Genomic DNA, 230,686 nt, shown 5'->3' with positions numbered 1-230,686 from the left:
CGGCCTTGAGCGATGCAGCGTTGATCGACGCCATGATGGCCCACCCGATCCTGATCAATCGCCCCATCGTGGTCACGCCGCAGGCCACGCGCCTGTGCCGCCCGTCGGAGGCGGTACTGGAGCTGCTGGACAATCCGGTCGCGCAATACACCAAGGAAGACGGCGACGTCGTCCACGCCCCCAGGACCTGAATCATGAACGCACACACTCCCGACACGTCTCACCTGCCCACAGGCGACACCATGACCGACGAGATGAAAGCGGCACTGGCCGACCTGCCCAATATCGATGCCGAGCACTGGCGACCGCTGGAGATCGATCGTCTGGTCGGGCCGGATGCCCCGCGTCACGCGCCGCGCATTCTGGTGCTGTACGGATCGCTGCGTGAGCGCTCCTTCTCGCGCTTCGCCGCCGAGGAAGCGGCGCGCCTGCTGCGTGCCTTCGGTGCCGAGGTGCGCCTTTACTCGCCGGCCGGCCTGCCATTGCCGGATGACTGCGAGGCCGATCATCCCAAGGTGCAGGAGCTGCGCGAGCTGGCCCAGTGGTCCGAGGGCATGCTGTGGGCGAGCCCGGAGCGCCACGGCGCGATGACCTCGATCATGAAGGCGCAGATCGACTGGATTCCCCTGTCACTGGGCGGCGTGCGCCCCACCCAGGGCAAGACGCTGGCCATCCTGCAGGTCAGTGGTGGTAGCCAGAGCTTCAACAGCGTCAACCAGCTGCGCATTCTGGGCCGCTGGATGCGCATGCTGACCATCCCCAACCAGTCATCCGTGCCCAAGGCCTTCAATGAATTCGACGAGCATGGCCGCATGCGCCTGTCGCCGCTATATCTGCGCATCGTCGATGTCTGTGAAGAGCTGATGAAGTTCACCTGGATGAACCGCGACCGCAGCGCCTATCTGACCGAGCGCTACTCGGAGCGTGTCGAGAGCGCCGAAGAGGTCTCCCGTCGCGTCAATCAGAGCACGATCTGACGCAATCCGCGGTCGCACACGCGGCTTCTCACTTACTCTTCACCCTCGACAAGGAGACGTCATGCTTGCCTTGGCAATCTTCGCCATCACGCTGGCACTGGTGATCTGGCAGCCACGCGGGCTGGGCATCGGCACCAGCGCCCTCGGCGGCGCCGTGGTCGCGTTGGCCTGCGGCGTGGTCAATCTGCCGGATGTGCTGGTGGTCTGGGATATCGTCTGGGACGCCACCTTCACCTTCGTGGCGCTGATCATCATCTCGCTGATCCTCGATGAGGCGGGCTTCTTCAGCTGGGCCGCACTGCATGTCGCGCGCTGGGGCGGCGGCAACGGACGCAAGCTGTTTCCGCTCATCGTGCTGCTGGGCGCGGTGATCGCGGCCTTCTTCGCCAATGATGGCGCGGCCCTGCTGCTGACGCCGATCGTGATCGCGATTCTGGTGCGCCTGGAGTTCTCGGCGGCGGCCTCGCTGGCCTTCATCATCGCCACCGGCTTCGTGGCCGACTCCACCAGCCTGCCGCTGGTGATCTCGAATCTGGTCAACATCGTCAGCGCCAACTACTTCGACATCTCCTTCACGCATTACGCCTCCGTGATGGTGCCGGTCGATCTGATCGCGCTGGCCGCCACGTTGATCGTGCTGTGGCTGATGTTCCGCAAGGAGCTGCCCTCGCACTACGCGCTGAAGAAGCTCGAGGCACCGTCGAGCGCCATCAAGGACCGCCAGGTATTCCGCGCAGCCTTCCCGCTGCTGGGGGTGCTGCTGGTGTCCTACTTCGTGACCGCGCCGCTGGGCATTCCGCTCGCCGTCGTCACCGGCAGCGCCGCGCTGATTCTGCTGGCCATCGCCGGGCGCTGGCTGGGCAGCGGTGATGCCGTGATCGAACTCGGCCCGGTGCTGCGCGGTGCGCCGTGGCAGATCGTGCTGTTCTCGGTGGGCATGTATCTGGTGGTCTACGGGCTGGGCAATGCCGGCCTGACCGATCACGCCAGCGACATCCTCGCCTGGCTTGCCAGTCAAGGCGAGCTGGTCGCCACCCTTGGCACCGGCGTGCTGGCCGCCGTCACCGCCTCGGTGATGAACAACATGCCTGCCACGCTGATAGGCGCGCTGGCCATCGACCACCTCACCGCACAGCAGGTCAATGACGCGACGCGTGAGCTGATGGTCTACGCCAACGTGATCGGCAATGATCTGGGGCCCAAGTTCACCCCGATCGGCAGTCTCGCCACACTGCTGTGGCTGCATGTGCTCGATCATAAAGGCCATCACATCAGCTGGGGGCAGTACATGAAGGTCGGCCTGGTGCTGACGCCGCCGGTGCTGATCGCCACCCTGCTCGGCCTGTGGGCCTGGCTGGGCGTGCTCAACGGCTGAGAGGCCCGCCATCTCCTGGCCAAGGGCCATGGCTCAGGTCATATCTCAGGCCATGACACATGCCGTCATGACATGAGCGCTTGCACAAGAAAGCCCCGCCGAATCCCGGCGGGGCTTTTGCGTTGCGTGCGTCATTGCCCGAGATAGAGATGTCCGCCGTCAGGGCTGGCGGCGGCTGACGATGACCCCGCTGTCGGCCGCTTCTCCCTCGGCGGCGATCTCCGCGCGCATCCAGTCGCAGAATTGCTGCACATGTCTGGCGGGCTGCGGGTGATGGAACAGCCAATAGGCACGCTGGGGATTGGCGGCCATCTCGAACAGGCATTCCAGGGTGCCGTCCTCAAGCTCCTTGCGGATCAGGCGTGGCGGACACAGCGCGACCCCCTGCCCCGCGACCACCGCAGCACTCAGCAGACTGAAATCCTGATAGAGATCTCCCTTGTCGAGCTGGGAGGGATACAGCCCGCAATTGTTGAACCAGTCATGCCAGGGCTGGCGCGACTGATCGTGGATCAGCTCCAGCTTCAACAGGTCTGCCGGCTGGGTCGGGCGGCGGTGATGCTCCAGATACAGCGGGCTCGCCACCGGCTGGGTGGCCCCCGAGAACAAGCGGAACGCCTGTGACGCCTTGTCCGGGAGTTCGTCCTGCCAGGTGATCATCACATCGACCTCCGGCAGCAGCCCCCGCGCACTGATGCCGGCATATTGCAGACTGACCGCGATATCGGGGCATTGCTCGCGAAAGCTGTTGAGCCGCGGGATCAGCCAGCGCACCGCCACCGAGGGAAGACAGCTGACGCGCAGCTGACGCCGCTGATGCACGCCTTGTGGGTCGACCTCGAATTCGGCCACCGACTGCTCGATTCTGGCAAAGCCGGCCTGCAGGCCATCGGCCAGTCGGCGCCCGGCGTGTGACAGCACCACGCCGCGTCCGGCCCGCTCCAGCAGACTGACCTCCAGCGTGGCCTCCAGGCGGCGTATCTGGTGACTCACCGCCGACTGGGTGATGTTGAGCTCATCCGCAGCCGCGGTGATGCTCCCCAGGCGTGACACGACCTCGAAGGCATTGAGCGATGACAGACTGGGTCGCATGGGATGTCCTTGATGACTGGTCTGGCCGGGTGCCAGAAACCGGGTGCCAGAAACTGGGTGCCGAGTTCCTGTGCCAATCGCTGTGCTGAGTGCTTGCGAGAGCGCCCTGATAGAAGAAAGGCGTCAACCAGCATATGACGGCAACCCATGATATTGAGTCATAGGTTAAACGAAAAATGGTCAGTTTTCTGCAATCTACCTCATGGCTAAGGTGAAGGTGTCAGTGATATTGCCAGCTCCCCGCTGCTTGTTCCGCGCAAGCCTGCTGCAACACGACACCACTGGTGAACAATAACAAGACGCCTCGGCGTCACCATGAGGTCTCCTAGGATGAACTTACCTGTCCTGCTGTCGTTCGGGCTCTATCTGCTGCTGATGCTGGGCATCGGCATCTACTTCTATCGCATCACCCACAATCTGTCGGATTACATACTCGGGGGACGCGGCTTGCCGCCAAGCGTCGCGGCCTTGAGTGCCGGCGCTTCCGATCTCAGCGGCTGGGCCCTGATGGGCCTGCCCGGCGCCATCTTCAGTGGTGGCCTCTCGCAAGCCTGGATCGCGGTCTGGACCCTGGTCGGCGTCTACCTGAACTGGACCCTGGTCGCCGAGCGACTGCGCGTGTTCACCGAAGCGGCCGGCAATGCGCTGACAGTGCCGGACTATCTGGAAGCGCGTTTCGAAGACCGCTCACGCGTACTGCGTACCCTGTCTTCCGTGGTCATGCTGGTGTTCTTCACCTTCTATGTCTCGGCGGGTCTGGTCGGTGGTGCCGTGCTGTTCGAAGGTCTCTTCGACATCGATTACCGTGTCGCACTGTGGTTGGGCGCGCTGGTCATCGTCGGCTATACCTTCCTCGGTGGCTTCCTCGCCGCCTCATGGACCGACCTCATCCAGGGCCTGATGATGGCCGCCTCGCTGTGTGCCGTGGCTGCCATGACGGCAGTGGCGCTGTTCGGCGATGGCGCAGCTGCCCCGGCAGCGGCGCAGGATGTCGCCCCCATCGGTGGCCTGATGGAAGGCGTGACCTTCCTGGGCATGCTGTCGCTGGCCGGCTGGGCGATCGGCTACTGTGGCCAGCCACACGTCGTGGTGCGCTTCATGGCCGTTCGCAAGCGCGAAGATATCAAGGTGTCGCGGCGTATCGCCCTGCTGTGGTCCGCCATCACCATGGCGGCTGCGGTATCAGTGGGCGTGCTGGGTTACTACTGGTTCGGCGGTGAGCTGGGTGGCGGTCTCACGGACAGCGAACGTGTCTTCATCTCCCTGAGCCAGATCATGCTCAACCCCTGGGTGGCAGGCTTCATTCTGGCCGGCGTCCTGGCCGCGATCATGAGCACCGTCGATTCCCAGCTGCTGGTCTGCTCCAGCGCCATCGCCGAAGACATCTACCGTGGCCTGATTCGCCCCAAGGCGACGCAGAAAGAGCTGGTCTGGCTGAGCCGTGCCAGCGTGATCGGCATCGCACTGCTCGCCACCGTGATGGGCAGCGAGCGTGACAGCAGCATCCTCGGCCTGGTGTCCTACGCCTGGGGTGGCTTCGGCGCCGCCTTCGGTCCCGTCATCCTGCTGTCACTGTTCTGGCGTGGCATGACCCGCAATGGCGCCATCGCCGGCCTGCTGGTCGGTGCCCTTACCGTCGCGATCTGGAAGCCGCTGAGCGGCGGCCCGCTGGAGATATTCGACATGTTCGAGGTCGTACCCGGTTTCCTGTTCGCCCTGATCGCCGTCGTCCTCGTCAGCCGCATGAACGCAGAACCTGCCGCCAGCGCCTGCTTCGACCGTCTGATGAAGCACTGGCGCCGCGAACAGGCATGACCCCGCGCAGGGGGACCAAGAATTTCTCCCTGTGCCCTGCAGATACCGCCACTGCCGGCCATGACACTTGCCGGCAGTGCACGAAAGCCCCGGCCGGGCAGCGAATTCCAGGCAGTCCGGCCTGGTCATCAGATCCAATTTCGATTTACGAGGAGTTCTGTCATGAGGGATGTACCTGCCGCCTATCAAGCCAGCAAGGGTTCGATTCTGGACGTCGATCGCGACTTCTACGACAGCCTCACCGAAGGCAAGGCCGAGCGCACCCTGGTCGCGACCCATACCGTGCCGCTGCGCGATGGCCTGGCGTGGGAAGTGCCGGCGGGCCACGTGCTGCGCATCAAGATCACCGAGGGTTCACAGGTCGGCGATTTCAATATGTGGAACCTGCACAACCCGCGTGAGCGCATGTGGGCGTCTCGCACCCGCCAGCTGCAGCGCGCGCATGTCAGCACCTATGATCGCCTGTGGTCCACACTGCCCTACCTGCGCCCGATGGCGACCATCATCGATGACACCCTCGCCGACTATGGCGTCGATGCAGAAGGCGGTCGCGTGCATGACTTGCTGGGCACGCGCTGCGACCCCTACGTCAATCGCCTGCTGACCGGCGAGGACTTCGATCACCACTGTCACTCCAACCTGGTGCGCGCAGTGGAGCCCTGGGGCCTGACCGAATTCGATATCCACGATGTGCTCAACATCTTCCAGTGCACCGGCCTCAACAATGACGACAAGTACTTCATGAAGGCCTGCCCGGCACGCAAGGGCGATTACCTGGAGTTCTTCGCCGAGACGGACCTGCTGTGCGCGATGTCCTGCTGCCCGGGTGGCGATCTGTCAGTGGACCTGTGGGGCCCTGATGCGCGCGACCCGCTCGAGACCTGCAACCCGCTCGGTGTCGAGATCTATCGACTGGAAGCCGATGTTCTCGCAGGCTGGGAGTCGCCCAAGGTCGCGGCTTACGCCGGCAACCACGGCCGCCAGCACCCCACCACCGATTGGACCGCCATCAAGCGTGAACGCTGCTGCTGATGCGGCTTTTTGACACGCTGATCGCCTTTAGCGGGTACTGATGCAACAAAGCCCCCTGCCGAGACTCTCGACAGGGGGCTTTGCCTTTTGTGCGGACATCGCCGCCTCACCCTTGGCTTGTCTGCTCAAACAAACGGCGATGTTCGGCGTGCAGCGATGTCCAGAGCGGCGCCATGCGGGCAATCAAGCGAGGATCAAACTGCTTGCCGGATTCCTCGCTGAACAATCCGACCAGACGCTTCAGCGACCAGCCCGGCTTGTAGGCGCGCGGCGAGGCCAGGGCATCGAAGACATCCATCATCGCGGCCACCTGACAATGCAGTGGCAAGGCACCCCCGGCGGACCCGGCAGGATAGCCTTGGCCATTCCAGCCCTCGTGGTGGGTGATCGCCACAAGGCTGGCGAGCGCTCTCAGGGGGCCGCGCAGCGTAAACAACAGGCGCCCGCCGTGACTGGCATGATCGCGCATCGTGACACGCTCCTCATCACTGAGCGCACGCGGGGCATTCAGAAGCTCCGTCGAGATGCCGACCTTGCCGATATCATGCAGCAGGGCCGCGCTATGCAGGTCATGCAGTGGCACCTTGCGCTGACCGGACGGCAACAGCCTTGCGTAGAGAAATACCGTCAGCCCCGCCACCCGCCAGGAATGCGCCAGGGTATCGCCATGATGACGATGAAGGAGGCGCGCCAGGGCCAGAACTCCGGGTTCGAGCGTCTTCGCCCCGGGGGGCGGCTTGAAGAGGTAATCCGGCAAGGGGGCATCACCGGCATGCGCGAATCGCATCGCGCGCGGGGCATCTTCCATGGAGCCTCCCTGTTCAATCTGCCTATCAAGGGTCGTGAGTCATCAGGGGGCTCATGATCGATGCGCCAGATAGGGTCGCATCAGCCCGGAATGACGAACGCCTATTTCTCGTTCGTATTTTTAGATTTGTGTTTCACATCCGTCTCGCAAGCTCGGACCTTCATATCCGTTTTTGAAGACCAGCTCTTCCAAGACCCTGCACTTGCTAAAAAGGACTTGATAGAAAGCTCTTGATAGAAAGCACGTGATAAAAGGTACCTGGTGAATATTAGGCGATAATAATGACGTATCTCAATGTTCCTTCATCAAATCTTTACCTTATTCGTATTGCAACAATGATGCATTCCGCGCTCAGAGACGCGCGCATATCATCTCGCGAACCATTCCAGCAGATGCTCGATCAAGCGCACCGTGCGTAGCGGGCGATGGCGCTCACGATGATAGATCAATGACAACGGCACATCCGCCGGCTGCCAGTCACTCAGCAACTCCTGCAGCTCCCCTCGCGCGATGGCTGATTCACAGTAGAGCCTAGGCACGCGAATGATGCCATTGCCGGCGATGGCGCCACTGACCAGTACATGCCCGTTGCGGCATTCAAGCTGGCCACCGACGTCCACCTGCAATTCGCGAGTCTCTGCCCCGCGCGCGGTGAAGGACCAGCGCGAGACCGAGCCGACCAGGCAGCGGTGATCCACCAGCTCGCCGGGCGTGTCTGGCGCGCCATGGCGAGCGAGATAGTCGGGGCTGGCCACCACCACGTAGGGCAATGTCATCAGCGGACGCGCGATAAAGTCGGCATCCTCGAGGGCGCCCATGCGCAGGGCGATATCGAAATCATCACGAATCAGGTTCACGCGATGACTGCTGAAATCCAGCTCCACCTGCACTTGCGGCCATGTCTGCATGAAGGCGTGCACGGCGGGTGCCAGCAGCCGCTCGCCGATCGGCCCGCCGACGCTGTTGATGCGCAGCCTCCCGCGCATGGCATTGCGCTCCTCACGTACCAGCGTGACGATCTGGGTGATGTCGCCCAACGCACTACGACACTGGGCATGCAGCAGATGACCGCTCTCGGTGAGTCGCAACGAGCGTGTCGAGCGCTGCATCAGCGACACGCCCAGTGCCTGTTCAAGCGCAGTCACCTGTTTGGAGACCTGCGACCGCGACACGCCCAACTGCTCGGCGGCGCGGGTGAAGCTGCCATGATCCGCCGTCATGACGAAGGCACGAATATCGGCCAGAGGAAGCGACTCGAGCATGGGGCTCTCCAGAGGTGTGATGTCGAGAGGGAACACAGAGGCAGGCACGCCAAGACACTCAATCGAAGATACTCGACCGCAGACACGCAATCGAAGACAGTCAGTGACAGAGCATCATGCCAGCAGTCTACCAGCCGCATCGACGTCTTCAGCGGCAGCGCAGGCTTCCATCACAAGGCCTTCCCGACAACAGATGGCGCACAGGGATCCTTGCCGATAGATAACGTATACAAAAAGGGGCGCTGATGAGCGCCCCTTTTTATTTCCAGATCACCAGTCTATTTCTAAATCACCAACTTATGACCAGATCACCAGCTTATGACCAGATCACCAGCTTATGACCAGATCACCAGTCTATGATCAGGTCACCAGATCACCCGACTTCCGAAACTGGCTTATATCGTCCGTCTTGCCTGTCTGGATGCCGTGACTGTCTATATGCCGTGGCTATCCTGGCATCTAGCCGCCCCTGGCGAGTCAGCCTGCCAGAGGGAGCCACATTACCAGCCGACGCTGGCTGACAAGGTGATTTCCATCGGGTCACCCACCAGCACGCGGGTATCGCCGCCACTGCCGTAGTAGTAGCCAGTATCGAACAGGTTCTTTGCATTCAACTTGAATTCGGTGTCCGGGCCGAAGAAGTCATGACGCCAGCCGACGAAGGCATCTGCCACGGTGTAGGCATCCATCGAGAAGCTGTTGTCGTCATCGCCTTCACGCTCGCCGACATAGCGCACGCCACCGCCGACACGCCACTCGCCGTAGGACGGATCGATCGCCAGATCATGTGCCAGATAGAGGCTGGCCGCGTTGAGCGCCGCATTCGGCAGACGGTTGCCCTCGGTGCCTTCGGTATCCTCCAGCACTTCGGTATCGGTGTAGGCATAGCTGAACAGCAAGGAAGTGCGATCCGTCAGGGCCCCTTCGAGGCTGAATTCCAGGCCTTGCGAGCCGGCTTCACCGATGGTGCGAGTCACACCATTGTCAGTGACTGCGACGTTTTCCTTGCGGATCTGGTAGAGCGCCACGGAGGTCGCCAGACGCGGATTCCACTGACGCTTGTAGCCGATCTCGTAGCCCTTGCCAAGCTCGGGGTCGAGGCTCTCGCCGCTGTCACTGTCGCTGCCGTTCGGCACGAAGGATTCGCTGTAGCTGATGTAGGCGGAGCTCGCATCGTCGATGCGATAGAGCAGATTCGCGGAGGGCAGGAACAGGTCGTCGCTGTAGTCGGGGTCAGACACGAAGTCCTCGCCCTGCCCGCTCTGCTGATCGAACCAGGTGTAGCGCCCGCCAAGGCCCAGAATCCACTTGTCGGTCAGATACCAGCGGTCACTGACATAGACCCCGATGGCCTGGGTCTCGTCGAGACGATTGCTGCGCGAGGTGTTGATGTCGTCGGAGGACACCTGGGCCAGCTGGCCGTGGTTCACGTCAGTGACGGTGGAGACCGTGACGGAATCGCCGAAATAGCGCTCATCCAGATAGTCGCGAGTGGTCTCGTAGTCCGCCCCGATGACCAGCTGGTGACGCTGGCCCGCGATCTCGACATCGCCCATGGCGTCCAGCGCCGTGTAGTGCTCGCTGCGATCATAGCCCTGGTTCTCTTCGGCGCGCACGGTCACATCGCCGCTGTCGCTGACGTCGGTGACATTGGCGCGTGCATCGCTGTACTGGCGACGCGTCCAGCCGTAGGTCAGCTTCATGTCCCAGTTGTCGGTGACTTCCTGCTTCCACCAGGCATTGACGGACTCGTCATGGCCATAGACGCGGTTCCAGGACTCATCGAAACGCGTGCCACGCGTGACGTTGGCGGCGCTGCCGTTATAGAAGACGGTGCCACGATCGATATCCAGCTCGTAGTCCTGGTACTCGTAGCTGATCTGGGCACTGCTGTGCTCGCCTTCCCAACGCAGTGACGGGGCGATGGTGGTGCGACGATCATTGCCGTACTCACGCCAGGAGTCCTCATCCTCATGGGAGAGGATGAAGCGATAGGCCAGGCCGGTATCCTCGATGGGGCCGGTGGTGTCCAGGGTGGTATTGCCACCACCGAAGGAGCTGACTTCGCCACTGATCTCAGTGTGCGTCTCGTACTGCGGACGCTTGGTGACCATGTTGATCACGCCGCCGGGGTTCTGCTGGCCCTGGAAGAGCGATGACGGTCCCTTGAGCACCTCGACGCGGTCCACGGTCGCCGTGGTGTAGGTACGGCGTGGCTGCCGGATGCCATCGATCAGCATCGAACCATCGCTGTTGCTGCCGAAGCCCCGCTTGACGAAGCCGTCTTCGGTGCCCCCGAGGGTGTTGCCCAACTGAATACCCGCGACCGGCTGCAGCGCCTCTTCCAGATCATCCAGATTGAAATCATGCATGACCTGCTGGGTCACGACATTGATGGTGCGCGCCTGCTCGAGGAAGTCCACCGATTGCTTGTTGGCCAGGCTCGAGGCCTCGGCGCGGTAGCTGCCCGGCACCACTTCGCCTTCACGCTCTCCGGTCACCACGATCACCGAATTCGCGACTGGCGACTCGCTTGAGGTGGTGCCCTCTGCCGCCAGCGAAGTGCCCGGCAATGCCATCAGGCTGAAGATCAGGCAGGAGAAATGTCCCTTGTTCGTGCTTGCAGCGCTATCCCGAGAATGATTTGGCACCTGAAAACCCTTTGTACGCGATGCGACAGCGTCCTGCTGAACCACACCTTTCATCTGCTCGATGAGCAGAAAGTGGCCATGACTGACGCCCCCCGCGCCAGTAAATGAGTCGCGAATGCTAATCTTTATCAAATGCTACCGCAACGAAAAGTGCGTGATTTTTCCGCGGAATGACCTGAGCTTTGCCTTATTTAACGCTCAGCAAACTTCTATTTGCGTAATTGTACTGACATCGAACCGACACACGCGCAATGCGCGACGTCAGAACGTGGGAGCAACGACACAAGGCTTGGGAAACGCTGCATTGACACAGGGAGAATGGGCGCTCTACCCTGCACAGGTAGAACGAACACTCTCCCTCGTTGATTCGACCATGGCACCGACATGATCCAGCACGATATCGCCGCCCGCCTGGAGACGCTCTTCAGCCAGCGCGGCTTCGCAGAACCGAGTGTTGCCGAGCTCAAGGCAGCGTCAGACGTGAGTCTGCGCACCCTCTATCGCCACTTCCCCTCCAAGGAGAGCATGGTGATCGGTGCGCTTCAGCATCGCCACGAGCGCTATATGGCCTTCCTCGAAGAGGGAGTGCCCGAGGATGGCGCTGCGGCGCTCAGTCACCTCTACCAGCGGTTGGGTCACTGGATGGCGTTCGAGGCACCCAACGGCTGCATGTCGGTCAATGCCCTGGCGGCCTTTCCCGATAACCTTCAGGTGCGCGAGGCCGTCGATCGCCACAAGCACGAGATTCTCGAGTGGCTCGGCCAACGCAGCCGCCGCGAGGACCTCGCCACCGAGCTGTTCCTGATCCATGAAGGCGCCTCCTCCGCCTGGCTGGTGCTGGGCGAGAAGGCCATCGAGGCCGCACTTTCCACCACACTGACCCTGTTGGGAGCACCCCACCGATGAGCTCACTTGCCACAAGCAAAGACAGCATGCACGGCGTCTACCTGACCGGCCATGGCGGCCCGGAAATGCTGGAAGTGCGTGACGACATTCCTCGCCCGACACCCGGCCCGCGTGACGTGCTGGTGCGGGTCGGCGCGGCTGGCGTCAACAATACCGACCTCAACACGCGGCTGGCCTGGTACTCCAAGGGCGATGGCGAGGCCGAGGATGCCAGCTGGTCCGGGCAGCCGATCCATTTCCCGCGCATCCAGGGGGCCGATATCTGCGGCGAGATCGTCGCGGTCGGCTCAGACGTCAGCCAGGCGCGCCTCGGCGAGCGTGTGCTGATCGAGCCCTGCCTGAGGGAGCACGACGGCCAGACGCTGGAGTCCGCCTGGTATATCGGCGCCGAATGCGATGGCGGCTTTGCCGAATACACCCGGGTAGCGGCGCGCCATGCCCTGCGCGTCGAGAGCTCACTCAGCGATGTGGAACTCGCCTCCTTCCCCTGCTCCTACTCCACCGCCGAGAACATGCTGACTCGCGCACAGCTTGCCAAGGGCGAGCGCGTGTTGATCACCGGCGCCTCCGGTGGGGTCGGCTCCGCGGCCGTCCAGCTCGCCAAGGCCCGTGGTGCCCATGTGATCGCCGTGACCAGCGCGGCCAAGGCCGATGCCCTGCGCGATCTCGGAGCCGATGACATCGTGCTGCGCGATCAGCCACTCGACGCGGCGCTCAACGGCCAGAGTGTCGAGGTGGTCATCGATCTGGTGGGCGGCCCGCAATGGCCGCAACTGCTGGATATCCTGGGCTACAAGGGGCGCTACGCCGTCGCGGGCGCCATCGGTGGCGAGATGGTGGAACTCGACCTGCGCACGCTGTACCTGAAGGACTTGAGCTTCTTCGGCTGCACGGTGCTGGAACCGGAGGTCTTCCCCAATCTCGTGCGCCATATCGAGCAAGGCAACATCAAGCCGCTGGTCGCTGACACCTTCGCGCTAGCCGAGATAGCCACCGCCCAGGAGGTCTTCCAGCAGAAAGGTCACGTGGGCAAGGTCGTGCTCAAGGTCCGTCAGGACTGAAAGCGCCCTGCCCGCGCGACTGGCCAGAATGCAAAAGGGCTACCCGATGGGTAGCCCTTGTTGTGACTGAACGCTCATTGCTCGGCAGCTATTACTCGACGGGCATTGCTTGACGGTCATTGCTTGACGGTCACTGCCAGACGACCTCTGTCTGACGAACGTATCGCGATAATCAGTCGCTACGCTTGTCTTCGGTGTTGGTCTCGAAGTCGCTCGCCGAGTGGCGCTCGATCAACTGCTCCTGCGGCTCTCCCCAGAAACGATTGACCATGCGACCCCGCTTGACCGCCGGGCGTTCGGCAATCGACTTGGCCCAGCGCTGCACGTGCGTGTAGTCCTGCACGGAAAGGAACTCGGCGGCATCATAGAGCTTGCCTTCGACAAGTGCGCCATACCAGGCATAGATGGCGATATCCGCGATGCTGTATTCGTCACCGGCGATGTAGGCATTGTCGGCCAGCTGACGATCCAGCACGTCCAGTTGACGCTTGGTCTCCATCGCGAAGCGGTTGATCGGGTACTCGAGCTTCTCCGGGGCGTAGGCATAGAAGTGGCCAAAACCACCGCCCAGGTAAGGCGCAGAGCCCATCTGCCAGAACAGCCAGTTCATGACTTCGACACGCTTGGCGGGGTCCTTGGGGATCAAGGCGCCAAACTTCTCGGCCAGATGCAGCAGGATGGAGCCGGATTCGAACACGCGAATCGGCGTCTCGCCGCTTCTGTCCATCAGCGCGGGGATCTTGGAATTGGGATTGATCGCGACGAAATCACTGCCGAACTGATCGCCCTCGCCGATACGGATCGGCCAGGCATCGTATTCGGCGCCGCTATGCCCGAGCGCCAGCAGCTCCTCGAACATGATGGTGGCCTTCACGCCGTTGGGTGTCGCCATGGAGTAGAGCTGGAAGGGATGCTCGCCGACCGGCAGCTCCTTGTCATGCGTCGGGCCCGCGATCGGCCGATTGGTACTGGCGAACTTGCCGCCACTCTCGCTTTCCCATGTCCAGACCTTGGGTGGCTGATAACTGTCGCTCATACCCTTGACTCCTTGGCATCCTGTTGAAGCTTCAAGACTGACGCTTCAAGACTTCGGTGACGTCAGACACGTCGGCGTGGTGCCGCTCTGACTCGGTAGACAAGTTATGAAGGTCAAGCGCTCGTGACACAAGGGGATGAAATGACAAGATTTTGTTGCTAGTATGCCACCAGTTTTTGGGGAGTAGCCCGCTCTCGTCACCCAACGAGAGTCTCGGATGTCAACATGGTCGGCAGGCATTGCCGTGGCACCGAGGACCCACCTATCCGATCATGCCCGTGATCAGTCAGGACGAGGTTCGGCGAGACCAATGACAGTCAGACGCTTCCGGCCGGTGGTGTCTTTCTGTTATTGACTCGCAACCGGCCTGGAACATCCTGACTCATGCCTCTGCTACCGACATTTCTGCTCGCCTTCTCCATGTCCTGCGACGCCTTTGCTGCAGCCCTGTGCAAGGGAGCCGCCATACGTCGTCCCTCTCTGAAAGACGCCCTGCGCATCGGCCTCATCTTCGGGGTCATCGAAGCCATCACGCCCGTGATCGGCTGGCTGATCGGTCGCTCACTGGCCGTCCATGTCGAACAGTGGGACCACTGGATCGCCTTCGCCCTGCTGCTGCTGCTCGGTCTGCACATGATTCATGAGGGGCTTTCCAAGGACGAGGAAGACGAGGACTGCACCACGCCGCAGTCGTTGCCCCGACTGATGTTGACCGGGCTGTCCACCAGTATCGATGCCATGGCCGTGGGTGCCGGGCTTGCCTTTGCGGGCGTGAACATCGTCACCACTGCGCTGGCGATCGGTACCGCCACCTTCGTGATGGCCACCACCGGCGTGATGCTGGGCGGCGTGCTGGGCAAGATGGTCGGCAAGCGCGCGGAAATCATCGGTGGCCTGGTGCTGATCGGCATCGGCACGACCATCCTGCTGGATCACACCGGCTACCTGGGTTGATCCTCTGCTGAAAAGCGCCCCGAACGGCCCCGTGGCGGCCCCTGGCGACGGACGCACCCTCGTGTTGCGCCAAGGGGCCCTTGAAAACCCTGACAATGGCGTCATTCAAGGGGGACACATGGCGTATCCTGTCGCTGGTCATTCAAGGCGCTTGATATCCAGACACGTGATATCCGCCGCCTGATCAGCTGTGACATGAAAGTCAACGCCGTGATCTTCCAAAGGGAGCCAGATTGCATGTATACACGCAAGCTTCATCCAGGCAGTGAATTCCCGGCCATCCAGGTCAAACGCAGCGACGGTGAGGCACTGACCCTCGGCAAGCCCCAGGGCGAGCATGACTGGCAGCTGGTCGTGGTCTATCGCGGCAAGCATTGCCCGATCTGCACCAAGTTTCTCAACAAGCTGGAGAGCTATCGCGAGCGCTTCAGCGCCCAGGGCGTCGATCTGGTCGCCGTGTCTGCCGATGATGAGCAGCAGCTCACGCAGCATCGCGAGTCGCTGGAGGTCAACTTCCCGCTCGCGTATGGGCTGACCCTCGAACAGATGCAATCGCTGGGACTATTCATCTCGACGCCGCGCAGCGCAAAGGAAACCGATCACGACTTCCCGGAGCCTGCCTTCTTCATCGTCAATGGCGAAGGCAAGATCCAGATTCAGGAGATCGCCAACGCGCCCTTCGTGCGCCCTGATCTGGATACCCTCATGGGTGGCATCGAGTTCATCCGCAAGCCGGATAACGACTACCCGATTCGCGGCACCCGCGATTACGACTGAATCCTTCAGGGTTCACGCCGTCACACAGACGCCCCGCAGCCTCGTGCTGCGGGGCGTCTGTGTATCTGGGCCTGTTGCTTGCCACCTGGCCTTCACCTCGCCCGCTTTGCGCTTTTGGTCTCTTTTCATGACGCCGCTGATAGGCGCTGAAAACAGGCCACGAAAAAACCACGAAAAAAATCTGATCCCGTGACATCCAGACGAGAAAGGCCAGCGTTATGAACAGTGCAAGGGAGACAACGACACACCTGCAACCGCTAGCTGAACCTTATCTGTCTACGGAGTCGTCAAGATGAAAACAATCGCCTGTATCTCTGGTATTTTCGCTGCCCTCGCATTGAGCCCGCTGGCTCAAGCCATGGAGGTTCCCGAGAGCGTCACGGTGCCAAAAGGCAATGAAGTCGCCATGGAAACCGTCGGTGTCGGCAAGATCAAATGGGCCTGCGAAGCCAAGGACGATGGCACCATGGGCTGGGTCTTCAAGGGTCCGGATGCCGCTCTGAATGATGCCGATGGCAAGCAGGTCGGCAAATACTATGGTCCGCCCGCCACCTGGGAATCCATGGATGGCTCCAAGATCACCGGCACACAGCTGGCGGTTGAGCCCAACGGCAAGGGCAATATTCCGCTGCAGCTGGTCGAGGCCAATCCGGCCGAAGGTGAAGGGCATATGCAGGGCGTCACCTATGTTCAGCGCCTCAATACCCAGGGCGGTGCCGCACCTGACATGGCCTGTGATGAAGCCCACAAGGACAAGGTCGAAATCGTGATGTACCAGGCCGATTATCTGTTCTACAAGGCCATGTAATCTCAAGCCTTGAATAGAATGGATTCACCACTCGATGTCGTGTGACAAAGCGCATTGACACAGGGAAGGTGCGATCATGAAAAGCCCCGACATGCACAGGCATGTCGGGGCTTTGTCGTCATCAATCCCGGCGGGGAAATGATGATTCATAATGGAGCTCAATCAGCAACGCGCTGGCGATAACAGAAGTGCTAACAGAGAAGATCAGGGAGGCCATCACGAAGACAGTCAGCCCCCCATTTCGGTGCAAAAGCCGTGAGTTTGTTTCCCCGGCCTGTGAACCGATCTCTAATCCAGCGAGCTGCCGTCAGACCAGTGCCAGCATCGTATAAGGCGCTTCACAGGAGTGGCGCTCATCGCGTTCATCCACGCTACCCAGCTCATGATTGCGATCATTGTCATAGACCACGAACAGCCGTTCGCGATCCAGTACCGCAAGCCCTTCCGCCTTGTGCTCGAACTCCAGCACGCGACCATCCTCATGCGTCACCAACGTAGGGGGCTTGCCTGCATGGAAGTCCGAAAGCGACAGCACCCACAGATAGCCCCCGATCACCTCTTCACTGCCCTGCTCGGTCTCGAAGCTGGTCACCAGATAGAGACGTGCGTGATAGGGATCATATTCCAGGCTCGAAAGACCACACTCGTGATTCACGCCCTCATATTCGGCGGGGTCAAAGGCATAGACGTCGTGAAGGTCCTCGATGAACTCGATATTGTCGCTGTCAGTCATGGCATAGCGCGCCCCGATGACGCGACGCACGTACGCGAAGTCATCATGCGAGTTGCCTTGTTCGCGCACCCCGAACAGGATCAGCCCATCACCCTTGTCACTCGGCACGACCGCCAGACCTTCGATCTTGTAGTACGGCTGGCCAATGGCCGCTTCCAGCTTCTGACGGAATTCCAGTGAGCCCTCGACCCCGTCACGCGGGTCCGGGTCGACCACCTGCACCTTGTCCGGCTCGCCCAGCGGCCAGATCAACAGGTGGTTGTAGGCATTCAGGGCATGGCTCTCGCTGTCGATGCGATCAAACCCGGTGGTCGCCAACATGTGACGGCCATCGGTGGTCAACGCGAAGTCTTCATATTTGACCGCCTGACGGATAAGCGGCGTGGTCAGATACTCAAGCTGACTGTCATCGGGCCCTTGCGAATCCAGAGGCAAGGAGAAGACCGCCGAGCGTCCCTCGCCCGGAATCGGCTTGTCACTCGCCATCAACAGACGCTCGCCGTCATAGGCCACGGCGGAAATCTCGGCGTTCACCAGCTTTCCCTCCTCATCCTTCAAGCCGGCCGGAAAACAATGGATCGTGCCCTGTTGCGTGATACGTACCTTCGCCATGCATGGCTCCTTGAAATGAAACGTCATGACAGTGGGACAGGCCATGCGGGATTGAGTTCGTGCTAACCACTTGAAGACCTTGAACCACAATCACCATCAGTGCAGTACATTGCGAATGAAGCGCAGCATCCCGGTGCCCGTGTTGTGGTAGCGGTAGGCCTGATCACTGGGATAGACATGGAAATCCCCGGCGTGAATGACGATTTCCTCGTGTTCCAGCGTGAGGGTCAGCTCGCCTTGCGTGACCACCAGCATCTCGTGCCAACCGGCATCATCGGGCGCGGAGTCATAGTGCTCGCCGGGGGCAAGAGTCCAGTCCCATAACTCGACTTCCTGGGTCGCCGGTTTGCTGGCCAGCAGCACCGCGCGGCTTTCGGGCGCCTGCCCGACCCATGCCACCTCATTGATGCGTGCCGAGTCTTCGCTTTCCGGGGGCTGGACCAGCGCGTAGAAGAGCACCCCAAGCGCCTCGGCGAGCTTGTCGAGCGTGCCGAGGCTGACATTGACGTCGCCCTTCTCGATGTTCACCAGCATGCGGCGACTGATTTCGGCCTGATCCGCGAGTGCCTGCTGGCTCAGCTCGGCGGCCAGACGCAGACGGCGAACATTGGCCGCGACATGGACCAGAACATCGGGTCGATCTTTACTGTTGTGCAATATAGTGCGCATCCGTACAATCCCGCTGACGATGAGGGAAGCCGGCATCTTACTGGCCTCAAGCTCCCTTTCCTTGCTACCTCAATGTCCCTGAATCATGCCGCATGTGTTCTTGACTGACCATGCCCGTCATCCACTGGATCGCTCAAGGAGACTTCAATGTCCGTTGCCGTCGCCGCCTCCTCTTCTCGTCTGTGGCCCGTCGCCATGCTGCTGGTCGCCATGTGCTCGATCCAGAGCGGTGCTTCGCTGGCCACTTCCCTGTTCCCGATGATCGGCGCGGCGGGCGCGACAGCGATTCGTCTGATCATCGCCTCGATTCTGCTGCTGGCCATTCTGCGCCCGTGGCGCAAGCCGGTGACGCGCAAGGCCTGGAAGTCCATCACCATCTACGGCGTGGCGCTGGGCGTGATGAACCTGCTGTTCTACCAGGCCCTCAAGACGGTACCGCTGGGCATCGCCGTGGCACTGGAATTCACCGGCCCGCTGGCCGTGGCGCTGCTGAGCTCGCGCCGCTGGATCGACCTTGGCTGGGTGGCGCTGGCGATCACCGGGCTGGTACTGCTGCTGTTGCTGGGTGAGGACACCGCCGCGCCGATCGACCCCGTCGGTGCCGCCTTCGCCCTCGGCGCTGGCCTCTGCTGGGCGCTGTATATCCTGTTCGGCCAGAAGGCCGGCGCAGGCAATGGCACCCAGAGCGCGGCGCTGGGCATCACGATCGCGGCGGTGGTCGTCGCGCCCGTCGGGCTGATGGAGGCCGGCAGCGCCATGTTTTCGGTCGATATCCTGCCGTTGGCACTGGCCGTCGCGGTGCTCTCGACCGCGCTGCCCTACACCCTCGAGATGGTGGCCTTGCCGCGCCTGCCGACCCACACCTTCGGCACCCTGATGAGCCTGGAACCCGCCATCGGGGCGCTCTCCGGCCTGTTGTTCCTCGGTCAGACGCTGGGCATCTTCCAGTGGCTCGCCATCGGTCTGGTCATCACCGCCTCGGTGGGCACGACGCTGACCGGTCGCAGCAAGGAAGTCTTCGATGGACCGGTGCCGGATTGAGGATGGCGCTGCCGTCTGCAGCTGAGCCGTTCAGATGTTCCGTTCAGCTGAACCGTGCAGACGTACCTCTCAGCTGAACCGTTCCGGTGCACCTTTCAGGAAGAACGGGACGGTGAATCAAGACGCAGCGTGGGATATCGTGTCTTCCTCTATCACGCTTTTCGAGACAGGAGACCGCCAGATGACATCACCACGTTCCGCGTCTTCCTCACCCTCCGCTGCGCGCTCCACCGCCCAAATGGTGGTGTGGTTCGGGCTGAGCTTCCTCACTGCCGCCATCGGCGCGCTGGCCTCGGTTGACGCCAAGACTTTCTATGCAAGCCTCACCCAACCGGCCTGGGCCCCGCCGGCGGGTGCCTTCGGGCCGGTGTGGACGGCGCTGTTCGTGATGATGGCGCTCGCCGCCTGGCGTGTCGCGCGCGATGGCTTGCATGCCAGCAATGGCTTCCGTTGGCGCCATCATCTGGCGCTTGGGCTGTTCGTGGTGCAGCTGGTCGTCAACGGCCTGTGGAGCTGGCTGTTCTTCGCCTGGCATCTCGGTCAGGCGGCATTCATCGACGTGCTGGTGCTGTGGGCGCTGATCGCCGTCACCCTGGTCGCCTTCTGGCGTATCAGTCGCCTGGCCGGGCTGTTGATGCTGCCCTATCTGGCGTGGGTGACGCTGGCCAGTGCGCTGACCTGGTCCGTCTGGCAAGCCAATCCGGCCCTGCTGGGCGGGTAAACCGGCAACGATCGACCTGACGGCAGATGAGCGGCCAGCACTCGGGCCCCGACGCCAGAACATCCCTCGCGGACACCAAACGACAACGCCCGGCCGAGACTCCTGCAGAGTCTCGGCCGGGCGTTGTCGTATCAAGTGTCGTCTTGCTGGTGCGACTATTCACGTTCCACTGATGCCGCTGTGCGGAACTGGTGAGCGATCAGATCGCCTGACGCGCCTTCAAGCGACCTTCCTCTACTACCAGCACGCGATCCGCGACCTTGCGCAGCAACGCCGCATCATGACTGACCAGAACCAGCGCCGTGCCCTGCTCGCGCACCATCTTCACCATGCAGGCGATCACCTCCTGCTGGACCAGCGGGTCGAGGCGTGAGGTCGGCTCATCGGCGAACACGAAGCGCGGCTTGATCAGCATCAGACGCAACAGCGCGAAACGCTGCAGCTCGCCACCCGAGACCTGTCCCGGCAGACGCGAGAGCAATTCCGGCGCCAGGCTCAGTTGCTCCATCAGCTGCGGCAGCTGGCTGTCGTCGAGACGATGGCGTGCGCTGAGATCCTTCAACAGGCGCCCCAGTGTCCGGCGTGGCGGGAAGGTCGCCACGGGGTCCTGATAGAGCTTCTGATACTCCAGGCGTTCGGCATGCTGGACAACGCGTCCTGAATGCGGTGGCAACAGGCCGAGCAGCGCATCGCCCAGCGATGACTTGCCACAGCCTGAAGCGCCCTGGACGCCGATGATCTCACCGCCCTTCACGCTGAGTTCCACGTCACGCAGCAATGTGGTGTCCCCGCGCGCGATGGTCAGATTCTCGGCGCGGATGATGGTCTCGCCTGCCGCCTTGCCATCACGGCTTGCACTGTCGGCTACCGGCTTGAAGGCGGCCGCCGGCCAGGCCTGCGGCGCGGCATTCACCAGGCGTCGGGTATAGGCATGTGTCGGCGCGGCCAGCACGTCACGCGTCGCGCCCTGCTCGATCACCTGGCCCCTGCGTACCACCATCAGGCGGCCGCCGATCTGGTGCGCCAGCGCCATGTCATGGGTGATGACCATCAAGCCGGCACGCGGTGTCTCGGCCAGTGACTTGAGCAGCAGCTCGCCGATCTCGCTGACGCGGGCAGCGTCCAGCCCCTTGGTCGGCTCGTCAGCGATCAACAGCGGTGCGCCGCCGGCGCGGGCAGCGGCAAAGGCCACACGTTGCGCCATGCCACCGGACAACTTGCCCGGCAACTGCTCGCTGGCCGCGGCGACCCCCAGCTGCTCCAGATCACTGCGCGCGGCCGCGTGGGAGGCCTGTGCCGAACGCCCCGCGACCAGTCGATATGCCTCTCCGACCTGACGAATCACCTTCATCAACGGGTCCAGCGCCAGCCAGGGCTCCTGGGGCAATACCGCCAGGCGGCGACCCCAGAGCGGGCGACGATTCTCTGGCGTGTGCAGAGGATATTGCTCGCCGCCGAGCCACAGGCTGCCGGAGGCCACAAGCTCCCGGGGCAGCGTGCCCAGCAGTGCCTGAGCCAGCAGACTCTTGCCGGACCCCGTCTCACCGATCACCACCAGCGGCTCGCCCGCCTTGAGCGCAAGCGAGACAGGCTCCAGCAGCGCCGTCTGCGCGCCCCGGACCCGCACGCTCACATCCTCGGCACTTAGCACCACATCATCCGCCGTTGCCCCATGCCGCGTGTGAGAGGCAGGCGTAGTCATTGTCGCGACATTCATGGGCGCGCTCCTTCGAGGGTGTCCGCGGCGGTTGACGTTCTGGCCTTGCTACCGGACATCAGCAACAGCCCAAGCAACAGCAGGAAGGTGACCAGCACCGGCGTCAGCAGCGCGAACGGTGCTTCACGCCAGTACGGCAACAGCTCGACCATCATGGTGCCCAGCTCTGGCGTGGGCTCCGGAATGCCGACGTGCACGAAGCCCAGCGCGGCAATCGCCATCAGGGCGTTGGCCATGCCGAAGGCCATCGCCGTCATCATCACGGGCGCCATTTCCGGCCACAGGTGATGACGAAAACGGTACCAGGCCCCGAAGCCCAACAGACGGCTGGCCTCCACACCGGGACTCGCCAGCACGCTGCGACCGGTGGCGCGTGCCAGGCGGAAGAATTCCACCCACAGCACCAGCGACAGACCCAACCACAATGCCAGCGGCGTCGACGGCAGAATGACGCTGACCATCAGCACCAGCAGCAGCCCCGGCAATGCCAGCAGGCTGTCTGCCACCAGGCTCAACAGGCGCTCGGCCCAGCCACCGCGCCCCGCCGCCAGCAGGCCCAGCGAGATGCCCGAAAATGCGGCCAGAATCACCGCCCCCGCGGCAATGGAAAGCGACAGCCCAAGCGCCGCCACCAGGCGGTGATACAGGGAGCGCCCAAGGTGGTCATAGCCCAGCGGGGCGCTGGTGATCACCTCGCCGGCGTCAGAGAAACCAACGGCATCTGCGCCCTGCAGCGCACGATAGAGATGCTGCTCCAACGGGTCTCCCGGTATCACCAGATTGCCCAGCAAGGCCAGCAGCACCAGACTGGCGACCATCGCGGCCCCGATCACGCGGCGCAACGGCCAGTCAAGACGGGGACGACGCACGGCTTCCACGCGCTGCGGCGCAAGCCCTTCCACCACCTGATTCATTTCACACCCCGTGGGTCCAGTTGGCGACCCAGCAGATCGACCAGCAGATTGATCAAGACAAAGCCGACGCCCAGCACCAGGGCGGTGCCCTGCACCATCGGCACATCGCGCGAGAAGATGGCGTGCACCAGCGCATGGCCGATGCCCGGCCAGCCGAAGATGCTCTCGATCACCACCACCCCTTCCACCAGGGTCACGAACTGCAGCCCCAGGTAGGTCACCAGCGGCAAGGCCACATGGCGCAGGCCGTGACGCCAGAAGGTCTGGGCGTTGCTGAGGCCCTTCCAGCGTGCGAAATCATGGAAGGCCGTCTGGGTGACGGCGGCCATGGCATCACGTGCCAGGCGTGCCGATACCGCTGCCAGCCCGAGCGCCAGCGTCATCGCCGGCAGAATGAAGTGCTGCGGCTCACCGTGGCCGGCGGCCGGTAGCAGGCCCATCTCCACCGAGATCAGCAGGATCAGCACCAGCGCCAGCAGGAACTGCGGCGTGGCACGCAGCAGACTGCAGACGGCCAGCAGGCTACGGTCCAGCCAGCCACCGGCACGCAGACCAGCCAGCAGCCCCAGCGGCGGGCCGATCAGCAGCGAGATGCCCAGCGCCGCGCCGGCGAGCGACAGGGAGTTGCCCAGCTGATGACGAATCTCAACCCACACCGATTCACCGGAAATCAGCGAGGTGCCAAGCTCCAGGCGCAGGATATCGCCCAGCCAGTAAAGGAAGTGCAAGCCGCCCTGTGCCTCGAGGCCCAGTTCGGCGCGTACCGAGGCCGCAGCGGCCGCATCCAGCGCATCATAGCCATAGCGGCCGGCCGCGATACGCCAGGCGGCATCGCCGGGCAGACTCTGCATCATCAGATAGCTGGCGCCGCCAACCATCAGCACCACCATCAATAGCTGCAACAGACGTGAAGGGAGATTCATTGTGCCCACCGCAATTCTGAAAGGCCGAAACTACGCTCCCAGGGGTCTACCTGAGCGCTTTGCAGTCGATTGGAGATCGCCAGGTTCTGGTAGTACCAGGCGATGGGGATCACGGGCAGCGCCCGCTGGATCACGCCGCTGGCCTGGGCGCGCGGGTCCTGCCCTGCCGGCGTGGGCCCATAGCCCTCGCGCGCCATGCGCTCAAGCTCGGCGGTGAAGTCCGCATCGAACCAGCCCATCGCGCCCCAGTCGCCACCGGGGGACTCGGGGGTTCCCGCGTAATCGCTCAGCACGTTGCCGATGGGGTCCGGCACCATGGCCAGATTGCGTGCGAACAGCGCCATGTCGAGGCTGCCGTCATGATGGCCGGCCGGAATCGCCGAGAAGTTGGTGATATCCAGACGCGTCTGGATACCGATGGCGTGGAACTGGCGCTCCAGCACCGTGGCGACCAGCGGCAGCTCCGGGCGGTCCGAGAAGGTGATCAGGCTGATCGCGAGACGCTGGCCATCCTTGTGGCGGATGCCCTCCTCGCCGACGGTCCAACCTGCGGCGTCCAGCAATGCACGCGCCTCGGCGACATCCTGATGCAGCTCGGGCAGTGCGGGGTCATGCCAGCCTTCCACCATCGGCGGGAACAGCTGGCTGGCGCCACGCGGATAGCGCAGCACGACCTGCGCGATGGCGGTACGATCGATCGCCAGACTCAATGCACGCCGTACAGCGGGGTCCTGAAAGGCCGGATGATTGGCGTTGACCTTCAACAGCATCGTGCGCGGCGTCGCGGCCGCCGCCAGAGTCACACGCGGCGACTGGGAGAGACGCTGGCGACTGGCGGGGTCCAGCCCGTAGGTGAAGTCGGCATCTCCGCTCTCGGCGATCAATGCCCTGCCCTCGGCGCGGCTCACCGCCTGATAGCGCGCCTGGCGCACCTCGGGCTGCGGGCCCCAGTAGTCCTCGAAGGCGGTGACTTCCAGGCTCAAGGGCGGCGTCATGCGCAGCATGCGATAGGGGCCTGTGCCGATGACCTGCTGGGCGGTGCCCGTCTCATCGAAGGCTGCCGGCGCGAGTATCTGCTGGCGATAATCGGCCAGATAGGCGGGCAATGCCGCGAAGGGCTCGCTGAGGGCAATCACCAGCGTCTGGGCATCTTCGGCGACGATCCGCTCGACCGGCACCGACTTCAGAAGGCCCGGCTTGGCACGTGCGATCTCGAGCACCTGACGCGCCACCTCGGCATCCAGCTGGCTGCCATCATGGAACTGCACGCCGGAGCGGAGCGTGAAGCGCCACTCCAGGCCGTCATCCGAGACCTCCCAATCGGTCGCCAATCCCGGCTGCAGCTCTCCCGTGGCATCCACCTCGACCAGTGTCTCGACGATCTGCATGCGCTGGAAAAGAATGCCGCTGAGCAGCGGGTCCGCCCCCTTGATGTCGAAGGGTGCGACAATCTCCAGACGTCGTGTGTCAGCCGCAGACGCTTGCGCCGCTGAGGCATCTTGCGCATGGCTGGGCTGCACCATGGCCAGGCTCAGCGCGACGCTGGCGACGGCCAGCTGCCTGCGATCGTGAAGGAAGGTTCGGTATTGCCACCGAAGCCTTGAGAGAAATTTGACCATCGATATCGCGCGTCCCGAGCAAGAGCATGGATGCCGACGCGCAACCGGCGCCGACGAACAAAAACGCAATGTTATAGTGTAACCATTACGTTTTGGCAACTCTCGACTCATCTTCTACGACTGGGCAAGGCTGGACAGGCACTTGAGAGGCACTTGCGAGGTGCTTCAGAGATGCTGAACAAGTACTGGACAGGCATTCACTTGTCAGCGGCAACCCAACATCCGATGATAGATGGCAAACTACATTAGTATGCGCTAACCGACTGGTCCGCTATTCTGGACGAATGGTCATCAGTCCGCGCATCTGTGCCCCTACCCTCAACAATAAGCGACAGGATCATGGATGATCTCAGCATTACCCCTATCAGCGATTCGGCTTGCAGCAGCTATCTGAGCGCCGCGGCTCGGCGACTGTGCTGCGGCAACATGCTAGCGACCTACAAACGGCATGGCATGAGCTGGGACGAGGAGTTGTTCAGCGAGCGCTGGCGGGACAACGAGAACTACGCGATACGTATCAATGGCGAATGGGTCGGCTTCATCAGCCTCAAGGCCCTGCCGGACATCCTGTATCTGCGCGACCTGCAACTGGTGCCACATTGGCAAGGCCGTGGTGTCGGCTCCGCCTGCCTGAACTGGTTGATCCAGCTGGCAACGCAGCAGGAGTACGGCCAGTCGCTGATGAAAGACCGCGCCTCCGAGCTCTCCCCGGGCGCTCAGCCCTGCCCGCGCGCGCTGCGCCTGAGAGTCTTCTCCGACAGCCCGGCATTGGCGCTCTACCAGCGCCACGGCTTCACCCTGGTCAATGAGCAGTGCACCCCGACGCGCAGTGGCAGCATCATGGCACTGGAAAGACCCCTCGCCTTCCAGACAGCGCCGACGCTCGCCCCGCGGGGTGATCACGCCCCCCTGCCCCTGTCGGGCAATGCCTCTCTCGACACGATCATCGACGACCTTACCGAGGAAGACGCCTTGACGATCACCGCCAAGCGCAAGCGACAGTCCCCTCCGGCCGCGCGGAATATCGCGCATCATTAGGCGATTTCCCGTGCGCGATTTCCGCCAGATACGACAATGCCCGGTCATAGGACCGGGCATTGTCGTTCAGGGCTCATTCACCATCATGGGGTGAGATTTTACTGCGCTGATGGCTGATGGGCTCCTCCTCAGCGGGCGAGGAAGTCCAGGATATAGCGCACGGTATCCTGCGGCTTTTCATCCGTCACCCAGTGACCGGCATCCTTCACCCAGATCAGCTCGGCACCCGGAATGGCATCTGCCAGCATCGGGGCGTAATCCGGCTTCTGGAAGTTGTCCTTGTCGCCCCACAGCACCAGAGTCTTGATCTCGATATTCTTGAGCTCACCGGCGATGGCCTGGGTGTATTCCTTGTTGAGACGACGCATGTTGCGGAAGAAAGCCGCCTTGCCTTGCTCGCTGTTCCACTGGGACACATAGCGCTCGACCATCTCTTCGGTCGCGACGGCCGGATCATGCACACCACTGGGCATGAAGCCGCGCATGGTGCTGATGAATTCCTCGACGCTGGTCGCTTCCTCGACGCCCGGCTCCAACAGCTGCTTGAACTCCGGGATCGGCCAGGAATCGAAGCATACGCTGTCGATCAGTACCTGACGGCGAACACGCTCGGGATGATTGACGGCCATCAGCTGACCGATACCCCCACCGATATCATGCGAGACGACATCCGCACTCGCCACACCCAGTGAATCCATCAACTTGATGAAGATGCGTGTCTGGGCATTGATGGAAACGTCAGCATCCACCGGCATGTCCGACTCGCCATAGTTGAGCATGTCCGGGGCGATGACTCGATAATGCCTGGCCAATTCCGGCATCACATCACGCCACATCAGCTTGTTGGTCGGAATGCCGTGAATCAACAACAGCGGCTGACCTTCACCCATTTCCTTGTAGGCGATGCGGTGACCTTCGATCATCGCATAACGGGTTTCCAGGGCTTCCATTGTCACGTTGTCGTGGCTCATTGCTGACCTCTTCGCTTGATGAATACTCAATCACGGCCTGGCGAAACAGTGCTATATCGCGGTGTTACCGTGAACGTGGGACCACCTTACGGATTCCTGAGCGATCACTCAAGCACGATTTTGATTGATTGCTCAAAATACGCTTTAATGGCCCCATCAAATTCAAGGGAAACGCCCATGGCCCGTGTCATCAACCGCAGTCTGCTCGATCTTCGCCGTCTGACCATCAACCTGGTGACCTACCCCGAAGGCCACAGCGTGATGCGCCACAACGACCCGATGGGCAGCGGCAGCTACTACAAGCTCAATATCGTGCTCAAGAAGCCCCGCCAGGGCGGTGTCTTCGAGACCGATGGCAGCCTCTTTCGCCTCGCGGACCGCGTGGTGCTGTTTCGCCCCGACCTTCACGAACACAGCGTCAGCCGCATCGAGCGCGGTAAACGCGTACTGCTGAGCATCGCCTTGCACGCGCCCTGGCGCTGACCCGCAACGAAACTGCGCTCAAGAACCTGACCCAAAAGCGGATAATGAGACAGATAGCGGGTAGCGCCAAGTGACAAAAAAACGCCAGTCAGCAATCGCTGACTGGCGTTCTTTCCCACCTGAATCCAGGCCAGGAACGACGGGCTCGACAATGTGTTGCCTCGGCTATTCCATCCGGTCCAGCCCGACGCGATAACGGGCAAAGCCCATCTCGTCCTGATCCACCAATGTCATCGGGTAGACCGCCTGGGCATCAATGAACTGCTGCGCATCCGAGCCGGGGGCGGTGGTGAAGCGAATGTCCAGCGCGGTATCGGTGTCGATCGCGGCCAGCCGCCAGTTGTGATCCGCTGCCGGGTCCACCGCGCCCAGCTGCTGCGTCTGGCGCGAGATGTACTGGGCCAGAATGCTGCGATTTTCATCCGGTGACGCGAAGGCGACATGTGACTCACCGGTGCCGGGGAAGTCCTCGCCGTAGGCGCGATAATTGTTGGTCGCGAGCAGGAAGACATCGTCGTCCTTGACCGGCTCGCCCTGGTAGGTGAGGCCCTGGATACGGTGGGCATCGGCCTCGATCAGCGTGCAATTGCCGTCGTAACGCGCCGGCTGCGTGACATCCACCCGATAGTCGACGCCGTCGATCACGTCGAAGTTGTAGCTGCGGAAACCTTCCCAGTTGATCAAGGCCTGGGGCGTGGCGAGATCCGGATCAATGCGATGGAACTGGCCGGCGCTGCACTCGAGCCATTCCCGCACTTCCCTGCCGGTGACCTTGAGCGCCACCAGCGTATTCGGATAGAGATAGAGATCGGCGGCATTGCGGAAGCTCAGCTCGCCCGCCTCCATCTCGGTGAACTGGGTCGGATCATTGTGACGGCCACCGACCTTGAACGGCGCAGCCGCCGAGAGAATCGGCAAGCCTTCCAGGTCCGGGTCGCCTTCGACGAAGCGTTTGACGTAATCGGCCTGGGCGCGATTGACGATCTGGATCGTCGGGTCGTCCTGCACCAGCGCCAGATAGCTCTTCATCGCCGCACTGGCGCGGCCGATGCTGCGATTGACGTACTCGCGCGTGGCGTCGTGCTCATGATCGACCAGCGCCGCCAGTTCGGCATCTTCCGCCACCTGTGCCTCGCCACCCACCTGAATCGGTCGGGCTTCTGTCTGACCGCTCACTACCCGCCACTGGCCCGAGGCATTGCTCAGTTCGAGATCCATCACGCCTACATGGCTGCCCCAGTGCCCCGGCATCATCGCCGGCACGCCATTCAGGGTGCCCCTGGCGATATCGGCCCCCGGTACCTCGGCGAATTCCTCGCTGGGGAAGACGGCATGGGCATGCCCGAAGGCAATGCCGTCGATGCCCTCGACCTGCGAGAGGTAATACACCGAATTCTCGGCCATCACCCGGTAGGGGTCGGTCGAGATGCCGGAGTGCGGAATGGCGATCACCACATCCGCGCCCGCCCGGCGCATCTCGGGCACCCAGCGCCTGGCGCTCTCGGTGATGTCCTCGGCCGTCAGGCGGCCCTGGAGGTGCTTGCGGTCCCAGGTCATCACCTGCGGCGGTGCGAAGCCGATATAGCCGATCTTCAATGTCTGAGCGTTGCCCTCACTGTCGGTGAAGGCATGGGCGGTGATCTGGTAGGGCGTGAAGTACGGCTCGCCTGTCGTGGCGTCCAGCAGGTTGGCGTTCACATAGGGGAACTGCGCGCCGGACAGCGTCCGTTCGAGATACTCGAGCCCGTAATTGAATTCATGATTGCCGATATTGCCGACATCGTAATCAAGCTGATTCATGACCTTGTAGGCCGGGAAGACATCGCCCTCCTCGAGACCTTCTGCCGCCATGTAATCGCCCATCGGGCTGCCCTGGATGAGGTCGCCATTATCCAGCAGCACGCTGTTGGCCACCTCGGCACGCGCCTGCTTGATCAGACTCGCCGCGCGTACCAGGCCGATGCGCACGCTGGGCCGGTCCTTGTAATAGTCGTAATCCATCACGTTGGCGTGGATGTCGGTGGTCTCGATCACGCGCAGTGACAGCGTCGCGGCATTGGCTGGCTGAGCGATCATGAAGATACCTCCGAGACTGGCCAGGCCAAGGATGGCTGCCCGCAGACGCTGCTTGCGTTGACGCCCGGGGTGCTGCGCAACAGCTGGCGTGTCAGACGCCCGTTGATCTTCGCTAGCCGATGAAGCATTCGCCATCTCTCACTTCCTTGTCATGGGGGGATGTGCCAGTGCCCCTTGGGGGCAGCGCTCCATTATTCAGATGCCGACGCCTCAGGCAACTGGCGGTCCCTGCCCGCCAGCCAGCCGACACCTGCCATCAGCACACTGAGGACGGCGCAGACCATCAGTGCCAGCTGCCAATTGCCCTGCATGTCGTAGAGCGCGCCGATCAGCGGCGGTCCCATGGCCGCGAGCAGATAGCCCAGCGTCTGCGCCATGCTCGACAGTGAAGCCGACTGCATGGCATCGCGCGCCCGCAGCCCCATGAATGACAAGGCGAGAATGAAGCTGGCCCCGGAGCCCGCGCCCAGCAACAGCACCCACACCAGTGCCCACTCCGGCATCAGCCATAGCCCGATGAACCCCGCCAGCGACATGCAGGGCGTCGCGAAGGCGATCAGGCGTTGATCCTTCAGGCGCGGCATCAGGGGCACCAGAATCAATCCCGGCAAGGCCGAAGCCAGCTGGAGTAGACCATGCAACGAGCCCGCCTTCTCGGCCGAGAAGCCATTGTCCGCCAGCATGCTCGGCAGCCAGCTGTTGACGGTATAGAACAGCAGCGAATTGATGCCCATGAACAGCGTCACCTGCCAGGCCAGTGGCGAATGCCACACCGCTGCCTGACGCACCGGCCGCGCGGCCCCCTTCTCGACTTCCTTCTCGGCTTCCTTCGCCGCCGCCGGCAGGGAGCGACGTGACAACTGCGGCCACCACACCCCCATCGTCACCAATGGCAAAACGACCACTATGAGCATCGCGTACTGCCAGCCAGCGCTGCTGCCCTGGGCCAACGGCACCATCAGCGCCGAGGCGATGGCGGCCATGATGCCCATGGTCAGCACATAGCAGGAGGTCAGCAGCGCGACATGCTGCGCAAAGCTGCGTTTGACCAGACTGGGCAGCAGCACATTGCCCACGGCGATACCCGCCCCGATCAGGCCGATACCCAGGTAGAGGGCCAGCATGCTGCCCTGCACCCGCAGCGCGATGCCTGCGGCAATCACCACCAAGGCGAGGAAGAGACTGCGTTCAAGCCCGAGACCTCTGGCGAGGCGCGGCACCCAGGGTGAGACGACGACGAAGGCCAGCAGCGGCAGGATCATCAACAGGCCAGCCGCCGTGGCATTGAAGCCCAGCGCTGCCTGCAGGCGCTCCAGCAGTGGCGCGATACTGGTGAAGGGCGCACGCAGGTTCATGGCAATCAACAGGATACCGGCGATCAACACGGCCGGATGGCTCAGTCGCCGGACAGGAGACGAGTGGCAGAGTTCAGTCATGAGGCGCTCGCAGCGATCGTGAAACGGGGTAATGGCGGGAGGACACCCAAGAGATGAGTCCGCGCACAGAGTGAGGCTAGCTTAATCCCCTCGCCCACTGCAGAATTGAGCCATCATGACATCAGATCACTGAAATCAGACAATCTGCGAGCCGCCATGTCAGTGACCATACCCGTCCTACCGTCATCGCCCGAGGTCAGCACCCGTGGCCCCGATCAGGTGCCCTTCTCCAGCAGCGTCTGCGAGCACGACCCGGACATCTACGAGATTCCGGCCAGCGCCCTGCATGTCGAGACCGGCCAGCAGGTGATGGAGGTGCCGATCCACCAGCATCGCAAGGGACAGCTGGTGATCGCCCTGCATGGCGTGGTGACCAGTCGCGTGCCGGAAGGTCTGTGGATGGTGCCGCCGCACAGCGGGGTCTGGATTCCCGGCAACCTGCCCCACAGCAATCATCTGACCCGTGGCGGCCGCGTCTGCCACCTGTTCATCGAGCCCGGTGCGCTCGAGATGCCAAGCCACAGCTGCACGCTGTCGATCTCGCCCCTGCTGCGTGAGCTGGTGTTGCGCCTGGCGGAGCTACCCCAGCCATATCCTGAACAGGGGCCGACAGCGCGGCTGGTCGGCGTGCTGCTGGAAGAGCTGGCCTGCATGCCAAGCGAATGTCTGCATCTACCCTTGCCCGAAGACCCGCGGCTGACCCGCATCAGCGATGCCCTGATCAAGACCCCGGACGACCGACGCACCCTGGCCGAGTGGGCGAGCGAACTGGCGATGAGCGAACGCACCCTCGCCCGACTTATCCAGCGTGACACCGGCTTGAGCTTCAGCCGCTGGCGTCAGCAACTGCACCTGGTGGTGGCGATTCGCCTGCTGGCCGAGGGCATGAGCGTGCAGCGCGTCTCGGAAGACGTCGGCTATCAGTCCGTCAACGCATTCATCAGCATGTTCAAGAAGCTGCTCGGTACCACGCCCGCCCGCTACCTGCAGGAACGCGAGCAACGCCGCTCGGGCAGTGGCATGGGCGGCGCGTGACGGCGACGCTTACTGAGTGGCCGCCTGCGCCACGCTGACGGCCAACGCTTCGACGGAATCCACTATCGGCAGCCGGTCATCGAGCAGATGGCTGATAATGGAGAGCTCCGTGCAGGCCAGTACCAGCACATCGGCTTCCTGCGCCACCAGGTCAGCAGCTGCCTGACGGAAGGCTCCCCCGACGGCGTCATCACTCACCTGGCCTTTCTTGACGCTGCGAATCACCTCCAGCATCGCGTCCTCATCCTGGGGATAGGCCAGCGACAGACCACGCGACTCGATGAAGCCTTCGTAAAGGCCAATCTTGCGCAGCGCCGGGGAACACAGCATGCCGACACGTGCGCCCGGCCACTGCGCCGCCACCCGGTCCAGGGTGCGCTCGACGATATGCCACACCGGAATCGAGACGGCGTCCTGCGCATCCTGCCAGTAGTAGTGGGCGGTGTTGCAGGGCATGACCAGAAAATCACACCCGGACTGCTCCAGTCGCTGGGCCATTTCCGCGATGGCAGGCCCCGGAGAGACATCGCCCCCTTCCAGCAGCGCCTTGATGCGCGACGGCACCTTGGGATTGTTGTCGACCACCATATGTACATGGTCGATGTCGTCCTCGGCCGGCGTAGCCTGGATCACCTGCTGCATGAAGGCCACCGTGGCATCCGGCCCCATGCCGCCCAACACGCCCACGACGATATGTTCTGCGCCCGAGGCGTCATGCGAGCTTCTCATTGGTCGTTCTCCGACAACACTCTCACTGAAGATCAAGGCTCGAGAGGATGGCGACGTGGCCGGCATCCTCTCGAGAAACTGTTTCATGAGGCACTGTTCACGAAGGGCTGTGTTCACCCTCCGCTGCGCCGCTAGAAGCCCATCATGTCCGGCAGCCACATCGTCAGCTGCGGCACGAAGGCCAGCAGCAAGGCGATCAGCACCATGGTGCCGACCAGCGGCAGTGCACGCACCGAGATCTTCTCGATGGACACGTTGGCGATGCTGGAGCTGATGAACATGTTCTCGCCCAGCGGCGGGGTCGAGAAGCCGATCCCGAGACTCACCACCAGCACGATCCCGAAGTGCACCGGGTCGACGCCCAGCTCCACCATCACCGGCAGCAACACCGGCGTGACGATCATGATGGTGGCCAGAATCTCGATGAACATGCCGACGATCAGCAGGAAAGCTATCACCAGCACCCACACCAGCCACAGGCTGTCGGTGATGTTGAGGATGCCCTGGGCGATCATGGCCGGAATGTGATGCTCCACCAGGATGCGACCGAAGGCGGTGGCGGTGAACATGATGATCAGCACGCGACCGGTCAGCCAGGTCGTGTTCTGGAAGGCTTCATTCAAGCCCAGCAGCGAGGACTCCTTGTGAATGAAGACACCGACGAACAGCGCATAGAAGATCGAGACGACGGCGGCTTCGGTCGGCGTGAAGAGACCGCTGTAGATGCCGCCGAGGATGACCACCGGTGCCATCAATGACCAGAAGCCTTCCTTGAGCACCTTGAAGACACGCGCCTTGTCGTACGGCTCGCCCTGGGCCTGATAGCCGTTGCGCTTGGCGGTGATGTAGTTGGCGATCATCAGGGCCGCCCCCAGCATGATGCCCGGGATGACACCCGCCATGAACAACGCCGAGATCGATTCGTTGGCGGTCACCCCGTAGATGACCAACGGCATGCTGGGCGGAATCACGACGCCCAGTCCGCCAGCAGTGGCGGTGATCGCCGCCGGATAGCTGCGGCCGTAGCCACGTTCGATCATCGCCGGAATCACCAGCATGCCCACGGCCGCCGTGGTCGCCGGACCCGAGCCGGAGATGGCGCCGAAGAACATGCAGGCCATCACCGCTGCCGCCCCCAGGCCACCTGCGGCCGGCCCCGCCAGCTCTTCGGCGATACGAATCAGACGCCGCGCGATGCCGGCGTCGCCCATCAGGGCGCCCGCCAGAATGAAGGACGGCAGTGCCATCAGCGGGAAGGAGTTGATCGCCGAGAACGCCAGCTCCACCAGTGAGGTGATGTCATCACCACTGACGACATAGACCGCCATGGACGCCACCCCAAGGGCAACGACGATGGGTGAGCCCAGAAACAGCAGTGCACCGAACAGAGAGAACAGAATAGTCGCGGCCATGGCATCAGCCTCCCATCTTGGCGGTGCGGGTGTCATCGGCGGCATCCGGGGCCGCTTCCGTGATGCGCTTCACTTCCTCGTCGTCCACGTTGCCAGGCTCGATGCCTCTGACCAGCTTGAGGAACTGCACCTGCAATACGCGAAAGGCCATCAAGGTGAAGGCCACGGGGAAGATGTAATAGACGTAGGCGAGCGACCAGCCGAGCGCCGGTGACTCATAGGGAAACTCGGTGAGAAGCCCGATCAGATCCAGGCTCTTGTAGGCGATGATCAGGCTGAAGAGCGCCCAGATGAGGTCGACGAACAGCAGGATGGCGTTGGCCACCTTGCGCGGCAGCAGATTGATATGGGTCTGCAGCCGATTGTGGGCACTCAGGTGAGCCGCGTGCGCAGCCCCCAGGAAGACGAACCAGACGAAGGCGTAGCGTGCCAGCTCTTCCATCCATGCCATGCCGATACCGAACACGACACGCAATACCACTTGGGAAAACAGCAGGAGTACGAAGACCGCGAGCAGAAAGCGGCAGGCGTAATCCTCGATATTGTTCAATCTGGCCAACATGCGAGCCTCCTTCACGATGAACTGTGAGAGGGATACCAGCACTGTCTGGTATCCCTGCTCGATAGCATTGAACGCAGCGGGGGTCGCTCAGGCGTCATTCACGCTGACGCCGCGAGCGATCCCGCCCACTCGGGCTCAGTGGCCCAATGCTTTCTGCAATTCGTCGAAGGATTCCTTGCCGCCGATCTCTTCATAGAACTGCGGCCAGACTTCTTCCTTGGCAATGCTGATCCACTTGTCCTCGTCGGTCAGCTGGGCGGACTGCACCCCTTCCGCTTCCATGGCAGCACGCGCCTGAGAGGCCTCGGTCAGCTGGAATTGAAGCGCATAGAGCTGGGCTTCCAGGCCGGCGCGATCGATGATCTCGCGCTCCTCGTCAGAGAGCTTGTTGTAGGTACGCACTCCCATGACGATCGGCTGCAGGGAGTACTGGTAGTGGACCTCGGTCAGATACTTCTGCACTTCCTGGAACTTCATCGTGTAGTTGACGATGTCCGGGTTGTCCTGGCCATCGATCACGCCCTGCTGCAGACCGGTGAAGACTTCCGGCCACGACATGCTGATCGGGCTGGCGCCCCAGGCCTGATAGGTGGCGAGCATGATCTTGTTCTGCGGCACACGGATCTTCATGCCTTCAAGGTCTTCCAGCGACGTCACCGGACGCTTGGAGTTGGTCAGATAACGGAAGTTGGAATACAGCCAGCTGACGATGTGGACGCCGGCCTGTTTCTCGGCGATCTGGTTCCATTCATCCGCCAGCGGGCCGGTGGTGGCCTTGACGGCATCCGCATGGCTACGCAGTGCATAGGGCATGGTGAGCGCGCCGAGGCGCGGCGCGTAGGGCGTCAGGTTGCCGACGCCGATCAGCGCGAAGTCCAGCTTGCCGATGCGCGTGTCCTGGATCATGCCGGTCTCGGAGCCCAGCTGACCGCCCGGGAACAACTCCACCTGCATCTCGCCATCGGAAAGGTCCTCGACCAGTTCCTCGAAGCGCTGTGCAAGCGCGCCCTGATCCGAATCCATCGGATCGCCCATGCCGACCTTGAAGGTCTTTGCCTGGGCGGTCGCTGACATCGCCAACATCACTGCGGTTGCCAAGAGAGCTTTATTGAACATTGTTATTACTCCACTGGTTGCGGGTCCGCATGGCCTGTCACCAGGACATGCGGATTGAAGATCATGTGGCTTTCAAAGCGTTATCGTTATGGGTTCATCCCCGTCACGTGCTGCCGCCGGGCGTAGTCACGCGACGGTCGAGACAGGTCGTGCACTGTGCAGAGCGTCCTGGATCAAGTCCGCGATGACCTCACAGTCCTGCACGTCAAAGGTCAGCGGGAGACGCAGATCACACAGCGTCGCCAGCACCCGGTCGGCATTGGGCACTGCACGATGGCTGCCCAGATAGGCCCAGCTGTCGTAGCGGCTGGTGTAATCCTCCGGCAGCGGCTTGCCGTACCATTTCACCGGCAGCCCACGCGCTTCACAGCCTGCAATGAAGGCGGCGATCTGCTCGTGGGAGCACTGCACCAGCGTGAACTGGATGGAGCTTCCGACGTAGCCTTCCAGCGGGCCACGCAGGATGGGCGTGACGCCCTCCATGGCCGCGAGCCGGTCCTGCATGCGGGCATAGAGGGCATTCCAGCGCTCACGACGCTCTGCCAGCTCCCCCAGTTGCGGGCGCAGGATGGCGGCACGCAGATTGTCCATGCGACCACTCATGTTGGGGGTCTGCAGGCGCGTCTCGGCGAAGCTCTCCGCGGCCGGCGCCGCCAGGTGGCGGTCGTACAGCATGTAGGAGCCCGACAGGATGATGGCGCGTCGCATCACCTCATCATCGGCGGTCGCCAGCAGGCCACCTTCACCGGAATTGACGTGCTTGTAGGTCTGGGTGCTGTAGCAGCCGACCTTGCCGAAGGTGCCGCTGGGCTTGCCGTCGTAGCTCGCGCCCATGGTATGCGCGCAATCCTCGATCACCGTGATGCCGCGGCTGTCGCAGACCTGCATGATCGCGTGCATGTCGCCGATATGGCCGCGCATGTGCGAGAGCATGAAGAAGCGGGCCCCGCTCTGATCGGCCGCGCGTGCCAGATCCTCCGGATCGACGGTGGTGTCCTCGAGGATATCCACCAGCACCGGCTCGCCACCGGCGGCGACGATGCTGCCGGGCACCGGGGACAGGGTGAAGGCATTGCACAGCACCTTGTCACCGGCCTCGAGTCCACAGGCGCGCAGCGCCAGCTGCAGGGCGTAGCCGCCGGAGGCACAGGCCAGCGCATGGGGAATGCCCAGACTCGCCGCGAATTCCTGTTCCAGCAGCGCCGTTTCGCCCTGCTCGCCTTCCGCCAGGTTGTAGCGATGCAGGCGACCACTGCGCATCACGGCGACGGCAGCCTCGATGGCGGTGTCGGAGATGGCTTCCTGCTGGGTGAATGACTTGGCAAAACGACGCATGTGGCCTCCTCAATAACGCTTCTGGGCATAGACGGGGAAATCCCAATCCTGCTCGGGGAAGTATTTGGTGAGGCGCCAGTCACAGGCACGCGCATGGCCTTCCATCCCTTCGGTGCGCGAGATGCGCGAACCGATGGCACTGAACTTGAGGTTGGCTTCGGCACTGAGCTGTTGCGTGGTCAGTACCTTCATGAACTTGTGGACATTCAGACCGCCGGAGTAGCGACCGGCGCGCTTGGTCGGCAGGATGTGATTGGTGCCGGAACACTTGTCACCGTGGGTGACGGTGCTGCCTTCGCCCAAGAACAGAGAACCGTAGTTGCTGAGATTCTGCTTCCACCACTCCAGGTCCTCACACAGCACCTGCAGGTGTTCGCAGGCGTACTGATCACTGACCTGGACCACTTCTTCGCGGGTGTCGCACAGGATGACTTCGCCGTAGTCGCGCCAGGCGGCGTGGATGACCTCGGCGTTGGGCATGTCGTTGCCGACCAGCGGCACCAGCTCGATGACGCGGCGCGCGACCTCTTCACTGGTGGTGAACAGCCAGACCGGCGAGTTCGGGCCGTGCTCCGCCTGGGAGACGAGATCCACCGCGATGGTCATCGGGTCTGCGGTGTGATCGGCGATCACCGCTGATTCGGTGGGGCCGGCGAAGACGTCGATGCCGACCTGCCCGAACAGCAGGCGCTTGGCTTCGGCCACGAAGGCGTTGCCCGGGCCGACGAGAATGTCGGCTTCGCGCCCGCCGAACAGGCCGAAGGCCATGCTGGCGACCGCGTGAACGCCGCCCATCTCCAGGATGCGGTCGGCGCCGGCCACGTGCATGGCGTAGGCCACCGCCGGATTGATGCTGTCACCGCGCGGCGGCGAACAGGCCGTGATGTGCTTGACGCCGGCGGCCTTGGCCGTGGCGACACTCATCAGCGCCGAGGCGGCATGCGCGTAGCGTCCGCCCGGCACGTAGCAACCCGCGGCATCGATGGGCAGCACGCGCTGCCCCAGCACGACACCCGGCTCGGTCTCGATCTCGAAGGACGTCAGGCTGTCGCGCTGCGCTTCGGCGAAACGACGGATCTGGCGATGGGCGAAATCGATATCGTCCTTGACGCTCTGCGGCACGCTTTCGATCAGCGTGGCCAGCTTTTCCTCGCTGAGGACGAAATCGCCGCTCCAGTTGTCGAACTTCTCGGCATACATGCGCACGGCGTCTTCACCACGCGCGCGAATGTCCTGCAGCATGTCCTGGACGATGGCCGTGGTGCGCTGATCTTCCTCTGCCACGCCGTCGGCTGCTTCAGCCAGCTTGAGGTGTCTGATTGTCATTGTGATTCCCCGAAAACTGCTGTGATCATCACGCTCCCTTGCCAGCTGGGCCGGGGAGCGTGTCGTTACGGGATGCGTCAGTCACGCCGCTGTCGTCAGGCGGGACGCATCACTGGCCGCAAACGCTATCAGGCCTGGTAATCCGCGAAGTTGAAGGCATCCGGGTAGCCGAACAGGGCCACGGCACCGCCGGTGTGCAGGAAGACCACGTTCTCGCCTTCCTTGAAGTGCCCCTTGCGCACCAGGTCGATCAGACCGGCCATGCCCTTGCCGGAGTAGACCGGGTCCAGCAGGATGCCTTCCTGCTGAGCCAGCAGCGTGACGGCCTCGACCATGCTTTCTGTCGGAATGCCGTAGCCTTCACCGACGTAATCGCAGTTGGCGACGACATCTTCACGCTTGACCACGTCAGACAGGCCCAGCTTGGCTTCGGTCTTTTGTGCCAGCGCGAAGACATTGCCTTCCTGCTTGTCCTTCGGTGCCCGCACGCCGATGCCGAGTACCGGAATGCCGGAGTTGCAAGCGGTCAGGCCCGTCACCAGACCCGCCTGGGTACCGGCGCTGCCGGTAGCGTGCACGAGGTGATCGATCTTGAGGCCCATGTCGTTGGCCTGGGACAGCAGCTCGAGGGCGGCATTCACGTAACCCAGCGCGCCGATCTCGTTGGAGCCACCACCCGGGATGATGTAAGGCTTCTTGCCCTTGCCGATCAGCTTGTCGGCCAGCGCTTCCATCTCGGCGGCCATGTCGGCACCGCCTTCACGCTTGGCGACCGTCGCGCCATGCAGCTGGTCGAGGAAGACGTTGCCGTTGTAGTTGTAGCTGCGGTCGTCGCTGCCGGTACGGTCTTCCAGCAGGATGTGGCACTCAAGGCCCAGCTTGCAGGCAGCGGCAGCGGTCTGACGCGCGTGGTTGGACTGGGTAGCGCCCTGGGTGATGATGGTGTCGGCGCCCTGCTCCAGCGCGTCCGCCATCAAGAATTCCAGCTTGCGGGTCTTGTTGCCACCGGTGGAAAGCCCGGTGCAGTCATCACGTTTGATCCAGAGACGCGGCCCACCCAACAGCTTGCTCAGGTTGTCCATCGGCTCCAGCGGAGTCGAGAGGTGACCAAGGCGAACACGGGGAAAACGGGACAGATGCATACGAGCCTCCAGGCGAGTCATTGTTGTCATAGGGGGTTACTCTCATAACGACGTTCGTCGAATGTGTGACATCACTCCGGCACGCCGCCGAGCGGTCTTCTCAACAGTAAGCCGCGATTCTCGCCAGTCCCAATGCCATGTTTCTCAAAGTTTGTTACTTTTCTGCATGGCCAGTTCTTTGCTCTGGTCCGACTCAGGCATCCAGAAGATCGTCATGCCCGCGACGCCGACCGGCAGTCATATCCAGTGCCTGTCGCCCCTGACCCTTCGGCGCTGCCCCACCATTGACGAACCATGGATGGTTCATGCTCCGGGGGTGTGCGTGCGGTCTTCACCCCAACAAGCACTCGGTGCATGATGGCCGACCTCCAACAATAACCGACATCTCCTCAGGCGACGCATGAAGATCGAATGGATCGAAGACTTTCTCGCATTGATCGAGGCCGGAACCTTCTCGCTGGCAGCCGAGCGACGCAACGTGACGCAACCCGCCTTCTCGCGCCGGATACGGCAATTGGAAGAGTGGCTGGGCGTCGAGCTGGTCTATCGTCAGTCGCAGCGCATGATCCTCACCGAGCACGCGCTGGAATATGAGCAGGAAATGCGGGAATGGCTGGCGCGGCTCTACACGTTGCGCAGCCGCCTGCGCAGCGAGGCCCGCCAGGGGCCGAAGGCGATCATCACCACCCAGCACACCCTCACGGTCAGCTACCTGCCGCGGTTGCTGCGCTATTTCCGGCACAACTCCCCCGAAGCCGGACTGCAGGTGAAATCACTGGATCGCAGCGAATGCCTGCAACTGTTCGAGCATGACCAGGCAGACCTGCTGCTGTGCTCCGAACTGCAGGGGGCGCCGATCTTCGATGACAACGGCGACACCCAGCGCATCTCACTGGGGCTGGAACGGCTGCTGCCGGTGTGTGCCCCGGACGCCCAGGGGCGCCCCCTGCACCTGCCGCGCAGTGACCAGCGCCTGCCCTTGATCGCCTATGATCCGGAGAGTTTCCTGGGCCAGATTCTGGCCTCGCCCTACCTGATGGACCTGCAGCGCGCCCAGGACATCGACATCATCTGCGAGACGTCCTTCACGCTGGGCATTCGTGAACTGGTGATGGCCGGATTGGGAGTCGGTTGGCTGCCCCACGGCCTGATCGAGGATGATCTGGAGAGCGGCAGACTGGTCTCGCTATTGGATGATCTGGGCGGCCCGACCCTCGAAGTGGCCTGCTATTGTCGTCGTGGCAAGCACAGCGCGGCGACCGAGTCGCTGTGGCAACTGCTCAACGAGAGCCCACCTTCGGTGTAGGCCCACCTGGCGCTCACCTGTCTGCCGGGCACTGACTTGACCAGCACTGACTGGACCAGAACTCGCTAGGCTGGCACTGACAGGACCAGTACGCAGCTGCCAACCGTTTCTTGAGGAACCAGCATGAATCGCATCAACCCCGACAAGCTGTTGCAGAGCAAATGGACCGCCGTGTCGCCCCGGGACCGTGAGCGCCATTTCATCGTCACGCGCCTGATCCGCGATGAGCAGGACGAACATGTGGTCGAGGTCGTGTTGCAGGCGGTGCTGACACGCAGGGATTACACCCTCGCCTGGCGCGAGCTCAAGGCAGATGATGTCTGGCAGATGGGCTGGAAATGACGGGCTGGAAATGATGACCTGACATGAACATCGCTGAACGCAGAAACGCCGCCCGAGGGCGGCGTTTCTGCGTCTACGGAACAGAGGATGAGACGGATTGAAGCCTGATCTTGCCTGGCCTTGGCTGGCCTTGAGACTGACTGCAAGGCGCTGAGAAAAAATCTCAGGCCACGACCTCGGTTTCCAGCTGGTCACACAGCAGCGCCATGCGCTGCACCGCTTCCAGCAGGCTGTCGTCCGGCACGGTCAGGGCGACACGTACCAGCGGCGTACCGCAATCACCGAAGACGCTGCCGGGCATTACCGCCACCTGCTGCTGTTCCAGCAGCCGCCAGGCGAATTGCTCACCGTTCAGGCCGGTGCGTGAGACATCGACCATCAGGAACATGCCGCCCTGGGGCAGGCTGGAGGACAGCTGCGGGATGGCCGCCAGCGCCTCATGCACCAGACGCGCGCGACGCCCGAGAGAGTCGCGCAGACGCTCGGTGGTATCGAAATCTCCGCGCAGCGCGGCCTCGGTCATGTCGGCGATGAAGGGCTGGTTGCCGAACAGCATGGTTTCCGAGACAGGCAACAGCCGACGACAGAATTCCGCCGAGCCGATGGCCCAGCCACTGCGAAAGCCGGTAGCGGCGTGACTCTTGGAGATGGAAGACACCACCACGGTGCGCTCACGCAGTGCCTCGATTTCCAGCGGCGAGACGAATTCGCCCGTGAAGATCAGCGCTTCATAGACCTCATCACAGACGATCCACAGATCATGCTCGCGACATAGCGCGCCGATGTGCTCGAGGGTCGCTCGATCCATCACCGCCCCGGTCGGGTTGTGCGGCGTATTGAGCAGCAACACACGACTCTGCGGCGTGATGGCCGCGGCCAGATCTTCCGGCTGCAGCACGAAGCCATGCTCCATGCGCAGCGGTACCGGCTGCAGGTCACCGCCGGCGCCGCGGATCACGCCTTCATAGGTGGCGTAGTAGGGGTCGCCGGTCAGCACGCCGGCCCCCTCCTCCACCAGTGCCAGCATCACCGCGAACAGCGCCGTCTGCGTGCCGGGGAAACACAGCACGTTGTCTGCGCTGATCTCGGGCATGCGCGCGGCGTAGCGCTCGGCCAGTGCCGCGACCAGCCCCGGTTCGCCACGGCCATCGGAGTAGCGGGTACGACCGGCGCGCAGCGCCTCGACACAGTGCTCGACCAGGGCCGGATGCGTGGCGATATCCGGCTCGCCGATGGTCAGCTCGATGATCGGCTCGCCGGCCTGGATACGCTGGCGGGCAGCGCTGTGAACGGCCCATTTGTCACCGCCCAGATCACTCAGTCGTTCGGTAATGGTGGCGTAGCGCATGCTCAACTCCTGTGAGGTGGGGGTGATGTCGTGATAGCGACGTGCTCAAGCAAGGCGCCCTGTGGCAGCCGCAGAATGCCCTCTGCTGCCCGCATGGCGATCGCGGGCAGCCGCTCGACCGGATAGAGGCCGTGTTCCAGCCCGCCTTCCAGCCACAGCCCATCGATCAAGCCATTGAGGGCGATCGCCTGCTCCTGACAATCGCTCTCGGTGGCCGGGAGTGCGTGGGCGCTCAGCACCGGCTGAACCAGCTGTGCGAGCAGATCGAGAAACTCGCGATAGGTTTCCTGGTGCACCGCCGAATAGCTGGCATCGTGGCGCACCCGGCCAATGAAGGTCGCCCACAGGGAGATCTTGTGGGCAGCCAGGTTGGGCTGCGTGAGGCTCGCCGCGATGAAGCGCGCCAGACGACACGCCGGGGATTCATCACTGGCCGGGCTGGCATCGGCGATATCGGAGGTCAACTGGCCCATCATGTAGGCGTAGGCGGCCCGCACCATGTCGTCCTTGGTGCCGAAATGGTGGCGAATCAGTCCGGGCGAGACCCCGGCCGCCTCCGCCACGCGGCGCACGCTGGCACCGGCCAGACCGTGCTGCGCGACACAGCTCAAGGTGGCTTCCAGCAGGTCGCGACGACGCTGATCCTGGGAAAGCCGCTGGAATGCCTTGCGACTCATCGTGATGTCTCCCGTCCGGTCGCTGCCCCGCGCATCAGGCACGCGATGGCCTCTCGAACGACGATGCTTTCAACAGCGCGCCTGCTATTAACAACGATAATCACAGCCAAGGCTATCCAGCAGTCGCAGATGAGACTCCCACTCCAGCGCCAGATCTCCCTCCTCGTGGATGGCCATGTCGTACTGACCGACCACATGCTCACAGATCTCGGGCGAGAGGCGGCGCACCGGCTGGCCCATGGACAGGGTCGCGACCTGGATTTCGCAGCTGCGCTCGAGATAGAACATGTTGTTGAACATCTCGGCGGCAGAGGCACCGGTGGTCAGCAGGCCATGATTGCGCAGGATCAGCGCCGGATTGTCGCCAAGGCTCGCCACGATGCGCTCGCGCTCATCCAGATCCAGCGCGATACCCTCGTAATCGTGGTAGGAGACGCGACCATGGAACTGCAGGGCGATCTGATTCAGGGGCAAGAGCCCTTCTTCCAGGCTCGACACCGCCACACCGGCGCGGGTATGGGTATGCATGATCCAGCTGGCTGAGTGACTGGCCGCATGAATCGCCGAGTGAATGGTGAAACCGGCCGGATTGACCCGCGCGGCACTGTCATCGACCTTCTGACCGTTGACGTCGATCTTGACCAGCGAGGACGCCGTGATTTCCTCCCAGCGCCAGCCGTAGGGATTGATCAGAAAATGCCCTTCCTCATCCGGCACCCGCGCAGTGATGTGGGTGTAGATCAGATCGGTCATGCGATAGTGCGCTGCCAACCGGTAGCAGGCCGCCAGGTCCAGGCGTGCTTGCCACTCCGCGTCACTCATGGTCGATGCCGGCATGTGCTGTCTCCTGTGGTCACAATGTCGCTGTCTGGGGTCGGGAAAGGTTCGGCTGAGCCTTGATAAGCATTGAAGCGTCCACCTTCGGGGCTCAAGCGCCGCGGGTCTCAATCGCTGCGGGTTTCAAGCGCTGCGGCCCTCAATAGCCGCGCTGACGATCCACGCCCAGCATGAGCGGCAGGCCATCGCGCAACTCACGCGCCGTGGCCACCACCTGTTCGGCCACCACCTCGGGGAGCGAGTCACTGGCCACGTGCGGCGTGATGCGCAGGCGCGGGTCCTGCCACCAGCGGTGAGTGGGCGCCAGCGGCTCCTCGCGGAAGACATCCAGCGTCGCGCCTGCCAGTTGTCCGGAATCGAGCGCGGCTTCAAGGTCCGCTTCCACCAGGTGCTCGCCGCGGCCGATCTGCACCAGCCAGGCGCCACGGCGCAGCCGGGCGAACAAGGCAGCGTTCAGCACGTTCTCGGTCACCGGAGTCAGCGGCAGGATATTGATCAGGTAATCGGCACCGTCAGCCGCCGCCATGACGGCAGCTTCACCGGTCAGGTAACGCACACCCGGCACCGGCGCAGCCGGTTCGCTGCGACAGGCGACCGTCACCGAGAATCCCAGGCTCGCCAGCGAAGTGACCACGGCGCGCCCCATGCTGCCGTGGCCCAGCACTGCCACCTGTGCCTTCTCTGGCGCACGCATTGCCAACGGCTGCCATTCGCCACGCGTGGCATTGTCGGCCATGACGGCAAACTGGCGCTCGCGATGCAGTACCTCGTGAGCGGCGAAACCGGCCATCAGATACGCCTGATGCGGGTCGCGCACCCGTGCGACCTGAACCTCGGCCGAGAGCCCAGAATGCCCCAGCAGGGCGTCCACTCCTGCCGCGATCGACATGGCAAGCCGAAGATTCGGGTACGGCGTGAAGGCGTCCTCCCCCGGCTGCCAGCAGATGGCGAACCGCACCGCGCTCGGGTCCTCGATCTCATGCGGATGACGCAGCACGACATCGTCGCCCAGCTGGCGCAGCGCTTCACCGTAGACGCTGTCCAGGTCCAGGGATTCACTCAGATAGACACCCAGAATCGGGGCTTGGCTAGACATCATGACTCCTGAAAAAACTGTGGCGATGGCCCATGGGTTATGCGGCTCGTGGCGGGCCGCTGTTACTCGATCGTATAACAACAAGTCCTCAGTCTACTGTGCAATGTCCTCAGCGTCACCCCCTGAAGAAATTTCCACTCGTGAATTCACCCCGCTCCGGCAGTCATACGAGCAATAGACGCAAGAACGCCCGTGAAGTACCGCGCAGCTTCACTGAAGCAGACGGCCTGTCACGGGCGTTTCAAGATGGTTACCAAGCTGCGGTCAAGGTCAGTCCTGCTGATTCTCCAGCAGCGACTTCAGGCCATGCGGCTGGCAACGCAGGTACTGGGGCGCGGCCTTGACGGTATCCCCCAGCGCAGCGGCCGCGTGCCACGGCCAGCGCGGATCGTAGAGAATGCCACGCGCCAGCGCGATGGCATCGGCACGCTCGTTCGCCAGCAGGTCTTCGGCCTGCTGCGGCTCGGTGATCAGGCCAACGGCAATCACCGGCATCTTCACCTGCGCCTTCAGGGCCTCGGCGTGTGGCACCTGATAATTGGGCGCTACCGGAATCTGCTGCTGCGCGCTGAGCCCGCCACTGGAGACATGCAGATAGTGGCAGCCACGACGGTCCAGCGCCTTGGCAAGTTCAATGCTCTGCTCGAGGTCCCAGCCGCCCTCGACCCAGTCCGTCGCGCTGATCCGGATGCCCAGCATCACATGCTGCGGGATAGCGGCCCGCACGGCGTCAAAGACCTCAAGCGTCAGACGCATGCGGTTCTCGAGCGAGCCACCGTAGTCATCGTCGCGCTGATTGCTCAACGGCGACAGGAATTCGTGCAGCAGATAACCATGCGCCGCATGCAGCTCGATGCCATCCAGGCCAATCTCGACGGCGCGCTGTGCCGCCGCCACGAAGTCCGCGATGGTGCGGCGGATCTGCTCACCACTCATCGCCTCGGGGAGCGGCCCGTCTTCGCTGAAGGGAATCGCGCTGGGGGCAAGCACCTGCCAGCCATTGTCGTTGCCTGGCGCGATGGCAGCACCGCCCTCCCAGGGTTTCTGGCAGGAAGCCTTGCGTCCCGCATGACCGATCTGCACCGCCAGCGGCATCGGCGAATAGCGGCGGATACGCTCGACGACCCCCTGCATGGCTTGCTGGCATGCCTCATCGTAGAGTCCGACATCGCCATGGGTGATGCGCCCTTCCGGGGCGACGGCGCTGGCCTCGAAGATCAGAAGCCCAGCCCCAGACTGGGCGAGATTGCCAAGATGCTGATCATGCCAGGCCTGCATCTGGCCCTCCTCGGCGGAGTACTGACACATGGGCGCGATGATGATGCGATTGTCCAGCGTGAGCGGGCCGAGGGTGAGCGGTGAAAACAGTGTGGACATGGAGTTCCTCTGGAGGCTGACAGGGCGGGTTCGGTAAGGCGCAGGCGCGAACATGACGAGAAGGTCCGTGCTGCCAAAGCCAATGCAGTGCAAGCACAATGCGGGCACCGGACAGGCGCCACAAGCGCAAGTTGGCCGTGATGACGGCAACGCTGAGTTGCCCATGCTTCACGCACGCCCTACCAGCGCCTCACCATCAGCGCCCCACCATCAGCGCCCCACCATCAGCGCCCCACCATCAGCGACTCGCCTTGCCCTCCAGCACTTCCTTGACCAGCAGACTCCCGACATCGGCAATCGCGGCATTGCGCGCTGCCAGATCCGCCTCGCTTTCGGTCAGATAGACCGCCACGATCAACGGGGCACGCAACGGCGGCCACAGGATGGCAACGTCATTGTTGGTGCCATATCCCCCACCGCCGGTCTTGTCCGCGATCTGCCAGTCATCGGGCAAGGCCGCCCGCAGCTTGTCATCGCCGGTGGTGTTGGCCAGCATCCAGCCCTGCAGAGCAAGGCGCGATGGCTCGCTCAGCGCATCCCCCACCAGCAGTCGCTGCAGGGTGGCCGCCATCGCGTGCGGCGTGGTGGTATCGCGCGGGTCACCGGGGGTGGCCTCATTGAGCGCCGTTTCACGTCTGTCCAGCCGTGTGCTGTCATCATTCAGGCGCCGCAGATAGGCCGTCAGTGCGGCAGGGCCGCCCAGGGCGTCGAGAATCAGGTTGCCCGCGGTATTGTCGCTGGTCGTGATGGTGGCATGGCACAACGCCTCAAGCGTCAGGCCTCCATCCCGGGTGTGGTGCTCGGTGATGGGGGAATAGGTCACGAGATCCGCCGGGCGAATCTCCACCTTGCGTGACAACGATTCCTGACCTTCGTCCACTCGGGAGAGCAGATGACCACAGGCCAGCACCTTGAAGGTACTGCTCATGGGGAAGCGCTCATCCCCCCGCCAGCTGAAACGGGTGCCATCGGCGGTATCCAGAACGGTGACACCGATTCGCGCGCCGACCTCTGATTCGATGGCCTGAATGGCCGACGCCGAGAGCGGCTTGTCAGCGGCCAGCGCATCGTCTGCGGCCTGTGCGCCCAGCGGTAGACAGGCAAGCGCGGCGGCCGCCAGCCACTGCTGCCAGCGCCTTGAGGGCCTGACGGCAGGCTGTGCTGCGAGGCTGGCAGAGTGCAAGCGAAACGAGGGGTGATCAGCACCGCACCGGCGCTGAGGAGTTGAAGGCATCAATGACATGTCCTGATCATGGGGAGCGGCCGTGGCGCAAGACACGACCCAATATGCAGCATGCTACATGTACCATAGTCGCGTAAGCGCGGACATGTCGGCCATCTCACCGCGGGCCGCGGTCTGGCAGAGACTTGATCTGGGTCAACGCCAGCGCACGCTGCCCTCACTCATCGAGAACCTTGAGCGTCTTGTTGCGCTTGGCGCCGGGCTTGGCATGCCATGACAGGCGAATATCGAGGCGATGATGATCATCCTCTCGCCGCGCCGTGACCTTGAGGGTCATCAGGCCGCGCGGTGCCAGCCGTATCTCGCCGTCCTCATCGCGAAATGACAGCAGTCCCTTGCCCAGCCCCTTGATGATGGCCTTGAGAATGTCCTGAACGCCATCGATGGACTGCAATGATTCATGTCGGAACAGCGACTTGTCCTGCTTGTCGTCTTTCACCTGCCTCTCCTGTGCATGTTTCAGGGCGCGTAGACCTTGACCTCGGGATGGTCATTGCTGATGCCGACGATGCGTCCACAGGCTTCTATCAGCGTCGCCCCCATGCCCACGCCATCCAGCCCTTCCTTGCGGCGTGAATTGCGATCCAGGGTGACGTCGCCCTCGATATGCAAAAGCCCGTGGCGCCAGCCCAGTTGCTGGCCCGCCTGATGATTGACGTGGCCATGCATCACGGCACGAATGCCGACCTTGTGCAGGCGCTTGACGCCCGCGGCGCTCAGCACCATGTCGCTCTTGCGATATTTGGTGCGCAGTACATTGGCCAGCTCACCGTAATAGAAGGTGAACGGGTCTTCGCGCAGGATGCGCCGGAATTCCTGATTGACCTGCGAGACCTTCTGGCGGCCGAGTCGTCTGGCGAAGGCATCATCCACGCCTGCGTGAACATGCAGGAAGGCGCCACTGCGATAGGCAAGGCGCATCTCGTCGAAGAACCAGGCAAAGCGCCCGCCGGGCTTGAGAAACAGCTCGTGGGCCTTGAGCGCGGCGGCATAGGTCTGGCGCAACGAGAGGCCGTGTTTCTCACAGGCATGCTCGAAGCCATCGGCCTTGGCGCTCAGGCGAGTGATCTCCTTCTCCAGCGCCTCCCCCTTGAGCACATGGCCTGCCGATTTGCGAAACTGCTCCGCCCAGTCCGGCCCCGGGTACAGGCGCCGACGGCATTCACTTCGCGAGGGAATGCTCTTCATCGCCCGCGGTCTGTCCGCGAGATAGTGATCGAAGACTTCCTTGAGCAGCGCCAGTCCCTTGGCGCCCATGCGCACGAACAGATGATCGGTACGCGCCGAATCATCATGACTCAGCCGCATCAGCGCCAGCATCAGCCGCATGTCGTGATTGCCCGCCAGCAACTTGAGACGTGCCCCGCTGCGCATCAAGGTGCGCAGGGCTTCCAGCAGTTCCAGATTGCTGGGGCCCTTGTCGAGGCAGTCACCGCCGATGACGAAGACACTGCGCTTGCCCCGCGCCGTCAACACCAGGTTGTCCCGCGAGGTCAGGCGCACACCGCCACTGGCCACCAGAGATGCGATGAAGGCTTCCGCGTCGGCATGCGCATCGGAGATGAAGATGACATCGCGGCGTGGCCAGTCCTTGCTGCCCAGCTTGCGAGCAGCGCGGGATACCTTGTCACCGGCGCGCAGGTGCTGATGTGTCTCGGGCCACTGAGCCGCGTGACTGGGCAGCGCCTTCAGATAACGCGTCGGGCCTCGGTAACGCGGTACGGCGTCGCTCATGGGGGGACTGAGGGTCATTGGGCTATCTCCTTGTGGCATCTGCTTGCCTCGTTGAACTACCGGCTTGTGGCAAGCAAGCGCCTTGCCGCTCCTTGGGGCCCATCCGGGGATGAGGAATGTGGGTGAGCTCACGAGCACAGGGCGACAAGCTTATGACCGTTTGATCACAGAAAGATGACAGGCCCGTATCACCCTGGTGCGCAGGCCTGCTTCTCTGCTCTCCAGCACCCCCGCCCTTGTCCGGCTCTTCAGCTCTCCAGCACCCCGCCCGCTCCCGGCACTTCAGTACCCCGCCGGCTAGCCGCCAACTCAGTCCTGCGCGGGCTCGTGACGCTGGCGCACCTTCCACTCGCCAGCCACATGCCGCCATGACCCTGAAGAGGTTTCCTCGATGACCACCGGCCGTGCATGGTGCATGCTCAGCCCGGCAATCTGGTCGAAGTCCAGCACGCCCAGCAGATGCGCCGCATGCCGAAGCGCCGCGCCATGGCCGACGATCAGCGTCAGCGTGGCGCCCGATGTGGGGGTTGATGTGGGAGCCGAGACAGAAGGTGATGGGGAAGCCGGCAGCGAAGCAATGAAGTCGGCCACCCGCTGACCGGCCTGCATCAGGGATTCAGCCCCCGGCAGCGGCAGGCGAAAGTGGCTGTTGGATTTCCAGTCGGCCGGCAGGAAATCCACGCGCGGGTCATGACGCACCGCTTCGGCGATCTGTGCCGTGGTCAGATTGGCGGCACTGCCCAGACTGCGCTCCCACAGGGCATCATGTGCCATGAGCGAGAACTCACGCTCTGTCCTGTCTCCCATGACCTCGTTCATCACCTGCGCCGTCTGCCAGGCACGCAACAGGCTGGAGGCATGTACCGTGCTGGCCGGTTGCCAGCCATGTGCCTGACACAGCGCCAGCACTTCCTCGGCTCCCTCACGCGCCTGACGCTCACCGCGACGGGTCAAGGGAAACGGCTGCAGCGCGCTCGGGGTATCAATCTGCTGGTGATAGTCGGCATGACGAATCAATGCCACACGTCGGATTGTCGGTTCATCAGTCATCGGCCGTCGCTCTTCCCGTCTTCACTCGGTATTGATTCATGCTGGCGGTCCTCGCCATGCGTCGCCTCGTACGGTGCTAGTGGCGCTAATGGCGCCAGTCTCCCGCACTCACGTCGCCTGGCGCGACTGCTCAAGCCGTGCCAGCAGCGCCATGGCGGCGTGCCCCATCTCGTGGTTCTTCAACAGGCTCGGCACGACCTCCGCCGCCACCCAGCGCCGACTGCGATGCGGTTCCTCCCGCTCGCTCTCTTCCTGCTCATGCACGACTCTCACGGCGTGCAGACTGGCCGCGACAGGAGCGCCCCACTTCTCGTAACTGAATTCCAGCGCTGCGTGGTCCAGCGCCTCCGCCTCGATGCCCGCTTCCTCGCGGGCTTCCTTGAGCGCGGACTCAAGCGGACTCATGCCCGGCTCGACGATCCCCTTGGGCAGGCTCCAGTGACGGTTGGAGGAAGAGCCGATCAACAGCACCTCCCACTGGGCATCGTCGCCTTCCCCCTGCAGACGACAGGGCAGGACGGCCGATTGGCGGTAGTAATAGGCGGGGCGTTCGCGGCGCTCCTCACCGGCCGGGAATGGCCAGGGGAAGCCATCCGGCAAGGCACGCACGCGCTGGATCAGCTCCAGGCTCATCTGGCCGGAGCGCAGGTCTTCCCAGCGCCCCTCGAAGGTCAGCTTGACCACCGCCGCCGTCGGCAGCAACTTGGTCTCCTTGGGCGGGCGCGGACGCTTGCCGGTCAGCCAGACCAGCGCATCTTCCAATGCCGGGTTATGGCCGATGATCATCAGTCGCTGCACGCTGTCCGGGCAGGCGCGCACCGTCTTGAGCAGCGGCGCCTCGTCCTCGCAGTAAAGCGCAGGCTTGAGCTCGATCATGTCGACGCCGAGGCCCATCGACTTCACGCACTTTTCCGCCGTGGCGCGCGCGCGAAGGGCCGGCGAGCTCAGGATGGCATCCGGTACCAGCGCCTCCTGGGCAAGCCAGGCCCCCATGCGCTGGGCGCCGCGCTTGCCGCGCTCCTTGAGGGGTCGATGGAAGTCGTCAGCTGCCACTGACCAGTCCGACTTCCCGTGGCGCATCAACAGCAGTTCACGACGCATGTTCAAGCCTCCAGCAAGGGGGTCAGGTGGTTCTCGACCAGCGCGGCGAAGTCCACGCGCCCGGTCACCTCAAGCACGCGGGTTCCCGCCAGGCGCTCCAGATACGGCGCGGGATCAAGGCTTGCGCCATTGGGCACGAAACGGCCATCCCGCTGCTGGTGGAAGGGCCCCGGTGTCTTCATCACCGCGCGCATCAGCGCTTCGCTGCGGCTGACCTCGACCTCGCGCACCTCGAGCGGTGCCTCGCTGCCGCGCGTCCAGTTGAGTATCACCATGGCCGCAAGCTCGCCGCTGGCGCGGATACGCCCGGGCCCGTAGACGTCCTCGATGATCAGATCGTGCTTCTCTTCCAGGTCCCACAGCGCTTCTTGCGGCATCGCTTCATAGCCTGCGATACGTGCGGGGTCCAGCAGCGGGCGCAGACGCGGATTGTTGAGCATGGTGCCGGGATTGATGCGTGGCAACTTGGCCACGCCGCGGGCACGCAGCGTTCCCTCCCGCCCGGGGCGGTCCAGGAACAGCCGGTCATTGCTGATGAAGTCGAACTCAGGATTGTCGAGTGCCTTCACCATGGTGGTGGACTTCCCGCCGCCCGAGAAGGCGGCGATGGCCACCGCGCGATCGCCCTTCGACAGCGCCGAGGCGTGACAGATCAAGCCGTCATTCTGCTGCAGATGCGACATGTGCAGATTGAGCAGGAAGTTGATCACCTGGCTCTCGTTGTCTTCACAGGGCCCGAACGCCAGGTTGTGGTCGTTGCTGCGCAGAAAGGCCATGCCCGTGCGCACCTTGTGGATCAGGCGCCCGTCGGCCAGGTCGATGATGGCGTCCTTGCGGCGTGTCTTGCCAGGTTCCGGCATCCAGTCGACGAAGGCCTCGGGCACGATGCCGAGCCTCGCTGCCGCTGGCGTGTCCTTGAGTACCGGTGCCTTGAGCACATGTACGATCTTGACTTCTATCGGCACATTGTCGAGCGCCACGAGGCGCGCGCAATGGCGAAAATATGTCGCCAGACGTTGCAGCAGCCGTGGCATGTCCGTCATCACGCACAGGCAAAAGTCATCCACCTCGAACAGCAGCGCCTCACTCAGGCACTGGCGCGACGGCGTCAGCGCCGTGAAGCAGGCGGCGGCCGTCCACTCTGCAAAGGGCAGCGAGGCAAGGTTGGCCGGGCTGTCACAGGTCGTCGCGCTCATGCCAGACACTCCATCACGTGATCAAGATAGGCGGTGGCCGCATCGACACCGGCGCCTTCCAGCGCCCCGCGAAAGCCGCCGAAGGCCGAGACTTCGAAGATGATCGGGCCATCGTCGGTCAGCGCGACATCGACGGTGGTGAAGTCGAGCTTGAACGGCGCCTGGGCACGCTGCGCCAGCGCGATCAGCTCCTCGGAGGGCTCGAAGGGTGCGTACTTGCCACCGGCGTGGATGGTGGTATTCCAGGCATCGCCCCCACTGACACGGGCGTAGCTGCACAGATAACGGCCACCGACGAAGACCATGCCGTAATCCTGCCCCGGCAGGTCGAGGCGCTGCTGCAGATACATCATCGGGTGCTCGGCGGCGAACTCACGCACGGCAGCTTCCAGCGCGGCATCATCGCCGGTGTCCTCGATGATGCACATGCCCCGTGCCTTGGTGGAGAAAAGCGGCTTGAAGACGGCGGCCTTGAAGCGCTTGACGGCCTCGCAGGCCGCCGCCACGTCTTCGGTGACCAGCGTGGCCGGCATCGGGATATCGGCATTGGCCAGCGTGACGGTGCAGCTCAGGCGGTCGATCAGGCGAATCATGCTCTCCGCGCTGCTGAAGACACGCACGCCCCTGGCTTTGGCGACGCGCAACAGCTCCAGGCGGTCCAGGCTGCCCGGGGAATATTCCGCGCTGATCTTCTTGACGATCAGGGCGTCCAGCTCGGTCAGGTCATGGCGCACCCCGGCAGAGTCACGGAATTCGAGGCAGTTGCGGGTCAGGTCCAGCGAGACGGCCGCCATGTCGATCACGAGACGAAAGCCCGTCCGTGCTTCGATGGCATCCGCCAGCACTTCGGTCGACCACTTGCCGGGAATACCCACGACGCCAATCTTGAAATCAGTCAACGAACAACTCCTCCAGGGGAATACGGTAATCGGCCGGCCGTTCAGGGTCGGCGCCAAGCACATGCTCGAGTATAAAACGTGCGCGGTTGAACATGCGCCCTGCCAGCCCGGCATCGAGGATGAAACGTGTCGAGGTGGCAAAGGAGCGCGCCAGGCCAAGTGCCAGACGCCATTCAAAGGTGGTATCGCCCTGCTCATGGGCAAAGCGACGCATCTGCTGACCGAAACTCAGGGCCAGCGCCAGAATACGAGCCCGCAGCGCCGCATCCGTCAATTGCAGGCGGTAATGGGACACCATGTGCACGGACACGTCCTGCACATAGTCCTGATAGGCCGAGCGGTGAAGATCGATGAAGCGGATGCTCTGTTTCGCCGGATCGAAGAGGATGTTGTCGACATTGAAGTCGCCATGGATATAAACGGCGAAGGGAGCCTCGAGCGAACGTTCCAGACCTGCGGCTTGCTCGATCAACGCTTCCAGCGAGGACATCTCGCGCCCACACAGCGAGGCACCGCAGTGGCGAAACTCCGGATGGATCTGATAGACATCACTCAGCCGCTTGAGCAGCTGGCGCATGTGCCCTGCAGTGACCGGCTTGTCGCGGCGGGTGGTGGTCCACACCGAGTGTAGCGTCTCGACCAGCGCCTGCTGGGCGGTACGATTGAGGCGTGACGATTCGTTGATCAACAGATGCTCGAGGGTCATGCCCGGCAGGTGTTCGATCAAGAGTGCCGCGCTGTCGCCCTGCTGATGGTGCGAGAGGATGCGGGGGGCGATGCCGGGATAGATATCGTGCCAGCGCTCGACGCCCTGACGCTCCTCCTCGACCTTGCGCCCCAGGCCATCCTTGAAGATGGCCAGATACTCCGGCGAGGTCAGCGGCAGATCACCGGTTGGCTTGCAGCCCCTGGATTTGCGGTCCTTGGATTTGCTGTCCTTGGATTTGCTCGCCTTGGTCTTGCTGCCCCCTGACTCGCCAGCCTTGCTGCCCTGTTGCTTGTCGTTGGCCGGCTTGCCCTTGTCATTGCCCTTGTCACTGACCTTCTCAACAGCCCTCTCACTGGGCTTCTCGCTGGCAATCCCCGAGATCCGGCTGCCGGAACGTGTCTCGGCCAGGGTGTCGACGCGCATCTCGCCCGCCGTCTGACTGCCATCACCGAGTTCATTGACCAGGTGGGTCAGCGAGGCATAGCGCTCGAAGTTGAGTGACTGACCGAGGGTTGCCGAGATGACCGCCTCACCCAGCTGCCCCAGCACCTCGCCCATCTGGCTGATTTCCCGGGCCACGAACAGCAGGTGTGTCAGGTCTTCGGCGGGAGCGCTCTTCTTCTTGAGCTGGCCGGTGAGTGCCCGAATGCGGCCTTCACTGTCCCGCTTCAGCTTCTCGCGACTGCGCGCGAGCTTCAGGGCCAGGGACAGGGAGCCGTTCTCCAGCGACATCTCGCTGCGCAGAATGCCGCGACGCACACGGCGCAGCGACTTGACCAGCACGACATCATCGACCAGCTGGACATCATCGACGCGAATCAGCTGCTCCAGACAACTGCGCGCCAGCTCACTGAGCCGTGCCAGACCACTGGCGACCTCGACCAGGCTCTGCTGGAAGCGGGCCCGCGCGTGCGAGCGCTTGTGGTTTCGGGCTTCAGGGCATGCCTGTTCGATACGCTGGCAGAGGTTCTCGGCGTACCCCTGGCGCTCCAGCAGCTTGCGCGCCATGGCCGCCGTCGGCGCGGACACGAACGCCTGCAGCCAGCCATATTGGCTATCCACTTCCGAACACAGAAATCGAAGGTTGTCGCGCGTGCTTTCAGGCCAGGCCTGATCCATGCCATCTCTCCATCCACTCGGAAATCATCCCAATGCCATAGTATTCCACGCAAAGATGACAATCCGCGACACGCGCTGGAGGAATCGACTGTCTTGTGGGTGGTCGGCCGGGCTGGAGCGCGGTTTTTTCATTGAATTCCACCACCCGAACGCTTCCCCCTAGACGTATCGCCTATAGCTGGACAAGACCGGATTCGGTGACAGTAGCGCAAGCGACCCTGCCAGCCCCCGCGCGACCCACCACGGATGGAGACCCGCATGACCATCACCTGCATCAATGACCTGCAACGCCTGGCGAAACGCCGCGTGCCGAAGATGTTCTACGACTATGCCGATTCCGGCTCGTGGACGGAGTCCACCTATCGGGCCAACGAGGCCGACTTCGCCGCGATCGGGCTGCGCCAACGGGTGATGGTCGACATGGACAATCGCACTCTGCGCACGAAGATGCTGGGCGAGGAGGTGGCCATGCCGGTGGCGATCGCGCCGACTGGCCTGACCGGCATGCAGCATGCCGATGGCGAGATGCTGGCCGCGCGCGCGGCGAGTGACTTCGGTATCCCCTTCACGCTCTCGACCATGAGCATCTGTTCCATCGAGGACGTCGCGTCGGTCAGCTCACGGCCCTTCTGGTTCCAGCTTTACGTGATGCGCGACAAGGATTACATCGGACGACTGATCGATCGCGCCAAGGCCGCGGAGTGTTCCGCGCTGGTACTCACCGCTGACCTGCAGATCATCGGCCAGCGCCACAAGGACCTGATCAACGGCCTAAGCGTGCCCCCTCGCCCTACCGTGGCGACCGTGCTCGATCTGGCCACCAAGTGGCGCTGGTGTGCCGGCATGCTCAAGACCAGGCGCCATACCTTCGGCAATATCGCCGGCCACGTGAAGGATGCCGAGAATCTGAGTTCCCTCTCGAAATGGACCGCCAGCCAGTTCGATCCGAGCCTGAGCTGGGATGACATCAAGTGGATCAAGGACCGCTGGGGCGGCAAGTTGATCATCAAGGGCATCATGGAACCGGAAGATGCCGAGCTGGCCGTGCAGGCAGGCGCCGACGCGGTGATCGTCTCCAACCACGGCGGACGACAGCTGGATGGTGCCGCCTCCTCCATCTCCGCCCTGCCGGACATTCTCGCGGCAGTCGGCGACAGGACAGAGGTCCATATGGACGGGGGTATCCGCTCCGGACAGGATGTGCTCAAGGCGGTGGCGATGGGCGCCAAGGGCGTTTATCTGGGGCGCGCCTTCCTCTATGGGCTCGGCGCTATGGGCGAAGAAGGCGTGACCAAGTCCCTGGAGATCATCCACAAGGAACTCGACACCACGCTGGCCCTGTGCGGACTGCGTGATATCCACGACGTGGACACGCGGATTCTCAGGCCCGGCACCTATCCACTGGCCAGCTCGCAGAGCGGAGCAGGGCGAGAATCACGCCGCAGGGAACCTCATGACGCGCTGGGCACGACCTCCTGAACACGACATCCTGAACACGACGGCGCAGCAATAACGCCCTGAAAAGCACAAGGCCGAGATGCACCAGTGGAATCCACCACGGCGCATGTCGGCCTATCATCACTGGCTGGCGACTCTCTCAGGGCTCATTCAAGAGTCTCTCTAGAATCACTCAAGATCCGCTCAAGACTCAGTGCACCTTGAGACGCGGCCCCATGCTACGGCGCAGCACATCACTGACCACCTCGGCGGAGCCCTTCAGCGGCCCCAGCAGCAGGAACTGGTGCTGGCGCTGCAGCCCTTGATAGGCGGCGCGCGCGAAACGCCCTCTCACCTGCAGATCATCATTGCCCTTGCTGCCCTGGGCATTGCCCAGCTTGTCACTCAACTTGCCGCTGAGCTCACCGACGCTGCCGGCGCTGGAAAGTGACAGCAAGGTACCGCGGTCCTTGAACTCGAAGGCCTGAGCCGGCTCACCCTGCTGGCGACGCAGCAGTTCATCGGCGAGAAACTCGGCCTGCTCGCTGGCCACCTGAGCGGTGGGCGGCAGCGGCGCCTCGTCGAGGTTGGCACAATCGCCCAGCGCGAAGATGCTGTCGTGGCCAAGGCATTGCAGCCCGGGCGTGACCTTGAATTGACGCTTCTTGTTGCTTTCCAGTGCGTCGATTTCCTCGACGATCGCGGGCCCGACGCGCCCTGCCGCCCAGACCACCAGATCCGCGTCACGCGTCACCGACTCGTCGCCTTCACTGATCTCGACACTGCCGGGAGACACCTTGGCGACCTGACGCGACAGTTCGATCTTGATGCCCTGCTCCTCGAGTCGCTGATGGATCGACACGCGCAGTTCCTGTGAAACACCGGGCATGAAGGTCTCGGTGGCCTCGAGAATCGTGATCTCGACCTTCGCGCCCTTGGGTGCAGGGGCGTCATGCATGCCACGCGCCTCATGCAGATAGGCGGCCAGTTCGACACCGGTGGCGCCGGAGCCGACGATCACCACCTGATACGGCCGCCCCGGGGAATCCTTGGCACTATCTTGCGTGCCTCCCTCAGTGCCAACCTGAGCGCCGCCCTGGCTGGCTGACACACCAGCATTGCCTGTCGGTGCTGTTTCCATCGCCACATGGTTGGCCAGCAGGCCACGCGAGAACTGCTGGGCGATGCGCTCGGCATCGTCGGGGGAATCCAGCAGGCAGGCATGCTCCAGCACACCCTCGACCCCCATGTCCGGCGTCACACCGCCCAGGGCCAGCACCAGCTGACGATAGCCCCTGACGCGCGCCGGCACCTCGGCGCTCGCATGATCTTCCCTGCCCGGGATCGCGGCCAGGGTGATCTGGCGCTGTTCAGGGTCCACGCTTTCGAGTGTGCCGCACTCATAACGGAACCCCCACTGCTCGGCCAGACCGGCATACCCCAGCTCATCGACCTGTCGCCGCCCGAGGCCCGCCGCGATCTCATGCAGTCGTGGCTTCCATACGTGACTGGTGTCGCGGTCTATCAGCAAGACGTCCTTGTGGCCTGCCTTGGCAAGGCGAACCGCCAGCTCCAGTCCGCCGGCACCGCCACCGACGATGACGATATCGGCGTCGCGCGTTCGCTGAGGATCATGCGTTTCCATAGAGGCCTCCTTTAGCGGGGTCGAATATAGAAACCTTATGTCAGACCAGGCGCTTTTCAAGACTGACACACATGACTTCGCCAATGCGCTGCCTTTGGTGCGACGCATCATTGGCGTGATCGCCCGCGCAACGCTTGAGGCCACCATGGGGTTTGACAGCGCTCGAGTCCGCGACTAAAGCTTATTTATACGAATAAATATAACTGACTCGCTGCCGCTCAGGACATCGCATGCCGACAACGCCCTCCCCCCTGGACACTTCACGTGCCAACGCCTCCGGCGCCCACCTGCCCAAGCGGCAGAAGCTGGCCGAGCTGATCAGTGATGACCTGAGGCGCAGCATCGTGCGCGATGGATTGAGCGAGGGTGACCGGCTGCCCAACGAGAAGGCGCTGATGGCCCAGTACGGCTGCGCCAAGGGCACGCTGCGCGAAGCCCTCAAGATTCTCGAGGTCGAGGGCTTGATCACCCTGAAGACGGGGCCCAATGGCGGCGCCGTGCTCAATGCGCCAAGCATGGAACCGGCCAGCCGCATGCTGAGGAGCTTCCTGCATTTCAAGACGCTCAATGGCGCCCAGGTCTATCAGCTACGCCGACTGCTGGAAGTCGAGATGGCGGTCTCGGTGGTGGGCCTGCTCAGCGAAGAGGACCTGGTGGCGCTCGAGAACAATGTCCATGACTGCAGCTGCCACCAGCCACAGGACGAGGACCAGCGGCGCCAGCGCTTCCTGGAAATCGAATTCCATCAGGTGCTGGCCCGCGCCTGCCCCAACCCGCTGCTCAGCTTCATGTGCCAGTTCCTCAACGACATGCTGTATGAGCTGGTCGTCATCAAGAAGGCCTACCTGCCGGAACGCAAGCAGTTTGATCAGGCCAATCAGCATTACCACTCGGGCCTGATCACGGCGTTTCGCCACCAGGACCATGAGCAGGTCAGACAGCTCATGACAGAACACATGCAGGATGCCGAGCACCACATGACGGCACTCGAGGTGGAAATGGCCGACCAGTTGCTCGTGACCCCCGCGCAGCTGATGGCCGACAGCAGAACCTGACCCGCAGCCGAAGCCTGGACCGAAACAAGAGCGGGACCGAGACCGAAAGCACAACAACAATATCCACGAGAGGATGAAGCCGATGACCACTGCCCAGATGGACACCTCGTCCGCGAATACCCTGAGCGAGCTGCGCACCGACAGCGATCGCCTGTGGCAATCACTGATGACCCTGGCCGAGCTGGGCGCCACGCCCAAGGGCGGCGTCAACCGCCAGGCGCTGACCGAGCTGGACCGCCAGGCACGCGACCTCTTCATTCAATGGTGCAAGGCCGAGGGCTGCACGATCCGTATCGATGCCATCGGCAACATCTTCGCGCGTCGCGCCGGCACCGACCCGGACGCGCCGGCGGTGATGACCGGCAGCCACATCGACACCCAGCCGACCGGCGGCAAGTTCGATGGCTGCTTCGGGGTGATGGCCGGGCTTGAGGTCCTGCGCAGCCTCAACCAGCACGACATCAAGACCCGCTGCCCGGTGGAAGTGGTGGTCTGGACCAATGAAGAAGGCTGTCGCTTCGCGCCCTGCATGATGGGGTCCGGCGTGCATACCGGCCAGTTGTCACTGCATGAGATGCTCGCCCAGCAGGACAGCGACGGAGTGACCGCCGGTGAGGCACTGGACGCCATCGGCTATCGCGGCAGCGATGAGATCCCCCGCGAGAACGTGCGCGCCTTCTTCGAGAGCCACATCGAGCAGGGCCCGATTCTGGAAGATGAAGCGACCACCATCGGCGTGGTGATGGGCGCGCTGGGTCAGCGCTGGTTCGATCTGACCCTGACCGGTCAGGAGGCGCACGCGGGCCCCACGCCCATGTCACTGCGCCAGGACGCCATGCTTGGCGCGGCCGAGATCACCGTCGCCGTCAATCGCATCGCCATCGATCACGCGCCGCATGGCCGCGGTACCGTGGGCGTGATGCAGGTCCACCCGGGCTCGCGCAACGTCATCCCCGGGCAGGTCAACATGACCATCGACCTGCGCTCGCTGGAACCCGACTCCCTCACCGCGATGGTCGCGGAGCTGAAAGAAGTCGTCGAAGCCGTCAGTCAGCGTCATCGTCTGACCTATGAGCTCACCCCCACCGCCGACTTCGTGCCGGAACACTTCGCCGACAACTGCGTGAACGCGGTGCGCAATGCCGCCAGCCAGCTCGGCTACTCGCATCTCGACATCGTCAGCGGCGCTGGCCACGACGCCATCTTCATGGGCCGTATCGCACCCGCCGGCATGATCTTCGTGCCCTGCGAAGGCGGCATCAGCCACAACGAGATCGAGAACGCCGCGCCCAAGGACCTGCACGCCGGCTGCAACGTGCTCTTCCATGCGATGCTCGATCAGGCCGAGATCGTCAGCTGAGCATCAGGCACGGCCCGCTGAACGCTGATCGCATAAGCTGCTGAAACGAAAGCCCCGCTCGAGTCGCCATCGAGCGGGGCTTTCGTGTCTTGCAGGCCAGCGGCTGTCAGGCATGCTCCGACACCTTCACGCCAGTGAGCGTTTCCAGAGACTCTCGATGCTGTCCATTTCCGCCGGGCCGAACAGCGCCTCGGGTTCGCCGCGGTACCAGGCCCAGAGCTGATCACCGAAATCGAAGTGCCACCATTCGCTGGGCAGATTGGTGAAGCCGGCCTCGGTCATGACGTGATAGAGCAGACGCCGGTTGTCGCGCGCCTCAGCCTGGGGCGTATCGCTGGCAGGCGGATGACGCTCGAAATGATCGGCGTGGGACTCGGGGGTCGCCTCGTCAAACAGCGTCCCCATCTCGAGCAGCAAGCCATCGGCGTCACACAGGGTGACATCGACGGCGCCGCCGGTGAGATGTGGACTCGGCGCGTCCGGGTCACGGCTGGGCAGCGAGACGAATTCGCGCGTACGCGCCAGCAGCTGGGCCTCATCAAGCTCGGGGTCATGCGTCTTGAGCGACTGATACAGCGTCTCGAACAGATACTGCTGCACCCGCCAGGGACGCCAGCCATCCATCACCACCAACGACAGCCCTTGCGGCAAGGCGCGCGCGGCCTGCAACAAGCGCTGATACACCGCACGCCGCACCAGACATTCATTGACCGCCCCGGGGATACCGAGGCGCGCGTAGGCGGGATAGACCTTCAGGCATGACGGCCCGAGGCTGGTCGGCACCAGAGTACTGCCACATCCCTTCACGGGGATTCGGGTGACCTGCGTCCAGTCCGGCTCGTCATGACTCGGGATGGGGGGAATTGGGCGATTCAATGTTGACGTCATGAGTTGTTATCCAGACAGGGTCGGCAACCACAGGGTAAGAGGCGGGAAGATGATCAGCATCAGCAGCACCGCGACCGCCACCAGCACGAACGGCCAGATGGTGCGAAACAGCGAGGTGATCTCGAGCTTGCTGACCGCGGCGGCCACGAACACGCAGGCGCCCATCGGCGGCGTGATCAGCGCGATGGTGATATTGAGCGTGATGATGACCCCCAGGTGCACGGGGTCGATGCCGGCGGCCATGGCCACGGGCACGAAGATCGGCGTCAACAGCATCAAGGCCGAGACTTCCTCCATGAACATGCCGGTGACGAAGGTGATGGCGCTGAGCAGCAGCAGGATCAGGATCGGGCTGTCGATATAGGGTGTCAGCAATGCCACGAACTGATTGGGCACCTGGGCATAGGACAGCAGCCAGCTGACGATGGACGACACCGCCATGATCACGAAGATGGCGCTGGTCAGGCGCGCCGTGTCCTTGATGGCACCCCACACCTCGACAAGCTTGAGCGGCCCCTGGCACAAGCCGCAGAGCAGCACATAGGCCACGATCAAGGCGCCGGATTCGGTCGGGGTCACGATGCCCAGCACGATGCCGGAGACGATGATTACCGGTGCCACCAGCGCAGGCAGTGCCCCGATGATCGCCGCGATCACTTCGCGACGCGCCGGTGCCTGGCCACGTGCCTGCAGACCATGACGCCGGGCATACCAGGCATTCATCGCCATGAATGCCACCGCCAGCACCAGACCGGGTACGACACCGGCCAGGAACAGGCTGCCCACAGAGGTGTTGGTGAGCGAGGCGTAGAGGATCATGAAGATGCTGGGCGGAATGATCGGCCCGATCAACGAGCTGCCCGCCGTCAGACCTGCGGCAAAGGAAGTCGAATAGCCCTCCTTGCGCATGGCCGGCACCAGTAGCGAGCCCAGCGCGGAGGTATCGGCGACCGCCGAGCCATTGACGCCAGCGAAGAACACGCTGGAGACGACGTTGACATGGCCCATGCCACCGCGCAGATGTCCGACCATCAGGCGTGCCAGGCGCATGAGGCGTTCGGTCAGGCCACTGATGTTCATCAGGTTGCCGGCGAGAATGAACAGCGGAATCGCCATCAGCGAGAAGGCATTGATGCCGCCGAAGAACTGCTGCGGCCCGAGGCGCTCCAGCATCGAAATATCGACGAACAGAAAGCCGGTCACGGCGGTGACGAGCAGGGAGAGAAACAGCGGCAGGCCCAGCAGCACGTGCACGACGAAGATGGCCAACATTGCCCAGATCATGTGCGTGGCCCTCCTGTCCTGTCATCGTGTGTCGCAGGCTCGTCGACCTCCTCGTCCGGCGAGATCTCATGCGTCGGGGATGTCAGCGGCCGTGGGCCATGCAGCAGGACCTGCACCGTGATCAGCGCGAAACCGATCGGCATCGACAGCATCGGCACGCTGCGGCTGACGCCCAGTCCCATGGTGCGGAACATGCTCGCCGACATGGCGTAGTGCCAGGTCATCCAGGTCGCGCCCGCCATCAGCACGAGCGTCAGCCACCACTGATAATGGATCAGCGCCTTGGCCATGCGCGGAGGCAGACGCCGTTCCAGCAGCGCCACGCGCATGTGCGCCCCTTCTACCCAGACGACGCCGATCGCCAGCATGACACTGGCGATGATGAGATAGCGGGTCAGCTCATCGACCCAGATGGGCGCGCCGCCCAGTACATAGCGCATCACTACGCCGTAAAGCATGATCAGCACCGTGGAAGCCAGCAATACTGCCGCTATCGCCAGTGTCACGCGGCCACAGGCAAGCAGCAGGCCTTCCCGCAGGGAAGGCTGTCGTGAAGGAGTCATGGAAGTCATTTACCGCAATCCACCAGCAAGGAGGGAAATTCAGAGCCTCGATGCCCGGACTGTCATTGCCCGGGCACCGGGTACCGCAGCGGGATGCTCGCTGATGCTTGAGCGTCACTCGCCTTTCACCGAGTCAGCGTGTCAGGTCATCTCGAAAGGCCATCGCAACAGACCATCGCAACAAGCCATCTCGAAAGACCATCGCAACAGACCATCACGAGGACAGGCCGGCATCCTTCATGGCGGTATCGATCAGCTCTGGCGCGATGTCCTGGCTCTTGAGCCACTCGAGGTAGGCCGGCTGGCCCTTGCTGCGAAATGCCTCGAGATCAGCTTCGCTCGGGCGGATCACTTGCATGCCCTGCTCTTCCAGCGAGGCGATACGTGACTCGACCTGGCTCTGGTTGTCCTGACGGGCCTGCGCATTGGCTTCCTGGACCGCCTCGAGAAGTGCCGTGCGCTCCTCGTCCGACAGGCTCTCGAGCAGCTGACCATTGGCCACCAGGAACTGATCGGAATACTGGATGTTGGCCAGTGTCAGGTACTTCTGCACTTCCTGCAGACTGCCCAGCAGGATGTACATCGGCGGGTTCATCTGACCATCCGCCACCCCCGTGCGCAGCGCCATGTAGACCTCCGTCCACGGAATCGGCGTGCCCGAGGCACCGAAGGCCTCGTAGAGCGCTACCTGGCTTGGGTCCATCGCGCGAAAGCGCAGGCCTTCGAAATCATCAGGGCTGGTGATCGGGCGCTTGTCGTTGGTGAAGGCCAGAAAGCCCCCTTCCTCCACGACGGCCAGAATCTCGGCGCCATTGGTGCGCTCGCTGAACAGCTGCTGCACCTGCTGCCAATACTGACCCTCATCGAAGAAACGGCGCGCCTCATCAAAGCCGTCGAACATGAACGGCGTCGCGCTGACATAGACTTCCGGCACGATGGGGGCCATGCCCGCGAAGGAGGCGATATTCAGGTTCGGGGCGCTGATCACCTGCTCCATGCGCTCCTGCTCCTCGCCCAGCATGCTGTTGGGATAGAGCTTGAGTTCCAGCTCGCCGTCGGTCTTCTCTTCCACCAGGGTCTTCAGATTGCTGGCGAAGACATGCACCGCATTCTTGTCGGCATCCGGCGCACCGTTGTAGCTGAGGTTGATGGTCTGGGCCTGCACGCTGGCCGCCAGCAGGCTGAGCGCCAGAGTGGAACCGGTGAGCGTCTTGCGCAGCAGAGATGTCTTGGACAAGGACATGTGGATTCCCTTTTGTTGTTGTAAATATTCGTTGTATGCGGCGGGAGTGACGCCGCCTTTGTCAGTGTGGCCCTGCGGCCAGTCAAGGTGAGGGACTTTCGCCTTCACACATCGAAAGTAGCGTTGCCGCTGTAGACTAATCAATCGCCTGAGTGTTGTTTTTTCGTCCACACCTGAAAAAGCGCCTGAATAGTGCCCTTCCTGACGACGACTGCCCCGCCAGCATGGGCTGTACGGGGCAGTCGGGATGTTCTGTGACATGCTGCACTGAGCGAGAGAATGGCCTGTGCAATGGGACAGCCGTGTGAGGAGATAGAGCTGAACAAGCGCCCGTCAGCACCGATACCCTGACCTGTGCGTCGAGCGACGCTGCTTGAATGTCACGTGGCACACATCACGTGACGAACGTCACTTGTCGAACGTCACTTGCTCAGCAGGCGTGGTGCATCCGCGGTAAAGAATCGCAGGCCCTGCTGAAGATGGGTGACGCAGGCCTCGACGGCGACGGTCATCTCGCGCCCACGCCGCGTACACATCTGCGCACGGGTCGTCGCCAGCGCGGGGTGCTGCATCGGCAACAGGCAGATATCGCCACGCCGCAGCTCCTCCACCACGCTCAACTCCGGCATGAAGGTCACTCCGATCCCCGAACGCACGAAATTCTTGAGCACCGACACGGAATTGGTGCGCAACTGCGCGCGCAGCGAGACGCGCTCCTGCTGCGCCGCCTGATTGACCATCTGACGCATACCGGTGCATTCATCGATCAACGCCAGCGGCCATTGTGCCACCTGCGAAAGCGTCAACGGCTCTGCAATCTCGAGTAGCGGATGCTCCGCCGGCACGATCAGATCCAGCGGCTGACAGGTCTCTACATGACAGCAAAGAATCGGATCGACAGGCGGGGCGTAGAGCAGCGCGATATCCACCTCGAAGTCGCGCAACAGCTCAGTCGCCTCATTCACCCCCGCCATGCGCACCACGACCTCGATGCCGGGATGACGTGCCATGAAGCTCTGCAACGGCAGCGAGATCAGATCGGCAATGAAGCCTTCGCCCACCGCGATTCTCACCTCACCGCTGCGCAGGCCCTGCAAGGCGCTCAGCTGCGAGAGCGCTGCCGCCTCCGCCGCCTGCTGGCGATGAAAGTGATCCAACAGCAACACCCCGGCCTGGGTAGCGCGCATGCCCGTCTCGCTGCGCTCGCACAGCGCGACACCCACCTCTTCTTCCAGCTGCTTGATCTGGCGGCTCACCGCTGAAGGGTCGAGATTCAGATGCCGCGCCGCGCGCCGCAGTGAGCCCCGGCGGATGATTTCATTCAGCGCCGTCAGCGCCTTGGGATTGAGCATGGAGACAATACCCGCCAGCAGCAGTGGAGGAAGAGGCAAGACTCGAATCACTCAGGATATCCTTGCAGATCAAGCGACTCCAGAGGCCCATATCGGGAAGCGGTCGACAACGAAAAAGGAGCCGCATGAGCGGCTCCTTCTGGTTCGACGTGATCAGCAGTTACCTTTCTTGGCCTGCCCCGGCGGGCAGAAGCCACCGCCTCCACGCTTGTGATCATGGTGTCCATCACCGATCTCGATGATAGGCTCGGCATCGATCCGCGCCGGTGTATAACTGCACCCTGCCATGAAAAGGGCACTCAGCATCACCAGACTGACAACTCGCACGCTAGACTTCATCATCATTCCTTTTCATGAAAATACACATGTCTCGATGCCTCACATCGTACCGTAATACGCGCCATCGAGAACGCAATTTATCAACGAGTGGTAATGTGAGCCTCAAGCTTGCGGCATCAATCACGACAGGATCTGGCCATGTTCGATTTCAAGGAAGTGGAAGCCTTCGTGTGGATCACGCGCCTGGGGTCGTTCCGGCTGGCCGCCCAGCACCTGCATCTGACCCAGCCCTCGATTTCCGAACGCATCAACAAGCTGGAAACCACGCTGGAGACCCGCCTGCTGGAGCGCACTCGCCGACCGGTACAGCCGACGCTCAAGGGGCGCGAATTCTATCGCCACGCCGAGGCGCTTCTGGAAGCGCGCCAGAAAGCGCTATCCATGATGGAGTTGAATACGCCCTTCCAGGGAGTGCTGCGACTGGGCGTCGTCGAGACCGTCGCGCATAGCTGGCTGCCCGGCTTTCTGGCCGAACTGGCGCGCCGCTACCCGGACCTCACGCTGGAACTCGAGGTCGACAGCTCCCCGGGACTTGCCGCCATGCTCACCGCCGGCGATATCGACCTCGCCTTTCTGATGGGGCCGGTGACGGCAGAGAGTGTGCTCAATCGTTTTCTCTGCAACTACACGATGGGCTTCGTGATCAGCCCCGCGCTGGGCTTCACCGAAGACAACTTCTCGTTGCGGCGCCTGAATTCTCTGCCGCTGATCTCGTTTGCCCGCAACAGCCGGCCCCACCATGAACTTGGCTCCCTGCTCCATCAGATGGGACTGGATGACGTGAAGCTTCATTGCTCAAGCTCCTTGTGGACCATCGTGCGCATGACCCTGGATGGCCTGGGCGTCGGCGCCATCCCGCCACGCATCGTCGCCGAGGAAATCCGCCAGGGCACCCTGCTCAGCCTGCCCTGCGACCTGCCCGAACTGACCTTCACCGCCTCCTGGCCGACCCATATGGAAAGCGCCCTCGCCGAAGGCGTGTGTGAACTCGCCATCGAGATCGCCCGCCAGGATCAGGAGGCGCATTCACGAATCGCCTGATCTTCCAGGGCTTTCATACCCTGCATAGCCTCCCTTTCGACCAGAATGTCTCTACTGACTTGCTCCACATGAAAGGAATTTCCGATCGCGCTGGTCGATAAAAATCGATTGGATTTATCCCGGTGCGCTTCTTATGGTGAAGACAGACAACAACAACTTCACAAGAAGCTCCCACGATGCCCCAGACACTTCTCAGTGCCGCGTCGTCCCCCCGCGAGGCGCGCGAGCAGATCCGCAGCGGTCATTGGGCCAGCCACACCAGCGGTATCGCTGCCGGCTACGCCCAGACCAACCTGATCATCCTGCCAGCCGAGGCTGCCGGTGAATTTCTGCAATTCTGCCAGGCCAATCCCAAGGCCTGCCCATTGCTGGATGTCACGGCCGTCGGTTCTCCCGCCCCGACAGGGCTGGGTGAGAACATCGACCTGCGCCACGACCTGCCGGCCTATCACATCTACCGTCACGGCAAGCTTGAGGAAACGCGCGAGGATATCGCCGCCCTGTGGCAGGACGATTTCGTGGCGTTTTCCATCGGCTGCTCGTTCTCGTTCGAAGAGGCGCTGCTCAACGAGGGTGTCGAGGTTCGCCATGCGCGCCTGAAGCGCAACGTGCCGATGTATCGCACCAATATCCCGCTGATCAGTGCCGGGCGCTTCCACGGCAACCTGGTGGTATCCCTGCGCCCGATGTCGGCGGCGCACGCCATTCGCGCGATCCAGATCACCACCGACATGCCTCGTGTGCACGGTGCGCCCGTCCATCTGGGCGACCCCGCCTTGATCGGTATTTCCGATATCGAAAGCCCCGACTTCGGCGATGCGCCTACGCTTGAGACAGGTGACATGCCGGTGTTCTGGGCCTGTGGCGTCACGCCACAACTGGCGCTGGAGAATGCCCGACTGCCATTGGCGATCGCGCATAGCCCGGGACACATGCTGATTACCGACATTCCCAATCATCGTCTCAAGTACGGATGACCTGCTGCCAAGCGTGCTGCCGAGCGTACTGCCGGGCATGAGAGAAATCCGCACTCATCACGCTCGGCGCAGTGCAGGGACGCACCGCGAATCGAAACACAGCACAGCAACACACAGGACAGCAGCGGGAAAGACACACCCCGCAAAGATGTAGCCAACAAGCTTTTCCGATAACACCAGATGCACAACAACAATGGTGATTCCCATGAAGACACGTTTTGCCCTCTCCGCCCTTGGTATCGCACTCGCCGCCGCCGGTAGCGCCAATGCTGCCGACACCCTCAACGTGGTAGGCAGCTGGAGCAGCCTGGAGCTCAACCGTCAGTTCGAGAAGCCGTTCTGGAGCGAGACCCTCCCGGCCGCCAGCAATGGCGATCTCAGCACCCAGGTGACCACCTTCGATCAGATGGGTATCCCCGGCTCCGACGTCTATCGCTATCTGGGCGATGGTGTCTTCGATGTCGGCATGACCGTGGCCGACTACACCGTGTCCGATGCGCCGGAACTCGAAGGCCTGGATCTGCCGATGATGGCCCCCACTGCCGAGGAAGCGCAGCAGGTCGCCGAGGCCTTCCGCCCCCTGGCGGAGTCCACCATGAACAAGCGCTTCAACAGCCACGTGCTGGCGATCGTGCCGTATCCGGCTCAGGTGCTGTTCTGCAACACCCCGATCGAAGGGCTCGATGACCTGCAGGACAAGAAGGTGCGTGCCAGCGGCCGCTCCACCGGTGAGTTCATCGAGGCGCTGGGCGCACAGAGCCTCAACATCGCCTTCAACGAGGTGCCCGGTTCCCTGGAGCGTGGCGTCATCGACTGCGCCGTCACCGGCTCGCTCTCCGGCTACAGCGCCGGCTGGCATGAAGTGTCCAGCCACCTGATGCCGCTGCCGCTGGGTGGCTGGGATTACGTGATCACCGCCATCAATCAGGACAAGTGGCAGGGCCTGGGCGCCGAGACCCAGACCCTGATCCAGCAGCAGGTGGATAGCGAGTTCACCGCGCCGGTGTGGGAAAACGCGCGTGGCGAGACCGCGCGTGGCGTGGCCTGCCTGACCGGTGAAGGCGATTGCCCGCTGGGCAAGAGCGCCGACATGACGCTGGTCGACTTCAGCGATGACGATGCCAAGCGCGCACGTGCGGCGCTCGAAGACACCGTCCTGCCTGCCTGGGCGGCGCGTGTCGATGCCGAGACGCGCAAGACCTGGAGCGAGAGCGTCGGCAAGGTCGTCGGCCTGACCGCTAGCGCGGAGTGATCCAGCGGCACCTGCTCACCGAAGCCTGTTCGCGAGCAGGTGCCGATAGCCCCGCCCTGTCCCGACGTGGCAGACATGTTCCCCAGAGACGTAGCGCTGAACGACTCGCGCCTGTGTATTCAAGCGCAAGCTTTCAAAAGCAGACTTTCAATAATCACGCTTTCAGACAGCGTGGATTGAAAAAGCGTGCTCCGAGAAAGCGGCCTTCGTTCAGCGCCCCAGCAGGACCCGACTCATGAACTCCTTCCTTCACGCACTCGATGTCCTCGTGTCACTGACACGCGCGATATCACGCCACGCCGCACGCCTGATGGGCCTGTTGCTGCTGGCTGTCGTGGTCTTCATCGGCGCCGAAATCCTGATGCGCCAACTGTTCAATCATCCGCTGCCCGGCGTGCACGAATATGCCGGGTATGTGCTGGCGATGCTCTCGGCGTGGGGCCTTTCCCACACCCTGATGGAGCGCGCCCATATCCGTATCGATGTCGTGCACGGCAAGCTGCCGGCCTTCTCGCGCCACACCCTGGATATCCTCGCGATGCTGGCGCTGAACCTGGTGGCCTGGGTCATTCTGATCAATGCCTGGCCGGTACTCGGCAAGTCGTTGAGCAACGGCTCCACCGCCAATACCCCGCTGGCGACACCGCTGTGGATTCCGCAGCTGCTGTGGCTATCCGGTTATGCCTGGTTCGCGATCACCACCAGCGTGCTGGGACTGCGCGTTCTCGTTGCCGCCTGTCTGCGTGATACCACCACGCTCGAGACACTGGCCGGCCCCGATCACGGAGAAAGCGAAGGGGCTCTGGCCCAGGCTGCCTCCACGACCAAGGAGACTCGCTGATGTTGGGCTTTCTTTCGGTGGGTATCCTCACCCTGCTGCTGGCCGGCATTCCCGTTGCGGTCACCCTCTTCCTGCTCGCCTTCGGGATCGACCAGTTCTACTCCTTCTTCCCGCTGACCAAGGCGCTGGGCCAGAACCTGTGGTCTGCCGCGGACTCCTTCCTGCTGATCGCGATTCCGCTGTTCGTGCTGATGGGCGAGATCATCGTGCGCGCCGGCATCGCCGAGAAGGCCTACCGCGCCATGGACCACTGGCTGTCGTGGCTGCCGGGCGGCCTGCTGCACGCCAACATTACCACCTCGGCACTGTTCTCGGCGACCTCCGGCTCCTCGGTGGCGACGGCGGCGACGGTCTCGACCGTGGCATTGCCCCAGGGCAAGAAGCTCGGCTATGACGCCAAGCTGTTCTGCGGCAGCATCGCCGCGGGCGGCACCCTGGGCATCCTGATTCCGCCCTCGATCAACCTGATCGTCTATGGCTTCCTGACCGAGACGTCCATCCCGAAGTTGTTCATGGCCGGCCTCGTGCCGGGCCTCGGCCTGGCGGCGCTGTTCATGCTGGCCTCGCTGCTGTTGTGTGTCTGGAAGCCGTCACTGGGCGGCCCGCGCCAGAGCGCCAGCTGGAGCACACGCATCAAGAGCCTGTCATTCCTGCTGCCGTTGCTGGTGCTGTTCATCGTCATCGTCGGCTCCATCTATCTGGGCTGGGCGACGCCGACCGAAGCCGCGGCCATCGGCGTGCTGGCCTCGCTGGGCCTCGCCGCCATCAACCGCTCGCTGAATCTGTCGATGATCAGCCGCGCGCTGGACGGCACCGTCAAGACCACCTCGATGATCCTGTTCATCATCATGGCGGCCTCCTTCCTCAACTTCGCACTGGCCTCCTCCGGCATGGTCCAGCAGGTCACCGGCCTGCTCGAAGCCTATGACCTGGGACCCTTCGCGCTGCTGATGGCGGTGATCGCGCTGTTCATCGTGCTCGGTTTCTTCATCGAGACCCTGTCGCTGATGGTCATCACCATTCCCATCGTCACCCCGCTGATCGCGGCGGCCGGTTACGACAAGGTGTGGTTCGGCATCGTGATGATCCTGTTCGTCGAGCTGGCGCTGATCACCCCGCCAGTCGGCCTGAACCTCTACATCGTGCAGGCCTCGCGGCGTGGCGAAGCCTTCGCCGACGTCATCATCGGCACCCTGCCGTATCTGGGCGCGATGCTGGTGATGGCCGCGCTGCTGGTGGCCTTCCCGCAGATCGCGTTGTGGCTGCCTTCGGCACTGTAAAGCCGCTTTTGCGTGGCACCTGCTGGCAAGCCGGCAGGTGTCATTGGCGCAACACCGTTCATTCAAGACTTCTTGCACAGAACAACGACAACCCCCGATAACGGAGCGATTCCCATGCTGATCTTTACCCATGACAACGGCGAATTCACCCTTGATGTCCAGCGCGTCGCGATTGCCGGCTGGGCCGGACGCGACCAGGCGGGCGTGCAGCACCATATCGACGAGCTCAAGCTGCTGGGCGTGGCGCCGCCCTCCCAGACCCCGCTGTTCTACCGCGTGACCCGCGAGACCCTGACCCAGGCCTCTCAGGTCGCGATGCTCGGCGGCGAAGGCTCCGGTGAGGTCGAGACCTGTCTGGTCAGTGACGCCGAAGGCACCCTGTGGGTGACGATCGCCTCGGATCATACCGACCGCAAACTCGAAGCCGTCGGCGTCGCCGAGTCCAAGCAGCTGTGCGCCAAGCCGATTGCCCGCCATGCCTGGAAGCTCAGTGAGGTCATCGACCACTGGGACAGCCTCGAGATCGAAAGCGAGATCGAAGACGCCGGCAAGACCGTGCGCTATCAGCAGGGCACTCTCGCTGAGCTGCTGCCGGTCGCCACCCTGATGGAGCGCCTGCCGGCCGGCATCGCCAAGGACGGCAGCCTGGCCCCCAACAGCGTGCTGCTGTGCGGTACCGTACCGGCAATCGGTGGCATCCGCCCCAGCCCGAGCTTTACCATGCGCCTGATCGACCCGCAGACCGGTCGTCGCATCGAGCACCGTTATGAGGTGGAAGAACTTGAGGTGGTGGCATGAGTGATGAGAACAAGCGCCTTGAGCAGGCGCGTGCATTCTGGGCGCGCCCGCCCCGCCAGCGCGCGTTGACGCAGTTGCTGGCCGCCTATCAGACAGGCAGTTTCGGCCCCGAGCAGACCGCCACGGTGCTTGCCGAGCGCCATCAGGCCCTGGGCGAGAGCGCCAGCCACAGCATCATCAGCCGCGATGATGCAGGCATGAGCGTGCAGGCCGCCGCTCAGCAGCAACTCAAGGCGGCTGCGACGTCGTTGCCGCTGGGGGGGGTTCCGGTCTCGATCAAGGACCTCTTCGACGAGACCGGCATGACGACGCTGGCGGGCTCGCGGGCACTGGCAGCAAGCCAACCAGCCGATCAGGACGCTGCGGCACTGAGCCGCCTGAAAGCCGCTGGTATCCTGCATGCCGGCCGCACCAGCATGAGCGAGTTCGCGTTCTCTGGCCTGGGCCTGAACCCGCATGTCGGCACGCCGCCCAACCCCTTTGACGGCGAGCGCATTACCGGCGGCTCGACCTCCGGCGGTGCCGCCTCCGTCGCCTTCGGGCTGGCCGCCGCGACCCTGGGCAGCGATACCGGCGGCTCGCTGCGGATTCCGGCGGCCTTCTGTGGCCTGACGGGCTTCAAGCCGTCACAGGCCAGCGTGCCGGGAGATGGCGCCTTCCCGCTGTCACCGAGCCTGGACTGCATCGGCCCCATCGCGCCCAGCGTCGCCTGCTGTCGCCGCCTGTGGGAAGTCCTGAGCGGTGAGGTCGCTGACCCGACGCCGCTCACTCGACCGCTGACGCTGCTGGTGCCGGAGAGCGAGCTGGTCAGTGAAGTGGACGCCGATGTGGCCGCCGACTTCGCCGCCCTGCTGGAACGGCTCGAGAGTCTGGGGGTTCGCCTCCAGCGTGCGCCGGTCGAGGCCATCGAGGCCGCTTACGCCATCAATCAGCGCGGCGGCCTGGTCATTCCGGAAGCGGCCGCCGTGCATCACGAACTGCTGGCCACCCACGAAGCCCAGTATGATCCGCTGATCGCCGAACGCCTGAACGGCGGGCGCGACATCACCTCCAGCGAATATCTGGCGCGCCTGTGGCCGCGTACCGCCATCCAGCAACGCTTCGCCCAGCAGGTGCAGGATGTCGATGCGGTGCTGATGCCGACCGTTGCCATGCGTGCCCCGCGTCGTGACCTGCTGGAGCAGGATGGCGCGCTCTTCGCCCAGCTCAACAAGCGCGCGCTGCGCAACACCAGCGTCTTCAACTACCTGGATGCCAGCTCGATCTCGATTCCGGCGCCAGCAGCGGTGAACGAAGAGCCGCTGGGCCTGATGCTGTCACGCCCTCAGGGCCAGGATGTGGCGCTGCTGCGCGTCGCCCAGGCGCTGGAGACACTGCTCGCGCAATAGTGGTGTGCCGGCTGAGTGCAGCAATGGCTGCCACAGCAACGGCTGACCGCAGCAATGGCTTAGCTCAGCAGCGGCCGAGCGCAAAAACGCAAAAGGGGCCTCCAGATGGAGGCCCCTTTTTCATGACGCGGACAGTCTGACTGTCCTCAATGATTGAGAATGATCGCGGTAATGGCACCGCCCGCCACGGCCGCCAGCACATAGCGACCATCGATGTTCAACCAGCGATGCCCCTGCGACGGCGCAGACAGCTTGTGAGCACGCCAGTCGCTCACCCAGTAACGCTTGTTGGAGTAGTAGCTGCGCGGCACATGGTCGCCGCGACGCCAGTTGTGTGACTTCTGACCTTGATGCCTGGCCTGCGCCTGATGCTTTTGCTGATTATGACGCTGAGACTGGTCGTGACGCGTCTGCTGCTTTTTCTTCTGATGGCCATTGCCGTGGCTGTTGTGCTGGTTGCCTTGGCTGTTGTGTTGACCGCCACGATTATCGCGGTCGTTGGGCGATGCCTGCGCCAGCGACGCGGTCATCAGGGTGAAGATCATCATCATTACGGTCAGGGTGCGATTGCGCATGTCTGGCCTCCTCGTCGTACTCGGCATCAAGGAATGCCGAGGCTGTGAATCAGGGGTCATGAAACGGAGTCATGAGACAGAGTTAAGAAACAGTGTTAACAAACGGTATGAGAGAACACTATCGTCTCGTGTTCGCCACGGCAAGCCAGCGCGCCAACCTCCACTTTTGCGCACAATTCGCAATGACTTGTCGCCAGTTGACGCATCCTTGTTGCGCAATGACGACATCGAGAAGCAGATATTCGTAATGGCTGATATGGCACGCCATGGTGCGTGGCAAGCATTGGTGCCTGCGCATTCCATGGTCGCAAGGGGGTGGGCGCCCCATCAGAGCGTCGCCAGATGAGGACAGCTTGCATCAGAGATAGGTAATGTCATCGCTGCCCGGGGCATCACTGCTCGAGCACGATCTCATCGATGACATGGCTTTCGGTATTCATCAGCACGAAGGCATTCTTGAGCTGCAGCCAGCGCTGGTTGGCGCCCGGTTCCGAGAGCTTGTGCTGCTGCCAGTTCTCGACCCGAAGGCCGTCATCCCGGGCGACAGTGTCCGGTACCTTGCCGCCCCGCTTCCAGACATGAGCCGGCGAAGCCTCTGCCACCGCTTTCTTCTCAGCCAGCTTTTCCTGGTGCTGAATCTTCTTCAATTCCCGCATCTGTTGCGCCTGAACGCGCTGCGCCTTTACCTGACCTTCCAGATCATGATGCTTCTGGCGCAGACGCTCCTCGTCCTTGTCATCATTGCCATCACCCGCCGAGTCAGCCTGCACGAGGCCAGCACCCAGCAACGACAACATCAGGGTCAGTACCGCAAATGACCGCTTCGCCATGTTGGCCTCCTCGGCTGATTGCGTATGCGTGCGATGTGCTGAGTCCAGCTCAGGCCATCTTGCTGACGGCTGGACACCCTGCGTTCCAGATCGCCATTCCCTACCATCAGCTTATCGCGTCAGCGGCGCAATTTGCGGTTGGATAACGCACGATCTACACGCTTTACTCAAGTCTGGCAGCCACTTGGCGCCAGATATGACCTCCTAGAGCCAGATATGACCTCCAAGAGCCAGATCAGGCCACGGCGCGGCAGGGTGCGGTGGCAAAATCGAGATGCAGATGATTGCCGTCCGGATCTCGCATGTGCAGTTGCACGAGCCCGCCACCCGCGAGCGCGATCCGCTGATAGTGCGTACGGGACGCCGCCAGGCGCGCCTCGAATGCCTCGATATCCGTGGCGGCAAGCGAGAAATGCTCAAGCCGGAGACTGGCATCACTACTGATCGCTGGCAGGCAACCGATGTCGATGAGATGGATGACCGCCACCTCCCCGGCGTAAAGCCAGGCACCGGCGAAGGGGAAATCGGGTCGCGGCCCGCTGTGCAGCCCCAGCACATCGCCATACCACTGGAGCATGGCACTCAGTTGTCCGGTTCGCAGGTTCACATGATCAAGGCGCTGTATGCCCATGACAGGGTTCCATCATTGTATCAGCCACCCGGCACTCGCCAGCAGACAAGGCGGCTTGCGAGTGCTGGATGGCAATGAGAGTGTCTTTCACGAAAAGGAGTGCGACCGGTTGCCCGGCCGCACTCCTTTCACATCACCGCCTCGACAGTGGCTTCGATCAGAAGCCTTCGAGGACGATCTTGCCCTTGGCCTTGCCGCTTTCCAGCAAGGCATGCGCGCGCTTGAGGTTCTCGGCGTTGATGGTGCCGAAGGTTTCCGTCGCGGTGGAGGTGATTCTGCCAGTGTCTAGCAGACCCGCCACCTTGGTGAGAATCTCGCCCTGACGCGTGATATCGGCGGTGGTGAACAGTGAGCGAGTGAACATCAGCTCCCAATGGATGGAAACGGCCTTGGGCTTGAACGGCACCACATCGAGGGTCTCCGGGTCATCGATCATGCCGAAACGGCCCTGCGGCGCGATCAATTCGGCAACCTGCGGCGCGTAGTGCTCGGAGAAGTTGGTCGAGAACACGAAGGCCGGTGCCCCGATGCCCAGCGCCTCGATCTGGGCCGGCAGCGGCTGGCTGTGGTCGATGACGTGATGCGCACCCAGTGACTTCACCCACTCGCGGGTCTGGGGACGTGACGCCGTGGCGATGATGGTCAGGTCGGTCAGCTCACGCAGCAACTGGATGGTGATGGAGCCCACGCCACCGGCCCCGCCGATGATCAGGATGGCACGTGCAGCGCCCGGCACCGGCTCGGTGACACGCAGACGATCGAACAGCATCTCGAAGCCGGTCAGCGTGGTCAGCGGCAGCGCAGCCGCCTCATGGGCCGCCACGGATTTGGGCGCATGGCCGACGATGCGCTCATCCACCAGGTGGAATTCGCTGTTGGTGCCGGCGCGGGTGAGATCACCGGCATACCAGACCTTGTCGCCCGGGGCGAAGGCCGTGACCTGGTCACCGATGGCGACGACTTCGCCCACGGCGTCCCACCCGATGACGGCAGCTTCGCCGTCGGCCGGCTCGCGGCTCTCACGAATCTTGTAATCCACCGGATTCACCGACACCGCGGCAACCTTGACCAGCAGGTCGTGACCGGTGGCGACCGGTGTCTCGAGTTCGATATCGACCAGGGCGTCGTCACGATCAACGGAACCGGCAGCGTAGTAACCAATGGCTTTCATCAGAGTCTCTCCTAAAGATCATGTCAGTCACGGCAGCGCTGAAAGGCCTTGCCGTGATGCGATGACTGCATGTTAACTCTCTGGCCTTGGCGTAAAAACATCCCTCACCCGCAAGGTTAATCCGGATAAAGCGGATAATGTATGGCGAGTTTGCGTGTTGCGTGCAAGGAGACACCGACGGGTGATCAGCTTGCGATGCGAGATGCGCCGGCCAGACACAAAAACGACAACGCAGGACGGTCGTGAGACACGTCCTGCGCAGATCACAGGCTAGCGAGGCAGCCATGGCGCCAAGGCAATGAGTTGCCCAAGCCCCAAGGGAGCAAGGGTCAGTTGGCGGGTGTCAGCTTGAGCAGGTAGTAATGCTTGTCACTGCCATCCACGCCCTGATTGAGTGCCGGATGGGCGTTCAGCTGGTTGGTGGTGAGGTAGAGACTGCCATCCGGCGCGAAGGCGAAGCCATCCGGCCAGCGCAGACGCTCGTCATCTTGGGCGATCACCGACATGCCCTCCGGCGATGAGAAGGTCAGTGCGTTGTGCTCCGCGTCACCGGCGATGATGCCGCCGCGCTTGGCATCGAAGATGAAGCCATCATTGGGGCGCTTGGGAGCGTAAGGCGTGATGGCGCGAGCCAGTTCCGCCTGCGTGGCAGTGTCATCGGCCAGCTCAGCCGCCGGCAGACGATAGATCTCACTGCCGTTCACGCCACCGAAATAGACGACGTCATCCGTCGGATCGAAGGCGATGGCATTCAAGCCCAGGTACCAGGGCTTCGGCTCACCATTCTTGTCGCCCTTGGCCGCCATCAGATGGCCATTGATGACCATGTCGTGTTCCACCGGCATCAGCCTTTCATCGCTCTGCAGCACGCGACGCGTCTTGCCGCTGGCGATATCCACCACCACGAAGGCCGGTTTCATGCTGGAGGCTGGCGCGGTAAAGGTCATGTCAGCGATATAGATCTTGCCGCGCTGCTCATCGATGACGAAATCCTGCAGGAAGGAGATCGGCAGCACGCTGTCACCGGCAAGCGAAATCACCTTCTTGAGCGAATCGCTGCGGGTATCCCAGCCCACCAGCTTGGGCGCACTGTCCTGGCTGCCCATGTCGAGCATCCACACCACGCCCTGACTGTCGGAGTGCACGCCGATGATCGAGGCGATGCCGACCTCGCCCTTTTCCGGGCCATCGGCCCAGTCCAGGTTCGGGAACGGCACACGCTTGCCGTCCTGGGTGATCTCGACCACGCGCAGCGCCGGTGCATCGAGTGGCTGCTGGGACATGATCAAGCGGCCATCCGGCGTGAAGGTGATGTTGCCGGGGCGGGTGTCCGAATATTCCGCGACGGTGGTCAGCGTGCCGTCACGCAGGGAGGCGGCTTGCGCATTCTGGGGGTTCACGGCCGTGCTGTCAGCGGCCGCCTGAGTGGCGCTGGCGACAGTGGCAACGCCCAGCGAGGCGATGAGAATGGCAGTCTTGAGGCGAGAAAATGGCATGGGGGCTCCTTGCCCGCCGGTTGGCGCTGCGCGCTGCACCAGCAGGGTCGATGATGATGAGATGAAGAGACTGGGCGGTGACGTGGCCATCGCCCAGGGTTTGTCGAGATTCAGGCGAGAAGATTCAGGCGCGGCGACGCAGGTCGTCTTCCAGTTCGCTCAAGCGAGGATTGCCGATGTAGAGCTGAGAGAGGTCCTTGAGGGCCGCGGCGCCGATGCGCAGGCGAGCCTCCTTGTGCACCACCAGCGTGGCGTCATCCTGGGTGCCCAGAAGCCCCTTGGGCTCCTTGAGGGCGCGAATCCGGTAGCGGTGATGCAGGAACTGTGGATGCCACAGCGGCACCACGACCCAACGCCCCTGCGCCACCGCTGCTTCGTAACGATCGAAACAGTCCGCTTCGCTGCCGGTGCGGAAGACATACCCGGCGGCGTCCAGACCATATTGCTTGATCATCTCGGCCGAGAAGCGACTGATGCCGGCCCCCGGATTGATGCCCTGGATGATCAGCTCCATCTTGCTGAGCGCCGGTTCCAGCAGCAGGTCCGTGACACTTGCCACCGCGCTTTGTGGCACGTAATCCGGCACTCCCCAGATGCAATACGGCTCATAGATGACAGCGATCTTGTCGACGTCCTCCAGCATGGGGGCCAGGTAGGCCTCATGACTCGACGGCAACCAGGCGGAGGCCAGAATGTCGACCTCCCCTCGCCCCAGCATCGCGAAGGCCTCTTCGTGGGGAGCAGAGGCGAAGGTCACCTCATGGCCGTGGCTCTCCAGAACACGCGCCACTTCCCGAGCACTGGCCTCATGGAAGGACAACGCGATATGGCCGATACGGATGGGGTCTGTCATGACTGCCTCAATTAGGTTCTTGAAGGGGAAAGAAGGCGAGCAGGCCTGCATGGCCGCCCAGGAAAGCCAGGGCCCAGGCCCGCCCTCAGTCGAAGGCGGTCATTTCATGCAGGGTGAATTCGCTGACCGCGCCTTCCGTCGCTGCCATATACTCTTCCAGGTGCGGGGCCTGCATGTGCTGCTGCCAGAGTTCCCGCGAGGCCCAATTCTCATGAAAGGTGAAATGCGCCGGGTTATCGTTGTTCTGGTGCAGGGTGTAGCCAAGGCAGCCTTCCTCGGCACGAGTGATCGGCACCAGTGCCAGAAGCGCTGCCTTGACCTGCTCGATCTGGTCCGGCTTGGCATGGATATTGGCGATGATGGTCAGCTGGGTCATGAAGGATACTCCGTGGCGTGATCGGGAAGCTTGAGTTGCGCAAGCGATGTGGTCATCCTAGCCACAAGCCTCATCCGTATAAACATCCAACTTACGCAAAGATAATTCGGAAAAACCGTACAATGCTGCTGGATAATATCGCCCTGTTCCTGACCATCATCGAGAAAGGCAGCCTGACCGCCGCAGGACGCGAGACGGGGCTGTCGCCCACCACCGTGTCCGAGCGCCTCGCCGCGCTGGAAGCCCATTACGGGGTCGTGCTGCTCAATCGCACCACGCGCGCCATCAGCCTGACCGAAGAAGGCCGGACACTGATGGAGGAAGCCCGCAGCCTGCTCGACAGCGTGTCGGAACTGGAGACCCGCATCCGCCTGGGCGCGCAGACCCTCACCGGCCGCATCCGCGTCAGTGCGCCCAGCGACCTGGGCCGCAATGCCCTGTCACGCGCCATCACCGAATTCCAGCATCTGCACCCCACCATCGAGATAGAACTGCTGCTGTCGGACAGCTACGTGGATATCGTCGGCCAGGGAATCGATCTTGCCCTGCGCTTCGGCACCATCATGGACAGCACGCTGCGCGTGCGGCATCTGGGCCAGAAACGCCGCCTGATATGCGCCTCCCCCGCCTATCTGGCGCAGCATCCTGCGCCGCTGACGCCGGTAGACCTCAAGCACCACAACTGCCTGGTGATGCGCTTCGGCAAGAGCCTCGACAACGAGTGGCGCTTCGGCAGTCACAAGGTGCCGCAGATCGTCACCGTCAGTGGCAACCGGATCGCCAATGACGGCGAACTGGTACGCCAGTGGTGCCTGGAAGGGTTGGGCATCGCCCTGAAATCGGAAGTCGACGTGAAGGAGGATCTGCGTGCGGGACGCCTGATCGAGCTGCTGCCGGAACATGCCGCGCCGCCCTCGCCGCTGCAGCTGCTGTTTCCGCCGGCGCGCGCCCAACCGCGTCGCGTGCAGGCGTTTGCCCAGCACCTGGTCGAGACCTTCAGCGAACCGGCCTGATCAGGACACAGCCGCCTCGTCATTTGCCGGCCCGTCGTCTGTCGATCTGGCGAGACATTTGCCGCAACCAGAACGCCAACACCTCTGTACGCATTGCGCGCGACAGAGGTGTTGGCGTCTTGCTTTGCGCGTGTTGCGGACATGCCTCAAGGTCTGGGCCTGGATCTGGATCCGGGGATGGGCCAGGTTACAACACGGCCTGGCGCACCCTGGCCGAGACCCACTCGGAGGCGATCACGGTAAACAGGATCACCACGAAGATCATGCTGACCTGGTTCCACGCCAGCACGTTGAGCGAGGACTGCAGATTGAGCCCCAGCCCACCGGCCCCGACCAGCCCCAGAATCGTCGACTCGCGGATATTGATGTCCCAGCGGAACACGCTGATGCCCCAGAAGGCCGGCAGAATCTGCGGTACCACGGCGTAGTTCATCACCTGCAGCCCCGAGGCACCGGTGGCACGCACGGCATCGACCTGACGCTCATCGATCTCCTCGATGGCTTCGTAGAGCAGCTTGGCGACGAAGCCGATGGAGCGCAGACCGATGGCGATCACCCCCGCCAGCAGCCCCGGGCCGATGATGGCGACCAGCAGCAGCGCCCAGATCAACGAGTTGATCGAACGCGAGGCCACGATGATCAAAAGCGCCAGCGGACGGATGAAGCGCACGCTCGGCGTGGTGTTGCTGGCGGCGAGGAAGGCGACCGGCACGGCCATGATCACGCCGAGCACGGTACCCAGCGTCGCCATGTTGAGGGTGTCCCACAGCGGCTGCCACAGGCGCCCCAGGTAGCTCCACTCAGGCGGGAACATGCGTCCACCGATATCGGCCGCCTGGGCGGGCGCATCCTCCACGAAGGCCCAGATGGTGTCTTCATTCATCACCTGCCAGCAGTAGACGCTGAACGCCACCAGCCAGAACAGGCCAACCCACTTCACCAGGCGCTGACGCGACGAAGAACGCTGCCAGACAGGGGCGTGAGACGAGGAACTGTCTGTCATGACTGTCATTGCACCCACCGACGGATATAGGAAGAGGAATATTCCACCACCAGCACGATGGCGATGATCATGATCAGGATGGCGCCGGCGGAATCGTATTCGTAGCGATCGATCGCCGTATTGAGTGTCGCGCCGATCCCACCCGCGCCGACGATGCCGATCACCGAGGACTCACGGAAATTGATGTCGAGACGGTAGAGCGACAAGCCGATCAGGCGCGGCATGACCTGAGGCTGCACGGCATAGTTGACCACCTGCCACCATCCGGCGCCGGTGGCACGAATCGCCTCGATCTGGACCGCCTCACAGGCTTCGATCTCCTCGGCCAGCAGCTTGGCGACGAAGCCGATGCTGGCGAACGTCAGCGTCAGAAAGCCCGCGAAGGGGCCGAAGCCGAACATGGCCACCAGCAGGATGGCGATGATGATTTCCTGGAAGGAGCGCGACAGCGTGATGATGGAGCGGCACAGGAAATAGATCGGCGCCGGAGCCAGGTTGCGTGCTGCGCCGATCCCGATGGGAATCGAGATCAGAATGCCCGCCAGCGTCGAGGTCCAGGTCATGGTCAGGCTCTCGATCAGCCCTTGCTGGATATCACGCCAGCGCGACGTGAAATCCGGGACCAGGAAGCCCTGCAGGAAGCGCCAGCCGCGGATCATGCCTTCCTGGACCCGTGCCCAGTCGACTTCGATGGTCGAGGTTGCCACCACCAGATAGGCGATGGCACACAGCATGAACAGCCAGGCATGCCAGCGACGCTTGAACATCACCGGCGGACGCTGCCAGCGGGTCGGCATGGTGGAGGAAGAGGGAGCTGGCGTTGTCATGTCGCCGCCACCATCTGCTCGCGCGGTGCCTGCGGGCGCACCGCCGGTTCATCTGCCGCCTCCTCGGCGCCCTCTTCCGGATTGAGCTGCGTCCAGTCCTCGGCACCATAGATGGTGGTCAGCACCTCGTCGGTCAGTGCGTCCGGCGGGCCATCGAAGACCACTTCCCCGGCACGCAGCCCGATCAGGCGGTCCGTGAAGTTGCGGGCCAGCATCACATCGTGGATGTTGATGATCGCCGGCAGGCCACGCTCGCGGCACATGCCCTGGATCAGACGCATGATCTGGCGCGAGGTCTTGGGGTCCAGTGAGGCGGTCGGCTCATCGACCAGCAACAGCTCCGGATTCTGCTCCAGTGCCCGTGCGATGCCGACTCGCTGACGCTGCCCGCCCGACAGCTCATCGGCACGCTTGTCGTGACGCCCCGCAAGCCCCACCCGCTCCAGCAATGCAAACGCCTGCTGCACGTCTGCCGCCGGATAACGACGCAACAGCGAGCGCCAGTACGAGACATAGCCCAGTCGGCCTGACAGCACGTTCTCCATCACCGTCAGACGCTCGACCAGTGCATATTCCTGGAAGATCATCCCGATACGCCGACGGACGCGGCGCAGGTCGCTCCCCTTGAGGCCCGTCAGGGACTCGCCGGCCAGACTGATCTCGCCGGAGGTCGGCTTGACCAGCCGGTTGATGCAGCGGATCAAGGTCGACTTGCCCGCCCCTGACGGGCCGATCAACCCGACCACCTGCCCTGCCGGTACCTCAAGGCTGACGGCATTGAGCGCCAGATCGCCTGTCTTGTAGGTCTTGGTGACTTTCTCTAGTTTCAGCACGTTTGACTCCCGCCCCTGCCGATCAACGGCAGTGGTATTGAACGTTGTTCGCCGCGTCGATCTTGCGGATGACTTCCCACTCCTTCTTGAAGGAAATCGGGATGAACTGGGTTTCCCCCACCGGCGTGAATTCTTCTGCCAGTGACGAGCCTTCCCACGGGAAGGTTCTGAAGGCGTCCTTGATCTTCTCCTGCAGCTCCGGCGTCAGGTTGTGCGCCATGCCGTAGCTGGTGGTCGGGAAGGTCTGGGAGGTATACAGCGTCTTGAGCTGCTCGGGCTTGATCACACCGCGCTGCTCCATGCGACGGGCGACCTTGTTGGCGATCGCGGCGGCCGGGTAGTCCTTGTTCGCGACACCGAGTACCGAGTTGTCATGCTTGCCGGAAAACACGGGGGTGAAGTCGGTACCGGCGACCATGCCGTAGTCGGACTTCAGAATCGCCGACGGTGCCTTGTAGCCGGAATTGGAGGTTTCGGAGGTGAAGGCCATCTCGCGACCCTTGATGTCCTCGACCTTGTCGATCCCGGAGCCCGGATAGGTGATGATTTCCATCTCGTAACCGAAGGCGCCATCGTCCGCGGCCATCATGGTGAAGGGACGGAAACCGGCACAGGCCACCGCCAGCGGGGTGGAACCGGTATTGAAGCCGGCGATCTGCAGACGGCCGGCACGCATGGCCTCGATCTGGGCGGCGTTGGACTGCACCGGGAAGAACTGCACCTTCTTGCCGGTCTTCTCGGCCAGGTACTCCAGAAAATCAGACCAGGCGTCTGCGTAGACTGCCGGGTCTTCCACCGGGGTATAGGCAAATACCAGGGTGGCGGGGTCTTTCAGTTCGGCGGGGTCCGTAGGGATATCCGCCACCATATCGCCATCGGCATCGCTGTAGCGTTCGCCCAGACTGAACTGCGCTTGCGCCAGCGTCGGCACCAACAGCAATGACCCCAACCACCATCCAAGACGCTTCATTCCCTTCTCCCGTGTGTTCTTTGATCTGCCCCCCGCCTCGCACGAGGGACAGATATCATCAGCTGGCGACGCCACCCAACAATATTCACTGATCCATATAAGCAAATATTTCAGACTGGCGGCACTGGCGTTCAGGGGCCTGGCCCTTCACGACCTTTCCCTTCACGACCTTGGCCCTTCACGACCTAGACCCTTCACGATCTAGGCCCTTCACGACCTCCCGGCCGGCCACATATGGCATCAATTCGGGAGGTCGCGTTACGCCCGTCATGTCACTGCCTGATCCCTCTTGCGGGGTTCAACGGCAGTTGTATTGAACGTTGTTGGCGTCATCGATCTTGCGGATGACTTCCCACTCCTTCTGGAAGGAGATCGGCACGAATTGCGCTTCACCGGACTCGGAGAACTCCGCTGCCAGTGAGGAGCCTTCCCAGGGGAAGCTCATGAAGGCGTCCTTGATCCTGGCCTGCAGCTCCGGCGTCAGGTTGTAGGCGACGCCATAGCTGGTGGTCGGGAAGGTCTGCGAGGTATAGAGCGTCTTGATCTGGTCCGCCTCGATCACGCCGCGATCTTCCATGCGCCCCATCACCGAATTGGCGACGGCAGCAGCGACGTAATCGTGATTGGCGACGCCGAGGATGGAATTGTCATGCTTGCCGGAGAACACCGGCGTGAAATCGGTGCCGGCGACCATGTCGTAATCGGCCTTGAGGATGGCAGACGGTGCCTTGAAGCCGGAGTTGGAGGTCTCGGAGGTGAAGGCCATTTCCTTGCCCTTGATGTCCTCGACCTTGTCGATGCCGGACCCCGGGTAGGTGATGATTTCCATCTCGTAGCCGTAGCTGCCATCCGCCGCCGCCATCATGGTGAACGGGCGATAGCCGGCACAGGCCACGGCCAGCGGGTTGGAACCGGTATTGAAGCCGGCAATATGCAGACGACCCGCACGCATGGCTTCGATCTGGGCGGCGTTGGACTGCACCGGGAAGAACTGCACCTTCTTGCCAGTCTTCTCGGCCAGGTAATCCAGGAAGTCAGACCAGGCATCGGCATAGACCGCCGGGTCTTCCACCGGCGTATAGGCAAATACCAGCGTGCTCGGGTCCTTGAGCTGTGAGGCATCCGTCGGAATATCCGCCACCAGATCCCCATCGGCGTCGTTGTAACGGCTATCCAGACTGAACGCCGCCTGTGCCATCGAAGGAACCAGCATCATCGCGCCTACCACCAAGCCAAGCGTCTTCATATTCCCTGCCCCTTGAGTTTTTTTCGTTCGAACCGAGATCCAGCTGCGGATGTAAAGTAGGCGCTTCGTATGAAGATTGGATGACGCTTGCATTGCGAACGTGATGCGCTCGCATGACAGTCCAAAGACAGCGCCCTGGAGCGAGCGTGAAGAGGCGACTTTCATGGTTATCTGAAAATATGAATCTCCATATATATTTTCCGATAACGGTCCGCGCCGAGGCCGCCAGGCCCCATGATGCCCCGCTATCGTGGCCTGCTCCCCCGCTGATTGACGTTCATTTGAAGATGGCGAGCTGAGCACTTCGCCACGCGATGAAGCTGTCTTGCCTGACAGACCCCCAGCACGGCGTGAAGGTCGCGCTTTCGAGAACGCGGAGATCCACTCGCTCTTTACGCCCTGTCGTCGTGAGCAAGTAGCCAAGGCGCTGGCCCCGAGAGCTTGGACCCGAGGGCTTTACGCAAAGGGCTTGGCCACAGCGTCTGGAGACAGGATCTGAACAAAAGAGGCCGAAACGCAAAAGCCCCCGGCAACCAAAGGCTGCGGGGGGCTTTCATCATCCGGGGCACTCAGCTGCCATCAGGCAGCGATGTCATGCCTCAGTGGCGCTCGTTCTTGAGCACGTCGGCGTAGTTCTTCTTCTGGTAACGAGACTGGGTATCGCTCGCCTTGTTGCTGGCACTGGACTTGGCTGACTTGGCCGCCTGGCTGGCGTGTGATGTCTTGGCCGACGCCTTGCTGCTTGCCGTGGCCTTGTGGGACTGGGCGGCAGACTTGGCAGACGACTTGGCGCTGTTCTTGGACTGGCTGTACTGGGACTTGGCGCTGTTCTTGGACTGGGAGTACTGAGTCTTGGCGCTGTCCTTGTGAGCCTCAAGCGTCGGATTGCCGGCCAGTGCCACGGAGGAACCGGCCATGCTGGCCACCATCAGTGCTGCGATCGTCAACTTGCGCATCGTGTCTACCTCGTCATCTTGCATGAATACCGGGTCCTGGAGGGCGTCCCTCGAGGTTTGTCATGAGCAGACACTAACGTGTTGATATTCAAGCTCGCAATTGTCGATCCCTGACATGACGATTTCTTTCACCTTATCCGAAAGTTGTAGCCATCCCGAGACGAGCGTGTCTCATCTGACACCTGTCCCACCCTCATCCGCCGCATGATTTCACCCTGCGCCGCACTCTCCCAAAGCGGTAAAAATTCATCAGTGAATGATTGTCTTCATTTCATGGGCTCTAACGCCGGCTGGTGCGTCGATCAGGCTTGACCCAGCGCCAGAAAAACATTGTTATTTACTTGAGAAGAAAATTAAGTCACTGACAGGAAATAACCGAGCCACAGCCACGTCAGTGAATGAAATTCTTCACATCACAACAACAATGCCTCTCTGCCGACATCGGAGCCCAGAATGCCTCACGCGACCTGCACCTCAGACGATCACTTCATTCTCACCATTAGCTGCCCGGCGACGTCCGGCATCGTGGCAGCCATCACCACCTTCCTGACCACCCATGAGTGCTACATCAGTGAGCTGGCGCAATACGATGATGAGGACAAGGGGCAGTTCTTCTTCCGCGCCCGCTTCCGCTTCAATGAAGGCGTCGAAGGCGATATCGCCCAGATGCGTCAGGCCTTCGAGGACGTGGCGGCTCCCTTCGAGATGCAATGGCAGATCCACGGTGGCCAGGACAAGATGCCGGTGCTGATCATGGTCTCCAAGTTCGATCACTGCCTGGACGACCTGCTCTATCACTACCGCAAGGGTGAGCTGGACATGCGGATCACCGCGGTGGTCTCCAATCACCTCGACCTGCGCCCGATGGTCGAGCGCGAAGGCATCCGCTTCGTCTACCTGCCGATCACCAAGGACACCAAGGCGCGCCAGGAAGCGGCTCTGATGGACATCGTCGACGAGACCGGCACTCAGCTGGTGGTGCTGGCGCGCTACATGCAGATTCTCTCCGATGAGCTGTGCCAGAAGCTGGCCGGGCGTGCCATCAACATCCACCACTCCTTCCTGCCGGGCTTCAAGGGCGCCAAGCCCTATCACCAGGCCCACGCCCGCGGGGTCAAGCTGATCGGGGCCACCGCTCACTATGTCACCGCGGATCTCGACGAAGGGCCGATCATCGATCAGGCCGTACAGCGGGTCGAACACAACTTCGCCCCGGAAGATCTGGTCGCAGCGGGCCGCAATACCGAGACCCAGGCGCTGACCAATGCCGTGCGCTATCACATCGAACACCGCGTCTTCCTCGCCAATGATCGCACCGTGATCTTCAAGTAAGTCTTCAAGTAAGTCTTCAAGTAAGGCGTCAAATAAGTCTTCAAGCAAGGCGTCGCACAAGCCTTCAAGACAGACCACGCGTGAATCATCGGCCGTCACCCAAGGGAGGAAGCGCAGTCATGAATACCCAAGCGACACCCACCGCGAGCGCGGACGAGACACTCGCACAGCCCACCGCCGCCGTGATCGATGGCAAGGCCGCCTCGGCGCGACTGCTCAAGAAAGTCACGGCAGAGGTCGCAAGCCTCGCGCAACAGGGCGTGATACCGGGGCTTGCCGTCGTGCTGGTCGGCGAAGACCCGGCAAGCCAGGTGTATGTGCGCAACAAGCTCAAGCGCACCGTCGAGTGTGGCATGCAGTCCTTCGAGCACGTGCTGCCCAGCGAGACCCGCGAAGCCGAGCTGCTGGCCCTCGTCGCCAGACTCAATGCAGACCCCGAGGTGCATGGCATCCTCGTCCAGCTACCGCTGCCGGCGCATATCCAGGAAGACGCGGTGCTGGAGGCCATCGACCCCGCCAAGGACGTCGACGGCTTCCATCGCATGAACGTCGGGGCGCTGGTGCAGGGCGCCGATGCCCTGGCGCCCTGCACGCCCACCGGCTGCATGCGCCTGTTGCGTGACACCTTTGCCGAGCGCGGCGGTGGCCTTTCCGGGCTGCACGCGGTGATCATCGGCCGCTCCAACATCGTCGGCAAGCCGATGGCCAGTCTGCTGCTGGCCGCCAACTGCAGCGTCACCCAGCTGCACTCGCGCAGCCAGAATCCCGCCGAACTCTGTCGCCAGGCCGATATCGTGGTGGCCGCGGTCGGGCGCCCGAACATGATCAGCGCCGACTGGATCAAGCCCGGCGCCGTGGTCATCGATGTGGGCATCAATCGCATCGCGCAGTCCGCCGAGCAAAGCCCCACCGGCAAGGCACGCACCCGCCTGGTCGGGGACGTGGACTTCGCTGCGGTCAGCAAGGTCGCCGGCGCCATCACGCCTGTCCCGGGGGGCGTCGGCCCGATGACCATCGCCTGCCTGCTCGCCAACACCCTGACTGCCGCGCGTCGCCAGTCGGCCTGAACCACTAGAGGTACGTTTGCGCGTACCGGGAGTCACCGATGCCCTTTTCCCTGCTCAAGTACGGCCTGTCCTCCGAGTATCCGGCCGAAGTCGACCTCCCCCCGCCCACGGAGCTGAAGTCCCGCTACGACGTGGTCATCATCGGCGGCGGCGGGCACGGCCTGGCCACCGCCTACTATCTGGCCAAGTATCACGGCATCACCAATATCGCCGTGCTGGAGAAGGCCTACCTGGGCAGTGGCAACACCGCGCGCAACACCGCGGTGATTCGCTCCAACTATCTGACGCCGGAAGGCGTGCGCTTCTACAGCGAATCGGTGCGCATGTTCCAGGGACTGTCCAACGAGTTCGACTACAACATCATGTACTCGGAACGCGGCCAGCTGACCCTCGCGCACACCGATTCCACCGTGCGCGCCTTCCGCCAGCGCGCCGAGGTCAACACCCACTTCGGCGGGCGCACCGAGATGCTGGATCGCCAGCAGATCCGCGAGCTGGTACCGACCCTGAATCTGGACCCCGGCCACCTGCCGGTCATGGCGGGCCTGTGGCACATCGATGGCGCCACCGCGCGGCATGATGCGGTCGCCTGGGGTTACGCCAAGGAAGCCGCCAAGCGCGGCGTCGAGATCCACCAGCTCACCGAGGTGCAGGACCTGGTAGTCGAAGGCGGCAAGATCCGCGCCGTGAAGACCAATCGCGGCACCGTGCAGTGCGGCTGCGTGGTGCAGGCGGTGGCCGGGCATAGCTCGGTACTCGCCAGAAAGGCCGGTTTCACCATGCCCATCATCAGCTACCCGTTGCAGGCGATGGTCACCCAGCCGTTCAAACCGTTCCTCGATCCACTCGTCAGCTCCTCGGCCCTGCACTGCTACGTGCAGCAAACCAGCCGTGGCGAGGTGGTGTTCGGCGGTGGCTCCGACCCCTACCCGCTCTACAACACCCGCTCGACGCTGGACCTCAAGGAAAGCCTGATCGCCGCAGCGCTGGAGATGTTCCCCTTCCTGTCCCAGGCCCGCCTGATGCGCCAATGGGCGGGCACGACCGACATGACGCCGGACTACAGCCCGATCATGGGCGAGAGTCCCGTCGAGAATTACTACCTGGATGCCGGCTGGGGCACCTGGGGCTTCAAGGCGACGCCGATCTGCGGCAAGACCATGGCCGAGCTGGTCGCCTCCGGCGGCAAGACTCCGGACCTGATTGCCCCTTTCGCGCTGGAACGCTTCGCACGCTTCCGTCAGGTCAACGAGATGGGCGCGACTGCCGCCAGCCACTGATGCCTCGCGACGGCTCGCAGCGGCTCGACCTACAAGGCTCGACCGACAAGGCTCGATGACTGCCCGGGTATGCGCACCCCACGCTGGATGTACAAGAACAACGGTCAAGGATTTCCGCGATGAAGATCATGCCCTGCCCACTCAATGGGCCCCGAAATATCAGCGAATTCGTGTATGGCGGCGAGCTTGCCGACATGCCAGACCCCGATACCTGCAGTGATCGCGAGTGGGCCGACTACGTCTTCTTCAGCGACAACACCGCCGGTGTCGTCACCGAATGGTGGATGCACGCGGCCTCCAGCTACTGGTTCCTCGCCGAGCGTCACACCGTGACCGACGAGATCCTGCGCACCTTCGACCCCTCCGAGCGCTTCACCCAGCGCGTGGAGTTCCCACTGCACACCACGGATAGCTCGGGAGAACGCGCATGAACGCCAGAGTCCCCATGACCCGAGGCGCACGTCTGCCGGCCCCGATGGGCCGACTGATCGACCGTGACACGCCCGTGACCTTCAGCTTCGACGGCAAGAGCTACCAGGGCGTTGCCGGCGACACCATCGCCAGTGCCCTGGCCGCCAATGGCCGCTGGCTGCTGTCGCGCTCCTTCAAGTATCACCGCCCGCGTGGCGCCCTGACCTTCGCCGGCCAGGATGCCAACACCCTGGTGCAATTGCCGGATGAGCCCAACGTGCTGGGCGATGAGCGCCAGATCAGCCAGGGGCTTGAAGTCACCGCCCAGAACGTCTCTGGCAGCCTGGACAACGACCGCGACATGCGGCTGGGCAAGTTCTCGAAATTCATGCCGGTGGGCTTCTATTACCGCGCCTTCTACAAGCCCAAGGGCGTCTGGAAGTACTGGGAGCCGCTGATTCGCCGCAAGGCCGGGCTCGGCACGCTGAATCTGGACGTGCGCGGCGACTATCACGACAAGGCCTATCTGTTCCACGACGTGGTGGTGGTAGGCGCCGGCCCGGCCGGCATGACGGCCGCGCTTGAGGCGGCCGAGGGTGGCGCGAGCGTGCTGCTAGTCGAACAGGGCCGTCTGCTCGGCGGCGCCTTGACCTACGCACGCTTCGATGCCGAAGGACATGAGGCCAGCCAGACGCTTGAGCGTCTCGGCGCGGCCGTCACGGCGCATCCGCGCATCGACGTGATGACCGAGGCGACCTGCAATGCCTGGTTCACGGACAACTACCTGCCGGTGATCCGCGGCAAGCGCCTCTACAAGGTGCGGGCCAAGGAGTGCATTCTCGCCAGCGGTGCCTTCGACCAGCCGGTGGTATTTCGCAACAACGACCTGCCGGGCATCATGCTCGCCAGTGCCGCCCAGCGCCTGATGCAGCACTATGGCGTGTTGCCGGGCAAGCAAGGGGTGGTGATCACCGGCAGCGATGATGGCTATCTGGCGGCGCTGGACCTGATGGAGCACGGCGTCAACATCGTCGCCCTGCTCGACATGCGCGCCCAGCCGGATGATGAAAGTCTGGCCGATGCCGTCCGTCACTGTGGCATCGCCTTGAAGCTCGAGCACGCCATCTATGAAGCGCAGGCGGAGAAGTCGCTGCATCACGTCACGGGCGTCGAGGTACGCAGGATCGTCGCGCGCGGCGAACTGGCTGACGAAGGGGATGTGATCCCCTGTGATCTGGTCTGCATGACGGCGGGCTACATGCCGGTCTATCAGCTGGCTTGCCAGGCGGGTGCCAAGCTCTCCTATCTGGATGACGATGCACGCTTCAGCCTCAGCGGCCTGCCGGCACACCTGCACATGGCGGGCTCCGCCAATGGCCTCTATCACCTCAAGGACGTGATGGCCGATGGCCAGCGTGCCGCCAGGTCTGCACTGGCCGGGCTGGCCGCCGCAGGCAAGATCGTGGATGTCACGCCTGAGGCGAGTGAGCCGGCGGCCATCACGCCGTCACGCCCCTTCCGTCAGCATGGCTGGCCGCTGTTCGCGCACCCCAAGGGCAAGGAATTCGTCGATCTGGATGAAGACCTGCAGATTCGCGACATCCTCAATGCCACCCGCCACGGCTATCGCGACATCCAGCTGGTCAAGCGCTTCTCGACGCTGGGCATGGGCCCGTCCCAGGGCCGTCATTCGGCACTGCCGGCCGCGCGTCTGGTCGCCGAAGCCACCCAGCGCACCGTCAGCGAGACCGGCGTGACCACCGCGCGCCCGCCCTTCGTGGCCGAACCGCTGCCGTTGCTGGCCGGTCGGAGTTTCGACCCCTACCGCCAGACACCGATGCATCAGCGCCACCTGGATCTGGGCGCCACCATGATGCCGGCCGGCCACTGGGCGCGCCCGGCCTTCTATGGCCGCCCGGAGGAGCGCAATGACGCCATGCAGAACGAGGCACTGGCCGTGCGCAATGGCGTGGGCCTGATCGATGTCTCGACCTTGGGGGGCATCGAGCTGCGCGGGCCGGACGCCGCCGAACTGCTCAACCGTCTCTATACCTTCGCCTTCCTCAAGCAGCCGGTGGGGCGCACGCGTTACGCCACCATGGCCAACGAGCAAGGCGTGATCATCGATGACGGCGTGTCGTGTCGCCTCGGCGAGGAACATTTCTATGTCACCGCCACCACCAGCGGCGTGGACCGGGTCTACCAGCAGATGCTGAAGTGGAATGCCCAGTGGCGGCTGGATGTCGATATCACCAACGTCACCACGGCCTGGTGCGCCGTCAATCTGGCCGGCCCCCGAGCCCGCGAGGTGCTGAGCAAGGTGTGCCGCGATATCGACCTGAGCCCCCAGGCCTTCCCCTATCTGGAACTGCGCACCGGCTACATCGAGACAGAACTGCTGGGCACCACCGGCAGCATACCGGCACGCCTGCTGCGGGTCGGCTTCGTCGGTGAGCTGGGCTACGAGATCCATGTGCCGAGCCGTTTCGGCGAAGCGCTGTGGGACCTGCTGATGCTGGCAGGCGAGCAGGCCGATATCCGCCCCTTCGGTGTCGAGGCCCAGCGTCTGCTGCGTCTGGAGAAAGGCCATATCATCATCGGTCAGGACACCGATGGCATGAGCCATCCCGGTGAGATCGGCCTTGAGTGGGCGGTCAGCCACAAGAAGCCCTTCTGTGTCGGACGGCGGGCGATCGAGATCCTTGCCGCCCAGCCCAAGACCCGCAAGCTGGTCGGCTTCATGCTGCCCAAGGACAGCCCGCAACCGCTGGAAGGTCAGCTGGTGCTAAGCGGAGGTGAGCAGAGCGCAGACGCCGCCAAGCCCGGCGGCGACATCACCGGCAACGTGACCTCGTGCGAGTACAGCGCGACGCTGGGTGCCATCATCGGCCTGGCCTACGCCGGACTCGACAGCAGCACGCCCGGCAGCAAGATCACCATCCGCACGCAGGGCGACGTACTGGTCCAGGCCGACGTCGTCGCATTGCCCTTCTTCGATCCCGAGTCTGCCCGCCAGGAGCTGTGAGATGACGACAACCATGACGTACACGCTGGGCGGCGCCCTCCCGCTTGCACGCTGTCCACTGCCCGAGAGCCTGGTCAGCCCGATGACGACCGCGACGGCAGATGTCTCGACGGCGGCCCTCGGCCACTGTGCGCTCGCCGACATGAGCGCTCTGGGACGCGCAGGCGTGCGCGGCCGCGATGCTGCCGATTGGCTGGCCGCGCTGGGCTTCACGGTGCCGGGCACGCCCAATGCGGCAACGCTTCAGTCAGATGGCAGCTGGCTGGTCAGGCTGTCAGTGGGGGAGTTTCTGCACCTGGCGCCGGCCATCAGCCCACAGGCGGGCGTGGCCGAGCTGCCGCTCATCGCACAGGCGGATGAAGCGCTGGCCCAGGGCATGCGCGTGCACTCCCTGCCACGGCGTGATTCCCACGCCTGGTTCAGCCTGAGTGGCAGCACCCTGCCCGCCCTGATGGCCAAGCTGTGCGGGGTGGATCTGCGCGGCGAAGCCTTCCCGCCGGGAAGCGTCGCCCAGACCTCGGTGGCACGCACCAATGCCATCATCATCAATGCGGGTAGCCTTGCGTGTCCCTGCTTCCACCTGCTGTTCGACATCGCCTCCAGCCACTATCTATGGGGCGTCATGCTCGATGCCATGCGCGAATACTCCGGCGAGAAAGTGACAGCCGCTGCCCTGCTGGCCCATCATCACGGCTAGCGATTGCGGCGCGACATCGGTATCCGCCCGCGGATGCCTCTCGCTTTATCACCCGCTCCCCGTCGCTGCCTGACCCACAGGCCGCGACGGGGACGCTGCGTTTCGCCAACCGCCTGTCGTACGTTGCCAAAGGATCCAGGTATGTCCGATTCCCAAGTGTCGCTTTCCAGCGGGCAAGATGTCGCGAGCGCCCCGACAGCACTTTCCTCGCTCGCGGCATCACGCGAGAACGATTACACCGTGCCGGCGCTGTTTCGCGGGCTGAGAATCCTCGAGATGTTCAGTAGCAGTCGCAAGGTGCTGACCACCAACGACTTCGCCGAGGAGCTGGGCACCAGCAACTCGGCCATCTACCGCATCGTCATCACTCTCACCGACATGGGCTATCTCAAGAAGATCGCCCGCAATACCTATGAACTGGGGCCACAGGTCATCTCGTTGGGCTTCAGCTATCTGGCCAGTCGTGACCTGGTCGAGGTGGTGGCACCCCACCTGGACACCCTGCGCGACCAGACCACCATGTCGTGCCACTTGAGCGTTCGCGAGGGCACGGACGCCATCTATCTCTACCGCGCCTTCGCCGCACAGCGCATGTCGGTCAACATCCCCATCGGTTCCCGTCTGCCGTGCCATGTCAGCGCCATGGGGCGCATTCTGCTCACGGTACTGGGCGAGGATGAACTGCAGCAGCTCTACCGCCAGATTCGCCTGGATGACTACCCACCGCCGGCGCCCCAGAATCTGCCTGCCCTGAAGGATGCCATCGAGGAAGCTCGCCGCCAGGGATGGGTGGAGAGTCGCTCCGACTACGCCACCGCCATCGCCACGGGACTGTATGACCACACCGGTCATCTGGTCGGCGCCATCAATATCTCGGGCCCTGATGCGATGATGGCCGATGAGCGCCGCCGCCTGCTGTTGCGCGGTGCGCTGATGGACTGCGCCCGCCATATCAATCATGAGCTGGGTGGCCTGCACCGCCGCTGACGCCGTGTCCGTCTGATCGCGGCTTGTTCATCCAGGGGCCTTCATCATCTCTCTTGTTTCCGCCTGCTTTTCCTATCCTTTCCCCACCTTTCCCCCGCCATTCACCCTCCGTTCGCCCTCCGTTCGCCCTCCGTTCGCCCTCCGTTCGCCCTGGAACACGAGAAGGCCCGCCAATTGGCGGGCCTTCTCGTATCAGATGCTGGCGGGGCGCATCACGCTCTGGGTCATCAAATTCTGCGCCTCTGAATCATCAGACCCTGAGACTCCAGCACCTGGGGTGCGGGTTCAACGCGTCGCCCCCTTGAGTACCGCAGCCGAGGCCGCTGTGCTCGCCTTGCCGGCGTGCCCGGATACATTGCCTTCCCCCTGTGACGGCGAGGACATGTTGACGAATTCCGGGTAGGCACCCATGCCGCATTCGTGCATGTCCATGCCTTCCAGTTCTTCTTCCTCGCTGACACGCAGGCCACCACAGACCTTCTTGATCACCAGCAGCGCCACGAAGCTTGCGCCGAACATCCAGGCGAAGATGATCAGCGTGCCCAGGATCTGGGTGCCGAAATCCGCCTCCGGATTGGAGAACAGCACCGCCATGATGCCCCACAGGCCTGCGGAACCATGCACGGAAATCGCGCCGACCGGGTCATCGATCTTGAGGCGATCAAGCCCCACCACCGACAGCACCACGATGATGCCGCCCACCGCGCCGACCAGCACCGCAAGGCCGGCAGACGGCAGCAGCGGTTCCGCGGTGATCGAGACCAGACCGGCCAAGGCACCGTTCATCACCATGGTCATGTCGGTCTTGCCGAACATGGCGCGTGACAGCAGCGCCGCGGCCACCATGCCCGCAGAGGCCGCGGCATTGGTGTTGACGAAGATACGCGCCACGCTGTTGGCATCATCGAGACTGGCGATCTTGAGCATCGAACCGCCATTGAAGCCGAACCAGCCCATCCACAGGATGAACATGCCCAGCATGGCGATCGGCAAATTGGCGCCCGGGATGGCACGTACCTTGCCGTCCGCGCCATAGCGCCCCTTGCGCGGACCAACCAGCAATACCGCCGCCAATGCCGCCGCCGCGCCCGCCATGTGCACGACCACCGAGCCCGCGAAGTCCTGATAGCCCATCGCATCCAGGAAACCGCCGCCCCACTTCCAGTAGCCTTCCACCGGATAGATGACCGCGACCATCACCACCGCGAAGATCAGGAACGGCCACAGGCGCATGCGCTCTGCCACGGCCCCCGAGACGATGGACATGGTCGCGGCGGCAAACACCGCCTGGAAGATGAAGTCCGCCATGCTGGAGTAATAGGCGGCGCCTTCGCCAGCACTGATGTCGCTGAGGCTATTGTCAGCACCGAGCATGAACGACAGCCCCGGAATCACGCTGCTGATGGCGTTGTCACCGGGATACATCACGTTGTAGCCCACCACCAGGAACACCAGACAGGCGATGCCGTAGAGCAGCGCATTCTTGGTCAGGATCTCGACGGTATTCTTGGAGCGTACCAGCCCGGATTCCAGCATCGCGAAGCCGCAGGCCATGAACATGACCAGCGCGGTACACATCAGGAAGTAGAACGTATCCAGCGCGTAGCTGAGTTGCAGCACATCGATATTCACCAGCGTTTCCCCTTTGTTGTTATCCGCAAGCGCTATGGTCAGTGGCTTGCGATCCATTCCCTGTCACGCCCTCGGCGCCGAGAGTTGTTTGCCGAGAGCTCTTTATCAGGAGCTCTCTTATCAGGAGCTGTTTGCCAGAAGCTATTTGCCAGAAGCAGCTTGCCGAGAGCGGGGTCTAGACCGCTGCCTGCGCCGTCGCTTCGGTGTTGGTCGCGACACTCGCCTCGCGGACTTCCAGCCACTCGAGCACGCTGGGCAGATAACGCGTCAGTCCCTTGTAGTCGATCAGCTCCGGCGGCAGGGTCTTCAGCACCTTCAACAGGCGCGTCTGCCAGACCGGGTTGGTACACAGGTCTTCCAGGCTGATCAGATAGGTGCGGATACCGAAGAACAGCGCATGACTGCGCGGCATGCGCACCAGCGTCTGCAGCTCGACCCGCAGATGCACATCACGGCCGGCGTTTTCCGGCGTGATGGTGGTGCGATCACTGCCCCACTCGGCGTAGGTCTCCGGGGAGCTGTCCATGCGCGGATGGATGGTCATGGTCCAGTTCAGGCGCCGCACCGGCCCGCCGACCTGGATGGCACACAGGTATTTGAGTGCGCGATCGAACACGCCCATCTCATGCGCCAGCGGCACCGGGCCATGCCACTGCTTGAAGCTCATGCCGGCATCGAAGGCCAGTGACCAGTCCGCCGGACAGGTGATCATGCCGGCATCCATGAACAGGTCACCGTCGCGCTGGTCGAGCAGCGCGATATCGCCCTGCATCTGACGGCCGATATAGTCCAGCGGTGGCAATGGCAGGCTGGCGTCATCACCCATGCAAAAGGCCTGCTCCAGCCCCAGCAGATGGTTGCGCCAAACGCAGTCATCGCCGTCGCGCTCGAAACTGAAGGCCTCGGGATAGTCCCTGGCGTAATGCGTCATCACGAATTCCAGGAAGTCCCAGGCGGCCGGCTGCATGTGCGGCATCACCAGGCAGCGCCTGGGGTCCTTGGCCAGCACCCGCTCACGCTCGGCGATCTCGCTCAGATAGTGCTCATCGATATCCAGCATGTGCTCGGTGATGGAACCCGGCTTGCCGGGCAAGGTATGCGGCTCGATATTGACCGAGTAACGGTACTCATCTTCCGGGAACGGGAAGGGAAAACGCTGGATGGCGTGATCGGAATTCTTGAAGGTGAACAGACCATGGAACGCCTGGTCATCTCGCGGGGAAAATTGCATGTTCCTGCTCCTTGGGGGTCCATCTCGCGAAAGACGTATTCAGAGATCCAGCACCAGCCGCTGGCTGCGTGCCCGGGAAACGCAGGGCATCACGCAGCGCTGACTGGCCCGCTCCTGTTCATCGAGGAAGGCGTCACGGTGCTCCGCCTCCCCCTCCAGCATGTCGACCCGACACTGCCCGCAGACGCCGCCACGACACAGGCTCGTCACCTCGACACCGCTGCGCTCCAGCGCTTCCAGCATCGACTCCTGGGCGCCGACCGCCACTTCGACGCCGCTGGTGCGCGCCACGGCCGTGAAGGGAGTCCCCGGTTCCGGGGCGGCAAAGACCTCGTGGTGGATGCGCGCGAGACTCCAGTGCAGCTCGCGTGCCGCTTCCTTCACGGCATCGATCATGGCCTGCGGGCCGCAGAGATAGACGTGCGTGCCGGCGGGCTGACGCGCCAGCAAGGCCTTCAGATTCGGGCGTTCGAGGCGATGCTGGGTGATGTTGCCACTCGCCAGATAGGGCGCGGCCTCCGGGAAGCGGGCGACGTCGAGGTCCTGGCTGCGCAGGTGCAGCTCCCAGCTGGCGCCACGCCGCTCAAGCTCCGGCAGGTAGGAGAGAAACGGCGTGATGCCGATGCCGCCTGCCAGCATCAGGTGATGGCGCGCCTGCCAGTGCGGCAGAAACAGGTTGGCCGGCGGGCTGAGTTCCAGCTCGTCGCCGACCTGCACGCGGGAATGGATGGCTTCGGAGCCACCACGCGAGACCGGCTGACGACGCACCGCGATGCAGTAATGCGAGGGATCATCCGGCGGGCTGATCAATGAGTAGGCGTTGCGACACACCCGCCCCTCTCCCGGAATGCCCAGCACCACATGACTGCCCGGCGAGAACGGCGTGAAGGGGGAAGCCTCATCGGCAGGCACCAGAGTGAGACGGCGCACGCTGCTGCTGAGCTGATCGACCGCGGTGACCCGCGCCTTCATGAAGCGAGACATGGTGCCACCTCCTCCTGTGGGGGAATCTCTCCCGGGGCTTCCGCATCGATTCGCACGCCCATGTAGGCGCCGAGACGCTTGGAAAAATGATCACGCACTTCCAGCATCAAACCGCAGCCATCACAGGCTGCCGGCGAGTGGATGACATGCTCACTGACCTGCTGACAGTGCACGCAGAACACATGCCGCCCCAGGGCAGCGACCGGCAACATCACCATGTCATCCAGCAGCAGCCCCTGCTGCTGAGCCAGATTGGCGACCTGCCACACGAAATGCTCACTGCCGATGATGACCAGACACCCCGCGACACCGATCTCGCTGATGGCGCCGACCAGTGCGTCGCAGGCCTTCGGGCGGTCATCGACGTCATACCAGCGATGCAGGCGGGCGTTGTCGGCGGGCCCCGTGGGCAACGCCTCTGTTGCCGGGGCGGATTGCACGGCGCCTCCCACCTCGTGGCAGCCGAGCTGATCGAGCAGCGTACTGATCAGCTGACAATGCATCTGCAGCTGCTGACGGGCGTTGCCCGCCGCCTCACCAGTGCCTGGCAGGCTCTCGGGAGACTGGCACGCCACCAGATAGCGTTGGGCATCGGGCAGCGCCTCGATGCGTGGATAGTGTTGCCGACTTCGAATCCCGGCAGTGACAGAGGATGATTGCGGGCTTTTCATGACACGACCCTGCTCTGAGAAATTGTCCTTGTTGTAATGCCGCCGTCTTGACGATGACGTGCATCCGACTACCACTCCATTTCTTGAGCATATTTCGTGCCATTGACGGCAAAATCATTGCCCCACATGCTCGGCAAAATCGTCTGAAATCCCCACTTCACATATGAACAATCAATGAAGGTATTCACGCACCAAAACAGAACACAAAGCTCATGAATATCGGCTTGCATTCACCATTATTGCCCTGACCCAATCTCACCTCATAAGCCAATTGCTACGCTTGACATATTTCTCATTGAATATCTTCAAGACCCTGAAAGAATGGAAAAACTCTGCCTTGAGAAAATCACGACCCCTCCATCGACACGACACCATGTGTATCTCAATCATCAGCATTATGACGCGCTTTCGCTTGCATGATATCGGCCGGATTCCATGGTTGGACTCAGCACAAAAGAAAGCGCCTCACCGAAGGGGTGAGGCGCTCTAATGACTCGATGGAATCAGGTCAAATCTTTCTACATCAACCGGAGCAGAGTTCTTGTCACTGCGACAGCTTGCCAGGACAACATTGCGGCGAGCTTGCTGACAAAAGTCTCTGCACCTTTGCCATGACAATCATGCGCAATGGCACACTCACAAGAGAGATCGTGCCATCAGTAACCGCCCTGTCCCGGCACCCAGTTGGTGCCCGCCAACGGAACACGTGCCATGGCGGCCGCTTCCACATTCAGGGCGACCAGGTCTTCCGGTTCCAGATGATGCAGGTGTGACTTGCCACAGGCACGTGCCAGGGTCTGGGCTTCCAGCGTCAGCACGCGCAGGTAGTTGGCCAGACGCTTGCCGGCTGCGACCGGGTCCAGTCGCTGGCTCAGCTCCGGGTCCTGGGTGGAGATACCGGCCGGACACTTGCCATCCTGGAAGTCGTCATAGAAACCGGCGGCGGACCCCAGCTTATGATACTCATCGGCATAGCGCGGATGGTTGTCACCCAGCGCAATCAAGGCGGCGGTACCGATGGCCACGGCGTCGGCACCCAGCGCGATCGCCTTGGCCACATCGGCGCCGTTGCGAATCCCGCCGGAGACGATCAGCTGGACCTCACGGTGCAGGCCCATCTCCTGCAGTGCCTGAGTGGCCTGGGGGATGGCGGCCATGGTCGGGATGCCGACGTGTTCGATGAAGACATCCTGGGTGGCGGCGGTGCCGCCCTGCATTCCATCCAGCACGATGACATCCGCGCCCGCCTTCACCGCCAGCTTGACGTCGTAGTAGGTGCGGGTCGCGCCGATCTTGACGTAGATCGGCACCTGCCAGTCGGTGATCTCACGCAGTTCGGCAATCTTGATCGCCAGGTCATCCGGGCCGGTCCAGTCCGGGTGGCGACAGGCGCTGCGCTGGTCGATGCCCTGCGGCAGCGTACGCATGCCCGCGACCCGCTCGGAAATCTTCTGGCCCAGCAGCATACCGCCACCGCCGGGCTTGGCGCCCTGGCCGAGCACGACTTCAATGGCGTCGGCCTTGCGCAGGTCGTCCGGGTTCATGCCATAACGTGACGGCAGATACTGATAGACGAGGCGCGAGGACTGGCCGCGCTCTTCCGGGGTCATGCCGCCATCGCCGGTGGTGGTGGAGGTGCCGATTTCCGAGGCACCACGCCCCAGCGCTTCCTTGGCCTGAGCGGACAGGGCACCGAAGCTCATGCCGGCGATGGTCACCGGCGTGCTGATCACGACCGGCTTCCTGGCATGGCGCGTGCCGAGCACGACTTCGGTCTCGCACTTCTCGCGATAGCCTTCCAGTGGATAGCGCGACATGCTGGCGCCGAGGAACAGCAGGTCATCGAAATGCGGCACCTTGCGCTTGGCGCCCCAGCCACGGATATCGTAGATTCCCGTCTCCGCCGCCCGTTGGATCTCATGGATGACATCGCGGCCGAAGGTCGCAGATTCCCGCAGTGCCGGGTTGTAGGGCTGTGTTTGAGTCTCGTCGGTCATGTTGAGCATCCTGATCAGTAGGCTGAGGCGTTGTCGACCTTGAAGTGATAGAGCTGACGCGCAGATCCATAACGCGTGAAGCTGGCCGGGTCTTCATCGATTCCGGCACTCGCCAGCAACTCCGCCAGTTCTTCCAGGTGCTCGGCACGCATGTCCTTGGCGATGCAGTCCGCGCCCAGCGATGCGACCGTGCCCTTCACGTAGATTCGCGCTTCATAGAGCGAATCGCCGAGACCTTCACCGGCGTCGCCGCAGACCACCATGCGGCCCGCCTGGCCCATGAAGGCACTCATGGCCCCGATGTTGCCCTTGACGACGATATCCACGCCCTTCATCGAGATGCCGCAGCGCGCCGAGGCGTTGCCTTCGATGATCAGCAGGCCGCCGTGGGCGGTCGCGCCCGCGGACTGGGAAGCATCGCCCTTGACCCGCACGCAGCCGGACATCATGTTTTCCGCCACCCCGACCCCGGTGTTGCCGTGGATGGTGACGCTGGCCTTCTGGTTCATGCCCGCGCAGTAGTAGCCCGCATGGCCATCGATATCGACACTGATGTCGTCATTGATGCCGCAGGCGATGTTGTGGGCGCCGTCGGAATTGACCACTCGCCACTCACGCGCGTCCTTCAGGGTGTCGGCATCGTGCAGGGCCTGGTTCAATTCGCGCAGCCCTTCAACGGCCAGATCGTGTGTCTTCATCATTACGCGGCCTCCGAACGGGCGGTGTCTTTTTCCCACAGATACAGGCGGCCGGGTTCCGGCTCCCACACGCGGGCATCCTTGATGCCCGGCAGACTGGCCAGGGCACGGTATTCCGAGGCCATGGCCACGTAGTCATCGGTCTCGGCGATCACGGCTGGCTTGCAGGCGATCGGGTCACGTACCACGGCGAAGCCATCACGCGTGCCGATGGTGAAGGTGAAGAAGCCATCAAGGTCCTTCAGGGCGCCGGTGATCGCGGCTTCCAGGCTGTCGCCCTGCTCCAGACGCCAGGTCAGGTAGCCGGCGGCGACTTCGGAATCGTTGTCGGTCTCGAAGCTGATGCCCTCACGCTTGAGCTTGGTGCGCAGCCAGTTGTGGTTGGACAGCGAGCCGTTGTGGACCAGGCACAGATCACGCCCGGTGGAGAACGGGTGGCTGCCCTGCAGGGTCACGGCGCTTTCGGTCGCCATGCGGGTATGGCCGATGATGTGGCTGCCCTGCATGCCCTTGAGGCCATAGAGGCTGGCGATATGAGCCGGCAGGCCCACCGCCTTGAGGATCTCGATGCTCTGCCCCACGCTCAGCACGCGAATCTGCGGGGCGCTGTCGGCAAGCCAGCTGCGCACGGCACTTTCTTCTCCGGCGATCTTGAATACCGCGACACTGGCATTGCTGAACCAGTCCGCCACCGTGCCGACCTGCTCGCCCAGGCCCTTGGCGATCGCCTCCCAATCCTCATCGGCACCATCGCTTTGCAGCGTCAGCTTGATGCCAGCGTCAAATTCGTCGCCATAGATGGCGAAGCCGGCGCTGTCCGGGCCGCGATCGGTCATCGCGATCAACATCGGCTCGAACAGCTCCCCCAGGCGCGATTCCAGCGCCGGGTTCTTGAGATAAAGCCCTACGATTCCACACATGGTGATGTCCTCTCACGGGCAGGAGGCGTCTCCTGCCTGATGTCTTGAACGTGGTGGTGACAGTGGCGACCCTCGTCTGGCATGACCCGCGAGACCCGCGAGCGCCGCCGGATGAGATCAGAAGAATTCGGCGTAGCGCTGGACTTCCCAGGCACTGACCTGTGCGTTGTAATCCAGCCATTCCTCGCGCTTGAGGCGCATGAACTCGGCGCAGATTCCCTCGCCCAGGCTCTCGCGCAGAATGCTGTCCGCCTCGAGCGCATCGATGGCCAGCGCCAGATTCTGCGGCAGCTTCTCGATGCCCTTTTCGGCGCATTCGCTCGGGGTCAGCGAGTAGAGATTGATGTTGTGGGGCGTGCCCGGGTCCAGCTTGCGTGCCACGCCATCCAGCCCCGCCGCGATGATGGCGGCGTGCACGAGATAGGGGTTGCAGCCGGCGTCCGGCAGGCGGAACTCGAGGCGACCATAGGGCACACGCACCATGGCCGAGCGGTTGTTGTCCCCGTAGGCGATGAAGACCGGCGCCCAGGTCGCGCCGCTGGTGCTGCCACCCCCGACCAGACGCTTGTAGGAATTGACGGTCGGCGCGGCAAAGGCACACAGCGCCGGGGCATGTGCCAGCAGTCCGCCGAGGAAGTGGTACGCCAGCGGCGACAGGCCCATGCCCTGGGCGTCGGAATCATCGCCGAACAGGTTGCGTCCGGTGTCATCACATACGGACAGGTGGAAGTGCATGCCATTGCCCGGGCGGTCCGCCAGCGGCTTGGGCATGAAGGAGCACACCATGCCCAGGTCATTGGCGATCTCGCCGGCGGCCATGCGCACGAAGGTGAAGCGGTCTGCCGAAGTCAGCGCATCGCTGTAGGTGTAGTTGATCTCGAACTGGCCGTTGGCGTCCTCGTGATCGATCTGATAGACGTCGAAGTCCACCGCCTGCAGCGATTCGACCAGACGCTCGAGGAATTCACGCGAACGCGACAGGCCCTTGTAGTCGTAGCAGGGCTTGGCGAGGGTATCGCTCTCGTCCACCGGCAACAGCTCACCCGCTTCCCCCCGGCGGAACAGCGAGAATTCCGGCTCCAGCCCGGTATTGAGCGTCCAGCCCTTCTCCTTCAGGCGCTCCAGCTGCTTGAGCAGCACCACGCGGCTGTCGTTGGCGAACGGTTGCCCATTGACGTAGCCATCACAGGCCATGCGCGCATAGCCCGGCTGCCACGGCACCAGCGACAACGAGCTCAGATCACCCCGCGCCATGAAGTCCGGCCCCTCCGGCGACATGCCGAGACCACTGACGGCGAAGCCGGCAAAGCCGGCGCCCTTCTCGACCACATCCATCAGGCAATTGGCCGGCACGGACTTGGTCTTGGCAGCGCCATGAATATCCACGAACTGCGCCAGCAGATAGCGAATGTCGTGATCCTTGATGAACTGTTGCGCGTTTTCGGGTGACATCTGGGTTTCCTCTGAGAGCGGACCGGGTTCCATCTCCCTCGACACTGTCTGCCACCCCGGGAAACCTGACCCCTTGTGGTGACTCGCCACGTCAAGATAGCGGATGAAACGAGTTTTTGTGATTCCTGCTGGTCAACTTTATTTCCCCTAAAGAAAAGCATGCAGCATGCCATTTCACCAGTTGCCGCCCAGAACTTTTCACCAACCTCCTGTTTTGCATGGAAATTTATTTTCCAAGCTCGTTTTACCCAACAGGAAACGCCAAGTGATCCTGAGTGAGTTCCTGCTCGTTTCTCGAAATAGGCATCATTTCGGTGCCCAAAGCCCTCTCTTCGCACCAGCATGACGCGAAGCGCTAATATTCACGCCCTGATTCGTGCTGACAATCGGCGCCTGACTCGCTCAAGGGCTGCCGTGGCCATGGCCTTTGACGGAATTGGCAAGCCCCTTGCTTAACCATGAGGAATGTTTCTTTCCTTTGAAGAATCGCTCCTCGTGCGATCAGGCAAGGCAAGCAGCAGGTACAAGCCCTTGTGAAGCGCCTGAAGAGGCGCCTGAAAAGGCGAAAGAAAAACAACACCTCCTGCGGCGGATGCGCGTCTTGCGCGCCATCTTCGCCAGCATCAGCAGGACTACGGCACCCCCATTTACGCTAGGCAGCACGACTCACAGGAGAAAGGGACGCATGGCGAATTCATGGCGCATCTCGGCACTGGCCGAACAACACCGCAAGCTGGGCGCGGAGCTTGAAGACTGGAATGGCATGGGCACCGCCTGGAATTACGCCGTCTCGGACACGGCCGATGACCACGAGACCATTCGCACCCGCGCCGGTCTGATGGATGTCTCGGGGCTCAAGAAGATCCACTGCAATGGCCCGCATGCTCAGGCCGTGCTGGATTACGTCACCACGCGGGACATGTCCAAGCTGTATCCGGGCAAGTCGGTGTACGCCAGCGTCTTGAATGAGGCCGGCAAGTTCGTCGACGACTGCATCGTCTATTGCCTGGCGCCGAACTCCTACCTCGTGGTGCACGGCACGGGCACCGCGAATGAAATGCTGGCCAAGAGTGCCCTGGGACGCGCCGTCAGCCTGACCTTCGATGACGACATGCATGACATGTCACTGCAGGGGCCGGTCGCGGTGGATTTCCTGGAGCGTCACGTGCCGGGTATCCGTGAGCTGCGTTACTTCCACCATCTGCAGACCCAGCTGTTCGGCTGCCACGTGATGATCTCGCGCACCGGCTACACCGGCGAGCGTGGCTACGAGATCTTCTGCAAGGCCAAGGACGCCCCCTCTCTGTGGGAACAGATTCTCGCGGAGGGTGCCGACATGGGCATCAAGCCGTGCAGCTTCGGCACCCTTGACTGGCTGCGGGTCGAGAGCCACCTGCTGTTCTACCCGGCGGACAATTCCGAAACCTACCCGTACCCCGACCAGCCGGTGGGCGACACCTTGTGGGAATTGGGACTGGACTTCACCGTCTCGCCGGGCAAGACCGAATTCCGTGGCGCCAGCGAACACTTCGCGCTGCAGGGCAAGGAGCGCGTCAAGGTCTATGGCGTGCTGCTGGATTCGAAAGACGTCGCCCAGATCGGTGACAAGGTCTACGCCGACGGCAAGTGTGTCGGTGTCATCACCCAGGGCATGTACTCGCGCCTGAGCGATCGTTCCATGGCGCTGGCACGTCTCGAACCCGGCTATGCCGAGCATGGCACCCCGCTGACCCTCAAGACCGGCACTGACGGCGAGACCAGCCTCTCGGCCATCAGCCATTCCCTGCCCTTCGATGACCCGGAAAAGGCCAAGCGTCTGGCTCGCGGCTGATCGCGCGCCACAGCCACGAGGCAACAGCTCAAGCCCCGCGGCGACAGCGCGAATCGCGTGATGCTGGATAGCGTGAAACCTGAGAGGCCTCCTCGGCATGGCGTCGAGGAGGCCTCTTGCATCACATGCCATGGAGTCAGACCGAGGACTGGCCACAAACGTGGATGAGGGTTGGCGGTAAACTTGATAATGTCACCCGATATTCGCACGCGGGTGACGCGCAACGACTCCCACAAGGACGCGTATTCTCACCCCGCCTGATCATTGTCCTTATCGCATTCACCTCCGCCACAGGAGTTATCCATGCCGCGAGAATCCTCCCATTCCTCCAATACACCTCAACCGACAGCGCCTGACACGAAAGTGTCTGACACGAAAGCTCCTGACACGAAAGCGCCTTCGCTGGCCGCGGAACCTGCCGCGCAGTCCGAGGTGAAGGAGACCATCACCGCGGCAGCCGACGAGACACGCCTGGGACTCGAGCAGCACATTGCGCGCGCGCTCAAGCAGCAGCGAGTTTCGCAGGGCTACAAGATTTCCGACGTCTCGCGTATCGCCGGTGTCAGCCAGGGCATGATCAGCAAGGTGGAGAACGCCCAGGTGTCCACCAGCCTCGATACCCTCAACAAGCTGTGCAATGCCTTGAGCCTGCCGATCTCGAAGCTGTTCAGCGATTACGATGTCAATGGGCGTGGTGCCCAGCACATCAAGGCCGGACAAGGCATGCAGGTGGTGCGCACCGGCACGGAAGTCGGCCATGCCTATCAACTGTTGAGCTACAAGCAGGGTCCCAAGAAGCGCTACGAACCCTTCCTGATCACCATGGATGACGCCAGCGAAGTCTTCCCCAACTTCTGTCATGCCGGGCATGAATTCATCTACCTGCTTTCCGGCAACCTCACCTACCGTCATGGTGACAAGTTCTATGACATGGGGCCCGGTGACAGCCTGGCCTTCGATGCCGGTGTGCCGCATGGTCCCGAGAAATTGAACGAGGTGCCGATTCAGCTGCTGTCGATCATTCACTACGACGATGAATGAGCTTCTTTGACGAATGAGACCCTCGAACATCCATCATCATCGTCATGGGGACTGGACAACATCAATGAAGATTCGCCTTGCCACACCCAAGGATGCTCAGGGAATTTCACGCGTTGCGTCCGCACTGGGCTATCTGCCCCACGACGATGATGCGTTGATCCTGCAGCGACTGGAGCACCTGTTGGCGTCACGCCATGACCGCATCTGGGTGGCGGAACAGGCAGGTGAAGTGATTGGCTGGCTGCATGCCCAGCATGTCTTTCGTGTCGCTTCAGCCGATTTCATCGAGATACTGGGCCTGTCCGTCGCACAGGAGGCGCAACGACAAGGCGCAGGGCGGGCATTGGCCAGGCAGGCCATCGCCTGGGCATCCGACGAGGCGCTGACCCTGCGGGTTCGCACCCATGAGGCGCGCGACATCGCCAGGAAATTCTATGCCGCCTGCGGCTTTACTCTGGCCAAGACACAGTGCGTCTTTCAGATGACCCCGTGATTCTGCCCGCCTTCCTGACTGAGCTCGCCCCGATTTCATGCCCTGCCATGCCCTGCAGGCCGAAGAAAAAATCGCCTGCCATGACAGCGTTGCGAGACGCGACCTGTATAGCCCTTCATTCCTCTGGCAGTCGTATCGTCTGAATGGCGGCAGAGTTGTCGTCGTTTCCTCCAGCTACGGCACCTGTTTTCTGCCCGAAGAGGCATGAGGATGACGCCTCTTGCATGACTCCCCTCCCCACGAGAATCTTGCCATCGCGCCGGCATGAGACTTTCGTCCGCCGGTGAAATATGTTTTTGACAGTGCCTTTTTCTCGGCTAGATTGAGTCGATGTAACGGGTTACATTCGAAGACAAGACATGGTTGCCCCGGCCATGTCCGCTACCTGCCCCACTGCGTCATCCCCAACAATCAGAGGGTCGCTTCAGTCCCTGCTACGCCACGTACGCCCTGCTCCATGCATGACCTTCATAGAACAATCAACAATAAACGGAGACTCGACAATGGCTTGGTACTACTCCTATATCATTGGCTATTTCGTGATCATGTTCGCGATCGGCTACTACTACTTCCGCAAGGTGAAGACCTCTGACAGCTATCTGATTGCCGGCTGGAACATGGGCTACTGGAAGATCACCGGCACCACCATCAGCACCTGGTGTGGTGCGGCAGCCTTCATCGGCTGGATGGGGATGGGCTTTTCCAAGGGGCTCTCCGGCTACTTCATGTTCGCCCTACCCGGTATCATCGCGAGCCTGATGCTGGTCATCTTCTTCAGTCGCCCGCTGCGTCGCAAGAAGCTCTATACCCTGGCGGATCTGTTCGGGCGCCGTTTCGGCCGCAAGGCCAGTCTGTTTCCCTCCTTCTTCTCGGCCTTCGTCTACTCGGTGCCTGCCACCGCGATCCAGATCATCGGCATGAGCACCATTCTCACCGTGGTGCTGGGGCTGGAGTTCAATACCGCCATCTTCGTGTCCTTTGCGCTGATTCTCGGCTTCACCATTCTGGGGGGCCTTGAAGCGGCCATCGTCACCGATGCCCTGCAGAGCATCCTGCTGATCGCCGGCATCATGGTGCTGGGCTTCACTGCCCTGAGTTATGCCGGAGGGCTGGAACATGCCCTGCTCAATACGCCGATCGAGTTTCTCGCCCCGCTGCCCGAGGGCAAGACGATGGAAGTGGTGACCTTCGCGCTGACGGTGGCGCCGTTCTACCTCGTCTGGCAGTGCACCTGGCAACGCATCTTCGCCTCCGAGAGCGAAGACGTGGCCATCAAGGCCGGCGTATCAGGCTTCTCCATCGTGATGTTGATTTCCTTCTTTCCTTACTGCATCGGCGTGCTGGCACGCCAATTCGTGCCGTTGGATACCTCGGCCGATCTCGTCTTCTCCTACGTCACCATGCAGTTGCTGCACCCGGCCATCGGCGGGCTGGTCATCGTCGGCCTGCTGGCCGCCCTGATGACCTCGGCGGATTCCTACATCCTGCAGGGCAGCTCCAATCTGGCGCATGACCTCTATGGCAACTTCATCAATCGTCACGCCAACGAGAAGCAGAAGATGGCCTCGGCGCGCCTGAGTGTCGTCATCATCAGCGTGCTGGGACTGGGTGTCACCTTCCTGATGACCGACATCATCTCGGCCTATCAATGGGCGCTGCGCATCTCGGCCACCACGCTGATCTTCCCGTTCTTCGCGGTGATGTTCTGGAAGCATGCGACGTCCCGGGGCTGCATCAGCAGCATGGCAAGCGCCCTGAGTGTCACCGCCCTCTGGCCACTGCTGTCGACTGGCATCGACCCCGCCTACCCGGGCTTCCTGACCTCGCTGGTCGTGCTGGTGGTCGTCAGCAAGCTGACCCGCCATAGCCCCAGCGAGGATGTCGCGGCCTATTACTGGGATGGTGCCGAGTCACACGCCGCAAGCGCTCTCCCGGACGCCGCCAAGCCGAGTATCGCGCTGGCCTCGAAGGCTGTCTGAGCGACACCGGATCACCAGGACCGTAAAGACAGGAAGTGGCTCGGGGCTTGTCGTTGCCACGAGCCATTTCACCGCCCCTGGTGCCTGGCTTGCCGCTTGCTTGTGATCTCTTCACCCGCTGACTGATCAGCAGAGTTCTCTCCGGCACGCCGTCATGACAAGGATGACTCACATGACCCGAGCAGTACCGACTTCCCCCAGCGCCGCCAGGCCAGCCGCCCATCGTGTCCATAATCCCTACGCCCCGCTGAGCGAGACAGAGCCTCAGCCCGGCACGCGCTGGCTCAAGGGCAATATCCATGTGCATACCCGCGAAGCGCTCGATGAGAGCATTTCGATGGACCGGATTCATGGCGAGGATCATGACGAAGTGATCCGGCGCTCACAGGCCGCTCCCTTCCACTTCGATTTCGTGTGCACATCGGTTCACCCCTACCTCAACAATATCGAGCTGTTCTCACGTGGTGAGCAGCGTGATGACTTCGTGGTGATTCCGGGGCGCGAGATCCAGAACGACACCATCGACGATGGCGGCTATCTCGACGGCTATTTCGCCGGCGAGCATTCGAAATATCTGCATGTGCTGAGCATGGGCAAGGTCGGCGGCCTGTCGATCTGCGCCCATCCCAACTTCTTCGAGACCACCCGCCCACGCGAAGGCGGCGAATGGACACAGATCAAGAAGACGCTCCTCAACCCGTGTGCGCGCCTCGCGGAGATGAACATCATGGGCATGGAGGTCTACAACGGCCTTTCCATCCTGGAGGAACACATGGGGGCCAGGCCCTATGCGCCACACATGGCAGAGCCCTGCTGGGATGATCTTCTGTGTGAGGGAGTGCGCTGTGCAGGCTTTGCCGGCAACGACGAGTTCTATCGCGAGCAATATGTCTACGAGAACTACGCGCCACTGGGCTTCATCATGGTGGCCGCGGCGCTCAACGAGGCCGATATCCTGCGCAACGTGAAGCGCAACCGCTTCTATGCCAGCACCGGGGTGATGCTGGCCGATACGCCACTGGCAATGTCTGAACAGCAGGGACGCTACACCTTGCGCGTCAGCGCACAGGGCAAGGTGAAGTGGAAGGCGATGGTGCAGCGAGGCATGGCCCCCACAGGCGCCGGCGAGCCAAACGCGCCGCAGTTGATCGAGATCACGGCCCCTACCGCTGCTGCAGAGTGGGAGCTGGAACTGGACGGCGACTGGAAGTACGTGCGCTTTCAGGCCGAGTCGCTGGACAACTCCCTGCATCGCGCCTGGTTGCAGCCGATCTACGGCCCGGGCTGGGTCGACTACAAGGCGCTGTGAGTCAGGCGCTATCAGTCAGGCCGTGTGAATCAGACCCCGCGAACAGGTGCTCAGCCCTGACTGGGCGCCGGGCCTGCACTACCGCGAATCGCCAGCGACGCGTCCAGCAGGCGTGACGTCAAGGGCGCGTCGTCCTCGAGATGGCGGATCAACGCCTGGGCGATCACTTCGCCCATCTCTTCCACCGGCAGGTCTACCGTCGTCAGCGGTGGATTGAGGAACTCCGCCATTTCCAGGTCATCGAATCCCACCACCGAGACCTGTTGCGGCACACGGATTCCCCGCCGCTGCAGCGCCAGCATGGCACCACTGGCCAGCACGTCATTGAGGCACATCACGGCGGTGATGCCATCCCGCAGGCCGCCTTGCCCTTCGCCATCGAGCGCCCCCCCAGGCTCACAAGACAGCTCGCCTATCGCGGCGCTCGCCCCGGCGGTGGTGACATCGACGAACTGATCATGCTCGCGATCGGCGCTGGCACTCTCCAGCGCCTGCAGCGCGGCAACGGCGCCGTCGTAGCGCAGGCGCGCACGGTCGTTGTGCGCCAGCGGCTCGGAGAGGATGACGATACGCTGATGGCCCAAGGACATCAGATACTCCGCCAGTGCCTTGGCCAGGCCGTAGTTGTCATAGCCCACCGTGATCAACGGCGAATCCGGCAGGTAGATGCTGTTGAAGACCACCGGCACCGAGAAGCGTGACAGGTAGTCCAGTGTCTCGGCGGCATGACTGCCTCCGGGCAGAATCACGGCGTCCACCCCCATGTTGACCAGCTCACGTACCTTGTCGAATTCCGTCACCCGCCCCTTCTGGGTGGTCGTCACCAGCAGGCTGTAGTGCGCCCGCGCCAGCGCGCCTTCCAATGCATCGATGAACTTGGCGTAGATCGGGTTCTCGAAGGTCGGGATCACGATTCCCAGGGTGCGCGACTGATGCTGAGACAGCACACGCGCGGCATTGTTGGGCAGAAAATCGAGCGCGTCGGCTGCCGCCAGCACCTTGTCGGCCGTCTTCTTCACCACCTTTTCGGGATTGTTGAGCACCCGCGAGACCGTCGCGACCGACACCCCCGCCAGCTGGGCGACTTCCCTGACCCCGGCACGCCTGGGCTTGTTCATGGCTTGCTCTCCCTCGCCGCCTGCGCTCTTCGGGCCGGTTTCGCCTGGCGCAGGGCATCCAGCTCCGTCAGATAACGCTCCAGTACCAGATTGGGTGGGCGGCTCTTGCGCGTGATGGCGCTGTAATAGGTGACATAGGAGTTGGCCACCGGGCTGAGCGCCTGCATCTGGCCATCGCGCACCCAGCGCTCGGCATAGTGGGTGGGCAGATAGCCGAGATAGCGCCCGGAAAGCACCAGGAAAGCGATGCCCTCGCGGTCAGTCGCGGAAGCAGCGGCTTTGAGCGGTTCATGCAGCGCCTTGATCGCAGGCGTCTGCGCGTAGGCCGGCAGCACCGCATCATGCTGGCGAATCTCTTCCTCGCCCACCGGACGCCCCCGCGCGAGGGTATCGCCCGCCCGAGGTTCACGGAACAGCACATGGCCCCGCGCGCAGTAAAGGCAGGAGGTTTCCTCGTAGAGCGAGCGATACTCGAGCCCCGGCAGCGTCTTGAGCGTCGGGATCACCCCGGTATGCAGGCGGCCATCCAGCACGGCGCGCTCAATCTCGTTGGGGGGAATCATGCGGATGTTGATCATCACCTCCGGGCCGTGCCCTTTCAGCGCACTCAGCGCATCCGTGATGTGCATCTCGGGCATGGTGACCAGATTGTCGGTGATGCCGATGTTCAGCTCGCCCTTGAGCCAGGCATGCAGACCATTGATGCGTGTGCGAAAGCCCTCTGCCGCGGCCAGCATCTGCATCGCGGCCTCGTGGACTTCCCGCCCCTCATTGGTGAGAGCAAACCCGCTGCGCCCGCGCTGACAGAGCTTGAGGCCCAGCCGCGTCTCCAGGTCACTCATCGCCATGCTGATGGCGGAGCGACTGATGTTGAGCTCGATCTCGGCCGCCGAGAAGCCACCGCACTCCACCACCTTGCGAAAGATACGCAGCAGACGCAGGTCGGTATCGCCGAGCTGCCCCCGCATGACCTCGCCTCGCATAGGCCCGCGCCTCCTGTTGTTGAACGGTTCCGCGCCACACGGCGCCTGACTGCGCCGAGATGGCGTAGCGAACGCCAGCGGAAAGTTAAGTAAATGCTTTCCTGAAGATAAAGACAATGGCATTTATCTTACCAAAAGGACTTCCTAATCTCGTTGGACAGGAGCCGAGAACCAACAACAACACACTCTGTGGGAGACATCATGACCGCCTTCGATACATCCCCTTCCGCCCAGGCAGGCTTGAGCCAGGAGCAGCTCGATGCCTACTGGATGCCCTACACGGCCAACCGCCAGTTCAAGCAGGACCCGCGCATCATCACCAAGGCGCAGGGAGCCTACTTCACGGACTCCCGGGGCCGTCAGATCTTCGATGGCCTGTCGGGTCTCTGGACCTGCGGTGCCGGCCATTGCCGCCCGGAAATCGCCGAGGCGGTCAGCGCACAGCTGCGCGAGCTGGATTACGCGCCCGCCTTCCAGTACGGCCATCCCAAGGCCTTCGAGCTGGCGCACCGCATCAAGACGCTGATGCCCGAGGGGCTGGATCACGTCTTCTTCACCGGCTCCGGCTCCGAGAGTGCCGACACCTCACTGAAGATCGCGCGTGCCTACTGGCGCAAGAAAGGCAAGCCGACCAAGACCAAGCTGATCGGACGCAGCAAGGGCTACCACGGCGTCAACTTCGGGGGCTTCAGCGTCGGCGGCATCGGGGCCAACCGCTCGCTCTACGGTCAGGGGGTCGATGCCGATCACCTGCCGCATACCCTGCTCAAGGAAAATGTCTTCACGCCCGGCATGCCCAGAACCGGTGCCGAGCGCGCCGATGAGCTGCTGGAGCTGATCGCGCTGCATGATGCCTCCAACATCGCCGCTGTCATCGTCGAGCCGATGGCAGGCTCCGCCGGCGTGCTGCCGCCGCCAGTAGGCTATCTCAAGCGCCTGCGCGAGATATGCGACCAGCACGACATCCTGTTGATCTTCGATGAGGTCATCACCGGCTTCGGACGCATGGGCGCCATGAGCGGCGCCGAGGAATTCGGGGTCACGCCGGACATCCTCAACGTCGCCAAACAGATCACCAATGGCGCGGTGCCGATGGGCGCCGTGGTCGTCAAGGGCGACATCTACCAGACCTTCATGGACAACGGCGGCCCCGACTACATGATGGAGATTCCCCACGGCTACACCTACTCCGGTCACCCGGTGGCGTGTGCCGCGGCGCTGGCAGCCCTCGACGTGCTCGAGAACGACCAGCTCATCTCCCGCGTCCGCGAGCTGAGTCCGGTATTCGAGAAGAAGCTGCACGAGCTCAAGGGCACGCGCTACATCAGCGACATCCGCAACTACGGTCTGGCCGGTGCGCTGCAGGTCGAGGCCTATCCCGGCGAGCCGGCGCGGCGCCCGTATGAGATTGCCATGCACTGCTGGAAGGCCGGTTTCTATGTCCGTTACGGCGGCGACACCATCCAGCTGGGCCTGCCGTTCATCACCGAACACGACGAGCTGGACCGTCTGATCAATGCCCTCGGCGATGCCTTCGCCGCCCAGGACTGACGCTCGACGCTCAAGGCTGACGATCGACGTTCAAGACTGACCATCAACATTCAGAACTGACGATCAACACTACTTCATTCATCGCCATTCATTTCACAAGCCATCTCAGGGAGCCCACCCAATGAAGACGCTCGGACACCTCATCAACGGCAACATCGATCACAGCGAAGGCCGTACCCAGGACATCTTCAATCCCTCCACCGGCGAAGTCGGCGGTCAGGTGCGCCTGGCCAGCAAGGCGACGGTCGAGGAAGCCATCGCGGCCGCCGAGGCCGCCTTCCCGGAATGGCGCAACACGCCGCCGATCAAGCGCGCCCGAGTGATGTTCCGCTTCAAGCAGCTGCTGGAAGAACACGCCGACGAGATCGCCCGCCTGATCGGTCAGGAGCACGGCAAGATCTGTCACGATGCGCTGGGCGAATTGCAGCGCGGCATCGAGAATGTCGAATATGCCTGCAGCGCCCCGGAACTGCTCAAGGGCGAGCACAGCCGCAATACCGGCCCGGGCATCGATTCCTGGAGCGAATTCCAGCCGCTGGGCGTGGTTGCCGGCATCACGCCGTTCAACTTCCCGGCCATGGTACCGCTGTGGATGTACCCGATGGCGATCGCCTGCGGCAATACCTTCGTCCTCAAGCCCTCCGAGCGCGACCCGACGTCCACGCTGTTCATCGCTGAGCTGCTGATGGAGGCCGGTCTGCCGGCCGGCGTCATGAATGTCGTCAATGGCGACAAGGAAGCCGTCGATACGCTGCTGGACGACCCGCGCATCCAGGCGGTCAGCTTCGTCGGCTCCACCCCGATCGCTGAATACATCTACAGCCGCGCCGCGGCCAACGGCAAGCGCTGTCAGGCCCTCGGTGGCGCCAAGAACCACGCCATCGTGATGCCGGACGCCGACATGGAATACGTGGCCAACTCACTGAATGGCGCCGCCTTCGGCTCCTCCGGTGAGCGTTGCATGGCACTGTCCGTCGCGGTGGCCGTGGGCGATGACGCCGCCGACAAGCTGATCGCGCAGATGAAGCAGCAGATGGAAGGCCTCAAGGTCGGCATCTACAGCGACAAGGGCAATGATTTCGGCCCGCTGATCACCGCGGCCCATCGTGACAAGGTGGTTGGCTACATCGACAGCGCCGAGCAGCAAGGCGCGACGGTGGTGGTCGATGGCCGCAATCCGCAGGTCGAAGGCGGCGAGAACGGCTTCTTCGTCGGCGGCACCCTGATCGATGGCGTCACCCCGGAGATGACCTGCTACCAGGAAGAGATCTTCGGCCCGGTGCTGCTGGTCGTGCGCGCCGATTCGATGGAAGCCGCCATGCAGCTGATCAATGATCACGAATACGGCAACGGCACCTGCATCTACACCCGTGATGGCGAAGCCGCCCGCTACTTCAGTGATCACATCCAGGTCGGCATGGTCGGCATCAACGTGCCGCTGCCGGTACCGGTCGCCTATCACAGCTTCGGCGGCTGGAAGCGCTCGCTGTTCGGCGATCTGTCCGCCTACGGCCCGGATGCGGTGCGCTTCTACACTCGCCGCAAGACCATCACCCAGCGCTGGCCTTCCGCCGGTCTGCGTGAAGGCGCCCAGTTCGCCTTCCCGTCCTGATCCATCGCCTTCGCTTTCTGACCCATCACGAACGCGGATCATCGCCTGATGACAACTGCGCCGGACAGCCCTGCTGTCCGGCGCTTTCATGTGCTCATCATGCAGGGTCATGCCGGCAGTCAGCCCCTGCCCCTTGCAGTGGCCAGAAACGGCTCCACATAGTCAGGACATCTCATCACGAGAATCCCGACAACACCGGCGGTCAGCACCGTCACAAGGAGCCAAGATGATCTGGGTAATCGCCACCGTTACCGCCAAGGAAGGCCACGTCCAAGATGTCTTCAATGAACTCTGCGCCGTCGCGCCCACCGTGCGCGAGGAAGATGGCTGCCACGCCTACCACCCGTGTCTGGACTCCGAACGCGCCGCCGACAAGGACAACGACCCACGCCCCGACACCATCACCGTGGTGGAAGCCTGGGAATCCCACGATGCGCTGCAGGCCCACCGTGAGACCGAACACATGCAGCGCTTCCGCGACAACGCCGGTGACTGGATCGCCGATGGCGATATCCGCATTCTGAGCCCGGCGGGCTGATAGACAGAACAGCATTGGGAAAGCCCCAAAAAGCCCGGCCTCCAGGAGGCCGGGCTTTTTTATCGGGTTTGCTGCCATGACGGCATATCATTTACCGCTACAGCCCCGGTTTCACTCCTGCGGCTGATCCTCGGACAACTGCATGATCATTCGTGTCGTCAGGTAAAGGCGTGGCACGACGCTATCGACCAGCACGAACTCCTGATCGCTGTGATAGCCGCCGCCGACGAGACCCAGGGATTCGAGCACTGCCGGTTTATCGGAATCTGCATGATAGGCGTAGGCTGCATCGGTGCCGCCACCGATCTCGACCGCTTGCAGTGTCTGCCCCAACTCTTGATAGATCTTCTGGGCCTGCTCGGCCAGCTGCTGACTCTGCGGATTGTCAGGCAGCGGCGGACGCCCCTTCTCGAGATGGAACTCCACTTCGGTATCATCGATCAACTGGTTCTTCGTGATAGCCTGCGCTTCTTCCAGGACACGCTGATACTCGCTGCTATCGAAGTAGCGCATATCACCTTCCGCCCTGGCATGCTCCGGAATCACGTTACGCTTGACGCCGCCCTCGACGATCGTCCAGTTGAGCGTCGTCTCCTTGTCCGCATCATCAAGCTCATTCAACTGCAGCAGCTGATGAGACAACTCCATGATGGCGTTGCGCCCTTCCTCTGGTGCGCCACCGGCATGGGAGGCACGGCCCTTCACCTCGAGAAACGCATAGTTGATGCCCTTGGTGACGACGGTGACGGCATCGACTCCCGGGTCAGCGAAGGTAGGCTCGAATACCAGCACGGCATCCTGATCTGCCGATAGCTCATGAATCAGGTCATGCGAGCCCGGCGAGCCCTTCTCCTCATCAGGATTGAAGACAACCGTCACCTGGCCATAGTCATCAAACCCGAGCGACTTCAGCGCCTCGAGACTGTGCAGAATAACGGCTGCGCCACCCTTGGCATCGCCCACGCCCGGGCCATAGGCACGCCCATCCTCGATACGGAAGGCACGCTCCGTGGCGGCGCCTTCATCGAAGACGGTGTCGTAGTGAATCATCAACATGATCTTGCGACTGCCATCTCCCTGCAGGCGACCGACAATCGTATTGCCGCCATAGGTCTTGGCAGGGTGCGTTTCCACCTGTGCGCCAAGCGCTTCGAGATGCTGGGTCAGCATTGCCTCAACGTCATTCAAGCCTTCACGGTAGCCCGTTCCCGAATCCACGTTGACCAGTGTTTCCAGCGTCTCCAGCAGAGGCGCTCGCTGTTGCTCGACGGCATCCTGCACATCCTGATAGTCCGCCGCTTGCGCACCGGCACTGCACATACCGCATGCCAAACCCACCGCCAACATCGGAAGCCGCATTTTCCACCTCTAATATTGTTATATAAGAAATAACGAAGGTAAGGCGGATATCAGGCAAACGCAAACGCGAGGCCTACCGGGAAATTTTTTCCGCTAGCAGCTTTACCTGCCGCCCACCATTGAACACAGGTGCACCTCATCTGATCTGCGTCTCGTGAATGTGCAGCACTCGCAGGGATTATCGGTTGCCTGAGGGCTTCTCAGCGCCGATACTGTATATGAATACAGTATCGAAAGGAGACCCCACCCATGACCGTATCTGCCGCTCAGCCGTCCCACGCCTCGCTGGCTCGCCCTCATCCAGCGCCGGAGCCCTGTGCACTGCCACACCCCCACATCACGGGGCGCGCTGGCATTTCCGGCTTCCCCTCGCCGGCCGAGGATTACGCGGGGCGCACGCTGGACCTCAACGAGCGGCTGATCAAGCGCCCGGCAGCGACCTTCTTCATGACGGTGGCGGGTGACAGCATGGAAGGCTTCGGCATCTATGAGGGCGACACCCTGGTGGTAGACCGCTCCATCGATGCCCGTCCCGGGCATATCGTGGTGGCACTGGTCGAGGGTGAGGTGGTGGTCAAGCGTTATGAGCTGATCGGTCAGCGCCCCTATCTGAGCTCCGGCAATGCCCTGTATCCGCCGGTCGCGATCTTCGACCTCGAATGCCAGGTCTGGGGGGTGGTGCGTTCCGTCATCCACGAATACGCGGTATGAAGACGCCGATGATCGGACTGGTCGACTGCAACAACTTCTACGCCAGCTGCGAGCGGGTGTTCGACCCGCGCCTGGAGGGCCGCCCTGTCGGCGTGATGTCCAACAATGACGGCTGCGTGATCGCGCGCTCCAACGAGCTCAAGGCGCTGGGCGTGGAGATGGGCACCCCCGCCTTCCAGCTACAGCCACTCGTCCGTGAGGGGCGCATCCACCTGCTCTCCTCCAACTATGAGTTGTATGGTGACATGTCGGCGCGCGTGCGTGAGGTGCTGGAGGAATATTCCGCCGGGGTCGAGCCCTACTCCATCGATGAGATGTTCGTGCGTTTCGATGGTTTTGATCGCAACTCGATGCTGACATTGAGCCGCACCCTGCACCGCAATGTCCGCAAGTTCACCGGCATTCCCGTGTGTGTCGGGGTCGCACCAACTCGAACGCTGGCCAAGTTGGCCAATCGCGCTGCCAAGAAGCGTCCGGAATTCGGCGGTGTCTGCGTGCTGGAGCCCAATGAAGTCGGCACCCAGCGCCTGCTGGCCGATACGCCACTGGGCGATGTCTGGGGCGTGGGCCGACGATTGGTCGAACGCCTGGCACTGCAAGGCCTGCACACTGCCTGGGACCTGCGCTGCGCCGACCCGCGCGCCATCGGCCAGCGGTATTCCGTGGTACTGGAACGCACCGCGCGCGAACTGCAAGGCACGCCCTGCTTCGAGATGAATGATGCCGATGACGCCCGCCAGCGCATCATGACCTCGCGCTCCTTCGGGCGCATGACCGGTGACTTGAATGAACTCAGGGACGCCATCCGCCAACATGCCCAGCGCGGCGCAGAGAAACTGCGCCATCAAGGCAGCCTGACACGCGCCGTGCTGGTCTTCCTCAAGAGCAATCGCCACCGGCCCGACCTGCCGCAATACTCACCCAGCACCATTATCGAGCTGCCCGCCCCCACCAATGACAGCCGCGAGATACTCGCCGCCGCGCAACAGGCGCTGGAGCGTATCTACCTGCGCGGCTATCGCTTCATGAAGGCTGGCGTGATGCTGCTCGATCTCATCGATCAGCCACGCGAGCAACTCTCGCTGCTCGACGACGAAACGGATATCGCCAGGCGTGAACGCAGTCAGCAGCTGATGGCGACACTGGACGCCATGAATCAGAAGATGGGCCGCGGCACCGTGCGCCTCGGCGTCGCACGCCCCGACGCCGCCTGGCAACTGCGCTGCGCCCACCGCAGCGCCCGCTACACCACCAACTGGCAGGAATTGAAGCGGTTGCGTTAGTGGGCTTGGCCGAAAGCTCTGAGCGCAATTTCGACCGCCACAACCATCAGCAATACAATCCCTTTCCTCGGCGCTCATACCGCAGAAGGCATGAAGGGAGTGAATGCGTAGATATCGCGCGTAATCTGATCGGATTGTTGCACCCACAGCAAAGGTGTTTTACGCCAGCGCCGCTTTATCAATGACTTGCGAACGCTCATGCTGTGCGCCATTGCTGAAAAGCCAACAGTTGTGGAGTACCCGGCATGAAGATTCTACTGATCAACGGCGGCAAGGCCTTTGCCCATTCCAATGGCGAGCTGAACGCGACGCTGCATCAACTGGCGCGCGGTGAGCTGGCCGAGCTGGGCCATGAAGTGCGTGAAACCGTCATCGAGGAAGGCTTCGAGACCAAGGTGGAAATCGAGAAGCAGCTGTGGGCGGACCTGATCATCTATCAGACCCCAGGTTGGTGGATGGGTCTGCCGTGGACCGTGAAGAAGTATCTCGATGACATCCTGACTGAGGGCCACGGCTCGCTGTATGCCAGCGATGGTCGTCATCGCACCAGCCCGACCCAGGGCTACGGCACTGGCGGCTTGATGCAGGGCCGCCAGTACATGCTGTCACTGACCTGGAATGCACCACTTGAAGCCTTTGATGAAGAAGGCAACTTCTTCGAGGGCAAGGGCATCGATGGCGTCTACTTCCCGGTGCACAAGGCGATGGAATTCCTCGGCATGACGGCCCTGCCGACCTACCTGGCCACTGATGTGATCAAGAACCCTGACCTGGCAGCCTACACCCAGGCCTATCGCACGCACCTTCGTGAGCACGTCGGCCACGCCTGAAGGCTCGGGGCGTCATACAGTCTGAGCTGATGACGCCTCTCTCAAGCTCTCGAATACACGAAAGGCTGCCCATGGGCAGCCTTTCGTCGTTGAGTAGCCGTCATTTAGCCATCAAGTAGCGATAATCCGGCGCTCGAGAACACCTATCAAGGCCCGACCTGGGTCAGTGCCCCGCTCTGGCGTGAGACGAGCGAGACGTGATCCAGAAACAGGCGGAACATCTGGGCCTGGCTCGAAACGGCCAGACGCTGATAGATATGCTTGCGATGTACCTTGACGGTGCCATCGCTGATAGCGAGTTCACGCGCGGCAGATTTGGTGGAGTGTCCGGCCAGCAACAACTTGACGATGTCCTGCTCACGCTGCGTCAGAAGACCATCACCAAAGCTATCGAAGGCGGCCTCTACCGGCTCATGATGCTCCAGGCAATCCACGAAACTGACGCCCTGCCACTTCCAATACTCGCGCGCGAGGGGCTCGATGATCGGTTGCAGGTTCTTGAGCGCCAGCAGTGATTTTCGAGTCAGCGGCAGAGAGGTCTCATGCAATCCCAGCGAAAATACCATCACGATGTCGCCGGGCAGTTGTATGAAGATGCCAATTTCATCCTTGAGCCCCAACGCGCCGTAATAATGCTTGTAGTACTCACTGTCTTCGAAGCAATCAGGCGCCAGCTCACTCAGGCGGTAGACGCCGGGACGACAGCTTTGCTGGGTCGAGGTATAGAAGGGATCCAATATATAGGCATCGCCAATATAACGCTCTACCCCCTGCTGCCGACGCTCAGGAGGATAATTGTCGTAGATCAGGATGGGTGCGCACCCTTGCTTGTAGGTGCTGACCAGTATCGTGTCAAAAGGCAGAATGTCGTGGAAGACGTCCTGCAGCAAGCGAGGGAATTCCGCCGAAGATGCCGATGTCATCAGCTTCGCCAGCACGCAATGCCAGCTCGATATTTCTGGAGCGCACAACAACTCTTTGTGAATCATGAGCCGACCCTGGTGACGTATCGAGACATCCTAGCATAGCCAACGAAGGTATAACGCTGGCGCATCCGGAGCCATCACGCCCCGAACGCCAATGAAAGCGCCAGGCATGAGCCTGGCGCTTTCATTGCAAGACGCTTGTTCGTGTCAGAACGTCCAGCACGGTTCATTCCCGCCACCACCATTCAGGTAATGGCCAACCAGATGGACTTCGTCTCGGTATATTCACCGAGTGTCTGCAGTGACTTGTCGCGGCCATTGCCGGACTGCTTCACACCACCAAAGGGCATCGTCATGTCCGGCCCTGCCCAGTTGTTGATATAGACCTGTCCAGACTGCAATCGGCGCGCGACACGAATCACCCGGTTGACGTCCTGACTCCAGAGCCCTGCTGCCAGCCCATAGTCAGAGTCATTGGCGATCGCAATCGCGTCTTCCTCATCATCAAACCCCATGACGGAGAGAACCGGGCCAAAGATCTCCTCGTTGGCAATGGCCATGTCTGCCGTCACGCCAGTGAAGATGGTCGGCGCTATGAAACAGCCCTCAACCTGGCGATTGTCGTCCGTGATGATCGCCTCACGTCTTGCCCCTTGCTGCTCACCGAGCGCGATGTAGCTGGCAATCTTGTCGTACTGTTCCTGATCGACGATGGCGCCCATGAAGCTTTGCGGGTCCAGCGGGTCCCCCGGCTGCATGCTCCTGGCAGCTTCACACAGCGCACGAACGAATGGCTCGCGAATACGGTTGTGCACCAACAGGCGGGAACCTGCGATGCAAACCTCTCCCTGATTATGGAAGATGGCGGCAGCGGCCTGACGTGCGACGCCCGGGATATCAGCACAGTCTTCGAACACGATATTCGGGCTCTTGCCACCACACTCGAGGAAAGTCCGCTTCAGGTTCGACTGACCCGCATATTGCGTCAGAAGCTTGCCCACCTGAGTCGAGCCAGTAAAGGCAATGGCATCGACCTGCATCGAAAGCGCCAGGGCCCTACCGACATCTGCCCCGAAGCCTGGCAATACCTGAAAGACTCCCTTGGGTATCTCCGTCAGCGCGATCAGTTGCGCCAGGCGCAGCGCCGAGAGCGATGACTTCTCGGAGGGTTTGAGAATGACACTGTTGCCAGTCGCGAGGGCTGGAGCAATCTTCCAGATCGTCATCATCAGCGGGAAGTTCCAGGGCACGATGGAGACGACCACGCCCAGGGGTTCACGCACGATCAGTCCCAACGCCTCTTCGCCGGTCGGCGCGACCTGACCATAGAGCTTGTCCAGGGACTCAGCGGTATAGCGTAGACATTCAATGGCAGAGGCCACATCGCCCAGCGCACTGGTGATCGGCTTGCCCATGTCGAGTGTATCGAGCAGTGCGAGCTCCTGCTGATGCTCGGCGATGAGTTCTGCCAGATGCAGCAAGGTGCGCTTGCGGGCTGCCGGTGCCAGCCGCGACCAATCGCCCTTGTCGAAGACAGCTCTGGCACACGCCACGGCGCGTTCTACCTCGGGCGCCTCGCAGCAGGCCACCTGTGCCAGAGTGTCGCCCGTCGCAGGATTGATAGAGGGAAAGGTCTTGCCACTGGCGGCGTGGGTGAACTCGCCATCGAGATAGGCGCGAGTTTCAAAGGACAGCTGGCTGGCACGTTGCTGCCATTGGGCATGAGTGAGTGGCATGGTATGGCTCCGAGGGAGGACTGCGGCGGAAAAGACGTGAGAACGAGATGGCAACGGTGGAGAAATCAGCGACCCGCACGCGCCAGCACGGATTCCAGCAGCACCTGGCAGCCGAGGGCACAGTCTTCAGGTGAAGCATATTCCGCCTCGTTGTGGCTGATGCCATCGAGACACGGCACGAAGATCATTGCCGTCGGCGCCACGCGCGAAACATAGACGGCGTCATGGCCAGCACCGCTCATCATCTCTCGTGAGGGCGCATCCTGCTTGGCGACGGCCTGCCTGACGACCTCGATGCATGCCTCATCGAAGTCGACGACTTCTGACTTCCAGATGCGCTCCTGCGTCACACTGACACCATATTCCTCTGACACCTTCTCAAGCATCGCCATGAACGTGGCTTCCAGTGTCTCAAGCTCGGCTTCTTTCACATGGCGCAGGTCCACCGTCATGCTGACCTCACCCGGAATGACGTTGCGCGAGGCGGAGGGAATATTCAGGGTGCCCACCGTGACACGTGCACTCCCCGTCGGGTCTGATTGCACATGCTGGTGGATCTGATCCATCAAGCGCGCAGCCGCCATCATCGCATCACGGCGATAACGCATCGGCGTCGGCCCTGCATGCGCCGCGACACCAGAAATCGTGACATCAAACCAGCGAATTCCCTGAACGCCGGTGACAACCCCCAGTGACTTGCCTTCCTGTTCCAGCACCGGCCCCTGTTCAATGTGAAGCTCAAAATAACTGTCCAACCTGGGGCCCGCCTTGAAACCTGGCGTGCGCAGTCCGGTGCTCGCCAGCGCTTCGCCATAGGTAATGCCTTCGCTGTCTTCACGCGCCAGGGTATAAGTTGGCTCAAAGACGCCTGCATAGGTGCCGGACGCCACCATCGCCGGGGAGAAGCGACTGCCTTCTTCATTGCCCCATACGATCAATTCCAGCGGCCGGCGCGTGACAATGCCCTGCGCATCCAGCACTCGAAAGACCTCAAGTCCTGCCAGCACACCGAGAATGCCATCAAAACGTCCGCCCTTGGGCTGAGTGTCCAGGTGGCTGCCGGTCGAGACCGGGGCCAGCGACGGCTCGCTGCCCTCACGACGAATGAACAGGTTTCCGACCTCATCGACACGCATCTCGCAACCAAGTGCCTCGCACCACTGCATCAGCAGGCGGCGCCCCTGGGTATCCTCCTCGCTGAACGCAAGACGACAGGAGCCGCCCTTGGCCGTGGCCCCGACCTTCGCCATATCCATCAGGCTATCCCAGAGACGTTGCTGGTCGATCCTGAGCGGCTGAACCTCTTGTGCAACTGCCTGCATGCTTGCGTCCTCTTGTTCTTGTGTCCGTATGTCGATGGGCGTGTACCGACCTGTCACTCAGCACCCCGCCGTCACATCGAGTAGACCGTCACCTTAGAAACTCACGCCCCCGGAGCGGAATACCCCCATTGGGATATACCGGGCGGCTATCCGATCTGGATACGCTGGTTCCAGTGAACGATTGCAGCGAGAGCGACAGTGAAGAGCGCTTGGCACGCTGCATGACACCAGACCCCAGACAATCGCTGGCTCTCCGCCATCACCAACAACAAGAGACAACACTGATGACCACCAACACTCTGGATCACACCTCATCTATCGATGCACCATCCGAACATTCTGCCCATGGCCTGAACGGCGATGCTCAGGTTGTCTGGGAGAAGGACAGAGATCACTTCATCCACCCCTTCACTGACTTCTCGACCTTCCACGAGCAGGGTTGCGACATCATCAGTGATAGCGACGGTATCTACGTGTCAGATATCGAAGGCAACCGTTTCATCGATGGTATTGCGGGGCTGTGGTGCGTGAACGTGGGGCATGGTCGCAAGGAAATCGGTGACGCGATGGCGGAACAGGCCACACGCATGGCCTACTTCTCTACCTTCAACAATCTGACCAATATCCCGGCAGCGGAATTATCGGCCAAGCTTGCCAGTCTGGCACCGGCACACCTCAACCACGTCTTCTATACCTGTGGAGGCTCCACCGCGAATGATGTCGCCATTCGTCTGGTGCATTACTACTACAACCGTATCGGAAAGCCGCAGAAGAAGAAGATCATCTCCCGCAAGAATGCCTATCACGGTACCACCTACATGGCGGCTACCCTGACAGGCATCGAAAGCAACAACTGGATGTTCGATACCCTGGACTCCCATGTCAGCTATCTCAGCGAAGCCAACTGTTATCGTCGTCCGAAGGGCATGAGTGAAGCTGACTATTGCGACCAACTGGTGAATGAATTCGAGAACAGAATCGAAACACTGGGCGCTGACAATATCGCCGCTTTCATCATGGAGCCCATCATGGGCGCAGGCGGTGTTCTCGTCGCTCCCGAGGGTTACCACACTCGCATGCAGGCCCTCTGCCGCCAGCACGACATCCTGTTGATCGTCGATGAAGTCGTGACAGCCTTCGGACGTCTCGGCCACTTCTTCAGCAGCGAAAAGGTCTTCGGTCTCAGCCCGGACATCATTACCTGCGCCAAGGGACTTTCCTCTGGCTATGTGCCGCTTGGCGCAACGCTGATTTCAGACTCCCTTTATGAGGTGCTGGGTACCCCCCAGGGTAAAGGTGGTGTATTGAGCACAGGGTTTACCTATTCAGGCCATCCGGTCAGCTGTGCCGCCGCGCTCAAGAACATCGAGATCATGGAAAGAGAAGCGCTGTGCGAAAACATCCAGCGAGTCGGCCCCTATCTTGAGGCGCAGTTGAAAACCCTGAAGCATCACGCTACCGTTGGCGACGTTCGCGGCAGTAACTTCATGATGTGCTTGGAAAATGTGGCAGACAAGACAACCGGTGAGCTCTTGCCACTGGAAGCACGTGTCGGGGATAGGGTCGCTGCAGAAGCTCAGAAGCGAGGCTTGATCATTCGCCCTGTCGGTCACCTCAACATCATCTCTCCGCCGTTGATCTGGGATGAAGCCGTGATCGATCAGGTCGTGGCCATCCTCGATGCCTCATTCTCGGCAGTCACCGAATCACTCACGCAAGACGGTTATCTGTAACAGTCCAGAAAATGGATTGATGTGACGCGGCCTCGCCCAGGTTATCGCGTGTTGCCAACATTGCCGCTGGCCCTTGAACTTCGCTGCGCCAGCGGCATCGGCCGTCACATATGTATAAAAAATTATAATGACAAAAGGTATGTTATGGACAATTTTGGATACATGAGCCTGATCCCCACAGGCATCGTGCTCATCATGGCGCTCATTACACGCAGGACAATCGAATCACTCATGACAGGGGCAATCGTCGGCTTGTTGATGATTGACCCTTACAATGCCATTTCAGATGGCGCAGATACCATGCTGACGGTACTGGCCAATGATACCGTCACCTGGATCATTCTCGTATGTGGTCTATTTGGCAGCTTTATCGCCTTGTTGGTAAAGACAGGCGGTGTACTCAGCTTCGGGGCAGCGCTTGGCAGCCGAATCCGGACCAGGAATCAAAGCTTGCTGGCAACCTGGGTGCTGGGCCTGGTGATCTTCGTCGATGACTATCTGAATGCGCTGACCATCAGCGCCTCGATGAAGAAGATTACCGATAGATTCAACATCTCACGCGAAAAACTCGCCTACATCGTCGACTCCACCGCTGCACCAGTCTGTGTATTGGTACCCTTCTCAACCTGGGCAGTCTTCTTTTCGGGCCTGCTGGAAGAAAATGGCATCCCGGGAAATGGCATATCCATGTATATCGAAGCCATTCCTTACATGTTCTACGCCTGGGTAGCGGCAGCTATCGTACCGATGGTCGCCATGGGCTGGATTCCCAATATCGGCCCGATGAAAGCCGCCGAACTGCGTGCCGCCTCTGGACAGACCATCCCCGATGACAGCACTGACACGACACTGGAAGTCGAAGATACCGGCAAGACACCGCCACATCTGCTCAACTTCCTGGTGCCGATGTTCGCGCTGGTCTTCTTCACCTGGTATTTCGACACTGACATTCTACGCGGCGTGATAGTGGCACTGCTGGTACTGTTCGTGATGATCTTTGCGCAGCGTCTGCTCAGCTTCAATGACACCTTCGACACGGCATTGGAAGGCTTCAAATCGATGCTGCTGCCTCTGGGAACACTGGTTGCCGGCTTCTTCCTGAAAGAGGTCAATGACACCCTGGGGCTGACCACATTCGTCATCACCCATGTGCAACCCATCATGACGCCGGGGCTGCTGCCGATGGTCATCTTCCTGACCATGGCCTTGCTGGCCTTTGCAACCGCCTCTTTCTGGGGCCTCTTTGCGGTGGCAATGCCGATCGTCTTGCCGCTCGCCATGAGCATGGATGCCAACATGCCACTGGTCGTGGGCGCACTGATCTCGGCCAGCGCCTTCGGCAGTCACGCCTGCTTCTATGGTGACTCCACAGTGCTCTCGGCACAGGGCAGTGGCTGCTCTCCCATGTCGCATGCCTTGACCCAACTGCCTTACGTCTTGATCGCGGCATCGATATCCGCGCTTATCTTCCTTGCCGCCGGCTACCTGTGAGACGAACATCATGACCCGCTCCTCCCCCTCTCATTCTCTTGATGTCTTCACTCCAGGCTCACCGGCTGCCAAGGGCTTCTTCATGCCTGCCGAATATGCCAAACATGATGCCTGCTGGATGCTATGGCCACAGCGGCCGGACACCTGGCGTTACGGTGCCAAGCCTGCCCAACAGGCTTTCGTGGATGTCGCCACGGCCATCGCCGGCAGCGAGACCGTCATCGTCGGCGTCAATGATGAGCAGTACGAAAACGCACGCAATGAACTGCCCGCGCATGTGCGTGTCGTCGAGATATCCAGCAACGACGCCTGGATGCGCGATGTCGGCCCGACCTTCCTGACTCACCCGGATGGCCGTATTGCCATGATCGACTGGGAGTTCAATGCCTGGGGCGGCCTCAATGGAGGGCTCTATTTCCCTTGGGACAAGGACCGCAGAATCCGCACCAAGATCTCGCAGATTCTGGATGTTCCGCGCTTTGATGCCTCGATCATGCTGGAAGGCGGTGCCATTCATGTCGACGGCGAAGGGACGCTGATCACGACCGAAGAGTGCCTGCTCAATGCCAATCGCAACCCTGATCTGAGTCGCGAGCAGATAGAGCAGATCCTCAAGGACCATCTCGGTGTCACCACCATCATCTGGCTTCCCAATGGCTGCCATCTGGATGAGACCGATGGCCACGTGGATAACCTGTGTTGCTTCGTCGGGCCTGCAGAAGTCGCCCTCAACTGGAGCGATGATCCCCAGGACCCACAGCATGCGATCTCCAAGGCGGCGCTTGAGGTTCTCGAGAACTCCGTGGATGCCAGAGGGCGTGCCTTCAAGGTGCATCTGCTACCACAGCCCGGCCCTCTGTATATCCAGGAAGATGAAGCCAATGGTCTGGACCGCCTGGGTAGCTCACACCCGAGACGTCCCGGCGACCGCATGGCAGGGTCCTACGTGAACTTCTACATCGCCAACGAGGCCATCGTCATGCCATTGCTTGACCCGGCGCTGGATGATGTCGCGCGCGAGAAACTGCAAGCCATCTTCCCGACTCGGCAGATTCTTGGCGTCAATGCTCGTGAAATTCTGCTGGGGGGTGGCAACATCCACTGCATTACCCAACAGCAACCCAAGCGCCTGACTGAACGACACTGACGCCTGTTGGCGTAAAAAGAAGCCCGCCACCGGTGACATGACCGATGGCGGGCTTCTTGCGTTCTAACGAATAGCGGCGACCAGCGCTCACTATTGAGAGGATACGGGTCTCAGAAGCTCCAGCTGGCATGCGTCCAGAAGATACGCCTCGGCTCATTGACCTGTGCATCGCCCTGCCCACTACCCTGGAACGGATCGTCGTAGAAGCGATTGACGTGGTAGGCGTAGGCCTTGTCGAACGACCGGTGCGAGCATGGCAGATCCACTGGCGAAGACGGTAAACGTGCCTGCCAGTAGAGAGGTGTGCTCGTTTACACCTTGGCCTCCTGCAGTTCATCCCCTCGCTTGTGCGTGGCGCGAATCCACAGCCAATCCAGCAGCCCCATCACGATCAGCGAGAGGCCGACCAGCGGGAAGATGACACCGATGATCATCATCAAGCCCCAGACACCGGCGATACGCTTGCGCTCCTTGGGCAGCGGCGGGATACCGATACCGCCCACCGGACGACGCTTCCACCACATCACGCCCGCACCGACGCTCATCATCACCATCGCGATACAGGCCAGTACCAGCACCAGCTGATTGATCAGCCCGTACTGCTGCCCCAGGTGGACATTGATGCCCCACTCCAGCGCTCGACCCAGCGGGCCGTAATCGGCGTAATGCATGTCCAGCAGCACATCGCCGGAATAGCGATCCACATGCACCACCTGCTGGCGCTCCAGCGCATCCGGATAGATGGAGCCGGTGTAGACGCCCTGCGGCGAGCCCGGCAGATTGATGGCATAGCCCGGCGCCAGTCCTTCGCGAGCGAAGATGCGCTCAGCCTGATCGAGGCCGATATCGGCATGGGCAATCGCGGCGGCGCTCAGCGGCACGCCCGCAGCGCCGGAGGCCTGCTCGGCACCAGACCTGGTGCCGCCACCATGCCCAGCATGCTCTCCCTCATCCACGACGTGGCTTGTCGCTGCAGCCGGCAAGAAAGATAACGGGATAACGGCCTGTTCGAGTGACCAGGTCGTCCGCTCCTGGTCCACCAGCCGCGTATCGGACATCGGCGTATTCACGCGCACGCCATCGGGATACCCGAAGTTATGCCCGTTGGCCAACTCGTTGACCTTGGCACCCCACACCATTGACCACGGCATGCCGGTCACGGCGAGAAACAGGATGAAACCAGCGGCGAAGATGCCACACACGGCATGCAGGTCGCGCCACCACAGACGGCGCGCAGGCGTGGTACGCAGCGTGACGACGCCACCCTTCTGGCCCCGCGGCCACCACAGATACAGGCCGCTGAGTACCAGCAGAATGCTCCAGCCGGCGGCGATCTCGATCGCGGCATTGCCGATGGGGCCGGTGATCGCGAGGCTGTGCAGATTGCGCACCGTCCACATGATGCTGTCACGGTAGGCCATCTGCCCCTGTACTTCACCGCTGTAGGGATTGACGTAGACCGCCTGCTTGCCACTGCCATCGGCTGCCACGATATCGACTTCCGTGGTCAAGTCACTGGCCGCAGGCGGCACGACACGCACGGCCTTGCCGGGCAGACTTTCCACGGCGACACGCACCTGCTCGCTCAGCGGGACACTCGCCTGTGCCTGGCCATTCGCCTGTTGCACCACCGGCGTGTTGACCTTCATCAGGTCGGCATGCACGAAGTGGTCGATCTCTTCACGGAACAGATAAAGACCGCCGGTGACGGCCAGCAAGGTCAGGAAAGGCAGCACCAGCAGGCCGGCATAGAAATGCCAGCGCCACACGGCGCGGTAGATATCGCTGAAACCGCGAGCGGCGCGACCCGCGGAGTCGGTATTGGTTGTTGAACTCATCTCGATTACCCATCGACAGGTGCCACGACGCGCGACGGAGACTTTGTCCGCCGGTCAACGTGAGGTCACCGAACACTATGGAGAGCCACCGCGAGGTGGCCCAGCAATTCATGGCGCGAGGGAATCGTGAGGTGGCGCGCGCCCGGGCGGACGCAGATAGACATTGATGTCGCGGAACGCGACAAGGCAGGGACGCGGGGCCGCGTCGCGAGACAACCGCCCCAACGCCAGCAACAGGGCAACGGCGACCAATGCCAGCGTAAAGGCCGCCATGCTGGCCAACGGACAATCCGAGGCAGCGGAACTATGGGTGATCTGCGCCTGCGAACCGCTTTCGCGAGCGACACGCGTTATCCAGTCGCTATCGGCACTCACCCAACGCCCGGTACCGACACTCTCGAAGACGGCATGGTCGTTGACCATCACCACACGCGGGGCCGCCAGCGGCATGACCAGCATGGCAGCCAACGCGATCAGCATCACGAAGACGACATGCCCATTGGCCGCAGTCAGGCGCGACAGGACGCGATGATAGGAGACGGATTCACGCCTGGCGTGGCGAGTCGAGGGACAAGTCACTGTCATGCGCCCCCCGTGACCGGCACGTTCGCGTTTGTGCTCGTGTTGACGGTCGCAACACTGTCAGAGGACGGCGCTGCGGCCACGGACTGGAGCAGGAACGTCAGGCGATCAGCAAGCTGCGCAGGCGTCTGACTGAGCGGCAGGGTGTCACGCAGCCGGCCCTGCTCATCGATCACGAAGATCGCCACGCTGTGGTCGATCATGTAATCGGCCTCGCCCGCCGACGCCTGCGCTTGCGCGTGTTCAGGGGGATGACTCTGCTCGGGTTCTCGGCGCTGAAACTGGATACCGAGGCGCTGGGTAAATTCCTCCAGACGCGTGTCGTCCTGTGACGGGAGGCGAAGGCCGGTCACCGGCAGGCTGAAAGCAGACAGATAACGTGACAGCACGGGCAGGGTGTCTCGCGCCGGATCCAGCGTCAGAAACATCGGATGCAGATGCGCGCGTGAAGTCTCGTCAAGGCGTTGCCAGGCCATCTGCAGCCGGGCAAGCGACAACGGACAGATATCCGGACAATGCGTAAAGCCGGGAATCAGCACGCTCAGGTGACCCGCTTCCCCCCGAGACAGGGTGTCCGCGTGCAGCAGTCCCCGCGTGGAAGGCAGCTCGAGGGTCGTCGGCCACGCATCACGCGGTTGATGCGAGGCAGAAAGCCCCGTGATCAACGCGATAATGACGAGGGCAAAAGCACTGAGTCCCATCAGGATCAGCTTGCGCGGCGACATGAACACTCCAGCGTGGCGTGCAGAGAAGGTAAAGGCAGCAGGGTCGATGACAGGGATGCTAACCATTCACACCCGTGAAACCACTAATGCGACAAGTTGCCACAGCGATTGCCCCGGGCCTTCGCAAGCGCGACAAGGCCCCAGATAGCGTAAAGCCATCACCACCATCATCAGATTCAAAGTGCGTCTCACCCGGACGAACACGACACTGTCTCCATGCTCACGCAATTGAGCCAGTCCCCCAACCCCTTCTTCCCCTCACGCCATGAGGCTTCGCCATGATTCAGCGCCTTTCCCTGCACCCAGCCATCCTTGAAGTGCGCGACCTCGATGCCGCTTGCCGTTTCTTCACCGAAACACTCGCCCTGCCCATCCTGTTGCGCAACGCCACCAGCGCGACCCTGGAGCTGAACCATCGCCGAGACAAGCAGACCAGCGTATTGCTGTTGCAGCGCAGTGCCGAGCAACCCGACAGCCGCCAGCTGACGCTTGAGATCGAGCGAACGGACTTTGCCCGCTTCCGCGACCAATGGCAGGCCCAGGGAGCGCATCTGATCGAGAGTCACGGCAGCAGCGCCCCCGGCTGTGCCTGGCAGGTGCTCGATTGCGTGCTCCCCGATGGGCATCGCCTACGCGTGGTCAGCATCAACCCCGAGCGCTGCGCCCCGACGATCAGCCGTGGCATGGGCATGGCACCCTGAGATTCCAGCACACCAGATGGCTCGAGAGTCTCCGCTGGGCCGGCGCATGACACAAGCGCCGGCCCCGCTATCAAGTGCGCCATCATGGCGAGAAATGACGTTCCGGTGAGGCGTACAAGAAGATGGATTGGATGCCCATCACGGCTGAGGCGTCAGTAGTTGACTAGCAAGTCATCGATGACCGGGTTCATCTTGGTTTCGACTCCGGCAAACTTTGAGAACGTCAGGCCACCCCCTGCGACAAGATGATATTGCGCATAGGCGATTTCATCGCCATACGGATCATTGAGCCAGAGTTCTGCGTGTGACAGATAAGTCGTGACGTCCCAGGAGCGCAAAGCGGTATACGTCAATATCACTTCACAATGGCCGGGGACCGGAGCGTCATAGACTCGCGTATTCAAGCCATTGCGACTGAAGCCCCGTTTGATCACACTCAGGAAGCCCGGCACGATCACGGCTTCATTGCGCTCGATGCACACGGTATCCAGATAGGACATGCGTTCCAGAGGCTGAACCTGCACCGAGGTACAGCCGGCCATCACGAAGGTGATGGAAGCCGCCAATAACGCCTTCGTCATCCCTGTCATTCTTGACTCCCTGTCATTGAACAAGAGGCTTTATCGCGAGATATGCCATGGAAGGCATGCTTGTCCGCAGGGTATTAGTGAAAACAAATAAATGCGAGGAATCTGCCCGTGATCAGTCGTAATCCCCCCATGCAAGCGCGAGTCTCCTTCAGCGACGCCGACAAATGATGACAGGCGTGGCAAACATGAGTCCCCTTTATCACGCCGAGCCAATAATGACCCACTGACAGCGTGCGCGGATGTCCGCATTACCGCACTCGTGCCCGACGCAGCATCAGGTGTTGCTCAGCGACAGAATCGCCAGCCCCGCGTGCCGAGGTGGAAGTGATCACGATGGGCGGCGTTGTAATCCGGCCCCAGTACGGTACCGAAACTCTCACAGGCGGCGTCCTGCACGGCACGCAGGAAGCGGCCCGGGGCATCTTCATCCTCGGGTGCCGTCCAGTCGCGCGGCAGGCGAATCTGACGACCGTCCGCCAGCGTGAAGCCTGTGACATCCAGCGCATCCGCAGTGGCATGTTCACTGCGACGTGCGTTCTCTCGTCCGTAGATGTTGCGGCAGGCGTAGCTGCCCACATGGGACACTTGCGTCACCTCGCTCCCCATGACTTCCTGCGCCGCAGACTTGAGCCCATGGCGCTCGAAGCGCAACCAGCTCACCGCCAGCGGGCAGCTGGCAATGAAGGACTGGTTGAAGCGAACACCCTGCTCGCCACTCGCGCCTGACGCCGAATGCATGCGTACGCTGTTGATGAGGTCACAGCCGTTGTTGCTGGGGCGGTCCGGCAGGAAGGAAACCCGTTGCGGGGCTTCCCGCTCGAGAAATGCGCGACAGGCGGCCGGGTTCTCGTTCAAGCGTGAGAGCTTCCAGCCGGTCACCATGCCGGGCGGGTCCTCCAATTGCAGTGGCGCCCATGGGAGATAGTGAGCGGGTATCCAGCGGTCCAGCACGATGATGTCGCGCTGGATCGCAACGCCCAGGCCGATGACCACCAGGCATATCAGCGTGAGCCCCATACCTTTGCGGCGCTGTTTGTGCTGCAAACCGTTCATGTTCGCCTCCTGTACACGTTGCAGGCCCTCACCTGCCCCGGGCGTCGCCTGCCCTGAGCTTCACCTGCCCCAGGATGACTGACCACCGTGAATGGCATGACGTATCGACCGCCTCATATATGCCATATCAGAAACAGTGAAATGAAGGGGCGAGGCGCTGTCAGAGACGCGGCTGTCCACTATGCTGGACGCCATTCAGCAGACCAGCCACATGCCCTTGAGGGGCCACGCCCCGGCTGCTCTCTGCACGCCAATCCGCTATCAGGAGCGCACATGACGACAGCCCCTACCTCACGCCTGGGCACGATCCCGCTCTCGGTGCTGGACCTTGCCCCCATCCGCGATACCGGCAGTGTTGCTGAAACCTTCCACAATAGCGTCAGTCTCGCCCAGCATGTCGAAGCGCTGGGCTTTCATCGCCTGTGGCTGGCCGAGCATCACAACATCGATGGCATCGCCAGTGCCGCCACCTCGGTGCTGATCGGCCATGTGGCCGGCAAGACCTCCCGCCTGCGGGTCGGCTCGGGCGGCATCATGCTGCCCAACCATCCCCCGCTGGTGGTGGCGGAACAGTTCGGCACCCTGGCCACGCTCTACCCCGACAGGATCGATCTCGGGCTTGGCCGCGCGCCAGGTTCCGATGGCATCACCATGCAGGCGATGCGCCGCGACCCTTCCGCCGGCGTGAATGACTTCCCCCAGCGGCTGGCCGAACTCGAGCAGTATCTGGGCGAAGCCTCACCCGGTCAGCGCGTCAAGGCCATGCCGGGGCAAGGCACTCATGTCCCCCTGTGGCTATTGGGTTCCAGCGACTACAGCGCACGCCTGGCAGCGAAAAAAGGTCTGCCCTTCGCCTTCGCCGGCCAGTTCGCCCCCGGCTACATGCTGGAGGCCATCAAGCTCTATCGCGAGAACTTCACGCCCTCCGAGGTGCTGGATGCGCCCTACGTGATGCTCGGCCTGCCCCTGATCGCCGCCGACAGTGATGAACGCGCCCGTTTCCTGGCCAGCACTCAGCAACAGAAATTCCTCAACCTGATCCGCGGCAAGAGCACGCGTGCCCTGCCCCCACGCGAGACACTGGACTGGTCAGCACGCGAGGAAGCCATGGTCGGCCAGAATCTGGCCGCTGCCATCATCGGCGGGCCAGAGCGCATTCGCAGCGAACTCGAGCATCTGCTGGAGGTAACCCAGGCCGACGAATTGATGTTCAACTCGGATTTCTATGAGCATGCCGACCGCCTGAAGAGCTACGAGATACTCGCCGAGGTCGCCGGCCGCCGGACGCCGGCCGCCAGTCAATGACGTGAGCCCCTTCACGCTGACTGGCTTGCCAAGACAAGACGCCGCTCACATCTCCTGTGAGCGGCGTCTTGTCGTTCTGAGCCTGCCGTGAAGGCACGTATTGACGTCATGAGCTGAAGGCGATGAGCTTAAAACGATAAACTCAAGGCGATGAGTTCATGACGATAAGTTCATGCCACGACTCGGCTCAATGATGGTCGCGCGGGTTCACGCGACGATTCTTGACGTCGGGCGCACGGCGGATGCGATCTTCCTCCGCCAGGCTGTCAGCCTCGAAGATATCCGCACCGACCGGTGTCTCACCATGACGGCGATACAGCTGACTGAGCATCTGGCGACGATCAGCCCGCAGCTCCTTCACCAGCACCACGATCATGCCGTAGATGATGAAGGTGAAGGGCAAGGCCGAGAGTACCGAGGCTGACTGCAAGCCCTTGAGACCGCCTGTCGAGATCAGCGTCAGGCAGATGGCCGCGATCAGCACGCCCCAGGCGATACGCTTGTAGAGCGGCGGATTGATCGAGCCACCGTCGGTCATCTGCGCCACGATGTAGGACGCCGAATCGGCGGAGGTCACCAGGAAGATGAAGATCAGCATGATCGCGACCACCGACAGCACGCTGCTGAAGGGCATCAGGTCGAACATCTCGAACAAGGCAGACGTGATGTTTGCATCCGTCGCGGCCGCCAGACCGACATCACTGGTCAACTCCATGTTGATCGCCGCGCCACCGAAGACACCGATCCACAGGCACGCCAGCAGCGGCGGCACGATCAGCACGCCCACCACATACTCCTTGATGGTGCGGCCACGCGAGACACGCGCGACGAAGGTGCCGACGAACGGCGACCAGGCGATGACCCAAGCCCAGTAGAAGACGGTCCAGGAGCTGTTCCAGTCATTGCCGTCATAGGGCGACATGCGCAGGCTCATGCCGATGAAGTTCTGCAGATAATCGCCGATGCCCAGGGTGATCGTCTTGAGAATGTCCAGCGTCGGGCCAGTGAACAGCACATACAGCATCAGCGCGATGCAGATGCTCATGTTGAGGTTGGACAGGCGCTTGATGCCCTTGTCGAGCCCGGACCAGGTCGAGGCCATGTAGGCACAGAACATCACGCCCATGATGATGAACTGCCATTGCCAGCCTTCTTCCACGCCGAAGACGAAGTGCAGCCCTCCATTCATCTGCAACACGCCCAGGCCCAGCGATGTCGCGACCCCCATCACGGTCGCCACCACCGCAAAGACATCCAGTACCGGGCCGTAGCGGCGCACCTTGGGATGCTTGGCCGTCACGGATGACAGCACCGAGGACACCAGCCCCGCCTGTCCCTTGCGGAACTGGAAATAGGCAATGATCAGGCCGACCACCGAGAAGGCAGCCCACTGATGGACGCCCCAGTTGAAGAAGGCATATTGAATGGCATAGCGCGCAGACTCGGGCGTCTCGCCCGGCATATCGGCGAACGGCGGCTTCAGATAGTGCTGCATGGGTTCCGCCATGCCATAGAACACCAGCCCGACGCCAAACCCTGCTGCCAACAGCATGCTGACCCAGGAAAAGAAGGTATAGGAAGGCCGGCTATCCTGCGGCCCGAGCCGGATCTTGCCGTACTTGCTCAACGCGAGACTGATGAGAAAGATCACGAAACCAAACACGGATATCAGATAGAACCAGCCAAACATGCTGGTCACGGCGCCGAGCGCCTGATCTGCCAATTCACCGAAACGGGTGGGGAATCCTGCCCCCAATGCGACCAGCCCCAGAATGATGATGACCGACGCGCTGAATACGCGCTTTCCTCCAGATGTCATAAATCGCTACTCCCTGTGAGCTGTGACAGCGGTGAGGTGGATCGCGCACCAGCGAGAAACGAGTAGCGTATCGCCAACGAATATTCGCAGTGCCTTCTAGACATGAACCTGATTCCCCAGAACTTCAAGGGCAGACGACGTCAGCAGCACAGGAAAATTTGTCACCGTCTGTACAGGTAGGCGTTTGCCCCAACCAGGCCACAGCCTCCGCGTGGGAGGAGAAAGCCGCTTTTGAAAGGCCAGTGCAGGCTTTGAAAGGACAGCGCAGACCTTGGAAGGACAGTGACGAAGGAGCAAAGAGACCGGAAGTCCCGGGCAAGCTGGCCAGTCACGATGGCGAGATCGCCAGATAACCTCTACATTAGTTGTACGATAGTTATAAAATGCGATTCACCGCCGACATGACATCCCACTGAGGGTATTCCCGATGCCTGCACATACCACTGCAACACACCCGCCACGCACCGCTGTGACCCCCACCCACGCGTCGCCTGCTACCCCACTACCCCCAAGCCAGCTCGCCGATCAGCCGCTCGCCCACCAGGACGAGACCAGCATGACACTCGAGTCGCTGGCACGCGCACTGCAGCACGGCATGGTGCCGGTGGTCGAGGTCATGTCACTGGATGGCATCTACAAGGTGAGAATCCATCATTGCCACGGCATCTCGGACCTGACGCGCAATGATCACAGCGCACTCTGGTTCAAGGGCACCGGTGAGATACGCGACTTGATGGGCGCACGCGGCATCAGCCACGGTGTGCTGACCTGGGCGGACCAGTGGGGAGATGAAATGATCGGGGTCGAATCGCGCAGCCTCAATCAGGAAGAACTGCTCGCCTGGGGCACGCGTATCTGTTTCAAGTGATACCCGAGAGATAGTCCCCCACGGGGATGTCAGCCCAGACACATAAAAGCCGCCCCTGCCGAGGGCGGCTTTTATGTGTTGCTGTGCCATATCCAAGGTCATCCATCCGACCAGCTCTCAGCAAAATACAGCTGGCTCAAGCTCTGTCGAGAACGCGAAGAGTTTGAAAGAGCCTCACTGGCTGACGGCTTCTTCATTGGCCACGAAACCGGCATCAGCGCACAGGCGGCTGAATTCATCCCAGTGCTTCATGACCTGCCAGGCGCCTGTGGTCCGCAGCACCTCGGCGTGACCCGGCGGGATGTGGCTGGCGCCCAGATGGCCGACGACCTTGAGGCCCGCGGCCACGGCTGCCTGCATTCCCGTGCGGCTGTCTTCCACCACCAGACATTCCTCGGCGGAGCGTCCCAGCGTCTTGAGGGCGAGCAGATAGAGGTCCGGCGCCGGCTTGGGATTCATGACCTCATCGGAGGTGAATATCGGCAGCTGCTCATCGCCATTGGCCGCGGCAATCTCATCAAGAATGCCACGCAGCCCCGAACTCTCGAGATTGATCTTCATGCGCTGCTCAGAGCTGTTGGACACGATCGCCAACGGCAGACGCTGATCGCGAATCCACTCCAGCGTCTCGCGCACCCCGGGCATGGCCTTGAGTGAGTCTGCCAGGCGGGCATCGACGAGATGGCGTACCTGGTCGAGCGCATCCACGGGCAACGTGTGCTGGCTGCGGGCTTCCAAGTCCAGCAGGATATCGCGCGTCATCATGCCCAGACAGCGGTCCAGCTCATGCTCGATCTGCTCTGCACTCCCCAGGTCTGGCAGCCAGGCGGGAAGTTTTTCCTTGAGCACGCCATCAGCGATGATCTCGCTATCCACCAATACACCGTCACAATCAAAGATAAGTTGCTTCATGCGAGCTCCAATTCGAGAAAAGATGGCCGAAACACGTGATGAACAAGACGCCTTGTCGCGCAAGGCATTGAGCGGCCACAAGAAGTGATATCCCTCATTGATGAGGGCAGAAACCTGAAAAGCAATCCCGACATTCTGCAGCAGACCTGGGCGAGGATTTTCCGAGGCAAGTCTGTCGGTAGGTGACTTGACGCGCTCAAGGGTAATGCACTGCAATGGCAACGTCATGACAGGAATTCTTGCCTTATCAAGACACCCATGCAGGAGGAAGTATGCGTCATCGCCATTCCCGCACATGCTCACATCCCTCACACTCGTCCGGCTTCGGCACGGGCCTTCTGGCCGGCGCCGCCGCGGCGACCGCCTTCTTTCTGGGCCGGCGCCTCAACAGTGCTCGCAAGGTCAGTAGCGGCCATCCGCTGAAGCATCAGGTGCTCGATGCGGCCTCGCAGGTCATGCAGCGCAAGTATCCGATGGAAGCGATGAGTACCTACCTCAACGGCTTCCACCATTACGCCGATGACATGGGGCGTCAGGTGGAGGCCAGCCACTTCTGCATCCACCTGGAACATGATCTGCACCAATGCGTGATCTTCGATTCCAATCGCAGTGATGCCCGCTTGATCGGGATCGAATACATCATCAGCGCCGAGCGCTACGAGCAGCTGCCCGAGGAAGAGAAGCCGCTCTGGCACAGTCATCACTATGAAGTGAAGTCCGGCATCCTGGTGGCCCCGGGGATTCCGGAACTGGCGGAGCGCAGCTACTTCGAGGACCTCGTCACCACCTACGGCAAGACCTTCCACACCTGGCAGATCGACCGCGACGACTTCCCCTACGGTATCCCGCAGCTGATGATGGCCTTCACCCGTGACGGTCAGATCGACGAGGAGCTGATGAAGCGCCGTGATGAGCGCCTGGGCATCAGCACCGAGGAGCGCCGCCGGAAGCGCGCCGAGATTCCGCTGCCCGATGTCAGCCCCAAGGCCAACGGTGGCTCGACCCCGCCCGACAGCGAGTCCCACCAGCCGCCGCATGAGAGCCTGAACGACAGCCGCTGAGGCCAGCGGCGCTTCAGCGACACAAGCCACGACACGCACCAACGACATGCATCTACGACATGCATCTACGACAAGGCGCCTGGCAATCAATTGCCAGGCGCCTTGTCGTTTCAGCTATCGCGTCAGGAAGCCGCAATGAGCATCCCGCAGGGCTCAGCTCTGATTGTCGTGTCGCGGCTTGTCTTCACGTGATGTCGAGGCCATCTTCTCGAGCTCCTCTTCACTCATGGAGTCATACATCGAGCGGGCGGCCCCATCCAGTTCGCTGGCCTTCTGCTCGCCGCGACGTGCTGACAGTGCTGCCCCGGCTGCCATCTGCTGTGCCTTGGACTTGGCTGGCATGATTGTCCTCCCTCTGGGCGAATATCGTGAACCATGGTCGGCTGCCATGAGCTCGACCATGCCGCTTGCTGTCACTCTCCATAGGCCATGCGGCCCTCCTTCGCCCTTTTCAAGCCTCGCCATGCCTTGAGTTTCCCCTCTCTGACCCAAGGCCATGCAGAAGAGACAGATGACTGTCCTCAACAAGAATATCGCCATCCAGCAGCAGGAGAGCCGCCATGCGTGACGTCGAATTTCCTCAACATCTTTCGCCTCATACTGCCAAGGATGACCTGACGGCGCTGGACGCCGAGCAACTGGCACGCGGGTATCAACGCGGTGAGTTCAATCCGTTACAGGTGACCCGAGCGGTGCTCGATCGTATCGAGCGACTCAACCCGCTCGTCAACGCCTATGTGCATGTCGCGCATGACACGGCGCTGAAGGAGGCGCGTGAATCCACGCAACGCTGGCAGGCCGGCAAGCCATTGAGTCCGCTCGATGGCATTCCGACCTCACTGAAAGGCCTGACCGATGTTGCCGGCATGCCGGCGAGAGCTGGCTCCCTGATCACGACGGCCGCGCCATGCCAGCAGGATGCACCGCCGGTCAGGCGCTTGCGTGAGGCAGGCGCGATTCTACTGGGCAAGACCAACACCCCCGAGTTCGGCTGGAAGGCCGTCACCGACAACCTCGTGCATGGCACCACCAGCAATGCCTGGAATACCGAACTGACACCCGGTGGCTCTTCCGGTGGCGCGGCTACCGCCGCCGCCCTCAATCTGGGCGTGCTGCATCAGGGCGGTGACTCCGGTGGGTCGATTCGTATCCCTGCCGCCTTCAGTGGCATCTTCGGCTTCAAGCCCACCTTCGGCTGGACACCGCAGTGGCCACCCTCCAAGGCTGCCTTTCTGTCCAGCATCGGGCCCATGACCCGCAGCCCCCGTGACGCCGCCGCCATGCTCAATGTCATCGGCCGTCACGATGCCCGGGACCCCTACGCCAACCGCGGCCAACCCGAGGATTGGGGCGCGGATATCGGCATGTCGCTGGCAGGACTGCGCATCGCCTACTCGCCATGTTTCGGGTGTGTCGAGGTCGACCCCGAGATCGCAAGCCTGGTGGAGCGCGCCGCACAGCGTCTGACGAACCTTGGCGCGGACATCGTGACAGTCGATCCCCCGGTCGCGACAAGCCTCGAGACGTTTCGCAAGATCTGGTTCACCGCCTCGCTGGGGCTCTGGGATGACTGCGATGCCCAGCAGCGTGAACAGCTCGACCCCGGGCTGGTCGAGAATGCCATGTGTGCACGAGACTGGTCGTCGCTGGATCTCTTCAAGGCACTCGAGGAGCGCTACCGGATCACCCAGGCGCTGGAGCAATTCAATCAGGATTTCCACCTGTTGCTGACACCCAGCGTCGCCGTCACTCCCTTCGCCCTGAATCATCAGGTACCCCCGGATAGCCAGATGCATGACTGGGAGGAATGGGCACCGTTCTCGTACCCCTTCAATCTGAGCGGCCAACCTGCGGCGTCAGTGCCCTGTGGCTTCACGTCTCAGGGGCTGCCCGTCGGCTTTCAGCTGGCAGGCGGCAAGCACGATGATGTGCGACTGCTGCGGGCTGCCGCTGCCTATATGGATGCCTACCCTACCGCGCATCCCGCGGAGCCCTACCGCCCGAGGTGAGATCGCGGCCGCACTGGCTGATCGACCGGCCTTCACATACGACAACGCCCGCCACTGCCCCTTCATCAGGGCGGTGGCGGGCGTTGGCCGTGATGCCTGTCATCCAGGCAACAGGCTATTTCCAGGAACTATTTCCGAGAACTATTTCAACGAGCTATCAAAGTGGCTATTTCACAGGGCTATTTCAATACACCATGCAAAAGGCGATTCACATGAACGCGGCCCCGTGAGCCGCCCCGGTTACTTGAGCGAATCCTGATTGCCGATGCGCGCCATCATCTCTGTGAACATCTGGATGTCGAGCATCAGGTTATCGACCCGCTTGAACTCCTCGGAGGTATGCCCGGTATAGGTCTCGCCAGGCATGGACGGGCCGAAGTTGATCGCATTGGGCAACAGCTTGGCGGTCGTGCTGCCCGCGGAGGAGCGCGGCTCGGCCTCCATGCCGGTGGTATCCCCGAAGATATTGAGCAGCGTCTGCAGCCAGGCACCGCTGGTGTCACGCAGCATCCAGTCGCGAATCTCGACGTTCAGCGTCATGTCCATGCCCTGCTCGCTGGCATAGGCGCTCAGCTTGTCCTGAATCGTCTGGCTCAATTCCTCAGGTGATTTCTCGCCGGCGGGCGCACGCACATTGACCGCGACCCGCAGCGCATCGTCCTCCCTGGCGAAGAAGGTCGGCGTCACCTTGAGCGGCCCCATGAAATCATGGGAATACGCGATGCCCAGCTGCTTGCCGTGATAGTCCAGCCCGTAGTTGTCGTTCAGGTAATGGATGGCATCTTCATAGGCATTGTCATGGAAATCGATGCCGGAAGTGGCGAGCAGGCCCGCCAGCCGTGTGACAGGATTGACGCCGTTGGCCGGCGCCGAGGAGTGGGCCGACTTGCCGGTCACCGTCACGCTGACCTCTTCGCCTTCCACCTCACTGGCGACGCTGAAGTCCTGGCCATGCTCCTTGACGTAGCGGCTGCCGAGCGTTTCAAGCTTGTGACTGAGCGCCTTGGCGCCCGCTGCGTCAGCCGCCTGTAACGTGGCGGTGGAGCGCTCCGGAATCTGGTTGGTCGCCAGGCCACCCTTGAAGTCGGTGATCGTCGGCAGAGCGTCGACTGCCTGATCAGATGACGCCTCGCCCGCCTTGGGCGTCAAGGGGAAACGCGCATCGATGGTACCGAAACCATTCTCGGCCGTGATCGCCGGATAACCGCTATCGAGCACGATGTTGTATTCCGGCAGGTCATTTCTGGCCTTGTAGTACTCGAAGCCATCACCGCCGGTCTCTTCCGTGGTCTCGATCATCAGGCGAATGGTGCGCTTGAGCGGCACCTCATTCTCCTTGAGCGACTTCATGGCATACAGCGCCGCGGCAATCGAGGCCTTGTCATCTTCGGTGCCGCGCCCGAAGAGCTTGCCGTCGATCTCGGTCATCGCGAACGGGTCGAGATGGGTACCGTCGTCGAGTGTCCAGCCCTCCTCGCCTGCCGGTACCACATCGCCGTGGGTCAGAATGCCGAACACGTCATCGCCAGTTCCCTCGAGCTCAACCTCGAAGACGCGATTGTCGACGTTACGGAACGTCAGGCCGAACGCCTCGGCACGCGCCTTGATCAGCTCACCGAAGCGCGCGATTTCCGGGTTCTCGAATTGCGGCTTCTCCCCCACCTTGGCGGTCGGGATCGCGACCATTTCCTTGAGCAGCGCCTGGACGTCATCGCCGTACTGCAGACGGTTGTAGACCCCCAGCAGACGATAGATGTTGACGAAGGCGTCACCTTCCAGCGTCTCACCGGCCTGATACTGCTCGATGGCGGCCCTGACCGCCGTGTCCTGTGAATTGCGTTCGGCAACCTGGGTCAGAAAGCCATTGAAGTCCGGCGCCAGCTCCTGCCGGCCCTGTTCGATCAAGCTGACCAGCTGCGCACGCTTGAGCGTATGTTCACCCTGCGGTGCGCGCTTGCCAGTGTCATCGGCCGCCATCGGCTCGTCTGCGCTGACAGGCAGCGCGCTGCCGAGCCCGAGTGCCAGACCCAGCGCGAGGGCCGTCTGACGAGAGGTGGCGTGAGTGGCTGTGCGGGTACTCATGGGCATGTACATCCTTGTGTTAGGCAAGACGCCACGTCGTCAATGGCCGCAGAGACAAGCGATGAGGAGAAGACCCTCACCGACGCCCGGCGGCAGCTGACCACGCGACATCAAGACGGTTTCATCGGCCTTGCCGTGAAACATGAATGTCTTATACACAACCATCTTATGTACTAGGCCACGCCACGCCAACCCTGGCGAGAGGTGCCTGCCACTCTGCGCTCCATTGTGGCCTTGGCCCCCTCACCCCAGACGAGCGACTCAGTTCCAGCGCTTGAGCAAAATCTCGATGAACAGCTCCGCAATCGGCGAAAGGGATTCACCGCGCCGCCGCAGCAGGCCAATGGTCCGGTCAATGCGCGGTTCGGGCAGTTCACGCTGACACAGCACCTCGTGTTCCGGCCCCGGCATGGCCATCGACGGCAGGATGGCGACGCCCAGCCCGCTCTCTACCAGACCCAGTGACGTCGAAAGGTGCTGTACCTCGTAGAAGCCATCCAGATGCAGGCCGGCGGACAGCAGGGTGTTGTCGAGCAGAATGCGGTTGCCGCTGTCACGCGAGACCGTGATCAGGCGCACATCGTCCAGGTCGCTCCATTCCACGCGCTGTTTCTGTGCAAGAGGATGGTCTCGACGCAGGGCCAGCACGAAGGGATCACGATAGATGGAGGTGAAATCCACCGCCGGATGGTGGGCACTGACCATATTGATACCAAAGTCTGCCTCCCCCGAAACCACCCTTTCGACCCCTTCATTGGCACTGACATCCAGGATGCGAATCCGGATACCGGGATAGGCGGTATTGAATTCGCGCACCACGCTGGGCAGGAAGTAAAAGGCTGCCGTGGGCAGGCAGGCGATGGTCAGCACCCCCTTGCGGTGGGTGGCAAGCTCGCGGACGCCGACCAGAGACGACTCGTAATCTTCGAGCAACTTGCGGGCTTTGGGCAGGAAATCACGCCCAACGGGCGTCAAACGACTTCTTCGCGTGGTGCGCTCGAGCACCTTGGCGCCCAGAATTTCCTCCAGTTTCTGGATGCGGCGCGACAACGCCGGCTGCGAAATATGCAGCCGTTCTGCCGCCTCATTGAAGGAATGATTCTCGGCGACCTCGACGAACGCCGACAGATCCAGAAACTCCAATCTATGCATGCAACTACCTTATTGTTTCAGTTTTCGGATTAATGCGCACAATGATGACAGTATAGGTTTTATTTGCATTTGATGCATAGATCATCGGCTGTGATGCTTCACGAAGGCGCAAACAGACAGGAGCGCGTTCCAACATGATGCATTCACTTCCTTGCATGATCCTACGTGGCGGTACCTCTCGGGGTCCCTTCCTGCGTCTGGATCACCTCCCCGCCGATGACGAAGGCCGACGCGAAGTTCTGCGTCAGGTCATGGGCTCCGGCCACGTACTGCAGATCGATGGTCTGGGCGGCGGCAATTCGTTGACCAGCAAGGTCGCCCTCGTCGGGCCGCCCAGTCATCCTGAAGCTGATGTCGATTACCTGTTCGCTCAGGTCGACGTAGAAGGCGACAAGGTCGACTTCTCGCCCAACTGCGGCAACATGCTGGCCGCCGTCGGCCCCTACGCCATCGAGACCGGCATGATTGCGCCACAGGGTGACCTGACGCGTCTGCGGATTCACAACCTCAATACCCGCACGCTGATCGACAGCCAGGTGCCGACGCCCGCTGGCGCGGTGGCCTACCAGGGCGACACGCGCATCAGTGGCGTGCCCGGTGCCGGCAGCGCCATCAAGCTGGGCTTCCTCGGCGCGGTGGGCGCCAAGACCGGCAAGATGCTGCCCAGCGGCCAGGTCATCGACGTGATTGATGGCGTCGAGGTGACCTGCCTCGACTCCGCCACGCCGGTGGTGCTGATCGAAGCGGCAAGTCTGGGCTGGGCGGGCAACGAAGCGCCGGCCGAGATGGACGCCAACCGCGAGGCGATGGCACGTCTCGAGCAGATTCGCCTCAAGGCGGGGGAATTGATGGGCATGGGCGACGTCAGCGGCTCGGTGCTGCCCAAGCCGGTGATTCTCTCCGCCCCGCGCACCCAGGACGGCACTCTATGCGCCCGTTACTTCGTGCCGCATCGCTGCCATGGCGCCCTGGCCGTCACGGGTGCCATCACGCTGGCCGTTGCGACCAGCATCCCGGGCACCCTGGCCAATCGTGTGGCTCTCGCGGCCGGCACTCTGGCACCGGATAGCCTGGCGGCAAACGTCCATCTGGAACATCCCGCCGGATTTCTGGATGTCGAGGTCGAGCATGCCAATGCCGACCCGATGACCCCCAGCCGCGTGTCTCTGCTGCGCACGGCACGCAAGATCATGAGTGGCGAGGTGTTCTTGAACCTCCCCGACTCGGTGGAGATGCCTGGGCGTGCATGACACGCCAGACGACCGCACTGGCAAGCGCCAGAGGCGAAGAGTTCGTCGACAGGCAACGAGCAGGTACTGCAGTATATTGATTTACAATGAATTTTCGCTAAACGAAATAGCCTGACTGCGCCGCCATGCAGATAGCGCATCACTGATCGACAACGCATTCCAACAATAATCAGGAGTCAGACCATGTCCATCATCGTGTCTACCCCCAAGCGCCAGACCCTCAAGCGTCATGCCCGCACCACCGCATTGGCCTTCATGCTGCCCGTCATGGGCCTGATGCCACTGTCCTCAGCCGTTCACGCCGCGGCGGAAGTCCCTGACACCCTGACCTGGACCGTCCCGTTCGGTGTCGGGGGCGGCACGGACGTCTGGGCACGCTTCATGTCCAACTGGGTGACCAAGGACCTGCCGGGCAACCCGGCTGTCGTCATCGACAACGTCCCGGGCGGTGGTTCCATCACCGGCGTCAACCTGTTCAGCAAGCGTGCCGGCGATGACGGCGACGAGATGGTCGTCACCTCGGCCTCTACCCAGTATCCGGCCATGCTGCGCGACCGTCGCGTGCGCTATGACTATGCCGACTGGGAGCCGATCTTCGCCGCACCGACAGGGGGTGTCGTCTACGCCTCAAGCTCGCTGGGCAAGGACAGCGCCAGTGCGCTCGAGGCCCTCGCCTCCCAGGAAGTGAAGTTCGCCGGCCAGAACCCGACCGGGCTCGAGATGCCGGTGCTGATGGCCTTCGATCTGCTCGATTTCCAGGTCGACCCGGTCTTCGGCATGAAGAGCCGTGGTGAAGGCCGTTTGGCCTTCGAGCGTGGCGAAGTCGCCCTCGACTTCCAGACCACCTCCGCCTACAAGAGCAACGTCACGCCGCTGGTCGACGCCGGCCAGGCCGTACCGCTGTTCAGCCTTGGCGTGATGGATGACGAAGGCCATATCGAGCGCGATCCGTCCTTCCCGGACCTGCCGACCTTCTCCGAGCTGTATCTGGCCCAGGAAGGCCATTCACGTGACGACGAGGCCTACCAGATCTTCCACAAGTTCTTCGCCTCCGGTTACGCCATGCAGAAGATGCTGCTGGTGCCGAAGGACGTGGATCCGGAACTGCTGGAGCTTTACCGCCAGGCCGCGCGTGATCTGGCCAAGGACCCCGAGTTCCTCAAGGAGGCCGCCGAGAAGGTCGGGCCCTATGGCCTGATGGTCGGCAAGGCCGCCGCGACCCAGCTTCAGGAAGCCATGCAGCTGAGCGAAGCCGAGCACGAATGGGTCAAGAACTGGCTGATGGAACGCCACAATATCCGCCTGCAATCTCGTTGAGGCGCGCAATCACACCCGTAACGGTCTGAACCCACGGGTGTGATGGGGACCCACTCACGGGGCTGCCGATCAGCAGCCCCGTGAGCCTTTCACTCCCTGCCTCACCATGCTCTCCCCGGCACCGCCTCTGAGTGTTAGAGAAGCATCTAGAGAAGAACAAGAGGTTGAGTAACGCCATGATCGACACTCTCCTGTCCAGCATTGGACACGTCTTCACGCTGACGCATCTGCTGTTCATGATGATCGGCATCTTCGTCGGCCTGCTGGTCGGTATCATTCCCGGCCTGGGCGGCATCGCCGGCATGGCCCTGCTGCTGCCCTTCCTTTATGGACTGGACCCGGGCTACGCCCTGGGCATGCTGATGGGCATGGTCGCGGTCATTCCTACCGGCGATACCTTCGCCTCTGTCCTGATGGGCATTCCCGGTTCCAGCGCGTCGCAAGCCACGGTGCTGGATGGCTTCCCGCTGGCCAAGAAGGGCCAGGCAGCCCGCGCGCTGACCAGTGCCTTCCTGTCTTCCCTGTGTGGTGGCGTGATCGGTGCCATCATCCTGACCGGCTTCATCCTCGTCGCACGCCCCCTCGTACTGGCCTTCTCGTCAGCCGAATTGTTCGTGTTGACCTTGCTGGGCCTGACGATGGTGGCGGTGTTGTCCGGCAAGAACCTGTTCAAGGGCACCGCAGCCTGCGGCCTCGGCCTGCTGGTCGGTGCCATCGGCGCCGCACCGGCGACCGGCGAGTACCGCATGAATCTGGATATCGACTACCTGTACGACGGCGTGCCGCTGATCGTGCTGGGTCTGGGCATCTTCGCCCTGCCGGAAATCGTCGAGCTGCTGCTGGGACGTGGCAGTATCGCCAAGAACGGCAACACCGACCTGGGCAAGGGCTGGTCTGCCGGCATCAAGGATGTGGTCAAGAACAAGTGGCTGGTTGCGCGCTGTGCCGGTATCGGCAGCCTGATCGGGACCATTCCGGGTCTGGCGGGTTCCGTGGTCGACTGGATCACCTACGGCTTCGCGGTCAAGACCGCCAAGGACCCGAGCCAGTTCGGCAAGGGTGACATCCGCGGCGTCATCGCGCCGGAATCCGCCAACAATGCCTGCGCCTGCGGTGCCATGGTGCCGACACTGCTGTTCGGGGTGCCAGGCTCCGGCACGGCGGCGGTCTTCCTGGGTGGGCTGTTGCTGCTGGGTCTGGAACCCGGCGTGTCGATGATCACCACCAATCTGGACATGACCTACACCATCATCTGGTCTTTGGCGCTGGCCAATATTCTGGGCGCGGGCCTGTGTCTGATGCTGGCGCGTCCGGTCGCGCAGCTGACGCGTGTGCCCTTCGCCATTCTGGCCCCTGCCATCACCGTGCTGATCCTGTTCGCTGCCTACCAGGCCAGCCGCTCGCTGGGTGACTGGGCCGCGCTGGGCATGATCGGCATGATCGGTGTGCTGTTCAAGAGTGCTGGCTGGTCGCGTCCGGCCTTCCTGATCGGCTTCGTGCTGGCACCGGGTGCCGAGAACTACTTCTATCAGAGCATGCAGTTCCACGGCGCCGAAGCCTTCCTGCGACCGGGCGTGCTGATTATCCTCGGCCTGATCCTGCTGGCCTTCTTCCTGCCGGTGATCCGCAAGGCGATCATGCGTCGTCGCCAGACCCATGAAGTGGTCGAGACCGCGCCGTCGCCGGAAGAGGATGTGCTGGAATCGCGTGGCTTCGGTGGCGTCGACTTCCTGCTGCTGTTGATGATGGGCGCAGCCGCCCTGTGGGCGCTCTACGACGTCAGGGATCTGATGCCGCTGGGCAAGGCCTTCCCGACGCTGGCCGCCTTCATCACGCTGCTCTCGGTGATCGCCGTGGTCTTCAACGGCTGGCGTCGCGGCATGATTCGTGTCAAGCAACCGGCCTTCAAGGCAGTGGGTGTGGTACTTGGCTTCTTCGTGCTGATCGGCGTCAGTGCGCTGCTGGGCTTCGTCTCCACCGCCGTGCTGTTCTGCCTGGGCTTCCAGCTCACCATCGCACGCAAGTCGCCGCTCTTCGCAGGGCTCTTCGCGCTGGGCGTGGCAGTCTTCCTGCTCGGCATGCAGGCGGCGATGAATCTGCACTACCCGACGGGTCTGCTGGATGACGTGGTGCTGCCGATGATTCCCTTCCTGTAAGGCCAGCTGGCATCACCAGCACTCAACTCTCGAGTACGACATACGCAAGCGGGCACCCATTGGGTGCCCGCTTGCGTATTGTGACAACCCCAAGCCCATTGTCAGGTGCTCGCCGCCATCACGGTTCAATCGACGCGATGAAACCTGGCTCGTGCCACCTGTGGCGACACCCCGAAATGACGCCGGTAGGCCGTGGCGAAGTTGCAGGCATGGGCATACCCCACCTGATGCGCCACCTGCTGAATGCTCACCCCGCGCCGCAGAGCCTGCTCGGCACACCGCATGCGACATTCACGCTGATAACTGCCCAGTGACTGCCCGAAGGCCTGGCGAAACTTGTGGCGCAAGCCGGAGGGGCTCATGCAGGCCAGCCGCGCCAGCTCCTCCAGCGAGTGTGTGCCATGCGGCACGGCGGCAAGACGCTGGCGTACCGCCTCCAGATGTCGACAGGCGCTGTGGGGGCGCGATGGGGACGCTAATGGCGATGCAGGGAACGGAGGCACCTCCTGTGCCTCACCAGCGCGGCGCTTGAGTGCCGCCCCTAACAACTGCAGCGCGATCCCCTGCCACTCCAGCATCTCACCCTCGCAGGCGGGGGTCGCGGGGGGCGCCGGCGTCTCGCACTCTCCTCGTACGCCCTCACCATCAGGGGCTCTGACACGCTCATCCAGTTGCTGATGAAGCCAGCGCCCCGGCGTCCAGCCCAGCGGACTGGAATGACGCGCGCACGGCAATGCATCCCAGTTCGCCAGCCCCTGCCGTACCTGCAGGGGCTGGCTGGCCTCACCCTCCAGATGCAAGCTGATACAGCGCAGGCGGCCTTGAGGGTGATAGCTCTTCAGCGTCGGCGGCGCAGACTGCGTTCTCGCCGGGCGAAAGATACCGCCTTGCCCCGCGGACAAGTCGACTCCCGCGCCGTCCAGGCCTGATAGCGTCAGTCGCCCTTCCAGCACCAGGCAGAGATAGAGGCCCTCGTGAAACTGATACTGGCCGTGATAGGCGCGTGACACCTCTAGATCACACAGCGTCAGATGCGCATCCCGCCAGGGATGCAGGTTCTGCACCTGCCCCTCGCAATGCGGATATTTCGCTGCTCGCCAGCCTCGCCGCTCGCTGAGCGATGAATGGCGCTGTTGAGGTGAGGCCATGACGCGGCGAGTGGCCCGACTGTCGGCTATGTCTCCAAGCGGCTGTGACATGACGCTGCAAATCCCTGCAAGGTGAATCCTGGTGAAGGCCTATCGCCTGCTGCGGGTCGCACTGACGGCTGAAGGGGCGCACGATGCCACTCAGCGGCCACGCCAGGCCGCGGCTTGCGAATACGGCTGGCGCCCACAAAATACAATGATTACCGAAAGCAAAACAATCTCATTATCATATAAGTATTGCATCTTGTCTCATGTAAAGCCCTGTTCTCTTCTGCAGCCCTCTTGCAGCCCTTTTGCATCCCTCGAGTCAACGGCACTTTGCGGCACAGGCTGGCAAGCTTGGCCAGCAGGCTGAAAACTCTGCGAGAATTCACGGGTTTGACAGTGCTGCGCCTTATGTCACTAATGGATGCCTTTCCCCCTAGGAGCACGCCTCATGTTTCTGTTGATCCTGTTCGCTGCCATCGCGATTGGCATCTCATTCATCTGCTCCGTGCTCGAGGCGGCGCTGCTGTCGCTCTCTCCCAGCTATGTGGCAAGCCTGAGAGACCAGCACCCCAAGCGCCACGCCGCTCTGGCCAAGCTCAAGGACAATATCGACAAGCCGCTGGCCGCCATCCTGACGCTCAACACCATCGCGCATACCGTCGGTGCCACGGGGGTGGGCGCGCAGGTATCGGTCGTCTTCGGGGAAGCCTGGGTCGGCGTGGCCTCGGCGGTGATGACGCTGCTGATCCTGGTGGCCTCGGAAATCATCCCCAAGACCATCGGTGCCACCTACTGGCGTCAGCTGTCGCCGATGCTGCCCGGCGTGCTCAATGCCATGGTCATCGCGCTCAAGCCGCTGATCTGGCTGTCGGAGTTGATCACCTCGCGCATCGGCAAGGATGCTCATGACATCGATGTGCGTGGCGAGATCAAGGCACTGGCCCAGATGGGGCTCGACAAGAAAGCCCTGGAAAATGATGAACAGCGCGTCATCACCAACATCCTCAATCTGCACGAGATGAAGGTGCGTGACGTGCTGACGCCGCGCCCTGTCTGCCAGACGGTCAGTCCCGAGATGAGCGTGGCCGAGTTCAATGACCAGCTGACGATCTGGCCCTTCAGCCGCTACCCGGTGATGACCGACGATGAGCGAACGCTGGGCATGATCCATCGGGCCGATGCCCATCAAGCAGAGCCCACCACGCCGCTCAAGGACCTGATGCGCCCGATCAGCGAGCTGCACGCCGAAGACAACGTCGAACATGCCTTTGGGCTCATGCAGCGCGAACGCCAGCATCTGTGCGTGGTCTACGACAACCTCGGCAACTGGCTGGGTGTCATCACGCTGGAAGACGTGATGGAGACGATTCTGGGCGAGGACATCATCGACGAGACGGACAACGTGGCCAATCTGCGCCGCTTTGCCCGCCAGCGCTGGACCAAGCGTATCGGTGCCAACACCTCAAGCACCCAGCCTTCCGCTGCAACGGCGGCTGGTGAAGGTGCTGTCTCGGGCGATGAAGCTGGCTCTGGTGAAGGTGCTTTACCCGTCTACGAGCACACCGAGAAAGATGCGGGCTCAGCCAATAACTCTGCCAAAGGGCCTGCCAAGAGCGCCGATGACAGCAAGGGCTAGGCTCGTCCCTCCACGCGTGTGACCCGCTCGAAGGCAAAAGTCCCGTGAAAGTCGTTGCCAGATACGACTATCGCGGGACTTTTTTTATTGGCGGCTGTTGATACCGCCTGATAACCCATTGATTCCTCTTGCGAACCCCTACTCTCAATCAATCGAATAATTTCTTTCTTCCAATCTCTCGGTAATCAATCCCCGGACTCGGTGCTAACGTTAATCACACACGACGGGCAGCGAACGAACCGAGATAACATAATGATATACAAGAAATTTACGACGTTCCGCACTGAACAGAAAGGCGCCATTCTGTATGTGACCTTCGATTATCCGCCGGTCAATATTCAGGACATTCCCATGCTGGCCGACCTGACCATGCTGTCGCAGAAGCTCGAGCGTGACAGCGACACAAAGGTGGTGGTCTTCCAGTCAGCCCATCCGGAAATCTTTGTCGCGCATGCCGACGTGGACTTCCTCAAGGACATGTCGACGCATGCGGTCCACCAGGGCGAGGTCAAGCTGCTGGACCTGCAGGTGGTACTCGAGCGCGTAAGCCGCCTGCCCCAAGCGACCATCGCCAAGATTGAAGGTTTTGCCCGCGGCGGTGGTCACGAATTTGCCCTGGCCTGTGACATGCGCTTCGCCGCACGTGGCAAGGCCCGTTTCATGCAGATGGAAGTCGCGATGGGCATTCTGCCCTGCGGGGGTGGTGCCTCACGCATGGCACGTCAGGCAGGCCTTGGCCGAGCGCTGGAAATCATCCTCAGCGCCAAGGACTTCGATGCCGATCAGGCCGCCGAATACGGCACCATCAATCGTGCGCTGGACCCGCAGGAGATCGGTCCCTTCGTCGACTCGCTGGCCGAGCGAATCTCCTTGTGGCCATCAGCCGCCATCAACGCCTGCAAACAGGCCGTCTACGCCTCCATCGACAAGCCCATCGAAGACGCCTTGAAGGAAGAGGCCTATTGGCTCTATCAGGCCACCAGCCAGACCGCCGCCATCAAGCGCTTCCAGAATGCCTATGACAGCGATGTCGAAAACGACATGACCGCCCAGCGCAACTGGGACCAGATCGTGATCGACGTCCAGTCCATCGTTTGAGAATACGTCCTGCAACGTAAGCAAGGATGCCCTTTAGGGGAGTGGCAACACTCCCTCTTTTTGGATTCTCCCACCCCCTTTCTCTTTTTGGATTCTCCCACCCCCTTTCTCTTTTTGGATTCTCCCACCCTATTTCGGAGCCACACCATGCATATCGATGACCACTCCCTGTGCAACGACTTCCCTCAGCAACGTGAACTCATTCTGCGCCTGATCAATGGCAATGAAGAGTTTGCCCGCATAGCGGAAGCCTATACCCGTATCGATATCGAGATTCACGCCCTGGAAGTCGATGAATCGCCGATCGGCGATGACTCCATGCACCAGCTCAAGCACCAGCGTAGCCTGCTCAAGGATGGTCTATACGAGCGAATGATGGCGGCTGAGTAAAGCGACGACTGCTCATTACCTGGAAATAGCGGCCGATTAATATCCATCGGCTTGTGTGACTGACTACCTCTATCATTAGATTGCCTGATCAGCTGGCCTTTGCAGGCCGGCTAGCCTTTTTCCGGATATATAAATGCTGCACACCCCCCTTTACCGGACGATTCCATTTATCCAGATAATCCAGTCCCTGGATCAAGACTCCAAGCTTGCTGGCCCCATGATCGGCCGGTTTGAAGTCAGGCATCTTCTTCTTTAGATAACTTCCTACCGCTGATAAGGAAGTCCAGCCATCTTTCTGCTGCAGCTCATTCACCGCACTCAAGATATGCGACCTCAACTGCCTCTGTGCCTTGGTCGGCTTGACGAGGGCTACCGGCTCAGCGGCCGACTTGCTGACTGGCATGGCCGGGGCGGGCTTCTCAGCCACCTTGCGCAGTCCTTCGCTGTAGATGAACTTGTCACAGGCAGACACGAATGGCTGAGGCGTCTTGTCTTCACCGAAGCCATATACCAGCATGCCGCTCTCTCTCAAACGAGCCGCCAGGCGCGTAAAATCGCTGTCCGAAGAGATGAGGCAGAACCCTTCCACGTTCCCCGAGTACAGCAAGTCCATGGCATCGATGATCAACGCAGAGTCAGTTGCATTCTTGCCCTGGGTATAGCTGAACTGCTGAACCGGATGAATGGCATGACGCAGAAGATGCTCTTTCCATGGCGCAAGATTCGGCGTCGTCCAGTCTCCGTAAGCCCGCTTGATGGTGCTGACCCCCAGTTTTGAAATCTCTGCCAGCAGCGCTTCGCAGATAGCAGCCTGCGCATTGTCAGCATCAACAAGTACCGCCAATCTATTGCGTCCTATCTGTGACATGTATCGCTCCATGATGTACGTCACTGAAATCCTGTTATCTCTCCTTGGGATAATATGTCATGTAATGACCCTGATGATCACCAGATAAGTCATGGCCTTGGCAAACGCCTCCTAGCCGGTTTCAAATCCCTCTATCAAGGCATCCATCAGCACCCTCACTCGCCGAGGAAGAATCGACGTCTCCGGTCGGACGATGTAGATGCTGGTATCTGCGCCGTCCCCACGGATGTCTTCCAGCAGCGGGATCAAGCGTCCAGAAGCCAGGTCATCGGCGATCAGGTAGTGCGGCAGACAGGCAATGCCGCGACTGCCCAGACAGGCGGCATGCAGGGTTTCCAGGGAATTGGAGAGGAAGCCGCAACGCATGTCAGGCAGTGACTTGAGCCCCCAGGCATTGAACCCGCCGGGAAGATTCAGGATCAGGCTGACATGCTCTGCCAGCTCCGGCACTGAGCGCGGCGTGCCGTGGCTTGCCAGATAGTCCGGTGATGCACAGATGACGCGATGGTTGGTGGCCAACCGCCTGGCGATCAGGCAAAGCTCGGGCTGTGCGGTGCTGCGTATCGCCAGATCCATCCCTTCATGGACCAGGTCGACCACCGCGTCCGACAGCGTCAGGTCCACGATCACCTCGGGATAGCGCTCCATGAAGCGCAACAGCAGGGGCATCACCTGCAGCTTGCCCAAGGCATTGGAACACGAGAGGCGAATGCGCCCCTTGAGCGCGCCGCTGCCTTCGGCGATCTCCTGTTCGACATTGCGCAGGCGCTCCTGCAACTCCCGCGTCTCCAGGGCATAGAGCTGCCCCGCTTCACTCAAGCGCATCTGCCGAGTGGAGCGAATCAACAGCTGGGCACCAAGACGCTGTTCCAGCTGCGCGATGCGCTTGCTGATCGCGGAGTGGGTAATGCCAAGCTGGCGCGCCGCCCCGGTGAAGGTACCGGCGTCGACGACGGCGTGAAAGATGTCGAGGTCCGTATGCGTTTTCATATGTTCCATTTGCTCACGGATACTGTGCGCGCACAACGGATTATCACCGTCCGCAAGGCATGTCACCCTGTCATCAGTTCCTGAAATGACAGATTCAGTGCCACATTGTTCGCCATATCCCTTGCCACATCTTTTACTTAACGCGCACCAAGAGAGACATCGCCACCATGACAGACCAGCCGACAGCCTCCGCCCTGTTTACCCCTTTCACGTTGCCAAGCGGCCGGGTGCTCGCCAACCGAATCGTCAAGGCTGCGATGTCGGATTCTCTCGGCGATGGCACGGGGCATCCCAGTGAGGCACAGCTGCGCCTTTACGAGCGCTGGGCAGAAGGTGGCGTGGCGGCGTCGCTGGTCGGTGAGGTACAGCCTGACCACCACCATGCCGAGAAACCGGGCAATCTGGTGCTCAACGCGCAATCCGATCTCGCGGCCTTCACGCAACTGGCCCAGCGCGGTCAACAGCACGGTGCAGACCTCTGGCTGCAGCTCGGCCACGCCGGTGCGATGGCCTACCCACCGACCAGCACGGCGCACGGCCCCAGTGCCCTGGATATTCCCGGGCTACGTTGCGAGGCCATGAGCCTGGAGGCCATCAAGGCATTGCCTGCCGCCATGGCAACGACGGCTCGCCTGGCGCGTGAAGCCGGATTTGGCGGGGTACAGGTACATGCGGCACACGGTTTCCTGCTCAGCCAGTTTCTGTCTCCCCTCTTCAACCAGCGCACGGATGACTACGGCGGCAGCCTCGACAACCGCATGCGCCTGATGCGTGAGGTGATCATTGCCGTGCGTGAGGCCGTTGGCCACGACTACCCGGTACTGGTGAAGCTCAACTCCAGCGACCAACTGCAAGGCGGTTTCGAGGAAGCCGAAGCGCTGCAGGTGATAGCAGCACTCGATGAGCTACCCATCGATCTGATCGATATCAGTGGCGGCACCTACTTCCCCGGCGCGAGCTCCGCGTCGGATGCCAGTGCCAGCGGCCCCTACTTCGTCGAATTCGCCAAGCGTGCACGCGAGGTTACGACCCTGCCCCTGATGGCAACCGGCGGCTTCAAGACACTCGCCCAGGCCGAAGACGCCGTGGCACAGGGCGCCGTCGACCTCGTCGGCCTGGCCCGCCCACTGGCGCTGCATCCGTCACTGCCCGCCCTCTGGCAGGCCGGAGAATGCCCCGCGCCAGAATTCCCGCGTTTCAGCGCGCCGCCTGAAGGCGGAGTGACAGCCTGGTATACCCTGCGCCTGACCCAGCTGGGGGAGGATCGTGAGCATGAATCACTGGGCGAACTGGAGACGGTGCTGGCCGACTATGAAGCCCGCGACGCCGCACGCGCCGAGACCTGGAATGCGCACTTCTCGAACTGAGTCGCTTTCAGTAGGACAGACGCAAAACGCCGCAGCGCTGACGCTGCGGCGTTCATGTTTCAGTCCCTTGCAGTGATGCATGTCAGGTCGTGGGAAACCGCACCAATGAAGCGTCTTCAGGCAGCGTTGTGCACACTGACTGAAGGCGCTTCACTGCCGCCCCTGTTTCCCTGCGACTTGCCCTGGCGCTGATAGCTGCCCTTGCCCTTGCGCGCCTTTACCACGCGTTGCTTGAACATCGGGGTACGCAGCGCCGCCTTGAGCGCGTTGTCCTGCACCTTGCGCTTGTGAGTCATGGTGTCTTCTCCTGTGGACTTTCCGTCACCGGCCCAGTATACGCCCTTTCGGCATGCAGAGTGATCAACCTCCGCTTGCCCCTTCGCTACGTCTGCCAAATGAATAGCCCAGCAAATCCTCCAGCGAGGATCATTCGATAATCTGGCGCCCTTTTCCCTCCTGCCCCCTGTTCTTTCTCCATTCACACAGCACTCACTACTGTGACACCCCTTTTCCATCCTCCTCACACCCCTATTTTACGCAAAATCTCAAAATTACCAGCCCCCACCTGCTTGACCAATAGATCATTTCAGCCCTCCACCCGCTTGACTCAGCATGCCTTGAATAGGCAGAAAATCATCCACCTTCGAATCGACATTGCAACACGGCAATCTTCTTTTCTTTCCACATGGAAAACAAGCCAGATAACGCCATGGAAAGTCACCGCCACAACATCAAAAATATGCATATCAATCAACAGGTTACAAATAAACCACCCAAGACATGAGCCGATAAATCGCATCCTTGCGCCTGGTCTTTCCAAAGAGACACAACCCAAAACAATCTTACCACTAAAGTCTAAACATCCTCGTGATCGTGTACACTTCATACACTCAGAATCAATGCCTCACATTTGAGATGGCGCATAATTTCTGCGAGGATGCCTCACGTTCCGCGAGCAGTAGATTGCTCTAAAGGCAAGAAAAATACGGCTTCCGTGTTCAGGTTCAGCGAAATGTCAGGTGGCCAGTCAACTGGATTCTTTACCTTTCCAGGCCACCCAAGCGCTGGATAACGCTCATTATTATCGCGCTCCACTACATAGGAAAAAGCACCTGGTCAACACGAGATCCCGCAACTCGGGGTTCACGGAACATGACGTCTCATTACAGTCTCAACAGGAAATACCCATGACAAAACGCATTGCGATCATTGGCGCAGGGCCGAGTGGCCTGGCACAGCTGCGCGCCTTTCAATCTGCCGCTGACAAGGGTATCGATATTCCCGAAATAGTCTGTTATGAAAAACAGAGTGACTGGGGTGGCCTGTGGAATTACAGCTGGCGCACCGGTCTCGATCAGAATGGTGAGCCCGTCCACGGCAGCATGTACCGCTACCTGTGGTCCAACGGCCCCAAGGAATGTCTGGAGTTCGCGGATTATTCCTTCGAGGAGCACTTCGGCCATCCCATCGCCTCGTACCCGCCACGTGCGGTGGTCTTCGACTACATCAAGGGTCGAGTCGAGAAGGCAGGCGTGCGCAAGTACATCCGCTTCAACTGCCCGGTGCGCCACGTCAGCTTTGACGACACCCGCGAGCAGTTCACCGTCAGTGTCCATGACCTGCAGGCCGATGCGGTCATTCAGGAGCAGTTTGATCACGTCATCGTGGCATCGGGTCACTTCTCGACCCCCAACGTGCCGGAATTCCCGGGGTTCTCGCAGTTCAATGGCCGCATTCTGCACGCTCATGACTTCCGCGACGCGCTGGAATTCAAGGGCAAGGACCTGCTATTGATCGGCAGCAGCTACTCTGCCGAAGATATCGGTTCACAGTGCTACAAGTATGGCGCTCGCAGCATTACCACCAGCTATCGCACCGCCCCGATGGGCTTTGCCTGGCCGGACAACTGGGAAGAGAAGCCGCTGTTGCTGAAAGTGGACCGCGACACGGCCTATTTCCGCGATGGCAGCAGCAAGAAGATCGATGCCATCATCCTGTGTACCGGCTACCTCCACCACTTCCCCTTCCTGGATGAGCCACTGCGCCTCAAGACGGGCAATCGCATGTGGCCGCTCGGTCTCTACAAGGGCGCTGCCTGGGAAGAGAATCCGCGCATGTTCTACCTCGGCATGCAGGACCAGTGGTACACCTTCAACATGTTCGATGCCCAGGCATGGTGGGTGCGTGACGTGATTCTCGGTGAGATCGCGCTGCCCAGCCGCGAGGCGATGCAGGCGGATAGTCAGGCATGGCGTGACAGGGAAGAGACGTTGGACAGTGATGAATCAATGATCCTCTTCCAGGGCGATTACGTGAAGTCACTGATCTCGGAGACAGATTATCCGAGCTTCGATATCGACGGCGTCAATCGCACCTTCCTCGAGTGGGAGCACCACAAGCACGAGAACATCATGACCTTCCGTGACTACTCCTACCGCTCGCTGATGACCGGCACCATGGCCCCGCGCCATCACACGCCCTGGCTCGACGCGATGGATGATTCGCTGGAAGCCTTCCTGGCGCAGCCCGACAGGAGCGTCAGACAAGCAGGCGGCGAGACAGCCACCGCCGAGCAGCTCGCGACTGACGACGCCTGAGCAGGCCGTCTCAGTCAGCAGCCGTCTGAACGAGCAAGCCGTCTGAGACGACGAGCTTCCTGATCTGTCAGGCAACGAAGCCGCCGAGTCGTGACACGACTCGGCGGCTTCGTTCTATCAATTCACACGTGCAACAGCTCACTCGTGCAGCAGCTCACACGTGCATGAGTGAACCAGAGCATGAGTGAATCAGAGCAAGCGTGCGCAAAGGCCTGAAACTTGCGGTAGGCCCTGCTCAGGCTCTATACCGCTTCGCGACTGTCGCTGCTTGGCACATCGCAAAGTGATGTCAGCGCCTGCGGCTGCGCGATGACCCGCTCCGGTGCCATGCTGGCCAGCCGCTCGGGGCTCTGCCACCCCCAGCTGACGGCAGCGGCACGACACCCTGCCTCGTGCGCGGCGCGAATGTCGCTGACGGCGTCGCCCACCATCCAGCTGCGCTCCACCGCCACTTGCGGCGCTGCCAACAGACCCGCCAGCTTGGCCCCCTTGCTGCCCGCGATCTCACCGCCCAGCACCTGTGACACGCAGTCCGACAGGCCGGCGGCGGCCAGCGTGGCACGAATCATCTCGCTGTGATTGGCCGACAGCACCATGACGTCGCCCTGTTCGGCGAGTGCCGACAAGGCCTCGCGCATGCCGGTGAAGACCGCCGGCGGCGTCGCCTGGCGGGTATAGGCAAAGACATGCGCGGCAAAGCGCGCGACGGCCTCGCCCGTGAAGCCCTGCCCACGCGCCATCTCCTCGAAGGTCACGTTGTCCAGCGACTCCCAGCTATTGCGTTCCAGCACGATCGTCCGCCCTTCCAGACGCGCCGCATGCGCGCAGGCTTTGAGACACAGTGTCAGGCTGTCGGCAATCACACCATCAAAATCAAAGACATATAACGCTTTGTTCATTCTTTTGCTGCCTCAGCTGCCTGCAAGGTGTTGCTCAACGGCTCGCGCTCGCGAGTCGGAATCCGCTCATCGCGCTGCAGAGCGATCAATTCATCGAGCGCCTCCAGCGACTGGGCGGCCTCGAGCGTGTCGTGGAAGAAATAGCGGCGACTGTCATCCATGTAGAGGTGCAGGTGATTGACGATCTGCTCCTGGCCTATCATCAGCACGCCATAGGCCGGCGGCTCATGACTGCCGGCGAGACAATCCGCTGCTGAGACCAGATCCAGCCCGACCTGGTGATTGACGCCCGGCAGGGTCGAGAACGAGAGCCCCCGCCAGACACCGCTGGCCGGACGATGCACATGCCCGAACAGCAAGTGCTCGACATTGCCATGCCGCTGGATCACGTCATGCAGCGCCTGTGAATTCTGCAAGCGGATGTCGTCCATGTAACGGATGCCGAGGACCATGGGCGGATGATGCAGCGCCAGCAGGATACGGCGATCATGATGCGCAGCCAGACAGGCATCCAGCCACGCCAGGCGGGACTCACACAGCAGACCGCCATGCTCCCCCGCGACCGCCGAATCGAGCATCACCAGCACGCAATCATCAGCGCCGGGGCCGAAGGCATGCGCATACTGCACGAAGCCTCCGTCATCGCAGGGCAGCTCCGGGAAGGCGGCCTGCAGAGCCTCACGCGCATCATGATTACCCATGCCGAGGAAATACGGCATCGACAGTTCTTCCAGTACCTCACGCAGCGCCTGGAAGGCGGCCGGTTCACCGCGATCGGTCAGGTCACCGCTGATGATCACGCCCTGAGCATCGCCGTGGTGCAGATTGATATCAGCGACGGCAGCCGCCAGCCGTGCACGTGGGTCCAGCCCGTAAAGTCGCTTGTCAGGAGCGACCAGATGGGTGTCGGTCAGATGGATCAGTTTCATGCTATCGCGCGTTCCATGAGGGCCACCTTGAGGGGCCGCCATTATCAAGCTCTCAGGTGACGACTGCGTGACGCACGCCACACTCTCTTCGCGCAAAGCCAATCGGGTGCATGCCACCTATCAAAAACGCCGCAGCGCTGAGCGCTGCGGCGTTTGATGTGCCGGTCTTGATGCCCGGAGGGTCACGGCGTCTTCTTGCTCTCGAAGGACGCTTTCTCGTGGCGCAGGATGTTGGCGCTCAGCGCAATGCAGACGCCAGCGGCGACCAGCAGGCACACCGCCACGGCACCAGAGTTGCTGAAGAAGAAGGCGTAGTTGCCAGCGTGTACCACAGTATCGACAGTTTCCATTGCAAGACTCCTTACGAAAGCGGATATCGGTTGGGTCTACCAGTACTGCAATAACGGGGCCAGTCAGCGCTTATCTCGACATCATCTTGACAGACCGGCCCCTTCACAATGTGTGCCGGGGGCTCAGCTACCAAGGCTCAGCTGATGTCAGGACGCTTGTCCATCGGCGCCGCGACCACCCCACCGGAACGTGCCGGCACGCTGGAGCTCGTCTCGGAGGACAGGCTTTCCGGATAGGCCTTGGCCGGGACTTCGAACAGGTCCAGCCCCAGTACCTCGACATGCGGCGGCACGCGCAGCAGGTTGAACTTCTTGAGCAGATAGGCCACGCCCCAGCCCGGAATGAAGCCTGTCAGTGCCATCACCACCGCACCTGTCAGCTGGCCGGTGAAGGAAACGTCCGGCACGCCTTCGCCGACATTCGGGAAGCCAGCCGCGAAGATACCCACCAGTACCACGCCGTAGAAGCCGCAGAAGCCATGCACCGCGAAGGCGCCGACGGAGTCATCCAGGCCACGCTTCTCGAGCAGTGCGCCGATCTTCGGCATCAGGGCGCCACCGGTGACCGCCAGCACGAAGGCCAGCCCCGGGTTGTAGAGATCCAGCCCCGCCGCGACGGTGATGATGCCGCCCAGCGCACCGGACATGGTCCAGAAGGGATCACGCGAGGACAGATAGGCACCGATCACGCCGCCACCGAAGCCCATCAGGGTATTGAAGGCGAAGGCAGAAAGGTTGGTGCGATTGCCATAGATGGTGGTCCAGCCGATGTCACCGGTGTTGAAGATGATGCAGCCGCCGAGGAAGCCGAAGAAACCGACGATGATCAGCATCAGGCCGATCAACGTCATCGGCATGTTGTGCGGCGCGATCACCTGCGGCTTGCCATCGTCACTGTACTTGCCGATGCGCGCGCCCAGATTGAGCAGCACGCCCAGCGCGAAGAAGCCGGCCACGGCGTGCACCACACCGGCGGCGCCGACATCGTGGTAGCCCAGCTTGTGCAGCATCCAGCCATCCGGATGCCAGCCCCAGGCGCCCGCCATGATCCAGACACCGGCGCCGAGAATCACCGCCAGAATCAGGAAGGCCCCCAGGCGAATGCGTTCGATCACCGCCCCCGAGAGGATGGAGCCGGTAGTCGCGCCGAACAGGGCAAAGGCGGCGAAGAAGATGCCGGTGCCCATGTCATCGGCGTCCGGACGCATGCTCGCGCTCCACGGCAGAGCGGCGGACGCCTCGATGGGGATCAGCCCGTTGGGGAAGGCGTTGTAGATCCACCAGCCCACGAAGTAGAAGGCGGGGATGATCGAGGCCAGCGTCAGCACGTTCTTCATGCCGGATGCCAACGCATTCTTGGAACGCGAGGCACCGATCTCATAGGCCAGAAAGCCTGCATGGATCAGGAACATGATGGCGGTACACCACCAATAGAACACCTCGATGTTCATCGCCTGATGCATATCCAATATGCTTTGCAACGTCTTTTCATCCATCGTCTTTTCTCCTTTACCGGAGCCTGTGGATCAGCGCGCTTCACTGTGCAAGCGGCACTGCCCGTCCGGGGGTTGTTGTTGTTTTTCAAGGGGACCTGCTGGATAAAGCAAGCGACATGCCAGATGACCCTCATTGGCCACCCTCAGCAATTTGTTGTTTTTACTGCATCATTCTTGAAACCGAGGGCTCCTCTTCAGATATGAAGCCCATGGAGCCTTCCCTGCGAGGAGGATGGGCGTTATTGAGGCATGCCGGCTACGGCATGCACCGTGAGATGACTTGCAGGGCGCTGCATATACGCAGGTCATTGCTCGCGACTCACCTCTCATGCTTGCCCGCCTTGCAGTGAGATCAGCTACGCACCTTGAGGCGCTCCGGGTCATGGAAGGGCAATGTCACCACCTCGGCGGCGAGGCGCTTCTGATGGCCATCCAGCTGGCCGATCTCAAGCTGGGTTCCCGGGCTTGCGAAGTCCGGTGCCAGGCGGCACATCGCGATGGAGCGATCGAGCAGCGGCGACTGGGTGGCACTGGTGACCACGCCCACCGGATAGCGGCCGTGGTAGACGAGATCGCCATGGCTGACCAACTCGCTGCTGTGCATCTTCAGGCCCATCACGCGATGCCGTGATTCCGGCGCCTCGCGTTGCAGCGCTGCCCGCCCGACGAAGTCCTCTTCCTTGCTCTTCATCGGCACGGTGAAGCCGATGCCCGCCTCATAGGGGGAGGTCTGCGGGCAGAATTCATGACCGGCGAAGATCAGCCCCGCCTCGATTCTCAGCATGTCGAGGGCATCCAGTCCCAGCGGCGCGATGCCATGGGGCTCACCCGCCGCCCAGATCGCCTCCCACACGGCCGGGGCGTCCTTGGGATGACACCAGATTTCATAACCGAGCTCGCCGGTATAGCCGGTACGCGACACCATCAGCGGAATGCCATCCGGCCCCGACAGACGACCGATCATGAAGCGGAACCAGCCCAGCCCCTGAACGTCTGGCTGGGTACGCGCATTCCAGATCAGCGGCGCCAGCACCTCGCGGCTCTTCGGCCCCTGCAGCGCGATGTTGTGCAGCTGATGAGTGGAGTCACGCACCGTGACGCGATAGCCCTGGCGCTGGGCAAGCTCCCTGAGCCACTGGCCGCTGGCCGGGTCACCGCAGATCCAGCGGAAGGTCTGCTCGCCCATGCGGAACAAGGTGCCGTCATCGAGCATGCCGCCGGTTTCCTGACACATGGCCGAGTACACCACCTCGCCGATGGAGAGCCGTCGTACATTGCGGGTCAATGCGTATTGCAGCAGGCGTTCGGCATCGGGACCGGCGACCTCGAACTTGCGCAGCGCCGAGAGATCCATCATCGCGACCCGCTCGCGGCAGGCCAGATATTCGGCCCGCGCACCCCACCCTTCGTAATGCGTGGCCAGCCAGTAGCCGTGGTAGTCGATGAACTGCTTGGTCAAGGCGGAGGTGCAGGGATGAAAGGCAGTGGGCAGTGTCATGCGCGGCAATTCCTCGGGCCGATTGCGATAGGCGATCCCACGGGGGAAATCATGTTCAGCGGCGTAGATGCGCACCTGGATATCGGTCGGCACCCAGCCATTGGCGGCGTCGATGTCATCCGGACAGGCCGATGAGGCGCAGATGAGGTCACGGTCGGCGCGCAGCAGCACATAGTCGCCGGGGCGCGACCAGGGCTCATCCACCGCCAGGGTGCCGCAGGGCTCTACATAGGCATTGAAGAAGAAGTTGATCGCCGGCCAGCTGGCACGCTGTTGAATGCCATGCGACGCCGACAGGGCGTTGTTGAAGTTGATCGTGCAGCTATCGTGGCCGAAGTAGCCGTGGTGTTCGTAATACTGCGGCGAACAGGCGAGCATGAAGCTGTCATGGCGCCCCACCGTGTCCTGCACCACTTCCAGCATCGGATGCAGATACTGATCGAAGAACACCGAATAGAGCCCCGGATTGGGCATGCAATGACCGGACAGGCTGCGCGTCGCGCCGGAGTCCAGCCCCAGCTCTTCACCCTGCGCCCAGGCATTGGCATCGAAGGCCACGAAGTCGGAGCACTGTCGGCCCGCCACATCGATGATCTGGATCCACTCGCCCTGCTTGACCTCATAGACCTCGACCGTGCCCGCCGAGACTCTCGTCTCCTGCTTGATCGGCGCCAATGGCGCTGGCAGCTGCTCCTGCCCCACCAGCCCCTCGCAGAAGTGCGATACCTCAAGCTCAGTGGCCAGCTGCTTGCCATCGATCGACATGTCATTACCGGGAGCCAGCAGAATCAGGCGCGCGGCAGGTGCTTCACGCGGCCAGCGAATCTCGGCCGGCAACCCGGCCACTGACAAACGCTGCCACTGCGACAGCGGCACCTGCGCGACTCCCAGCGCTGCCAGACGCTGCTGGGTGAACGGGCTTCGTGCCTGCTCGGCCTTACCCTCTTCTGCCCCTTGTGGCTGGCTGGCAAAGGCATGTTCTTCCAGACAGGTGATGCTGGCGTAGCGCGCGAGTGTCAGTCCATCGACTGCGTCTGCAAGCTCTCCAACTTCTGCCACCCGGTGCTCTCCCTCCCGGTCCCTTGGTGGCAATAGCAGCCACTCGCAGGCCTGGGCACCATCGACGGATGACACCTGCACGCTGTCCCCCGGCGACAGCTCAAGCGCCAGCGCATCCAGCCCGGGTATTCGATAACGATACAGCTGGCACGGCGTGGCAGCGGGTATCTCGACTGCAAGCTCCATCGTGGTGATACCTCTTGTGGTCATGGCAAGTGGGTCCGGCGTTGCACGCGTGTTGGGGTGAAGCTGCTCCCCGATGTGCCTGTATGGTGCATGTCCCCTTCTGTGACGCACCACGTTCTTCATGGTTAATTAAATTTACTCACAGTGGAGATCGCGACAATCCATCAAGAGAGGTACCCATGAAGGGGTAAGCCGTTCACTGGCATGAAGCTTGCTCATCAAGCTTGCTGACGCGACATCGCAAGCCCGAAGAAAGAACCCCGAAGCAGGAAGTAGAGAGAGGAGCACGCATGCAAGTCATTCTCGGCGCAGGGAAGGAAGGCAAGGTGCCTGCTGCACGAACGGCGGCCGCCCTGGTTGATGTACGCCGTGCCGACGACCCATTGCACTCCTCCCCCGACGATGCGAAGCGCGAGACTCCCAAGCTCGACGCCATCACCCTGCGCATCGCCACCTGCGCTGACCTCACGGAGACGCTGCCATCATTGCTGGGAGAGCTGCTGCGAGAGTGGATGGACTTACTGAGCCAGCAAGTTGCCGGCGCTCAGGCTTGCTCACGTCCTGTCGAGAGCTGCGTGCTGCATCGCGGGGTCGATCAGCAACGCCATGAGGTGATCGCGCCGACTGGCCTCGCCCTGCCCGCAAAGACGCGTCAGACCCTGCTGGAGATCGTCAGCCAGATTGCTCACGACGCGCACGCCAGCCGCCAGCCATTACCTGTCTCGGGCAAGCCCCACGGGGTGTTGATCGCCCTCACGCACACCACTGACAGACAGGCGACTGACGATGACTGGTTGTGGCTTGGAGAGCCGGCCGCCGCAGCCCTCGAATCGAGGCTGGCGAGCGCCGCCATCGATGCCCTGAGCCGTGGCCTGGCACTGCATCAGCAGCAACAGGCGCGTCACGCCGAAGACATCAAGGCAGCGGTGGCGCAGGCGCTGAAGAACGAACGCCGACATCTGGCGGCGGAGCTGCACGACACCCTCGCCCAGGAATTGAGTTATCTGCAGATGCAGAGCGCACGCCTGACTCGCGCCGCTCGTCATGCGCCACAGGAAGTGCAGGCACTGGCCGACGACGTGCATACCCAGGCCCGGCGCGCCTTGCGCCAGACCCGGGAACTGATCAACGGCGCACACGCCACCTGGGGAGACGCGCCGCTGGCCTGTGTGCTGGATAACTTGATCGAGGAATTCGAGACACGCTCAGGGCTGGTGTTCGAGCTCGACAACCGCATCCAGTCGCTGCACCTCCCCGATGCCCAGGCCCTGCAGGTGATGTTCATCGTGCGCGAAGCGATGACCAACAGCGTGCGCCATGCCCGGGCCACCCACCTGCGCCTGCAATTGCTCTATCAATCTTCAGGGCCTCAGCCGGCGGAGCGGGTGTTGCTGACCATCGAGGACAACGGCTGCGGCTTTGACCCTGCCGACATCGCCCCCGCCCATTTCGGGCTGGGCATCATGCAGGATCGCGCGCGCCAGCTCGGGGCCGACTTCGCCATCACCCAACCCCGCCATGGCGGTACCCGCGTGACACTGAGCTGGGAGCGCCACGACACATGACCGTGACTCGCCAGATGCCCTCGACACACCAGACACCCTCGACACCCCCGACACGAGTCGTGCTCGTCGACGACCATCCGCTGTTTCGGCGCGGGCTTGCCGAGCTGTTGAGTGAAGGTGGCCTGTTCGAGGTCGTGGCCGACTTCGATGACGGCACCGATCTGCTTGACGCCCTGTCCACCCTCGCCCCGGAGCTGGTGATCGTCGACTGGCAGATGCCGCAGCTCGATGGCCTGACTCTGATGCGTCATCTCAAGCAGCGTGATGCCACTCTCAAGGTGGTGCTGCTGACCGCCTCAGATGACAGCCGCCACCTGTTGGATGCCATCCAGCAAGGGGCGGATGGCTACCTGATGAAGGACACCGACCCCGAACGCATTCTCGAGCGCCTGCAGGCCGTGGTCGACGGCAAGCTGGGGCTGGAAGAAGAGACCTTGCTGCTGCTCGCCCGGCGTCTGCAGCAGGACCACCGCCAGCGCGAACAACACTCGCAAGCACAGACGCATAAACAACAGCATAAACAGGAGCAGGAGCGGGAGCAGGCTGAGGCGCCGCCAGCCGCGGCGAAGCCCTCTGCTGGCTCCACGCTCGACGGGGCCGCCGCTCTCGACCGACCCACGACACCTGACCGACACACGACACCTGAATTGCCCAAGGCACCTGAATGGTACGAAGGCCTGACCGAGCGTGAACGCGATACCCTCAAATGGATCGGGCGCGGCCTCAGCAACAAGCTGATTGCCCGCGAGCTGGGCATCAGTGACAGCACGGTGAAGGTCTACGTCAAGAATCTGCTGCGCAAGCTGAACCTGCATTCGCGACTGGAACTGGCCGCCTGGGTCTACGCTCACCCGCTGACGCCCGCGAGCGATGCCAGCCGAGCGCCCGCCGCGGACGCGACAGGCGCCGAACAGGATACGGCCCGGGCCGAAAAGGAGAGCCTGCGATGATGCGCTTTCTCGAACAGTTCGCCTCCGCCTCGATCGCCTCAACCGCCTCGACTGCCTCTCCCTTCAGCGCCCAGGCGATTCTCGATGGGCTGAGTGATGCCGTGCTGGTGGTGGATGCCGACAGTACCCTGCTGTATGCCTCGCGCGGCTGGCAGTCCCTGAGCGGACACGAATCGGGCGGCCCACGAGAAGACACGCCCACCGCCACTCGGGCGGACGGGCCCGGCACGGCAGCGCAGCGCCTCCGCGATGCCCTGCACCCCGCGGATCAATCGCGCTGGGACATGCTCGCCCGCCACGTTTCGCGCCGCGAACGCCCTGACTGCTGGCGATTGCGCATCATGGGGGCGGACCACCACTATCGCTGGTGTGAAGTGCGCAGCCAGTCGCTCTCGCTGGCCTCGCCCTGGCCCGCCACGCTCACCCTGCATGACATCAGCGAGCGCGTGCAGCAGGAGCAGATCGACGCCGCCAACCTGCGCAGCCTGACGCGGCTGATCAAGGGGCTGCCCGCGATGGTCTATCGCGCGCGCAACAACCGCCACTGGTCGATGGAATACATCAGTGACGGCTGCCTGGCCATCACCGGCCTCAGCCCCCAGCAACTGCTCGATCATCCCTCCCTCACCTACGGCGAGATGATCCATGCCGAAGATGCCGACCGCGTGTGGGATCAGGTGCAGGCAGCCCTTGAGGCCCGCACCCCCTTCACTCTCGCCTACCGCATTCGCCATCGCGACGGCGAGGTCATCCGGGTGCAGGAAAAGGGCCATGGCATCTATTCACCGGATGGCACGCCTTTGGCGGTGGAGGGCATCATCTTCGCCGTCGACACTTCGGATATCTCAGGCGTACCGCCATCGACTGAACCATTAAATGAGACATGAACTGAGACATGAACTGATGTACCCCTTTATGGCTACCCTTTCCGAGCAATGTGCAGCCGGACCACATCTCGCTAGCCTGTTTCGTTGTCAGTGTTTCACGACGTCACCACGTCCTGAAGCCTCGGATAACGCATGAAGACACAACAAGAACAGGAAGGTATCCATGACCCAACGTATCGCGATCATCGGTGCAGGACCCAGTGGCCTGGCTCAGTTGCGTGCCTTTCAATCCGCTGCCGACAAGGGCATCGAGATTCCCGAGATTGTCTGTTACGAAAAGCAGGATGACTGGGGCGGTCTGTGGAATTACAGCTGGCGTACCGGACTGGATGCCCACGGCGAGCCGGTCCACGGCAGCATGTATCGCTACCTGTGGTCGAATGGCCCCAAGGAATGTCTCGAATTCGCCGACTACTCCTTTGAAGAACATTTCGGGCGCCCTATCGCCTCCTATCCGCCGCGCGCGGTGCTGTTCGACTACATCAAGGGACGCGTCGAGAAGGCTGGCGTGCGCAAGTACATCCGCTTCGGTTGCCCGGTGCGCCAGGTCACCTTCGATGATGCCAGCCAGCAATTCACGGTCAGCGTGCATGACCAGGCGCTCGATCTGGTGACCAGCGAAAGATTCGACCATGTCATCGTGGCCTCCGGGCATTTCTCGACGCCCAATGTGCCGGAATTCCCCGGCTTCTCGAGCTTCAATGGCCGCATTCTGCATGCCCATGACTTCCGTGATGCACTGGAATTCAAGGGCAAGGACCTGCTGTTGCTCGGCAGCAGCTATTCCGCCGAGGACATCGGCTCGCAGTGCTACAAGTATGGTGCGCGCAGCATCACCACCAGCTATCGCACCGCCCCGATGGGCTTCAAGTGGCCGGACAACTGGGAAGAGAAGCCGCTACTGGTGAAAGTTGATCGCGATACCGCCTATTTCAGTGACGGCAGCCACAAGCGCGTCGATGCCATCATCCTGTGCACCGGCTATCTGCACCACTTCCCGTTCCTCGAGGAGTCGCTGCGCCTCAAGACCCAGAACCGCATGTGGCCGCTGGGGCTCTACAAGGGGGTGGCGTGGGAAGAGAATCCGCGCCTGTTCTATCTCGGCATGCAGGACCAGTGGTACACCTTCAACATGTTCGATGCCCAGGCCTGGTGGGTGCGTGATGCGATTCTCGGCACCTTGGCCCTGCCGTTATTGGACGCGATGCGTGCAGACAGTCTGGCGTGGCGTGCGCGCGAGGAAACGCTGGAAAGTGATGAGGACATGATTCTTTTCCAGGGCGATTACGTGAAATCGCTGATCGAGGAGACCGACTACCCGAGCTTCGATATCGATGGCGTGAATCGTACCTTCCTGGAATGGGAGCATCACAAGCACGAGAACATCATGACCTTCCGCGATCACGGCTATCGCTCCTTGATGACCGGCACTCTGGCGCCCAAGCATCACACGCCGTGGCTGGAGGCGATGGATGACTCGCTGGAAGCCTATCTGGCACAGCCTGCCGAGGCCGCGACGTCATCCGATGCGGAATCAGACATTCAGGCAACGACCACGCCGCTGGCCTCCTGACGCTCCTGGTCACAAGGGCGCTTGTTCAAAGGGGCTTTTGGTCTCAGGGGTTCGTGTTGACAGAGGCTCTGGCCAAACAAGGCTGCGCCAACGACTTGCCAGGCAGCAGGTGGAGGGACACCAGGCGGAGGGCTTCCCTCCGCCTTTTCCTGCATCAAAACATCAACAAAAACTCATATAGACTGGTATTGGTTGTTGGATATTGATGGCACGCAGGTCTCTCACAGGTGATGGAACACCACATTTCCCCGACACCCCACAAGGACACCCGATCACCATGCGCATCACGCTCTACTTCCTGATCTCGACCCTGTGCGAAATCGGCTGGGCCACGGGCCTGAAAGTCGCCGACAGTCCGCTGGAATGGGCACTGACGGTACTGCTGGTCATCATCAGCCTGAGTCTGGTCACCCAGATCGCCAAGGCACTGCCCGCCAGCACCACCTACGCCATCTTCGTCGGCCTGGGCACGGTGGGGACGGTGGTGGCTGACCTGCTGTTCTTCGATCTCGAATTCCAGTGGTCCACGCTGGGCTTCGTGGTGCTGATGCTGATCGGCATCATCGTGCTCAAGACGGCCCCCAGCGCGCCTGCCGACAAGCAGCCTCGCGCGAGTACCACACCGCAGACCACCCTCAGTGAATGACCAGGAGTGACGCCATGGATTGGGTCTATCTGATCGCCGCCGGCTGCTGTGAAGTCGTCGGCGTCACCGGTTTCAACCAGTACGCCAATCAGCACCGCCGCATGGGCGTGTTGCTGGTCGCGCTGGGCTTCAGTTCCTCCTTGAGCCTGCTGTATCTGGCCATGGACACCATCAGTCTGGGCATCGCCTATGCCGTGTTCTCCGGCATCGGTACCGTGGTCAGCGCCATCATCGGCGTACTGTTCTGGCGCGAGCACTTCTCGTTTCGCCGCATGGCCTGCATCGGCGTCATCGTGCTGTCCATCGCCGGTCTGCACCTGTCCGGCGGGCATTGAGCGCCGGTCGGCGGTTGATTATTGCCATTTGTGCAATAACCAATTGCCGACAGGCGCCTTTTTCTGCCCACGCCAGTGCACTAGCCTCGTGAACCAGCCTCCTGGACTCGGCACCGCAGGCACCCGCCTGAGTGCCTGTCCTGCGGCATCCTCTGACAACCCATCGTGAAGGAGGTCTCGTTCATGTCAGCGCCCGTCCCTACCCGCATGGCGTTCGTCAATTATCAGCTCGACTGCCCGGAAGGCCTGCAGATCAAGGTGGACCCGAACGGCGAGACCGGTCGCCGCATCGAGCCGGAGCATGACCGCCGCGGTGTCAGGCTGCAGGACCTGCGCGCCACACCGCCCAGCTTCGCCTGCCAGGGGTTGCTGTTTCTCGACACGCCAGAACTTGCCGTCGATGTGCGCGATGCCGGGGTGCGCGATCGCCTGCACACACCGGCCATCGAGGCATTGCTCAAGCAGCAGCTCGGCGTCAGTGAAGTGCAGGTGTTCGACCATACCCTGCGCGGCTTCGAGGGTGAGCGCGTGCCGGCGCAGCATGTGCATGTCGACTACTCACCGCGCTCTGGCCCGCAGCGCGTGCGCGATCTGCTCCCGCCCGAGCAGGCGGAGCAGTGGCTGAGCGGCCACTACGGCATCGTCAATGTCTGGCAGCCGGTCGAGCAGGCCGTCGCACGTGACCCGCTGGCCTTCGCCGATACCCAGAGCGTGCAACACGAGGACTGGGTCAACATCGACATCCTCTATCCGGACCGCTGCGGCCAGATCCAGGGCCTCGTGCACAATCCGGCTCACCGCTGGTACTTCGCCTCACAGATGCGCCCCGACGAAGCCATCGTCTTCAATGCCTTCGACAGCGCCGGCAAGCCGCCGGTCGCGCATACCGCGGCCGAGCTGCTCGATACGCCCGACGATGCGCCGACACGCACAAGTCTCGAGACGCGGGTATTGGTCCGCTATCCCGACTGACGTGTCACGGCCGTTGATTGATAACGGCTGGTCGGTGGCGGCTGGTTGAAAATGACTGGTCGTTAACGACTGGCTAGTGGCGGCTGAGCGCCGCGGTCGAGATGGCAGAGACCTGGCCCATCCGGGTAGCTGCCCCTCTCTCGCCCCTCTCGCGAGCTTATCGGCACCCGCCGCCAGATGACCGTCGTCCAGGCCTCCCTCCTTGCAGGCCTGGCGGCCATCGCTTGGCGGCCACCAGGTTCTCGTCACACATTCTTCGTCATTCAGGAGCTTTGCCATGAGCTTGTCTTTCCATGTCGTCCGCCACGAACGCGGCTTCTCTCCCACGCCCCTGCCCATCTGGACCGACAACGGCGACGTGTCTGATCTCTTCGAGGCCGACGCGGCACCAGAGGTGGTCCGTCAGGAAGTCGAGGGTGTCCCGAGCGCCTTCCAGCTGCTCAATGTGCTGACACCCGCCGAGTGCGACAACTTCGTCGCCGCCCTGGAGGAGATGGGCTTCGAGGAAGATGCGCCCGTCTCCCTGCCGCGTTCGGTACGCCACAACCACAACGTCAACTGGGTCGTCAGTGAAGCGGTCGATCAGGTCATCTGGCAGCGTTCGGCGCCGCTGGTGACCGAGCAGATCCAGGGCGAAGGCGCCAAGGGCATCAATGCGCGCTTTCGTGTCTATCGCTACGAGGCCGGCGACTTCTTCAAGCCGCACACCGATGGTGCCTGGCCGGGCAGTCGCGTCATCAATGGCGAGATCGTCCAGGATGCCTATCCGGGCCTGATGAGCCAGTACACCTTCCTCATCTTCCTGAGCGATGGTTATACCGGCGGGCGCACCGAGTTTCTGGTCAGCCGTCGCGACCCCGGCAAGCCGGCCCAGTCGCAGGATGATATCCAGAAGGTCTCGGTCTCCACGCCCAAGGGTGGCGTACTGTGCTTCCCGCATGGCTCGCATCCGCAGCACTGCGTGCATGCCGGCGAGCCGATCCGCGACGGTGCCAAGTACATCATCCGCAGCGATATCCTCTATTGATGGCTGCCTGATGAGCAGTGGCCAGGCACCGCTTGGTAGATGCTGCTTGGTAAGTACCCAGCGCGCAGCCTGAAAACACGAAGGGCCCGATCTATCAAGACCGGGCCCTTCGTGTTTTCGCGTGCCGTTCACAGGGCTTGTCAGCAGGACAGCCGCTCGCGGCGGGCAAGCAGGAAGTCGACCCAGGCACGTACGCGCGGGTTGTGCTGATTCTCGCGCGCGAAGACGACGTGGATACCGGTGTCGAAATCCGATGAAGTGACCTGAAAGTCCTCCAGCACCGGCAGCAGGCGGCCACTTGCCAGCTCTTCCCGGATGGCCCAGTGCGGCTGCACCACCACGCCGGCGCCCCCCAGTGCTGCCTGGGTGAGAATGTCGGCATTGTTGGTGCGCAGCGCGCGGGCGCGCACCGAGATGCGATGCTCCCGATCGCCCTGCACCAGCCGCCAGTGATGATTGGCGGTGGTATAGCTGAAGGTCAGCAGACGGTGCTGCTCCAGGTCCTGTGGCTGATGGATAGGTGGCTGGGCGGCAAGGTAGGACGGCGCGGCAGCCAGCACGAAGCGCTGATCACTGATATGGCGCGCGATCAGGCTCGAATCTTCCAGGTGGCCGATGCGCAGGGCCACGTCGAAGTGGTTCTCGACCAGGTCCACCCGCTGGTCGCTGCTGACGATATCCAGCACCACCTCGGGGTAGCACTGCATGAACTCGCTCACCAGCGGTGCCAGATAGAGGCGCGAATAGCGCCACGGCACCGAGATGCGCAGCGGCCCCGCGACCCGCTCACTCAGCGTTTCCAGCTCATCCTCCAGTTGGTCCACCTCGGCCAGAATGGCGCGAAAGCGGATCAGGGCGCGCTCGCCGGCCGGCGACAGCCGTACATGGCGCGTGGTGCGCACCAGCAGCGGCTCGCCCAGCTGGCGCTCCAGATGATTGACGTGACGCGTCGCCGTGGAACTGGCGATATCCAGCTCTCGCGCCGCCACATTGAAGCTCTGATGCTCCGCCACCTTGAGAAAGGTGCGCAGGCGTTGGGTCAGTTCGTTCATGGTGCTCCTGCGGTGCCCTCCATCGAAAGGTCGGCGTCCTTGTCCTACAGCCAAGCGGCCAGACAGCCGGTTGGCGCTCGCCAGCCACGAGCATATCATCGACGCACCGCAGGATGACCGCGACACGAGGATGAACGACATGGACATGATAAGCAGCATGAAAGGACTCGCCGGTGGCGTCCTGATCGGTCTCTCGGCAGTGATGCTGATGGCCTTTCTGGGACGTATCGCCGGTATCAGTGGCATCACGCGCGGTGCGCTGCTGGAATCAGGCTCGGACCGCCGCTGGCGTCTCGCCTTCGTGCTCGGGTTGATCAGCGGCCCGCTGCTGCTTTTGCTGCTCAATCTTGACTGGGGCAATGTGGCCGCAAGCACGGATGCGCTGATCGGCAATCCCGCCAGCGGGGTGCTGAGCATGATGGTCGCCGGTCTGCTGGTGGGTATCGGAACAGGCATCGGCGGCGGCTGTACCAGTGGTCATGGCGTCTGCGGTATCGCGCGTCTCTCCCCCCGCTCGCTGGTGGCCACGGTGGTATTCGTGACGGTGGCCATGCTGACAGTGTTCGTGAGCCAACATCTGCTGGGGGAGTCACCATGAAAACGGTCATCGGTTTCCTTACCGGGCTGGTCTTCAGCCTCGGGCTGACACTCAGCGGCATGACCGACCCCGCACGGGTGGTCGGCTTTCTCGACGTGGCTGGAGATTGGGACCCCACGCTGATCTTCGTGCTGGGTGGTGCCGTCATCACCACCTTCCTCGGTTATCGCCTCGTCTGGCGGCGTGGCACTCCCCTGCTGGGCGAGCGCTTCCAGCTGCCCACGCGTCGCGATATCGATGGCCGCCTGCTGCTAGGCGCGGCCCTGTTCGGTATCGGTTGGGGGCTGAGCGGCTACTGCCCCGGGCCTGCCATCGTCTCCAGCAGCGCCATGACTCTGCCATTGGCGGGCTTTCTGGTGACGATGCTGCTGGGCTGGTGGCTGGCCACCCGTCTGACGCGCAGCCACTGACCCGAGCGCTACGCGACTCAAGAAAAAAGCCACGCAACAGAAACGCCCGCCAAATGGCGGGCGTTTCATCTTTCTACAAGGGAGTCCGTCACGACTAGACGATACCCTTGGCCTTCATTTCGCGCAGCACGGCAGCGACATAGTGCATCTCCTCCGGTGTGCCGAGAGACATGCGACACCAGCCATCGGCCGGCGGGAAGGCACGCCCGATCAGCACGTGGCGTTCCTTCATCGCGGTCTGGAATTCCTTCAGCGGCCTGGAGATACGATGGAAGACGAAGTTGGTCTGCCCCGGCAGATACTCCCAGCCCAGCTCGTCGAGCGTTGCCGTGAAGATGGCGCGCGCTTCATCGTTGCTCTGCTTGCTGTGGACCAGAAACTCCGGTGACTGCATGGAGGCCGTCGCCGCCATCACGCCAGGATACGACAGCGTCATGGCATCGTCTTCGACGTAGTGGGAGACGTGCTCGAGACGATCGACATCGCCGACGGCGTAGCCGACACGCAGGCCAGCCATGGCGTGAATCTTGGAGAAGGTCTTCAGCAGCAGGACGTTCTTCGCGCCACCAGCAATCAGATGATCGGCCGAGCGGAAGGCTGGGTCATTGACGAATTCGGCGTAGGCTTCATCGATGATGAACAGCGTATCGTCGCGGCTGTCGTTGACCCAGGCCTCCAGTTCATCACTGGAAATGATGGTCGAGGTCGGGTTGTTGGGATTCACCAGATAGACGATGGAGGGGCCGGAGTGGTCGGCCACGGCCTGCTTCATGTCGGAAATCTTGAATGACCAGTCCTCGCGCGAGGACGGCACCTTGCGAATGGCGAGGTCATAGAAGCCGGCATACAGGGCGCCATCGCCATAAGTCAGCTCGGGAATCACCAGCTGGGTATCGGGAGTCGCATGGGCCAGCACACTGGCACGGATCGCATCCGAGGAGCCCGGCGTGAACAGAATGCTCTCGCTCGGCACCTTGTGGTGAGTCGCCACCAGGGACTGCAATTTGCCCAGATGGGCGAAGGGATAGCGATTGGAATGCGGGATGGATGCCGCTGCGGCACGCTGTGCAGACGGTGCCATGCCCAGCGCATTCTCGTTGTAGTTGAGTCGCACCGGAGACTTGGCGGAAGGCTTGAGCACCGCCGCAGCAGGTGCCGTCTCCTTGGCCAAGGCACTGGGAATACCCGGCAGGAACTGACCCAACGCCGCCCCGGCAATTGCCGCCCCACTCATGCCCAGGAAACCACGACGCGAACGCGATGATGGAGAGCCCTTCTCAACCGCCTGAACCACAGAAGACCCCTGCAGATCCTTCTCGACTACGTCTGTCATCGTGTGTCCTTTGTCTGTCGCTGCTGCCCTTCCCCTCGTGTGAAACCACACGGGCAATCGGGAGCAAGCCGTTGTTTTTGTATGTGCTAATAAAGCACCACCAACGTATAAGACTTTGGTGAGAGGCACAACGAAACGACGCGCCGGATCGCGCAACCATGAGCCGCGATATTGGCAACCCCGTGGAAGGCCATACGACGTATCGAGGGAGGCCAATTGGCAAAGGAACACTTGCCAGTGATTCGTGAAGACACCGGCCATTGGGCCGGTATAATAAGAACGAAAATGCGGTATCAGCGAGAGGATTCCTGAGCAATCTCTCTGATGACGATGCTAGCCAACTGGCGGGTGTTATGCGGATTACCGTTGCTACCTAATAGAGCTAGGCCAATCCTAACGATCTGGCTAAGTTACCCACAAAAATTCTACACTGCTGAATATATCAAACTTAGCATTAGCCCCCAAAATATCTCCAATTAAAAAACTAGTCTTTTAGTCATATCCACACTGTTAAAAATTTAGTGAAAGTGCAAAAATAGGTCAGCACTAAAGGTAAAATTCATCCCCTTACATACCAAACAGGCATATTAATGACAGTTACACCATCCAGTCCTACATTTTATAGAGAATCAATAATGGCAGCTGTGCATCACATGCATCGAGGAGATGTGATGGAAGTAGGCAACTCTGTATTTAGTTTATTTTCAGGGAAGGAATATGTACCTGGAGAAAAAGCAGAATTAAATACGGTTCATTTAGAGTGGTCGATATCCTCTCATGAAAACAAGAGCTGGGCGAGAGAAAATCCAGAAATAATTCTAGACTGGATAACCGCTAGCTTTTGGTATTTCAGAAGCATGAGCGCTATACCCTCTATTGCAGACGCCATTTGGGGTTTATGCGAAATTTTCGTCGATTACTTTAAAGAAATACAGCCTAACGCTCTATCTGCAGCTATCCAACTTGCACTTTGGGATTACCAATACAATCGAAAAAGACACCCAAGGTACCTTGAATACATCAAAGGACTAAACATTGAAGATCGTAGATTAAAAGCATACAGGAGTCTTTTCAAAACCACTTCCATTAACAAAGAACAATCTGACTATCAAGCCAGCATATCGGAAGCTTATCGTGAAAGAGAACATCACAACAAGATCAACAAAGCGTCAGCAATCATTAGCTATTACTGTAATATAGATAGCAATGAAGAAATTTTTCACGAGCTATTAGACGTGCTCGGCGATTCTGATTTAATCGATACAATTAGCACTGGGCAGTGTGATTTTTTAAACCCTATGATTGTCCATCTTTATGATACTAACAACTATAGGTATCTTCTCAAGTTAATAAAAAACCTAAAAGGCATTCGCCCTATCGCTGAAGACGTTCAACCTCATGCATTTCTACTAACAAATGGGGTTAATTTAACACTACTAAAAAACTTTGAAAAAATCACTATAACGGAAGACGATAACCAAGCCAACTACAGCGCATTAATACACAGCTTAAATATTTCCAATTCAGTTGCTATAAGCCTATTAGGGGAAAAAGATCCTGACGTTAGCTATTATGAAGAATCTAGAAAAGGCACCCCACCTATACAAGATAACTTAGATGGCTTAGCTGAGGCAGTGACAAACCACTTCAAGCTTGATGATGGCCTCTACGACGAACTGAGCGCACTCACATTATGTCCATCACATAGCTTCCCAATACAAGCGTGCTTATTCAGATTAAAAAAATCGGCTCCAATTATTTCCGTAAGTCTAGAAAAAGTGATAGACGACCCGGAAGAAAAAAGATTTTTATTCTTGCTATCTAGCTGCACTCATTCTTACAACTCAGAGAGAAATTTCATAATTAAAGAATTTGGGGAAGGCAGCACTATAATAACAGACCCTAATGCAACTGAGTTCGCCCATTACTTATCCAACGATTTATATAACACCATATACATATCGGCTCACGGCGAATATGACCACTGGGGGAGAAGTCGATATGATGAAATATATTTTTCCGAAACATCAAAAATACCCATGGAAACTATAGAAGCCTGCACATCACACCTTTCTAACAAAAAGAATATTATTCTAAATATATGTGATGGTGCTACCTCAGAGATAAGCAGCAATCCATATAGTAGAGGATTCGCCAGTGCTATGGCCAGAGGTAATCAAACTATTATTTCTCATCTATGGCCGGTGAACCCAATCTATGCTTGTAGTTTCGGGATGCTAGCTCTTTATTTCATAAAAACCAATGATGCTATTAATACAGCCAAACTTACTTATGATTTTCTCAACAAAGAAAATCATGAAATAATAAACGATTCCAATCGACTATCTCCTGCATTCGATGAGCTAAGGAACCACCTTAAAAGCACTACTTTCAGAGTTTGTGAATTTAAAAACATAGGAAGCATAGCAGTCTACTCATAGACCAAAAATTTATACAATTAATTAAAAATCAACTTTTTACCGCCCACCTTGCATCAATTTAGCGCTTACGTTGCACTAAGTTGGTGCTTTTGGTGACTTATCCAATTCCAAAGCTCATCTTAAAATTAATTTAAAATACTATTTTTGAATGATATTTATATCATGTGGCACACTTCCTGCTAGACATTCACCGAGGCACCGATAGGCATACAACAATCGAAAATCTACACCAATGGAGCGCTAGGGTTCCGGTGACTGGCTGATAGCCGTCACGACTGGTCCGAGAGCACTCGACCTCCAAGCTGGGGGTTACACGGCGGGACAAAAGCCCGGGAGACGCAAAGCCTGTAAAGGTCGGCGCCTCTCACTTTTTCCGCCGGAGATAACGACAATGACCCAGCTCACTCGCCTTTCCCAGTCCGCGACTTCCCCCTCGGATGCCAGCGCCCAGGTGTCATCCGCTGCTGTCTCATCTGCTTCATCCGCTGCTGTCTCATCTGCTTCATCCGCTGCTGTCTCATCTGCTTCATCCGCCGTTTCCAGAAACGCTTCCAGACGTGCTGCGCTGGCCGGCGCCCTGCTGCTTGGCGCATCGCTGAGCCCGCAGGCCATGGCGCAGGATTCCTTCAGCGTGTGCTGGTCGGTGTATGCCGGCTGGATGCCGTGGGAATACGCGGACACCCAGGGCATCGTCGACAAGTGGGCCAAGAAGTACGACATCAACATCGATGTGGTGCAGGTCAACGATTACGTCGAGTCCATCAATCAATACACCTCCGGCAATGTCGATGGCTGCGCCATGACCAACATGGACGCCCTCACCCTCCCCGCCGCCAGCAGCGTCGATTCCACCGCGCTGATTCTGGGCGACTACTCCGATGGCAATGACGGCGTGATGGTCCGCGACGGCGATTCCATCGAGTCCCTGAAGGACCGCGAGGTCAATCTGGTGCAGTTCAGTGTCTCCCACTACCTGCTGGCACGCGCACTGGACAGCGTCGGCATGAGCGAGCGCGATCTCACCACCACCAATACCGGCGATGCCGACATCGTGGCGCTGGCCAGCAACACCGACACCCAGGCGGTGGTGACCTGGAACCCGCAGCTGGCCACGCTCAAGGAGATGCCCGGCTACACCGAAGTCTTCAACTCCAGCGACATCCCCGGCGAGATTCTCGACCTGATGGTCGTCAATACCCAGACGCTGAAGGACAACCCGGACTTCGGCCACGCACTGGTCGGTGCCTGGTATGAGGTGATGGAGAAGATGAAGGCCGGTGACGAAGACGCACTCTCCCAGATGGCCGATGCCGCCGGCACCGACCTCGCCGGCTATCAGTCCCAGCTGGCCGCGACCCACATGTACTACACCCCTGCCGAGGCCGTGGCCGCCTTCAATGCGCCGAGCCTCAAGGACACCATGCAGCACATCGCCGACTTCAGCTTCGCGCAGGGCCTGTTGGGCGAAGGCGCCCCGGATGCCGGCTTCATCGGTATCGAGACCCCCACCGGCGTCATCGGCAATGAAGGCAACGTGATGCTGCGCTTCGACCCGAGCTACACCGCCGCACTGGCCGACAGCCAGTAACGCCACGCGGTGGATGCCGCACACGCTCCGCGGGGCAGCCTGCCTCGCGGAACGTGAACCGACCGCCTCCCTCGACCGCACCCTCGTTCGCACCCGTGGAGCCCGCGCATGAAACGCCTGATCAATCTGACACCTTCCCGTGGTGGCCGCTGGCTGCTCGGTGGCCTGCCCTTCGCGCTGCTGGCCATTCTCTACATCGTGCAGTCCAACCAGCGACTGCTCGACAACCCGAATGACCGCCTGCTGCCGTCCTTCGCCGCCATGGGCGAGTCGTTCTCGCGACTGGCCACCGAGGTCAACGTGCGCACCGGCGACCTGCCGCTGTGGACCGACACCTTCGCCAGTCTCGAACGCCTGCTGGCCGGCGTGCTGATCAGTGCGCTGATCGGCCTGACCGTCGGCCTGCTCACCGGTGGCCTGCCGCTGTTGCGTGCCAAGCTGTCACCGCTGATCACCGTGCTGTCCCTGATTCCGCCGATGGCGATTCTACCGATCCTGTTCATCGCCTTCGGTACCGGCGAGCTGGCCAAGATCGCGCTGATCGTCATCGGCATCACGCCCTTCCTGATTCGCGACCTGCAGAATCAGGCCCTGCGCTTGCCCGATGAGCAGCTGATCAAGGCCCAGACGCTGGGCGCCAGCTCCTGGCAGGTGCTGACCCGCGTACTGCTGCCCCAGCTGACCCCGCGCCTTCTGAGCGCCACGCGCCTGGCACTCGGCAGCGCCTGGTTGTTCCTGATCGCTGCAGAAGCCATCGCCGCCCAGGATGGCCTCGGCTATCGCATCTTCCTGGTACGTCGCTACTTGGCAATGGACGTCATCCTGCCCTACGTGGCCTGGATCACGCTGCTGGCCTTCCTGCTCGACCGTCTGCTGGTGCTCGTCTCGACCCGCGCCTTCCCCTGGTACCACGCTGAGGAGAGCCAATCATGAGCCTGATCCACGCCAAGGGCCTCGAGAAGCACTACAGCCAGCAGGTCGTGCTGGAACGCATGAACCTGACCGTCGAGGCCGGAGAATTCATCACCCTGGTCGGCGCCTCCGGCTGCGGCAAGACCACCTTCCTCAAGCTGCTGCTGGGCACCGAGGGCGTCTCGCGCGGTGAGCTGCTGCTCGATGGCAAGCCCATCCCCGGCGAGCCGGGCCCGGACCGCGGCATTGTCTTCCAGAAGTATTCCGTCTTCCCGCACCTCACCGTGCTGGGCAACGTGATCATGGCCGAGGAGCTGGCACGAGCCCCGCTGACCGGCAAGCTGTTCGGGGCCAAGCGCCGTGAAGCACGGGTCGCCGCCGAAGCGCGTCTGGCGGAAGTCGGTCTGTCCCACGCACTGGACAAGTACCCGCATGAGCTGTCCGGCGGCATGCAGCAACGCCTCGCCATCGCCCAGGCGCTGATGATGAAGCCGCGCATCCTACTGCTGGATGAGCCCTTCGGCGCGCTGGACCCGGGCATCCGCAAGGACATGCACCAGCTGATCCTGCGCCTGTGGGAAGAACAGCAGCTGACCATCTTCATGATCACCCACGACCTCAAGGAAGCCTTCGAGCTGGGCTCGCGCGTCTGGGTGTTCGACAAGGTGCGTGTCGATGCGCAGGCCCCGCAGGCCTATGGATCGACCATCACCTATGACCTGCCCACCGAGCGCAGCAAGGCCAAGGCGTCGTCCCGGCAGCCGGGCTCTGTCCAAACGGGCTCTGACCAACCGACGCCCGAGCACGAAGCGCTGACCACACCAGCCCACTCCGTTTCTCAAGCCACTCTCACCGGAGGCCAATTCAATGAACATACCGCTTGATGCCGCAACCGCCGCCCGCGCCAGCTTTACCGCTAGCTTTACTGCAAAGTACAAGACCCATCTGCCCGGCGGCCATCACTGGTCGATGCGCATGCCGCGTGGCAGCGCGCTCAAGCTGACTGCGAGCGAGGCCAACGCCAATGTCGGCCTGATGATGTACAACCCGCTGGATACGCTTGAGCGCCTCAATCTGCCGGATACTCTCAAGGGTCAGCACACCTTCCGCCTCACTGAAGGGCACTGCCTGTATTCCGACATGGGCCGTATCTTCGCCTCCATCATCCAGGACGATCTCGGCTGGCATGACAGCGCCAGCGGCAACCTGATGGAGCATCACTTCGCCGCCAAGGGCTGGCACAAGAAGGCCTATCAGCAAGCCTTCAATGACTTCACGCCCAGCGGCCACGACAGCCTGCTGATCGAGATGGCCAAGTACGGCCTGGGCGAGCGCGACCTGTGCGCCAACCTCAACCTGTTCTCCCGCGTGCGCGCCGATGAAGACGCCAATCTGCATTACGTCGCGGACCACTGCGCCGCCGGCGACAGCGTCACCCTGCGCTTCGAGATGGACACCCTCGTCATACTGCACACCTGTCCGCATCCGCTCGACCCCGCCGAGGACTATCCGCTGCGCGGCGTGGACATGACCTTCGGCACCGCGACGCCGATGGATGAGCACGACGCCTGCTATCTGTCGCGCCCCGAGAATGCCCGCGCCTACGCCAACAACCAGCTCTATCACCTGGCGGGCTGAGGCGCCCCTCGACAGCAGACGGACGCCACGGCGACTGGCTAGTGGCAAACGACGCCCCAGATGACAAGGACAAAGGACATCCCCATGTGCACCTCGACACTTGAACACCCACATGCCCACACCCCGGCCGCGACGGACGGTGCCCCGCTGAGCTACGCCGACCCCGCACAGCAGCCGCGCGAGCTTGAGCGCACCATCGAGGCCGGCGATCACTTCATCGGCCTGGTCCGCGCCGGCCAGCACCTGCGTATCACCGACCTGCACGGCAATCAGGCCGCCGACACCCTGTTCTTCTCAGCCGACGACACCGCCGAGCGCTACAGCGCGATGGACACCGTGCGCGAGCAGGGCAAGGTCTACCTGACCACCGGCACGGTGCTCTATTCCACGCGTGGCCGTGCACTGCTGACCATCACCGGCGATACCTGCGGTCGGCATGACACCCTGGGCGGCGCCTGCTCCAGCGAGTCCAACACCGTGCGTTACGACCTGGAGAAGCGCCACATGCACTCCTGTCGCGACAACTGGATGCTGGCCATCGCCCGCTACCCGAAGTACGACCTGACCAAGCGCGACATCGGCCACAACATCAATTTCTTCATGAACGTGCCGGTCACCGCCGATGGCGGCCTGAGCTTCGAGGACGGCCTGTCCGGCCCGGGCAAGTACGTCGAGATGGTCGCCGAGCGTGACGTCTACGTGCTGCTCTCCAACTGCCCGCAGCTCAACAACCCCTGCAATGGCTACGACCCGACACCGGTCGCCATCCGCATCAGCGACTCGCCGCTAGGTTGAGCCGCCGTCACACAAGCACACGACAAGATAGGCCGAGCCCCACCTGACGATGTCATCTCTCTTGCATCACTCGTCAGCTCTCCAAGGCTCTGCCCGGCTACCGGACGACCGGCAGCTTACAGTTTGAAGGCGGGACGACCCGCCGCCGGAAGGATGACTCCGTCATGTTCCACAAGGTCCTGATTGCCAACCGTGGCGCCATCGCCACCCGAATCCAGCGCACGCTGCGTGCCCTCGGTGTCCAGAGCGTCGCCGTCTACGCAGAAGCCGACCGTGAATCCCCCTTCGTGCGCGAGGCCGATGAAGCCTACAGCCTCGGCGAAGGTGCCGCCGCCGAGACCTATCTCGATATCGACAAGCTGATCGCCATCGCCCGCGAGAGTGGCGCCCAGGCCGTGCACCCGGGCTATGGTTTCCTGTCCGAGAACACCCGCTTCATCCAGGCCTGTGACGCCGCCGGCCTGGTCTTCCTCGGCCCGACCGTCGGACAGATTCACGCCTTCGGCCTCAAGCACGAAGCGCGCACCATCGCCGAGAATGCCGGCGTACCGCTGGTGCCCGGCACCGGCCTGCTCGACGACGTCGAAGGCGCACTGAGCGAGGCCGCCCGTATCGGCTATCCGGTGATGCTCAAGTCCACCGCCGGCGGCGGCGGCATCGGCATGCAGGTCTGTGACGACGAAGCCTCCCTCAGCCGCGCCTTCGATTCGGTCAAGGGCCTGGGCGAGCGCAACTTCGGTGATGGTGGCGTCTTCCTCGAGGCGTACATCGCCCGCGCCCGTCACCTGGAAGTGCAGCTGTTCGGTGATGGCGAAGGCACGGTGATCGCGCTGGGCGAGCGCGACTGCTCCAGTCAGCGCCGCCACCAGAAGGTCATCGAGGAATGCCCGGCACCCAACCTGCCCGAGCGCGTTCGCGAAGACATGATCGCCACCGCCATCCGCTTGGGCGAAGCCGTCAATTACCGCAGCGCCGGTACCGTCGAATTCATCTATGACGCCGAGCGTCAGGCCTTCTATTTCCTGGAGGTCAATACGCGCCTGCAGGTCGAGCACGGTGTCACGGAGCTTGTGTGGGGCGTGGATATCGTCGCCTGGATGCTCAAGTTGGGCGCCGGTGAGCTGGGCAATCTGCGCGAGCTGGTCGCGCCGCTGACTCCCCGCGGCCACGCCATGCAGGCACGTGTCTATGCCGAGAATCCGCAGCACGACTTCCGCCCTTCCAGCGGACTGCTCACCGAGGTGGAGTTCGCCAATGACGCCGTGACCGCCGCCCTCGCCGACGACAGCCAGCTGCGGGTGGATCACTCCATCGAGGCCGGCTTCGAGGTCCCCGCCTGGTTCGACCCGATGCTGGCCAAGGTGATGGTGCATGCACCGACTCGTGAGCAGGCGCGCGGCGATCTCTCCAAGGCCTTGGCGGCCTCTCGCCTCTACGGCATCGAGACCAACCGCCAGTGGCTGTCGCACCTGCTGGAGGACCCGCGCTTTATCAATGTCGAGATCTACACCCGCTGGCTGGAAGGCCTCGAGTGGGCCGCGCCGACCTTCGAGGTGCTCGTCCCCGGCACTCTGACCACCGTGCAGGACATGCCGGGTCGTCTGGGCCACTGGGATGTGGGCGTGCCGCCCTCCGGCCCCTTTGATGACTACGCCTTCCGTCTCGGCAATGCGCTGCTGGGCAACGCCGCCGATGCCGCAGGCCTCGAGATCACCCTCAATGGCCCGACGCTGCACTTCCACCGCGCCACACGCGTGGTACTGGCCGGCGCACCGCTGCCCGCCACGCTGTCCGTTTCAGCACCGCAAGACGGCGCTGCTGACGCCGCGACTCGCGAGCTTGCTCTGTGGCAGGTGCATGAGATCGCCGCTGGCAGCACCCTGAGTCTGGGCAAGGTCGCCGCTGGCGCACGCAGCTATCTGCTGATCGCCGGCGGCATCGACTGCCCGCAGTATCTGGGCTCGCGCGCGACCTTCACCCTGGGCCAGTTCGGCGGCCATGCCGGACGTGCGCTGCGCAGTGGCGACACCCTGCCGCTGGCCGATCTCGCCGAGTGCCACCCGCCCGCCCTGACCCGGCTGCCCGAGGCGCTGATCCCGCAGGGCGCGAGCTTGGTCGCGGATGAACAAGGCGGGAACGCTCAAGACAGGACACAAGGCCGCGAATGGCAGATCGGCGTGCTCTATGGCCCACATGGGGCGCCGGACTTCTTCACCGAAGACGACATCAGCACCTTCTTCGGCCACCGCTGGGAAGTGCATTACAACTCCAGCCGCACCGGCGTACGGCTGATCGGCCCGCGTCCGCAGTGGGCGCGCGCCGATGGCGGCGAGGCCGGTCTTCACCCCTCCAATATCCACGACAACGCCTACGCCTTCGGTACCATCGACTTCACCGGCGACATGCCGGTCATCCTCGGTCCGGACGGCCCGTCGCTGGGCGGCTTCGTGTGTCCAGCCACCGTGGTGCGTGCCGAGCGCTGGAAGCTGGGCCAGCTGGCCGCCGGCGATCGCATCCGCTTCGTCGCGCTGACTCTGGAGGAAGCCCGCACCATCGAGGTGCAGCAGGACGCCGTGATCGCCGCCCTCGCCAGTGGCCAGCTCGACACTCTGGGACAGCGCCTGGCGGAGACCGGCGGCGCCATGCTGAGCGCCATCGCCGCGCAACGTCCGCGCCCCGATGACTCACCTGTGCTCAAATGCCTCAGTGCCGAGCAAGGCGGCGAGCAGATCGTCTATCGCCGCGCAGGGGATGACTTCCTGCTGATCGAGTTCGGCCAGATGGAGCTGGATATCGCGCTGCGCTTCCGCGCCCACGCCTGGATGCTGTGGCTCAAGGAACACCCACTGCCCGGCCTGATGGAGATGACCCCGGGCATCCGCTCGCTGCAACTGCATTACGACCCGCGCAGCCTGACGCTCGAGACGCTGATGGCGCATCTCGAACAGGCCGAAGTCGCGCTCAAGGATGTCGAGGACATCGAGATCGAGGCGCGCACCGTGCACCTGCCGCTGTCCTGGGATGACCCGGCGTGTCAGCAGGCCATCGACAAGTACCAGCGCTCGGTGCGCCCGGATGCCCCCTGGTGCCCGAGCAATCTGGAATTCATTCGCCGCATCAATGGCCTCGCCGATGAGGCGGCGGTACGCGAGACAGTGCTCAACGCCCGCTATCTGGTGATGGGCCTCGGCGATGTCTATCTCGGCGCGCCGGTGGCCACGCCGCTGGACCCGCGCCAGCGGCTGGTGACCACCAAGTACAACCCGGCACGCACCTGGACCGCCGAGAACTCGGTGGGCATCGGCGGCGCCTATCTGTGCGTGTATGGCATGGAAGGCCCGGGCGGTTATCAGTTCGTCGGCCGCACGCTGCAGATATGGAATCGCTATCGCCGCACTGAACACTTCACCACCCCGTGGCTACTGCGCGTGTTCGATCAGCTGCGCTTCCATCCGGTCAGCCATGCAGCGCTCGAGCAGATCCGTCGTGATCATCCGCAGGGGCGTTACGACCTCAAGATCGAGAAGACGCGCTTCCGTCTCGCCGATTATCAGGCGCAGATCGCCGAACACCAGGCCGAGACCGATGCCTTCCGTGAGCGCCGCCAGGCCGCCTTCCAGCAGGAAATCGACGACTGGCATGCGCGCGGCCAGTTCACCTTCGAGGATCAGATCAACGAGGTGCAGGAAGCCGACAGCCTGAGTGAAGACGAGCTGGGCATCGAGACACCGGTCACCGGCAGCCTGTGGAAGCTGGAAGTCGCCGAGGGCGATGACGTCGAGGCCGGCCAGGTGGTGGCGCTGGTCGAGTCGATGAAGATGGAAGTCGAGATTCGCACCCACACCGCTGGCCGTGTCGTGCGCCTGCCGATCAAGGAAGGCAGCGGCGTCGCCCCCGGCCAACCGCTGATCGTACTGTCGACCGCCTTGGAAGCCACGGATTCCGCTGATGCCAGCGCATCAGACAACGCCCAATCGACCCTGTCCTCCGAGGAGACGCTGTGATGATGACCCATACCCCGCTCAACCTGAGCATCACGGCGCTGAGCAAGGCCTATCAGGCCGGTGAGATGACGCCGCGCCAACTGGTGGACGAGCTGCTGGCCGCGCAGGCCGAGACCGACGCCGCCTGGATCACCCGCCTGTCAGCACAGCAGCTGGAACCCTATCTGGCACGTCTGGACGACGTGGCGCCTGAGTCGCTGCCGCTCTACGGCATTCCCTTCGCGATCAAGGACAATATCGATCTCGCCGGCGTGACCACCACCGCCGGTTGCCCGGACTTTGCCTACACGCCGAGCGATGATGCCTTCGTGGTCAAGCAGCTGATCGCGGCAGGCGCGATTCCGATGGGCAAGACCAATCTGGACCAGTTCGCCACCGGGCTGGTCGGTGAACGCGCCTTGCCGGTCTACGGCACCCCGGCCAATGCCTTCGACCCCGCCTATGTGCCGGGTGGCTCCAGCAGTGGCTCCGCCGTCGTCACCGCCCAGGGCCAGGTCAGCTTCGCGCTGGGCACTGACACGGCGGGTTCCGGGCGGGTTCCGGCCTGCTTCAACAATCTGGTCGGCGTGAAGCCGACACTTGGTCTGCTCAGTGCAGGTGGTGTGGTACCGGCCTGCGCGACGCTGGATACCATCTCCATCTTCGCGCTGGGCTGCGATGATGCCGCGAAGGTGCTATCCGTCACCGCACAGTTCGATGCCGACAACCGCTGGGCGCGCGAGCATGACTTCAGCGTTCACGGCCAGGCCTATGGCGTGCTGCCCGACCTGACTGGCCTGCGCATCGGCGTGCCGCCGCGAGCTCAGTGGCATACCGACAGCGATTACAGCGGCTACATGGAAGCCGCGATGCGCCAGTGCAAGGCGCTGGGGGCCGAGCTGGTCGAGCTGGATTGCAGCCCGCTGCTGGCCGCCGCGCGCCTGCTGTATGAAGGCCCCTGGGTGGCGGAGCGCTACCATGCGGTGCGCGAGCTGATCGAGCGCAACCCCGAGGCGCTGCACCCGGTGACCCGCGAGATCACCCTCGGCGGTGCCACGCCTCTGGCCGTCGATGCCTTCGACGCCCGCTATCAACTGGCCGAATACCGCCGTCAGGCCGAGGCGCTGCTGGCGCAGGTGGACGTGATGCTGGCGCCAACCACGCCGCGCCTTCCCACCAAGGTGGAGCTGGCCGAGGCGCCGATCGCGGTCAATTCCGAGCTGGGTACCTGGACCAACTTCATGAACCTGCTGGATCTGAGCGCGCTGGCCGTGCCGGTGGGCTTCAACCGCCAGGGCCTGCCGGGGGGCGTGACGCTGTTCGCGCCCGCCTTCGAAGACCTGCAGCTGCTCAGCATCGCGCGCCTGCTCGAGCACGAATTCGCGCTGCCGCTGGGTGCCAGCGCCGTCGCCCGTCCTCAGGCGCGCCTCGCGGAAAGCCAGCTGCCCGCGGCGGCCAATGGCCGACTCGAGATCGCCGTCTGCGGCGCACACCTCAGCGGCATGCCGCTCAATCATCAGCTCACCCAGCGCGATGCCCGTCTGGTCGCGCGCACTCACAGCGCGCCAAGCTACCGCCTCTATCAACTGGACGACGCGACACCCGCCAAACCGGCCATGCTGCGCGCCCCGCAAGACGGCACCAGCATCGCGCTGGAGGTCTGGTCACTGCCCATCGGCAGCGTCGGCAGCTTCCTCGCCGGCATCCCCTTCCCGCTGGGACTGGGCCAGATCGAACTCGAAGATGGCCGCTGGGTCGCAGGCTTCATCTGCTCGGTGTCCGCTGACAGCGGCGTGCCGATGACGGACATCAGCGAGTACGGCGGCTGGAAGGCGTGGGTCGAGCGCGAGTGAGCGCACCGTAACCTCTGATCCGTAGCCTCTGATCCGTAACCCCTGATCCATAACCCTCAGCCGCCCTGCACCACAAGACAAAGAGCAACAGATCTGAAACGAAACGCCCCGCGACCGGATGAACGGTCGCGGGGCGTTTCAGTATGTCGCTTGCGTGCGTGGCCTGAATGCGTGGAGCGCGCGCGTGGCCCACATGCATGGCCTGTATGAGAGGCCCGGCGGCTGTCTCAGGCCTGCCGCATGACCAGACCCATCGCCCGATAGCACCACGCCGGGCTCATGAAGTTCCCCGAAATTTTCATTCTTGGCATCCCGCAAAGCGTGTCTGGCATTTCGCAAAACAAAAGTGCCGCCAGCGGGTAAATAATAATGATTATTATAAACAACTAGGGAACGCAGTCTTGGCTCACTCACTCCGCCGTCCAGGTTTCACTCGCTCGCCACTCGCCCTCTCCATTGCGCTCGCGACCTCGTCACTGCTCAGTGCCACCGCTATCGCGGATGAGACTCGCACGCTTGAGGCGATGACCATCGTCGGTGAGGCGCAAGGCGGCACCACGGAAGAGACTCAGGCGTATACGGTCGACTCCAGCACCAGCGCCAATGGCTTGACCCTGTCGCCGCGCGAGACACCGCAGTCTGTCAGCTTTCTGACCCGCCAGCAGATGGATGATGAGGCGCTGACCAGCACCACGGAGGCGATCAACCGCCTGCCGGGCGTGTCCTCCAATCGCCTGGACGGTACCCGCGCCAGCTTCCAGTCGCGCGGCTATACCATCCGCAATTTCCAGTTCGATGGCCAACAGAGCAACACCAGCAGCTTCTGGCCGTTCGGCGACGCCGAGTGGGACACCGCCATCTATGATCGCGTCGAGGTGGTCCGCGGGGCCACAGGCCTGATGACAGGCGTCGGCGACCCGTCCGCCACCGTCAACTTCGTGCGCAAGAAGCCGTTGGACGAAGCCGCGGCCAGCGTGACAGGCGCCGTCGGCAGCTGGGACCGCCGGCGTGGCGTGGTGGATGTCAGCACACCACTGGATGATGCCGGCAAGGTCGGCGTGCGCTTCGTGGCCGCCAAGGACCGCTCCGACAGCTTCATGGATGATGTCGAGAATGACCGCGAGACCCTCTACGGGGTGATCGCCGCCGAATTGACGCCTGACACCGAGCTGAACGTCGGCGTCGAGTATCAGCGCTATGACCAGGATGGCGCCTATCTGGGCGTGCCGCTCTACTACACCGACGGCACGCGCACCGACTTCGACCAGTCGGTCGCCAACAATACCGAATGGGCGCACTTCTTCACCGAGAACACTCGCGGTTTCGCCGACCTGACCCACTACTTCGCCAACGGCTGGAAGGCGACCGCCGCCTACAGTCATGGCGATGCCAACTACGGGCTGACCTACAACTACCGTGGCGGCTATGTGGATCGTGACAACGGCATCCTCTACTACGACAGCAACCGTCAGGTACCGACGACCTCCTATCTGGTCGACTATCGCGGTGATCGCACCCAGAAGAATCTGAACCTGAGCGCCGAGGGCCCCTTCGAGCTGCTCGGTCGTGAGCACCAGCTGGGCTTTGGCTACATGCGGCTCAAGGAAGAGTACGAGATCTGGAGCCGCACCCCGGCGAGCGCCGTGCCGGCGCTGGGCAGCTTCACCGATCGCGATGACCCGGCGCTGGCCGAGCCGGAATGGGGCGAATGGGGCCTGACCGACGACACCGAAACCGAGCAGAGCGGTTTCTACGCCGTGACGCGCTTTTCGCTGGCCGACCCCGTGCACCTGATCATCGGCGCCCGCCTGACCGACTGGGAGATCGACCAGGACTACCGTGGCGAGCGCAGCTATGAATACAACGACGAGTTCACGCCCTATGCCGGCCTGATCGTCGACATTACCGACAACCTCACCGCCTATACCAGCTACACGCAGATCTTCAATACCCAGAGCGAACGTGCCCCCGATGGCGCCCTGCTCGACCCGCTCGAGGGCACCAGCTATGAGGCGGGCCTGAAGGCGGCGTTGTTCGAGGACCGCGCTGACGTGTCCTTCGCCGTCTTCCGCAGCGAGCAGGACAATCTGGCCGTCGAGATCCCAGGCGTCTATGTCGCCGGCACCACCGATCAGGCCTACACCGAGTCCGACGGCGCCGTGGTCGAAGGCTTCGAGCTGGAAGTGGCCGGTGAAGTCGCGCCGGGCATCAATCTCTCCGCCAGCTACGCACTGGTTGACGCCGAGGACTCCGATGGCACCCAGCTCAATACCAGCTATCCGCGTCAGCAGGCCAAGGTCTACGCCACCTGGCAGCTGCCCGGCGACTGGTCGCGTCTGACGCTGGGCGCTGGTGGCACCTGGCAGGGGGATACCTACAAGGATACCGACACGCCCACCGGTACCGAGAAGGTCGGCCAGGGCGATGTCTTCCTAGCCAACGCCATGGCGCGCTATCGCTTCAATGACAACTTCAGCACCCAGCTCAACGTGTCCAACCTCTTCGATGAGGAGTACTACACGCAGCAGGGCTTCTACAGCCAGTACCTGTACGGCGCGCCGCGCAGTGCGCTGCTGAGCATGACCTACGACTTCTAAGCATGGGCCCGCCCTGCCGACAGGGCACTCGTCTCCACACGTAACGCTTGCCTACCCAATGACAGCCCCTCCCCGCCAGGGGCTGTCACCTCGTCTCTGGCCAGCGGCGTCTGCCGCCAGCCGATCACACAAGGAGTCTCCCTTGCGACTCACGCGACTTTCCTGCGCCATCGGCCTGACCACCGTCATGGCCGCCTGTCTCACGCCGGCCGTACAGGCACACGAGTCAGCGACTGCACACACGTCATCTGCCAGATCATCTGCCGCCTCCACCGAGGCAACGGCGCAGTATCCGCTCACGATCGAACATGCCTTCGGTACTACCGTCATCGAGAACAAGCCGCAACGTATCGCCACCGTCGCCTGGGCCAATCATGAAGTGCCGTTGGCACTGGGCGTGGTGCCGGTGGGCTTCCCCCGTCAGGACTTCGGGGATGATGACGGCGACGGCATGATGCCGTGGGTCAAGGCGCGCCTGGAAGCACTGGGGGCCGACTCGGCCAATCTGTTCGATCAGGGCAAGACCCTCGATTTCGATGCCGTGGCCGCCAGCCAGCCGGACGTCATCCTCGCCGCCTATTCAGGATTGAGCGAAGACGATTACGCCAAGCTCAGCAAGATCGCGCCGGTCGTGGCGCGCCCGGGGCCGCGCTGGTCTTCCAGCTGGCGCGACATGATTCGCCTCGACAGTGCCGGCATGGGCATGGCCGCCGAAGGGGAAGCGCTGATCGAGCGTCTCGAGGCCCAGGTCGCCGAGAACATCGCCACCCATCCGGAGATCAAGGGCAAGTCGGCCATCACCCTGCGCTATATCGACCCCGAAGACCCGACCCGGATCGCCTTCTACAACGACAACGATGCCCGGGGGCGCTTCCTTGCCGAGCTGGGGCTGACCTCCCCGTCCTTCGTGACGGCGAGTGCCAGCGACGGCAATATTGGCGGGCGAGTGCCCCCGCAACAACTGGCGGAACTGGCCGACGTCGATATCATCCTGACCTATGGTGGCCAGGCGCTGATTGAGCGCCTCAACCAGCACCTCACGGACAATGACCTGCCCACCTTCAGCAACGACAGGGTCATCCTGCTGGAGAATGACCCGATGGGCACGGCGGCCAACCCGACACCGCTCTCGATGCCGGAAGTGCTCGATGCCTACGTGACCCAGCTTGCGCGGGCAGCGAAAGCCTCGAATGGCTGATGGCGACTGGCTTGTTCTACTGGCTCATTCTACTGAATCAGGCGACTGTCTCAGAACAACTGAACCAGGCGGGCGCAGATGAGACCCGCCACCTGAAAGACGAAAACCCCGCGACCGGTGACCCGGTCGCGGGGTTTTTCATGCTGCCTTGACTCGCCCGATCTACTTCTTGAGGCTGTCGATCAGCAGCTCAGCGACACCTTCGGAGGACATCGGATTCTGACCGGTGATGATCAGGCCATCCTGAATCGCGAAGGAGGTGAAATCGGCCTTCTTCTCATAGATGCCGCCTTTCTGCTGCAGGGCATCTTCGACCAGGAACGGCACGACATTGGTAAGGCCAACGCCTTCTTCTTCGCCATTGGTGAAGCCGGTGACACGCACGCCGTCCACGAAGGGAGTGCCGTCAGGCTTGCGGGCGTTCAACAGCACTGCCGGGGCGTGACAGACGGAGCTGACCGGCTTGCCAGCCGCATGGAACTGCTCGATCAGACGGATGGAATCCGCATCGTTGGTCAGATCCCACAGCGGGCCGTGGCCACCCGGGTAGAAGATGGCGTCGAAGTCTTCGACCTTCATGTCTGCCAGCACGGCGGTGGTGGCGAGGTCCTGCTGAGCAGCGGCGTCCTTGTCGAAGCGACGCGTGGCATCCGTCTGGAAATCCTCGCCTTGGCTTGCCGGATCCAGCGGCGGCTGACCGCCCTTGGGAGAGGCCAGCGTCACCTCGATGCCGGCGTCCTTCATGACGTAGTAGGGAGCCGCCAGCTCTTCCAGCCAGAAGCCTGTCTTCTTGCCCGTATCACCCAGCGTATCGTGGGATGTCACTACTACCAGAACCTTGCTCATGATGCTCTCCTCAACGTGCGGGATAGCCCGCAACGGTCACTTCACGAAAGATGTCGGCGACGTGATGGTCACCACGTGATGGTCACCAAGTGGTGCTCGCCCTGTGTTGAATGAAGCTTACTGCTCACATCACCATCGTCATAATCGATAGTCCGGATAGCCACTATCGCACACACAAATAGTTATCTTGCACCAGCATGCTCATCGACCCATTCACTCGCCAACTCGCATGCCGGCAACCGGCTCAATAGGTCGGCATCAGATGCACTTCGCGGATATTGGCACGCGGAGAAGCACTGATGGCGTAGAGTACGGCATCCGCCACATCCTGCGGGTCCAGCTTGTCCGGCTTGGGCTGGTCGAAGAAGGCGGTATTGACCATGCCCGGGGTAATGGTGGTGCAGCGGCCTTGCCACTCGGCCATTTCCATCGCCAGGTTCTGGCCGAAGCCGTAGGCAAACCACTTGCTGGAGCTGTAGATGGAGCCCGCATGGTTGGCGCGGCCGGCCACGGAACTGGTGAGGATGAAGTGGCCCTTGCTCTCTCTCAGGTGCGGCAGGGTCGCGTGGGCGGTCCACAGCAGCGCATTGATGTTGATGTCGATGACTCGCTTCCACTCCTCGGGATCGCCGTTCTCGGTGCCTGCCTGGCTGACGCCGGTACCGGCATTGGCGAACGCCACATCCAGACGGCCATGCTGGGCGACGGCCTGCTCAACGACCTTGGCAAGCTGATCGTAGTCCGTCGCATCGGCGGCAATCGCCAGCACCTTGTCGCTGCCCAGTTCATCGACCAGCGCATCGAGGCGCTCCTTGCGACGGGCGGTCGCGACGACCTTGTGCCCGGCCTTCACCAGCGTGCGCGCGGTGGCCTCACCGATACCACTGGAGGCGCCGGTGATCAGCACGATCTTTTCCTCTTCGGCTTGCGTCCGCTTCACATCACTCATGGCTCACTCCTGTGGGTCGCTTGGATCACTCGTCGTGCACTGATCACTACCCTACCGCCTGCACTTGCCATCGTGATAATCGATAGTACAGATAGCTGCTATCATCCAGACAAATAGTGCTCACTCACCCGAGTGCAGCCGCGACACTCCGCCTGCTCTGGTAGTCATCATGAAGCTCAACTACGACCTCAACCTCCTGCGCACCTTCCATGCGCTGTATCTCGAGCAGAACGTCACGCGCGCCGGCGAGCGTCTGCACCTGAGCCAACCCTCGGTGAGCGCGGCGCTCTCCAGGCTGCGCGAGCTGTTCAATGACCCGCTGTTCATCCGCGACCGCCAGCGCATGCGTCCTACCGAGAAGGCCGACCACCTGTTCCCGACCATCGAGGCGGCGCTGACCGACCTCGATGGCCTGATCAACAGCGAGCGGCACTTCGACCACACCACCGAAAGCCGTCATTTCGAGATCGCCGCCAACGACTACTTCGAGGTGCTGATCCTGCCGCAACTGGCGACGATCCTGCGTGAACAGGCGCCGGGCATCACCCTCCAGGTACGCCGCCTCTCGCAGGACATGAGCGAAGCCGGCGTGATGAGCGGCACGACGGACCTCGCCTTCGGGCGTCAGGTCGATCCGCCCGAGAATCTGGTGGTCAGGGAAGTGATCACGGAAGGCATCGACTGCCTGGTCGGCAACCGGCATCCGCTATTGGAGCGTCTGGATGATGAAGGCCGCATGACAAAGGCGGATTTCGAGCACCACGCCCATGTGCTGGTACAGCCCCATACCCGCCTGAAAAGCGGCATCTTCAAGCAGCTCGAGGGCCAGGGGCTCAAGCGTGAGGTAGCCCTGGCGGTCACCTACTTCATGGCCGTGCCCTCCCTGCTGGAGCGCTCGCCACTGATCGCGAGCCTGCCCACCGGGCTATGCCAGCACTTCTGCCGCCAGTTCGCCGTCACCCGTGTGGCACCGCCGGTCGCCTTTGCCTCCTTCCCCTTCCACTTGAGCTGGCATCGCCGCTATCAGAAGGACCCGGCGCATCGCTGGATCCGCGAGCAGATCATTGAATGCTGTCAGCGTCTGGCAGAGGGACAGCAGGTGCTGCGCTAAGCCCTGAGCACAGAAAATAAGCGCCCGGCTACGAAAACGGCCCCTCACCATCCAGTGAGGGGCCGTTCTTGTCATGCCACGGGATTCAACAGGCGAGCATCAGGCCTGTTTGGCCGCCAGGGCAGCACGATGGGCGTGCAGCTTCTGGTAGCTTTCGATCAGGCGCAGGTGGCGATCGAGCCCTTCCAGCTGCATGTTGGTCGGCTCCAGACCATGGAAGCGAACCTCGCCCTGCACGGAGCCCACCACGGCAGCCATGGTGTCTTCACCGAACATGCGGCGGAAGTTGTAGAGGTAGTCCTCGAGTTCCAGCTCGTCATCCAGCGTGATCTCCAGCACCGCCTTCATGGCCTGATAATAGAGGCCGCGCACGACGGTGTTGTCGTTGTACTGCAGGAACATCTCGACGCGATCCAGCGCGTCCTCGTGCTGACCCAGCGCGAGGTTGATCATCAGTTTCAGCTCGAGAATCGTCAGCTGGCCCCAGATGGTGTTCTCGTCGAACTCGATGCCGATCAGCGTCTTGATGTCCATGTGCTCATCAAGCTGGCTCTCTTCGAGACGCTCGCCCAGGTCCGCCAGCTGCTCATCATCGAGACGATGCAGATTGAGGATGTCCTCGCGGTAATCCAGCGCCATGTTGGTGTTGTCCCACACCAGGTCCTCGACCGGATAGACCTCGGAATAGCCCGGCACCAGGATACGGCACACCGGCGCACCGAGATCCTCATGCACCGCCATGTAGGACTCCTTGCCGATCTCATCGAGGATGCCGAACAGGTTGGCGACTTCTTCTTCGTTGCTGCCGGAGAAGTCCCACTCGACGAACTCGATGTCGGTCTTGGAGCTGAAGAAGCGCCAGGAGACCAGACCCGAGGAGTCGATGAAGTGCTCGACGAAGTTGTTCGGCTCGGACACGGCCAGCGAGTTGAAGGTCGGCGGCATGAAGTCGTTGAGACCCTCGAAGCTGCGGCCCTGCATCAGCTCGGTCAGGCTGCGTTCGATGGCGACTTCAAAACTCGGGTGCGCGCCGAAGGAGGCGAAGACACCGCCGGTCTTCGGGTTCATCAAGGTGACGCAGGCCACCGGGAACTGGCCGCCCAGCGAGGCGTCCTTGACCAGAATCGGGAAGCCCTGGGCTTCCAGTGCCTCGATGCCTTCGACGATTTCCGGGTACTTGGCCAGCACCTCCTGCGGCACGTCCGGCAGGGTCAGTTCCTGCTCGAGAATCTCGCGCTTCACGGCACGCTCGAAGATCTCGGACAGACACTGCACCTGGGCTTCCGGCAGAGTATTGCCGGCGCTCATGCCGTTGCTGAGATACAGGTTCTCGATCAGGTTGGACGGGAAGTAGATCGTCTCACCGTCCGAGCGGCGAGTGAACGGCAAGGACACGATGCCACGATCCGCACGCCCGGAATTGGTGTCGATCAGATTGGAGCCACCCAGCTCGCCGTCCGGATTGAAGATTTCCAGGCAGTAGTCATCCAGCACGCCTTCCGGGATCTCGTCATTCGGACCCGGCTGGAACCACTTCTCGTTCGGGTAGTGCACGAACTCGCTGTCAGCGATGGCTTCGCCGAAGAACTGGTCGTTGTAGAAGAAGTTGCAGCTCAGGCGCTCGATGAACTCGCCCAGTGCCGAGCACAGCGCGCTCTCCTTGGTCGAGCCCTTGCCGTTGGTGAAGCACATCGGTGAGGCGGCATCACGAATGTGCAGCGACCAGACGTGCGGCACGATGTTGCGCCAGGAGGCGATCTCGATCTTCATGCCGAGATCATTCAGCAGGCCCGTCATGTTGGCGATGGTCTGCTCCAGCGGCAGGTCCTTGCCTTCGATCCAGGTGCTCTGCCCTTCCGGCGGCTCCGCCATCAGCAATGCCTGGGCGTCCTCGTCGAGGTTGTCGACCGTCTCGATCTCGAAGCCCGGGCCGGTCTGGACGACCTTCTTCACCGTGCAACGCTCGATGGAACGCAGGATGCCCTGACGGTCCTTGTCGGAGAGGTCTTCCGGCAGCTCCACCTGGATCTTGAAGATCTGGTTGTACCGGTTCTCCGGGTCGACGATGTTGTTCTGCGACAGACGGATGTTCTCGGTCGGGATGTCCCGCGCCACGCAGTACACCTTCACGAAGTACGCCGCGCACAGCGCCGACGACGCCAGGAAGTAGTCGAACGGGCTCGGCGCCGACCCATCACCCTTGTAGCGGATGGGCTGATCGGTGATGACCGTGAAGTCGTCGAATTTCGCCTCGAGCCTCAGGTTGTCGAGAAAGTTGACCTTGATTTCCATGAACGATGCACCGCTGTGAAGAGTGTGGGCGCCAGCACGCCAGTCAGACGGCTACGCGATGGCCGCCATTATCCAGATTTTGGGGGCCTGCGTCGCGGGTGAGGCGAAAAGCGAAAACGCCGTGTCTTCCTTGACGGTAGGGGGATTGTCACCTATTGGTTAATTTATACGCATAAATACAATAATTGATGCTTTGCCATGCCTGGTTCCCTGCCAACGACACGACAGGTCACAACCCGCCCCACCAACCACAATAAAGGGGAATGCAATGAGAAAGCGCTTCACGACCCGCAAGGTCGCCATCTACGGCAGCATGCTGCTGGGATTCTTGATGCTCGAGAGTCCATTGATGCTGATGGCCAACAAGATCGAGCCCATGGTGATGGGAGTTCCGTTCTTCCTCGTCTGGAACCTGGTGTGGTGGGGCTTCCTCACCGCCGTGTTCCTGTATGCCTACCTGACCAACTGGGGTAGCGCCAGAGCCCCTTCCACCGGCGGCAAGCGCTGAGGAGCTCACCATGACTGGAAGCATCTTGATCATCGCGGCCTTCATGATCATTCCCTTGATCGTCGGGCTCGTCTCGGCCCGCAAGTCCCAGACGACCAGCGAAGACTTCTTCGTTCAGGGGCGGGCCATGGGCAGCATTGCCGTGTTCTTCACGGTGGCGGCCACCTGGTGGAGCGCCTTTGCCTTCCTGGGATCGAATGCCACCTTCTACACCAGTGGCCCGATCTATCTCACCGCGCTTGCGTGGAACCTGCTCTTCGGCTTCATGTACTACTGGGTGGGCAAGCGCGTCTGGTATCTCGGCAAGCGCTTTGACTACCTGACGCCATCAGACCTGATGGGCGATTTCTACAACAGTGAAGCACTCAGAGTCCTCGTTGCCGTCATCACGCTGATCTTTACCGTGCCATACCTGCAGATCCAGCTGACAGGCGGCGCCTACCTGATCGAGGTCGCCTCCGGTGGCATCGTGCCCTTCTGGCTGGCCGCACTGCTGTTCTACTTCATCATCATCGTCTATGTGTGGGTCGGCGGAATTCGCGCCATCGCCTGGACAGATGTGATCTACGGGGCGCTGCTGTTCTTCGGCATGATGTATGCGGGCTACTACATCGCCGGCCAGGCAGGTGGCCCGACCAGCATGTTCGCTCAGCTCGCCAGCGACTCGCCCGCGCATCTGACGCTGCCGGGGCCGAATGGCAACATGGGCTACTCCATGTGGTTCTCTCTGTTCGTGATCGTGGCCATCGGCGCCTTCATGGGTCCCCAGATCTGGCTGCGCATGTATTCGGTGAAAAGCGGCAAGCTGTTCGGCTTGATGCCCTTCCTGCTGGGGCTCGCCGCCTTCGCCTACTTCGGCTCGGTACTCACGGGGTACACCGGCGTACTGCTGGAGCCTGGCCTGGAGAATGCTGACCAGATCCTGCCCGTCATGCTGATGAACTATGCGCCCTATCTGCTGGCATCACTGATCATGGCGGCTGGCGCGGCAGCGGCGATGTCCACCGCCAACTCCCAGATCCATGCGGTATCGACCGTCGTCACCATGGATATCTACAAGCGCTACGTGAACCCGCAAGCGGATCAGAAGCGCATCGTCCACATCGGGCGCCTGTCTCTGGTCGGCTTCTCTCTGGCGGCCTACATCCTGGCACTGACCGTTCCGGGGCTGCTCGTCACCATCGGGATAGCGGCACTGGCGGGCACCGCTCAGCTGATCGTGCCGACACTGGGCGCCATCACCTGGCGCAAGGCACACCCGCAAGCGGCCTTCTGGGGCCTGATTCTGGGTATCGTGACCGTCCTCTGGCTGTCCTACGGCGCCAGCGTCAGCAACCCGCTTGGCCTGCATGCCGGCATCTGGGGCCTGATTCTCAATGCGTCAGCCTTCGTCATCATCAGCCTCGCCTTGCAGCGCAAGGATGCCGATGTGGTGGAACGCTTCGCGCAGGCGCGTCGGGATTACACCGCGGAATATCACCCGGAGCAGCTGGAAGATGATGCGGCTCCCTCACCTCAGGTGATCGAAGCCCGCTGACCAGCGACAAGGGCCTGCATTGCGCAGGCCCTTTTCATTGCCGAGCACATCTCACGTGCCAAGAACGTCCCACGTGCGAGTACTTGATCACAGTACCTGATAGCCGGCACTTGATAGCCAATGGACAGGATCTGACATGACCCCAGCCTCTCTTCCCACGCAATTATCTGAATTGACCGCCACTGAGGCCCTGACGCTATTTCGCCAGGGTGAGCTCTCCCCTGTCGAGCTGACCCGGGATTGTCTGGAACGTATCGACACGCTCAACCCCAAGGTCAATGCCTTCGTGCATATCGCCCATGATGGGGCAATGAAGGCGGCGAAAGGCGCCGAAGCCCGCTGGATGAACGGCTCGCCCTGCGGCCCGCTGGACGGTGTACCGACAACGCTCAAGGACCTGACGCTGTCCCGGGACATGCCGACCCGATACGGCTCCGCCACCACATCACCCGACGGAGGCAGTGACGTCGATGCTCCCGTCGCCGCGAGCCTGCGCAAGGCAGGCGCCGTCTTTCTCGGCAAGACAGCCTCACCGGAGTACGGCTGGAAGGGAGTGACGGACAATCCCCTGCATGGCGTAACGCGCAATCCCTGGAACACCACGCTGACGTCGGGTGGATCCTCAGGCGGGGCTGGAGCAGCGGCCGCACTCAACCTGGGCATGCTCCATCAAGGAAGTGACGCGGGCGGTTCGATCCGCATACCCTGCAGCTTTACCGGCACCTTCGGCCTGAAACCCACGTTTGGCTGGATACCTCAATGGCCGACCAGCGCCATGTCGACACTCTCACACCTGGGACCGATGACGCGGACGGCGTCCGATAGCGCCCTGATGCTTGCCAGCATGGCAAGACCGGATGCCCGAGACGGATTGCTCGGCAATCCACATGGCATTGATTGGAATGCGCCACTCCCATTGTCTCTTGAAGGATGGAAAATCGCTTACAGCCCGACGCTTGGGTATGTCGACGTTGCACAGGACATACGCCTGCGAGTGGACGAAGCGGTCGCTCTACTCTCGAGACTGGGCGCTGACGTCATCGAGATAGACCCCGGGTTTGCCTGTCCCCTCGATATCTTCAATACCTTGTGGTTCGCGGGTGCCACCCAGGTGGTCGAAAAGATGACCGACAGCCAGCGAGAACAAATGGACCCGGGCTTGCTGGACATTGCAGAGCGAGGCAGCCACATTTCCTTGTCGCAATATCTGGCGGCAAGACGAGAGCGGACTGCACTTTGCGCACACATGCAATCCTTCCACGAGCAATGGGATTTGCTTGTCACCCCTACCCTGCCCATTTCACCCTTTGTCGCTGGGCACAACGTCCCACCCGGCGAGAAATACACTGACTGGATGGACTGGACGCCGTTCAGCTACCCCTTCAACCTGACCCAACAACCCGCGGCATCACTCCCCTGCGGATTGGATGACAATGGGCTGCCTGTCGGACTGCATCTGGTGGGAGGAAAATTCCAGGACATGAAAGTGATGCATGCTGCCATGTTGCTTGAAGAGATGCTTCCTGGACTTGTCTATCCCAAGCCCTAGCCAAGAGAAGTCCATCAACCAGCCGCCGAGCTTATGGCATGCCTCAAGCCTCTGGCTTCAGCTCGCTTCATACCTCACACCTCACACCTCACATCCCACATCCCACATCCCACATCCCACATCCCACCCCGCCCGAGCAATCGTGCGGGGCAAGCGTATTGATGAGGCCCCTGATACCCACATCATCAGGAATTTGATGCTAAAGATCTGCGCAGCCGTGTCGATAGAGGATTCAACAGTAAATAAACATTATTTCAGCACAATCGCATCAAAGATATCGACAGTCGGTGTACTGATTGATGCCTCCCCTCTCTTGCCAGGAACTCTCCCATGCTGCTCGATCGTGCCCAGGCCCTGCGCCGTGCGCTGGAAGACCACACTGCCTGCATCTTCTTTCGCCCGGATGGCAGCATTCTTGGCGCAAGCGACGCCTTTCTGTCAGCGACGGGCTATCGCCGTGATCAGGTCGTGGGGCAGCATCACCGCATGTTCTGCTCGAGCGAGGTCCATCAGGCCCCTGACTATCAACACTTCTGGCAACAGCTGGCCGCCGGCCATTCACGCGGTGGCACCTTCGAGCGACGCGATGCCAGAGGCGCGACCTTGTGGTTGGAGGCGACCTACCTGCCGGTCATGACTCGCCGCGGACGTGTGCGCTACATCATCAAGATTGCCCGCGATGTCAGTGAGCGTCACGAGAGCGCCAGCAGTCAGGACGCCATTCTCACCGCGCTCAACACCTCGATGGCAGTGATCGAATTCGCACCGGATGGCACCGTACTCAAGGCCAACGACAACTTCCTCAAGGTGATGGGGTATCAGGCCCATGACGTCATCGGGCAGCATCATCGTCGCTTCTGCGCTGACAGCTTCTATGAGGAAAACCCTGATTTCTGGCGCGAGCTGGCCAACAACAGCTTCAAGCAGGGGCGTTTTGCGCGCGTCACGGCCAATGGCAGCCCGATCTGGCTGGAAGCGACCTACAACCCGGTGCTCGATGCCCGCGGCAAGGTGGTTCGCGTCATCAAGTTCGCCAGCGATATCACCGCCGAGATGCAGCAGCATCAGGCCACGCGAGACGCCGTCACTGCCGCGCGCACCAGCGCCCAGCAGACGGAGACCATCGCCGCTGACGGCCTGACACAACTGGCGGCCGCCGTGGAGGATGTCACCCGCGCCGGTACGGAAGTCGCGACGGCGCGGCAGGTCATCGAGGCGCTCAATCATCATGTGAGAAGCATCAACCAGATGGCCGAAAGCATTTCCCACATTGCGCAGCAGACCAACCTGCTGGCCTTGAACGCGGCGGTCGAAGCCGCCCGCGCGGGGGATCATGGCAGAGGCTTTGCGGTGGTGGCCCATGAGGTTCGGCGCCTGTCACAGGCCACTACGCAATCCGCCGAGCAGATCAGCAAGGTATTGCGCGACAACACGGCCTTGATCCGCCATGCGGGCGAGCGCATGAACACCGTCGTCATCCACAGTGAAGCCGGCCAGCAGAGCGTCGATCAGACCCAGGCGGTCATCGCCGAGATCCTGGCCGGTGCCCGGCAGGTCAGCGCCGCGATCGATCGCCTCTGAGGCTTGCCTGCGCCATCCATCCGCCAGCCGTTGCATGCCCTTGCATACGACGACGCCCCGCCCACGCTGAGAGATCATCAGCATGAGCGGGGCGTCATATTGCAGCGTGACAGCGGTTCCCGGCGCGCTTCAGCCAGCCAGAGAGCCGAGCGTCTTCTCCATCGTCGCGACCACTTCACGGCACAGCGCATCATCGAGTGCGTCGGCGTGCGGCGGTGCGAATCGCTGGGCGTCGTTGTCGAAGTACTGACCATTGGCGCCGGCGAATTCCTCATCCAGTGCCGCACGCACCAGGATATCGGCACCGATACCCAGGTCCTTGCCCGGCACGCCGAAGCCTTCCTTGACCATCTTGCTGGCCAGCAGAGAGCCCGGGTTGACCGCGATCAGGATCGGCCCCTGGCCTTCCCAGTCCTGGGCGAGCGTGCGGGTCCACATGGTGATCGCGAGCTTGCTCTGGGCATAGGCCGCGTAGTGGTCGTTGAACGCGACCTCTCCGGTCAGCGCCTTCAGGTCCACGGAGGATTGAGCCGCCGAGGACAGGTTGACGACCCGCCCGGCCGGACGCAGTGCCGAAGCCAGTTTCTGGGTGAGCAGATAAGGGGCAAGGGTATTGACCACGAAGCGCAGGTCGAGACCGTCAGCCGTCACGACGCTGGGGGCCTGGAAAACACCGGCATTGTTGATCAGGACATCCAGACTGGCGTTGGCCGCCAGCACTTCGCTTGCCAGTGAATCGATGGCGGCCAGGTCGGACAGGTCGGCCACGAAACCGGCGACACGCTCAGCCCCTGCCAGCGCCGCAAGTTCGGCGACGACGCCATTGACCTTCTGCTCGCTGCGCCCGTGGATCAGCACGCGATGGCCGCGCTCCAGCAGGGCCTTGGCCGTGACCAGGCCGATGCCATCGGTAGAACCGGTGATAAGGATGGTTTTCATGCGCTCTCTCCTTGAAATGTCACACGACGCTTGAGACGCGAACGACAGGGCGTGCCGTATGGCCACACCCTGTCGTTCATCTGTGCCAGCGCAGTGTCAAAATGCTGCCGCCTGGATGGCTGGCGGGTCTCGCTATCAGGTCTCGCTAACAGACCTCGGCATCAGACCTCGACGATGACCTTGCCGGTTGCCTTGCCGCTGCCCAGACGGGCGTGGGCCTGGCCCACTTCCTCAAGCGGGAAGACCTGATCATCGATGATCGGCTTGAGCGCGCCGGCATCGGCGATACGCGCCATGTCGGCCAGAATCTCGTGGTGCTGCTGACGACGGAAGTCATGCAGCATCGGGATCAGCATGAAGACGACGTGCAGTGACAGGCCCTTGAAGTGCGCGGTGGACAGATCGATTTCCATGAAGGACACGGTCGTCGAGACATGGCCATTGAGCGCGGCAGCCTCGAAGGAGGTCGGCAGGTTGGCGCCGCCGACGGAGTCGAACACGATGTCGAAGCCCTTGCCATCGGTGTGCTTGGCCACATAGTCGGCGACCTGCTCATTGCGGTAATTGATGGCACTGGCACCCAGCCCTTCGACCAGCGTCTCGTGCTCATCACGGCCGACGGTAGAGGCGACGTCGGCACCGAAGTGACGAGCCAGCTGGATGGCGATATGACCCACACCGCCCGCACCACCGTGAACCAGCACCTTCTGACCGGCCTCGATGTTGGCGCGCTTGAGGCCTTCATAGGCCGTGATGCCGACCAGCGGCAGCGCCGCGGCTTCCACCATGCTCAGGGACTTCGGCTTGTGGGCGATCAGGCGGACATCGGCGGCGATATACTCGGCCAGGGTGCCCGGAAGGTCGGCCAGGCCACCAGCACAACCATAGACTTCATCCCCGATGGCGTAGCCTTCGACGCCCTCGCCCACGGCTTCGACGGTACCGGCGAAGTCCATGCCCAGCAGCGCCGGCAGTGCCGGAGACAGCGGCAGCTCAGGGCCCATCTCGCGAATCATGGTGTCGACGGTATTGATGCTGGTGGCGGCGATGCGCACCAGTACCTGACCTGCCGCCGCTTGGGGCTTGGCGATTTCCGCCGCTTCGAACACCTCGGGACCACCGAATGATTTGACGAGCATCGCTTTCATGAGTCTGTCTCCTGCGTGGATGTGGAGCCAGCATAATTGTCATGTGCCTGAATGATAAACGGCGATAAACTACAATCAGTTTATTGGTTTTATTGAAAGTAATGGATGTGTTGGACGTATTGGGCGTATTGAACGTCACGAACATTGCGCCAAGCCGTTGCTGGCGTGCCTCTCGCCATCGGGAGCCACGCACGTCGACGCAAATGAGGACACCCGCATGAATCTTGAGCACCTGAAGCTGTTCGTCCGTCTGGCCGCCGTGAACAGCATCAGTCAGGCCGGCGAGGACCTGGGGCTGTCGCCCGCCGTCGCCAGCTCTCACCTGCGCAAGCTCGAGGACAGTCTGGGGGTGCGCCTGTTGCATCGCACCACGCGTCATGTGGCACTGAGCGAAGAAGGCCGTGCCTTTCTCCCCCATGCAGAGGAGGTGCTGATCAGCGCCGAGGCCGCGCGGGCTGCCGTCGGCATCGGGACGACCTCCCCCAGCGGCACCTTGCGCATCACCGCTTCCGCCTCCTTCGGGCGCATGCACCTGGTGCCGGGCCTGGCCGGCTTTCTCGAGCGCTGCCCTGATCTGGAACTGGACCTGCGCCTGACCGACACCATCGTCGATCTGGTCGAGGGCGGCTTTGACATCGCCATCCGCAACTCCGCCCTCAAGGATTCCAGCCTGATCGCCCGGCGCCTGGCACCGGACAAGCGCATTCTGTGCGCCTCGCCGGACTATCTCGCACGCCATGGCACGCCGACGCACCCCTCGATGCTGCACGAACACGAATGCCTGACCCTGATCGGCATGGACCAGTGGTGCTTTCAGTGCGAGAACGGCGTCGAGCCGATTCGGGTCAAGGGGCGTATCCGCACCGACAATGGCGAAGCCGTTCGTGACGCCTGCGCCGCTGGCCTGGGCATCACCCTGTCCTCGACATGGAGCATTTACCGCCACCTGGCCGAAGGCAGCCTGGTAGAGGTGCTACCCGAGACGCCCTTGATCAGCGAGACCGGCATCTGGGCGGTCTATCCCAGCAACCGCCAGCTGGCCCCCAAGGTGCGCGCCTTCCTGGACTACTTCTCCGAATACTTCGGCAGCCCGCCCTATTGGGATGTCCAACAGGGCTGAGGCACCGGAAAGCCCGTCATCCCGCCACCAGCACCCAGCGCTGAAGCATCGGCTTGTAGTAAGCGAAGTCCGACGTCTGCATGCCGGCCACCTTGGCGGCATCATCCAGGCGCCGCACCTTGAGAATGGCCGCAAGCTGGGTCAGCTGGGCAAAGGCCGCGGCCTCGTGCGGCTCCATCGCCCCGCCCTGCAGGGCCAGGCTATCCAGCGAGGCCTGTGACAGACAGGCGCGATAGCTCGGCTCCACCGCGACCAGATAGCGCTTGGCCGCCACGTGCTGGCGTACCGGCTCGACGATCTCGGCCGGGAAGAAGCGCGCCAGCCAGTCGGCACCGCTGACCTGATGACGATTGTCCTGGCCGTTCATCAAGACCTCCGGCGGCAGCGCATTGGCGTAATGCCCCACGTCATGCAGCAAGGCGGCCAGAATCACCGACTCGGATTCCCCCTGCTGTTCGGCCAGATGCGCCGCCTGCAGCATGTGCTCGGCCATGGTCACCTCCTCGCCCAGATAGGAGTCCGCACCGTGCAGAGCGAAGATGTCCTCGATCAGGCCGACGATGCCCTCGGCGTTGGCAGGCTGCGTGATCATCGGGCGTTCTCCAGCAGGTTGAGAGTGGAATACAGACTGTCGAGATCGGCGTAGGCGCCCTGCAGATGACGATTGCCACCGGCCACGAAGGCGGTACGGGCATGCATCACGCGACTGTTGTCGAACAGCAGGCAGTCCCCCGGGGTAAGGCGCAGGCGCGTGGCCTGCTCCGGCTGACCGATCACGCGCGCCCAGTCGTGATAGGCACGATAGAAGGCGCGTTGCGCCTCAAGCGGCAGCGGCAGCGAGGCGATGGAGCGGTTGTTGTAACGCACTTGGCGGATGTTGCCCTTGTGATCGGTCTCGATGAACGGCACCCAGCTTCTGAGATCGGCATGGTCCGAGTCATGGAAACGGAACGGCACCCGCGTGCGCGTCAGCAGCGCGAAACTCTCGGGCGCCAGTTCGCGCAGGCGCTCGGCGGCGGCGAAGCCATCCACCAGCAGGGTCTGGCCGCCTTCCACCTCGTTGCTCAGGCAATGCAGCAGCTGGATGCTCGGCGCCGGATCACGATAGGGATTGTCGGTATGCGCCCCGAGCCCGAGATTGCTGAAGGCGAGATTGCTCGGCGAAACCTCGGTGCGGACATCGAACAGCTTGCCGTAATTGGTTTCGCGTACATACCCGAACTGCTCGATCACCTCGAGCACCTTGCCCGGCTCGACAGGCACGCCACGCAGGCACACCACCCCGGTGTCACGGACCCAGGCCAGCGCCTTGCGACGTGCCTCTCCCCCGGCGATGACATCGGCCCACTCGACCCGGGCGACCGAGAACTCGCTGCCCTGCCACAGCGTTTTGTGCGCACTGCTGCGCTCATCGGGAAAGCCGGTACTCAAGGCGGCCAGCTCATCGACGCCGTAGCGAATCTCGCGTGCATTGCTCAGTGTCACTCGCAGGACGTCGCCCTCCTCAAGCGCCGCCTCGCTGATGGCGGCGTCCCAGTCGAGGTCGAGCACACTGTCCAGACGCTGGCCATTGGCATGGCGACGAGCGGGGTCATGGTCTTGCAGCCACAGCACATGCTGGGCAAGGGTCTGGCCATCATCCAGAGTCAGGTGAAGCTGTTCGGCGTCAAACGCGAGGCGAGGCATGCAGAGTCTTCCTGTCTGTCGAGTGCGATCACAAGCCGCAAGGCACGGCATGACGAACGGGTGTGGCTGGCGCTCATGTCAAACGAGCGATACGCCAGTGGATGCCCGCCATGCTAGTGAACGCAGACCCGCGGCCATAGCGAGACTTTCTGGCGGCGAGCCTTAGTTTTTATGCGCGCAGACTGTCATGTCATCGTCATGCACGGCTGCAAGAATGAGCGCCCGGCCGCGTGCCGCGGCAGGATCTGCAGTCATGGCTTCAGCACCAGCCGCCGATGCGGCGACTGGCTCAGTCAAGCTGGAGTTCTGCATGTCGCGTCCTGCCTATCACCCTTCCCAGCGCCTCGCTCAGCGCCTGCCCCCCTTCAATGCCCTGACCGCCTTCGAGGCCACCGCCCGCCTCGGCAGCCTGACCCGCGCCGCCGCCGAACTGTGCATTACCCAGGGCGCCGTCAGTCAGCGCGTCAAGCAGCTGGAAGACTTCCTCGCGGTCAGCCTGTTCGTGCGCCGCGGCAATCGCATCGAGCTGACCGATGAGGCGCATGCCTATCTGCCGCTGGTCAGTGGCGTGTTCGAGACCCTCAAGCGCGGTACCGCCACCCTCTTCCAGCACGATGAGCAACAGAGCCTGACACTGCGCTCCAATCACAGCTTCGTCGAATACTGGCTGATCCCCAGGCTCAAGGACTTCCAGCGCCTGCATCCGAACATCCAGGTCACGGTGCTGCCGCACAACCAGGTACTCCCGGACGAGCAGCCCGACGTCGATATCGAGATCATCAATGGCTACGGCGGCTGGTGTGGGCGCGAGTACGAGAAACTGGCCGATGAGCAGTGGGTCGTCGTGGCCAGCCCCACCTTCCTGCACCACTCCCTCGCCCCCAATGCCTCGCCCGCGAGCCCACTCGACGAGCTGGCCCGCGCGCCACGAATCGAGTGCATCGGCTACCGCGAAAGCTGGCTGGACTGGTTCCGCCTGCAGAAGTTTCGCGGCCACATCCCGCCGGCCGGCCTCAAGTTCGGCAATGCCAGTCTGGCGATTGCCGCGGCGCTCGAGGGGCATGGCTTCCTGCTCGTCCGCCAGTCCTTCGTGATGGACCTGATCAAGAACGGACGCCTGCAACTGGCGCACACCTTGCGCATGCCCAGCACCAGCAGCCAGTACCTGCTGGTATCTCCGGAGCGCCGCCATGCCCCGGCGGTCAACGATTTCTGTGCCTGGTTGCGCAGCACCATGCACACCTCTCAGGCCAATCCTGTCACCAGCGAGATGCCCTCTCAGCCCCGCTAGCACGGGCAGCAAGACGCGAGCCTCAGAATTTCTAAGGCACAGTCGCAGTTTTTGTTGCGGCCAACGGTCGCCATCTGTCACGGAAACGTCATCATCTGCGCCAAAGATGACGCCTCAAGACGACAGCGCTGACGCAGTTCGACCGTCCCGGCGGGCTGTGCCACGAGCCATCCAACGGCCTGCCTGTCGGCCTGACCCGGTCTTGCGGAACCTGCCTTGCTGTCCCTGCCGACCGTGCCTGACGACCGCCCCTGACTACTGTCCCTGACCGTTGCCCTTGCCTGGAGCCTGACATGAAGAAGCCCTTGATCGCCGCCATCGGCCTTGCCGCCTTCGCCCAACTGGCCGTCCCCCAGCTGGCCCTTGCCGAGACACTGCGCACCCCGCATTGGGTCGAGTTCAGTGGCAAGGAGTCGCTGGACCCCATCTCCCCGACGCGCTTCTACTCGGCCAACCAGCTGATCTACAGCCGCCTGGTCCGTCAGGGCAGCAAGGGTGAGCCGGTGTCGGACCTGGCCTCCGAGTGGCAGGCCAACCCCGCTGCCGATGAGTGGACCTTCACGCTGCGTGACGGGGTCAGCTTCCACAACGGCAAGGCGCTGAGCGCAGATGACGTCATCTACAGCTTCACGCGTCTGCTCGACCCCGAGCGCGATGCCCCGGCACGTGCCGCGCTGTCAGTCATCGAGGATGTCAGCGTCAATGAGGCCGGCCAGATCGTGTTCCGCCTCAGCCAGTCCCATGCTGACCTGCCGATTCTGCTGATGGATTACCGCGCCAAGATCGTGCCGGTCGGCTTTGATGACGACACCTCACTGCAGGGCATCGGCACCGGCCCCTTCAAGCTGGTCGAATTCGATCCGCAGGGCACCACCACCTTCGAAGCCTTCGCTGACTACTGGGAAGGCGCACCGAAGCTGGATGGCATGGACCTGATCGGCATTCCCGATGACAACGCCCGCACCCAGGCATTGCTGGCCGGCCAGATTGACTGGTCGGGCTGGAACGGCGTCAACGCCCAGCAGCTGCGCCTGTTCTCCAGCAACCCGGCCTACCACTACGACTCCATCGCCACCGGCGACTGGCGTGGCATGGTGTTCCGCGCCGACGACGAGGTCTTCCAGGATGTGCGCGTGCGCCGTGCGCTGCGTCTGGTGGCCGACCGTGAAGAGATGGTCAACCTGCTGTTCGGCAAGGGCGGCGCCACCATTACCTGTGACAACCCGGTCTGGAATGGCGATCAGTACAAGCTGGTGCAGCAATGCCCGCAGGACCTCGACACCGCTCGCAGCCTGCTGAGCGACGCGGGGTATGCCGATGGGCTGGAGATCGACGTCTACACCAGCGGCGTCGACAACTACTTCCGCCCGATGACGGAGCTCTACCAGCGTCAGGCAGCCGAGGCCGGCATCACCGTCAACGTGCACAACGTGCCCGCGGCGGATTACTGGAACACCGCCTGGATGAAGAAGCCGGCCTTCACCGCGGCCTGGGGCCAGCGCCCGACCGATCAGGTGCTCAACGAGATCTTCCAGAGCGAGGCCAACTGGAACGAGTCGGCCTACAAGAATCCCGAATTCGATGCCCTGCTCGCCAAGGCGCGCGCCACCCTGGATGACGAAGCTCGCACCGAGCTCTATCACCAGGCCCAGGCACTGCTGACCGAGACCGGCGCGACGCTGATTCCCTTCCACCTCAACAACAACCGCGTCATGAAGCGTGAGGTGCATATCCCGGTAGTCGAGCACTTCGCGATTCGCTGGCACCAGGTCGACAAGCAGGGAGAGAGCTGATGTCCCGCCCTGGCCTGATCCTGATTCTGATGGACGGCATCAGCAGTCAGCGCTTCGCCGAGACACGGGCACGCCTGCCGCATCTCGATGCCCTGGCCAGAGGCGGCCTGCTGATCGAGCGCCTGGGTGCCGATACCAATGCCAATTCGATGCCCGCGCGAGCGGGCATCCTGACCGGGCAACCGGCTCAGGTGCACGGCATCTACTCAAACGGTATCTATTCCAACGGCATCCATTGCCTCGGTTCTGAGACGGAGACGGAGTTTGCGTCTGCTACAGGGACTGAGACGGATAGCGACTGTCACGCCTCAGACGCCAGCGCCACTGCAGGGCATTTTCGTCCAGCAGCGGTCGAGGACCTGCGTGGCGAGACCCTGCTCGAGGCCGCGCGCGCGGCAGGACTGCGGGTGGCCAGCCTCGGCTTCGGGCTGGCCCGCCCCGAGAGCTGCGACTGGTATCTGTCGCCCTGGTGGGAGGAAGGCGACCTGCGCGCCAAGGGTATGACCGCGCCGCGCCTGAATCACTGGGATGCCCGCAATGACGCCCTGATGCGCGCGATGAGCAATGACCAGCAACTGCTCAACGAGGCGCTGTCGCTGATCGAGCGCGAAACGCCAGAGCTGGTGCTGCTCGAACTCAACACTCCCGATTACTGCCTGCATGTGCATGGCAATGATGATGCCCTGGTCGATGGGGCCCTGATGATGGTCGATGCCCAGCTCGGCAGCCTGCTGGCCGGCCTTGAAGCCATCAACAAGCGCGAGGCCTACCACCTGTGTGTCTTCAGTGATCATGGTCATGCCCCGGTCCAGCGGGCGCTGGTGGCAGACCGCCTTCTACCGGATGTCGCGCTGCAATGTGATGGTGGCCTGTTGCTGGTGGCCTGTGACGATGACGAACGCCAACGCGAGCAGGCCGCGCGCCTGGCCGAGTTTGGCGTCACGCCGCTCGCGGCATCCGACTTCCTGCCCCCGGACGTGAAGCATATCCAGCTCTATCAGGCACCGCCGGGCATGAGCTTCGAACCCGCCTGCAAGCATGCCCATCACGCAGAGCTGGTGGCGGCGCCCGGCTATGTCTCCACACACGGTTTCGGCCCCGGCGCCATGTCGGACCAGCGCTTCGCCATTCTGCATGGCCCGTCAATCACTGCAGGTGAGCGTCTTGAGCTCGAGTCACTGGCCCTCCACCCGCGCCTGCGTCAGGTGCTGGGCCTGCCGCCCCTCGGTGAGGCTTCGACGCCACAGCGGGCACGCGATCTTCAAGAGGTGAGCTGAGATGTGGGCAATGATGTTGCAGCGCTGCCTGTATGGCGGCTTCACGCTGGTCTTCGTGGCCTGCGTGGTGTTCTGGGTGATCGAGATGCTGCCCGGCGACTTCTGCGTCAACTATCTGGGACGCAGCATGACACCGATCAATCTCGCCCAGTGTCGCGCCGAGCTTGGCTTGGACACGCCGGTGACGACACGCTTCGTCAGCTGGTGGGGGCAGTTGCTGAGTGGTGATTTCGGCACCTCGCTGACCAGTCGTGCACCGGTCAGCGATACCCTGATGCCGCGTCTGGCCAACACCTTGCTGCTGGGCGGCATCGCGACCGTGATGGCCATTCCGCTGGCCATCCTGCTGGGGCTGATCGCGGCGCTCAAGCGCGATAGCTGGATCGACTCCAGCCTCTCCAGCCTGGTGCTGATCGCCATGACGGTGCCGGAATTCATCAGCGCCACCCTGCTGACCCTGGCCTTCGCCATCTGGCTGCCGTGGTTCCCTGCCATCACCGTGGCCGGTGCCAACGAGAGCCTATGGAACCTGCTGCCCGGTGTCTGGCTGCCCGCCATCACGCTGGCGCTGGTGGCCATGGCACACATGATGCGCATGACCCGCTCCAACACCATCAGCGTGATGGACAGCGACTTCATGAACATGGCGCGTATCCGCCAGCTGCCGCGCTGGCGTCTGGTGATCCGCCATCTGGCACCGGCCGCCCTGCTGCCGACCATCAGTCTGGCCGCCATGACCATCGCCTGGCTGCTGGGCGGCGTGGTGATCGTCGAACAGGTCTTCAACTATCCGGGGCTGGGGCGCCTGATGATCTCGGCCATCAATGACCGCGACATGCCGGTGGTGCAGGCCTGCGCACTGGTGCTCTCCGTCACCTATGTGCTGTCCAATCTGGTCGCCGACATGCTGGTCATCGTGCTCAATCCCAAACTCAAGACAGCCTGAGTCACTCATGAACGCTTCTTCCTCGACGACCGCACGCGGCCCGCGACTGGCCCTGGCCAGCCTGCCGGGTCAACACACCCTGGCGCTGCTGTGGGCCAATCGCCAGGGCCGCCTGGGCCTGGTGTTGATCGGCCTGCATCTTCTGCTGGCCGTCGCTGGCCGCTGGCTGGCGCCCCATGACATCTCTGCGGGTGACAGTCTCGCCTCGCTGCTGCCCCCCAGTGCCGAACATTGGCTGGGCACCGACCAGCTCGGCCGCGATGTCCTCAGCCGCACCCTGGCCGGGGGCCGCGAGGCCATCTACACCTCGCTGCCGGCCGCCGTGCTGGCCGTGGTATGGGGCAGCGCCTGCGGCATGCTGCTGGCCATCATCGGCGGGCGGGTCGAGAACATCGCCATGCGCCTGGTGGACGCCCTGCTGTCGATTCCCTGGCTACTGTTCCTCTTGCTGGTCATCGGCGTGATGGGCCCCGGCCCGCTGGTCTTCATCCTGACTCTGGGCATCTTCTATGGCGTGGCGGTGGTGCGCGTGATGGTCACGGCGTGCCGCGAAGTGCTGTGCCTTGACTATATACAGGCCGCACGACTGCGCGGCGACAGCCTGATGCGTCTTCTGTGGCGCGAGATCAAACCCAACGTGCTCGACACCATCCTCGTCGAGTTGGCGATGCGCTGGTCCTGGGCATTGCTGGCCTTCAGCTCGCTGTCGTTTCTCGGCTTCGGCGTCTCCCCACCGACCCCGGACTGGGGGCTGATGGTCGCCGATGGCCGCGGCTTCATGTCGTTTGCGCCCTGGGCCGTGCTGCCGCCCATCGTGGCGCTGTCCAGCCTGATCATCGCCATCAATCTGGTCGCCGACACCCTGGCCAAGACACTGGGCATCGACCGTGCGGGGCGCCCCGAATGATTCCGAACTCCAAAGGTGACGCCATGACGGACAACGCCGTGATCCGCGTTCGCGATCTCAACATCGGCTTTCATGATCGCCAGCAGACCTGGCGACCCGTGCTGCGCGGTATCGATCTGAGCCTGGGCCAGGGCGAGATTCTGGGTCTGGTGGGCGAGTCCGGCAGCGGCAAGAGCACCTTGGCCACGGCCATGCTGGGTCTGTTGCGTCGGGGCAGCCTGGTGCGCACCGGCGAGGTGAGTGTCGCCTTACCTGCGCCCGCCTCTGGCTCCACTTCTGCCATTGCCTCTACTTCTACTTCTACTTCTACTTCTACGAGTCATGACCCTCTTCACGACGAGCACCGCCAGCTGAGCTTTCATCATCAACCGGGGCGCTGGCTGGGCGAACTCAGGCTCGGGCTGGTATCCCAGCATGCCGAAAAGGCCATGACGCCTCACCTCACGCTCGGCAGCCTGCTGTGCGAGACGCTGTTGTCACAGGGCGTGAAAGGCAAGGCGGAACGCGAACAGCAGGCCGTGGCATGGCTGCGACGCGTCCACCTCCCTCATCCCGAAATGCTGATGCAGCGCTATCCGCACCAGCTTTCCGGCGGACAGCAGCAACGCGCCAGTCTGGCGCTGGCCCTGGCGCAACGCCCACGAGTGCTGGTGATGGATGAGCCGACCACCGGACTGGATGCCAGCACCCAGAATGAGATTCTGGCGCTGTTGGCCTCGCTGCGCGCTGAGCTGGGCATGAGCATCGTCTTCGTCAGTCATGATCTGGGCGCGGTATCTCACCTATGTGACCGAGTAGCGGTGATGTACGCCGGTCAGCTGGTGGAGGTCGCCGCGACTCGCGACTTCCTCAACGGCCCGCGCCACCCCTATGGTCACGCGCTGCTGGCCGCGACGCCGGGCAGTCAGTGCTATCGACCTGACGCCGCGCTGGAAGGCACGCCCCCCCTGGTGGGAAGCGCCATCAAGGGCTGTGCCTTCGCACCGCGCTGTCCGCGCGCAAGTGTAACGTGCCGTGACAGCGTGCCGAGCTGGCAAGGCCGCTACGCCTGCCATTATGCGCTGGAAGGTCACGCAATGGCGGCAAAGGAGAGCGGGAAAAGTGCGGAAAGACCCCAAAATACGAAAAGTGACGCAACGGACGATGAGCGGGCCGATCGCGTCAAGAACGACTCGCAGTCAGCCACGAGGCAGGACGTCGCGCCGCTGCTGGCCGTGGAATCGCTGAACCTGTGCTATCGCATGCCCGGCTGGCTGGCGCGCCTGCGCGGTGAAACGCCGGCGCTCACCGTCAGCGATGTGGCATTCTCGCTCCAGCAAGGCGAGACGCTGGCCTTGATCGGCGAATCCGGCAGCGGCAAGACCTCGATCCTCAAGGCGCTGGCCGGCCTGCTCTCCCCCGTCTCCGGACAGCTCAGTCTGCGTCAGGAGTCCTTGGCGGGATTGGTCGCCGAGCGGCGTCCGGTGCAACGTCAGAAGATCCAGTACATCTTCCAGCATGCCAGCACGGCACTGAATCCTCGTCTGACCGTGTTCGAATCTCTCGCACCGGTGCTGTCTCGCTGGTTCGATCTCAAGGGCGATGGCGCCCGCCAGCGTGCCCAGTCGCTGCTGGAAGAAGTTCGCCTGCCCGCGCTCTATCTGGACCGCCTGCCCAGCCAGCTGTCAGGGGGCGAGCAGCAGCGCGTCGCCATCGCCCGCGCGCTGGCCGCCGAGCCCGACATCCTGCTGTGTGATGAGATCACCTCGGCGCTGGATGTCTCGGTTCAGGCCGCCATCATTCGCCTGCTGCAACGCCTCAAGCGTGAGCGCGGCCTGAGCCTGGTCTTCGTCACCCATGACCTGGGGCTGGTCAGTCATTTCGCGGACCGCGTACTGGTGCTGCGCAATGGCCGCACCGAGCATCTGGGAGATGTCGCAAGCCTCGCCACAGGGGACCTGCCGCCCTATGTGCAAACCCTGATGGAGGCCAAGCTGGTCGCGGCATGACCCGCCTGCCTGTCCCACCTTTCTGTCCCGCCTGCCTCTCCCTGCTGCCTCTCCCTGTTGCCGATCGCCGCTGCTGATTACCTTCATGCAACGAAAAAAGCCCACCAATGGCGGGCAGGGAATGTCGGGACAGGACATTCAGGACAGGAAAGCGTTTGAGCAAGGGCTCTGCAGTTGACGACGAGTGCGCATTTCCACACTGGCTTCCACTCAGCCAAAACACTTGCTCAAGCGTTCTTCTCTCTCACGTATTCTTCTCTGGGACACTGACCATCATGACGCGACACGATGGTCAGTGGGTCCATTCAGCAACTGACAGGGGCAAGTCGATGGCATATCGGCATCCTTGGCTGTCTTGCAGAGTCGGAGGATGTTCATCCGCCAACGAGAGATCATGCGCTTTCGTTCAAGGCATGCTCGACGCGTGTAGCAGAGACACTCTTGCCGGCATCGTTGACGTAATCAGCCGAATCGCTCGCCAGTGCACGGGTGGTGCCCTGGATGCCGGCGTTGCTGATGGACTTCTGGACGCGGCTGGCAGCGACACTCATGCCGGTTTCCACGGCGTCATCGTGATGCAGCGCGGCTTGCTGAGTCACCGGCTGTGCCTGGCCCATGATCACGCGATCACTGAGGGTGGCACGGACGCGGGCATCGGCTTCGCTGTCATTGGCAGAGGCCACGCCAGTGGCGGCAACGGACAATGCGGCAATGGCAAATAGAGACTTGAGGGATTGCATGGGGGTTCTCCTGTCGAAAAAGGTCATGTCAGTGCAGACACCTGGCCTGCAAGCGCCTGACGCAGACGTCGGGCGTCTCAGACGTTGACGTCGCTCACGGCGTGGCGAACACGGGTGCCGGCAACGCTATCGCCGGAATCATTGGCGACATCGAATTCCTGCAGATGGATGGAACGATCATGGCCACGGATCTCGTCGTCACCGGACGCCACCTGGAAACGGCCAGCAGCGGTGCTCATGCCGGTTTCCGCGAAGGTCGCCTGGGCGGTCGGAGCTTGCTGGGCAGAGCCATGGATGACGCTGTCACTGACGTTGTGCTGGACGCGCTTGGCGGCCGGGCTATCGTCGGCGGCGAAGGACGCAGTGCTGACGGTGGCGAGTGCGGCAGCGGCGATCAGAGTCTTGAGAGTGTTCATGGTGTATCTCCTCGATAAAAAGCAAAGCGATGATCAGACCCGGCAATCCAGGTCAGGCTTGACGGTGGCTCAGACGTTGCTGTCATTCAGGGCGTGCTGAACGCGAGTCGCTGCGACACTCTTGCCGGCATCGTTATCGAATGCCTGGCTGGCAGTGGCCACGGTGTGCGACTGACCATGGATGCGATCAGCACTGATGGACTGCTGAATGCGACCTGCCGCGACGCTCATGCCGGTTTCCGCGAAGCTGGCTTGCTGGGTAGCGGCTGACTGAGCGGTGCCGACGACGACGTCCTGGCTGATGGACTGCTGGACACGCTGGGCGGCCGGGCTGTCATCCGCGGCGAAGGTGGCGGTGCTGACGGTAGCGAGAGCGGCGGCGGCGATCAGAGTCTTGATGGTTTTCATGATGAATCTCCTCGATGAACAAAGTGGTCAGTGGGCGTGAGTGCCCGGGCAAGACGGCTGAATGGCTCAGACGTTGCTGTCGCTCAGGGCGTGCTGAACGCGGGTAGCGGCGACACTCTTGCCGGCGTCATTTTCGAAGGCCTGCTCGCGGCTGACGGTGGCAACACCCTTGCCTTCAATGGCGGACTGGTGGAGGGCAGTCTCGACACGACCCGCGGCAACGCTCATGCCGGTATCGGCGAAGGTGGCCTGGGCAGTCGGTGCCTGCTGGGCAGTGCCGACGACGACGTCCTGGCTGACGGACTGCTGAACACGCTGTGCGGCCGGGCTGTCATCCGCTGCGAAGGAGGCAGTGCTCACGGTAGCGAGAGCGGCGGCGGCGATCAGAGTCTTGAGGTTCAGAGTTTTCATGATGATTTTCCTTTGCTTGTCCTGGGCGATGTTGCCCTTGTGATGTCGTGTGCAGTCTCGGCTGCACCCGCCTAACTTGTTAACAGACTAATGATTATTGCGCTATCACACTAGCCGTGTCGCTGGCAGCTCACTGTTTCCATCAAAGAACCAGATTGCGATGCCTTGTCATTGCCTCGGTACCCGCAAGTGATGAAGTCCCTCACCACGCAAAACCCTTGAAAGCTTTTTGCATCACTTCTGTACAATCATGAAGGTGCATGTCGCCAGTGATCGAATGTCGATCAGTCACTCAGGTCTGCTCCGGTACCGCTGCCTGACGCTTCAACTTTGGTCGCGATCATGAGGAAGGTATTCGTCAGCAGCGCGTCTTCCTGCCCTGCTGAAACCCTCACCGTTGTGCTTGTAGAGTATTACGCTTGCGCCAACGGGTTGGATGCACGCCATCTTCAAAAAAGTGGAAGGCGTCTTGACAGGCGCCAGCCATCGACCGAATCCAGACTGCCGTTTCGTGCAATGTGGAATGAGCGCATTGTGGACGAAACCCGTCACACGACATATCCCTCCACTGGAACAGCATTGATTCCAACAGCGAACCAATGCGTCACTCACCTGACCAGCTGAACAGACACTCATCTACGACTTTGGTAATAAGCATAGTGTTATCAACCGCTTACGAAGCCCGTGGACGCCCTCTCAAGTCACCTGTTTCAAGCACTCCCTGCGCCTCTGCGCTCCCCTTGCATCGCGACGGGCGATGAAAACTGTTGTCCAGACACGAAAACGCGGAGCCATTGGAAGATGGCTCCGCGTTTTTCATGCTGCTGCACCGCGATTCAATAGCCCGGGTATTTCTCCCAGGCCCACTTTCTATCCTTGCCACCACCATCGGTGTAGATCTCCCAGCGGGGGCAGTCGTGCAGGTCTTTGGCGATCTCGCCGATGACGTCACGCAGTTCAAGTGGCGCCAGCCAGTCACTCGGTATCGCCTCCTCGCCCCATTGCGCCCCGAGCAGATTGCCCGTGATGGCCCCGGTGGAATCCGAATCCCCGGCGTGATTGACCGCGAGCTGAATCGCAGAGCGGAAATCCCGGGCAGTGAGCGCGCAGTAGACAGCGATTGCCAAGGCTTCTTCCGCGATCCACCCCAGCCCCAGCAATACCACTGCGGCCGGCGCCGACGTCTCGGACTCGGCCAGTGCGCGGGCTTGCTCCAGGGCCTGCAGGGTGTCATCACAGCCCGGCTTGCGCTCGAGAATACGCAGGGCATGCGCGAGTGCCTGTGCCATCGAATCCCCCGCCACCAGACACTGAATAATCACCGCCAGCACGCCGCCGGTCAGCTGGCCGGTGACGTGCCCATGGGTCAGCGCACAGACCTCTTCCCCGAGCTCGAAGCACATCTCATGGGAGGCTCCCATCGCATGCGCGAACAAGCCGACAGGTGCCACACGCATCACCCCACCACAGCCCTTGCTGTCGTTCTGCGCCTTGTCACCGTAGGCACGCATCTGCTTGAGCGCTGACAGGCATGTCATGCCCGGGGCGCGCCGCGAATGGAGCTCGCGTTGCTTGATCAGCCAGCCACTGTCCAACAATTCCTGCTCGGTCTCCTGCCGCGCGGGTTCGCCCTGGGTGTAAAGCCAGCGCTCGTAGGCGCTGCTGACCAGACCACTTTGCGTCGTGATGCCTCTCAAGCAGCCACGTACATGACTGCGCAGCAGGCCCTCGGCAGTAAACAGCGTCATCTGCGTATCATCGGTAATCCGCCCCAGCCCACCATAGGCCGGTGCATAGTCGGCTATTCCATCACTGCCGAAGCGCGCCTGGATCTCCTCGTGCGACAGGAATTCCACCGCCGCCCCCAGGGCGTCACCCACCGCACCACCCAACAGGCAACCACGAAACCGCGATGTCATCTCAAGCGTCATGTGCCCCTCCCCTGCGTGACCTTCAGGTAACGTCAGCCACCCTCAATACGCCTTACGCTATCAGCATCTGCGCATTTGCTGAAAAGCCGGCTCAACCTATGGTGCGCATAATCAGGCAGAACTGGATAGGTGCTCAGTATCGGCAGGCGTGAGGTTGGCAGCACCGAAGACAACGCCGATGACAATGCGACAAGAGATACCTTCATACAAAAACGGCCGCCCAGGGGCGGCCGTTTTTCTTCATGCAGTTGTGACTTTCCACGGTGTGCTGACTGCTTTATCAGCGATTGAGAATGATGGCCGTGATCGCGCCACCCGCCACCGCCGCCAGCACATAGCGCCCATCGATGTTCAGCCAACGATGCCCGCACGGCGGTTTGGAGAGGTGACGATGGTGCCAGTCCTTCACCCAGTAGCGGCTGTCGGAGTAGTAATGACGCGGCAGGTGATCGCCACGGCGCCACTGGTGATGGCGTCGCGCCTCATGACGGCGGCGTTCATGATGACGCTGCTGCTTGTGGTGCTTCTTGTGCTGTTTACCGTGATGGCCGCGGTCGTGGTGGCCATGCCCACGGTCATGATGCCCGTGGCCTCTATCGTGCGGTCCTGCCTGAGCCAGCGGGGCTCCCAGCAGCGTGAATATCATCATCAGAATGGTCAGTGTGCGCGTTCGCATGGCTGGCCTCCTCGCCTTGCCCCGTCGCCAATCAAGCGCCGGGAGTCATGTTGGGGGCTTCCTGGTTAGGAAACAGTGTTGCGCAACCTTAGCGAGAACTGGGGAACGCCGCAAGATGTCTCATTTTTCTCGTTCTTTGTCGTTATTTCATGCACTTTCCGTCGCATTGTGCCGAAACCGATGTCGCCACTGACCAACACCCACCTTTATATGTCGCCACCTCTATAGCGCTCTCTATAGCGCTCTCTCGCAGCGACCCGACTTTCGCTGCCCTCTCCGCTGCCCTTTCCGCTGCCCTCGCCGCTGCCCCATTTCCCCCTTCGACTCCCGGGCCTCGATCAGGAGACTGCTGAGGCATGGCAAGAAAGCGACGATGCCTGGTACGCCGATCGCACCACATCGGTGCAAGACTACCCTCAGAGTTGTGAGATATCTGGCCCTGGATCGTTGGCCGTTTTAGCCAGGACACAATGCTTCAGGCGCCGAACGGGGTGTGAGAACGGAAAAATTCATTTTGCTGAATCGTGTCATTGAATCGAGACACCCCCGCGCAATCCCAGATTTCATGCGGCCTTCAGCGCCTTCCTCACTTCCATAGTCATGATCACTCGAGGTCATAGCCCAAAGTTCAAGCACGCGGGCTTTGCGTTTTGATGACCATTCACCGATCATTTGCACCACACCTGAGTCATTTGATCGATAATAGACGATCTACCCTCGTCATCGCCGACAGGATCGCCAAGGCGGCTGCGTGACATCTCGGGTAGGAGCAGCAAGACAAGCCGTAAAAAAACAGGAGCCAATCATGGCCAGTACTGCGCCAGATTTGGATCGGCAGATCGCCCATATGGACGATGAGCTACTGCCGGTGCCACGTCATAAACTGCACCGGTGGCCGCACTTTGCCGGTCTCTATGCCGCCGAGCACGTTGCCGCGACCGAGTTCGTCATCGGTGCCACCTTCGTGGCGCTCGGTGCCGGTATCTGGGATATCCTGCTGGGCCTGCTGATCGGTAATGGCCTCGCAGTGCTCAGCTTCTGGTTGATCACGACGCCAATCGCGATCGAGACCCGTCTGAGCCTCTTCACCTATCTTCACCGTATTGCCGGTGATTCGATGTCACGGCTCTACAATTGGGCCAACGTGGTCATATTCACCGCCATATCGGCGGCCATGATTACCGTTTCCGCCACGGCGGTCAGGCTGCTGTTCGACATCCCGGCCCAGACCCAGGCCTATCCCACCAGCTTCGAGTTCATTCTGCTGGCACTGGCCGTGGCGGCCATCGTGGTACTGGTCGCGGTCTATGGCTTCAACGCCCTGACCGAATTCGCCAGCATCTGTGCCCCGTGGCTGATGCTGATGTTCACCGTCGGCGGCATGGTTCTGCTGCCGGAACTGGCGGAGTCCGTCACTGGTGAAACCAGCCTGAACAGTTTCTCGAGTTTCATTGATGTCGCCGGCAGTACCGTCTTCACCGGGATCAACTCCCAGGGCGAAGCAGGCATCGGCATCTGGGAAGTCATCGGCTTCTCCTGGGCGGCCAATACCTTCTCCCACTTCGGTCTGATCGACATGGCGCTGCTGCGCTATGCCAAGCGCATGCGCTCCGGCCTTGCGACCAGCACCGGCATGATGTTCGGCCACTACGTCGCCTGGATCTCCGCCGGTCTGATGGGCGCGGCCACCGCAGCCGTCGCCGGTATCAGCATCGATGTGCTGGAACCGGGCGAAGTGGCGTTGCACGCCCTTGGCGCCGCTGGCTTCGTTATCGTGGTCGTCGCAGGCTGGACCACCGCCAACGCCAACCTGTACCGCGCGGGCCTTGCCGCCCAGTCGGCCATGCCGAACCTGTCGCGTAACAAGGCGACGCTGGCCGTGGGTATCTGCGTTGCCGTGCTCAGCTGCTTCCCGTTCGTCTATCGCAGCATGCTGCCGCTGCTGACCTATGCGGGTCTGGTGCTGGTACCGGTCGGCGGGATCATCTTCGCTGAGCATCACCTGTTCCCGAAACTCGGCTTCAGCCGTTACTGGGCGCGCTACAAGGGCGTGAAGCACAACACGCCGGCACTGGCGACCTGGGCGCTGTCACTGATCTTCGGCTTTGGCCTCGAGATGGTCGACGTGATCCCGTTCTACTACCTGTTCCTGCCGACCTGGTTCGTCTCCATCATCCTCTACACCCTGATGGCCAGATCTGCCGGTGCAGCCGACTCCTACCCGAAAGCCGAAGCGGCCGAGCGGGAATTCCAGGAGCGTGTCGAAGCCCTGCACGCCAAGCAGGCCGAGACCACCAACCACGCACCGGTCAAGGACACTTCGGGTCTGACCAAGGCCATCAAGGCCGTCTGGATGGTGCTGGGCCTGGCGGTGCCGATGGTCCTCGCGCTGCGCGTGCTGTTCGGCAGCCCGGACCTGGCCAGCTACGAAGCGAATCGTGAGTTGTTCTATGACGTGACCATCTGGTCGACGATCATCTACTTCATCTTCGCGTACTGGGAGCTGCAGCGCAGCAAGGCGCTGTTCAACAAGCAGTCCCCCAAGCAAGCAGCCACCGCTAGCTGAGTCGGCAGGGGCTCGCCCCCTGCCATGCCAGCGGCGAAGGAAGCCTGAATCACACGGGTGACCTTCGCCGCTGGCCGTTACGACCTACCCTTTCTTTACCCATCTCGACTCGACCGCGACACGCGGCAGGAGACCTCCCCATGACCCGTCTCTCCAATGCCAGTCTGACTCAGCTGGACGCCAAGGTAGCCACTCCGAACTATGATCGCACTGCGGTCAGCGCCGGTATCGTCCACTTCGGCGTGGGCGGTTTCCATCGTGCGCACCAGGCCATGTATCTCGACGAGCTGATGAATCAGGGCAAGGCGCTGGACTGGGGCATCGTCGGCGTCGGCGTGATGCCGGGTGACCGCCGCATGCAGGAAGCCCTGGCCTCGCAGGACCACCTCTACACCGTGGTACTCAAGCACCCGGACGGCAACTATGAGCCGCGCGTGGTGGGTTCCATCATCGATTACCGCTTTGCCCCGGACTCCCCGGATGCCGTCATCGAGCTGATGGCTGACCCGGCGATCCGCATCGTCTCGCTGACCGTCACCGAAGGTGGCTACAACTTCCACCCGGTCACCGGCGAATTCAACCTCGAGAACGCCGACGTCCAGCACGACCTGGCCAACCCGGGGGAAGCCAAGACCAGCTTCGGCCTGATCACCGAAGCCCTGGCACGTCGTCGCGAGCGTGGCGTCGCCCCGTTCACCGTCATGTCCTGTGACAACATCGAAGGCAACGGCAACGTCGCTCACAAGATGTTCACTGCCTACGCGCGTGCACGTGATGCAGAACTGGCAGCATGGATCGAAGCCGAAGTGCCCTTCCCCAACTCCATGGTCGACCGCATCACGCCGGTGACCACGCCGGCTGACATCGAAGAGCTGTCCTCTCGTTTCGGCGTGGAAGACGCCTGGCCGGTGGTCTGCGAGCCCTTCACCCAGTGGGTGCTGGAAGACCACTTCGCCAATGGCCGCCCGGCCTTTGAAGATGCCGGCGTGCAGCCGGTGGAAGATGTCGAGCCCTATGAGCTGATGAAGCTGCGTCTGCTCAACGCCGGTCACCAGGCGCTGTGCTACTTCGGCTATCTGGCCGGCTATCGCTACGCCCATGAAGCCTGCAACGACCCGCTGATCGTCGACTTCCTGCTCGGCTACATGAACGAGGAAGCTCGCCCGACGCTGGCCCAGCTGCCGGGTATCGATCTCGACGCCCATTGCCGCACGCTGATCGAGCGTTTCGCCAACCCGGAAGTCAAGGACACCCTCGCGCGTCTGTGCGCCGAGACCTCCGACCGCATTCCGAAGTTCCTGATCCCGGTGGCACACGCACAGCTCAAGACCGACGGCGAACTGCGTCGTACCGCAGCCGTCGTGGCCAGTTGGGCACGTTATGCAGAAGGCGTGGATGAGCAAGGCGAGACCATCGACGTGGTCGATCCGCTGAAGGACGAGCTGATGGAGCGTGCCAGCTGTCAGCGCGAAGAGCCGACTGCCTTCCTGGACAACCGTGAACTGTTCGGTGATCTGGTCGACCAGCCGCGCTTCCGCGACGCCTACCTGGCAGCGCTGAAGAGCCTGCACGACAACGGCGCGCGCGCCACGCTGGAAATGCTGGTGGCAGACGCCAAGTAAGCATGGCGGTGAAGGGGTTCACGACAACGTGATGCCCCGCCAGCGCCCGCAGAAAGACAAAAGCGAGACAGGCAGCCGCCTGTCTCGCTTTTTTTGTGCCTCATGCCACGCCTTTCCTCACACCAGCGCAACGGTCCACAACCCCGCCAGCATGATGACGATGCCGATCCACTTGGCGATTGCCGCTCGCTCGCGCAACCAGAGCACCCCGAGCATCACGCCTAGCGGGATCGACAGTTGACGCATCGCCACGACGAGGCTGACCTCCGCCGTCAGCGTCATGGCAACCAGCACCAGCCCGTAGGTCGCCATCACCATCACGCCGGTCAGCACCATGCTGCCCCGCTCCCCCCGCCATAGCGCGGGCAGGCGGCGACGCTCTGCCGGCAGCAACATCACCAGCAGCGCGCCCCAGACGACGGTCATGATGGCCTGCAACACCAGAAAGACAGCGCCCGCCGAGGTGGGCGAGTAGCCGACACTCACCATGATATCGAGCGCCTGCTTGTCGATCAGCGAATAGCCGGTGGTGCCGACTGCTGCCAGCAGCGCGAACCCCAGTGCCGGGGTCAGATAGGTCGAGGGGCGCAGGCCCTGCGGACTGCTCAAGGGCAGCACCAACGCGCCGAGCACGATCAGCCCCATGCCGACCAGATCCAACGCCGTAAGTGCCTGACTGCCCAGCAGACTCAGCGACACCAGCGGCACCAGCACCACCGGCAAGGCCCGCGCGATGGGATACAGCACACTGACCTCGCCGCGCGCATAGGCCCAGGCAAGTCCGCCCATGTAGAGCACCTGACAGAGTCCGGTGGCCACCAGCCAGCCCCAGAACTCACCGGGCAGCACGGCAAACGACGGCCCCAGCCCCAGCAGCGGCGCAAAGATCAGCGCTCCACTGGCCATGGCCAGCATGAAGAAGGCCAGCGACGGCGCCCGCCCCTTGCCGAGCAGATTCCAGCCGGCATGCAGACAGACCGAGATCAGGATGAGTCCCAGCGCCAGTGGGCTCAAGAGGCACTCACGGCAATCGTGTGGGCTTGAACTTGAGCTTGAGCTTGAACATGAGATTGGGCCT

General features: G+C 62.1%; 199 protein-coding genes and 1 riboswitch (1 of these 200 only partly in view). Of the genes, 96 read left to right on the top strand and 103 right to left on the bottom strand.

Annotation, left to right across the window (positions count from 1 at the left end; all coding sequences use genetic code 11):
* From arsC to QD356_RS04895, 3 genes are all read left to right on the top strand, one after another.
* On the top strand, positions 1-191 hold the 3' portion of the coding sequence (gene arsC, locus QD356_RS04905; RefSeq protein WP_192838182.1) for an arsenate reductase (glutaredoxin). 241 nt of this gene lie to the left of the window's left edge; the window shows 191 of its 432 coding nt (coding positions 242-432); its start codon lies off the left edge, out of view; its stop codon occupies positions 189-191.
* A 51-nt stretch (positions 192-242) separates the two neighbouring features.
* Positions 243-977, top strand: coding sequence for an arsenical resistance protein ArsH (gene arsH, locus QD356_RS04900; protein WP_153636846.1), 735 nt, complete (start codon positions 243-245; stop codon positions 975-977).
* 61 nt (positions 978-1,038) lie between these two features.
* The gene (locus QD356_RS04895) at positions 1,039-2,352 is read left to right on the top strand and encodes an arsenic transporter (RefSeq protein WP_192838181.1); all 1,314 of its coding nucleotides are present in this window, start codon (positions 1,039-1,041) and stop codon (positions 2,350-2,352) included.
* 159 nt (positions 2,353-2,511) lie between these two features.
* Here the strand turns inward: QD356_RS04895 and QD356_RS04890 are convergent, their stop codons facing one another.
* Positions 2,512-3,444 carry a LysR substrate-binding domain-containing protein gene (locus QD356_RS04890; RefSeq protein WP_192838180.1) on the bottom strand — a complete coding sequence of 311 codons (933 nt, stop codon included), beginning with the start codon at positions 3,442-3,444 and terminating at the stop codon, positions 2,512-2,514.
* A gap of 330 nt (positions 3,445-3,774) precedes the next feature.
* Between QD356_RS04890 and putP the strand changes: the two genes are divergently transcribed.
* Positions 3,775-5,259, top strand: coding sequence for a sodium/proline symporter PutP (gene putP / locus QD356_RS04885; RefSeq protein WP_192838179.1), 1,485 nt, complete (start codon positions 3,775-3,777; stop codon positions 5,257-5,259).
* A 162-nt stretch (positions 5,260-5,421) separates the two neighbouring features.
* Positions 5,422-6,291: a DUF1989 domain-containing protein gene (locus QD356_RS04880; RefSeq protein ID WP_192838178.1), complete on the top strand. Its 870-nt coding sequence runs from the start codon at positions 5,422-5,424 to the stop codon at positions 6,289-6,291.
* Between the two features lie 106 nt (positions 6,292-6,397).
* Here QD356_RS04880 and QD356_RS04875 read toward each other — a convergent pair whose 3' ends face one another.
* The 3 genes from QD356_RS04875 to QD356_RS04865 form a co-directional block, all read right to left on the bottom strand.
* Positions 6,398-7,099: an HD domain-containing phosphohydrolase gene (locus QD356_RS04875; protein WP_192838177.1), complete on the bottom strand. Its 702-nt coding sequence runs from the start codon at positions 7,097-7,099 to the stop codon at positions 6,398-6,400.
* Between the two features lie 368 nt (positions 7,100-7,467).
* Complete coding sequence (locus QD356_RS04870) at positions 7,468-8,361, bottom strand: LysR family transcriptional regulator (protein WP_192838176.1); 894 nt, start codon at positions 8,359-8,361, stop codon at positions 7,468-7,470.
* 500 nt (positions 8,362-8,861) lie between these two features.
* Positions 8,862-11,012 (bottom strand): TonB-dependent siderophore receptor, encoded by a 2,151-nt coding sequence (locus QD356_RS04865; RefSeq protein ID WP_279876941.1) that lies wholly within the window; start codon positions 11,010-11,012, stop codon positions 8,862-8,864.
* Between the two features lie 384 nt (positions 11,013-11,396).
* Here QD356_RS04865 and QD356_RS04860 point away from each other — a divergent pair, with 384 nt between their 5' ends.
* Both QD356_RS04860 and QD356_RS04855 read left to right on the top strand, forming a co-directional pair.
* Positions 11,397-11,918 (top strand): TetR/AcrR family transcriptional regulator, encoded by a 522-nt coding sequence (locus QD356_RS04860; protein ID WP_192838175.1) that lies wholly within the window; start codon positions 11,397-11,399, stop codon positions 11,916-11,918.
* 26 nt (positions 11,919-11,944) lie between these two features.
* A complete protein-coding gene (locus QD356_RS04855) occupies positions 11,945-12,979 on the top strand; it encodes an alcohol dehydrogenase family protein (RefSeq protein ID WP_225996422.1) in 1,035 nt (344 codons plus the stop codon).
* 172 nt (positions 12,980-13,151) lie between these two features.
* Here the strand turns inward: QD356_RS04855 and yghU are convergent, their stop codons facing one another.
* Positions 13,152-14,015: a glutathione-dependent disulfide-bond oxidoreductase gene (gene yghU / locus QD356_RS04850; protein ID WP_153635652.1), complete on the bottom strand. Its 864-nt coding sequence runs from the start codon at positions 14,013-14,015 to the stop codon at positions 13,152-13,154.
* Positions 14,016-14,399: 384 nt separating this feature from the next.
* On the opposite strand from yghU, the gene QD356_RS04845 reads away from it, so the two are divergent.
* The 3 genes from QD356_RS04845 (at position 14,400) to QD356_RS04835 (ending at position 16,554) form a co-directional block, all read left to right on the top strand.
* Positions 14,400-14,969, top strand: a complete 570-nt coding sequence (locus QD356_RS04845) for a manganese efflux pump MntP family protein (RefSeq protein WP_192838173.1) — start codon at positions 14,400-14,402, stop codon at positions 14,967-14,969.
* Between the two features lie 237 nt (positions 14,970-15,206).
* Positions 15,207-15,746: a redoxin domain-containing protein gene (locus tag QD356_RS04840; protein ID WP_192838172.1), complete on the top strand. Its 540-nt coding sequence runs from the start codon at positions 15,207-15,209 to the stop codon at positions 15,744-15,746.
* Positions 15,747-16,038: 292 nt separating this feature from the next.
* A complete protein-coding gene (locus QD356_RS04835) occupies positions 16,039-16,554 on the top strand; it encodes a DUF3455 domain-containing protein (protein WP_054556016.1) in 516 nt (171 codons plus the stop codon).
* 307 nt (positions 16,555-16,861) lie between these two features.
* Here the strand turns inward: QD356_RS04835 and QD356_RS04830 are convergent, their stop codons facing one another.
* Both QD356_RS04830 and QD356_RS04825 read right to left on the bottom strand, forming a co-directional pair.
* Positions 16,862-17,899, bottom strand: coding sequence for a hypothetical protein (locus tag QD356_RS04830; protein WP_192838171.1), 1,038 nt, complete (start codon positions 17,897-17,899; stop codon positions 16,862-16,864).
* Between the two features lie 96 nt (positions 17,900-17,995).
* Entirely contained in the window at positions 17,996-18,568 is a 573-nt protein-coding gene (locus tag QD356_RS04825; RefSeq protein ID WP_192838170.1) for an XRE family transcriptional regulator, read from the bottom strand.
* A gap of 147 nt (positions 18,569-18,715) precedes the next feature.
* Here QD356_RS04825 and rhtA point away from each other — a divergent pair, with 147 nt between their 5' ends.
* Together rhtA and QD356_RS04815 are read left to right on the top strand one after the other, a co-directional pair.
* Positions 18,716-19,609 (top strand): threonine/homoserine exporter RhtA, encoded by an 894-nt coding sequence (rhtA, locus tag QD356_RS04820; protein ID WP_192838169.1) that lies wholly within the window; start codon positions 18,716-18,718, stop codon positions 19,607-19,609.
* Between the two features lie 181 nt (positions 19,610-19,790).
* Entirely contained in the window at positions 19,791-20,330 is a 540-nt protein-coding gene (locus QD356_RS04815; protein WP_225996421.1) for a TspO/MBR family protein, read from the top strand.
* Positions 20,331-20,529: 199 nt separating this feature from the next.
* Here QD356_RS04815 and QD356_RS04810 read toward each other — a convergent pair whose 3' ends face one another.
* The 4 genes from QD356_RS04810 to QD356_RS04795 are packed head-to-tail and all read right to left on the bottom strand — an operon-like array spanning position 20,530 to position 25,407.
* Entirely contained in the window at positions 20,530-22,047 is a 1,518-nt protein-coding gene (locus QD356_RS04810) for an ATP-binding cassette domain-containing protein (protein WP_225996420.1), read from the bottom strand.
* Positions 22,044-22,961, bottom strand: a complete 918-nt coding sequence (locus QD356_RS04805) for an ABC transporter permease subunit (protein ID WP_225996419.1) — start codon at positions 22,959-22,961, stop codon at positions 22,044-22,046. Before QD356_RS04805 ends, QD356_RS04810 begins: the two co-directional genes overlap by 4 nt.
* Complete coding sequence (locus QD356_RS04800) at positions 22,958-23,884, bottom strand: ABC transporter permease (RefSeq protein ID WP_054556011.1); 927 nt, start codon at positions 23,882-23,884, stop codon at positions 22,958-22,960. Before QD356_RS04800 ends, QD356_RS04805 begins: the two co-directional genes overlap by 4 nt.
* Positions 23,881-25,407: an ABC transporter substrate-binding protein gene (locus QD356_RS04795; protein WP_192838168.1), complete on the bottom strand. Its 1,527-nt coding sequence runs from the start codon at positions 25,405-25,407 to the stop codon at positions 23,881-23,883. The genes QD356_RS04800 and QD356_RS04795 overlap by 4 nt, the downstream gene beginning before the upstream one ends.
* A 435-nt stretch (positions 25,408-25,842) precedes the next feature.
* Here QD356_RS04795 and QD356_RS04790 point away from each other — a divergent pair, with 435 nt between their 5' ends.
* Positions 25,843-26,541: a GNAT family N-acetyltransferase gene (locus tag QD356_RS04790; protein WP_192838167.1), complete on the top strand. Its 699-nt coding sequence runs from the start codon at positions 25,843-25,845 to the stop codon at positions 26,539-26,541.
* Between the two features lie 128 nt (positions 26,542-26,669).
* Here QD356_RS04790 and QD356_RS04785 read toward each other — a convergent pair whose 3' ends face one another.
* The gene (locus tag QD356_RS04785) at positions 26,670-27,512 is read right to left on the bottom strand and encodes an alpha/beta hydrolase (protein ID WP_225996418.1); all 843 of its coding nucleotides are present in this window, start codon (positions 27,510-27,512) and stop codon (positions 26,670-26,672) included.
* A 177-nt stretch (positions 27,513-27,689) separates the two neighbouring features.
* Between QD356_RS04785 and QD356_RS04780 the strand changes: the two genes are divergently transcribed.
* On the top strand, positions 27,690-27,995 hold the full coding sequence (locus QD356_RS04780) for a hypothetical protein (RefSeq protein ID WP_084208808.1): 306 nt from the start codon (positions 27,690-27,692) through the stop codon (positions 27,993-27,995).
* A 165-nt stretch (positions 27,996-28,160) separates the two neighbouring features.
* Here QD356_RS04780 and QD356_RS04775 read toward each other — a convergent pair whose 3' ends face one another.
* Together QD356_RS04775 and QD356_RS04770 are read right to left on the bottom strand one after the other, a co-directional pair.
* Positions 28,161-30,206, bottom strand: coding sequence for a bifunctional 2',3'-cyclic-nucleotide 2'-phosphodiesterase/3'-nucleotidase (locus QD356_RS04775; RefSeq protein ID WP_192838166.1), 2,046 nt, complete (start codon positions 30,204-30,206; stop codon positions 28,161-28,163).
* Positions 30,207-30,262: 56 nt separating this feature from the next.
* Positions 30,263-31,507 carry an MFS transporter gene (locus tag QD356_RS04770; RefSeq protein WP_192838165.1) on the bottom strand — a complete coding sequence of 415 codons (1,245 nt, stop codon included), beginning with the start codon at positions 31,505-31,507 and terminating at the stop codon, positions 30,263-30,265.
* A 156-nt stretch (positions 31,508-31,663) separates the two neighbouring features.
* On the opposite strand from QD356_RS04770, the gene QD356_RS04765 reads away from it, so the two are divergent.
* Positions 31,664-32,542 carry a helix-turn-helix transcriptional regulator gene (locus QD356_RS04765; protein ID WP_192838164.1) on the top strand — a complete coding sequence of 293 codons (879 nt, stop codon included), beginning with the start codon at positions 31,664-31,666 and terminating at the stop codon, positions 32,540-32,542.
* A 9-nt stretch (positions 32,543-32,551) separates the two neighbouring features.
* Here QD356_RS04765 and QD356_RS04760 read toward each other — a convergent pair whose 3' ends face one another.
* The 7 genes from QD356_RS04760 to QD356_RS04730 form a co-directional block, all read right to left on the bottom strand.
* Positions 32,552-33,271, bottom strand: coding sequence for an amino acid racemase (locus QD356_RS04760; protein ID WP_192838163.1), 720 nt, complete (start codon positions 33,269-33,271; stop codon positions 32,552-32,554).
* A 131-nt stretch (positions 33,272-33,402) separates the two neighbouring features.
* Entirely contained in the window at positions 33,403-34,683 is a 1,281-nt protein-coding gene (locus tag QD356_RS04755; RefSeq protein WP_043332797.1) for a TRAP transporter large permease, read from the bottom strand.
* A 4-nt stretch (positions 34,684-34,687) separates the two neighbouring features.
* Positions 34,688-35,245 carry a TRAP transporter small permease gene (locus tag QD356_RS04750; RefSeq protein WP_077376958.1) on the bottom strand — a complete coding sequence of 186 codons (558 nt, stop codon included), beginning with the start codon at positions 35,243-35,245 and terminating at the stop codon, positions 34,688-34,690.
* Between the two features lie 135 nt (positions 35,246-35,380).
* On the bottom strand, positions 35,381-36,319 hold the full coding sequence (locus QD356_RS04745; RefSeq protein ID WP_213114127.1) for a TRAP transporter substrate-binding protein: 939 nt from the start codon (positions 36,317-36,319) through the stop codon (positions 35,381-35,383).
* A gap of 168 nt (positions 36,320-36,487) precedes the next feature.
* Positions 36,488-37,696 (bottom strand): aminotransferase class I/II-fold pyridoxal phosphate-dependent enzyme, encoded by a 1,209-nt coding sequence (locus QD356_RS04740; RefSeq protein WP_192838162.1) that lies wholly within the window; start codon positions 37,694-37,696, stop codon positions 36,488-36,490.
* A gap of 9 nt (positions 37,697-37,705) precedes the next feature.
* Complete coding sequence (hisD, locus tag QD356_RS04735; RefSeq protein ID WP_192838161.1) at positions 37,706-39,022, bottom strand: histidinol dehydrogenase; 1,317 nt, start codon at positions 39,020-39,022, stop codon at positions 37,706-37,708.
* Positions 39,023-39,150: 128 nt separating this feature from the next.
* Complete coding sequence (locus QD356_RS04730; protein WP_054556003.1) at positions 39,151-40,164, bottom strand: D-cysteine desulfhydrase; 1,014 nt, start codon at positions 40,162-40,164, stop codon at positions 39,151-39,153.
* 400 nt (positions 40,165-40,564) lie between these two features.
* Between QD356_RS04730 and QD356_RS04725 the strand changes: the two genes are divergently transcribed.
* Complete coding sequence (locus QD356_RS04725) at positions 40,565-41,470, top strand: LysR family transcriptional regulator (protein ID WP_043332806.1); 906 nt, start codon at positions 40,565-40,567, stop codon at positions 41,468-41,470.
* A 123-nt stretch (positions 41,471-41,593) separates the two neighbouring features.
* Positions 41,594-41,812, top strand: a complete 219-nt coding sequence (locus QD356_RS04720; RefSeq protein WP_192838160.1) for a TIGR02450 family Trp-rich protein — start codon at positions 41,594-41,596, stop codon at positions 41,810-41,812.
* Positions 41,813-41,975: 163 nt separating this feature from the next.
* Here QD356_RS04720 and QD356_RS04715 read toward each other — a convergent pair whose 3' ends face one another.
* From QD356_RS04715 to QD356_RS04655, 13 genes are all read right to left on the bottom strand, one after another.
* Positions 41,976-43,160 carry a pyridoxal phosphate-dependent aminotransferase gene (locus QD356_RS04715; RefSeq protein WP_192838159.1) on the bottom strand — a complete coding sequence of 395 codons (1,185 nt, stop codon included), beginning with the start codon at positions 43,158-43,160 and terminating at the stop codon, positions 41,976-41,978.
* Between the two features lie 2 nt (positions 43,161-43,162).
* The gene (locus QD356_RS04710; protein WP_192838158.1) at positions 43,163-43,837 is read right to left on the bottom strand and encodes a TetR family transcriptional regulator C-terminal domain-containing protein; all 675 of its coding nucleotides are present in this window, start codon (positions 43,835-43,837) and stop codon (positions 43,163-43,165) included.
* A gap of 87 nt (positions 43,838-43,924) precedes the next feature.
* Positions 43,925-44,674, bottom strand: coding sequence for a class II aldolase/adducin family protein (locus QD356_RS04705; protein ID WP_192838157.1), 750 nt, complete (start codon positions 44,672-44,674; stop codon positions 43,925-43,927).
* A gap of 139 nt (positions 44,675-44,813) precedes the next feature.
* Complete coding sequence (locus tag QD356_RS04700) at positions 44,814-45,770, bottom strand: NAD(P)-dependent oxidoreductase (RefSeq protein WP_192838156.1); 957 nt, start codon at positions 45,768-45,770, stop codon at positions 44,814-44,816.
* Positions 45,771-46,040: 270 nt separating this feature from the next.
* A complete protein-coding gene (locus QD356_RS04695; protein WP_192838155.1) occupies positions 46,041-47,147 on the bottom strand; it encodes an NADH:flavin oxidoreductase/NADH oxidase in 1,107 nt (368 codons plus the stop codon).
* Between the two features lie 238 nt (positions 47,148-47,385).
* Positions 47,386-48,381 carry a class A beta-lactamase gene (gene bla / locus QD356_RS04690; protein WP_192838154.1) on the bottom strand — a complete coding sequence of 332 codons (996 nt, stop codon included), beginning with the start codon at positions 48,379-48,381 and terminating at the stop codon, positions 47,386-47,388.
* Between the two features lie 166 nt (positions 48,382-48,547).
* On the bottom strand, positions 48,548-48,829 hold the full coding sequence (locus QD356_RS04685; protein WP_054555998.1) for an amphi-Trp domain-containing protein: 282 nt from the start codon (positions 48,827-48,829) through the stop codon (positions 48,548-48,550).
* A gap of 20 nt (positions 48,830-48,849) precedes the next feature.
* Positions 48,850-50,142 (bottom strand): metallophosphoesterase, encoded by a 1,293-nt coding sequence (locus tag QD356_RS04680; protein WP_054555997.1) that lies wholly within the window; start codon positions 50,140-50,142, stop codon positions 48,850-48,852.
* 291 nt (positions 50,143-50,433) lie between these two features.
* Complete coding sequence (locus tag QD356_RS04675; protein ID WP_192838153.1) at positions 50,434-51,174, bottom strand: histidine phosphatase family protein; 741 nt, start codon at positions 51,172-51,174, stop codon at positions 50,434-50,436.
* A 108-nt stretch (positions 51,175-51,282) separates the two neighbouring features.
* Positions 51,283-52,275 carry an NUDIX domain-containing protein gene (locus QD356_RS04670; RefSeq protein WP_192838152.1) on the bottom strand — a complete coding sequence of 331 codons (993 nt, stop codon included), beginning with the start codon at positions 52,273-52,275 and terminating at the stop codon, positions 51,283-51,285.
* A 2-nt stretch (positions 52,276-52,277) separates the two neighbouring features.
* Positions 52,278-53,471, bottom strand: coding sequence for an HprK-related kinase B (locus QD356_RS04665; protein WP_192838151.1), 1,194 nt, complete (start codon positions 53,469-53,471; stop codon positions 52,278-52,280).
* Positions 53,468-54,370 carry a GAK system ATP-grasp enzyme gene (locus tag QD356_RS04660; RefSeq protein ID WP_192838150.1) on the bottom strand — a complete coding sequence of 301 codons (903 nt, stop codon included), beginning with the start codon at positions 54,368-54,370 and terminating at the stop codon, positions 53,468-53,470. The genes QD356_RS04665 and QD356_RS04660 overlap by 4 nt, the downstream gene beginning before the upstream one ends.
* A complete protein-coding gene (locus QD356_RS04655; protein ID WP_192838149.1) occupies positions 54,363-56,198 on the bottom strand; it encodes an aminoglycoside phosphotransferase family protein in 1,836 nt (611 codons plus the stop codon). Before QD356_RS04655 ends, QD356_RS04660 begins: the two co-directional genes overlap by 8 nt.
* A 258-nt stretch (positions 56,199-56,456) precedes the next feature.
* Between QD356_RS04655 and QD356_RS04650 the strand changes: the two genes are divergently transcribed.
* The gene (locus tag QD356_RS04650) at positions 56,457-57,677 is read left to right on the top strand and encodes an alpha-hydroxy acid oxidase (RefSeq protein ID WP_225996416.1); all 1,221 of its coding nucleotides are present in this window, start codon (positions 56,457-56,459) and stop codon (positions 57,675-57,677) included.
* 169 nt (positions 57,678-57,846) lie between these two features.
* Here QD356_RS04650 and QD356_RS04645 read toward each other — a convergent pair whose 3' ends face one another.
* Positions 57,847-59,280, bottom strand: coding sequence for an FAD-dependent oxidoreductase (locus QD356_RS04645; protein ID WP_192838147.1), 1,434 nt, complete (start codon positions 59,278-59,280; stop codon positions 57,847-57,849).
* A gap of 230 nt (positions 59,281-59,510) precedes the next feature.
* Between QD356_RS04645 and QD356_RS04640 the strand changes: the two genes are divergently transcribed.
* Together QD356_RS04640 and QD356_RS04635 are read left to right on the top strand one after the other, a co-directional pair.
* Complete coding sequence (locus QD356_RS04640; RefSeq protein WP_192838146.1) at positions 59,511-60,335, top strand: FCD domain-containing protein; 825 nt, start codon at positions 59,511-59,513, stop codon at positions 60,333-60,335.
* Positions 60,336-60,417: 82 nt separating this feature from the next.
* Complete coding sequence (locus QD356_RS04635; protein WP_192838145.1) at positions 60,418-61,695, top strand: Zn-dependent hydrolase; 1,278 nt, start codon at positions 60,418-60,420, stop codon at positions 61,693-61,695.
* Positions 61,696-61,821: 126 nt separating this feature from the next.
* Here QD356_RS04635 and QD356_RS04630 read toward each other — a convergent pair whose 3' ends face one another.
* The 5 genes from QD356_RS04630 to QD356_RS04610 form a co-directional block, all read right to left on the bottom strand.
* Complete coding sequence (locus QD356_RS04630) at positions 61,822-62,583, bottom strand: M15 family metallopeptidase (RefSeq protein WP_192838144.1); 762 nt, start codon at positions 62,581-62,583, stop codon at positions 61,822-61,824.
* 6 nt (positions 62,584-62,589) lie between these two features.
* Entirely contained in the window at positions 62,590-63,867 is a 1,278-nt protein-coding gene (locus QD356_RS04625; RefSeq protein ID WP_192838143.1) for a TRAP transporter large permease, read from the bottom strand.
* Positions 63,864-64,430 (bottom strand): TRAP transporter small permease, encoded by a 567-nt coding sequence (locus QD356_RS04620; protein ID WP_192838142.1) that lies wholly within the window; start codon positions 64,428-64,430, stop codon positions 63,864-63,866. Before QD356_RS04620 ends, QD356_RS04625 begins: the two co-directional genes overlap by 4 nt.
* Positions 64,431-64,644: 214 nt before the next feature.
* Entirely contained in the window at positions 64,645-65,673 is a 1,029-nt protein-coding gene (gene dctP / locus QD356_RS04615; protein ID WP_054555987.1) for a TRAP transporter substrate-binding protein DctP, read from the bottom strand.
* A 422-nt stretch (positions 65,674-66,095) separates the two neighbouring features.
* A complete protein-coding gene (locus QD356_RS04610; RefSeq protein WP_225996415.1) occupies positions 66,096-67,064 on the bottom strand; it encodes a LysR family transcriptional regulator in 969 nt (322 codons plus the stop codon).
* A 438-nt stretch (positions 67,065-67,502) separates the two neighbouring features.
* Here QD356_RS04610 and QD356_RS04605 point away from each other — a divergent pair, with 438 nt between their 5' ends.
* From QD356_RS04605 to QD356_RS04575, 7 genes are all read left to right on the top strand, one after another.
* Complete coding sequence (locus QD356_RS04605) at positions 67,503-68,405, top strand: LysR family transcriptional regulator (protein ID WP_107334943.1); 903 nt, start codon at positions 67,503-67,505, stop codon at positions 68,403-68,405.
* Between the two features lie 176 nt (positions 68,406-68,581).
* On the top strand, positions 68,582-69,382 hold the full coding sequence (locus QD356_RS04600) for a putative hydro-lyase (protein ID WP_043332129.1): 801 nt from the start codon (positions 68,582-68,584) through the stop codon (positions 69,380-69,382).
* 205 nt (positions 69,383-69,587) lie between these two features.
* Positions 69,588-70,634 carry a TRAP transporter substrate-binding protein gene (locus QD356_RS04595; RefSeq protein WP_192838141.1) on the top strand — a complete coding sequence of 349 codons (1,047 nt, stop codon included), beginning with the start codon at positions 69,588-69,590 and terminating at the stop codon, positions 70,632-70,634.
* 235 nt (positions 70,635-70,869) lie between these two features.
* On the top strand, positions 70,870-71,475 hold the full coding sequence (locus QD356_RS04590) for a TRAP transporter small permease (protein ID WP_054555982.1): 606 nt from the start codon (positions 70,870-70,872) through the stop codon (positions 71,473-71,475).
* Positions 71,475-72,755, top strand: a complete 1,281-nt coding sequence (locus QD356_RS04585) for a TRAP transporter large permease (protein WP_054555981.1) — start codon at positions 71,475-71,477, stop codon at positions 72,753-72,755. The genes QD356_RS04590 and QD356_RS04585 overlap by 1 nt, the downstream gene beginning before the upstream one ends.
* Positions 72,756-72,869: 114 nt before the next feature.
* Positions 72,870-73,553, top strand: coding sequence for a DUF2848 domain-containing protein (locus tag QD356_RS04580; protein ID WP_192838140.1), 684 nt, complete (start codon positions 72,870-72,872; stop codon positions 73,551-73,553).
* On the top strand, positions 73,550-74,941 hold the full coding sequence (locus QD356_RS04575) for an amidase family protein (protein WP_192838139.1): 1,392 nt from the start codon (positions 73,550-73,552) through the stop codon (positions 74,939-74,941). Before QD356_RS04580 ends, QD356_RS04575 begins: the two co-directional genes overlap by 4 nt.
* Positions 74,942-75,087: 146 nt before the next feature.
* On the opposite strand, the gene QD356_RS04570 is transcribed toward QD356_RS04575, so the two are convergent.
* The 7 genes from QD356_RS04570 to QD356_RS04540 form a co-directional block, all read right to left on the bottom strand.
* The gene (locus QD356_RS04570) at positions 75,088-75,516 is read right to left on the bottom strand and encodes an RcnB family protein (RefSeq protein WP_192838138.1); all 429 of its coding nucleotides are present in this window, start codon (positions 75,514-75,516) and stop codon (positions 75,088-75,090) included.
* 392 nt (positions 75,517-75,908) lie between these two features.
* The gene (locus QD356_RS04565) at positions 75,909-76,346 is read right to left on the bottom strand and encodes an RcnB family protein (RefSeq protein ID WP_192838137.1); all 438 of its coding nucleotides are present in this window, start codon (positions 76,344-76,346) and stop codon (positions 75,909-75,911) included.
* 235 nt (positions 76,347-76,581) lie between these two features.
* On the bottom strand, positions 76,582-76,977 hold the full coding sequence (locus QD356_RS04560) for a VOC family protein (protein WP_192838136.1): 396 nt from the start codon (positions 76,975-76,977) through the stop codon (positions 76,582-76,584).
* Between the two features lie 157 nt (positions 76,978-77,134).
* A complete protein-coding gene (locus tag QD356_RS04555; protein ID WP_192838135.1) occupies positions 77,135-78,148 on the bottom strand; it encodes a zinc-binding alcohol dehydrogenase family protein in 1,014 nt (337 codons plus the stop codon).
* 329 nt (positions 78,149-78,477) lie between these two features.
* Positions 78,478-79,644, bottom strand: a complete 1,167-nt coding sequence (locus QD356_RS04550; RefSeq protein WP_192838134.1) for an L-dopachrome tautomerase-related protein — start codon at positions 79,642-79,644, stop codon at positions 78,478-78,480.
* A gap of 124 nt (positions 79,645-79,768) precedes the next feature.
* On the bottom strand, positions 79,769-80,497 hold the full coding sequence (locus tag QD356_RS04545; protein WP_192838133.1) for a glycine betaine ABC transporter substrate-binding protein: 729 nt from the start codon (positions 80,495-80,497) through the stop codon (positions 79,769-79,771).
* An 85-nt stretch (positions 80,498-80,582) separates the two neighbouring features.
* Positions 80,583-80,873, bottom strand: a complete 291-nt coding sequence (locus tag QD356_RS04540) for a putative quinol monooxygenase (RefSeq protein ID WP_192838132.1) — start codon at positions 80,871-80,873, stop codon at positions 80,583-80,585.
* Positions 80,874-80,995: 122 nt separating this feature from the next.
* Between QD356_RS04540 and QD356_RS04535 the strand changes: the two genes are divergently transcribed.
* Positions 80,996-81,886 carry a LysR family transcriptional regulator gene (locus QD356_RS04535; RefSeq protein ID WP_192838131.1) on the top strand — a complete coding sequence of 297 codons (891 nt, stop codon included), beginning with the start codon at positions 80,996-80,998 and terminating at the stop codon, positions 81,884-81,886.
* Between the two features lie 187 nt (positions 81,887-82,073).
* Here QD356_RS04535 and phnE (QD356_RS04530) read toward each other — a convergent pair whose 3' ends face one another.
* From phnE (QD356_RS04530) to QD356_RS04505, 6 genes are all read right to left on the bottom strand, one after another.
* The gene (gene phnE / locus QD356_RS04530; RefSeq protein ID WP_192838130.1) at positions 82,074-82,889 is read right to left on the bottom strand and encodes a phosphonate ABC transporter, permease protein PhnE; all 816 of its coding nucleotides are present in this window, start codon (positions 82,887-82,889) and stop codon (positions 82,074-82,076) included.
* Between the two features lie 5 nt (positions 82,890-82,894).
* Positions 82,895-83,656 carry a phosphonate ABC transporter, permease protein PhnE gene (gene phnE, locus QD356_RS04525; RefSeq protein ID WP_225996452.1) on the bottom strand — a complete coding sequence of 254 codons (762 nt, stop codon included), beginning with the start codon at positions 83,654-83,656 and terminating at the stop codon, positions 82,895-82,897.
* A 56-nt stretch (positions 83,657-83,712) separates the two neighbouring features.
* Complete coding sequence (phnC, locus tag QD356_RS04520; protein WP_192838128.1) at positions 83,713-84,549, bottom strand: phosphonate ABC transporter ATP-binding protein; 837 nt, start codon at positions 84,547-84,549, stop codon at positions 83,713-83,715.
* 22 nt (positions 84,550-84,571) lie between these two features.
* Positions 84,572-85,519, bottom strand: coding sequence for a phosphate/phosphite/phosphonate ABC transporter substrate-binding protein (gene phnD / locus QD356_RS04515; RefSeq protein WP_192838127.1), 948 nt, complete (start codon positions 85,517-85,519; stop codon positions 84,572-84,574).
* Positions 85,520-85,817: 298 nt separating this feature from the next.
* Complete coding sequence (gene phnD / locus QD356_RS04510; protein WP_192838126.1) at positions 85,818-86,765, bottom strand: phosphate/phosphite/phosphonate ABC transporter substrate-binding protein; 948 nt, start codon at positions 86,763-86,765, stop codon at positions 85,818-85,820.
* 599 nt (positions 86,766-87,364) lie between these two features.
* Positions 87,365-87,721 (bottom strand): hypothetical protein, encoded by a 357-nt coding sequence (locus tag QD356_RS04505; RefSeq protein ID WP_192838125.1) that lies wholly within the window; start codon positions 87,719-87,721, stop codon positions 87,365-87,367.
* A gap of 453 nt (positions 87,722-88,174) precedes the next feature.
* Between QD356_RS04505 and purU the strand changes: the two genes are divergently transcribed.
* From purU to QD356_RS04470, 7 genes are all read left to right on the top strand, one after another.
* Positions 88,175-89,053, top strand: a complete 879-nt coding sequence (gene purU, locus QD356_RS04500) for a formyltetrahydrofolate deformylase (protein ID WP_054555969.1) — start codon at positions 88,175-88,177, stop codon at positions 89,051-89,053.
* A gap of 119 nt (positions 89,054-89,172) precedes the next feature.
* Positions 89,173-90,120: a bifunctional methylenetetrahydrofolate dehydrogenase/methenyltetrahydrofolate cyclohydrolase FolD gene (gene folD / locus QD356_RS04495; protein WP_192838124.1), complete on the top strand. Its 948-nt coding sequence runs from the start codon at positions 89,173-89,175 to the stop codon at positions 90,118-90,120.
* 38 nt (positions 90,121-90,158) lie between these two features.
* The gene (locus QD356_RS04490; protein WP_192838123.1) at positions 90,159-91,400 is read left to right on the top strand and encodes an FAD-dependent oxidoreductase; all 1,242 of its coding nucleotides are present in this window, start codon (positions 90,159-90,161) and stop codon (positions 91,398-91,400) included.
* 119 nt (positions 91,401-91,519) lie between these two features.
* Entirely contained in the window at positions 91,520-91,831 is a 312-nt protein-coding gene (locus tag QD356_RS04485; RefSeq protein WP_054555966.1) for a sarcosine oxidase subunit delta, read from the top strand.
* Complete coding sequence (locus tag QD356_RS04480; protein WP_225996414.1) at positions 91,828-94,836, top strand: 2Fe-2S iron-sulfur cluster-binding protein; 3,009 nt, start codon at positions 91,828-91,830, stop codon at positions 94,834-94,836. Before QD356_RS04485 ends, QD356_RS04480 begins: the two co-directional genes overlap by 4 nt.
* Position 94,837: 1 nt before the next feature.
* Positions 94,838-95,533, top strand: coding sequence for a hypothetical protein (locus tag QD356_RS04475; RefSeq protein WP_225996413.1), 696 nt, complete (start codon positions 94,838-94,840; stop codon positions 95,531-95,533).
* Between the two features lie 141 nt (positions 95,534-95,674).
* Positions 95,675-96,520, top strand: coding sequence for an IclR family transcriptional regulator (locus QD356_RS04470; protein WP_107334959.1), 846 nt, complete (start codon positions 95,675-95,677; stop codon positions 96,518-96,520).
* A gap of 285 nt (positions 96,521-96,805) precedes the next feature.
* Here the strand turns inward: QD356_RS04470 and amt are convergent, their stop codons facing one another.
* From amt to glnT, 8 genes are all read right to left on the bottom strand, one after another.
* Entirely contained in the window at positions 96,806-98,152 is a 1,347-nt protein-coding gene (gene amt, locus QD356_RS04465; RefSeq protein WP_192838276.1) for an ammonium transporter, read from the bottom strand.
* Between the two features lie 175 nt (positions 98,153-98,327).
* The gene (locus tag QD356_RS04460) at positions 98,328-99,383 is read right to left on the bottom strand and encodes a DUF3445 domain-containing protein (RefSeq protein ID WP_192838122.1); all 1,056 of its coding nucleotides are present in this window, start codon (positions 99,381-99,383) and stop codon (positions 98,328-98,330) included.
* 39 nt (positions 99,384-99,422) lie between these two features.
* Positions 99,423-100,367, bottom strand: coding sequence for a PDR/VanB family oxidoreductase (locus tag QD356_RS04455; RefSeq protein WP_192838121.1), 945 nt, complete (start codon positions 100,365-100,367; stop codon positions 99,423-99,425).
* Entirely contained in the window at positions 100,352-101,038 is a 687-nt protein-coding gene (locus QD356_RS04450) for a dimethylamine monooxygenase subunit DmmA family protein (RefSeq protein ID WP_192838120.1), read from the bottom strand. Before QD356_RS04450 ends, QD356_RS04455 begins: the two co-directional genes overlap by 16 nt.
* Before the next feature lie 656 nt (positions 101,039-101,694).
* The gene (locus tag QD356_RS04445) at positions 101,695-103,035 is read right to left on the bottom strand and encodes an FMN-binding glutamate synthase family protein (RefSeq protein WP_192838119.1); all 1,341 of its coding nucleotides are present in this window, start codon (positions 103,033-103,035) and stop codon (positions 101,695-101,697) included.
* Between the two features lie 14 nt (positions 103,036-103,049).
* Positions 103,050-103,736 carry a protein glxC gene (locus QD356_RS04440; RefSeq protein WP_225996411.1) on the bottom strand — a complete coding sequence of 229 codons (687 nt, stop codon included), beginning with the start codon at positions 103,734-103,736 and terminating at the stop codon, positions 103,050-103,052.
* Positions 103,736-104,653 (bottom strand): glutamine amidotransferase family protein, encoded by a 918-nt coding sequence (locus tag QD356_RS04435; RefSeq protein WP_054555958.1) that lies wholly within the window; start codon positions 104,651-104,653, stop codon positions 103,736-103,738. The genes QD356_RS04440 and QD356_RS04435 overlap by 1 nt, the downstream gene beginning before the upstream one ends.
* A 117-nt stretch (positions 104,654-104,770) precedes the next feature.
* Positions 104,771-106,105, bottom strand: coding sequence for a type III glutamate--ammonia ligase (gene glnT / locus QD356_RS04430; protein WP_107334967.1), 1,335 nt, complete (start codon positions 106,103-106,105; stop codon positions 104,771-104,773).
* Positions 106,106-106,790: 685 nt separating this feature from the next.
* Between glnT and QD356_RS04425 the strand changes: the two genes are divergently transcribed.
* The 5 genes from QD356_RS04425 (at position 106,791) to QD356_RS04405 (ending at position 112,758) form a co-directional block, all read left to right on the top strand.
* Positions 106,791-107,936 carry an aminomethyltransferase family protein gene (locus tag QD356_RS04425; protein WP_107334968.1) on the top strand — a complete coding sequence of 382 codons (1,146 nt, stop codon included), beginning with the start codon at positions 106,791-106,793 and terminating at the stop codon, positions 107,934-107,936.
* Positions 107,937-108,299: 363 nt separating this feature from the next.
* Positions 108,300-108,977 (top strand): XRE family transcriptional regulator, encoded by a 678-nt coding sequence (locus QD356_RS04420; protein WP_347881948.1) that lies wholly within the window; start codon positions 108,300-108,302, stop codon positions 108,975-108,977.
* 64 nt (positions 108,978-109,041) lie between these two features.
* Positions 109,042-109,470: a GNAT family N-acetyltransferase gene (locus tag QD356_RS04415; RefSeq protein ID WP_192838117.1), complete on the top strand. Its 429-nt coding sequence runs from the start codon at positions 109,042-109,044 to the stop codon at positions 109,468-109,470.
* Between the two features lie 503 nt (positions 109,471-109,973).
* Entirely contained in the window at positions 109,974-111,449 is a 1,476-nt protein-coding gene (locus QD356_RS04410) for a sodium:solute symporter family protein (protein WP_192838116.1), read from the top strand.
* 172 nt (positions 111,450-111,621) lie between these two features.
* Complete coding sequence (locus QD356_RS04405; protein WP_192838115.1) at positions 111,622-112,758, top strand: hypothetical protein; 1,137 nt, start codon at positions 111,622-111,624, stop codon at positions 112,756-112,758.
* A gap of 50 nt (positions 112,759-112,808) precedes the next feature.
* On the opposite strand, the gene QD356_RS04400 is transcribed toward QD356_RS04405, so the two are convergent.
* Positions 112,809-113,876: a LacI family DNA-binding transcriptional regulator gene (locus tag QD356_RS04400; RefSeq protein WP_192838114.1), complete on the bottom strand. Its 1,068-nt coding sequence runs from the start codon at positions 113,874-113,876 to the stop codon at positions 112,809-112,811.
* Entirely contained in the window at positions 113,873-114,859 is a 987-nt protein-coding gene (locus QD356_RS04395; RefSeq protein ID WP_225996410.1) for a LysR family transcriptional regulator, read from the bottom strand. Before QD356_RS04395 ends, QD356_RS04400 begins: the two co-directional genes overlap by 4 nt.
* A gap of 201 nt (positions 114,860-115,060) precedes the next feature.
* On the opposite strand from QD356_RS04395, the gene QD356_RS04390 reads away from it, so the two are divergent.
* The 3 genes from QD356_RS04390 (at position 115,061) to QD356_RS04380 (ending at position 118,560) form a co-directional block, all read left to right on the top strand.
* Positions 115,061-116,410: an aspartate aminotransferase family protein gene (locus tag QD356_RS04390; protein WP_192838113.1), complete on the top strand. Its 1,350-nt coding sequence runs from the start codon at positions 115,061-115,063 to the stop codon at positions 116,408-116,410.
* A 121-nt stretch (positions 116,411-116,531) separates the two neighbouring features.
* On the top strand, positions 116,532-118,022 hold the full coding sequence (locus QD356_RS04385) for a CoA-acylating methylmalonate-semialdehyde dehydrogenase (protein ID WP_043332153.1): 1,491 nt from the start codon (positions 116,532-116,534) through the stop codon (positions 118,020-118,022).
* A 226-nt stretch (positions 118,023-118,248) separates the two neighbouring features.
* Positions 118,249-118,560, top strand: coding sequence for a putative quinol monooxygenase (locus QD356_RS04380; RefSeq protein ID WP_043332154.1), 312 nt, complete (start codon positions 118,249-118,251; stop codon positions 118,558-118,560).
* A 111-nt stretch (positions 118,561-118,671) separates the two neighbouring features.
* On the opposite strand, the gene QD356_RS04375 is transcribed toward QD356_RS04380, so the two are convergent.
* The gene (locus QD356_RS04375) at positions 118,672-119,907 is read right to left on the bottom strand and encodes a glutamate carboxypeptidase (RefSeq protein ID WP_225996409.1); all 1,236 of its coding nucleotides are present in this window, start codon (positions 119,905-119,907) and stop codon (positions 118,672-118,674) included.
* A 261-nt stretch (positions 119,908-120,168) separates the two neighbouring features.
* Here QD356_RS04375 and umuD point away from each other — a divergent pair, with 261 nt between their 5' ends.
* From umuD to QD356_RS04360, 3 genes are all read left to right on the top strand, one after another.
* Positions 120,169-120,630, top strand: a complete 462-nt coding sequence (gene umuD, locus QD356_RS04370; RefSeq protein WP_043332158.1) for a translesion error-prone DNA polymerase V autoproteolytic subunit — start codon at positions 120,169-120,171, stop codon at positions 120,628-120,630.
* An 8-nt stretch (positions 120,631-120,638) separates the two neighbouring features.
* Entirely contained in the window at positions 120,639-121,913 is a 1,275-nt protein-coding gene (locus QD356_RS04365; protein WP_192838274.1) for a Y-family DNA polymerase, read from the top strand.
* Between the two features lie 245 nt (positions 121,914-122,158).
* Entirely contained in the window at positions 122,159-122,743 is a 585-nt protein-coding gene (locus tag QD356_RS04360) for an NAD(P)H-dependent oxidoreductase (protein ID WP_192838111.1), read from the top strand.
* A 146-nt stretch (positions 122,744-122,889) separates the two neighbouring features.
* Here QD356_RS04360 and QD356_RS04355 read toward each other — a convergent pair whose 3' ends face one another.
* The 3 genes from QD356_RS04355 to QD356_RS04345 all read right to left on the bottom strand — a co-directional run bounded on the left by QD356_RS04355 (position 122,890) and on the right by QD356_RS04345 (position 126,727).
* Positions 122,890-123,666, bottom strand: a complete 777-nt coding sequence (locus QD356_RS04355; protein WP_225996408.1) for a helix-turn-helix transcriptional regulator — start codon at positions 123,664-123,666, stop codon at positions 122,890-122,892.
* A 248-nt stretch (positions 123,667-123,914) separates the two neighbouring features.
* Complete coding sequence (locus QD356_RS04350) at positions 123,915-125,405, bottom strand: aldehyde dehydrogenase (protein ID WP_192838109.1); 1,491 nt, start codon at positions 125,403-125,405, stop codon at positions 123,915-123,917.
* Between the two features lie 65 nt (positions 125,406-125,470).
* Positions 125,471-126,727 (bottom strand): Zn-dependent hydrolase, encoded by a 1,257-nt coding sequence (locus QD356_RS04345; RefSeq protein WP_192838108.1) that lies wholly within the window; start codon positions 126,725-126,727, stop codon positions 125,471-125,473.
* Positions 126,728-127,011: 284 nt separating this feature from the next.
* On the opposite strand from QD356_RS04345, the gene QD356_RS04340 reads away from it, so the two are divergent.
* The 3 genes from QD356_RS04340 to aguA all read left to right on the top strand — a co-directional run bounded on the left by QD356_RS04340 (position 127,012) and on the right by aguA (position 131,098).
* Positions 127,012-128,460 carry an aminotransferase gene (locus tag QD356_RS04340; protein ID WP_192838107.1) on the top strand — a complete coding sequence of 483 codons (1,449 nt, stop codon included), beginning with the start codon at positions 127,012-127,014 and terminating at the stop codon, positions 128,458-128,460.
* Positions 128,461-128,622: 162 nt separating this feature from the next.
* Positions 128,623-129,951, top strand: a complete 1,329-nt coding sequence (locus QD356_RS04335) for a Na+/H+ antiporter NhaC family protein (RefSeq protein WP_225996407.1) — start codon at positions 128,623-128,625, stop codon at positions 129,949-129,951.
* A gap of 10 nt (positions 129,952-129,961) precedes the next feature.
* Positions 129,962-131,098 carry an agmatine deiminase gene (gene aguA / locus QD356_RS04330; RefSeq protein WP_192838106.1) on the top strand — a complete coding sequence of 379 codons (1,137 nt, stop codon included), beginning with the start codon at positions 129,962-129,964 and terminating at the stop codon, positions 131,096-131,098.
* Between the two features lie 311 nt (positions 131,099-131,409).
* Here the strand turns inward: aguA and QD356_RS04325 are convergent, their stop codons facing one another.
* From QD356_RS04325 to QD356_RS04315, 3 genes are all read right to left on the bottom strand, one after another.
* Positions 131,410-132,936 carry a PepSY domain-containing protein gene (locus tag QD356_RS04325; RefSeq protein WP_192838105.1) on the bottom strand — a complete coding sequence of 509 codons (1,527 nt, stop codon included), beginning with the start codon at positions 132,934-132,936 and terminating at the stop codon, positions 131,410-131,412.
* A 108-nt stretch (positions 132,937-133,044) separates the two neighbouring features.
* Entirely contained in the window at positions 133,045-133,521 is a 477-nt protein-coding gene (locus QD356_RS04320) for a hypothetical protein (RefSeq protein ID WP_192838104.1), read from the bottom strand.
* Positions 133,518-134,243, bottom strand: coding sequence for an SCO family protein (locus tag QD356_RS04315; RefSeq protein ID WP_192838103.1), 726 nt, complete (start codon positions 134,241-134,243; stop codon positions 133,518-133,520). The genes QD356_RS04320 and QD356_RS04315 overlap by 4 nt, the downstream gene beginning before the upstream one ends.
* 278 nt (positions 134,244-134,521) lie before the next feature.
* Between QD356_RS04315 and QD356_RS04310 the strand changes: the two genes are divergently transcribed.
* The gene (locus QD356_RS04310) at positions 134,522-134,944 is read left to right on the top strand and encodes a hypothetical protein (RefSeq protein ID WP_153635572.1); all 423 of its coding nucleotides are present in this window, start codon (positions 134,522-134,524) and stop codon (positions 134,942-134,944) included.
* Positions 134,945-135,096: 152 nt separating this feature from the next.
* On the opposite strand, the gene QD356_RS04305 is transcribed toward QD356_RS04310, so the two are convergent.
* The gene (locus tag QD356_RS04305) at positions 135,097-135,534 is read right to left on the bottom strand and encodes an Sbal_3080 family lipoprotein (RefSeq protein ID WP_131431883.1); all 438 of its coding nucleotides are present in this window, start codon (positions 135,532-135,534) and stop codon (positions 135,097-135,099) included.
* Positions 135,535-135,819: 285 nt separating this feature from the next.
* Positions 135,820-136,587 carry an extensin family protein gene (locus tag QD356_RS04300; RefSeq protein ID WP_225996406.1) on the bottom strand — a complete coding sequence of 256 codons (768 nt, stop codon included), beginning with the start codon at positions 136,585-136,587 and terminating at the stop codon, positions 135,820-135,822.
* 273 nt (positions 136,588-136,860) lie between these two features.
* Between QD356_RS04300 and QD356_RS04295 the strand changes: the two genes are divergently transcribed.
* Positions 136,861-137,892: an LLM class flavin-dependent oxidoreductase gene (locus tag QD356_RS04295; protein WP_192838102.1), complete on the top strand. Its 1,032-nt coding sequence runs from the start codon at positions 136,861-136,863 to the stop codon at positions 137,890-137,892.
* Positions 137,893-138,079: 187 nt separating this feature from the next.
* Here QD356_RS04295 and QD356_RS04290 read toward each other — a convergent pair whose 3' ends face one another.
* A complete protein-coding gene (locus tag QD356_RS04290; protein ID WP_192838101.1) occupies positions 138,080-139,711 on the bottom strand; it encodes a BCCT family transporter in 1,632 nt (543 codons plus the stop codon).
* A 556-nt stretch (positions 139,712-140,267) separates the two neighbouring features.
* Between QD356_RS04290 and QD356_RS04285 the strand changes: the two genes are divergently transcribed.
* Positions 140,268-140,579, top strand: coding sequence for a hypothetical protein (locus QD356_RS04285; protein ID WP_043332181.1), 312 nt, complete (start codon positions 140,268-140,270; stop codon positions 140,577-140,579).
* Positions 140,580-140,753: 174 nt separating this feature from the next.
* Here the strand turns inward: QD356_RS04285 and QD356_RS04280 are convergent, their stop codons facing one another.
* Positions 140,754-141,491, bottom strand: coding sequence for an HAD family phosphatase (locus QD356_RS04280; protein ID WP_192838100.1), 738 nt, complete (start codon positions 141,489-141,491; stop codon positions 140,754-140,756).
* Between the two features lie 272 nt (positions 141,492-141,763).
* Here QD356_RS04280 and QD356_RS04275 point away from each other — a divergent pair, with 272 nt between their 5' ends.
* Entirely contained in the window at positions 141,764-142,552 is a 789-nt protein-coding gene (locus tag QD356_RS04275; RefSeq protein ID WP_192838099.1) for an OBAP family protein, read from the top strand.
* A gap of 153 nt (positions 142,553-142,705) precedes the next feature.
* Here QD356_RS04275 and QD356_RS04270 read toward each other — a convergent pair whose 3' ends face one another.
* The gene (locus QD356_RS04270) at positions 142,706-142,894 is read right to left on the bottom strand and encodes a DUF3008 family protein (RefSeq protein ID WP_192838098.1); all 189 of its coding nucleotides are present in this window, start codon (positions 142,892-142,894) and stop codon (positions 142,706-142,708) included.
* Positions 142,895-143,112: 218 nt separating this feature from the next.
* Here QD356_RS04270 and QD356_RS04265 point away from each other — a divergent pair, with 218 nt between their 5' ends.
* Positions 143,113-144,561: an amidase gene (locus QD356_RS04265; protein ID WP_192838097.1), complete on the top strand. Its 1,449-nt coding sequence runs from the start codon at positions 143,113-143,115 to the stop codon at positions 144,559-144,561.
* 240 nt (positions 144,562-144,801) lie between these two features.
* Here QD356_RS04265 and QD356_RS04260 read toward each other — a convergent pair whose 3' ends face one another.
* Both QD356_RS04260 and QD356_RS04255 read right to left on the bottom strand, forming a co-directional pair.
* Complete coding sequence (locus QD356_RS04260; RefSeq protein WP_225996405.1) at positions 144,802-146,643, bottom strand: dipeptidase; 1,842 nt, start codon at positions 146,641-146,643, stop codon at positions 144,802-144,804.
* Between the two features lie 261 nt (positions 146,644-146,904).
* Positions 146,905-147,795 carry a LysR family transcriptional regulator gene (locus tag QD356_RS04255; protein ID WP_043332186.1) on the bottom strand — a complete coding sequence of 297 codons (891 nt, stop codon included), beginning with the start codon at positions 147,793-147,795 and terminating at the stop codon, positions 146,905-146,907.
* Positions 147,796-147,929: 134 nt separating this feature from the next.
* Here QD356_RS04255 and QD356_RS04250 point away from each other — a divergent pair, with 134 nt between their 5' ends.
* The 3 genes from QD356_RS04250 (at position 147,930) to QD356_RS04240 (ending at position 152,518) form a co-directional block, all read left to right on the top strand.
* Entirely contained in the window at positions 147,930-149,045 is a 1,116-nt protein-coding gene (locus QD356_RS04250; protein WP_192838096.1) for a 4-oxalomesaconate tautomerase, read from the top strand.
* Between the two features lie 183 nt (positions 149,046-149,228).
* Positions 149,229-150,362 carry a tricarboxylate transporter gene (locus QD356_RS04245; RefSeq protein WP_225347941.1) on the top strand — a complete coding sequence of 378 codons (1,134 nt, stop codon included), beginning with the start codon at positions 149,229-149,231 and terminating at the stop codon, positions 150,360-150,362.
* A 176-nt stretch (positions 150,363-150,538) separates the two neighbouring features.
* On the top strand, positions 150,539-152,518 hold the full coding sequence (locus QD356_RS04240; protein WP_043332191.1) for a tripartite tricarboxylate transporter permease: 1,980 nt from the start codon (positions 150,539-150,541) through the stop codon (positions 152,516-152,518).
* 125 nt (positions 152,519-152,643) lie between these two features.
* On the opposite strand, the gene QD356_RS04235 is transcribed toward QD356_RS04240, so the two are convergent.
* On the bottom strand, positions 152,644-153,666 hold the full coding sequence (locus QD356_RS04235; protein ID WP_192838095.1) for an AraC family transcriptional regulator: 1,023 nt from the start codon (positions 153,664-153,666) through the stop codon (positions 152,644-152,646).
* A 436-nt stretch (positions 153,667-154,102) separates the two neighbouring features.
* Between QD356_RS04235 and QD356_RS04230 the strand changes: the two genes are divergently transcribed.
* The 3 genes from QD356_RS04230 to QD356_RS04220 all read left to right on the top strand — a co-directional run bounded on the left by QD356_RS04230 (position 154,103) and on the right by QD356_RS04220 (position 156,778).
* Entirely contained in the window at positions 154,103-155,290 is a 1,188-nt protein-coding gene (locus QD356_RS04230; RefSeq protein WP_192838094.1) for a CNNM domain-containing protein, read from the top strand.
* Between the two features lie 252 nt (positions 155,291-155,542).
* Complete coding sequence (locus tag QD356_RS04225; protein WP_192838093.1) at positions 155,543-156,388, top strand: enoyl-CoA hydratase/isomerase family protein; 846 nt, start codon at positions 155,543-155,545, stop codon at positions 156,386-156,388.
* 147 nt (positions 156,389-156,535) lie between these two features.
* Positions 156,536-156,778, top strand: coding sequence for a YdcH family protein (locus tag QD356_RS04220; RefSeq protein WP_054555932.1), 243 nt, complete (start codon positions 156,536-156,538; stop codon positions 156,776-156,778).
* A gap of 88 nt (positions 156,779-156,866) precedes the next feature.
* On the opposite strand, the gene QD356_RS04215 is transcribed toward QD356_RS04220, so the two are convergent.
* Positions 156,867-157,646, bottom strand: coding sequence for an NYN domain-containing protein (locus QD356_RS04215; protein ID WP_192838092.1), 780 nt, complete (start codon positions 157,644-157,646; stop codon positions 156,867-156,869).
* 111 nt (positions 157,647-157,757) lie between these two features.
* Entirely contained in the window at positions 157,758-158,636 is an 879-nt protein-coding gene (locus QD356_RS04210; protein WP_192838091.1) for a LysR family transcriptional regulator, read from the bottom strand.
* Positions 158,637-158,803: 167 nt separating this feature from the next.
* Here QD356_RS04210 and QD356_RS04205 point away from each other — a divergent pair, with 167 nt between their 5' ends.
* The gene (locus tag QD356_RS04205; RefSeq protein ID WP_192838090.1) at positions 158,804-160,003 is read left to right on the top strand and encodes an oxidoreductase; all 1,200 of its coding nucleotides are present in this window, start codon (positions 158,804-158,806) and stop codon (positions 160,001-160,003) included.
* A 116-nt stretch (positions 160,004-160,119) separates the two neighbouring features.
* On the opposite strand, the gene arfA is transcribed toward QD356_RS04205, so the two are convergent.
* A complete protein-coding gene (gene arfA / locus QD356_RS04200) occupies positions 160,120-160,299 on the bottom strand; it encodes an alternative ribosome rescue factor ArfA (protein WP_043332202.1) in 180 nt (59 codons plus the stop codon).
* Between the two features lie 891 nt (positions 160,300-161,190).
* Here arfA and QD356_RS04195 point away from each other — a divergent pair.
* On the top strand, positions 161,191-162,600 hold the full coding sequence (locus QD356_RS04195) for an NAD(P)/FAD-dependent oxidoreductase (RefSeq protein ID WP_192838089.1): 1,410 nt from the start codon (positions 161,191-161,193) through the stop codon (positions 162,598-162,600).
* 242 nt (positions 162,601-162,842) lie between these two features.
* On the opposite strand, the gene QD356_RS04190 is transcribed toward QD356_RS04195, so the two are convergent.
* From QD356_RS04190 to QD356_RS04170, 5 genes are all read right to left on the bottom strand, one after another.
* On the bottom strand, positions 162,843-163,499 hold the full coding sequence (locus QD356_RS04190; protein WP_192838088.1) for an HAD family hydrolase: 657 nt from the start codon (positions 163,497-163,499) through the stop codon (positions 162,843-162,845).
* Positions 163,496-164,428 carry a phosphodiesterase gene (locus tag QD356_RS04185; RefSeq protein ID WP_192838087.1) on the bottom strand — a complete coding sequence of 311 codons (933 nt, stop codon included), beginning with the start codon at positions 164,426-164,428 and terminating at the stop codon, positions 163,496-163,498. The genes QD356_RS04190 and QD356_RS04185 overlap by 4 nt, the downstream gene beginning before the upstream one ends.
* 182 nt (positions 164,429-164,610) lie before the next feature.
* Positions 164,611-164,778 carry a hypothetical protein gene (locus tag QD356_RS04180; protein WP_153635554.1) on the bottom strand — a complete coding sequence of 56 codons (168 nt, stop codon included), beginning with the start codon at positions 164,776-164,778 and terminating at the stop codon, positions 164,611-164,613.
* A gap of 137 nt (positions 164,779-164,915) precedes the next feature.
* Entirely contained in the window at positions 164,916-166,274 is a 1,359-nt protein-coding gene (locus tag QD356_RS04175; RefSeq protein ID WP_107335007.1) for an ammonium transporter, read from the bottom strand.
* A gap of 352 nt (positions 166,275-166,626) precedes the next feature.
* Positions 166,627-169,041 carry an aminomethyltransferase family protein gene (locus tag QD356_RS04170; protein WP_225996404.1) on the bottom strand — a complete coding sequence of 805 codons (2,415 nt, stop codon included), beginning with the start codon at positions 169,039-169,041 and terminating at the stop codon, positions 166,627-166,629.
* A gap of 266 nt (positions 169,042-169,307) precedes the next feature.
* Between QD356_RS04170 and QD356_RS04165 the strand changes: the two genes are divergently transcribed.
* The 8 genes from QD356_RS04165 (at position 169,308) to QD356_RS04125 (ending at position 176,972) form a co-directional block, all read left to right on the top strand.
* Complete coding sequence (locus tag QD356_RS04165; RefSeq protein ID WP_192838086.1) at positions 169,308-170,582, top strand: histidine kinase; 1,275 nt, start codon at positions 169,308-169,310, stop codon at positions 170,580-170,582.
* Positions 170,579-171,532 carry a response regulator transcription factor gene (locus QD356_RS17830; protein WP_192838085.1) on the top strand — a complete coding sequence of 318 codons (954 nt, stop codon included), beginning with the start codon at positions 170,579-170,581 and terminating at the stop codon, positions 171,530-171,532. The genes QD356_RS04165 and QD356_RS17830 overlap by 4 nt, the downstream gene beginning before the upstream one ends.
* Complete coding sequence (locus tag QD356_RS04150) at positions 171,529-172,419, top strand: PAS domain-containing protein (RefSeq protein ID WP_192838084.1); 891 nt, start codon at positions 171,529-171,531, stop codon at positions 172,417-172,419. The genes QD356_RS17830 and QD356_RS04150 overlap by 4 nt, the downstream gene beginning before the upstream one ends.
* Before the next feature lie 163 nt (positions 172,420-172,582).
* Positions 172,583-173,992 (top strand): NAD(P)/FAD-dependent oxidoreductase, encoded by a 1,410-nt coding sequence (locus QD356_RS04145; RefSeq protein ID WP_192838083.1) that lies wholly within the window; start codon positions 172,583-172,585, stop codon positions 173,990-173,992.
* A 277-nt stretch (positions 173,993-174,269) separates the two neighbouring features.
* Positions 174,270-174,638: an SMR family transporter gene (locus QD356_RS04140; RefSeq protein ID WP_192838082.1), complete on the top strand. Its 369-nt coding sequence runs from the start codon at positions 174,270-174,272 to the stop codon at positions 174,636-174,638.
* A gap of 14 nt (positions 174,639-174,652) precedes the next feature.
* Positions 174,653-174,973 carry a multidrug efflux SMR transporter gene (locus tag QD356_RS04135; RefSeq protein WP_043332225.1) on the top strand — a complete coding sequence of 107 codons (321 nt, stop codon included), beginning with the start codon at positions 174,653-174,655 and terminating at the stop codon, positions 174,971-174,973.
* 183 nt (positions 174,974-175,156) lie between these two features.
* Positions 175,157-175,945, top strand: coding sequence for a CmcJ/NvfI family oxidoreductase (locus tag QD356_RS04130; RefSeq protein WP_192838081.1), 789 nt, complete (start codon positions 175,157-175,159; stop codon positions 175,943-175,945).
* A gap of 277 nt (positions 175,946-176,222) precedes the next feature.
* Complete coding sequence (locus QD356_RS04125) at positions 176,223-176,972, top strand: 2OG-Fe(II) oxygenase (RefSeq protein WP_192838080.1); 750 nt, start codon at positions 176,223-176,225, stop codon at positions 176,970-176,972.
* A gap of 140 nt (positions 176,973-177,112) precedes the next feature.
* Here QD356_RS04125 and QD356_RS04120 read toward each other — a convergent pair whose 3' ends face one another.
* On the bottom strand, positions 177,113-178,024 hold the full coding sequence (locus QD356_RS04120) for a LysR family transcriptional regulator (protein ID WP_192838079.1): 912 nt from the start codon (positions 178,022-178,024) through the stop codon (positions 177,113-177,115).
* 139 nt (positions 178,025-178,163) lie between these two features.
* On the opposite strand from QD356_RS04120, the gene QD356_RS04115 reads away from it, so the two are divergent.
* Positions 178,164-178,622, top strand: coding sequence for a YeeE/YedE family protein (locus tag QD356_RS04115; protein WP_192838078.1), 459 nt, complete (start codon positions 178,164-178,166; stop codon positions 178,620-178,622).
* A complete protein-coding gene (locus tag QD356_RS04110; RefSeq protein ID WP_192838077.1) occupies positions 178,619-179,032 on the top strand; it encodes a DUF6691 family protein in 414 nt (137 codons plus the stop codon). Before QD356_RS04115 ends, QD356_RS04110 begins: the two co-directional genes overlap by 4 nt.
* Positions 179,033-179,126: 94 nt before the next feature.
* Here the strand turns inward: QD356_RS04110 and QD356_RS04105 are convergent, their stop codons facing one another.
* Positions 179,127-180,365, bottom strand: a complete 1,239-nt coding sequence (locus tag QD356_RS04105; protein ID WP_192838076.1) for a histidinol-phosphate transaminase — start codon at positions 180,363-180,365, stop codon at positions 179,127-179,129.
* Positions 180,366-181,036: 671 nt separating this feature from the next.
* On the opposite strand from QD356_RS04105, the gene QD356_RS04100 reads away from it, so the two are divergent.
* From QD356_RS04100 to QD356_RS04055, 10 genes are all read left to right on the top strand, one after another.
* Positions 181,037-182,806: a hypothetical protein gene (locus QD356_RS04100; protein WP_192838075.1), complete on the top strand. Its 1,770-nt coding sequence runs from the start codon at positions 181,037-181,039 to the stop codon at positions 182,804-182,806.
* 229 nt (positions 182,807-183,035) lie between these two features.
* A riboswitch (guanidine-I (ykkC/yxkD leader) is annotated at positions 183,036-183,144 on the top strand.
* A gap of 272 nt (positions 183,145-183,416) precedes the next feature.
* Positions 183,417-184,394 (top strand): putative urea ABC transporter substrate-binding protein, encoded by a 978-nt coding sequence (locus QD356_RS04095; RefSeq protein ID WP_192838074.1) that lies wholly within the window; start codon positions 183,417-183,419, stop codon positions 184,392-184,394.
* 108 nt (positions 184,395-184,502) lie between these two features.
* On the top strand, positions 184,503-185,327 hold the full coding sequence (locus QD356_RS04090; protein WP_043332237.1) for an ABC transporter permease subunit: 825 nt from the start codon (positions 184,503-184,505) through the stop codon (positions 185,325-185,327).
* A complete protein-coding gene (locus QD356_RS04085; RefSeq protein WP_192838073.1) occupies positions 185,324-186,190 on the top strand; it encodes an ABC transporter ATP-binding protein in 867 nt (288 codons plus the stop codon). The genes QD356_RS04090 and QD356_RS04085 overlap by 4 nt, the downstream gene beginning before the upstream one ends.
* Positions 186,174-186,944, top strand: a complete 771-nt coding sequence (locus tag QD356_RS04080) for an urea amidolyase associated protein UAAP1 (protein WP_192838072.1) — start codon at positions 186,174-186,176, stop codon at positions 186,942-186,944. The genes QD356_RS04085 and QD356_RS04080 overlap by 17 nt, the downstream gene beginning before the upstream one ends.
* 84 nt (positions 186,945-187,028) lie before the next feature.
* Positions 187,029-187,739: an urea amidolyase associated protein UAAP2 gene (locus QD356_RS04075; RefSeq protein ID WP_192838071.1), complete on the top strand. Its 711-nt coding sequence runs from the start codon at positions 187,029-187,031 to the stop codon at positions 187,737-187,739.
* A 164-nt stretch (positions 187,740-187,903) separates the two neighbouring features.
* Positions 187,904-191,743 (top strand): urea carboxylase, encoded by a 3,840-nt coding sequence (gene uca, locus QD356_RS04070; RefSeq protein WP_192838070.1) that lies wholly within the window; start codon positions 187,904-187,906, stop codon positions 191,741-191,743.
* On the top strand, positions 191,743-193,575 hold the full coding sequence (gene atzF, locus QD356_RS04065; RefSeq protein WP_225996403.1) for an allophanate hydrolase: 1,833 nt from the start codon (positions 191,743-191,745) through the stop codon (positions 193,573-193,575). The genes uca and atzF overlap by 1 nt, the downstream gene beginning before the upstream one ends.
* A 401-nt stretch (positions 193,576-193,976) precedes the next feature.
* Entirely contained in the window at positions 193,977-196,172 is a 2,196-nt protein-coding gene (locus tag QD356_RS04060; RefSeq protein WP_192838069.1) for a TonB-dependent siderophore receptor, read from the top strand.
* A gap of 142 nt (positions 196,173-196,314) precedes the next feature.
* Positions 196,315-197,370: an ABC transporter substrate-binding protein gene (locus QD356_RS04055; protein WP_225996402.1), complete on the top strand. Its 1,056-nt coding sequence runs from the start codon at positions 196,315-196,317 to the stop codon at positions 197,368-197,370.
* Positions 197,371-197,532: 162 nt separating this feature from the next.
* Here the strand turns inward: QD356_RS04055 and QD356_RS04050 are convergent, their stop codons facing one another.
* Entirely contained in the window at positions 197,533-198,216 is a 684-nt protein-coding gene (locus QD356_RS04050; RefSeq protein ID WP_054555908.1) for a type 1 glutamine amidotransferase domain-containing protein, read from the bottom strand.
* Between the two features lie 244 nt (positions 198,217-198,460).
* Entirely contained in the window at positions 198,461-199,165 is a 705-nt protein-coding gene (locus tag QD356_RS04045) for an SDR family oxidoreductase (protein WP_192838068.1), read from the bottom strand.
* Positions 199,166-199,334: 169 nt separating this feature from the next.
* On the opposite strand from QD356_RS04045, the gene QD356_RS04040 reads away from it, so the two are divergent.
* Positions 199,335-200,276 carry a LysR substrate-binding domain-containing protein gene (locus QD356_RS04040; RefSeq protein WP_192838067.1) on the top strand — a complete coding sequence of 314 codons (942 nt, stop codon included), beginning with the start codon at positions 199,335-199,337 and terminating at the stop codon, positions 200,274-200,276.
* A gap of 99 nt (positions 200,277-200,375) precedes the next feature.
* Here QD356_RS04040 and QD356_RS04035 read toward each other — a convergent pair whose 3' ends face one another.
* Positions 200,376-202,568 carry an OsmC domain/YcaO domain-containing protein gene (locus tag QD356_RS04035; protein WP_192838066.1) on the bottom strand — a complete coding sequence of 731 codons (2,193 nt, stop codon included), beginning with the start codon at positions 202,566-202,568 and terminating at the stop codon, positions 200,376-200,378.
* A 268-nt stretch (positions 202,569-202,836) separates the two neighbouring features.
* On the opposite strand from QD356_RS04035, the gene QD356_RS04030 reads away from it, so the two are divergent.
* The 4 genes from QD356_RS04030 (at position 202,837) to QD356_RS04015 (ending at position 207,743) form a co-directional block, all read left to right on the top strand.
* Positions 202,837-203,076 carry a hypothetical protein gene (locus QD356_RS04030; RefSeq protein ID WP_107335026.1) on the top strand — a complete coding sequence of 80 codons (240 nt, stop codon included), beginning with the start codon at positions 202,837-202,839 and terminating at the stop codon, positions 203,074-203,076.
* Positions 203,077-203,086: 10 nt separating this feature from the next.
* Positions 203,087-204,613 (top strand): sodium:solute symporter family protein, encoded by a 1,527-nt coding sequence (locus QD356_RS04025; RefSeq protein WP_192838065.1) that lies wholly within the window; start codon positions 203,087-203,089, stop codon positions 204,611-204,613.
* Between the two features lie 136 nt (positions 204,614-204,749).
* On the top strand, positions 204,750-206,162 hold the full coding sequence (locus tag QD356_RS04020; RefSeq protein WP_192838064.1) for an amidase: 1,413 nt from the start codon (positions 204,750-204,752) through the stop codon (positions 206,160-206,162).
* A gap of 330 nt (positions 206,163-206,492) precedes the next feature.
* On the top strand, positions 206,493-207,743 hold the full coding sequence (locus QD356_RS04015) for a PAS domain S-box protein (protein ID WP_192838063.1): 1,251 nt from the start codon (positions 206,493-206,495) through the stop codon (positions 207,741-207,743).
* 129 nt (positions 207,744-207,872) lie between these two features.
* Here QD356_RS04015 and QD356_RS04010 read toward each other — a convergent pair whose 3' ends face one another.
* Both QD356_RS04010 and QD356_RS04005 read right to left on the bottom strand, forming a co-directional pair.
* Positions 207,873-208,682, bottom strand: coding sequence for an SDR family NAD(P)-dependent oxidoreductase (locus tag QD356_RS04010; protein ID WP_131431839.1), 810 nt, complete (start codon positions 208,680-208,682; stop codon positions 207,873-207,875).
* 161 nt (positions 208,683-208,843) lie between these two features.
* The gene (locus QD356_RS04005; RefSeq protein WP_192838062.1) at positions 208,844-209,830 is read right to left on the bottom strand and encodes a zinc-dependent alcohol dehydrogenase family protein; all 987 of its coding nucleotides are present in this window, start codon (positions 209,828-209,830) and stop codon (positions 208,844-208,846) included.
* Positions 209,831-210,047: 217 nt separating this feature from the next.
* Here QD356_RS04005 and QD356_RS04000 point away from each other — a divergent pair, with 217 nt between their 5' ends.
* Complete coding sequence (locus QD356_RS04000) at positions 210,048-210,950, top strand: LysR family transcriptional regulator (RefSeq protein WP_043332286.1); 903 nt, start codon at positions 210,048-210,050, stop codon at positions 210,948-210,950.
* A 16-nt stretch (positions 210,951-210,966) separates the two neighbouring features.
* Here the strand turns inward: QD356_RS04000 and QD356_RS03995 are convergent, their stop codons facing one another.
* The 3 genes from QD356_RS03995 to QD356_RS03985 form a co-directional block, all read right to left on the bottom strand.
* Positions 210,967-211,542, bottom strand: coding sequence for an HD domain-containing protein (locus tag QD356_RS03995; RefSeq protein WP_192838061.1), 576 nt, complete (start codon positions 211,540-211,542; stop codon positions 210,967-210,969).
* Positions 211,539-212,636 carry a TauD/TfdA family dioxygenase gene (locus tag QD356_RS03990; protein WP_192838060.1) on the bottom strand — a complete coding sequence of 366 codons (1,098 nt, stop codon included), beginning with the start codon at positions 212,634-212,636 and terminating at the stop codon, positions 211,539-211,541. Before QD356_RS03990 ends, QD356_RS03995 begins: the two co-directional genes overlap by 4 nt.
* 162 nt (positions 212,637-212,798) lie before the next feature.
* Positions 212,799-212,948: a hypothetical protein gene (locus tag QD356_RS03985; protein ID WP_192838059.1), complete on the bottom strand. Its 150-nt coding sequence runs from the start codon at positions 212,946-212,948 to the stop codon at positions 212,799-212,801.
* Here QD356_RS03985 and QD356_RS03980 point away from each other — a divergent pair.
* From QD356_RS03980 to QD356_RS03955, 6 genes are all read left to right on the top strand, one after another.
* Positions 212,947-213,927 carry a LysR substrate-binding domain-containing protein gene (locus tag QD356_RS03980; RefSeq protein WP_192838058.1) on the top strand — a complete coding sequence of 327 codons (981 nt, stop codon included), beginning with the start codon at positions 212,947-212,949 and terminating at the stop codon, positions 213,925-213,927. The two genes, QD356_RS03985 and QD356_RS03980, sit on opposite strands and share 2 nt — an antisense overlap.
* Before the next feature lie 293 nt (positions 213,928-214,220).
* Positions 214,221-215,720 (top strand): ABC transporter substrate-binding protein, encoded by a 1,500-nt coding sequence (locus tag QD356_RS03975; RefSeq protein ID WP_192838057.1) that lies wholly within the window; start codon positions 214,221-214,223, stop codon positions 215,718-215,720.
* On the top strand, positions 215,720-216,997 hold the full coding sequence (locus QD356_RS03970) for an alkaline phosphatase family protein (protein WP_192838056.1): 1,278 nt from the start codon (positions 215,720-215,722) through the stop codon (positions 216,995-216,997). Before QD356_RS03975 ends, QD356_RS03970 begins: the two co-directional genes overlap by 1 nt.
* A gap of 1 nt (position 216,998) precedes the next feature.
* Positions 216,999-217,943 (top strand): ABC transporter permease, encoded by a 945-nt coding sequence (locus QD356_RS03965; protein WP_192838055.1) that lies wholly within the window; start codon positions 216,999-217,001, stop codon positions 217,941-217,943.
* A gap of 7 nt (positions 217,944-217,950) precedes the next feature.
* A complete protein-coding gene (locus QD356_RS03960) occupies positions 217,951-218,850 on the top strand; it encodes an ABC transporter permease (RefSeq protein ID WP_043332303.1) in 900 nt (299 codons plus the stop codon).
* 23 nt (positions 218,851-218,873) lie between these two features.
* Positions 218,874-220,838 carry an ABC transporter ATP-binding protein gene (locus QD356_RS03955; RefSeq protein WP_225996401.1) on the top strand — a complete coding sequence of 655 codons (1,965 nt, stop codon included), beginning with the start codon at positions 218,874-218,876 and terminating at the stop codon, positions 220,836-220,838.
* Between the two features lie 392 nt (positions 220,839-221,230).
* Here the strand turns inward: QD356_RS03955 and QD356_RS03950 are convergent, their stop codons facing one another.
* From QD356_RS03950 to QD356_RS03925, 6 genes are all read right to left on the bottom strand, one after another.
* The gene (locus QD356_RS03950) at positions 221,231-221,578 is read right to left on the bottom strand and encodes a hypothetical protein (RefSeq protein WP_043332305.1); all 348 of its coding nucleotides are present in this window, start codon (positions 221,576-221,578) and stop codon (positions 221,231-221,233) included.
* Between the two features lie 77 nt (positions 221,579-221,655).
* Positions 221,656-221,994, bottom strand: a complete 339-nt coding sequence (locus QD356_RS03945; RefSeq protein ID WP_043332307.1) for a hypothetical protein — start codon at positions 221,992-221,994, stop codon at positions 221,656-221,658.
* A gap of 69 nt (positions 221,995-222,063) precedes the next feature.
* Positions 222,064-222,402 carry a hypothetical protein gene (locus QD356_RS03940; RefSeq protein WP_054555881.1) on the bottom strand — a complete coding sequence of 113 codons (339 nt, stop codon included), beginning with the start codon at positions 222,400-222,402 and terminating at the stop codon, positions 222,064-222,066.
* 66 nt (positions 222,403-222,468) lie between these two features.
* Positions 222,469-222,813: a hypothetical protein gene (locus tag QD356_RS03935; RefSeq protein WP_192838053.1), complete on the bottom strand. Its 345-nt coding sequence runs from the start codon at positions 222,811-222,813 to the stop codon at positions 222,469-222,471.
* 836 nt (positions 222,814-223,649) lie between these two features.
* The gene (locus QD356_RS03930) at positions 223,650-224,744 is read right to left on the bottom strand and encodes an ADP-ribosylglycohydrolase family protein (protein ID WP_225996400.1); all 1,095 of its coding nucleotides are present in this window, start codon (positions 224,742-224,744) and stop codon (positions 223,650-223,652) included.
* Positions 224,745-225,024: 280 nt separating this feature from the next.
* Positions 225,025-225,420, bottom strand: coding sequence for an RcnB family protein (locus QD356_RS03925; RefSeq protein WP_192838052.1), 396 nt, complete (start codon positions 225,418-225,420; stop codon positions 225,025-225,027).
* Between the two features lie 805 nt (positions 225,421-226,225).
* Between QD356_RS03925 and QD356_RS03920 the strand changes: the two genes are divergently transcribed.
* Complete coding sequence (locus QD356_RS03920) at positions 226,226-227,986, top strand: hypothetical protein (protein WP_131431814.1); 1,761 nt, start codon at positions 226,226-226,228, stop codon at positions 227,984-227,986.
* A 140-nt stretch (positions 227,987-228,126) separates the two neighbouring features.
* Positions 228,127-229,608: a mannitol dehydrogenase family protein gene (locus QD356_RS03915; RefSeq protein ID WP_192838051.1), complete on the top strand. Its 1,482-nt coding sequence runs from the start codon at positions 228,127-228,129 to the stop codon at positions 229,606-229,608.
* Positions 229,609-229,725: 117 nt separating this feature from the next.
* On the opposite strand, the gene QD356_RS03910 is transcribed toward QD356_RS03915, so the two are convergent.
* Complete coding sequence (locus QD356_RS03910) at positions 229,726-230,622, bottom strand: drug/metabolite transporter (protein WP_192838050.1); 897 nt, start codon at positions 230,620-230,622, stop codon at positions 229,726-229,728.
* Positions 230,623-230,686: the final 64 nt, after the last annotated feature.

The organism is Cobetia sp. 2AS (assembly GCF_029846355.1).
GTDB classification, from domain to species: Bacteria; Pseudomonadota; Gammaproteobacteria; order Pseudomonadales; family Halomonadaceae; genus Cobetia; species Cobetia amphilecti.
The sequence above is the reverse complement of the archived record's forward strand: the minus strand, read 5'-3'. Positions and strand labels throughout refer to the sequence as shown.

Bases quoted from the DNA above. Each gene is read 5' to 3' on its own strand.
- arsH (WP_153636846.1), top strand. From the start codon at position 243: ATGACCGACGAGATGAAAGCGGCACTGGCCGACCTGCCCAATATCGAT.
- QD356_RS04895 (WP_192838181.1), top strand. From the start codon at position 1,039: ATGCTTGCCTTGGCAATCTTCGCCATCACGCTGGCACTGGTGATCTGG.
- QD356_RS04890 (WP_192838180.1), bottom strand. From the start codon at position 3,444: ATGCGACCCAGTCTGTCATCGCTCAATGCCTTCGAGGTCGTGTCACGC.
- putP (WP_192838179.1), top strand. From the start codon at position 3,775: ATGAACTTACCTGTCCTGCTGTCGTTCGGGCTCTATCTGCTGCTGATG.
- QD356_RS04880 (WP_192838178.1), top strand. From the start codon at position 5,422: ATGAGGGATGTACCTGCCGCCTATCAAGCCAGCAAGGGTTCGATTCTG.
- QD356_RS04875 (WP_192838177.1), bottom strand. From the start codon at position 7,099: ATGGAAGATGCCCCGCGCGCGATGCGATTCGCGCATGCCGGTGATGCC.
- QD356_RS04870 (WP_192838176.1), bottom strand. From the start codon at position 8,361: ATGCTCGAGTCGCTTCCTCTGGCCGATATTCGTGCCTTCGTCATGACG.
- QD356_RS04860 (WP_192838175.1), top strand. From the start codon at position 11,397: ATGATCCAGCACGATATCGCCGCCCGCCTGGAGACGCTCTTCAGCCAG.
- QD356_RS04855 (WP_225996422.1), top strand. From the start codon at position 11,945: ATGCACGGCGTCTACCTGACCGGCCATGGCGGCCCGGAAATGCTGGAA.
- yghU (WP_153635652.1), bottom strand. From the start codon at position 14,015: ATGAGCGACAGTTATCAGCCACCCAAGGTCTGGACATGGGAAAGCGAG.
- QD356_RS04845 (WP_192838173.1), top strand. From the start codon at position 14,400: ATGCCTCTGCTACCGACATTTCTGCTCGCCTTCTCCATGTCCTGCGAC.
- QD356_RS04840 (WP_192838172.1), top strand. From the start codon at position 15,207: ATGTATACACGCAAGCTTCATCCAGGCAGTGAATTCCCGGCCATCCAG.
- QD356_RS04835 (WP_054556016.1), top strand. From the start codon at position 16,039: ATGAAAACAATCGCCTGTATCTCTGGTATTTTCGCTGCCCTCGCATTG.
- QD356_RS04830 (WP_192838171.1), bottom strand. From the start codon at position 17,899: ATGGCGAAGGTACGTATCACGCAACAGGGCACGATCCATTGTTTTCCG.
- QD356_RS04825 (WP_192838170.1), bottom strand. From the start codon at position 18,568: ATGCGCACTATATTGCACAACAGTAAAGATCGACCCGATGTTCTGGTC.
- rhtA (WP_192838169.1), top strand. From the start codon at position 18,716: ATGTCCGTTGCCGTCGCCGCCTCCTCTTCTCGTCTGTGGCCCGTCGCC.
- QD356_RS04815 (WP_225996421.1), top strand. From the start codon at position 19,791: ATGACATCACCACGTTCCGCGTCTTCCTCACCCTCCGCTGCGCGCTCC.
- QD356_RS04810 (WP_225996420.1), bottom strand. From the start codon at position 22,047: ATGAATGTCGCGACAATGACTACGCCTGCCTCTCACACGCGGCATGGG.
- QD356_RS04805 (WP_225996419.1), bottom strand. From the start codon at position 22,961: ATGAATCAGGTGGTGGAAGGGCTTGCGCCGCAGCGCGTGGAAGCCGTG.
- QD356_RS04800 (WP_054556011.1), bottom strand. From the start codon at position 23,884: ATGAATCTCCCTTCACGTCTGTTGCAGCTATTGATGGTGGTGCTGATG.
- QD356_RS04795 (WP_192838168.1), bottom strand. From the start codon at position 25,407: ATGGTGCAGCCCAGCCATGCGCAAGATGCCTCAGCGGCGCAAGCGTCT.
- QD356_RS04790 (WP_192838167.1), top strand. From the start codon at position 25,843: ATGGATGATCTCAGCATTACCCCTATCAGCGATTCGGCTTGCAGCAGC.
- QD356_RS04785 (WP_225996418.1), bottom strand. From the start codon at position 27,512: ATGAGCCACGACAACGTGACAATGGAAGCCCTGGAAACCCGTTATGCG.
- QD356_RS04780 (WP_084208808.1), top strand. From the start codon at position 27,690: ATGGCCCGTGTCATCAACCGCAGTCTGCTCGATCTTCGCCGTCTGACC.
- QD356_RS04775 (WP_192838166.1), bottom strand. From the start codon at position 30,206: ATGGCGAATGCTTCATCGGCTAGCGAAGATCAACGGGCGTCTGACACG.
- QD356_RS04770 (WP_192838165.1), bottom strand. From the start codon at position 31,507: ATGACTGAACTCTGCCACTCGTCTCCTGTCCGGCGACTGAGCCATCCG.
- QD356_RS04765 (WP_192838164.1), top strand. From the start codon at position 31,664: ATGTCAGTGACCATACCCGTCCTACCGTCATCGCCCGAGGTCAGCACC.
- QD356_RS04760 (WP_192838163.1), bottom strand. From the start codon at position 33,271: ATGAGAAGCTCGCATGACGCCTCGGGCGCAGAACATATCGTCGTGGGC.
- QD356_RS04755 (WP_043332797.1), bottom strand. From the start codon at position 34,683: ATGGCCGCGACTATTCTGTTCTCTCTGTTCGGTGCACTGCTGTTTCTG.
- QD356_RS04750 (WP_077376958.1), bottom strand. From the start codon at position 35,245: ATGTTGGCCAGATTGAACAATATCGAGGATTACGCCTGCCGCTTTCTG.
- QD356_RS04745 (WP_213114127.1), bottom strand. From the start codon at position 36,319: ATGTCAGCGACCGCCCAGGCAAAGACCTTCAAGGTCGGCATGGGCGAT.
- QD356_RS04740 (WP_192838162.1), bottom strand. From the start codon at position 37,696: ATGCGTCGTTTTGCCAAGTCATTCACCCAGCAGGAAGCCATCTCCGAC.
- hisD (WP_192838161.1), bottom strand. From the start codon at position 39,022: ATGACAATCAGACACCTCAAGCTGGCTGAAGCAGCCGACGGCGTGGCA.
- QD356_RS04730 (WP_054556003.1), bottom strand. From the start codon at position 40,164: ATGCATCTGTCCCGTTTTCCCCGTGTTCGCCTTGGTCACCTCTCGACT.
- QD356_RS04725 (WP_043332806.1), top strand. From the start codon at position 40,565: ATGAAGATCGAATGGATCGAAGACTTTCTCGCATTGATCGAGGCCGGA.
- QD356_RS04720 (WP_192838160.1), top strand. From the start codon at position 41,594: ATGAATCGCATCAACCCCGACAAGCTGTTGCAGAGCAAATGGACCGCC.
- QD356_RS04715 (WP_192838159.1), bottom strand. From the start codon at position 43,160: ATGCGCTACGCCACCATTACCGAACGACTGAGTGATCTGGGCGGTGAC.
- QD356_RS04710 (WP_192838158.1), bottom strand. From the start codon at position 43,837: ATGAGTCGCAAGGCATTCCAGCGGCTTTCCCAGGATCAGCGTCGTCGC.
- QD356_RS04705 (WP_192838157.1), bottom strand. From the start codon at position 44,674: ATGCCGGCATCGACCATGAGTGACGCGGAGTGGCAAGCACGCCTGGAC.
- QD356_RS04700 (WP_192838156.1), bottom strand. From the start codon at position 45,770: ATGTCTAGCCAAGCCCCGATTCTGGGTGTCTATCTGAGTGAATCCCTG.
- QD356_RS04695 (WP_192838155.1), bottom strand. From the start codon at position 47,147: ATGTCCACACTGTTTTCACCGCTCACCCTCGGCCCGCTCACGCTGGAC.
- bla (WP_192838154.1), bottom strand. From the start codon at position 48,381: ATGCCTTCAACTCCTCAGCGCCGGTGCGGTGCTGATCACCCCTCGTTT.
- QD356_RS04680 (WP_054555997.1), bottom strand. From the start codon at position 50,142: ATGACCCTCAGTCCCCCCATGAGCGACGCCGTACCGCGTTACCGAGGC.
- QD356_RS04675 (WP_192838153.1), bottom strand. From the start codon at position 51,174: ATGACTGATGAACCGACAATCCGACGTGTGGCATTGATTCGTCATGCC.
- QD356_RS04670 (WP_192838152.1), bottom strand. From the start codon at position 52,275: ATGCGTCGTGAACTGCTGTTGATGCGCCACGGGAAGTCGGACTGGTCA.
- QD356_RS04665 (WP_192838151.1), bottom strand. From the start codon at position 53,471: ATGAGCGCGACGACCTGTGACAGCCCGGCCAACCTTGCCTCGCTGCCC.
- QD356_RS04655 (WP_192838149.1), bottom strand. From the start codon at position 56,198: ATGGATCAGGCCTGGCCTGAAAGCACGCGCGACAACCTTCGATTTCTG.
- QD356_RS04650 (WP_225996416.1), top strand. From the start codon at position 56,457: ATGACCATCACCTGCATCAATGACCTGCAACGCCTGGCGAAACGCCGC.
- QD356_RS04645 (WP_192838147.1), bottom strand. From the start codon at position 59,280: ATGGAAACGCATGATCCTCAGCGAACGCGCGACGCCGATATCGTCATC.
- QD356_RS04640 (WP_192838146.1), top strand. From the start codon at position 59,511: ATGCCGACAACGCCCTCCCCCCTGGACACTTCACGTGCCAACGCCTCC.
- QD356_RS04635 (WP_192838145.1), top strand. From the start codon at position 60,418: ATGACCACTGCCCAGATGGACACCTCGTCCGCGAATACCCTGAGCGAG.
- QD356_RS04630 (WP_192838144.1), bottom strand. From the start codon at position 62,583: ATGACGTCAACATTGAATCGCCCAATTCCCCCCATCCCGAGTCATGAC.
- QD356_RS04625 (WP_192838143.1), bottom strand. From the start codon at position 63,867: ATGATCTGGGCAATGTTGGCCATCTTCGTCGTGCACGTGCTGCTGGGC.
- QD356_RS04620 (WP_192838142.1), bottom strand. From the start codon at position 64,430: ATGACTCCTTCACGACAGCCTTCCCTGCGGGAAGGCCTGCTGCTTGCC.
- dctP (WP_054555987.1), bottom strand. From the start codon at position 65,673: ATGTCCTTGTCCAAGACATCTCTGCTGCGCAAGACGCTCACCGGTTCC.
- QD356_RS04605 (WP_107334943.1), top strand. From the start codon at position 67,503: ATGTTCGATTTCAAGGAAGTGGAAGCCTTCGTGTGGATCACGCGCCTG.
- QD356_RS04600 (WP_043332129.1), top strand. From the start codon at position 68,582: ATGCCCCAGACACTTCTCAGTGCCGCGTCGTCCCCCCGCGAGGCGCGC.
- QD356_RS04595 (WP_192838141.1), top strand. From the start codon at position 69,588: ATGAAGACACGTTTTGCCCTCTCCGCCCTTGGTATCGCACTCGCCGCC.
- QD356_RS04590 (WP_054555982.1), top strand. From the start codon at position 70,870: ATGAACTCCTTCCTTCACGCACTCGATGTCCTCGTGTCACTGACACGC.
- QD356_RS04585 (WP_054555981.1), top strand. From the start codon at position 71,475: ATGTTGGGCTTTCTTTCGGTGGGTATCCTCACCCTGCTGCTGGCCGGC.
- QD356_RS04580 (WP_192838140.1), top strand. From the start codon at position 72,870: ATGCTGATCTTTACCCATGACAACGGCGAATTCACCCTTGATGTCCAG.
- QD356_RS04575 (WP_192838139.1), top strand. From the start codon at position 73,550: ATGAGTGATGAGAACAAGCGCCTTGAGCAGGCGCGTGCATTCTGGGCG.
- QD356_RS04570 (WP_192838138.1), bottom strand. From the start codon at position 75,516: ATGCGCAATCGCACCCTGACCGTAATGATGATGATCTTCACCCTGATG.
- QD356_RS04565 (WP_192838137.1), bottom strand. From the start codon at position 76,346: ATGGCGAAGCGGTCATTTGCGGTACTGACCCTGATGTTGTCGTTGCTG.
- QD356_RS04560 (WP_192838136.1), bottom strand. From the start codon at position 76,977: ATGGGCATACAGCGCCTTGATCATGTGAACCTGCGAACCGGACAACTG.
- QD356_RS04555 (WP_192838135.1), bottom strand. From the start codon at position 78,148: ATGAAAGCCATTGGTTACTACGCTGCCGGTTCCGTTGATCGTGACGAC.
- QD356_RS04550 (WP_192838134.1), bottom strand. From the start codon at position 79,644: ATGCCATTTTCTCGCCTCAAGACTGCCATTCTCATCGCCTCGCTGGGC.
- QD356_RS04545 (WP_192838133.1), bottom strand. From the start codon at position 80,497: ATGACAGACCCCATCCGTATCGGCCATATCGCGTTGTCCTTCCATGAG.
- QD356_RS04540 (WP_192838132.1), bottom strand. From the start codon at position 80,873: ATGACCCAGCTGACCATCATCGCCAATATCCATGCCAAGCCGGACCAG.
- QD356_RS04535 (WP_192838131.1), top strand. From the start codon at position 80,996: ATGCTGCTGGATAATATCGCCCTGTTCCTGACCATCATCGAGAAAGGC.
- phnE (WP_192838130.1), bottom strand. From the start codon at position 82,889: ATGACAGACAGTTCCTCGTCTCACGCCCCTGTCTGGCAGCGTTCTTCG.
- phnE (WP_225996452.1), bottom strand. From the start codon at position 83,656: ATGTTCAAGCGTCGCTGGCATGCCTGGCTGTTCATGCTGTGTGCCATC.
- phnD (WP_192838127.1), bottom strand. From the start codon at position 85,519: ATGAAGCGTCTTGGATGGTGGTTGGGGTCATTGCTGTTGGTGCCGACG.
- phnD (WP_192838126.1), bottom strand. From the start codon at position 86,765: ATGAAGACGCTTGGCTTGGTGGTAGGCGCGATGATGCTGGTTCCTTCG.
- QD356_RS04505 (WP_192838125.1), bottom strand. From the start codon at position 87,721: ATGCGCAAGTTGACGATCGCAGCACTGATGGTGGCCAGCATGGCCGGT.
- purU (WP_054555969.1), top strand. From the start codon at position 88,175: ATGCCTCACGCGACCTGCACCTCAGACGATCACTTCATTCTCACCATT.
- folD (WP_192838124.1), top strand. From the start codon at position 89,173: ATGAATACCCAAGCGACACCCACCGCGAGCGCGGACGAGACACTCGCA.
- QD356_RS04490 (WP_192838123.1), top strand. From the start codon at position 90,159: ATGCCCTTTTCCCTGCTCAAGTACGGCCTGTCCTCCGAGTATCCGGCC.
- QD356_RS04485 (WP_054555966.1), top strand. From the start codon at position 91,520: ATGAAGATCATGCCCTGCCCACTCAATGGGCCCCGAAATATCAGCGAA.
- QD356_RS04480 (WP_225996414.1), top strand. From the start codon at position 91,828: ATGAACGCCAGAGTCCCCATGACCCGAGGCGCACGTCTGCCGGCCCCG.
- QD356_RS04475 (WP_225996413.1), top strand. From the start codon at position 94,838: ATGACGACAACCATGACGTACACGCTGGGCGGCGCCCTCCCGCTTGCA.
- QD356_RS04470 (WP_107334959.1), top strand. From the start codon at position 95,675: ATGTCCGATTCCCAAGTGTCGCTTTCCAGCGGGCAAGATGTCGCGAGC.
- QD356_RS04460 (WP_192838122.1), bottom strand. From the start codon at position 99,383: ATGCAATTTTCCCCGCGAGATGACCAGGCGTTCCATGGTCTGTTCACC.
- QD356_RS04455 (WP_192838121.1), bottom strand. From the start codon at position 100,367: ATGTCTCGCTTCATGAAGGCGCGGGTCACCGCGGTCGATCAGCTCAGC.
- QD356_RS04450 (WP_192838120.1), bottom strand. From the start codon at position 101,038: ATGAAAAGCCCGCAATCATCCTCTGTCACTGCCGGGATTCGAAGTCGG.
- QD356_RS04445 (WP_192838119.1), bottom strand. From the start codon at position 103,035: ATGACCGACGAGACTCAAACACAGCCCTACAACCCGGCACTGCGGGAA.
- QD356_RS04440 (WP_225996411.1), bottom strand. From the start codon at position 103,736: ATGATGAAGACACACGATCTGGCCGTTGAAGGGCTGCGCGAATTGAAC.
- QD356_RS04435 (WP_054555958.1), bottom strand. From the start codon at position 104,653: ATGTGTGGAATCGTAGGGCTTTATCTCAAGAACCCGGCGCTGGAATCG.
- glnT (WP_107334967.1), bottom strand. From the start codon at position 106,105: ATGTCACCCGAAAACGCGCAACAGTTCATCAAGGATCACGACATTCGC.
- QD356_RS04425 (WP_107334968.1), top strand. From the start codon at position 106,791: ATGGCGAATTCATGGCGCATCTCGGCACTGGCCGAACAACACCGCAAG.
- QD356_RS04415 (WP_192838117.1), top strand. From the start codon at position 109,042: ATGAAGATTCGCCTTGCCACACCCAAGGATGCTCAGGGAATTTCACGC.
- QD356_RS04410 (WP_192838116.1), top strand. From the start codon at position 109,974: ATGGCTTGGTACTACTCCTATATCATTGGCTATTTCGTGATCATGTTC.
- QD356_RS04405 (WP_192838115.1), top strand. From the start codon at position 111,622: ATGACCCGAGCAGTACCGACTTCCCCCAGCGCCGCCAGGCCAGCCGCC.
- QD356_RS04400 (WP_192838114.1), bottom strand. From the start codon at position 113,876: ATGAACAAGCCCAGGCGTGCCGGGGTCAGGGAAGTCGCCCAGCTGGCG.
- QD356_RS04395 (WP_225996410.1), bottom strand. From the start codon at position 114,859: ATGCGAGGCGAGGTCATGCGGGGGCAGCTCGGCGATACCGACCTGCGT.
- QD356_RS04390 (WP_192838113.1), top strand. From the start codon at position 115,061: ATGACCGCCTTCGATACATCCCCTTCCGCCCAGGCAGGCTTGAGCCAG.
- QD356_RS04385 (WP_043332153.1), top strand. From the start codon at position 116,532: ATGAAGACGCTCGGACACCTCATCAACGGCAACATCGATCACAGCGAA.
- QD356_RS04380 (WP_043332154.1), top strand. From the start codon at position 118,249: ATGATCTGGGTAATCGCCACCGTTACCGCCAAGGAAGGCCACGTCCAA.
- QD356_RS04375 (WP_225996409.1), bottom strand. From the start codon at position 119,907: ATGTTGGCGGTGGGTTTGGCATGCGGTATGTGCAGTGCCGGTGCGCAA.
- umuD (WP_043332158.1), top strand. From the start codon at position 120,169: ATGACCGTATCTGCCGCTCAGCCGTCCCACGCCTCGCTGGCTCGCCCT.
- QD356_RS04365 (WP_192838274.1), top strand. From the start codon at position 120,639: ATGATCGGACTGGTCGACTGCAACAACTTCTACGCCAGCTGCGAGCGG.
- QD356_RS04360 (WP_192838111.1), top strand. From the start codon at position 122,159: ATGAAGATTCTACTGATCAACGGCGGCAAGGCCTTTGCCCATTCCAAT.
- QD356_RS04355 (WP_225996408.1), bottom strand. From the start codon at position 123,666: ATGACATCGGCATCTTCGGCGGAATTCCCTCGCTTGCTGCAGGACGTC.
- QD356_RS04350 (WP_192838109.1), bottom strand. From the start codon at position 125,405: ATGCCACTCACTCATGCCCAATGGCAGCAACGTGCCAGCCAGCTGTCC.
- QD356_RS04345 (WP_192838108.1), bottom strand. From the start codon at position 126,727: ATGCAGGCAGTTGCACAAGAGGTTCAGCCGCTCAGGATCGACCAGCAA.
- QD356_RS04340 (WP_192838107.1), top strand. From the start codon at position 127,012: ATGACCACCAACACTCTGGATCACACCTCATCTATCGATGCACCATCC.
- QD356_RS04335 (WP_225996407.1), top strand. From the start codon at position 128,623: ATGAGCCTGATCCCCACAGGCATCGTGCTCATCATGGCGCTCATTACA.
- aguA (WP_192838106.1), top strand. From the start codon at position 129,962: ATGACCCGCTCCTCCCCCTCTCATTCTCTTGATGTCTTCACTCCAGGC.
- QD356_RS04325 (WP_192838105.1), bottom strand. From the start codon at position 132,936: ATGAGTTCAACAACCAATACCGACTCCGCGGGTCGCGCCGCTCGCGGT.
- QD356_RS04320 (WP_192838104.1), bottom strand. From the start codon at position 133,521: ATGACAGTGACTTGTCCCTCGACTCGCCACGCCAGGCGTGAATCCGTC.
- QD356_RS04315 (WP_192838103.1), bottom strand. From the start codon at position 134,243: ATGTCGCCGCGCAAGCTGATCCTGATGGGACTCAGTGCTTTTGCCCTC.
- QD356_RS04310 (WP_153635572.1), top strand. From the start codon at position 134,522: ATGATTCAGCGCCTTTCCCTGCACCCAGCCATCCTTGAAGTGCGCGAC.
- QD356_RS04305 (WP_131431883.1), bottom strand. From the start codon at position 135,534: ATGACAGGGATGACGAAGGCGTTATTGGCGGCTTCCATCACCTTCGTG.
- QD356_RS04300 (WP_225996406.1), bottom strand. From the start codon at position 136,587: ATGAACGGTTTGCAGCACAAACAGCGCCGCAAAGGTATGGGGCTCACG.
- QD356_RS04295 (WP_192838102.1), top strand. From the start codon at position 136,861: ATGACGACAGCCCCTACCTCACGCCTGGGCACGATCCCGCTCTCGGTG.
- QD356_RS04290 (WP_192838101.1), bottom strand. From the start codon at position 139,711: ATGACATCTGGAGGAAAGCGCGTATTCAGCGCGTCGGTCATCATCATT.
- QD356_RS04285 (WP_043332181.1), top strand. From the start codon at position 140,268: ATGACACTCGAGTCGCTGGCACGCGCACTGCAGCACGGCATGGTGCCG.
- QD356_RS04280 (WP_192838100.1), bottom strand. From the start codon at position 141,491: ATGAAGCAACTTATCTTTGATTGTGACGGTGTATTGGTGGATAGCGAG.
- QD356_RS04275 (WP_192838099.1), top strand. From the start codon at position 141,764: ATGCGTCATCGCCATTCCCGCACATGCTCACATCCCTCACACTCGTCC.
- QD356_RS04270 (WP_192838098.1), bottom strand. From the start codon at position 142,894: ATGCCAGCCAAGTCCAAGGCACAGCAGATGGCAGCCGGGGCAGCACTG.
- QD356_RS04265 (WP_192838097.1), top strand. From the start codon at position 143,113: ATGCGTGACGTCGAATTTCCTCAACATCTTTCGCCTCATACTGCCAAG.
- QD356_RS04260 (WP_225996405.1), bottom strand. From the start codon at position 146,643: ATGAGTACCCGCACAGCCACTCACGCCACCTCTCGTCAGACGGCCCTC.
- QD356_RS04255 (WP_043332186.1), bottom strand. From the start codon at position 147,795: ATGCATAGATTGGAGTTTCTGGATCTGTCGGCGTTCGTCGAGGTCGCC.
- QD356_RS04250 (WP_192838096.1), top strand. From the start codon at position 147,930: ATGATGCATTCACTTCCTTGCATGATCCTACGTGGCGGTACCTCTCGG.
- QD356_RS04245 (WP_225347941.1), top strand. From the start codon at position 149,229: ATGTCCATCATCGTGTCTACCCCCAAGCGCCAGACCCTCAAGCGTCAT.
- QD356_RS04240 (WP_043332191.1), top strand. From the start codon at position 150,539: ATGATCGACACTCTCCTGTCCAGCATTGGACACGTCTTCACGCTGACG.
- QD356_RS04235 (WP_192838095.1), bottom strand. From the start codon at position 153,666: ATGGCCTCACCTCAACAGCGCCATTCATCGCTCAGCGAGCGGCGAGGC.
- QD356_RS04230 (WP_192838094.1), top strand. From the start codon at position 154,103: ATGTTTCTGTTGATCCTGTTCGCTGCCATCGCGATTGGCATCTCATTC.
- QD356_RS04225 (WP_192838093.1), top strand. From the start codon at position 155,543: ATGATATACAAGAAATTTACGACGTTCCGCACTGAACAGAAAGGCGCC.
- QD356_RS04220 (WP_054555932.1), top strand. From the start codon at position 156,536: ATGCATATCGATGACCACTCCCTGTGCAACGACTTCCCTCAGCAACGT.
- QD356_RS04215 (WP_192838092.1), bottom strand. From the start codon at position 157,646: ATGTCACAGATAGGACGCAATAGATTGGCGGTACTTGTTGATGCTGAC.
- QD356_RS04210 (WP_192838091.1), bottom strand. From the start codon at position 158,636: ATGAAAACGCATACGGACCTCGACATCTTTCACGCCGTCGTCGACGCC.
- QD356_RS04205 (WP_192838090.1), top strand. From the start codon at position 158,804: ATGACAGACCAGCCGACAGCCTCCGCCCTGTTTACCCCTTTCACGTTG.
- arfA (WP_043332202.1), bottom strand. From the start codon at position 160,299: ATGACTCACAAGCGCAAGGTGCAGGACAACGCGCTCAAGGCGGCGCTG.
- QD356_RS04195 (WP_192838089.1), top strand. From the start codon at position 161,191: ATGACAAAACGCATTGCGATCATTGGCGCAGGGCCGAGTGGCCTGGCA.
- QD356_RS04190 (WP_192838088.1), bottom strand. From the start codon at position 163,499: ATGAACAAAGCGTTATATGTCTTTGATTTTGATGGTGTGATTGCCGAC.
- QD356_RS04185 (WP_192838087.1), bottom strand. From the start codon at position 164,428: ATGAAACTGATCCATCTGACCGACACCCATCTGGTCGCTCCTGACAAG.
- QD356_RS04180 (WP_153635554.1), bottom strand. From the start codon at position 164,778: ATGGAAACTGTCGATACTGTGGTACACGCTGGCAACTACGCCTTCTTC.
- QD356_RS04175 (WP_107335007.1), bottom strand. From the start codon at position 166,274: ATGGATGAAAAGACGTTGCAAAGCATATTGGATATGCATCAGGCGATG.
- QD356_RS04170 (WP_225996404.1), bottom strand. From the start codon at position 169,041: ATGACCACAAGAGGTATCACCACGATGGAGCTTGCAGTCGAGATACCC.
- QD356_RS04165 (WP_192838086.1), top strand. From the start codon at position 169,308: ATGCAAGTCATTCTCGGCGCAGGGAAGGAAGGCAAGGTGCCTGCTGCA.
- QD356_RS17830 (WP_192838085.1), top strand. From the start codon at position 170,579: ATGACCGTGACTCGCCAGATGCCCTCGACACACCAGACACCCTCGACA.
- QD356_RS04150 (WP_192838084.1), top strand. From the start codon at position 171,529: ATGATGCGCTTTCTCGAACAGTTCGCCTCCGCCTCGATCGCCTCAACC.
- QD356_RS04145 (WP_192838083.1), top strand. From the start codon at position 172,583: ATGACCCAACGTATCGCGATCATCGGTGCAGGACCCAGTGGCCTGGCT.
- QD356_RS04140 (WP_192838082.1), top strand. From the start codon at position 174,270: ATGCGCATCACGCTCTACTTCCTGATCTCGACCCTGTGCGAAATCGGC.
- QD356_RS04135 (WP_043332225.1), top strand. From the start codon at position 174,653: ATGGATTGGGTCTATCTGATCGCCGCCGGCTGCTGTGAAGTCGTCGGC.
- QD356_RS04130 (WP_192838081.1), top strand. From the start codon at position 175,157: ATGTCAGCGCCCGTCCCTACCCGCATGGCGTTCGTCAATTATCAGCTC.
- QD356_RS04125 (WP_192838080.1), top strand. From the start codon at position 176,223: ATGAGCTTGTCTTTCCATGTCGTCCGCCACGAACGCGGCTTCTCTCCC.
- QD356_RS04120 (WP_192838079.1), bottom strand. From the start codon at position 178,024: ATGAACGAACTGACCCAACGCCTGCGCACCTTTCTCAAGGTGGCGGAG.
- QD356_RS04115 (WP_192838078.1), top strand. From the start codon at position 178,164: ATGGACATGATAAGCAGCATGAAAGGACTCGCCGGTGGCGTCCTGATC.
- QD356_RS04110 (WP_192838077.1), top strand. From the start codon at position 178,619: ATGAAAACGGTCATCGGTTTCCTTACCGGGCTGGTCTTCAGCCTCGGG.
- QD356_RS04105 (WP_192838076.1), bottom strand. From the start codon at position 180,365: ATGACAGACGTAGTCGAGAAGGATCTGCAGGGGTCTTCTGTGGTTCAG.
- QD356_RS04100 (WP_192838075.1), top strand. From the start codon at position 181,037: ATGGAAGTAGGCAACTCTGTATTTAGTTTATTTTCAGGGAAGGAATAT.
- QD356_RS04095 (WP_192838074.1), top strand. From the start codon at position 183,417: ATGGCGCAGGATTCCTTCAGCGTGTGCTGGTCGGTGTATGCCGGCTGG.
- QD356_RS04090 (WP_043332237.1), top strand. From the start codon at position 184,503: ATGAAACGCCTGATCAATCTGACACCTTCCCGTGGTGGCCGCTGGCTG.
- QD356_RS04085 (WP_192838073.1), top strand. From the start codon at position 185,324: ATGAGCCTGATCCACGCCAAGGGCCTCGAGAAGCACTACAGCCAGCAG.
- QD356_RS04080 (WP_192838072.1), top strand. From the start codon at position 186,174: ATGAACATACCGCTTGATGCCGCAACCGCCGCCCGCGCCAGCTTTACC.
- QD356_RS04075 (WP_192838071.1), top strand. From the start codon at position 187,029: ATGTGCACCTCGACACTTGAACACCCACATGCCCACACCCCGGCCGCG.
- uca (WP_192838070.1), top strand. From the start codon at position 187,904: ATGTTCCACAAGGTCCTGATTGCCAACCGTGGCGCCATCGCCACCCGA.
- atzF (WP_225996403.1), top strand. From the start codon at position 191,743: ATGATGACCCATACCCCGCTCAACCTGAGCATCACGGCGCTGAGCAAG.
- QD356_RS04050 (WP_054555908.1), bottom strand. From the start codon at position 198,216: ATGAGCAAGGTTCTGGTAGTAGTGACATCCCACGATACGCTGGGTGAT.
- QD356_RS04045 (WP_192838068.1), bottom strand. From the start codon at position 199,165: ATGAGTGATGTGAAGCGGACGCAAGCCGAAGAGGAAAAGATCGTGCTG.
- QD356_RS04040 (WP_192838067.1), top strand. From the start codon at position 199,335: ATGAAGCTCAACTACGACCTCAACCTCCTGCGCACCTTCCATGCGCTG.
- QD356_RS04035 (WP_192838066.1), bottom strand. From the start codon at position 202,568: ATGGAAATCAAGGTCAACTTTCTCGACAACCTGAGGCTCGAGGCGAAA.
- QD356_RS04030 (WP_107335026.1), top strand. From the start codon at position 202,837: ATGAGAAAGCGCTTCACGACCCGCAAGGTCGCCATCTACGGCAGCATG.
- QD356_RS04025 (WP_192838065.1), top strand. From the start codon at position 203,087: ATGACTGGAAGCATCTTGATCATCGCGGCCTTCATGATCATTCCCTTG.
- QD356_RS04020 (WP_192838064.1), top strand. From the start codon at position 204,750: ATGACCCCAGCCTCTCTTCCCACGCAATTATCTGAATTGACCGCCACT.
- QD356_RS04015 (WP_192838063.1), top strand. From the start codon at position 206,493: ATGCTGCTCGATCGTGCCCAGGCCCTGCGCCGTGCGCTGGAAGACCAC.
- QD356_RS04010 (WP_131431839.1), bottom strand. From the start codon at position 208,682: ATGAAAACCATCCTTATCACCGGTTCTACCGATGGCATCGGCCTGGTC.
- QD356_RS04005 (WP_192838062.1), bottom strand. From the start codon at position 209,830: ATGAAAGCGATGCTCGTCAAATCATTCGGTGGTCCCGAGGTGTTCGAA.
- QD356_RS04000 (WP_043332286.1), top strand. From the start codon at position 210,048: ATGAATCTTGAGCACCTGAAGCTGTTCGTCCGTCTGGCCGCCGTGAAC.
- QD356_RS03995 (WP_192838061.1), bottom strand. From the start codon at position 211,542: ATGATCACGCAGCCTGCCAACGCCGAGGGCATCGTCGGCCTGATCGAG.
- QD356_RS03990 (WP_192838060.1), bottom strand. From the start codon at position 212,636: ATGCCTCGCCTCGCGTTTGACGCCGAACAGCTTCACCTGACTCTGGAT.
- QD356_RS03980 (WP_192838058.1), top strand. From the start codon at position 212,947: ATGTCGCGTCCTGCCTATCACCCTTCCCAGCGCCTCGCTCAGCGCCTG.
- QD356_RS03985 (WP_192838059.1), bottom strand. From the start codon at position 212,948: ATGCAGAACTCCAGCTTGACTGAGCCAGTCGCCGCATCGGCGGCTGGT.
- QD356_RS03975 (WP_192838057.1), top strand. From the start codon at position 214,221: ATGAAGAAGCCCTTGATCGCCGCCATCGGCCTTGCCGCCTTCGCCCAA.
- QD356_RS03970 (WP_192838056.1), top strand. From the start codon at position 215,720: ATGTCCCGCCCTGGCCTGATCCTGATTCTGATGGACGGCATCAGCAGT.
- QD356_RS03965 (WP_192838055.1), top strand. From the start codon at position 216,999: ATGTGGGCAATGATGTTGCAGCGCTGCCTGTATGGCGGCTTCACGCTG.
- QD356_RS03960 (WP_043332303.1), top strand. From the start codon at position 217,951: ATGAACGCTTCTTCCTCGACGACCGCACGCGGCCCGCGACTGGCCCTG.
- QD356_RS03955 (WP_225996401.1), top strand. From the start codon at position 218,874: ATGACGGACAACGCCGTGATCCGCGTTCGCGATCTCAACATCGGCTTT.
- QD356_RS03950 (WP_043332305.1), bottom strand. From the start codon at position 221,578: ATGCAATCCCTCAAGTCTCTATTTGCCATTGCCGCATTGTCCGTTGCC.
- QD356_RS03945 (WP_043332307.1), bottom strand. From the start codon at position 221,994: ATGAACACTCTCAAGACTCTGATCGCCGCTGCCGCACTCGCCACCGTC.
- QD356_RS03940 (WP_054555881.1), bottom strand. From the start codon at position 222,402: ATGAAAACCATCAAGACTCTGATCGCCGCCGCCGCTCTCGCTACCGTC.
- QD356_RS03935 (WP_192838053.1), bottom strand. From the start codon at position 222,813: ATGAAAACTCTGAACCTCAAGACTCTGATCGCCGCCGCCGCTCTCGCT.
- QD356_RS03930 (WP_225996400.1), bottom strand. From the start codon at position 224,744: ATGACGCTTGAGATGACATCGCGGTTTCGTGGTTGCCTGTTGGGTGGT.
- QD356_RS03925 (WP_192838052.1), bottom strand. From the start codon at position 225,420: ATGCGAACGCGCACACTGACCATTCTGATGATGATATTCACGCTGCTG.
- QD356_RS03920 (WP_131431814.1), top strand. From the start codon at position 226,226: ATGGCCAGTACTGCGCCAGATTTGGATCGGCAGATCGCCCATATGGAC.
- QD356_RS03915 (WP_192838051.1), top strand. From the start codon at position 228,127: ATGACCCGTCTCTCCAATGCCAGTCTGACTCAGCTGGACGCCAAGGTA.